At 34.0% G+C, this 230,686-nt stretch carries 202 protein-coding genes, 3 tRNA genes and 2 pseudogenes (2 of these 207 cut by a window edge); 70 read left to right on the plus strand and 137 right to left on the minus strand.

What is annotated here, in order from left to right:
* Positions 1-1,372 carry the 3' portion of a GH3 auxin-responsive promoter family protein gene (locus FT986_RS08920; protein ID WP_147864730.1) on the plus strand. It extends 149 nt beyond the left edge of the window, so 1,372 of the gene's 1,521 nt are visible here — the last part of the coding sequence; its start codon lies beyond the left edge, outside the window; its stop codon occupies positions 1,370-1,372.
* 218 nt (positions 1,373-1,590) lie between these two features.
* On the opposite strand, the gene hemL is transcribed toward FT986_RS08920, so the two are convergent.
* Genes hemL through FT986_RS08935 form a run of 3 tightly spaced genes read right to left on the minus strand, consistent with a single transcriptional unit; the run spans position 1,591 to position 4,699 of the window.
* A complete protein-coding gene (gene hemL, locus FT986_RS08925) occupies positions 1,591-2,877 on the minus strand; it encodes a glutamate-1-semialdehyde 2,1-aminomutase (RefSeq protein ID WP_147864731.1) in 1,287 nt (428 codons plus the stop codon).
* A gap of 14 nt (positions 2,878-2,891) precedes the next feature.
* Positions 2,892-3,767 (minus strand): glucosaminidase domain-containing protein, encoded by an 876-nt coding sequence (locus FT986_RS08930; RefSeq protein ID WP_147864732.1) that lies wholly within the window; start codon positions 3,765-3,767, stop codon positions 2,892-2,894.
* A 2-nt stretch (positions 3,768-3,769) separates the two neighbouring features.
* Complete coding sequence (locus FT986_RS08935) at positions 3,770-4,699, minus strand: 1-aminocyclopropane-1-carboxylate deaminase/D-cysteine desulfhydrase (RefSeq protein WP_147864733.1); 930 nt, start codon at positions 4,697-4,699, stop codon at positions 3,770-3,772.
* 205 nt (positions 4,700-4,904) lie between these two features.
* Between FT986_RS08935 and FT986_RS08940 the strand changes: the two genes are divergently transcribed.
* The 4 genes from FT986_RS08940 to FT986_RS08950 all read left to right on the plus strand — a co-directional run bounded on the left by FT986_RS08940 (position 4,905) and on the right by FT986_RS08950 (position 9,565).
* Positions 4,905-6,545: a tail fiber domain-containing protein gene (locus FT986_RS08940; RefSeq protein WP_147864734.1), complete on the plus strand. Its 1,641-nt coding sequence runs from the start codon at positions 4,905-4,907 to the stop codon at positions 6,543-6,545.
* Positions 6,546-6,638: 93 nt separating this feature from the next.
* Entirely contained in the window at positions 6,639-6,803 is a 165-nt protein-coding gene (locus FT986_RS15925; RefSeq protein ID WP_187248596.1) for a DUF5522 domain-containing protein, read from the plus strand.
* Positions 6,804-6,935: 132 nt separating this feature from the next.
* Positions 6,936-8,921 (plus strand): urocanate hydratase, encoded by a 1,986-nt coding sequence (locus tag FT986_RS08945; protein WP_147864735.1) that lies wholly within the window; start codon positions 6,936-6,938, stop codon positions 8,919-8,921.
* A 98-nt stretch (positions 8,922-9,019) separates the two neighbouring features.
* Positions 9,020-9,565 carry a DUF4136 domain-containing protein gene (locus FT986_RS08950; protein WP_147864736.1) on the plus strand — a complete coding sequence of 182 codons (546 nt, stop codon included), beginning with the start codon at positions 9,020-9,022 and terminating at the stop codon, positions 9,563-9,565.
* A gap of 30 nt (positions 9,566-9,595) precedes the next feature.
* Here FT986_RS08950 and FT986_RS08955 read toward each other — a convergent pair whose 3' ends face one another.
* Together FT986_RS08955 and FT986_RS08960 are read right to left on the minus strand one after the other, a co-directional pair.
* Positions 9,596-9,925 (minus strand): hypothetical protein, encoded by a 330-nt coding sequence (locus FT986_RS08955; protein WP_147864737.1) that lies wholly within the window; start codon positions 9,923-9,925, stop codon positions 9,596-9,598.
* A 44-nt stretch (positions 9,926-9,969) separates the two neighbouring features.
* The gene (locus FT986_RS08960) at positions 9,970-10,416 is read right to left on the minus strand and encodes a PA2169 family four-helix-bundle protein (protein WP_147864738.1); all 447 of its coding nucleotides are present in this window, start codon (positions 10,414-10,416) and stop codon (positions 9,970-9,972) included.
* Between the two features lie 120 nt (positions 10,417-10,536).
* Here FT986_RS08960 and FT986_RS08965 point away from each other — a divergent pair, with 120 nt between their 5' ends.
* The gene (locus FT986_RS08965; RefSeq protein WP_147864739.1) at positions 10,537-11,409 is read left to right on the plus strand and encodes a tetratricopeptide repeat protein; all 873 of its coding nucleotides are present in this window, start codon (positions 10,537-10,539) and stop codon (positions 11,407-11,409) included.
* Positions 11,410-11,467: 58 nt separating this feature from the next.
* Here FT986_RS08965 and FT986_RS08970 read toward each other — a convergent pair whose 3' ends face one another.
* From FT986_RS08970 to FT986_RS09005, 8 genes are all read right to left on the minus strand, one after another.
* Positions 11,468-12,859 carry an MFS transporter gene (locus tag FT986_RS08970; RefSeq protein ID WP_147864740.1) on the minus strand — a complete coding sequence of 464 codons (1,392 nt, stop codon included), beginning with the start codon at positions 12,857-12,859 and terminating at the stop codon, positions 11,468-11,470.
* A 29-nt stretch (positions 12,860-12,888) separates the two neighbouring features.
* Entirely contained in the window at positions 12,889-14,217 is a 1,329-nt protein-coding gene (locus FT986_RS08975) for a DcaP family trimeric outer membrane transporter (RefSeq protein ID WP_147864741.1), read from the minus strand.
* A 395-nt stretch (positions 14,218-14,612) separates the two neighbouring features.
* A complete protein-coding gene (locus FT986_RS08980; RefSeq protein ID WP_147864742.1) occupies positions 14,613-15,464 on the minus strand; it encodes a mechanosensitive ion channel family protein in 852 nt (283 codons plus the stop codon).
* Between the two features lie 149 nt (positions 15,465-15,613).
* Entirely contained in the window at positions 15,614-17,662 is a 2,049-nt protein-coding gene (locus FT986_RS08985; RefSeq protein WP_111540511.1) for a thiamine pyrophosphate-dependent enzyme, read from the minus strand.
* Positions 17,663-17,783: 121 nt separating this feature from the next.
* Complete coding sequence (locus tag FT986_RS08990; protein ID WP_370451159.1) at positions 17,784-18,035, minus strand: four helix bundle protein; 252 nt, start codon at positions 18,033-18,035, stop codon at positions 17,784-17,786.
* A gap of 20 nt (positions 18,036-18,055) precedes the next feature.
* Complete coding sequence (locus tag FT986_RS08995) at positions 18,056-19,366, minus strand: dihydrolipoamide acetyltransferase family protein (protein ID WP_147864743.1); 1,311 nt, start codon at positions 19,364-19,366, stop codon at positions 18,056-18,058.
* A 124-nt stretch (positions 19,367-19,490) separates the two neighbouring features.
* A complete protein-coding gene (locus FT986_RS09000) occupies positions 19,491-20,066 on the minus strand; it encodes a TetR/AcrR family transcriptional regulator (protein ID WP_147864744.1) in 576 nt (191 codons plus the stop codon).
* Between the two features lie 5 nt (positions 20,067-20,071).
* Positions 20,072-21,412 carry a phenylacetate--CoA ligase family protein gene (locus tag FT986_RS09005; RefSeq protein ID WP_147864745.1) on the minus strand — a complete coding sequence of 447 codons (1,341 nt, stop codon included), beginning with the start codon at positions 21,410-21,412 and terminating at the stop codon, positions 20,072-20,074.
* Positions 21,413-21,654: 242 nt separating this feature from the next.
* Here FT986_RS09005 and FT986_RS09010 point away from each other — a divergent pair, with 242 nt between their 5' ends.
* Positions 21,655-23,847, plus strand: coding sequence for a S46 family peptidase (locus tag FT986_RS09010; protein WP_147864746.1), 2,193 nt, complete (start codon positions 21,655-21,657; stop codon positions 23,845-23,847).
* 72 nt (positions 23,848-23,919) lie between these two features.
* Here FT986_RS09010 and FT986_RS09015 read toward each other — a convergent pair whose 3' ends face one another.
* Positions 23,920-25,089 (minus strand): dicarboxylate/amino acid:cation symporter, encoded by a 1,170-nt coding sequence (locus FT986_RS09015; RefSeq protein WP_147864747.1) that lies wholly within the window; start codon positions 25,087-25,089, stop codon positions 23,920-23,922.
* 82 nt (positions 25,090-25,171) lie between these two features.
* Here FT986_RS09015 and FT986_RS09020 point away from each other — a divergent pair, with 82 nt between their 5' ends.
* Positions 25,172-25,738, plus strand: coding sequence for an N-acetyltransferase (locus FT986_RS09020; protein WP_147864748.1), 567 nt, complete (start codon positions 25,172-25,174; stop codon positions 25,736-25,738).
* On the opposite strand, the gene FT986_RS09025 is transcribed toward FT986_RS09020, so the two are convergent.
* The 17 genes and pseudogenes from FT986_RS09025 to FT986_RS09105 all read right to left on the minus strand — a co-directional run bounded on the left by FT986_RS09025 (position 25,735) and on the right by FT986_RS09105 (position 40,393).
* Entirely contained in the window at positions 25,735-26,334 is a 600-nt protein-coding gene (locus FT986_RS09025) for a transferase hexapeptide repeat family protein (RefSeq protein ID WP_147864749.1), read from the minus strand. The genes FT986_RS09020 and FT986_RS09025 overlap by 4 nt on opposite strands.
* Positions 26,335-26,425: 91 nt before the next feature.
* Positions 26,426-27,178 carry an enoyl-CoA hydratase/isomerase family protein gene (locus FT986_RS09030; protein WP_147864750.1) on the minus strand — a complete coding sequence of 251 codons (753 nt, stop codon included), beginning with the start codon at positions 27,176-27,178 and terminating at the stop codon, positions 26,426-26,428.
* A 68-nt stretch (positions 27,179-27,246) separates the two neighbouring features.
* Positions 27,247-29,781, minus strand: a complete 2,535-nt coding sequence (paaZ, locus tag FT986_RS09035) for a phenylacetic acid degradation bifunctional protein PaaZ (protein WP_147864751.1) — start codon at positions 29,779-29,781, stop codon at positions 27,247-27,249.
* A 76-nt stretch (positions 29,782-29,857) separates the two neighbouring features.
* A complete protein-coding gene (locus FT986_RS09040; RefSeq protein ID WP_147864752.1) occupies positions 29,858-31,069 on the minus strand; it encodes a 3-oxoadipyl-CoA thiolase in 1,212 nt (403 codons plus the stop codon).
* A gap of 17 nt (positions 31,070-31,086) precedes the next feature.
* Entirely contained in the window at positions 31,087-31,947 is an 861-nt protein-coding gene (locus FT986_RS09045) for a neutral zinc metallopeptidase (RefSeq protein WP_147864753.1), read from the minus strand.
* Between the two features lie 63 nt (positions 31,948-32,010).
* Entirely contained in the window at positions 32,011-32,445 is a 435-nt protein-coding gene (locus FT986_RS09050) for a PaaI family thioesterase (protein ID WP_147864754.1), read from the minus strand.
* Positions 32,435-32,815, minus strand: a pseudogene (locus tag FT986_RS09055) (four helix bundle protein). Before FT986_RS09055 ends, FT986_RS09050 begins: the two are co-directional and overlap by 11 nt.
* 37 nt (positions 32,816-32,852) lie before the next feature.
* Positions 32,853-34,013: a 3-hydroxyacyl-CoA dehydrogenase NAD-binding domain-containing protein gene (locus FT986_RS09060; protein ID WP_147864755.1), complete on the minus strand. Its 1,161-nt coding sequence runs from the start codon at positions 34,011-34,013 to the stop codon at positions 32,853-32,855.
* 110 nt (positions 34,014-34,123) lie between these two features.
* On the minus strand, positions 34,124-34,906 hold the full coding sequence (locus tag FT986_RS09065) for an enoyl-CoA hydratase-related protein (RefSeq protein WP_147864756.1): 783 nt from the start codon (positions 34,904-34,906) through the stop codon (positions 34,124-34,126).
* Positions 34,907-34,993: 87 nt separating this feature from the next.
* Positions 34,994-35,362, minus strand: a complete 369-nt coding sequence (locus FT986_RS09070; RefSeq protein ID WP_147864757.1) for a four helix bundle protein — start codon at positions 35,360-35,362, stop codon at positions 34,994-34,996.
* 61 nt (positions 35,363-35,423) lie between these two features.
* The gene (gene paaD / locus FT986_RS09075) at positions 35,424-35,924 is read right to left on the minus strand and encodes a 1,2-phenylacetyl-CoA epoxidase subunit PaaD (protein WP_147864758.1); all 501 of its coding nucleotides are present in this window, start codon (positions 35,922-35,924) and stop codon (positions 35,424-35,426) included.
* 105 nt (positions 35,925-36,029) lie between these two features.
* Positions 36,030-36,782 carry a 1,2-phenylacetyl-CoA epoxidase subunit PaaC gene (gene paaC / locus FT986_RS09080; protein WP_147864759.1) on the minus strand — a complete coding sequence of 251 codons (753 nt, stop codon included), beginning with the start codon at positions 36,780-36,782 and terminating at the stop codon, positions 36,030-36,032.
* Between the two features lie 114 nt (positions 36,783-36,896).
* Positions 36,897-37,190 carry a 1,2-phenylacetyl-CoA epoxidase subunit PaaB gene (gene paaB, locus FT986_RS09085; protein ID WP_147864760.1) on the minus strand — a complete coding sequence of 98 codons (294 nt, stop codon included), beginning with the start codon at positions 37,188-37,190 and terminating at the stop codon, positions 36,897-36,899.
* A gap of 51 nt (positions 37,191-37,241) precedes the next feature.
* The gene (locus tag FT986_RS09090) at positions 37,242-37,607 is read right to left on the minus strand and encodes a four helix bundle protein (RefSeq protein ID WP_370451165.1); all 366 of its coding nucleotides are present in this window, start codon (positions 37,605-37,607) and stop codon (positions 37,242-37,244) included.
* Between the two features lie 28 nt (positions 37,608-37,635).
* Entirely contained in the window at positions 37,636-38,592 is a 957-nt protein-coding gene (gene paaA, locus FT986_RS09095; protein ID WP_147864762.1) for a 1,2-phenylacetyl-CoA epoxidase subunit PaaA, read from the minus strand.
* 79 nt (positions 38,593-38,671) lie between these two features.
* Positions 38,672-39,745, minus strand: coding sequence for a 2Fe-2S iron-sulfur cluster-binding protein (locus tag FT986_RS09100; RefSeq protein ID WP_147864763.1), 1,074 nt, complete (start codon positions 39,743-39,745; stop codon positions 38,672-38,674).
* A 75-nt stretch (positions 39,746-39,820) separates the two neighbouring features.
* Positions 39,821-40,393: a TetR/AcrR family transcriptional regulator gene (locus FT986_RS09105; RefSeq protein WP_147864764.1), complete on the minus strand. Its 573-nt coding sequence runs from the start codon at positions 40,391-40,393 to the stop codon at positions 39,821-39,823.
* A gap of 141 nt (positions 40,394-40,534) precedes the next feature.
* Between FT986_RS09105 and FT986_RS09110 the strand changes: the two genes are divergently transcribed.
* Positions 40,535-42,286, plus strand: coding sequence for an aromatic amino acid hydroxylase (locus tag FT986_RS09110; RefSeq protein ID WP_147864765.1), 1,752 nt, complete (start codon positions 40,535-40,537; stop codon positions 42,284-42,286).
* Here FT986_RS09110 and FT986_RS09115 read toward each other — a convergent pair.
* The 3 genes from FT986_RS09115 to alaS form a co-directional block, all read right to left on the minus strand.
* Complete coding sequence (locus tag FT986_RS09115; RefSeq protein ID WP_147864766.1) at positions 42,283-42,891, minus strand: DUF4230 domain-containing protein; 609 nt, start codon at positions 42,889-42,891, stop codon at positions 42,283-42,285. The genes FT986_RS09110 and FT986_RS09115 overlap by 4 nt on opposite strands.
* Before the next feature lie 142 nt (positions 42,892-43,033).
* Positions 43,034-43,981, minus strand: coding sequence for a GSCFA domain-containing protein (locus FT986_RS09120; protein WP_147864767.1), 948 nt, complete (start codon positions 43,979-43,981; stop codon positions 43,034-43,036).
* 71 nt (positions 43,982-44,052) lie between these two features.
* Complete coding sequence (gene alaS, locus FT986_RS09125) at positions 44,053-46,665, minus strand: alanine--tRNA ligase (RefSeq protein ID WP_147864768.1); 2,613 nt, start codon at positions 46,663-46,665, stop codon at positions 44,053-44,055.
* A 121-nt stretch (positions 46,666-46,786) separates the two neighbouring features.
* Here alaS and FT986_RS09130 point away from each other — a divergent pair, with 121 nt between their 5' ends.
* From FT986_RS09130 to FT986_RS09155, 6 genes are all read left to right on the plus strand, one after another.
* Entirely contained in the window at positions 46,787-47,761 is a 975-nt protein-coding gene (locus tag FT986_RS09130) for a M23 family metallopeptidase (RefSeq protein ID WP_111540538.1), read from the plus strand.
* Positions 47,761-48,090, plus strand: coding sequence for a MerR family transcriptional regulator (locus FT986_RS09135; protein WP_111540539.1), 330 nt, complete (start codon positions 47,761-47,763; stop codon positions 48,088-48,090). The genes FT986_RS09130 and FT986_RS09135 overlap by 1 nt, the downstream gene beginning before the upstream one ends.
* A gap of 12 nt (positions 48,091-48,102) precedes the next feature.
* Entirely contained in the window at positions 48,103-48,693 is a 591-nt protein-coding gene (locus tag FT986_RS09140) for a LemA family protein (RefSeq protein WP_147864769.1), read from the plus strand.
* A gap of 10 nt (positions 48,694-48,703) precedes the next feature.
* The gene (locus tag FT986_RS09145) at positions 48,704-49,135 is read left to right on the plus strand and encodes a TPM domain-containing protein (RefSeq protein ID WP_147864770.1); all 432 of its coding nucleotides are present in this window, start codon (positions 48,704-48,706) and stop codon (positions 49,133-49,135) included.
* Positions 49,135-49,959, plus strand: a complete 825-nt coding sequence (locus FT986_RS09150; protein WP_147864771.1) for a YgcG family protein — start codon at positions 49,135-49,137, stop codon at positions 49,957-49,959. The genes FT986_RS09145 and FT986_RS09150 overlap by 1 nt, the downstream gene beginning before the upstream one ends.
* Positions 49,960-50,083: 124 nt before the next feature.
* On the plus strand, positions 50,084-50,650 hold the full coding sequence (locus tag FT986_RS09155) for a helix-turn-helix domain-containing protein (RefSeq protein ID WP_147864772.1): 567 nt from the start codon (positions 50,084-50,086) through the stop codon (positions 50,648-50,650).
* Between the two features lie 58 nt (positions 50,651-50,708).
* Here FT986_RS09155 and FT986_RS09160 read toward each other — a convergent pair whose 3' ends face one another.
* The 9 genes from FT986_RS09160 to FT986_RS09200 all read right to left on the minus strand — a co-directional run bounded on the left by FT986_RS09160 (position 50,709) and on the right by FT986_RS09200 (position 64,054).
* Positions 50,709-53,507 (minus strand): outer membrane beta-barrel protein, encoded by a 2,799-nt coding sequence (locus tag FT986_RS09160; RefSeq protein WP_147864773.1) that lies wholly within the window; start codon positions 53,505-53,507, stop codon positions 50,709-50,711.
* Positions 53,508-53,669: 162 nt separating this feature from the next.
* The gene (gene der / locus FT986_RS09165) at positions 53,670-54,974 is read right to left on the minus strand and encodes a ribosome biogenesis GTPase Der (RefSeq protein ID WP_111540545.1); all 1,305 of its coding nucleotides are present in this window, start codon (positions 54,972-54,974) and stop codon (positions 53,670-53,672) included.
* 66 nt (positions 54,975-55,040) lie between these two features.
* The gene (locus FT986_RS09170) at positions 55,041-55,589 is read right to left on the minus strand and encodes a hypothetical protein (protein WP_187248597.1); all 549 of its coding nucleotides are present in this window, start codon (positions 55,587-55,589) and stop codon (positions 55,041-55,043) included.
* A gap of 10 nt (positions 55,590-55,599) precedes the next feature.
* Positions 55,600-56,484, minus strand: a complete 885-nt coding sequence (gene era / locus FT986_RS09175) for a GTPase Era (RefSeq protein ID WP_111540547.1) — start codon at positions 56,482-56,484, stop codon at positions 55,600-55,602.
* A gap of 108 nt (positions 56,485-56,592) precedes the next feature.
* Positions 56,593-59,595 (minus strand): T9SS type A sorting domain-containing protein, encoded by a 3,003-nt coding sequence (locus FT986_RS09180; protein WP_147864775.1) that lies wholly within the window; start codon positions 59,593-59,595, stop codon positions 56,593-56,595.
* A gap of 192 nt (positions 59,596-59,787) precedes the next feature.
* Entirely contained in the window at positions 59,788-61,722 is a 1,935-nt protein-coding gene (locus FT986_RS09185) for a M1 family metallopeptidase (protein WP_147864776.1), read from the minus strand.
* 12 nt (positions 61,723-61,734) lie between these two features.
* Complete coding sequence (locus FT986_RS09190) at positions 61,735-62,394, minus strand: HAD family phosphatase (RefSeq protein ID WP_187248598.1); 660 nt, start codon at positions 62,392-62,394, stop codon at positions 61,735-61,737.
* Positions 62,395-62,452: 58 nt separating this feature from the next.
* A complete protein-coding gene (locus FT986_RS09195; RefSeq protein WP_147864778.1) occupies positions 62,453-62,935 on the minus strand; it encodes a glutathione peroxidase in 483 nt (160 codons plus the stop codon).
* 120 nt (positions 62,936-63,055) lie between these two features.
* The gene (locus FT986_RS09200; protein WP_147864779.1) at positions 63,056-64,054 is read right to left on the minus strand and encodes an NADP-dependent oxidoreductase; all 999 of its coding nucleotides are present in this window, start codon (positions 64,052-64,054) and stop codon (positions 63,056-63,058) included.
* A gap of 160 nt (positions 64,055-64,214) precedes the next feature.
* Between FT986_RS09200 and FT986_RS09205 the strand changes: the two genes are divergently transcribed.
* A complete protein-coding gene (locus tag FT986_RS09205; protein WP_255505940.1) occupies positions 64,215-65,453 on the plus strand; it encodes a carboxypeptidase-like regulatory domain-containing protein in 1,239 nt (412 codons plus the stop codon).
* Here the strand turns inward: FT986_RS09205 and FT986_RS09210 are convergent.
* Both FT986_RS09210 and FT986_RS09215 read right to left on the minus strand, forming a co-directional pair.
* Positions 65,450-65,914, minus strand: coding sequence for an RNA methyltransferase (locus FT986_RS09210; protein ID WP_147864780.1), 465 nt, complete (start codon positions 65,912-65,914; stop codon positions 65,450-65,452). The genes FT986_RS09205 and FT986_RS09210 overlap by 4 nt on opposite strands.
* Positions 65,915-65,945: 31 nt before the next feature.
* Positions 65,946-66,443, minus strand: coding sequence for a GreA/GreB family elongation factor (locus FT986_RS09215; RefSeq protein WP_147864781.1), 498 nt, complete (start codon positions 66,441-66,443; stop codon positions 65,946-65,948).
* Positions 66,444-66,546: 103 nt separating this feature from the next.
* On the opposite strand from FT986_RS09215, the gene FT986_RS09220 reads away from it, so the two are divergent.
* Positions 66,547-67,128, plus strand: a complete 582-nt coding sequence (locus FT986_RS09220; protein ID WP_147864782.1) for a methyltransferase domain-containing protein — start codon at positions 66,547-66,549, stop codon at positions 67,126-67,128.
* On the opposite strand, the gene FT986_RS09225 is transcribed toward FT986_RS09220, so the two are convergent.
* The 3 genes from FT986_RS09225 to FT986_RS09235 all read right to left on the minus strand — a co-directional run bounded on the left by FT986_RS09225 (position 67,118) and on the right by FT986_RS09235 (position 69,382).
* Positions 67,118-67,828, minus strand: coding sequence for a pirin family protein (locus FT986_RS09225; RefSeq protein WP_147864783.1), 711 nt, complete (start codon positions 67,826-67,828; stop codon positions 67,118-67,120). The genes FT986_RS09220 and FT986_RS09225 overlap by 11 nt on opposite strands.
* A gap of 14 nt (positions 67,829-67,842) precedes the next feature.
* A complete protein-coding gene (locus FT986_RS09230; protein WP_147864784.1) occupies positions 67,843-68,721 on the minus strand; it encodes a pirin family protein in 879 nt (292 codons plus the stop codon).
* 76 nt (positions 68,722-68,797) lie between these two features.
* On the minus strand, positions 68,798-69,382 hold the full coding sequence (locus tag FT986_RS09235; RefSeq protein ID WP_147864785.1) for a Crp/Fnr family transcriptional regulator: 585 nt from the start codon (positions 69,380-69,382) through the stop codon (positions 68,798-68,800).
* 63 nt (positions 69,383-69,445) lie between these two features.
* On the opposite strand from FT986_RS09235, the gene FT986_RS09240 reads away from it, so the two are divergent.
* On the plus strand, positions 69,446-69,877 hold the full coding sequence (locus FT986_RS09240; RefSeq protein ID WP_147864786.1) for a PH domain-containing protein: 432 nt from the start codon (positions 69,446-69,448) through the stop codon (positions 69,875-69,877).
* A complete protein-coding gene (locus FT986_RS09245; RefSeq protein ID WP_147864787.1) occupies positions 69,867-70,430 on the plus strand; it encodes a pentapeptide repeat-containing protein in 564 nt (187 codons plus the stop codon). Before FT986_RS09240 ends, FT986_RS09245 begins: the two co-directional genes overlap by 11 nt.
* Before the next feature lie 12 nt (positions 70,431-70,442).
* On the opposite strand, the gene FT986_RS09250 is transcribed toward FT986_RS09245, so the two are convergent.
* Together FT986_RS09250 and FT986_RS09255 are read right to left on the minus strand one after the other, a co-directional pair.
* A complete protein-coding gene (locus FT986_RS09250) occupies positions 70,443-71,081 on the minus strand; it encodes a DUF4403 family protein (RefSeq protein ID WP_147864788.1) in 639 nt (212 codons plus the stop codon).
* Positions 71,082-71,226: 145 nt separating this feature from the next.
* Positions 71,227-71,299: transfer RNA gene (locus tag FT986_RS09255), tRNA-Met, on the minus strand.
* A gap of 107 nt (positions 71,300-71,406) precedes the next feature.
* Here FT986_RS09255 and FT986_RS09260 point away from each other — a divergent pair.
* From FT986_RS09260 to FT986_RS09270, 3 genes are all read left to right on the plus strand, one after another.
* Positions 71,407-72,432, plus strand: coding sequence for an AraC family transcriptional regulator (locus FT986_RS09260; protein ID WP_147864789.1), 1,026 nt, complete (start codon positions 71,407-71,409; stop codon positions 72,430-72,432).
* A 119-nt stretch (positions 72,433-72,551) separates the two neighbouring features.
* The gene (locus FT986_RS09265; protein WP_147864790.1) at positions 72,552-72,872 is read left to right on the plus strand and encodes a hypothetical protein; all 321 of its coding nucleotides are present in this window, start codon (positions 72,552-72,554) and stop codon (positions 72,870-72,872) included.
* A 24-nt stretch (positions 72,873-72,896) separates the two neighbouring features.
* Positions 72,897-73,058, plus strand: coding sequence for a DUF1328 domain-containing protein (locus FT986_RS09270; protein ID WP_147864791.1), 162 nt, complete (start codon positions 72,897-72,899; stop codon positions 73,056-73,058).
* A 51-nt stretch (positions 73,059-73,109) separates the two neighbouring features.
* Here the strand turns inward: FT986_RS09270 and FT986_RS09275 are convergent, their stop codons facing one another.
* From FT986_RS09275 to FT986_RS09295, 5 genes are all read right to left on the minus strand, one after another.
* Positions 73,110-73,289, minus strand: a complete 180-nt coding sequence (locus tag FT986_RS09275) for a CPXCG motif-containing cysteine-rich protein (RefSeq protein ID WP_111540644.1) — start codon at positions 73,287-73,289, stop codon at positions 73,110-73,112.
* A 13-nt stretch (positions 73,290-73,302) separates the two neighbouring features.
* Positions 73,303-74,637, minus strand: coding sequence for a TolC family protein (locus tag FT986_RS09280; RefSeq protein ID WP_147864792.1), 1,335 nt, complete (start codon positions 74,635-74,637; stop codon positions 73,303-73,305).
* On the minus strand, positions 74,630-77,824 hold the full coding sequence (locus FT986_RS09285) for an efflux RND transporter permease subunit (RefSeq protein WP_147864793.1): 3,195 nt from the start codon (positions 77,822-77,824) through the stop codon (positions 74,630-74,632). The genes FT986_RS09280 and FT986_RS09285 overlap by 8 nt, the downstream gene beginning before the upstream one ends.
* Complete coding sequence (locus FT986_RS09290) at positions 77,825-78,958, minus strand: efflux RND transporter periplasmic adaptor subunit (protein ID WP_147864794.1); 1,134 nt, start codon at positions 78,956-78,958, stop codon at positions 77,825-77,827.
* Positions 78,959-79,051: 93 nt separating this feature from the next.
* Positions 79,052-80,971: an ABC-F family ATP-binding cassette domain-containing protein gene (locus FT986_RS09295; protein WP_147864795.1), complete on the minus strand. Its 1,920-nt coding sequence runs from the start codon at positions 80,969-80,971 to the stop codon at positions 79,052-79,054.
* A gap of 67 nt (positions 80,972-81,038) precedes the next feature.
* On the opposite strand from FT986_RS09295, the gene FT986_RS09300 reads away from it, so the two are divergent.
* Positions 81,039-81,431: a DUF983 domain-containing protein gene (locus FT986_RS09300; RefSeq protein WP_187248599.1), complete on the plus strand. Its 393-nt coding sequence runs from the start codon at positions 81,039-81,041 to the stop codon at positions 81,429-81,431.
* Here FT986_RS09300 and FT986_RS09305 read toward each other — a convergent pair.
* The 7 genes from FT986_RS09305 to topA form a co-directional block, all read right to left on the minus strand.
* Positions 81,398-82,474 carry an FAD-binding oxidoreductase gene (locus FT986_RS09305; protein ID WP_147864796.1) on the minus strand — a complete coding sequence of 359 codons (1,077 nt, stop codon included), beginning with the start codon at positions 82,472-82,474 and terminating at the stop codon, positions 81,398-81,400. The two genes, FT986_RS09300 and FT986_RS09305, sit on opposite strands and share 34 nt — an antisense overlap.
* A 59-nt stretch (positions 82,475-82,533) precedes the next feature.
* On the minus strand, positions 82,534-83,487 hold the full coding sequence (gene gldN, locus FT986_RS09310; RefSeq protein WP_147864797.1) for a gliding motility protein GldN: 954 nt from the start codon (positions 83,485-83,487) through the stop codon (positions 82,534-82,536).
* Positions 83,488-83,497: 10 nt separating this feature from the next.
* Complete coding sequence (gldM, locus tag FT986_RS09315) at positions 83,498-85,057, minus strand: gliding motility protein GldM (protein ID WP_147864798.1); 1,560 nt, start codon at positions 85,055-85,057, stop codon at positions 83,498-83,500.
* Between the two features lie 31 nt (positions 85,058-85,088).
* Positions 85,089-85,727, minus strand: a complete 639-nt coding sequence (gldL, locus tag FT986_RS09320; RefSeq protein ID WP_147864799.1) for a gliding motility protein GldL — start codon at positions 85,725-85,727, stop codon at positions 85,089-85,091.
* Between the two features lie 63 nt (positions 85,728-85,790).
* On the minus strand, positions 85,791-87,191 hold the full coding sequence (gldK, locus tag FT986_RS09325; protein WP_111540654.1) for a gliding motility lipoprotein GldK: 1,401 nt from the start codon (positions 87,189-87,191) through the stop codon (positions 85,791-85,793).
* Positions 87,192-87,306: 115 nt separating this feature from the next.
* The gene (locus FT986_RS09330; protein WP_147864800.1) at positions 87,307-88,470 is read right to left on the minus strand and encodes a formimidoylglutamase; all 1,164 of its coding nucleotides are present in this window, start codon (positions 88,468-88,470) and stop codon (positions 87,307-87,309) included.
* Positions 88,471-88,472: 2 nt separating this feature from the next.
* Positions 88,473-91,001, minus strand: coding sequence for a type I DNA topoisomerase (topA, locus tag FT986_RS09335; RefSeq protein WP_147864801.1), 2,529 nt, complete (start codon positions 90,999-91,001; stop codon positions 88,473-88,475).
* Positions 91,002-91,280: 279 nt separating this feature from the next.
* On the opposite strand from topA, the gene miaB reads away from it, so the two are divergent.
* From miaB to groL, 7 genes are all read left to right on the plus strand, one after another.
* Positions 91,281-92,726, plus strand: coding sequence for a tRNA (N6-isopentenyl adenosine(37)-C2)-methylthiotransferase MiaB (miaB, locus tag FT986_RS09340; protein ID WP_147864802.1), 1,446 nt, complete (start codon positions 91,281-91,283; stop codon positions 92,724-92,726).
* 23 nt (positions 92,727-92,749) lie between these two features.
* Positions 92,750-94,006 carry a sigma-54-dependent Fis family transcriptional regulator gene (locus tag FT986_RS09345; RefSeq protein ID WP_147864803.1) on the plus strand — a complete coding sequence of 419 codons (1,257 nt, stop codon included), beginning with the start codon at positions 92,750-92,752 and terminating at the stop codon, positions 94,004-94,006.
* A 14-nt stretch (positions 94,007-94,020) separates the two neighbouring features.
* Entirely contained in the window at positions 94,021-94,527 is a 507-nt protein-coding gene (locus tag FT986_RS09350) for an LptE family protein (protein ID WP_147864804.1), read from the plus strand.
* Positions 94,528-94,534: 7 nt separating this feature from the next.
* Complete coding sequence (locus FT986_RS09355) at positions 94,535-95,341, plus strand: hypothetical protein (RefSeq protein WP_147864805.1); 807 nt, start codon at positions 94,535-94,537, stop codon at positions 95,339-95,341.
* 2 nt (positions 95,342-95,343) lie between these two features.
* Complete coding sequence (gene secG, locus FT986_RS09360; RefSeq protein ID WP_147864806.1) at positions 95,344-95,676, plus strand: preprotein translocase subunit SecG; 333 nt, start codon at positions 95,344-95,346, stop codon at positions 95,674-95,676.
* Positions 95,677-95,821: 145 nt separating this feature from the next.
* On the plus strand, positions 95,822-96,097 hold the full coding sequence (groES, locus tag FT986_RS09365) for a co-chaperone GroES (protein WP_111540662.1): 276 nt from the start codon (positions 95,822-95,824) through the stop codon (positions 96,095-96,097).
* A 62-nt stretch (positions 96,098-96,159) separates the two neighbouring features.
* On the plus strand, positions 96,160-97,797 hold the full coding sequence (gene groL / locus FT986_RS09370; protein WP_111540663.1) for a chaperonin GroEL: 1,638 nt from the start codon (positions 96,160-96,162) through the stop codon (positions 97,795-97,797).
* Between the two features lie 140 nt (positions 97,798-97,937).
* Here groL and clpX read toward each other — a convergent pair whose 3' ends face one another.
* From clpX to FT986_RS09410, 8 genes are all read right to left on the minus strand, one after another.
* A complete protein-coding gene (clpX, locus tag FT986_RS09375; RefSeq protein WP_147864807.1) occupies positions 97,938-99,170 on the minus strand; it encodes an ATP-dependent Clp protease ATP-binding subunit ClpX in 1,233 nt (410 codons plus the stop codon).
* Between the two features lie 9 nt (positions 99,171-99,179).
* Complete coding sequence (gene clpP, locus FT986_RS09380) at positions 99,180-99,866, minus strand: ATP-dependent Clp endopeptidase proteolytic subunit ClpP (RefSeq protein ID WP_147864808.1); 687 nt, start codon at positions 99,864-99,866, stop codon at positions 99,180-99,182.
* A gap of 107 nt (positions 99,867-99,973) precedes the next feature.
* On the minus strand, positions 99,974-101,296 hold the full coding sequence (gene tig, locus FT986_RS09385; protein WP_147864809.1) for a trigger factor: 1,323 nt from the start codon (positions 101,294-101,296) through the stop codon (positions 99,974-99,976).
* Between the two features lie 99 nt (positions 101,297-101,395).
* Entirely contained in the window at positions 101,396-101,731 is a 336-nt protein-coding gene (locus FT986_RS09390; RefSeq protein ID WP_111540667.1) for a phage holin family protein, read from the minus strand.
* Between the two features lie 78 nt (positions 101,732-101,809).
* Positions 101,810-103,375 (minus strand): G-D-S-L family lipolytic protein, encoded by a 1,566-nt coding sequence (locus FT986_RS09395; protein ID WP_147864810.1) that lies wholly within the window; start codon positions 103,373-103,375, stop codon positions 101,810-101,812.
* A 14-nt stretch (positions 103,376-103,389) separates the two neighbouring features.
* On the minus strand, positions 103,390-104,646 hold the full coding sequence (locus tag FT986_RS09400; RefSeq protein WP_147864811.1) for an OmpP1/FadL family transporter: 1,257 nt from the start codon (positions 104,644-104,646) through the stop codon (positions 103,390-103,392).
* A gap of 100 nt (positions 104,647-104,746) precedes the next feature.
* A complete protein-coding gene (locus FT986_RS09405) occupies positions 104,747-105,520 on the minus strand; it encodes an alpha/beta fold hydrolase (protein ID WP_147864812.1) in 774 nt (257 codons plus the stop codon).
* Positions 105,520-106,233, minus strand: a complete 714-nt coding sequence (locus FT986_RS09410) for a pyridoxine 5'-phosphate synthase (RefSeq protein WP_147864813.1) — start codon at positions 106,231-106,233, stop codon at positions 105,520-105,522. The genes FT986_RS09405 and FT986_RS09410 overlap by 1 nt, the downstream gene beginning before the upstream one ends.
* Before the next feature lie 88 nt (positions 106,234-106,321).
* Between FT986_RS09410 and FT986_RS09415 the strand changes: the two genes are divergently transcribed.
* The 8 genes from FT986_RS09415 to murI all read left to right on the plus strand — a co-directional run bounded on the left by FT986_RS09415 (position 106,322) and on the right by murI (position 114,240).
* Positions 106,322-106,981, plus strand: a complete 660-nt coding sequence (locus FT986_RS09415) for a CBS domain-containing protein (RefSeq protein ID WP_147864814.1) — start codon at positions 106,322-106,324, stop codon at positions 106,979-106,981.
* Positions 106,978-107,862 carry an NAD kinase gene (locus FT986_RS09420; RefSeq protein WP_147864815.1) on the plus strand — a complete coding sequence of 295 codons (885 nt, stop codon included), beginning with the start codon at positions 106,978-106,980 and terminating at the stop codon, positions 107,860-107,862. The genes FT986_RS09415 and FT986_RS09420 overlap by 4 nt, the downstream gene beginning before the upstream one ends.
* 103 nt (positions 107,863-107,965) lie before the next feature.
* A complete protein-coding gene (locus FT986_RS09425) occupies positions 107,966-108,658 on the plus strand; it encodes a DUF6089 family protein (RefSeq protein WP_147864816.1) in 693 nt (230 codons plus the stop codon).
* Positions 108,658-109,398 carry an isoprenyl transferase gene (locus FT986_RS09430; RefSeq protein ID WP_147864817.1) on the plus strand — a complete coding sequence of 247 codons (741 nt, stop codon included), beginning with the start codon at positions 108,658-108,660 and terminating at the stop codon, positions 109,396-109,398. Before FT986_RS09425 ends, FT986_RS09430 begins: the two co-directional genes overlap by 1 nt.
* A 7-nt stretch (positions 109,399-109,405) precedes the next feature.
* Positions 109,406-111,973: an outer membrane protein assembly factor gene (locus FT986_RS09435; protein ID WP_147864818.1), complete on the plus strand. Its 2,568-nt coding sequence runs from the start codon at positions 109,406-109,408 to the stop codon at positions 111,971-111,973.
* Positions 111,974-112,008: 35 nt separating this feature from the next.
* On the plus strand, positions 112,009-112,812 hold the full coding sequence (locus FT986_RS09440) for an OmpH family outer membrane protein (protein ID WP_147864922.1): 804 nt from the start codon (positions 112,009-112,011) through the stop codon (positions 112,810-112,812).
* 39 nt (positions 112,813-112,851) lie between these two features.
* A complete protein-coding gene (locus tag FT986_RS09445; protein ID WP_147864819.1) occupies positions 112,852-113,367 on the plus strand; it encodes an OmpH family outer membrane protein in 516 nt (171 codons plus the stop codon).
* A gap of 81 nt (positions 113,368-113,448) precedes the next feature.
* Complete coding sequence (gene murI, locus FT986_RS09450; protein WP_147864820.1) at positions 113,449-114,240, plus strand: glutamate racemase; 792 nt, start codon at positions 113,449-113,451, stop codon at positions 114,238-114,240.
* Here murI and FT986_RS09455 read toward each other — a convergent pair.
* A complete protein-coding gene (locus FT986_RS09455) occupies positions 114,237-115,256 on the minus strand; it encodes a type IX secretion system membrane protein PorP/SprF (protein ID WP_147864821.1) in 1,020 nt (339 codons plus the stop codon). The genes murI and FT986_RS09455 overlap by 4 nt on opposite strands.
* A 218-nt stretch (positions 115,257-115,474) precedes the next feature.
* On the opposite strand from FT986_RS09455, the gene FT986_RS09460 reads away from it, so the two are divergent.
* Positions 115,475-116,386: a NifU family protein gene (locus FT986_RS09460; protein ID WP_147864822.1), complete on the plus strand. Its 912-nt coding sequence runs from the start codon at positions 115,475-115,477 to the stop codon at positions 116,384-116,386.
* Between the two features lie 78 nt (positions 116,387-116,464).
* Here the strand turns inward: FT986_RS09460 and FT986_RS09465 are convergent, their stop codons facing one another.
* Positions 116,465-118,729: an inorganic phosphate transporter gene (locus tag FT986_RS09465; protein ID WP_147864823.1), complete on the minus strand. Its 2,265-nt coding sequence runs from the start codon at positions 118,727-118,729 to the stop codon at positions 116,465-116,467.
* A gap of 129 nt (positions 118,730-118,858) precedes the next feature.
* On the opposite strand from FT986_RS09465, the gene FT986_RS09470 reads away from it, so the two are divergent.
* Positions 118,859-120,880 carry a thioredoxin domain-containing protein gene (locus FT986_RS09470; RefSeq protein ID WP_147864824.1) on the plus strand — a complete coding sequence of 674 codons (2,022 nt, stop codon included), beginning with the start codon at positions 118,859-118,861 and terminating at the stop codon, positions 120,878-120,880.
* A gap of 76 nt (positions 120,881-120,956) precedes the next feature.
* The gene (locus FT986_RS09475) at positions 120,957-121,781 is read left to right on the plus strand and encodes a mechanosensitive ion channel family protein (protein ID WP_111540682.1); all 825 of its coding nucleotides are present in this window, start codon (positions 120,957-120,959) and stop codon (positions 121,779-121,781) included.
* On the opposite strand, the gene tsaB is transcribed toward FT986_RS09475, so the two are convergent.
* From tsaB to FT986_RS09640, 33 genes are all read right to left on the minus strand, one after another.
* Positions 121,778-122,461 carry a tRNA (adenosine(37)-N6)-threonylcarbamoyltransferase complex dimerization subunit type 1 TsaB gene (gene tsaB / locus FT986_RS09480; RefSeq protein WP_147864825.1) on the minus strand — a complete coding sequence of 228 codons (684 nt, stop codon included), beginning with the start codon at positions 122,459-122,461 and terminating at the stop codon, positions 121,778-121,780. The two genes, FT986_RS09475 and tsaB, sit on opposite strands and share 4 nt — an antisense overlap.
* A 1-nt stretch (position 122,462) precedes the next feature.
* Positions 122,463-123,758 carry an efflux RND transporter periplasmic adaptor subunit gene (locus FT986_RS09485; RefSeq protein WP_147864826.1) on the minus strand — a complete coding sequence of 432 codons (1,296 nt, stop codon included), beginning with the start codon at positions 123,756-123,758 and terminating at the stop codon, positions 122,463-122,465.
* A gap of 2 nt (positions 123,759-123,760) precedes the next feature.
* Positions 123,761-125,092 carry a TolC family protein gene (locus tag FT986_RS09490; protein ID WP_111540815.1) on the minus strand — a complete coding sequence of 444 codons (1,332 nt, stop codon included), beginning with the start codon at positions 125,090-125,092 and terminating at the stop codon, positions 123,761-123,763.
* A 55-nt stretch (positions 125,093-125,147) separates the two neighbouring features.
* On the minus strand, positions 125,148-126,269 hold the full coding sequence (locus FT986_RS09495) for an efflux RND transporter periplasmic adaptor subunit (RefSeq protein WP_147864827.1): 1,122 nt from the start codon (positions 126,267-126,269) through the stop codon (positions 125,148-125,150).
* 20 nt (positions 126,270-126,289) lie between these two features.
* Positions 126,290-127,555 (minus strand): ABC transporter permease, encoded by a 1,266-nt coding sequence (locus tag FT986_RS09500; RefSeq protein ID WP_111540688.1) that lies wholly within the window; start codon positions 127,553-127,555, stop codon positions 126,290-126,292.
* 1 nt (position 127,556) lies between these two features.
* Positions 127,557-128,801 carry an ABC transporter permease gene (locus FT986_RS09505; protein WP_147864828.1) on the minus strand — a complete coding sequence of 415 codons (1,245 nt, stop codon included), beginning with the start codon at positions 128,799-128,801 and terminating at the stop codon, positions 127,557-127,559.
* The gene (locus tag FT986_RS09510) at positions 128,794-129,495 is read right to left on the minus strand and encodes an ABC transporter ATP-binding protein (protein ID WP_147864829.1); all 702 of its coding nucleotides are present in this window, start codon (positions 129,493-129,495) and stop codon (positions 128,794-128,796) included. The genes FT986_RS09505 and FT986_RS09510 overlap by 8 nt, the downstream gene beginning before the upstream one ends.
* 110 nt (positions 129,496-129,605) lie before the next feature.
* Positions 129,606-129,827, minus strand: coding sequence for a hypothetical protein (locus FT986_RS09515; RefSeq protein WP_187248600.1), 222 nt, complete (start codon positions 129,825-129,827; stop codon positions 129,606-129,608).
* 11 nt (positions 129,828-129,838) lie between these two features.
* On the minus strand, positions 129,839-130,375 hold the full coding sequence (locus FT986_RS09520; protein ID WP_147864830.1) for a DUF420 domain-containing protein: 537 nt from the start codon (positions 130,373-130,375) through the stop codon (positions 129,839-129,841).
* Between the two features lie 7 nt (positions 130,376-130,382).
* On the minus strand, positions 130,383-131,003 hold the full coding sequence (locus tag FT986_RS09525) for an SCO family protein (protein ID WP_147864831.1): 621 nt from the start codon (positions 131,001-131,003) through the stop codon (positions 130,383-130,385).
* 3 nt (positions 131,004-131,006) lie between these two features.
* The gene (locus FT986_RS09530) at positions 131,007-131,645 is read right to left on the minus strand and encodes a hypothetical protein (protein ID WP_147864832.1); all 639 of its coding nucleotides are present in this window, start codon (positions 131,643-131,645) and stop codon (positions 131,007-131,009) included.
* 78 nt (positions 131,646-131,723) lie between these two features.
* Positions 131,724-132,089: a cytochrome C oxidase subunit IV family protein gene (locus FT986_RS09535; protein ID WP_147864833.1), complete on the minus strand. Its 366-nt coding sequence runs from the start codon at positions 132,087-132,089 to the stop codon at positions 131,724-131,726.
* 20 nt (positions 132,090-132,109) lie between these two features.
* The gene (locus FT986_RS09540; protein ID WP_147864834.1) at positions 132,110-133,096 is read right to left on the minus strand and encodes a cytochrome c oxidase subunit 3; all 987 of its coding nucleotides are present in this window, start codon (positions 133,094-133,096) and stop codon (positions 132,110-132,112) included.
* A gap of 45 nt (positions 133,097-133,141) precedes the next feature.
* Positions 133,142-133,723: a cytochrome c oxidase subunit 3 gene (locus tag FT986_RS09545; RefSeq protein ID WP_147864835.1), complete on the minus strand. Its 582-nt coding sequence runs from the start codon at positions 133,721-133,723 to the stop codon at positions 133,142-133,144.
* Entirely contained in the window at positions 133,714-134,616 is a 903-nt protein-coding gene (cyoE, locus tag FT986_RS09550) for a heme o synthase (RefSeq protein ID WP_147864836.1), read from the minus strand. Before cyoE ends, FT986_RS09545 begins: the two co-directional genes overlap by 10 nt.
* Before the next feature lie 85 nt (positions 134,617-134,701).
* Complete coding sequence (locus FT986_RS09555; protein WP_147864837.1) at positions 134,702-136,825, minus strand: gliding motility protein RemB; 2,124 nt, start codon at positions 136,823-136,825, stop codon at positions 134,702-134,704.
* A gap of 91 nt (positions 136,826-136,916) precedes the next feature.
* Positions 136,917-137,636 (minus strand): energy transducer TonB, encoded by a 720-nt coding sequence (locus tag FT986_RS09560; protein ID WP_147864838.1) that lies wholly within the window; start codon positions 137,634-137,636, stop codon positions 136,917-136,919.
* A gap of 123 nt (positions 137,637-137,759) precedes the next feature.
* Positions 137,760-138,479, minus strand: a complete 720-nt coding sequence (locus tag FT986_RS09565) for an energy transducer TonB (protein ID WP_111540699.1) — start codon at positions 138,477-138,479, stop codon at positions 137,760-137,762.
* A gap of 52 nt (positions 138,480-138,531) precedes the next feature.
* Complete coding sequence (locus FT986_RS09570) at positions 138,532-138,948, minus strand: VanZ family protein (RefSeq protein ID WP_111540700.1); 417 nt, start codon at positions 138,946-138,948, stop codon at positions 138,532-138,534.
* Positions 138,914-139,294 (minus strand): glycine cleavage system protein GcvH, encoded by a 381-nt coding sequence (gene gcvH / locus FT986_RS09575; protein WP_111540701.1) that lies wholly within the window; start codon positions 139,292-139,294, stop codon positions 138,914-138,916. The genes FT986_RS09570 and gcvH overlap by 35 nt, the downstream gene beginning before the upstream one ends.
* Before the next feature lie 30 nt (positions 139,295-139,324).
* The gene (gene sprA / locus FT986_RS09580) at positions 139,325-146,614 is read right to left on the minus strand and encodes a cell surface protein SprA (protein WP_147864839.1); all 7,290 of its coding nucleotides are present in this window, start codon (positions 146,612-146,614) and stop codon (positions 139,325-139,327) included.
* Between the two features lie 6 nt (positions 146,615-146,620).
* On the minus strand, positions 146,621-147,202 hold the full coding sequence (gene ruvA, locus FT986_RS09585) for a Holliday junction branch migration protein RuvA (RefSeq protein ID WP_147864840.1): 582 nt from the start codon (positions 147,200-147,202) through the stop codon (positions 146,621-146,623).
* Positions 147,203-147,286: 84 nt separating this feature from the next.
* Positions 147,287-149,590, minus strand: coding sequence for an NADP-dependent malic enzyme (locus FT986_RS09590; RefSeq protein ID WP_147864841.1), 2,304 nt, complete (start codon positions 149,588-149,590; stop codon positions 147,287-147,289).
* Positions 149,591-149,643: 53 nt separating this feature from the next.
* Complete coding sequence (queG, locus tag FT986_RS09595) at positions 149,644-150,570, minus strand: tRNA epoxyqueuosine(34) reductase QueG (protein ID WP_147864842.1); 927 nt, start codon at positions 150,568-150,570, stop codon at positions 149,644-149,646.
* Between the two features lie 54 nt (positions 150,571-150,624).
* Complete coding sequence (gene ruvB, locus FT986_RS09600; protein ID WP_147864843.1) at positions 150,625-151,647, minus strand: Holliday junction branch migration DNA helicase RuvB; 1,023 nt, start codon at positions 151,645-151,647, stop codon at positions 150,625-150,627.
* A gap of 69 nt (positions 151,648-151,716) precedes the next feature.
* On the minus strand, positions 151,717-153,552 hold the full coding sequence (locus FT986_RS09605) for a cbb3-type cytochrome c oxidase subunit I (protein ID WP_147864844.1): 1,836 nt from the start codon (positions 153,550-153,552) through the stop codon (positions 151,717-151,719).
* Positions 153,553-153,578: 26 nt separating this feature from the next.
* Positions 153,579-154,661, minus strand: coding sequence for a cytochrome c oxidase subunit II (locus FT986_RS09610; RefSeq protein ID WP_147864845.1), 1,083 nt, complete (start codon positions 154,659-154,661; stop codon positions 153,579-153,581).
* 29 nt (positions 154,662-154,690) lie between these two features.
* Positions 154,691-156,052, minus strand: coding sequence for a quinol:cytochrome C oxidoreductase (locus FT986_RS09615; RefSeq protein ID WP_147864846.1), 1,362 nt, complete (start codon positions 156,050-156,052; stop codon positions 154,691-154,693).
* A gap of 31 nt (positions 156,053-156,083) precedes the next feature.
* Positions 156,084-156,797, minus strand: a complete 714-nt coding sequence (locus FT986_RS09620; protein WP_147864847.1) for a cytochrome c — start codon at positions 156,795-156,797, stop codon at positions 156,084-156,086.
* 4 nt (positions 156,798-156,801) lie between these two features.
* Positions 156,802-157,326, minus strand: a complete 525-nt coding sequence (locus tag FT986_RS09625; protein WP_111540713.1) for a DUF3341 domain-containing protein — start codon at positions 157,324-157,326, stop codon at positions 156,802-156,804.
* Positions 157,327-157,336: 10 nt separating this feature from the next.
* Positions 157,337-158,833: an NrfD/PsrC family molybdoenzyme membrane anchor subunit gene (nrfD, locus tag FT986_RS09630; RefSeq protein WP_245924734.1), complete on the minus strand. Its 1,497-nt coding sequence runs from the start codon at positions 158,831-158,833 to the stop codon at positions 157,337-157,339.
* A 36-nt stretch (positions 158,834-158,869) separates the two neighbouring features.
* Entirely contained in the window at positions 158,870-161,950 is a 3,081-nt protein-coding gene (locus FT986_RS09635) for a TAT-variant-translocated molybdopterin oxidoreductase (RefSeq protein ID WP_147864848.1), read from the minus strand.
* Positions 161,951-161,981: 31 nt separating this feature from the next.
* Positions 161,982-163,334, minus strand: a complete 1,353-nt coding sequence (locus tag FT986_RS09640; protein WP_147864849.1) for a cytochrome c3 family protein — start codon at positions 163,332-163,334, stop codon at positions 161,982-161,984.
* A 224-nt stretch (positions 163,335-163,558) separates the two neighbouring features.
* Here FT986_RS09640 and FT986_RS09645 point away from each other — a divergent pair, with 224 nt between their 5' ends.
* The gene (locus tag FT986_RS09645; protein WP_147864850.1) at positions 163,559-163,948 is read left to right on the plus strand and encodes an SPOR domain-containing protein; all 390 of its coding nucleotides are present in this window, start codon (positions 163,559-163,561) and stop codon (positions 163,946-163,948) included.
* A 137-nt stretch (positions 163,949-164,085) separates the two neighbouring features.
* Here the strand turns inward: FT986_RS09645 and infB are convergent, their stop codons facing one another.
* From infB to rimP, 3 genes are read right to left on the minus strand one after another with little or no spacing between them, the layout of a single operon-like run.
* The gene (infB, locus tag FT986_RS09650; protein WP_147864851.1) at positions 164,086-166,815 is read right to left on the minus strand and encodes a translation initiation factor IF-2; all 2,730 of its coding nucleotides are present in this window, start codon (positions 166,813-166,815) and stop codon (positions 164,086-164,088) included.
* Between the two features lie 60 nt (positions 166,816-166,875).
* A complete protein-coding gene (gene nusA, locus FT986_RS09655; RefSeq protein WP_147864852.1) occupies positions 166,876-168,108 on the minus strand; it encodes a transcription termination factor NusA in 1,233 nt (410 codons plus the stop codon).
* A 12-nt stretch (positions 168,109-168,120) separates the two neighbouring features.
* Positions 168,121-168,582: a ribosome assembly cofactor RimP gene (gene rimP / locus FT986_RS09660; protein WP_147864853.1), complete on the minus strand. Its 462-nt coding sequence runs from the start codon at positions 168,580-168,582 to the stop codon at positions 168,121-168,123.
* A 164-nt stretch (positions 168,583-168,746) separates the two neighbouring features.
* Here rimP and FT986_RS09665 point away from each other — a divergent pair, with 164 nt between their 5' ends.
* Entirely contained in the window at positions 168,747-169,580 is an 834-nt protein-coding gene (locus FT986_RS09665; protein WP_147864854.1) for a universal stress protein, read from the plus strand.
* Here FT986_RS09665 and FT986_RS09670 read toward each other — a convergent pair.
* Positions 169,573-171,081 carry a hypothetical protein gene (locus tag FT986_RS09670; protein ID WP_147864855.1) on the minus strand — a complete coding sequence of 503 codons (1,509 nt, stop codon included), beginning with the start codon at positions 171,079-171,081 and terminating at the stop codon, positions 169,573-169,575. The two genes, FT986_RS09665 and FT986_RS09670, sit on opposite strands and share 8 nt — an antisense overlap.
* A 406-nt stretch (positions 171,082-171,487) precedes the next feature.
* Between FT986_RS09670 and FT986_RS09675 the strand changes: the two genes are divergently transcribed.
* Positions 171,488-172,105 (plus strand): metallophosphatase domain-containing protein, encoded by a 618-nt coding sequence (locus FT986_RS09675; RefSeq protein ID WP_147864856.1) that lies wholly within the window; start codon positions 171,488-171,490, stop codon positions 172,103-172,105.
* Positions 172,106-172,154: 49 nt separating this feature from the next.
* On the opposite strand, the gene FT986_RS09680 is transcribed toward FT986_RS09675, so the two are convergent.
* Positions 172,155-172,227, minus strand: a tRNA-Gln gene (locus FT986_RS09680).
* A gap of 159 nt (positions 172,228-172,386) precedes the next feature.
* Between FT986_RS09680 and FT986_RS09685 the strand changes: the two genes are divergently transcribed.
* Both FT986_RS09685 and FT986_RS09690 read left to right on the plus strand, forming a co-directional pair.
* Entirely contained in the window at positions 172,387-175,704 is a 3,318-nt protein-coding gene (locus FT986_RS09685; protein WP_147864857.1) for a DUF2723 domain-containing protein, read from the plus strand.
* A 4-nt stretch (positions 175,705-175,708) separates the two neighbouring features.
* Positions 175,709-176,335, plus strand: coding sequence for a polysaccharide deacetylase family protein (locus tag FT986_RS09690; protein ID WP_147864858.1), 627 nt, complete (start codon positions 175,709-175,711; stop codon positions 176,333-176,335).
* Here FT986_RS09690 and FT986_RS09695 read toward each other — a convergent pair.
* The 3 genes from FT986_RS09695 to FT986_RS09705 form a co-directional block, all read right to left on the minus strand.
* On the minus strand, positions 176,332-176,625 hold the full coding sequence (locus FT986_RS09695) for a co-chaperone YbbN (protein WP_147864859.1): 294 nt from the start codon (positions 176,623-176,625) through the stop codon (positions 176,332-176,334). The genes FT986_RS09690 and FT986_RS09695 overlap by 4 nt on opposite strands.
* A gap of 79 nt (positions 176,626-176,704) precedes the next feature.
* Complete coding sequence (locus tag FT986_RS09700; protein WP_147864860.1) at positions 176,705-178,180, minus strand: hypothetical protein; 1,476 nt, start codon at positions 178,178-178,180, stop codon at positions 176,705-176,707.
* 76 nt (positions 178,181-178,256) lie between these two features.
* Positions 178,257-179,477 (minus strand): metallophosphoesterase, encoded by a 1,221-nt coding sequence (locus FT986_RS09705; protein ID WP_147864861.1) that lies wholly within the window; start codon positions 179,475-179,477, stop codon positions 178,257-178,259.
* Between the two features lie 235 nt (positions 179,478-179,712).
* On the opposite strand from FT986_RS09705, the gene polA reads away from it, so the two are divergent.
* The 14 genes and pseudogenes from polA (at position 179,713) to asnS (ending at position 197,189) form a co-directional block, all read left to right on the plus strand.
* Entirely contained in the window at positions 179,713-182,559 is a 2,847-nt protein-coding gene (polA, locus tag FT986_RS09710; protein ID WP_147864862.1) for a DNA polymerase I, read from the plus strand.
* Between the two features lie 141 nt (positions 182,560-182,700).
* Positions 182,701-183,330: a hypothetical protein gene (locus FT986_RS09715; protein WP_147864863.1), complete on the plus strand. Its 630-nt coding sequence runs from the start codon at positions 182,701-182,703 to the stop codon at positions 183,328-183,330.
* Between the two features lie 197 nt (positions 183,331-183,527).
* A complete protein-coding gene (rplM, locus tag FT986_RS09720; RefSeq protein WP_111540730.1) occupies positions 183,528-183,983 on the plus strand; it encodes a 50S ribosomal protein L13 in 456 nt (151 codons plus the stop codon).
* Positions 183,984-184,370, plus strand: a complete 387-nt coding sequence (rpsI, locus tag FT986_RS09725; RefSeq protein WP_111540731.1) for a 30S ribosomal protein S9 — start codon at positions 183,984-183,986, stop codon at positions 184,368-184,370. It begins immediately after the preceding gene.
* Between the two features lie 156 nt (positions 184,371-184,526).
* Positions 184,527-185,423, plus strand: coding sequence for a 30S ribosomal protein S2 (gene rpsB / locus FT986_RS09730; protein ID WP_147864864.1), 897 nt, complete (start codon positions 184,527-184,529; stop codon positions 185,421-185,423).
* 101 nt (positions 185,424-185,524) lie between these two features.
* Entirely contained in the window at positions 185,525-186,490 is a 966-nt protein-coding gene (tsf, locus tag FT986_RS09735; RefSeq protein ID WP_147864865.1) for a translation elongation factor Ts, read from the plus strand.
* A 148-nt stretch (positions 186,491-186,638) separates the two neighbouring features.
* A complete protein-coding gene (locus FT986_RS09740; RefSeq protein ID WP_147864866.1) occupies positions 186,639-187,286 on the plus strand; it encodes a hypothetical protein in 648 nt (215 codons plus the stop codon).
* A gap of 91 nt (positions 187,287-187,377) precedes the next feature.
* Complete coding sequence (gene pyrH / locus FT986_RS09745; RefSeq protein ID WP_111540735.1) at positions 187,378-188,085, plus strand: UMP kinase; 708 nt, start codon at positions 187,378-187,380, stop codon at positions 188,083-188,085.
* A 106-nt stretch (positions 188,086-188,191) separates the two neighbouring features.
* Positions 188,192-188,746 carry a ribosome recycling factor gene (frr, locus tag FT986_RS09750; protein ID WP_111540736.1) on the plus strand — a complete coding sequence of 185 codons (555 nt, stop codon included), beginning with the start codon at positions 188,192-188,194 and terminating at the stop codon, positions 188,744-188,746.
* Between the two features lie 83 nt (positions 188,747-188,829).
* Entirely contained in the window at positions 188,830-191,268 is a 2,439-nt protein-coding gene (locus tag FT986_RS09755) for a DUF5686 family protein (protein ID WP_147864867.1), read from the plus strand.
* A gap of 61 nt (positions 191,269-191,329) precedes the next feature.
* Positions 191,330-193,732 carry an RND family transporter gene (locus FT986_RS09760; RefSeq protein WP_147864868.1) on the plus strand — a complete coding sequence of 801 codons (2,403 nt, stop codon included), beginning with the start codon at positions 191,330-191,332 and terminating at the stop codon, positions 193,730-193,732.
* 143 nt (positions 193,733-193,875) lie between these two features.
* Positions 193,876-195,375 (plus strand): fused MFS/spermidine synthase, encoded by a 1,500-nt coding sequence (locus tag FT986_RS09765; protein WP_255505943.1) that lies wholly within the window; start codon positions 193,876-193,878, stop codon positions 195,373-195,375.
* Positions 195,376-195,666, plus strand: a pseudogene (locus tag FT986_RS09770) (RND family transporter); the annotation flags it as partial. It abuts the gene before it with no gap.
* A gap of 80 nt (positions 195,667-195,746) precedes the next feature.
* Positions 195,747-197,189 carry an asparagine--tRNA ligase gene (asnS, locus tag FT986_RS09775; RefSeq protein ID WP_147864870.1) on the plus strand — a complete coding sequence of 481 codons (1,443 nt, stop codon included), beginning with the start codon at positions 195,747-195,749 and terminating at the stop codon, positions 197,187-197,189.
* Between the two features lie 214 nt (positions 197,190-197,403).
* On the opposite strand, the gene FT986_RS09780 is transcribed toward asnS, so the two are convergent.
* Positions 197,404-198,318, minus strand: coding sequence for a carboxypeptidase-like regulatory domain-containing protein (locus FT986_RS09780; protein ID WP_147864871.1), 915 nt, complete (start codon positions 198,316-198,318; stop codon positions 197,404-197,406).
* Positions 198,319-198,348: 30 nt separating this feature from the next.
* Here FT986_RS09780 and FT986_RS09785 point away from each other — a divergent pair, with 30 nt between their 5' ends.
* The 3 genes from FT986_RS09785 to FT986_RS09795 all read left to right on the plus strand — a co-directional run bounded on the left by FT986_RS09785 (position 198,349) and on the right by FT986_RS09795 (position 201,375).
* Positions 198,349-199,203 (plus strand): RluA family pseudouridine synthase, encoded by an 855-nt coding sequence (locus FT986_RS09785; RefSeq protein ID WP_147864872.1) that lies wholly within the window; start codon positions 198,349-198,351, stop codon positions 199,201-199,203.
* Positions 199,204-199,308: 105 nt separating this feature from the next.
* Positions 199,309-200,766: an RNA polymerase factor sigma-54 gene (gene rpoN, locus FT986_RS09790; protein ID WP_147864873.1), complete on the plus strand. Its 1,458-nt coding sequence runs from the start codon at positions 199,309-199,311 to the stop codon at positions 200,764-200,766.
* Between the two features lie 9 nt (positions 200,767-200,775).
* On the plus strand, positions 200,776-201,375 hold the full coding sequence (locus FT986_RS09795) for a hypothetical protein (protein ID WP_147864874.1): 600 nt from the start codon (positions 200,776-200,778) through the stop codon (positions 201,373-201,375).
* Here FT986_RS09795 and FT986_RS09800 read toward each other — a convergent pair.
* From FT986_RS09800 to FT986_RS09835, 8 genes are all read right to left on the minus strand, one after another.
* On the minus strand, positions 201,372-202,076 hold the full coding sequence (locus tag FT986_RS09800; protein WP_147864875.1) for a porin family protein: 705 nt from the start codon (positions 202,074-202,076) through the stop codon (positions 201,372-201,374). The two genes, FT986_RS09795 and FT986_RS09800, sit on opposite strands and share 4 nt — an antisense overlap.
* Before the next feature lie 88 nt (positions 202,077-202,164).
* Positions 202,165-202,647, minus strand: a complete 483-nt coding sequence (locus FT986_RS09805) for a biopolymer transporter ExbD (protein WP_111540748.1) — start codon at positions 202,645-202,647, stop codon at positions 202,165-202,167.
* Positions 202,648-202,668: 21 nt separating this feature from the next.
* Positions 202,669-203,271 carry a biopolymer transporter ExbD gene (locus tag FT986_RS09810; protein ID WP_111540749.1) on the minus strand — a complete coding sequence of 201 codons (603 nt, stop codon included), beginning with the start codon at positions 203,269-203,271 and terminating at the stop codon, positions 202,669-202,671.
* 9 nt (positions 203,272-203,280) lie between these two features.
* Positions 203,281-203,688, minus strand: coding sequence for a hypothetical protein (locus FT986_RS09815; RefSeq protein ID WP_147864876.1), 408 nt, complete (start codon positions 203,686-203,688; stop codon positions 203,281-203,283).
* 29 nt (positions 203,689-203,717) lie between these two features.
* Complete coding sequence (locus tag FT986_RS09820) at positions 203,718-204,512, minus strand: MotA/TolQ/ExbB proton channel family protein (RefSeq protein WP_147864877.1); 795 nt, start codon at positions 204,510-204,512, stop codon at positions 203,718-203,720.
* A 69-nt stretch (positions 204,513-204,581) separates the two neighbouring features.
* Positions 204,582-204,669, minus strand: a tRNA-Ser gene (locus FT986_RS09825).
* A 79-nt stretch (positions 204,670-204,748) separates the two neighbouring features.
* Positions 204,749-205,780 (minus strand): asparaginase, encoded by a 1,032-nt coding sequence (locus FT986_RS09830; protein WP_147864924.1) that lies wholly within the window; start codon positions 205,778-205,780, stop codon positions 204,749-204,751.
* Positions 205,780-206,553, minus strand: coding sequence for a TatD family hydrolase (locus FT986_RS09835; RefSeq protein WP_147864878.1), 774 nt, complete (start codon positions 206,551-206,553; stop codon positions 205,780-205,782). Before FT986_RS09835 ends, FT986_RS09830 begins: the two co-directional genes overlap by 1 nt.
* 77 nt (positions 206,554-206,630) lie before the next feature.
* Between FT986_RS09835 and FT986_RS09840 the strand changes: the two genes are divergently transcribed.
* Entirely contained in the window at positions 206,631-207,068 is a 438-nt protein-coding gene (locus FT986_RS09840; RefSeq protein ID WP_147864879.1) for a retropepsin-like aspartic protease, read from the plus strand.
* A gap of 52 nt (positions 207,069-207,120) precedes the next feature.
* Here FT986_RS09840 and FT986_RS09845 read toward each other — a convergent pair whose 3' ends face one another.
* From FT986_RS09845 to FT986_RS09860, 4 genes are all read right to left on the minus strand, one after another.
* The gene (locus FT986_RS09845) at positions 207,121-208,353 is read right to left on the minus strand and encodes a M12 family metallo-peptidase (RefSeq protein ID WP_147864880.1); all 1,233 of its coding nucleotides are present in this window, start codon (positions 208,351-208,353) and stop codon (positions 207,121-207,123) included.
* A 166-nt stretch (positions 208,354-208,519) separates the two neighbouring features.
* On the minus strand, positions 208,520-209,764 hold the full coding sequence (gene odhB, locus FT986_RS09850; protein WP_147864881.1) for a 2-oxoglutarate dehydrogenase complex dihydrolipoyllysine-residue succinyltransferase: 1,245 nt from the start codon (positions 209,762-209,764) through the stop codon (positions 208,520-208,522).
* A 36-nt stretch (positions 209,765-209,800) separates the two neighbouring features.
* Complete coding sequence (locus FT986_RS09855) at positions 209,801-212,575, minus strand: 2-oxoglutarate dehydrogenase E1 component (RefSeq protein WP_147864882.1); 2,775 nt, start codon at positions 212,573-212,575, stop codon at positions 209,801-209,803.
* A gap of 136 nt (positions 212,576-212,711) precedes the next feature.
* Entirely contained in the window at positions 212,712-213,686 is a 975-nt protein-coding gene (locus FT986_RS09860) for a polyprenyl synthetase family protein (protein WP_147864883.1), read from the minus strand.
* Between the two features lie 207 nt (positions 213,687-213,893).
* On the opposite strand from FT986_RS09860, the gene FT986_RS09865 reads away from it, so the two are divergent.
* From FT986_RS09865 to FT986_RS09890, 6 genes are all read left to right on the plus strand, one after another.
* Positions 213,894-214,505 (plus strand): TetR/AcrR family transcriptional regulator, encoded by a 612-nt coding sequence (locus FT986_RS09865; protein ID WP_147864884.1) that lies wholly within the window; start codon positions 213,894-213,896, stop codon positions 214,503-214,505.
* A complete protein-coding gene (locus FT986_RS09870; RefSeq protein ID WP_147864885.1) occupies positions 214,495-215,844 on the plus strand; it encodes a TolC family protein in 1,350 nt (449 codons plus the stop codon). Before FT986_RS09865 ends, FT986_RS09870 begins: the two co-directional genes overlap by 11 nt.
* A gap of 20 nt (positions 215,845-215,864) precedes the next feature.
* Complete coding sequence (locus FT986_RS09875) at positions 215,865-217,037, plus strand: efflux RND transporter periplasmic adaptor subunit (protein ID WP_147864886.1); 1,173 nt, start codon at positions 215,865-215,867, stop codon at positions 217,035-217,037.
* A 10-nt stretch (positions 217,038-217,047) separates the two neighbouring features.
* Complete coding sequence (locus FT986_RS09880; protein ID WP_147864887.1) at positions 217,048-220,539, plus strand: efflux RND transporter permease subunit; 3,492 nt, start codon at positions 217,048-217,050, stop codon at positions 220,537-220,539.
* 78 nt (positions 220,540-220,617) lie between these two features.
* The gene (locus FT986_RS09885; RefSeq protein ID WP_147864888.1) at positions 220,618-221,256 is read left to right on the plus strand and encodes a PTS sugar transporter subunit IIC; all 639 of its coding nucleotides are present in this window, start codon (positions 220,618-220,620) and stop codon (positions 221,254-221,256) included.
* A 4-nt stretch (positions 221,257-221,260) separates the two neighbouring features.
* Entirely contained in the window at positions 221,261-221,617 is a 357-nt protein-coding gene (locus tag FT986_RS09890) for a DUF1801 domain-containing protein (protein WP_147864889.1), read from the plus strand.
* A gap of 34 nt (positions 221,618-221,651) precedes the next feature.
* Here the strand turns inward: FT986_RS09890 and FT986_RS09895 are convergent, their stop codons facing one another.
* The 11 genes from FT986_RS09895 to FT986_RS09945 all read right to left on the minus strand — a co-directional run.
* Positions 221,652-222,590: a DUF3078 domain-containing protein gene (locus FT986_RS09895; RefSeq protein WP_147864890.1), complete on the minus strand. Its 939-nt coding sequence runs from the start codon at positions 222,588-222,590 to the stop codon at positions 221,652-221,654.
* 64 nt (positions 222,591-222,654) lie between these two features.
* Positions 222,655-223,170 carry a DUF2480 family protein gene (locus tag FT986_RS09900; protein WP_147864891.1) on the minus strand — a complete coding sequence of 172 codons (516 nt, stop codon included), beginning with the start codon at positions 223,168-223,170 and terminating at the stop codon, positions 222,655-222,657.
* Between the two features lie 75 nt (positions 223,171-223,245).
* On the minus strand, positions 223,246-225,081 hold the full coding sequence (locus tag FT986_RS09905; RefSeq protein WP_147864892.1) for an ABC transporter ATP-binding protein: 1,836 nt from the start codon (positions 225,079-225,081) through the stop codon (positions 223,246-223,248).
* Between the two features lie 16 nt (positions 225,082-225,097).
* Positions 225,098-225,424, minus strand: a complete 327-nt coding sequence (locus tag FT986_RS09910; RefSeq protein ID WP_111540766.1) for an SUF system Fe-S cluster assembly protein — start codon at positions 225,422-225,424, stop codon at positions 225,098-225,100.
* A gap of 12 nt (positions 225,425-225,436) precedes the next feature.
* Positions 225,437-225,862: a SufE family protein gene (locus FT986_RS09915; protein WP_370451163.1), complete on the minus strand. Its 426-nt coding sequence runs from the start codon at positions 225,860-225,862 to the stop codon at positions 225,437-225,439.
* Between the two features lie 4 nt (positions 225,863-225,866).
* On the minus strand, positions 225,867-226,268 hold the full coding sequence (locus FT986_RS09920) for an META domain-containing protein (protein ID WP_147864893.1): 402 nt from the start codon (positions 226,266-226,268) through the stop codon (positions 225,867-225,869).
* Positions 226,265-227,491: an aminotransferase class V-fold PLP-dependent enzyme gene (locus FT986_RS09925; RefSeq protein ID WP_147864894.1), complete on the minus strand. Its 1,227-nt coding sequence runs from the start codon at positions 227,489-227,491 to the stop codon at positions 226,265-226,267. Before FT986_RS09925 ends, FT986_RS09920 begins: the two co-directional genes overlap by 4 nt.
* A 10-nt stretch (positions 227,492-227,501) precedes the next feature.
* A complete protein-coding gene (locus FT986_RS09930; RefSeq protein WP_147864895.1) occupies positions 227,502-228,128 on the minus strand; it encodes an outer membrane beta-barrel protein in 627 nt (208 codons plus the stop codon).
* Positions 228,129-228,132: 4 nt separating this feature from the next.
* On the minus strand, positions 228,133-229,449 hold the full coding sequence (gene sufD / locus FT986_RS09935; protein ID WP_147864896.1) for a Fe-S cluster assembly protein SufD: 1,317 nt from the start codon (positions 229,447-229,449) through the stop codon (positions 228,133-228,135).
* A gap of 69 nt (positions 229,450-229,518) precedes the next feature.
* A complete protein-coding gene (gene sufC / locus FT986_RS09940; protein ID WP_147864897.1) occupies positions 229,519-230,277 on the minus strand; it encodes a Fe-S cluster assembly ATPase SufC in 759 nt (252 codons plus the stop codon).
* Between the two features lie 9 nt (positions 230,278-230,286).
* On the minus strand, positions 230,287-230,686 hold the 3' portion of the coding sequence (locus FT986_RS09945; protein WP_147864898.1) for a hypothetical protein. 17 nt of this gene lie beyond the right edge of the window; only the last 400 of its 417 coding nucleotides appear in the window; its start codon lies beyond the right edge, outside the window; its stop codon occupies positions 230,287-230,289.

A 230,686-nucleotide genomic window follows, 5' to 3' on the forward strand; every position in this document is an offset into this window, starting at 1 on the left:
AAAACACGATTTCGCTAGCATACGCAATTACACTACATTTAAGGAAAGAGTACCTGTTCAATCTTATGAAGATATAGAACCCTTAATAGAAAGAAGTCGTCGAGGTGAAAACAACATATTTTGGCCCACTCCTATAAAGTGGTTTGCAAAATCTAGCGGAACCACCAATGCTAAAAGCAAATTTATACCTGTAAGTCCAGAGTCTTTAGAAGACTGTCATTATGCTGCGAGTAAAGATTTGCTATGCCTTTATTTAAATAACAATGAGAACTCTCAACTGTTTACAGGAAAGAGTTTACGCTTAGGCGGAAGTAAAGAATTATACAGAGAAAACGGAACGGTATTCGGAGATTTATCGGCTATTCTTATTGACAATATGCCATTTTGGGCTACATACAGCTCTACGCCCAACAACGAAATATCATTGATGAGTGATTTTGAAGCCAAAATGCAAGCCGTTGTTAAAAGTACTATTCAAGAGAATGTCACCAGTTTAGCTGGAGTTCCTTCTTGGATGTTGGTGCTTCTTAACAATGTGATGCAATACACCCAAAAAGCAAGTTTACAAGAGGTGTGGCCAGATTTGGAAGTCTATTTTCATGGCGGTGTAAGTTTTGAACCTTATCAAGAACAATATCATAATTTAATTTCTAAGCCTAATTTTAAATATTACGAGACCTACAATGCATCAGAAGGTTTTTTTGCCGTACAAGATAGGAATGATAGCAAAGAGCTTTTACTCATGTTAGACTACGGTATTTTCTATGAGTTTATCCCGATGGACAGCTATGGTTCTTTAGAAGAAAAAGTAATTCCGTTAAGCGAAGTAGAAATTGGTGTTAATTACGCGATTATCATTACTACCAATGCGGGTTTATGGCGTTATAAAATAGGAGACACAGTTAGATTTACCTCTACTTACCCTTACAGAGTAAAAGTTACGGGGAGAACCAAACACCATATTAATGTTTTTGGAGAGGAACTCATTATCGAAAATGCAGAACAAGCGCTAAAAAAAGCAACTAAATTAACCGCCTGCGAAATTGTAGATTATACGGCTGGACCTATTTTTATGGAAGGCAAAAATAAAGGCGCCCACGAATGGATTATTGAGTTTAAAACTCCGCCTGAAAATCTTCACCATTTTGAACGTTGCTTAGATGAAACTTTGCAAACCCTTAATAGCGACTACGAAGCTAAAAGAAAAAATAACGTGACTCTTAATATGCTTAAAGTACATATCGCTAAAGAACAATTGTTCTATACGTGGTCTAAGCAAAACAATAAACTTGGCGGACAGCATAAAATCCCTAGGCTTTCCAATAAGAGGGATTATCTGGAGGAGTTGTTAGAGATTAATAAGCATTTATAACATTTAACTCCATTAAAATACACCCCTGCTCTACTTGAGAGTTTTTAATTAATAGATATTTCAAGTAACCACCTCAATGACGCTCCCCATACTTCAGAAGTATGATACTGAAATTTCAAAATTTACAGAGGAACATTTTCCATGAATAAAAAACCTCCTAACTATTTTAGAATAAAAATAGTTAGGAGGTTTTTAAAAGTCTTTACGGAATTATAAACCTACCACGTAGCGGTAATTTTATCTGCCGCAGCGATAGTTTTATCAAGATCTGTGTATGATAAAGCTTCAGATATAAACCAGGTTTCAAAAGCACTTGGAGCAATGTAAATACCTTCTTCTAACATTCCGTGGAAGAATTTCTTGAAGTATTCATTATTTCCTAAAGCGGCACTTTCAAAATCTACCACAGGGGTTTCTGAAAAATGAACAGAGATCATCGACCCTATTTGATTAATCGTAAATGCAACTCCGTTTTTCGTTAGTACTTTATCTAAACCTTCTTTAAGGTAAACGGTTTTCTCATCGATACTTTTAAAGATTTCAGGATTGTTGTGAAGTTCGGTAAGCATTGCCAAACCTGCTGCCATCGCTAAAGGATTTCCGCTAAGGGTTCCTGCCTGATACACCGGACCGATAGGCGCTAGATAATCCATAATTTCTTTTCGGGCGGCAAAAGCTCCTACTGGAAGTCCGCCTCCTATAACTTTACCAAATGCTACAATATCTGTATTTACATTTAGTCGCTGTTGTGCTCCTCCTTCCGCTTGACGGAAACCAGTCATTACCTCATCAAAAATAAGCAAGATCTCATGCTCATCACACAATTCACGGAGTCCTTCTAAAAAGCCTTCTTGTGGAGGAATACACCCCATATTACCAGCAACTGGCTCTAAAATGATACAAGCAATCTCGTTTTTATTGGCGGCAATTAACTCTTCTACACTCAACAAGTTATTGAATTGAGCGAGTAAAGTATCTTTTGCAGTCCCTTTAGTAACTCCAGGACTATTAGGTGTACCAAAAGTAACCGCTCCGCTCCCAGCCTGAATAAGAAAAGAATCGCTGTGACCGTGGTAGCAACCTGCGAATTTGATAATTTTATCTTTCCCCGTAAAACCTCTTGCCAATCTAACTGCACTCATACAAGCTTCTGTCCCGCTATTCACCATTCTAATTTGGTCTATATTGGGAACCATTGTAGTGGCTAGCTTGGCGATTTGAGTTTCTATTTCGGTGGGAGTTCCAAAAGAAGTACCTTTTTTAGTTTTTTCAATAATAGCATCAATTACAGGTTGGTGAGCGTGACCCAAAATCATAGGTCCCCAAGAATTGATGTAGTCTATGTATTCTCGTCCGTCTTCATCATAGATGTAAGCTCCCTTTGCTTCTTTAATAAAAATAGGATCTCCTCCTACCGCACTAAAGGCTCTTACTGGTGAATTTACTCCACCCGGAATATATTTTTTTGCTTCTTGAAAAAGTTGACTGCTTCTTTGATACAACATAAAGTGTATTTCTTTTAAAGTGTTTTTACATAAAGTTTTTGGCCTATTGATAAACCATCACTTTTTAATTTATTGATAGATTTTAATTCTTCTACAGTAAGATTATAACGTTGTGAAATGCTATATAAGGTATCTCCTTTTTTTACAGTGTAACGAATACTTGTGTAATCTACTTTGGTTTCTTTAGAAGGGTTGCCTTCTCTACTACCATTTCCTAAAACTTCGTCATCAAAACGTTGCAATTGGTATCTTTCTATAATACTAATAAGTTTTGCAGGATAACGAGGATCTGTGGCATATCCAGCCTTTTTAAGGCCATACGCCCATCCTTTATAATCATCTTTTTTAAGATTAAAAAGTGAAGAGTATCTTCTTCTATCTTTTAAAAATAAAGAGTGATCTCTAAAGCTATATTTAGGATCTTTATATTTTCTAAAACATTCTTGGTAGGTATCGTCATCATGATATACCTTCTCTCCTTCCCAACCATTACATTTTATACCGAAATGATTGTTAGACTTTAAAGTAAGTTCTCCTCTTCCTGCGCTAGACTCTAGTATTCCTTGCGCAATGGTTATACTTGCCGGAATTCCGTAAAGAGACATTTCATCTTTTGCTATTTGAGCATAATTATAAATGTAACGCTCATTATTATCTTCAAAAACGGGTACTGTGTTTTCTTTAGTTTTTTCTGAAGAATCTACTGGAGTAGTATTGGAGTTGGGAGTTACAGCTTTATCATTCTCATTGTGATTATAATTCGAATTTTCATTCGTAATGATAACTTTCTCTCTCTTATCTTTATTAGATTTAACGACATTCTTTTTACTTCCACACGAACTTACGATAAGACCCGCTGATAACAATAAAATAAGAATTTTTCCTTTCATGCTTAACTAATAATTTGTGGTAAATTTTTACGTACCAATTTTTTATTTATTCCAGAAATTCCTTGTAAACCTCCTGTATGAACCGCTAAAATACGTGTATTTTTAGAAAATTCACCTTTTTCAATCATATCCAAAATACCATACATCATTTTCCCTGTGTAAATAGGGTCTAAAAGTACATTATATTCAGACTTAAACTTATTTATAAAATCTATTAAACCCTTATCTACCTTAGCATAACCACCAAAATGATAATCTATTATAATCTCCCAGTTATTTTTTTTTACGTGACTGGCTACTTCCTCTTTTAAGAAATCCCCTTTGAGTGCAGAAAAGCCTAAGATTTTTTGATGATCAGAAGAAGAGTTAATAATTCCAGCTATGGTTCCTCCCGTTCCTACTGGGCAACAGATGACATCAAAATTTTCATCTTCTTTAGTTAAAATTTCTTCGCAACCCTTAATTGCAAAGTTGTTTGTTCCACCTTCAGGAACTAAATAGAAGTCTCCAAACTTATTTTTTAAGCGCTCAATAAATAAAGTATTTTCTTTATCTCGATAAGACTCCCTATCAATAAAATGCAGTTGCATTCCCATTGCTTTGGCATTTCTTAAAGTTTCATTTTCAGAAAGTGTTTTTTCTAAGTTCTCTCCTCCCAATTCCTCTCCTCTAATAATTCCAATAGAATTTAAATCATTTAATTTCGCTGCTGCGGAAGTAGCCAAAATATGGTTAGAAAAAGCTCCTCCAAAAGTAAGTATTGTTTTCTTGCTTTGTTCTTTTGCTTGCTGAAGGTTATATTTTAGCTTTCTAAATTTATTCCCTGACACTAAAGGATGTATTAAGTCTTCTCGTTTTAAATAGAGATCAAGACCAAATCTTTCATCTTTAAAAATGAAATCATTGTCGGAAATAAAGCTTTTTTTTATCATAAAGAAATCTTAAATATGTTTTTTCAACACCCATAAAAAATCAATTAATCTAACTAAATGATTTTTAATCTGATTTTTAAAGTTTTTTTTTCATGTCGATTTACTTAATAATATCCTCGCATTTTTAAATGACAAACCCCCTAAAAAGAAATTACGTTATGTATTTGATTAAAAAAGATACTAATGTAATTTAAGCTTCAAAATTATGAATTTTAAAATTCTACCCTTACTGTTCTTTATTTTTATTTTTAGATTAAATGCACAAGTTGGTATTAATACAACAACACCAAATGGTCAACTTGACATATTCTCTACTGAATATGGGGTTTTAATACCCAGAGTAGAACTTACGGCAATAAATATTGCAAGTCCTATATTAAATCCAGAGACTCAAAATAATTCTTTATCTAATTCAACTTTAGTATATAATATTAATACTACTAACGGAAATAATGGTGTTAGCCCAGGCTTTTATTATTGGGAAACTAACCAATGGATAAGAATTAATAGCGGAAACATTGATAACATTTATACTACCGACGGCAGTTTACCCGAAAACAGAGTAATTAGTCAAGGAGTAAACACTTTAGAGTTATCTGGTATTACAGGAAGAAACGCGTTTATATTAAGACGAACAAATAATAGCGAAACCACAGGTTTAGCATTTAGAAATAGTGGTAGTTTTTACGATGCCTCAATTTACATGGGAGACCAAGCAAGTTCTGGTCTTATTTTTGCCACAGGAGGAAATGCTAGTGATGTTAATGACGTTACAACAACTATGGTTTTAAATAACGATAACTCATTAACCTTTAGTGACTATGGCAGCACTAACCATAATGATAATAATCCTGCTAAATTACTGGGGGTAGATACAAATGGAAATGTAGTACAAAGTGATGTTAGAGAGGATTGGAGTATCACTGGTAATTCAGGCATTAATGAAAATAACAACTTTTTAGGTACTACTAACTCACGAGACTTACGTATAAGAACAAATAACACGTTACGTGCGACCTTTCAATCAAATGGTCAAGTTTCGATAAATGCTAATAACAATCCCGAATCAGATGATCTATTCTTTGTTCAAGCGAGCGGGACTTTTAGTGATGCAATTACAGGTTATACTACAAATGGTATTGGTGTACATGGCGAAGATTCTGACGATGGTATAGGCGTGCTAGGAAGAAGTGAAAATGACCGTGGGGTTCTCGCTGAACATACAGGCACTGGACAAGGATATGGTATTTGGGCTCAGAGCAATGGAACAACAGGCAGAGCTATATTTGGAATAAATTATGCTACAACTGGCTTAAATTATGGCGTAAGATCATTTACAAGTTCTTGGCAAGGAGTCGGGGTCTTCGGTACCAGAAACAATAATGGGGGTGCCGATAGTGGATTCGGGGGCTTATTTCAAAACGGATTAGGTTATACTGGCCAACTGCAAAACGTTTCTGATAAAAAATTAAAAAAGGATATTTCTAAAATAACTTCTGCATTGACCAAGATTAAAAGTTTAAACCCAGTTCAATATAATTTTAAAATAGAAGAGTATAAAGGATTAGGCTTAAATGAAGATTTAGAATACGGCTTTTTAGCCCAAGAACTACAGGAAGTTTTGCCTAACTTGGTAAACGAAAAAGTTGTTCCTTACTTAACCGACACAAATTTTGAAGAAGGAAAAGATCCTGAAGAGAAGAAATTAAATTTGTTAATGGTCAATTATATTCAGATCATCCCAATTCTTACCAAGGCGATGCAAGAACAACAAGAGACCATCGAAAGCCAAGAAGAAAGAATTGCTAAACTAGAACAGCAAGTACAGCAACTCTTAAATAAGTAAAAGTTTTCAATTAATTACATCAAACCTTCCCTCTTTAGGAAGGTTTTTTTATTTCCATATTTCCAAAATTTATTGCTTATTTTTGGGAACTATATGAGTAAAAGAATACCCCTAGAAGAAGGAGATTACTATCTAACTCCAGAAGGATATAAATGTTTTACCGAGCAGTACCATTTAAAACGTGGTTATTGTTGTAAAAGTGGTTGCAGACATTGTCCTTACGGTTATGATAAAAAAACAGATAGTTTTAAAAACTAGCGAATGAAACATTTAGTACTACAATTTAAAATTGCTATTTCTACCCGTCGACATCGTGTTGACATTCGTTATCCTTAGTGAATTAATTTTCACCGAAAATTAATCATTCAACTCATCAAATCGAAAATCAAGATGTTAGATTTTAAACAAACTATATTACAAGGTATTCCTAACGAATTACCGCAAAAAAAAGAATACGATACCTCAATTAATCACGCTCCAAAGCGCAAAGACATACTTTCGGCTGAAGAAAAAAAATTAGCTCTCCAAAACGCATTACGCTATTTTGAGCCTCAACATCACGACACTTTACTCCCAGAGTTTAAAGAAGAACTTAATACTTACGGAAGAATTTATATGTATCGCTTTCTCCCAGATTATAAAATATATGCTCGTCCTATTGAAGAGTATCCTGGAAAGAGTGAACAAGCCAAAGCGATCATGCTTATGATTCAAAATAATTTGGATCACGCTGTGGCTCAACACCCTCATGAATTGATCACCTATGGAGGAAACGGAGCTGTTTTTCAAAACTGGGCACAATACACATTAGTGATGAAGTATTTAGCTGAAATGACCGATGAACAAACTTTAGTAGTTTATAGCGGTCATCCTATGGGTTTATTTCCTTCTCACAAAGATGCTCCAAGAGTTGTAGTTACGAATGGCATGATGATTCCTAACTATTCTCAGCCTGATGATTGGGAGAAATTCAACGCTTTAGGTGTGACTCAATATGGTCAAATGACTGCAGGAAGTTATATGTATATCGGTCCGCAAGGAATTGTTCACGGCACTACTATCACTGTCCTTAACGGATTTAGAAAAATAAAAAAGGAACCTAAAGGCGGACTTTTTGTTACCTCAGGTCTTGGTGGGATGAGTGGAGCTCAACCTAAAGCAGGAGATATTGCTGGTTGTGTTACGGTCTGCGCCGAAATTAATCCTAAAGCTACCCAAACTCGTCATTCACAAGGTTGGGTAAAAGAGGTTATTAGCGATTTAGATCAACTTGCTCAGCGTGTTAGAGAAGCTAAAAAAAATAAAGAAACTGTTTCTATAGGCTACGATGGAAATATCGTAGAAGTATGGGAAAAATTTGATGAAGAAAATATTCATATCGACTTAGGAAGTGACCAAACTTCTTTACACAACCCTTGGGCTGGTGGTTACTATCCCGTTGGTTTGACTTATGAAGAGTCTAATGAATTGATGGCTAACCAACCTGAAAAATTTAAGGCTGCAGTTCAAAAAAGTTTGATACGTCAAGTAGAAGCTATAAATAAACATACCGCTAAAGGCACCTACTTTTTTGATTATGGGAATGCTTTTTTGTTAGAATCTTCTAGAGCTGGAGCCGATATTTTTGCAGAAAATCGTAAAGATTTTAAATACCCAAGTTATGTACAAGACATTATGGGACCTATGTGTTTCGATTATGGTTTTGGTCCGTTTAGATGGGTTTGCGCTTCAGGAAAAGCCGAAGATTTAGCAAAAACCGATAAAATTGCTACTCAGGTTTTAGAAGAGTTAAAACAAAAAGCTCCAAAAGAAATTCAGCAGCAGATGCAGGATAATATCACCTGGATAAAAGGCGCTCAAGAAAATAAGCTCGTGGTAGGTTCTCAAGCTCGTATTCTTTACGCTGATGCGGAAGGAAGAATGAAAATAGCTGAAGCTTTTAATAATGCTATTGATAAGGGAGAAATAGGCTACGTAGTATTAGGCCGAGATCATCACGATGTTTCGGGAACAGATTCCCCTTACCGTGAAACCTCTAATATTTATGATGGAAGTCAGTTTACAGCAGATATGGCGATACAAAATGTAATAGGTGATAGCTTTAGAGGCGCTACTTGGGTAAGTATACACAATGGTGGTGGCGTTGGCTGGGGCGAAGTGATGAATGGTGGTTTTGGTATGGTACTTGATGGTAGTAGAGAAGCCGATAGACGTTTAAAATCTATGCTTTTTTGGGACGTTAATAATGGTATTTCTAGGCGTTCTTGGGCTCGTAACGACGAAGCCATTTTTGCTATTAAAAGAGCTATGGAAATTGAACCTAATTTAAAAGTTACTTTACCTCATAAAGTAGATTCGGCATTATTAGATGATTAATTTGCGTTAGGGATTGAGCGGTTTGTTGAAGCTCTTTTGGTTTTTCACCAAAAAGCGACTAGCGAAAGCCCGCCCGAACGCCCTAAAAACAAATGATTATGAAAAGATCTCAACTTTTAATTCCCATTTTAGCTTCAATAATGTTGCTTGTGACCTCATGCAGCAGTGTAAAAGTAGCTACAGATTATGATGATGCCCTAGATTTTAATCAATATCAATCTTTTGCTTTTTACAAACCAGGAATTGATAAAGCAGAAATATCTGATCTTGATAAAAAAAGAATTTTAAGAGCTATTGAAACTGAATTGACCAAACAAGGTTTTGCTAAGTCTAGCAATCCTGATATGTTGATTAGCATTTTCACTAAAACCAATACGAATGTTGATATTTACCGAAACAATTTTGGTTACGGTTACGGTTGGGGATGGACACCGTATTACTGGAGAGGAGCAGGAAGAGAAACGGTGAGCACCTCTACAGAAGGGACTTTGTATATAGATTTAATCGATGCCCAAAAGAAAGAGTTGGTTTGGCAAGGCATGGGAACTGGCGTTTTATCGCAAGACCGAGAGGCTAAAATTGAACGAATTAATGAGATTGTCATGAAAATCATGGAGAAATATCCTCCAAATAAAACTAAGTAATTAAAAAACCGACTTTCGAGTCGGTTTTTTTTATAGGTATTTGGTAAATGCCCAAAGCTTTCTTTGGTTACTTAAATAGTTTAAGTTTTTCTCATTTTGATAAGCTTCACGCTCAAAAGAAATATTTAAATAGGCTTCTCTCCTGTTTCTATAATGCAAAAGTTTTATAAGATATTCTAAACCGTACCACAGCAAAAACGGCAATAGTAAAAGTTCTTTTTGTTGTTGTAAATGTATGCGTTCGTGATTGACAAACACTTTATCTTGACGAAGTGAATCTCTCTTTATAAATATAAAAGGAAACAGTGCTAAACCTCTAAATCCTTTTGCTAGAATATATTTTCCTGAAATAAAAAGCATAAAAAAACCCGCATTAAAGCGGGTTTAAAGATAATCATTTTAGCTTAAGAAACAATTTCCCAGTTCTTTGCACTTTGTTGTGCTTGCTGAATTTTATCTCTTTGCTGAGTCAAAACATCTTTAGTCGTTGCAGGTAGATTTGACTTATTAATTACTTCATTGTATTCTTCGATAGCGCTTTGCTCCCCTCGCTGAACTTCTTCCATTACATTTTCCTCTTTGTCGCTAGAAACAGCAGATTTAAGATCCATCCAAGCTCTGTGCATACTACCTTTTACACTTCCTCCTTTGTCTACTTCTCCGTCAAAAGCTTTAATTTCAGATTTAATCTGGTGTCCAAAATCATAACGCAATTGAGCTTGTTCTTCTAAAAACTGCTTCATACGTGTATTTTGCACCTTGTCTGCAGCATCTTTATATCCTTTTTCTGCGTCGTAATTCTTTTCTAATAATTGATTAAGATTATTAGCTATTTCTTTTTTAAATTCCATAGTTATAAGTTTTTAGGTTAATTTTTATCTAATTTACTATTTGTAAAGCATCCTTAAATGACAATTAACACTGCATTATCATCAACTTAACGTAGATTAACTTTTTTAATATCTAATTATATGTTTTTTAAGAAACTAAATATCAGTAATTTGAAAGAACGGTTTAGAATATTTCTATTCATTATCATTTGTCCTAGCCTTATCCTAATAAGCCTATTCTCATGTGATACAAAACCGGCTTCTGCTCAAACTTCCGATAAGGAAAATCAAGAAAAAATTATTGACGAGTATTTAAATAATTGCGCTAAAAATTACAGCTATAGCTTTGAGATGAATAAATGGCAAGAATGCTTAGATAAAGGGCTAGAGAAAGACTCGACCATAGCTTATCTATGGCAACAAAAAGCCATGCCTTTATTTAAAGCTCGTAAATATGAAGCGGGTATGGTTTTTCTTGATAAGGCTGTAAAATATGATGAAAAAAAATGGCTCGCTTATCGCGGATTTATAAAATGTATTTTCGCAAAAACCTATAAAAGTGCTATAGCAGATTTTGAAAAAATTAAATCAATAGAAGGGAATTCTTTTGTAATGGATCATACCTACAACTTTCACATCGCGCTTTCTTACTTGCAATTAAATGAATTTGAAAAAGCTGAAAAAATCTTCACTAAAGACATAGAAGAACAAGTATCACAATGGGGCGAAGATGGCTATCACCATCTTGACTTGTTTTATTATGGAATCTCTTTGTATGAACAACAAAAATGGGAGAAAGCGATAACACAGTTTAATAAGTCTTTAGAAAAATACCCTAAGTTTACTGAACCTATGATTTATAAAGCTTTTGCTATGTCTCATATAGATAAGTATTCTCAAGAAGAAATTAAATCTCTTGTTATAGAGGCCAAAGAAAACAAGAATTTAGGAAATACAATAAACGAAGACAACGCTGTTTATGAAATGTATCCTTATCAAATTAGGGTGCATTAATTCAATAAAAAAGCACCTTCATTAGAAGGTGCTTTTTGACTTAAAGGGGGCAAATTCGTTAATCGTCGCTTATAGAATCATCAGTAAGATCGCGTTGATAAGTTTCCGGAACAAAGAAAGCATTTACTATTATAGCAATAACTACAATTGCCAAGGGATAAATTAATCCTATATAAGGCGCCATGACTGCACTTACGATAAATGAAGTTTTAATAAGTTCGGTTACAAAAGTAGTAGCTCCACCTACCAAGCCGTTACCCATATTTTGGGCAAATCCCATACTGGTATAACGAATATTGGTAGGGAATAACTCTAACATAAACGCTCCTAAAGGTCCGTAAGTTGCAGCTCCTGCTACCGATAGTAAAAAACTAATTCCCATTAATTGAAGGGTTGCACTGGCGTTAATTTCATGAATTTCAGTAAGACCATCAGGGTTTCCTATTTCCATAAATAAATAGAAGGCCGTAGGTATAAGGATTAAACTAGCGATTAATCCTCCTAGAAGCACTTTTTTCCTTCCTATTTTATCACTTAAATGTCCAAAATATTGGTAGAAATAAGCACTACAAAACGTAACGACTGTAGTAATTAATAAAACGGTGGTTTCTGGCAATAAAACTGCTCGTTGTAAAAAGAAAAGTGTTACAAATAAACTGGTTTGCATCACGGTACTTTGTGCTGCATTACCTCCAAAAATAGCTTTGAATATTAATGCAATGTTTCCTTTAGCTTTAAAAGCATCTTTTACTGGAGATTTACTTGTTTTTCCTTGTTTTTTTAACTCTTCAAAAACTGGACTTTCATGTAACTTCTTTCTTGCAAAATAACTTAAGACTACTAAAACAGAACTTAATAAAAATGGAATACGCCATCCGTAACTAATAAAGTCTTCAGCACTCATAGAGCTTTGCACTAAATACACTACTAACAAACAAATTAATAAACCTAAAGGCACAGTTGCTTGGATAAATCCTGTATAAAATCCTCTTCTATTTTTAGGTGCGTGTTCTGCCACATAGATAACCGCACCTGCATATTCTCCACTAATAGCAAGACCTTGTAAAAGTCTAAATACTAATAATAAAATTGGTGCTGCCCAACCAATGCTAGCAAAAGAGGGAATACAACCTATTAAAAAAGTAGAAGCTCCCATAATAATTAAGGAAAGTAAAAAAGAGTATTTTCTACCAATTCTATCTCCTATACTTCCAAATATTAACGATCCTATAGGTCTGATCATAAAAGAAGAAGCAACAACAGCTAAGGTTTCTAGAAAATGAGAACCATCGGCTGCAAAAAAGTTAACTGATAATGTACTTGCCATAATAATGGCTAAAAACATATCATACCATTCGATTAAAGTTCCCGCAGAAGAAGCAATAATAACGGTTAAAATATCATTTTTTTCTTCCTTTACGGAAGGAGTAATTTCATTCGTTGTTGTCATAGTTTAATAAGTTTAGTAGTTGATAAGGGTTAAAATGTAAAGAATGTGGCTAAATGAAAACGATTATTATTAACGGTAACTTCATTCCCGCTACCAGTTCCATCGATTTGAGCATCTCCCCACTCAGCAGCGGTATGCTCTATTTCGAATCTAAATTTTATAGATTTATTAAGTTTAAAGTCTATTCTAGGAACTACACGGTAAAGTTGGTTAATAGACCTTCCTCCTTCTGAAGCTGAAACCGCTCCCCACGCAGAGGTAACCCCATAAGTTGTAGCTACTGCTCCTTCTACAGGATCACTTACACCGTTGTTATTTACAAGTCCTGCATACAATCCTAAAGCAATTTTTTTATTTGTTAACTGCTGAAAATCTACCCAAGCGCTTTGGGTATTCATAGGTTTAAATACATCTACTTGGTCTGGTCTACTATAACCCACGTAACCCCCTAACATTACTAATGAAGATGCATTTTGCGCAAAAGTGTATGCGGCACTAACTTTTAAAGGTTTGGTTGTTAAGGCTGCATAAGCCATCGTAGTAAAACTTTCTACTCTTTCATTAGATTTCTGAATAGCTTCTCCCGAACTTAATTGAGGTTTTAAATTTTCATATTGTTGAGCTATTCCTGCTACAAATTTTTCAGATTTATACTGTAACTGAAGATGTAATGAAGGCATCCCACTATTTCTATAAGCCGTATTATCTGGAGTGAAATCTCGTTGTGATATGGCTGCAGCCATCACTTTAAATTTAGAATTTAATTGTTGAGTCAATCTAATTTGCGGATTTCTATTGAGTGCGAATATGGGAGATCCAGTACTATAATTTACCACATTAGGTAAACATTCTAATACTACCATAGGATGCCAATATTGACCTAAACCCAATTGAGTAGTTTCCCAGTCTAGCATAATATAAGCATGACGAAGCCTAAACTGATTAATGCCTCCTTCACTAGAGCCAAAAAACTCTCCCTCTAAAATTCCAGAGGTCTTTGCGTTCAGCACGTCTGGACCTTTTAATTTAATACCAGCTCTAGAAAGAACAGACAACATATGAAATTGTGAGGCATCGTTAATATCTTCTCCATTGATGTCTAATTGTTCATCTCTAGGATATAGAGGTACTAGGTTTTCTCCTGCTCCAATAACTTGACGTGTATCATAAAAAGCATCATGTCTTATAAAACCATAAAAATCAATATCGATTTTATCATCATCTACTAAGGGTTGATTGACTGGTTTAGCAATAGTGTCTTCTTTCTTTTCTAGATTAGATTTGGTCTGAGCTACACCCATTGAAAAGACAAAAAAGGTTACACCAAATACATAGGGTTTTAGGTTAATAAACTTCATAAAGTAATTAATTAGGTTAAAAAACTACTAACAAACGTTCGTTAGATTAACAAATGTAATATTTTAAACGAATTATTTTGTTAAAATGATTGTTTTTTAAAGAATTAATTAAATTAAAATCAGTTTAACCCACTTTAAGATGAGGATTTGATGTTTATGATATGCTCTAAAAATCACTCCAGAAGTGTCATTTCTAGAAGATTAAAGAAGATTTGAGCCAAAAAAACCTTTATAATAAAGGTTAATGTTGGATATACTAAAGTGATGAGACGTGAATTTTAAAAACTCTCTTTGGATAAACAAGAAAAGTTAGTCAACTTAAGATTGCGAATTAATTACAATGGTTAACCACTTTAACTCTGGACTTGAAGGAAATTAATAAATTAAAAAAGTCACTAATCATCTATTTTTGATAAAGAGTTTTTAGTTACTCCCTCTTGATAAATAGCACGTTTAGGAATTGGAATTTCTATCCCTTCTGCATCTAAGGCTTTTTTAACGGCTTCTAATTGTTCCCAGAAAGCAGGCCAATAATCAATAGATTCTACCCAACAGCGAACCACTACTTTCAAGTCGTAATCTCCTATTTCATCGAGCCAGACATCTGGCGCAGGAGATTCTATTACTTTGGGATGTTTTTTTAGTGTAGATATAATGATTTCTCTTATTGAGTCTATATTCACTTCATAAGAAAATTTAAGTTTTAAATCTATTCTTCGGTATTTTTCCATCGTGCGGTTATCTACATCACTGTTGGATAAATTCCCGTTAGGCATGGTAATAATTCTACCGTCAAAAGTTTTAATTCTTGTGTACAAGATATCTATCTTTTGAACAAAACCTAAATTAGCATTAGCATAAATTAAATCTCCAACTTTAAAAGGCTTAAAAACTAAAATAAGTACTCCACCTGCAAAATTAGACAAGCTACCTTGTAAGGCTAAACCAATAGCAATTCCCGCTGCTCCAAAAATAGCTAAGAAAGAAGCTGTCTCGATCCCTAAAATAGAACCAAGAATAAAGAACAAAAATCCATACAGAAGAAATACAGATAAACTTTCTACAAAACTTCGTAAAGAGAGTTCTGTATGGGATTTTTCTAAAATCCGTTTTAATACACGCATGAGTATTTTTATAGCAAATACACCTAGTACTAATATTATTATAGCAAATAGGGCTTTAGGACCAATGGCTATGAAATAGTCTATACACTTTTCTTGAAGTTCATACCAAAATTCTTTATTCATTTTAGTCTAATTTTTTTTAAGAAAAATGCTTTTGCGTGAGGGATTGAAGCGGCATCCTTTTTTGCGTTTTTACAGTACAAAATGAACGCGAAAAAGATATAGTGTAAAGCCCGACCCCGCTTTTTTTTTTGCGGGGTCACGCCCATAATTTAATAATTTAGCAATTCTTCTATTTTATTTTTTACTTTCTCTGTTGAAGGAATCATCGTTTGTTCTAATGTAGAATTAAGTGGAATCGCCGGCATATTTTCTGAACCTATAGTCATAACAGGAGCATCTAAATACTTAAAGCATTCTTCTTGAATTTTACCCGATAATGCTCTTGCAAATGTATTGTTTGAAGGTTCTTCGGTAACGACTAAGCATTTTCCGTTTTTCTTTACGGATTTCATAATCGTTTCTTCATCTAGAGGAGCGAGCGTTCTTAAATCTACAATCTCTATTTTATCTTGCATTCCTAATTCTGCAGAAGCATTCATAGCCCAATGCACTCCCATTCCATAGGTAATGATAGAAATCGTTTCTTCTTCTTCTTGTTTCCAAATTTCTTGTAAGACCCAAGCTTTCCCAAATGGCAATACATAATCTTCACTAGGCTCTACAGAGGTGGCTCCTTTTGTTCCAGGAACTTTACTCCAGTACAATCCTTTATGTTCAAAAATCACTACTGGATTAGGATCATAATATGCTGCTTTCATCAAACCTTTTAAGTCGGCTCCGTTACTTGGATATGCTATTTTAAGTCCGCGAATATTAGTAATGACACTTTCTACGGATGAAGAATGGTAAGGACCACCACTACCATACGCTCCAATTGGCACACGTAATACCATAGAAACCGGCCATTTACCATTAGATAAATAACAGCTTCTACTTACTTCTGTAAATAATTGATTGAGTCCTGGCCAGATATAATCGGCAAACTGAACTTCTACAATAGGTTTTAATCCTACGGCAGACATTCCCACAGTTGAACCTACAATAAATGCTTCTTGTATTGGGGTATTGAAAACGCGGTTATCACCGAATTTTTGTGCTAAGGTTGCTGCTTCTCTAAATACACCACCCAATCTTCCTCCTACATCTTGACCATAAAGCAAGCAATCTTTATGCTTCTTCATTAACTCTTCAATAGCAAAAAGTGCGCAATCTACCATGACTACTTTCTCTGCTCCTTCTGGAGAACGAGTTCCTTGTTCTTCGGTAATGGTAGTCGGGGCGAAATCGTGCGTAAATAAATCTTCTGGTTGAGGATCTTCTGCTTGTAAAGCCTCTTGGTAATCTTCTTTTACTTTTACTCGCGCTAATGCTTCAATTGCTTCTAATTCATCTTCCGTAAAGCCATTTTTTGCTAAATGATTTTTCATTTTAGGAAATGGATCTCTACTTCTTGCTTCCTCTAAATCGTCTCTGTAAAACTCCATCCTAACTCCAGAGGTATGGTGATTTAACAAAGGAACTTTTGCATGAATCAACATAGGGCGACGTTCTTTACGAATCGTATCAATGCAGTTTTGAACGGTGTTATAACTCTCGTCAAAGTCGGTTCCATCAATAGAAATCGCTTCTAATCCGTTAAACCCTCTTGCGTATTCTGCAGCATTTTGAGCTCTGGTTTCTGCTTCATTTGCCGAAATATCCCATCCGTTATCTTGTACTACATAAAGAATTGGTAAGCTTTTTAAAACTGCCATTTGAAAAGCTTCTGCAATTTCTCCTTCGGTTACACAAGCATCTCCTAAAGAACAAACCACCACAGGTTTATCTTCCCCAACAGGTAATCCTTCGGTTTCTTTATACCACATTCCCATTGCGGTCCCCGTTGCCGGAATGGCTTGCATTCCTGTTGCAGAACTTTGATGCGGAATTTTTGGTTTGTCTTCATCGTTTAAGCTAGGGTGAGAATAATAGGTTCTACCTCCCGAAAACGGATCGTCTTTTTTTGCTAACAATTGAAGCATTAGATCTTTAGGTTCCATCCCTATAGACAACAAAATAGAGTCATCTCTATAATAAGGAAATACATAATCGCAAGGCTTTAACTGCATCCCAACTGCAATTTGTATAATTTCGTGCCCTCTAGAAGTAGCGTGCACATATTTTGAAACTACTTTAAAATTTTCTTCATACAATTCGGTCATCGACTTCGCTGTACAAAGGTTTTTAAATGCTTTTTTATATAATTCTTTGCTTATCATTACAATTTTGAATTTTTAATTAGACTTTGTATTAATTGTTTTTACAATTGCCGTTAGCAGCCTAATCAACTCATTACAATCGTTTATATAACTTGACAAATCTATGTCTAAGTTCACTAATTCACTCTTTTTTTAATAATTGAAGCCAATAGATTGTTTCTCTAGCTTCCTTACTTGAAATTGTGAGTTTATGTACAAAATCTGCTCGGCTTACACCCGCTTCAGATTCAGCAACATTAGCTCCTATACTTGTCCCACTTCTGAGAATCTGTTTAGAAATAACATACTCTTTTTCTGACTGAAGAATTTTATACAATTCAATAATCTTTAATGCAAAATCGAAACTCTTATTCTTGACGATATTTTCTTTCATTAAAAATTAAAAATTCAACATTAATAATTAGGGCGATCAAAATCTTCAAAATAATCGGCTACGCGGCGTAAAAAGCTTCCGCCAAGAAAACCGTCTACTACCCGATGATCAAAAGAAAGCGATAAATACATCATACTTCTAATTTCAATTTTATCACCGTCTTCATATTCCATTACTTCGGCTCTTTTCTTGATGATTCCCGTAGCTAAAATGGCAACTTCTGGCTGGTTGATAATAGGTGTCCCCATTAAACTCCCAAAAGTCCCCACGTTAGAAATGGTAAACGTACTACCACTGGTTTCATCGTGCTTTAGCTTGTTATTTCTAGCCTTATCTGCAAGGTCATTTACGTTGGCTGCAATTTCTTGAAGTGATTTTTTATCTGCATTATTTACAACAGGAACAATCAAATTTCCACTTGGTAATGCGGTGGCCATCCCTATATTAATGTCTTCTTTTGCAATGATATTTTTTCCATCTACGGAAACATTTATCATTGGGAAATCTTTTACTGCTTTCGCTACTGCCTCTACAAAAAGCGGAGTAAAAGTTAAGCGTTCTCCATATTTCTCCTGAAAAGCTTTTTTATTGGCATTTCTCCAATTCACCATTTCGGTTAAATCGGCTTCTACATAAGCGGTAACGTGTGGTGAGGTATGTTTAGAATATACCATATGATCTGCAATCATTTGGCGCATTCTATCCATCTCTACGATTTTCCCTTTTCCTTTATCTAGCTTTAAATCTGGTACTTGAAAGCCTGTTTGTTCTGGCACAGGCTGTGCGAATTGGGCGGGACGACCTTCTTCTATATATTTGAAAACATCACTCTTTTTTAATCGACCCTCATGTCCTGTTGCAGGAATACGAGCTAATTCTTCAAAACTGATGTGGTAATCTTTTGCAATTTGCTGAATAAGCGGAGAAAAATAAGTATTCTGATTCTCATTAAGCGTATAGCTTTTGTTGGAAGAAGAAGAGATTTTTTGCTTTTTCAGTACTGATTTTGCAGGATTAATATTCGCTTTTTTAGGGCTTTGCTTTTCTTCTTTCTTGTCGGAAGAAGAAGTGGTTGCTACAGATTGATCACTAGAAGCTTCAATAATAGCAAGCACTTGACCTACCTTCACCACCTCATCTGGATGTACTAATATTTCTTTAATAATTCCGTTTACGGGAGCAGGAACTTCTGAATCTACTTTATCTGTGGCTACTTCTAAAACCGTTTCATCTTGTTGGACTTGATCTCCTTCTGAAACTGACCAATTAATAATAGTTGCTTCAGAAATACTTTCACCCATTTTGGGTAATACGAGTTCTATATTTGGCATAAAATATTCTTATGAACAATGATTATTGCTAACTTCACAAAAATAACATTTTATGCCTATTTTTTATAGAAATTACAAAGTAATAACTAAATAGTTTCTCTTATTTTAACAGTTAAGTCTGTACTTATTTCTCTATTCCTGAAAAAATAAATTGAAGCATTTCACTTTCAAATTGTGAGAGATCTATTTTTGATACATTATCATACAGATCTTGATTGTAAATCCATCTGAGAGAAGACAAAATATTATTCAGCATTATCTCTGTATTGGCGTTTCTAACCACATCTAATTCTTTAGCTTCTACTATCAAATCTCTAAAGGTATCTTGATAATATTTTCTGATTTCTAAAAACTCAGATTTAGAAGGTTCTTCCAAATGCTTCCAATCCTGAAGAATTAAATAGGTAGTATCTTGATTATTTACAGAGACGTTTATATGCATTTTTATAGCCTCTTTCAATCTTTCTTCTTTGCGGAATTTAGAGCTCGCTATATTTTTAATTCCTGCATCAAACTTGTAAGCAATAGAGAGTAAAAGGTCTTGTAAAATATCTTGTTTAGATTTGATATGATTGTAAAGACTCGCAGCTTCAATACCGTTTCTTACAGCTATATCTTTCATAGAAGTTGCGCTATATCCTTTTTCTACAAAAAGTTTTGCTGCTTCTTCCAAGACCAATTCTCTTTTGCTTTTTTTCATAAATTTTATGTGTTTCTTAAATCTATAATCCTTTGCATTTTACCGCCTTCACTTTTAGGTATTTTCCCGTAAGGCTTCAAGCTAAGTTTCATGCTTAAACCTACGGAATCTTTTATGTTTTTTTGAAGCTTTTTGGTTAAAAATGTTAATTTTTCATGAGAAAATGATTCATTGAGCTCATAATCACTTGGTAATCTGCACTCTTTTTGAAAAGCTTCAGAAGTTTCTACACGAACTTCCACACAATCCATTAAACCTTCTTTAGTGACCACAAGTTGATAATTAGGAGCTAACTCTTCATAATCTTTAAAAACATCTTCCACTTGAGTGTGAAATAAATTTACCCCTCTTATAATAAGCATATCATCTGCTCTACCTTTAATCTGTCCCATTTTAATATGGGTTCTGGATTTACTTTCTTTATAAGAAAGGCTGCAAATATCATTTGTCCAATATCGTAAAAACGGCATAGCTTCTTTTGTGAGCGTTGTAAATACCAATACTCCTTCCTCGCCGTATGGTAAAGGTTCGCCTGTATGTTTGTCTACAATTTCTGGGTAAAAATGATCTTCCCAAATATAACTTCCTGTCCCTTGCTCATCATATGCTTCTTGAGAAACACCTGGTCCCATCACTTCACTTAAACCATATATATTGGTAGCTTTAACTCCCAATGAGTTTTCTATATCTTGACGAATACTATCGGTCCAAGGCTCTGCTCCTAATACGGCACATTTTAAGTTAATATCTTCTTTTGTCATACCGCGTTTCTCCAATTCGTAAGCGATGGTTTGAGCGTAAGAAGGAGTACAACATATAACCTCTGACTGAAAATCTTTTAATAGATTAATCTGGCGATCTGTCATTCCTCCCGAAACAGGAATTACTCCCATTCCTAATTTTTCAGCACCATAATGTAATCCTATACCTCCTGTGAATAAACCATAACCATAACTGTTATGCATTTTCATTCCGGGTTGAGCTCCTGCAGCCGCTAAAGATCTAGCCACTACTTCCGAAAAGATATCTAAATCATTTTTAGTGTAAGCCACTACGGTAGGTTTTCCTGTGGTTCCACTAGAGCAGTGAATTCGAGCTAAATCTTTTTCTGGCAAGGTTAAAAAGCCAAAAGGATATTGATCTCTCAAATCGGTTTTCTTCGTAAAAGGTAGTTTATGAATATCATTTATAGACTGAATATCTTTTGGGGATACGCCATGTTTATCTAAACTGTTCTTATAAAAAGGAACTTTCTCATATACTTTGTTTACTAAATTCACTAAACGCTCACTTTGTAGCTTTCTTAGTTCTTTTATAGGTAAGGTTTCTATCGTTGGGTTATACATAATTACTTATTTTAAAAATACAAACTAACATTCGTTAGTAAAATTACATAATAAAATCAAATCTGCAAGATTTAACCACTTTATTTGTCGTTAAAACAACATAACAGCTATTAAAACTACAATTTAACAATAAACATAAACAATTTTAGAGAAATTGAAATAGCTGTTAAGGTGAAAGAATAAATCAGAAATAGAGATAAAAAGTAGTATTTTGCAAGCTGTTTCAATTAAATATAATACGTATGAAAATTATTAGAATTTTACTCTTTTTATTTGCCCTACCCATGTTTTCTCAACAAGGAGGAATGTGGATTCCTTCTCTATTAGAAGGCATGAACGAAGGCGAAATGCAAACCTTAGGCATGCAAATGACTGCCGAAGACATTTATAGTGTTAACCAAAGTAGTTTAAAAGATGCCGTACCGCATTTTAATGGAGGCTGTACTTCTGAAGTAATATCACCAAAAGGTTTATTACTCACTAATCACCACTGTGGTTACGGTCAAATTCAATCACATTCTTCTGTAGAAAATGATTATTTAGCTGATGGATTTTGGGCCAAAAACCTATCTGATGAATTAGCGAATCCTGGAATGACAGTGACCTTTATAGTAGAAATTAAAGATGTGACCACTCAGATTTTAAAAAATACCGAAAACGCTTCTTCAGAAGAAGAAAAGCAACAAATTATTGCACAAAATAAGCAAAGCGTTATCGCTTCTTCACCTAAAGAAGAATGGCAAACGAATCGCATAAGCACATTTTATGACGGTAATCAATTTATGCTTTTTAAAGTAGAGACTTTTAAAGACATTCGTTTAGTTGGTGCTCCTCCTTCATCTATTGGTAAGTTTGGATCTGATACCGATAACTGGATGTGGCCAAGACATACAGGAGATTTTTCTTTATTCAGAATTTATGCCGATAAAAATAATCGTCCAGCTGAATACAGCGAAAACAACGTTCCTTATACACCAAAACACTACTTACCAGTAAGTTTAGATGGTGTTGCCGAAGATGATTTCACCTTAGTTTTTGGTTTCCCTGGAACAACCGATGAGTATTTACCAGCCGTAGCTGTAGAGCAATTGGTAGAAACTATCAACCCAGCAAGAATAGGCCTTCGCGAAGTAGCCTTAAAAGAGCAAGATGCCTTTATGCGTAAAGACCAGCAAATCAAGATACAGTATGCATCTAAATATGCACGTATTGCCAATTATTACAAAAAATGGATTGGAGAAAGCCAAGGTTTAAAAAAGACTGATGCTGTTGGAATTAAAAGAAATCAAGAAAAGCAATTTACGCAACGTGTTAAAGCGAAAGGTTTAGAAAAAGAATACGGTTCCCTTTTAACAGATTTTGATAATGCTTACGCGGAATTTGAAGATTACAACCTTGCATATAATTTATTTTCAGAAGCTTTTATTCGTAACGTTGAATTATTAAAAAACGGATTTCAACTATACCAACTAGAACAAGTATTAGAGGCTAGAGGTGAACAATCGTTTAATGACCGTAAAGCAAATATATTAGAAGATTTTAAAGCTTCTTATAAAGATTACAGCGCACAGGTAGATGAAAAAGTATTTGAGAAAGTAATCGAATTCTATGCTCAAAACACACCAAAAGAATTTTTATCTCAAGAATTTATTAAAAAGGATAAGTCTCAACTCACTAAAGAAATTTATAATAATTCTGCCTTAACAACCTACAGCAAACTAGAAGAACTTTTAGAAGGTTCTAGTGAAGAAGTAGTAGAAAAATTAAATAAGGATGAAGGGTATCAATTGGTAAAAGAACTATCAAAAGAATTTTTTGAGAATGTATTGCCTAACTATCGTAGCAAAAAAATAGAAATTGATGCGCTGCAAAAGACATATATGAAAGCTTTATTAGAGCTCAGCCCTAAAGAAGCAAGACTTTTCCCTAATGCCAACGGAACGTTACGAGTTACTTACGGACAAGTAAAAGGATACAGTCCTAAAGATGCTGTAAAGTATAAGCCTGTTAGTTATCTAGAAGGAGTAAGAGAAAAGTACGTACCAGGAGATTATGAGTTTGATGTACCTCAAAAACTTCTAGATCTAATCGATAATAAAGACTATGGTCAATATGCAGAAAATGGTAAAATGCCTGTGAATTTTATAGGAACTAATCATACCACCGGAGGAAATTCTGGAAGTCCTGTTATCGATGCACAAGGAAACCTTATAGGTCTTAATTTTGACCGTGTTTGGGAAGGGACAATGAGTGATATTTATTACGACCCAAGTATTTCTAGAAACATTATGGTTGATGCGCGTTACATTTTATTTATCATAGATAAGTATGCTGGTGCAACTCATTTAATAGATGAAATGAAATTGGTTCATCCTAAACAAAAAAATAATTCCGATAAGAAAAAAAGAAAAAGAAAGTCTAAGAAACGAAAGTAAACAAGACTATTTCTAAACAAAAAGACCGATGCTTCTATAGCATCGGTCTTTTTTATACCAAGAGTCTCAAAATTACAATTCTCTTTTTTCGGCAATTTTATCTACAATAATAGCTATAGCACCATCTCCAGTAATATTAGCTGCTGTCCCAAAACTGTCCATGGCAATATAAAGCGCTATCATTAGAGCTTGCGCTTCAGCATCAAAGCCAAGCATAGATTGAAGAATTCCTATAGCCGCCATAATTGCGCCCCCAGGAACACCAGGAGCCGCCACCATCGCGATTCCTAACATCATCACAAAACCAGCAAACATTCCAAAATTAAAATCTAATCCTTGCATTAACATTAAGGCTACCGCACAAGCTACGATCTTCATCGTACTTCCTGCCAAATGTATAGTAGCTCCCAACGGAATAACAAAATTAGCCACCTTAGGTGAAACTCCATTTAACTCTACCTGTTTTAATGTAACCGGAATAGTAGCCGCAGAGGACTGTGTTCCCAAGGCAGTAAAATAAGCAGGAATCATATTAAGTAAAGCCTTTATCGGATTTTTCTTTGCTATCGCTCCAGCAATCAAATACTGAATAAGTATCAACAAAATATGCATAATAAATATCACTCCTATAATCTTTACAAAAACACCCAATACAGAAGCCACCTGTCCTTTAAAGGCTATCGCAGAAAAGATGCTTAATATGTAAATTGGCAACAATGGGATAATTACTTTTTCTATTAACATCATAATAATCTTTTGAAAATCAAAAGTCACTTTCTTTAAGGTACTTTCTCCCAAAGGAGCCAAACCTAAGCCTACAAGAAACGCCAAAACTAAAGCAGACATTACATCTAAAATTGGAGGTATATTAATTGAAAAATACGGAGATAACTCACGAGCTGCATTTTCTACACTTGCTACAGATTGCGGATCTATAAAAGAAGGAAAAATCCCCGAGGCAATAAAATAGGTAGAAAAACCAGAAAATAAAGTAGATGCATACGCAATGACAGCGGTAATAATCAATAATTTTTTAGCTCCTTTCCCTAAATCGCCAATTGCCGGCATAATTAATCCGAGGATAATTAGTGGAATTGCAAAGCCTAAAAACTCACTAAAAAAATGATTAAAAGTATTAAAAACTCGGTTTACAGATTCGGGCAAATACAGGCCAAAAACTATTCCAAGAATAATAGCTATAAATACTTTAAACAGTAGATTATTGATAATCTTTTTAAACATAATATGCAGTTAAAATTAATAAGAAAGCTCAACAAAGATATTACCTTAGCTACTTCTATACCTGTTAAAACCGCACTATTTTATGTCTTTAGAAATTATACCTGCTCAAAAAAAACATGCTTCAGCTTCTGCGGAATTAATTTTAGATGCTATGGAAGAATTAATATATTTCTATTTGGGTGAAGAAAATAAACCAGAAGCCCTCCGTTTTTTAACTGATCAATTTTTATTAGAGGACAGCCTGTATAGTTATAAGCATACTCAAATACCTATTTTAAGAGGAAAAATTGTTGGTGTTCTTATTGCTTACGACTCCAGTAAACATCAAAGACTTCAGCAAATACTGAAAAATTACCTTGAAGAAAACTATAATTTTAAAGATGATTTAACTCCAGAAACGGAAGCTGGAGAGTTCTATGTAGATACCATAAGTATAAACCCTTCTTTTCGTGGACAAAAAATTGGGAGCGAATTGCTTAAACATGCTGAAAAATTAGCATTAAAGCAAAAACACTCCCAAATAGGTTTGTTGGTAGACTTAGAGAATCCAAATGCTAAACGCTTGTATGAACGTATAGGTTATCAAGTAGTTAAACCTATAAGCTTAGGTAAACACGCTTACGAACATTTACAAAAACAGCTATATTAATGATCTTTCTTCATCTCTTGTAAAGTCTTATAAAAATCTTCTTGTACAGGTCTGTTTTTAGGAATTTCCCTTAGAGGCTCTACTTCTTTCAAGCTTTCGTGACAATCGGTTGGGAGTTGTTGATAAAGTTTAGTGCCAGCAGTTTTCCATGCAATCATATCATCAGAAACTTGTTTGATCACCTTTGCAGGATTTCCTACAACTAAACTCCTTGACGGAATTTTAGTTTCGGCTTTCACAAAAGCCATAGCACCAACGATAGATTCATCGCCAATTTCGGCATCATCCATAATCACAGTATTCATTCCGATAAGGCAATTTTCACCTAAATTAGCACCGTGAATTATGGCTCCGTGTCCTACGTGAGCACCTTTTTTTAATACGATGCTCTTCCCTGGAAACATATGTACCGTGCAATTCTCTTGTACATTTACCCCGTCTTCTAATATAATTTCGCCCCAATCGCCTCGAATTGCAGCACCCGGACCAATATAGCAGTCTTTTCCAATTATTACATTGCCTGTAACGGCCGCTAACGGATGTACAAAACTGCTTTCGTGTACTACAGGAATATGCCCTTTAAAAGAATAAATCATAAGTATAAATAATAAATTTTAAATGTAGAATGATAAAGTTTAAACCGTTTTGAATTTTAAATTTTTCGGTTTTACAGTTTATCATTTTATTTTATTTAAACTTCTTAAGTTTCTCTTTAGTGAAAGAAGACAATACTAGACGACCACTAATTTTTGCGCGTTCGTTTAAAAGTTCATCCCAATCTTCAGTGCCTCTCCAAAACATTTGCTTCATTTCTTTTACCGCCTCTGGATTGTAGCCACATAAATTCTGAGCAAATTCAGCTATAGCTTCATCTAATTCTTCGGTAGAATCGTACACTTTCGTAAATAATCCTTTTTGCATGGCCCATTCTGGAGAGTAAAATGAATTGGCATCAATTGCAATTTGTGACATTCCGCTTACACCTAATTTACGCTGAACCGCAGGACCCACCACAAACGGACCTATACCAATATTTAACTCACTTAATTTAATGGCAGCAAATTTAGTCGCCATACAATAATCCATCGCACTCGCTAAACCAACTCCGCCCCCTACAGTTTTTCCTTGTACGCGACCAATGATAAATTTAGGGCACTTACGCATCGCATTGATCACATTAGCAAATCCCATAAAGAATTTTTCGCCTTCTACTTCGTCTTTTATATTGATGAGCTCTTTAAAGCTTGCTCCTGCACAAAAAGTACGTTCTCCACCAGATTTTAAAATAATGACTAATACCTCATCATTTTTTCCTGTTTCAGTAATCGTATCGGCTAATTTAGCTAAGATATCACCTGGCAAACTGTTATGTGCTGGATGAAAAAACTCTATGGTAGCTACTTGATCTTGTATACTTTGTTTTACATAGGGTTGTGTCATAATCGTAATATTTTATAGGAAAGCTGAAAAGAGATAATCTCTTTTCAGCTTTATTGATTTTTTATTAATTAAAGTAATTCAAACTGAGAAAAATGATGATTAAGGTGCTTACGCTCTAGTAATCCCCACTCATATTTGGTTAATTCTCCAAAAACAGCATTTTTTAAAGTCGCATTAGGATTTCTTTTAAAGAACTCTATATATTCTTTACGTGACTCCTTCAATTTTTCTTTGGCCTCATTCAAACTTGAATGTTTCAATTCAAAAAGTTCCCCTTCTTTGTATAACGGAAAATTATAATTTTTTGGCATTTTTTTGTAGTTCCATAACGTAGCACGAGTATCGTCTAAGTACTTTTCTGGAGTAGCGATTTCGAAATCTTGAATTTCTCCAGAGGCAATACGGTAACTGGTTTCTAAATGCTCTACCATGTGTTGCGGACTCATTTCTCCCCAAGCCGGCTTTTGATTTTCCTCTAACTTTGCAATTGAGTTTTCAAAAACCTCATCGGTGATTTCCGTAAAGGTAGTTTGCTTCTTTTGCACCATGGTTAAAATAGTAGCGATACAAACTAAGGCTTCTTTTTCTTCGGCTTCCGTTTCTGGAATTTTCCCATCGGTTACATTGGTATCAAAAACCTCTACAAACCATTTTACAATTCCGCTAGGTAATTCTTGTCCTTTTTGCTCTCTGTCTACTTTTTCTTTACACGTTAATCTCACATGAATAGTATCATTGTGATAAAGCGGACGTAAGAATCTTATTTCTTCTAAACCATAATTTGCCGCTACTGGACCTTTGTTAGGATACACAAATAATCCCGCTGCTGCGGAAATAATAAAATATCCGTGTGCTGTTCTCTGCTCAAAAATACTTCCGTCAAGAGACGTAATATCGGTATGAGCGTAGAAATGATCCCAAGTAAGGTTTCCAAAATTTACGATATCGGTATCAGTGATGGTTCTATTGTGTGTTTTAAGTGACATTCCTGGCTGAATATCTTCCCAATGGTATGCAAACGGATGCTTCTCTGCTTCTTTATAATCTGCATTGGGTTGATAAATCCCCGTGATTTCCGTTAATGTAGTCGGTGAACCTTGAATGGCACAACGCTGTAAATAATGTTTAATACCACGCATACCGCCCATTTCTTCTCCGCCACCAGCACGACCTGGACCACCGTGAATTAAGTTAGGTAATGGTGAACCGTGACCTGTACTTTGCTTCGCACTTTCTCTATTCAGCACTAAGATTCTCCCGTGATGCGTAGCTGCATTTACCGTATATTCTTTAGCAATTTTATCATCGTTTGTGGTGATAGAACTTACTAACGATCCTTTCCCCATTCTAGATAATTCAATCGCATCTTCTAGATTTTTATAAGGCATCAATGTGCTTACAGGTCCGAATGCTTCGGTAACGTGAGCTGTTTCGTTTGCTAACGGATCGTTTTCACGTAATAAAATAGGCTTCATAAATGCTCCTTTTTCAAAATCGGCACCTACTGCTTTTCCTGTTTCGAAATCTCCATAAACGATATCGGCAGATTTTGCTATTTCATTTACACTATTTTTAACAGCTTCTAATTGTTTTCTATCAATTAAAGTTCCCATTCTTACCTCTTTTAAACGAGGATCTCCGTAGGTCACTTTATCTAAGGCTTTTCCTAATGAAATTTGAACGTCTTCTATTAAATTTTCTGGAACAATGATTCGACGAATAGCGGTACATTTTTGTCCACATTTAGTGGTCATTTCATTACGTACTTCTTTGATAAATAAATCAAATTCTGGAGTACCTGGTGTTGCATCTTCTCCTAAAATAGAAGCATTTAATGAATCTGCTTCCATCGTAAATGGTACAGATTCTTCAATTAACCTAGGATGTGTTTTTAGTTTTCTCCCCGTTGCAGCTGAACCTGTAAAAGTTACTACATCTTGAGATTCTACCGTATCTAAAATATCTCTTTTCGTTCCACTAATTAATTGTAAAGCACCTTCAGGTAAGATTCCTGAATCGATAATTACTTTTACCACTGCTTCAGTTAAATAAGCACTTTGCGGAGCTGGTAGTACAACGGCTGGCATACCCGCCATCCAATTCACCGCACATTTTTCTAACATTCCCCAAACCGGGAAATTAAACGCATTAATATGTACTGCTACTCCTTGTCTTGGCACCATAATATGATGCGCCATAAATCTTCCTCCACGAGATAAATCTATAGGATCTCCTTCTACGTGATAAGGCTGATTAGGAAATAATTTACGTAAAGACGCATTAGAAAACAAGTTTCCAAAACCACCTTCAATATCTACCCAACTATCTATTTTGGTAGCTCCAGTTTTAAAGCTTACATCATAAAAAGAACGTTTGTGTTTTTGAAGGTGAAAGGCTAATTTTTTAAGCATTAAACCACGTTCTTGAAACGTCATTTTTCTTAATGCTCCCCCTTTTGACCTTCCGTATTGTAAAACTTCTGGAACATCTATTCCTTCGGTAGTGACATTCGTAAAATGCTCTCCAGTGACTGAATCTAAAATAGGAGTTCCTTCTCCTTTTCCATCAATCCAGCTTCCTTGTATATAGTGTTGTGTTTTCATATTTATTTTATTTTGCTGTCAACCGCTCGACTCCGTTTGAGGTGACATTCAGCATCATATTAAATTTTTAGATTTCCTACTTGGTAGAAACATTTTCAATTACAGCAGCATAACCTTGACCTACACCTACACACATCGTTACCAATGCATATTTTTTCCCAGTCATTTTTAATTCTAAAGCTGCAGAATAAGCTAATCTTGCTCCTGTAACTCCAAGCGGGTGACCAATAGCTATAGCACCCCCGTTAGGATTTAATCTAGGATCATTATCTTTTAAACCCCAAGCTCTGACACAAGCTAAAGCCTGAGCTGCAAAAGCTTCATTTAATTCGATCACATCCATATCCTCCATGGTTAATCCAGCTTTTTCTAAAGCTTTATTAGAAGCTTCAACGGGACCAATTCCCATAATTCTAGGCTCTACACCTACTACTGCCGAACTTAAAATTTTCGCCATTGGTGTTAAACCATATTCTTTCACAGCTTTTTCTGAAGCAATAATAGTGGCAGCTGCTCCGTCATTTAATCCTGAAGAATTTCCTGCAGTTACGCTTCCATCTTTACGGAAAGCAGGACGAAGTTTTCCTAAAATTTCTTTAGTAGTCGTTGGTTTTACAAACTCATCTTTACTAAACTGAATAGGATCTTTTTTTCTTTGCGGAATTTCTACCGTAACGATTTCTTTAGCTAAACGTCCATTTTCTTGGGCTTTAGTAGCTTTCATTTGGCTCCAATAAGCAAAAACATCTTGATCTTCTCTCGATATATTATATTTATCTACTAAGTTCTCTGCAGTCATTCCCATCCCATCGGTACCATACATGTCGTGCATTTTTGGATTTACAAAACGCCAACCAAAACTGGTATCATACATTTTAGCATCATTCCCATAAGCACTAGAAGGTTTTGCAATAGCGTACGGGCCGCGTGTCATATGTTCTACTCCACCGCTAATAAACACATCTCCGTCTCCTGCTTTTATCGCACGATTAGCATGAATAATAGCCGAAAGACCACTACTACATAATCTATTCACAGTTTCTCCCGGAACACTATGTGGCAAGCCTGCCAAAAGCGAACACATGCGGGCAACATTACGATTGTCTTCTCCTGCTTGATTGGCACAACCTAGAATAACATCCGCGTAAGCGTCTTGAGGAATATTCGGGTTTCTTTTAACGATTTCTTTAATCACTAAAGCTCCTAAATCGTCTGCTCTTACTGGAGAGAGCGTTCCTTTATAATTTGCTATTGGTGTTCTTACACCATCAATAATATATGCATTCATAAATAATCTATTTTTAATTAACGGAGTAAAGCTGAAAACGTATCATGTTGTTTTAATTCTCCCGACTGGTAACCTTTTAAAAACCAATCGATGCGTTGCTGAGAAGTGCCGTGCGTAAAAGAATCGGGATTTACGTGCCCTTGCATTCTTTTTTGAATCGCATCGTCTCCTACAGCATTTGCTGCACTTAACGCTTCTTCTATATCTCCTTGTTCTAAATATTCTTGGTTATAATGAGCCCATAAACCTGCATAAAAATCTGCTTGTAGCTCTAAAGCTACAGAAAGTTTATTGGCTTCGGTTTGATTCATTCCTTTTTGCGCCTGTCTTACTTTTGGGGAAGTTCCTAGTAGAGTTTGAACGTGGTGTCCTACTTCGTGAGCGGTTACGTAAGCCATAGCAAAATCTCCTTTTTTAGCTCCAAAACGTGTATAAAGTTCATTGAAAAAGGCCAAATCCATATACACATTTTTATCTGCAGGACAATAAAATGGTCCCGTTGCCGATGTTGCGCTTCCACAAGCAGTTTGTACCGCCTCTGTAAATAATATCATTTCTGGCTCTTCGTAATCTCCCAAGTTATTTTCAATAAAAACTTGATTCCATACATCTTCTGTATCCGCTAAAACGGTTGCCATAAAATCTCCTAATTCTTTTTCTTTTGCCGTAAGTTCTCTTTCTCTAACTTGTTCAGTTTGCTGACCTTTATTAAATTCATTAAGTATAGGCGCTACAGCTTGACCTGTTTCCCCTCCAAAAATTTGTAAGAGAATAACTATAATACCAATTACTCCACCGCCAGCGACTAGTTTCCCTTTAGAGCTCATCCCACGTCGATCGTCTAAATTGTCACTTTTTCTTCTTCCTTTCCATTTCATAGCAATTGGATTTAGTCAAGTAAATCTAAAATTGTTAATATTAATTTTTAAGTAATTATAAAATTATTCCCATTCAGCGCTGGTTCTATATACTACACCTTTAAAAAGAGCTACTAAATCATCTTGTTTTTTGACTTCTACATTATAAAAACCAAGTTTATTTTTTAGGCTTTTCACTTCAGATTCTGCCGTAATGATGTCTCCTGCTTCCAAAGCTTCGATATGATTGATACTACATTCTATAGAAACTGCTTTTCTTCCGTGAGTGTTCGAGGCAAATCCAAATGCTGTGTCTGCTAAAGAGAATGTAATTCCGCCGTGAGCTTTTTTCATACTATTCAGCATATCTTCTCTTATTGTCATCTGCACTTTGCAATAACCTTCTTTTACTTCTACAATCTCGATCCCTAACCATTGGCTAAAAGCATCGAGCTCAAGCATTTTTTTTGGAATATCTACTGAGTTCAAAAGTTTTTGAGTTTCTGAGTTATCTTTCATTTATTCTCTTTTTAAGATAATTTTTATAAGAAGTAATCATCTTAGATATTTCTGTAACTTTCTGTCTATTTTCTTCGTTTTCTACTTCAGAAATATAGTTTCTTCTTACCGCTTTCGTAGTACATACGATAAATTCGTGAGCACTATCCCAAGCCATTTGTAAATATCAATTAAAATTAGGATGAGTACTTGATGACCCTTCCGCGATATTTAAAGCTATTGAGTCTGCTGCACGAATAAACTGTGAAGCTAATCGATAAGTTTCTTCTTTAGGAAATTTATTGATTTGAGTATAAACAATATCACCAAAATCTAATGCCTTTTGATACATTGACAATTCTTCGAATTTGAAATGATATTTACTATTCATTGTGTTTAATTTATTCTGAATCTCAAAAACTCAATAACTAAGAAACTTGAAAAGTTTCACTTTCTTTGTTCATTTTTCTTAATAACGGACTACAACGGTAACGATCTTCATGGTACTCATTGTAGAGCGTATCTAATTTTTCAACACACCAATTAATCCCTTTTTCATTTGCCCAAGCTAAAAGTCCTTTAGGATAATTTACTCCTTTAGTCATAGCTAAATCAATATCTTTTGCAGTCGCTATGTTTAAGAAAAGTGCATCTGCCGCTTCATTAATTAGCATTACTAATACTCGGTCTAAAATTTGCTTTCCTAAATCTTCATCTTTAGTTGGAGCTGTTTTCTTAGCGTTCTCTCCATAATCGTAAAACCCTTTTCCTGTCTTTCTCCCAAGATATCCAGCTTCTGCTAATCGTTTTTGTGTAAAAGATGGCTTATAACGAGGATCATAATAAAATTCTTTAAAAACCGTTTCGGTAACCGTATAATTTACATCGTGACCTATAAAATCCATCAATTGAAATGGTCCCATTTTAAATCCGCCAAATTCTCTTAGAGCCCAATCTATCGTAGCAAAGTCTGCTTTACCTTCTTCATAAATTCTTAGAGCTTCTCCGTAAAACGGACGAGCAACGCGATTTACAATAAAACCAGGGGTATCTTTAGCAAGAACGCCCACCTTTTTCCAGTCAGCTATAATTTGAACTACCTTATCTTTAACTTCTTCTGAAGTTTGAATAGCCGGAATAATCTCTACCAAAGGCATCAATGGTGCTGGATTGAAAAAATGAACACCTATTACACGCTCAGGTTTTTCTAACGAAGCTGCGATTGACGCGATAGAAAGTGAAGATGTATTAGAAGCGATGATGGCCTCTTGCGACTGGTAACTTTCTAATTCTTGAAACACTTTACGTTTAATTTCAAGATTCTCAACAATCGCTTCTATAGTTAAATCAGCATCAGCTAAATCTTTTAAAGAATTCACATAGTTAATATTCGCTTGAATTCTATTTTTTTCGGTTTCATCAATTCTTTCTTTCTCGATTAACCTATTTAAAACTTTATCTAATTGAGCTTTACTTTTATCTAGGGCTTCTTGTTTGGTATCGTACACACTTACGGTACAACCTGCAGTTGCTGCAACTTGAGCAATTCCGCTTCCCATAGTTCCGCAACCAATAATTCCGATATTCATAAATTATAAATTTGTTTTCTGTCAAACTAAATACAGTCAGTATCTCATTGTTTTATTGTTCTTAAATAAGAACCTTAAACTAGTTTAGGCTGACAAGCATTTTCTTTATTTTACTTCCCTTTAAACTCTGGTTTTCTTTTTTCTACGAAAGCCGTGACTCCTTCTTTATAATCTTCTGTAGAAGCTGCTTCGATTTGAAATTTACTTTCTAAAGACAACTGTTCATCTAGATTATTATTCATGGACTGATTAAAGGCTTCTTTAATTAAACCTAAAGCTTTAGTAGGCATGTTGGCTAACTTTAAAGCTAATTTCTCGCTTTCTTCCGTAAAGGTTTCTACTGAAAAATACTTGTAAATCATTCCTAGCCTTTCTGCCTCTTGTGCTTCAATTTTATCTCCTAACATCGCTAAAGCGGAAGCTTTTTGAAAACCTATTAATCTTGGCAAAAAGAAAGTTCCAGCACTATCTGGTATTAATCCTATTTTACTAAAGGCTTGAATAAAGGCTGCATTTTCTGAAGCTACCACAACATCACAAGCTAAAGCAATATTAGCTCCTGCTCCAGCTGCTACACCATTTACCGCAGCAACGATAGGTTTTGGAGTTTCACGAATTAACTGTATCACTGGATTGTAATGTTCTTCTAAAATGGCTTTAAAACCCGGATTTAATTCGGGGTCTGTCACCTCTTTTAAATCTTGCCCTGCACAAAATGCTTTTCCGTTTCCTGTAAGTAATATGGCTCTTACCTCATCGTTGGTAGCTACATCTTTTAAAACATCTTGCAAAGCCAAAGCCATCTCACGGTTAAAGCTATTAAATACTTCTGGTCTATTTAAGGTGATATATGCCACCTTATTTTTTATTTCAAAACTTATTGTGTTGCTCATAAAAATTATAAATTATAAACGCTAAATATAAAAGACTGAAACTCTCTCATTGAATTATTTCCTTTTTAAATTTTCCGTTATTTTATTTTAGATTTCTTTATTTTTTGAAGTTTGTATACTAGTAGTAAAAATCGCTACAAGCTCCTTTATTTCCTTAATTATAAATTCAAATTTTTGATGATCTTTAATTAAATCAGCCTCATTTAAAATTTCTAAATTTACTTGTGTTTCTCTTAACTCTTTTAAAGAAAGTTTCATTTTATGAATAAAATCTTTTCTTGATTCTGCACTTTGAGCTTCACCATAATTTAGCGCTGCAGAAGAAGCCGACCTAATTAATTGTTTGGTTAAATGCTCTGCTGCGTAATTTTTATGAAGCGCCTGAACACTTTTTATTATTTCAGCAGAAAAAATAACTAAACGTTTTTGTAAATCGTATTTATATTTCTTCTCCATAACAATCAATTGATAATCAACTTAAATTTTTACATTTTAAATTTTGCTGTTTTTCGGTTTTTTAAATCAAACATTTAAAATAATCGAAAGGCTCTTCGCAGTTATCACATTTAAAAAGTGCTTTACAAGCCGTTGATCCAAACTGACTTACCAAGTGGGTATTCGTAGATTTACATTGCGGGCATTTGACAATTTTTTCTTCTCCTAACAAAGCTTTCTTATCTGCCGATTCTTCTAATGGAGCTGCGATTCCATAATCTTCCAAAGCTTTTCTACCACGCTCAGTGATCCAATTTGTACTCCAAGCTGGTGCCAATATTAAATCTACTTTCGCCTCATAGCCTTCTTTCGCTAAAGCGGAAACAATATCGTCGCCAATTACATCCATCGCTGGACAACCGCTATAGGTGGGAGTAATTTTAATAGTTGCTTTATTGCCTTCTAAAATTGCTTCTCTAACCACCCCTAGATCTAAAATAGAAAGCACAGGAATTTCTGGATCGGGTACTTCTCTAAGTATCGGTTCCAAAACTTCGTTAATATGTACTTTCTCTTCTGTCATTGCTAAAATTATGAATATTAAATGTAAAAGAATAAAGTAAAAAGTCTTCTCTCGATTGAGTATAGACTTTTACATTTTAAATTTTTTGGTTTTTAATTTTACTTTCTACCATTTCATCCCTGGGTAGGTGCGTTGCATGTATTGCATATCGTTAAGTAAGAACCCCATATGTTCTGAATGGATTCCTTCTTTACCTCCTTTTTGGAAATATTTTAATTCAGGCACTTCCAGAGTAGCAGTTTCTAAAATTTCGTTCACATTTTTGTAATACACTTCTTTAAGCATTTTTACATCTACGGCAATCCCCTCTTTAATCATTGCTTCATCTGCTTCTGTAGTATGAAAAAGCTCATCTGTAAAACGCCATAGATCATTCACTACTTTTTGAATTCGCTGTTTACTTTCTTCGGTTCCATCGCCTAAACGTTTAATCCAGTCTGAAGAAAAACGTTTGTGATAGCTCACCTCTTTAATGCTTTTTTTCGCAATCGCCACTAAGGTTTCATCTTTAGATTTTTGCATTTCTGTCATTAACAACATATGAAAATGATCAAACAAAAATTGTCTAGCTATGGTATATGCAAAATCAGTATTAGGTTGTTCTACCAACAAAACATTTAAGTATTCTCTTTCTGTACGTAAAAATGCCAAATCATCTTCGGTAATATCACCTTCAGAAAGTTGAGCAGCATATTGAAAATAACTACGTACTTGACCAAATAAATCTAAAGAAATATTAGTCAAAGCGATGTCTACCTCCAAACTAGGCGCATGTCCTGTTAGCTCTCCTAATCGCTGACCTAAAATCAAAGAGTTATCTGCTATTCCGTAAAGGTATTTTATGAAATTATTATTCATTTTATTAATTTTCAAACAGAAAAATTTAAAATGTAAAACGCTAAAGTTCAAAATCTTAATAGCGAAAACACTTCTAAATTTTACATTTATTATTTTTCATTTCAAATTTGTGACTTACATATGTTTTACCTCATCTGGTAAATCGTAAAATGTAGGATGTCTATATACTTTGTCTTGTGCTGGTTCAAACAACTCCCCGTTGTGATCTGGATTAGAAGCAGTGATATTACTAGATTCCACTACCCAAATACTTACCCCCTCACTTCGTCTGGTGTAAACATCTCTTGCATTTTCTAAAGCCATTTCTGCATCGGTCGCATGAAGACTTCCAAAATGACGGTGTTCTAATCCGTTTTTACTTCTTACAAAAATCTCCCACAAAGGCCATTCTTTTTTATTTTCTTCCATATCTATTATATCTTAATCTTAAGTATTTAGTAATTAGAATTGAGTAGTGAGTTATTTATTTAGTAATTTTATTAACGCGTAATTCATCTTTTGAACTTCTATAATCTCTTTAAGAATATATTCAACATCTTCCTTTGGAACGAGTTTAAGTTTATAAGATAAAATTAGTTGAGTAAAAAGCTCATAAGCTGAACCATTTGCAATACTTAGAAAATTTTTAAATTCACCATTTGTATTTCTTCCAGCCCCTTCAGCAATGTTTGATGGAACTGAAACTGCACATCTTCTAATTTGACTTGTTAAGCCATACCTTTCTTCTCTAGGAAAGTTTGCTGAAAGACGATATACTTTTTCAGTAATTTCCATCGCCTTATTCCAAACTTTTAAATCTTTTAAAACGTACAGCCTAGCGCTAATTACTAAATACTCTTTACTTAATTCTTAATTATCCTGCTTGTTTTACTTTTCTTTCTAATTGTTTTTCCGCGTAAGCTAAAGCTGCATCACGCACCCATTCTCCATTTTCCCACGCATTTACTCGTGTTTGCAAACGCTCTTTATTACAAGGCCCGTGACCTTTTACTACTTGCCAAAATTCATCCCAGTTGATTTCACCAAAATCATAATGACCTGTTTCTTCATTCCATTTTAAATCTTCATCTGGAACGGTGATTCCTAAGATATCTGCCTGCGGAACGGTTTGATCAATAAATTGCTGACGTAATTCATCATTAGTTTTACGTTTCAACTTCCACTTCATAGATTGCTCTGTGTGTGTAGAAGCATCATCTGTAGGCCCCAACATCATTAATGAAGGCCACCACCAACGGTTAAGTGCATCTTGAGCCATTTGTTTTTGCTCTTCAGTTCCATTACAAAGCGTTAGCATAATTTCGTAACCTTGACGCTGATGGAAACTTTCTTCCTTACAAACTCTCACCATAGCACGTGCATACGGCCCAAAAGAGGTACTACAAAGCGGTACTTGATTGATAATTGCTGCTCCATCTACCAACCATCCAATAGCTCCAATATCTGCCCACGTAATGGTAGGATAATTGAAAATACTAGAATATTTAGCTTTTCCAGAGTGTAGTTGTTCATACAACTCATCTCTAGAAATCCCTAAAGTTTCTGTAGCGCTATATAAATATAAACCGTGTCCAGCTTCATCTTGCACTTTTGCCAATAAAGCAACTTTTCTTCTTAAAGATGGTGCGCGAGATATCCAGTTTCCCTCAGGAAGCATACCCACAATTTCAGAATGTGCGTGCTGCGACATTTGGCGAATATGGGTTTTCCTGTATTTCTCTGGCATCCAATCTTTAGGCTCTATCTTTTCATCTCGAGCAATTTTTGCTTCGAAAATTTCTTCTAAATTTTTTACTTCTTTCTCACTCATAATTCATTTCTTTTTTTGTTGAAAGCTTAAAGCTGAAATGATTCTCTATCACTTTCAACTTGAAACTCATAAACAGATTCTAAACGTCAAAATCTACTTTTACTTTATCTGATGTTGGAACTGCCTGACAGCTCAATACTAAGTTTTGTTGTACTTCTTTTTCTTCTAAAGCGTAATTCACTTTCATTTCTACATCCCCTTCTAACACCTCACATTTACAGGTACTGCAAACACCTCCCTTACAAGCGAAAGGCAAATCTGCTCCAGCTCCTAAAGCGGCATCTAAAATATTATCATATTCTTTAGTCATCGTAAACTGAAACTCTTTCCCCCCATCTACAATAGTCACCTCCGTTCCTTCTACATTTTGCTTAGAAAGCCTTTCTGCTCTTTGGATGTCTTCTTCAGATAATCCTGTTACAAACAATTCAAAATGAACCATTTCTTTAGGTAGACCAGCTTTAATTAAATAATCCCCTACGTAGTTGACCATTTTTTCTGGTCCGCATAAAAACACTTCACTTGTATCTGGAACGTCAATAAAAGTTTGCGTGAGCACATCCATCTTTTCATCATCAAACCTACCGTTGAAAAGCTCTATATCTCTTCTTTCTTTTGTTAGGAAATAATAAATCTCCAACCTCCCAAAATACTTATTACGAAGTTGTTCCAACTCCTCTTTAAAGATAATAGATTTTGCAGTTTTGTTTACATAAAACAACTTACAAGTAGATTTAGGCTCGGCAGCTAAATGTGACTTAACCATAGAAAGAACGGGGGTTATCCCGCTTCCTGCCGCAAAAAACAAATAGTTTTTAGCCAACTCTGGATTTACTTTCACACCAAATTTTCCGCTTGGCGCCATTACTTCCAGCATATCTCCCGCTTTTAAAGTATGGTTTACATAGCTAGAGAAAATACCTTCAGGTATTTCTTTTACTGCTACTTTCCATTCTTCATCGTAAGGACTAGAACACAAAGAATAAGATCTTCTTACATCTTCTCCATTTATTTCTTTTCTCAAAGTTAAATGCTGCCCTTGACTGAATTTAAATTCTTCTCTTAAATCTTGAGGTACATTAAAAGTAATAACAGTACAATCGTGTGTTTCTTTATGTAAATCCTGAACTGTTAATTGATGAAATTTTGCCATTATATAAATTAGTTACCTAACAAAACTAACACTTGTTAGTTTAAATTGCAAATCAAAGTTGTTAAAGTTTGATTCTTAGCTCTTAACAATTCCGTAAAGCAGAGTTTTGGGCAGATCTTGCTGTAAAGTAGCCACTTGAATGCTTGTTTTTTTAGCATACCAAATATGTAAAGTCCGTAGAGTTGTTAATACAGAGAAAACCACGATTTCCAAATCGATATCTTTTAACTCCCCTTCATCTTTACCTTGCTGAAGTATTTGCCTAAACTTACTTTCATATTCATTTCGCAAATTTAAATAACGCTGTTTGTATTCATCTTCTAAATGAATCCAATCATTATTCATACACGCTAAATGGTGTGTATATTTTAAGGTAATTTCAATGTGGTTTTGAATAATAGCCTCTAGCTTTTTTATACTACTTAATTTATCTAAATAAATGGTATTGATGTGCTGTGTAAACTCCTCAGCAACTTTAAGAATTATCAATCCTAAGATCTCTTGCTTAGAAGAAATATGGTTGTACAAACTTGCTGCTTTTATTCCCATTTCTGCAGCTAAATCTCTCATAGAAATAGCATTATAGCCTCTTTCTTTAAAAAGACGGGATGCAGTAATGATTATTTCCTGTTTTCTGGTTAGACTCATAGCCAAGCAATATACTAATTATCTTTAACAGCTTTTTCTTCCATTTAAAAATTTAAAGCTTAAAAAACTCACAAATCCTTTACCTCATTCATATTTTAAAGAAAGGAATTACTAATTTGGTCGGTTTTAAGTATTTAATTCATGGAAACTAATCACATACAAGAAAACGAGCTTATAAGTAAGCTCCCTCCGCATTTAAAACAATTCATAAAGCCACAAAATTATGAGCATTACACCCCTATCAATCAAGCGGTGTGGCGATATGTTATGCGTAAAAATGTAGATTATCTTAGTAAAGTTGCTCATGAATCTTATTTAGAAGGATTAGAAAAAACAGGGATTTCTATAGATGAAATTCCTAGTATGTACGGGATGAACCGTATTTTAAAGGAAATTGGCTGGGCAGCGGTTGCCGTAGACGGATTTATTCCGCCTAATGCTTTTATGGAGTTTCAAGCGTACAAAGTATTGGTTATTGCTTCAGAAATTCGCCAATTAGAAAATATAGAATATACTCCCGCACCAGATATTATTCACGAAGGTGCAGGACATGCCCCCATTATTGCAAGTCCCGATTATGCAGAATACTTAAGACGTTTTGGCGCTATTGGTAGTAAAGCTATTGCCTCGGCTCACGATATGGACCTTTACCATGCCGTAAGAGATCTTTCCATTATAAAAGAGGCTGATCACGCTTCCGCGGAAGCGATACAAGAAGCAGAGCAACGAGTAGACACTTTACAATACAAAAAAGTTGAACCTTCTGAAATTGCTTTAATTAGAAATTTACACTGGTGGACCGTAGAATATGGTTTGGTAGGCAGTTTAGAAAATCCCAAAATTTATGGCGCTGGCTTGCTAAGTTCTATTGGTGAAAGCAAAAGTTGCTTATTGCCAGAGGTGAAGAAAATACCTTATTCTATAGATGCTGCAACGCAAGATTTTGACATTACAAAACCTCAACCTCAACTTTTTGTAACGCCAGATTTTGCTTACTTAGCAGAAGTTTTAGAAGAATTTGCCGATAAAATGGCTGTGAGAAAAGGTGGTTATAAAGGCTTACAAAAATTGATTGATTCTAATTCTTTAGGAACTATTGAATTAAGTACTGGGATTCAAATTTCTGGAAATTTCACCAAAATGATCACCAATGAAGATCATGAAGTGGTTTACTTTGAAACCAAAGGAGAAACAGCACTTGCCAACAAAGATAAAGAACTCATTGGCCACGGTATACAAACCCATGCTAACGGATTTAGATCTCCAATAGGAAAATTAAAAGGTATTAATCTCGCTATTGAAAACATGGGGCCGCGAGATTTAAAGGCTTATAATTTTTATGATAACAAGCGAATTGAATTTACTTTTGACAGCGGAATTGTAGTAGAAGGTTTAAACGTTACCGGAATTAGAAACCTAAGAGGAGAATTAATTTTAATTCAGTTTACAGACTGTACCGTAACTTATAAAAATGAAGTTTTATTTTCTCCTGAAGAAGGTGATTTTTATATGGCTGTAGGTTCGCAAATTACTTCTGCTTTTGCTGGAGCTGCAGACCCTTATTCTTTTGAAGCTTTAATTCATGAATTGTCTACATCTTTAGATAAGAAAGAAAAAAGCGACAAAGAAATTAAACTAGAACAACTTTACCAACAGGTTAGAACTTTAAGACAGAACACTATAGATAAAGGGGTTTTAGAAGAAGTTTTTATTCAGCTTAAAGCTGAACACCAACAAGATTGGCTATTGTCTTTAGAATTGTATGAGCTTGCAAAACAAAATAAAATGGAAAGTTTTACTAGCGAAATACGTCAACATTTAGAAAAACTTAAAATTTCACGTCCTAAAATTGCACATTTAATTGAAGACGGTTTAGAATTGATACATTCTTAAAGTAAAATCTCTAATTCTTTTTCAGATTGAATAGGTTGTTTGTGGTATTCTAAAGTCCACCCCAAACTATTGGTTAAAATAAAAAGTTTTTGAAGCTCTGAAACAAGTCGGTTTTCTGCATTTTGCATAACAACCGACTTTTCTATTTTCTCTTTTATTTGCTTTGTCACTCTTTTTTTAATCACATTATAATCATCGGCTTTAAATTGATTAAGGTAATCTTGTGTAACATCGTAAAAATCGAATTCAGGGTAAATATTTAATTCGGGTTTAGGTATTTTTGTGATACGAAGAATTTTATCTTCTGTTAGCACTTCATATTGCATTTGCGCCAAATCATAAGCAACAGTAGCTTTGGTGTTTACTGCTAAAATAGCTTTCTTTTTGGCTGTAATTCCTAAAAAAACATTTTCTGTATTCTTGTAAGTGAAAATTTGAGCGTAAGAACTTTCTGTGACTACTAATTTACTCACGTTTTTCACTTCTTTTTCTATAAGGGCCGAAGTTTGTGCTAGCTCAGTTTTATTGTCTTTTTTATCTACAAAATATTGATAACCAAAAAACACAATAATCGTTACCACTACTCCTAAAACAAATTTTTTCATAGACTAATTTTTCTCTAAAATACGTTATTTTGCGTTAGGGATAGCAGCGGTTACCCTGCAGCATTTTGAAAAAATGTGAAGCGTAATAGCGCATAGCCCGACCCGAGTGTGCGAGGGAAACGTCCCACAAAACTCCATTATTTTAAAAATTTATAAAAGGGAATTTTTCAATTAGTGCCTTCTTACTTACTTCTAATTTGTTTAAAAATTTTTGATGTGCTTCACTTTCTTTATTAAAGGCTTTATGCAACATTCCTTTTTGAATTTTATCGATCTCTTGCATCGTTTGCTGTGTTGATTGAGTCAAGCGGGTTTCTACAAAACGCTGCCAAATATAATCGATAGCTAAATCGCTAGGATGCAACATATCTTGCGCGTAAAAACGATAATCTCGCAACTCATCCATCATAATTTCATAAGAAGGAAAATAAGCCGTTTTCTTTACGGAAGCAATACTTTGATGCACCGCTGTAATTAAAGCCGATTTACTTTGCTGATTTTCTACAAAACCATCTTTAATATGACGCACAGGAGAAACTGTAAAAATAAATGCTGCGGAAGGATTTACTTGCTGAATAAGCTCAACGGTGCGCTGAATGCTTTCTTGAAGTTTTTCAGCTAAAATTAGTTTTTTATCAAATTCTCGTTGCGGAATTTTGTGGCAATTGGCAACAAATTTTTGAGTGTTTTTTAATTGATAAACCCAAGCCGTCCCGTATGTTATTATTATATGAGAAGCTTCTTTTAGCTTTTTATACGTTTGCTGAAGCGCTTTATTAAGTGTTTGCAGAAGTTGAACTTTATCTGGAGAACTCAACCGAGAGTGAGCATCAAAACAATGCCATTGTTCGTTATGAAATACTAAATCTTTTTCGGTATAAACAAATTGATTAACCGCCTTATTCACTAAATTCTCAATCGCAAAAGGATGAAAAAGAATTCCAAACGGATTTTGAAGTTGTCTAAATTTAAAATAAGTAAACTTCTCGCCTATATTTTCTGAAAAACAAGATCCTAGTAACACCAGTTTAGAGGTGTAATCTATTTTAGGTTCTTGCGCCTTTATAGGTATTTTGGTTTGAAACTGCATAAAAAAATGATAAATGTAAAAGTAACAAATTAGACTTTTACATTTATCATTCTATAAAGATCATTTTATTTTTAAGCAATGTAGTTTTTAGCTTCGGTTAAAGCCATTTTAATTCCCTCAGGGTTTTTACCGCCTGCAGTAGCAAAAAACGCTTGACCACCACCTCCACCTTGGATGTGTTTTCCTAATTCGCGGACCATTTGGCCTGCGTTTAACCCTTTTTCTTCGGCTAAATTTTTATCGATATAAATAGAAAGAAGAGCTTTTCCGTTTTGTTGAGATCCTAAAACCATAAATAGATTTTCTACTTCACCACCTAACTGAAAAGATAGATCTTTCATAGCTCCTGCGTCTAAATCTACTTCTTTTGCTAAAAACTGCACTCCATTTACTTCTGTTAAAGCAGCTTTTAAATCTCCCTTTACATTCCCTGCCTTTTCTTTCTTTAATTGCTCTATTTCCTTTTTAAGCTGCGTGTTTTCTTCTTGTAAATCACTTACTATTTTTAAAGGATTTTTAGTGTTTTTCACTAAACTCTTTAGCTCGTTAAAGCTTTCACTTTGCTGGGTTAAAAAGTCTTTTGCAGCATCACCAGTTATCGCTTCTATACGTCTTACTCCAGAAGCAACGGCTCCTTCAGATAAAATTTTAAAATGCCAAATATCTGTGGTATTGGGTACGTGAGTTCCTCCACAAAGCTCCATAGATTCACCAAAACGAATAGTTCTTACTGCATCTCCATATTTTTCTCCAAACAATGCAATTGCTCCTTGTTCAATCGCTTGATCGTAAGCTATATTACGTTGTTCTTGTAAAGGCAATTGCTCCCGAATACGAGCATTTACAAAATCTTCTACTTCTTTTAATTCTTCCGTAGAAACTTTACTGAAATGTGAAAAATCGAAACGTAAATATCCACTATGAACCATAGAGCCTTTTTGTTCTACGTGTGTTCCTAAGATATTTCTCAATGCTTGGTGCATTAAATGCGTCGCAGAATGGTTGGCTGCAGATCGTTTACGTTGTTTTTCATCTACAACCGCTCTAAATTTACCCGTTAAATCTACAGGTAAAGTTTTCGTAATATGAATGATAAGGTTGTTTTCTTTTTTAGTATCAATAACATAAGTAACATTTCCGTTAGCAGCTTCTAAATATCCCTTATCACCTACTTGCCCACCTCCTTCTGGATAAAAAGGTGTTAGATTAAAAACCAATTGATATAATTCTCCTTCTTTTTTACTTTCTACTTTTCTATACTTTGCAATTTTAACATTGGCTTCTAAATGATCGTATCCAATAAATTCTTCTTCCTCATCTTCAAATAAAATTTGCCAATCGTCTGCTTTCATTTGTGCAGCCGAACGAGAACGCTCTTTTTGTTTTTGTAATTCTGCTTCGAAGGTTGCTTGATCTAAGCTTAAACCTTTTTCCTCTAAAATCAATGCAGTCAAATCTATAGGAAATCCATAGGTATCATAAAGTTCAAACGCTTTTTTACCCGATACTTCTTCTCCTTTAGTGCTTTCTATAATGCTATCTAATAAAATTAACCCCTGATCTAAAGTTCTTAAAAAAGAATTCTCTTCTTCCTTAATCACATTTTCGCACAAGTTCTTTTGCTTTTTAAGTTCTGGGAAAGCTTCTCCCATTTGCTTACTTAAAGTCGCGACTAATTTGTAAATAAAAGGTTCTTTGGTGTTTAAAAACGTAAATCCGTAACGAATAGCGCGACGTAAAATACGTCTAATCACATATCCCGCTCCATTATTACTTGGCAATTGTCCATCGGCTATAGCAAAAGAGACCGCTCGTACGTGGTCGGCAATTACACGAATCGCAATATCTATTTCTTCAGACTTACCATAGGTAGAATTGGTGATGGCTTGTATTTCTCTAATAAGAGGTGTAAAAACATCGGTATCATAATTAGACTGAGTTCCTTGCATCACCATACATAAACGCTCAAAGCCCATCCCTGTATCAATATGCTTATTAGGAAGTTCTACTAATTTCCCTGTAGCCATTCTATTAAACTGAATAAAAACTAAGTTCCAAATTTCAACCACTAAAGGATGATCTTGATTAACTAAATCTTTACCTGGTATTTTAGCTTTTTCTTCTTCAGAACGAATATCGATGTGAATTTCAGAAGCTGGTCCGCAAGGTCCCTGGTCTCCCATCTCCCAAAAATTATCTTTTTTGTTTCCTAACAAAATGCGTTCTTCTGGCACAATAGCTTTCCACAGATCAAAAGCCTCTTGATCTAAGCCTAATCCATCTTCTTGATCACCTTCAAAAACGGTCACATATAAGTTTTCTGAAGTAATATTAAACTCTTTGGTTAATAACTCCCAAGCCCACTCTATAGCTTCTTTTTTAAAGTAATCACCAAAGCTCCAGTTTCCTAACATCTCAAACATGGTATGATGATAGGTATCTTTACCTACTTCTTCCAAATCATTATGTTTACCGCTAACACGCAAGCACTTTTGAGTATCTGTAGCTCTTGTACTTTTTGGAGTGGCATTGCCTAAAAAATATTCCTTAAATTGATTCATCCCTGCATTGGTAAACATAAGCGTAGGGTCATCTTTAATGACCATAGGTGCAGAAGGAACTATTTCATGTTTTTTAGATTCAAAAAAAGCTAAAAATTTAGAACGGATTTCTTGTGATTTCATATACTTACCTTAATGGGATAAACGTTATAATTATGTTACTAGTGAAACAATTTCTATCTTTGTTCGTCTTTCTAAGCATAACACTTAGTTACAAGTCGCAAAAATAGTATAATTTAGAAGAATGTCGAAGGTTAAATATTATTACGATAGCGAAACGCTTTCTTATCAAAAAATAGAAAGGAAAAAAGGACGCCGATTAGGCTTTATAGCCCTTGCTATTGCAGGAACTTTCCTTGCTGGGTTTTTATTATTATTGGTATATATTAACTTACCACAAATTGAAACCCCCAAGGAAAAAGCAATGAAAAGGGAGCTCAACCATATGGAGCTTCAATACCAAGTGCTCAACAAGAAAATGGCTCAGGCTCAAAAAGTACTCTCTGAAGTAGAAAATAGAGATAACAATATTTATCGTGTTTACTTTGAAGCCAATCCTATTCCCGAAGAACAACGTAAAGCCGGATTTGGAGGTATTAATCGCTATAAGAATTTAGAAGGTTACGATAATTCGGATTTGATTATCGAGACCAACAAAAAGATGGATATCCTACAAAAGCAAATCGTAGTACAATCAAAATCGCTAGATGAAATTGCTCTTTTAGCAGAAAAGAAAGAAAAACTTTTAACCGCTATACCCGCAATTCAACCAGTAAAAAATGAAAATTTAACCCGAATGGCATCTGGTTACGGAATGCGTATGCACCCTATTCTAAAATATAGAAAAATGCATAATGGGATGGATTTTACAGCAAAAACAGGAACAGAGGTTTATGCAACGGGAGACGCTGTAGTAAAAAAAGCTTCTAGATCTACCGGTTTTGGTAATCTTATTGTTTTAGATCATGGTTTTGGTTATGAAACCTATTACGCTCACTTGAGCAAGTTTGATGTCCGTAAAGGTCAAAAAATTAAAAGAGGAGAAGTAATTGGAGAAGTAGGTAGTACAGGACTTTCAACAGCGCCTCACTTACATTATGAAGTACATAAAAATGGCAGAGTTATTAATCCTATTAATTTTTATCATGGTGATTTAACTGCCGAAGAATATGACATTATGCTCAACCAGTCCAATCTAGAAAATCAATCATTAGATTAATGAAAGCCAACTTACCAGACAAACTATATTACGGCATTGGCGAAGTGGCTAGAGCATTTAATGTAAACACCTCACTTATTAGATTTTGGGAAAAGGAATTTGATGTCATTCAACCTAAAAAAAATGCAAAAGGAAATAGAAAATTTACTCCGCAAGACATCAAAAATTTAGAGTTTATTTATCACTTAGTAAAAGAAAGAGGTTTTACTTTAGAAGGTGCAAAAACGCACTTAAAAGAAGAAGGTAAAAAGACCCTTCATAACTACGATATTATTCGTAAATTAGAATCTATTAAATTAGAATTAACCAAAATAAAAAATCACATTTAACACACCTTACTTATGAAAAAGTGGCTTATTCCATTAATTATTATCGTTGTTCTTGGCTTCATTGCATTTAGCTTTTTTGGCGGAGTTAACAACACTGCTGTGGAACATGAAGAGAATGCAAAAACTGCATGGGCAAATGTAGAAAGCGCCTATCAACGTAGAAATGACCTTATTGGCAACCTGGTAAATACGGTTAAAGGAGCAGCAGATTTTGAAAGAGAAACTTTAACAGCTGTTATAGAAGCTCGTTCTAAAGCTACCTCGGTAAACGTAGATGCTAACAACTTATCTCCAGAAGCTATTAATAAATTTCAAAACGCTCAAGGCGGATTAACATCTGCGCTTTCTCGTTTATTAGTGAGTGTAGAACGTTACCCAGAGTTGAAAGCCAATCAAAACTTTTTGAATCTACAATCTCAATTAGAAGGCACAGAAAATCGCATCAATGTAGAAAGAAACCGTTATAACGAAGCGGTGAAAGAATACAATACGTACATTAGAAAATTCCCTAATAATATGGTGGTTGGGATGTTTGGATTTGAAAAAATGTCTCCTTTCTCTGCCGATGCTGGAGCTGAAAAAGCATATAAAGTAGAATTTTAAATTAAGACCTATGTCAATTAACCTCATTACTTCAGAAGATGAAAAAGAAATCGTTTCGGCCATACAAGAAGCCGAAAAAAACACCTCTGGAGAGATAAGGGTGCATATAGAAAAAGAATGTAAAGAAGACGTTTTTAGCCGAGCTAAAAACGTCTTTGAATTTTTAAAAATGCACGAAACCGAACTTAAAAATGGAGTACTTTTTTACGTCTCTACCCAAGATCATCATTTTTACATTCTTGGCGATAAAGGAATCAATGATGTCGTAGAAAAAGATTTTTGGGAAAGCACCAAAGAAATCGTGATTTCAAATTTTAAAAATGGGAATTACAAAGAAGGTTTGGTTGAAGGTATTTTAAAAGCAGGAGAACAACTAAAGAAGTTTTTCCCTTATCAAAAAGATGACATCAACGAATTGTCTGACGAAATTTCACGTGGTTAATGATACAGCTTAAAAAACAATCCTCTCTACTTTACCTTACACTTCTTTATATAGGTTTTTTTCTTAGTTATGCTTCCGCGGAAGCGCAATTAAATATTCCTAAAAAACCAAAAGAACAAACCAGTGTTTATGATGCTGCCAATGTACTTAATGAAAGTCAAGAAAGCAGATTAGAACAAAAATTAATCCGCTACGCCGATACTACTTCTACACAAATTGTTATCGCAACGATTAAAAGCCTTAACGGAGAATATATTGGCACCTATGCAGCGGAATGGGCTCACGCTTGGGGTATAGGACAAAGCGATAAAGACAATGGCTTATTAATACTACTTTCTGAAGGAGACCGAAAAATTTGGATGACCACCGGCTACGGACTAGAACAGTATTTAACCGATTTTAGAAGTAAAGAAATCATAGATCAAATTATTACCCCAGAGTTTAAACGAGGTGATTACTATTCTGGTTTAGATAAAGGCACAACAGCGGTATTTCAAGTCCTTAACGGTACTTTTAAAGGAGCTCCCAAACGTAAATCCTCTACTGGAGGAAAATCATTTCCGTTTTTCTTTATAGCTTTTATAGTTTTTGTCATCATCATTTCATTTATAAAAAATAAAAGAGGTGGCGGTAAAAATGGCGGAAAACGTAGCGGTGCAGATACTCTTTTAGACGTACTTATTTTAAGTAGTCTAGGTCGTGGCTTTGGAGGCGGCTCATCTGGAGGAGGCTTTGGAAGCGGTGGCGGTTTTGGAGGAGGCGGCTTTGGAGGTGGCTTCGGCGGCGGCGGTTTTGGAGGCGGTGGTGCTGGTGGTAGCTGGTAAAACTTTAATACATAGTTTATGACAAACTATGGACATATAAATGTCGTTAAAAAGTCGATTCTTGTCGTTATCTTTTTCGAGTCTAATGTTTATTTTTATAACAGATTTAAATTAGATATGCATCATGAATTCACTCGCAACAAAACTTAAAGAAGCTCGAAAAAGTAAGGGGTTAACCCAAGAAGAACTCGCAGAACAATCTCAAGTTAACCTAAGAACTATTCAAAGAATTGAAAATAGTGAAAGTGAACCAAGAGGAAAAACCCTCAACTTAATTTGTAATACCCTACAAATAGATTTAGAACAGTTACTTTCTGTAGAAAATTCAGAAAAAAAGAAAAACATAGGTCCTAAAATCGCACAAGGATTTTTCTTACTAGCATTAAACTTTATCCTAATCGGTATTATTGGTTATTTAACTTTTGACTCAAATGCTAATACAAATAGTCTTTTCGGAGGGGTTTTAATTAGTTTTCTTTTACCTCTTTTTATCGTTCTTTATACAAGAGAAATGGGTGCTGTAGAAAGATTATTAAAATTTGGTTTAGGATATGTAAGTTATTTTCTATTAGTATTAACTAGCCACGGCTTCTCAACTGGATTTAAAACAGGGCTATTTCCTTGTTTATTATTGAGTTTAACCCTATTATATTTTGGCTCAGTTTTGATACGTAGAAAAGTAATCGCTTAAACATAAAAATCCCCAATTATAAAATATAATTGGGGATTTTTATGTTGATCAATATCGGTTAACGTCTTCTACCTCTTCTTTTATTTGGGTCTTTACCTCCAAACTTACTAAGTTTATAAGTAAAGCTAAACATCACATATTGCTCTAATACCAATTGTTGTGTATCCTGTACAAAGTCATCTCCTGTAGTTCTACTGGTAGAAATATTTTGATCTAAGACATCAAATACCTTTACTTTAAAAATCCCATCATCTCCCATAATTTTATATCCTAAGCTCATATTCCATAACACAAAATCATTTTTAAAACCTGGTGCTATATTTCCTAAATGCTGATAAGATATATCGTTTCCAAAAACAAAGTTTTTAGGCCAGTAAGAAGTAAGCTCTAATCCCACATTATGGTTTACATAATTTTGGTCTCTCGTATTATTTAAACTGTATTTAGCATTTATAAAACTAATATCATAAGAAGGCTCGATGGTTAAAATATCTACTATATCATATTGTACTCCTAAATTAGGACTCACACTGTAACGATTAGAATCGAATTTAACTCCGTTAGAAAAACCTAAATCTTTGCTCATATTACCATAAATTCCTGCATCAATTTTAATCGTGTTCTTACTTTCTAAGGTTATGGTTTTATCTAAGCTTGCTCCTGCAAATAAACTATAAGCACCATCTACATTTGTATATGAAGTTGTTCTGACCAAATCTTGGTTGGTCGTGGTGATAGAGACTACTTGATCATTCGTTAGATCTCCTCCCAAATATGCATAAAACCCAGAGCGAGATTTAAAGTCATAGTTATTAAAATTCATATAAATATTGTGTTGTAAAGAAGGATCTAAATTAGGATTACCCGTAACAATATTTAATGGATTTGTAGTATTCGTTACAGGCTGCAATTGAGTAATAGAAGGTACGTTTCTTGAGTTTCGATAATTAAAATAAATCGATTTAGTTTTGTTTAATTTATATCTAAAATATGCTCTCGAATAAAAATTATTGTACGTATTATCAAAAGAAGTTTCAGTAAATAAATCTTCATTTTTTAATCTTACATTTTCCAAACCTCCCGATATACTTGCTCTTAATTTATCATCTCTATAGACTAAACCAATATTAGGTCTATGGTTAAATGTTTCTGAATTAAAATCATTACTTAACGTATCTACGAGCACATCATATTCTCCCGTAAGGTCATTTTTCTCATAAATTAAACGCTCGCTTTCATCATTAGATTTGGTATAACTATAAGAAACATCTAAGGATAATTTTTCACTTAACGGAAGTCTTGTGTTTGCGCTTATACTATATTCATCCTTTCTAGTATTTTGATTGATGAATTGATCCTGAATATCAGTATCGGTTAAATTACCAGCATCATCATAAATCTCTCTTGATGAGAAATAAACATTCTCTTCCTCTGATTTATTATTAGTATTATCAAAACCAAGACTTACAAAACCGCCTTTAGTTCCAAACTTTCGAGAAACATTTAAATTGTTAGAGAAGTTAGTACTCAACAGCTCGGTATATTGTTCGGTTTCTGCGGTGTTAATAGGAGTTCCATCCTCCTCAAAAGAGCTGGTATTAGAATTACTTTTTACAAAACCGTCATTTACCGTGATATTGGGACGAAAAGAAATCCGCGTAAGCGTATCGGGCTCAAATTCGAATCCAAAACGAGCTCTGTGGTTGTCATTTTTCCTGTCGGAAGAAGAAGTAGAATTATTAAAATAAGTTCTATCTGGAAGAATGTTTTCTCTTTCAACCTCTGTTCTAGTTTTGGTATCACCACGGTTAAAAAAGTAATTAGCAGAAAGCTCTGTCTCATCACTCCATTCGTTCACAAAACTCACTCCGCCATTGTCCGATTTGGTGATTCCTCCTCCTCCAGAACCAAAGCTATTACCGTTAATGCTAAAGTTACCGTTACTATTTCTCGTAATAGCATACGCATTTCTTCCCATAGCATCAAAGACCTCATCGAACGTAAAACCCGAAGAGTTGATATTGTTAGAACTTGCTAATACACTTACTCTTAAATCGTCTTTAAAATAATTGCCAATTCCGCTAAGTTCATAACGTTCATCAGTTCCACCACCAGCTGTAAGACGAGCAAAATAACCTTTGTTTTTATCTTCATCTATGGTAATATTAATCGTTTTATTTTCTGAATCTCCCTCTTTTCCAGTAAATTCTTCTGATTTAGTTTTAGTATCTACCACCTGAATTTTGTTGATAATTTCTTTAGGTAAATTCTTGGTAGCAATTTTAGGATCATCACCAAAAAACTCTTTTCCGTTTACTAAAATTCTAGATACTGGTTTACCGTTAACGGTAATCGCACCATCTTTATCTACCGCCACACCAGGTAATTTCTTAAGTACTTCTTCTAAGTTAGCATCTGCTTTGGTTTTAAAAGAAGCTGCATTAAATTCTAAGGTATCGGTTTTTATAGAAACTGGAGCTTTTGTTCCTTGCACGACCACTTCACCTAATGTATTGTCGGCCAATTGTAAGGTAATGGTTCCTGTATTTATGGTTCTATTTTGTGAAAGTTGATAGCGTTTTTTATAGGTCTGAAATCCTGTAAAAGATATAAAAAGGTTCACTTCATCTACATCTGTTGAGCCTTCAACTATAAAATTTCCATCAACATCAGAAATGGTGTAGTCTACCAAAGAGCTATCTTTTACTGCTTCTACATAAATAGTAGCCGACTCTAACGCGACGTTTTCACTATCAATAATTTTTCCTTGAATCTTGTAATCTTGCGCTTCCGCGGAAGCGAAAATGAATAAAAAACCCAGCAAGAAAAACTGAGCGAGAACATTTTTAAATAGCATAGATTGATTTTTAACCGTTAGTCTTCTTGTAATAGACTTAAAAAAAACTTAAAAGTTTGATTGGCTAGTTGAATTTTTCTTAAAAATTAATTTTTACTATAATAAAAAAGGAGATAAGTAGTGTTACTTATCTCCTTTGTATAAATTTAATTAAATATATTCTTACTTCTTTCTCATATAAACAGAAATAGGAACCCCATTAAAGTCAAATTTTTCTCTTAATTTATTTTCTAAAAATCGCTTATAAGGATCTCTAACGTATTGAGGTAAATTACAGAAAAATGCAAATTGAGGTTGCGGTGTTGGCAACTGAGTAATGAATTTAATCTTTACATATTTACCTTTATAAGCTGGCGGCGGATAATTTTCTATTAACGGCAGTAAAGTATCATTAAGCACGCTAGTCTTGATTTTCTTACTTCTATTCTTGTACACCTCAACGGCTGTTTCTATCGCTTTAAAAATACGTTGTTTGTTAAGTACAGAGATGAAAACAATAGGCACATCTGTAAAAGGTTCTATTTCTCTTCTAATTTTAGCTTCAAACTCTTTCATGGTATTGGTTTCTTTTTCTAACAAATCCCATTTATTCACTAAAATCACAACTCCTTTTCGGTTACGTTGCGCTAACCAAAAAATGTTTTGTACCTGTCCGTCAAAACCACGTGTAGCATCTACGACAAGCAAACAAACATCGGCATGTTCTATTGCTCGAACGCTTCGCATTACCGAGTAAAACTCAATATCTTCTTTTACTTTAGTTTTTCGACGAATTCCTGCAGTATCTACCAAGTTAAACTCAAACCCGAATCGGTTATATTTGGTATCTATTGAGTCTCTAGTCGTTCCTGCAATATCGGTAACGATGTAACGTTCTTCCCCGATTAATGCATTGATAAAAGAAGATTTCCCTGCGTTTGGTCTACCTACAACGGCAAATCTTGGTAATTCATCTTCTTCTACTTCTTCTTTTTCTGGTAAAGCTTCAACTACGGCATCTAATAAATCTCCCGTACCGCTACCATTTATTCCAGCAATGGTATAATACTCTCCCAAACCAAGAGAATAAAACTCCATAGCTTGCTCTGTACGTGCACCATTATCTACCTTATTTACTGCTAAAAATACAGGCTTTTTTACTTTTCTCAATAGTTGAGCAACGTCTTCATCCATAGGACTAATTCCGCTTTCTACATCAACCATAAAAATAATAACATCGGCTTCATCTATAGCCAACACTACTTGTTTATCTATTTCTGCTTCAAATGCATCATCACTACCAATAGCATAACCCCCAGTATCAATTACTGAAAACTCTCTACCATTCCAGTCAGATTTCCCATAATGACGGTCTCTAGTTACACCACTTACAGCATCAACTATAGCTTCTCTTCTTTGAATTAATCTATTAAAAAAAGTAGATTTTCCTACATTTGGTCTTCCTACAATGGCTACTATATTTCCCATAATCTTTCTTTTAGGCTGCAAAAGTACATGTTAAATCCTATAAAGTATACCTTTGACTTTTAATTATTAACGCGAAGTGTTTTTAAGTTCTGCAGAGAGAACATCTTTTGTGATTTTAACGAGTTTAAATCTTAGGTAATATAATTTAGACATCTTCGATTCTTTTATATCTTCTTGAGAATTATCTAAAGTTAAATTTTCTAATTCTTCTCTCGTAATTTCACTGTTTTGATTACTCAAAACTTTTTTAAATTCTAATAAAGGCTCTTGAAGTTGAACTAATTCAGCTTTCATTTCTTCTTGAGATTGAAGAACGCTAATGGTTTCTAACGACTTTTCAACCTGCGTGTTTATATTTTTAAATGCTGAAAATAACTGATTAGCTTTTTTTACTACAGAGTCATTTTGAGTTTTTTCGATTTCTTGTTGTAATGAATCTACCAATACTATTTCTCTATTAGCACTTTCATTAAATTTTCTACTCATATCTACAAATGCGTGTTCTACTTGATGATCTACATAAGTAGGGTCCAAGATTTGTTTTGATTTATTTTCTTCTTCTTTACAAGAATATATACCAACAACTAAGCAGAAAAGAAATAAAACTCGACACATATTGAAAAACTTATTTGTTATTGTATCCAAAACGTTTTAATTGTTTTTGGTCGCTTCTCCAGTTTTTATTCACTTTCACATATAATTCTACATGAACTTGTTTCCCGAAAAACTTCTCTAAATCTTTTCTAGCCTCTACCCCTACTCTTTTAAGCGCGCTTCCTTTATGACCAATAATAATTCCTTTTTGAGTTTCTCGCTCTACCATGATCACACTTCGCATGCGAATGATATTTTCTTCTTCAAAAAACTCTTCAGTATCGATCTCTACGCTATACGGAATCTCTTTTTTATAATGTAATAAAATTTTCTCTCTGATAATTTCATTAACAAAAAATCGCTCTGGCTTATCTGTTAAAGCTTCTTTATCATAGAATGGAGGAGAATCTGGAAGTAGTTCTAAAATACGATTAAAAACTTCTGGTACCCCAAAATTTTCTAAAGCTGAAATAGCAAATATCTCTGCATTGGGAACTCGAGCTTTCCATAAGTCTACTTGTTCTTCTACGAGTTGTTGATTTCCTTTATCTACTTTATTCAGCAATAATAAAACTGGTATTTTAGCTGAAGTAATTTTTTCAAAAAAAGATTCATCTTTTAAATCTTTCTCACCTAATTCTACTAAATAGATAAGTACATCGGCATCCTCAAAAGCAGATTTAACAAAATCCATCATCGAAGCCTGAAGCTCATATGCCGGTTTGATAATTCCTGGAGTATCACTTAAAACCACTTGAAAATCTTCTCCATTAACAATCCCCAAAATACGGTGTCTTGTCGTTTGAGCTTTACTCGTTATAATAGATAAGCGCTCTCCTACAAACGCATTCATTAGGGTAGATTTCCCTACGTTAGGGTTTCCTACAATATTTACAAAGCCTGCCTTGTGTGCCATAATTTTTATTTGAATTGCAAAGGTAAGTTAATTTAGGAGATCCCAATTTTAAACATAAAAAAAGACCGCTAAAAAAGCGGTCTTTTTAAATGATAAACTAATCCCTAATTATCTTATTACCAATTTATGTGTCTTAGACTGGCTTGAAGTTGATACTTTTAAAAGATATACTCCAGAAGACATTGCCGATAAATCTAATTGACTTGCTCCTGCTGTAATTGTATCTTGATATACTAATCTTCCTGAAATATTATATACGTTTACCTGAATATCATTTGTGATACTTGGATCTATTTCGATGTTTACATTTCCTTGAGATGGGTTTGGGTAAATAGAACTAATATCTATTTGTCTTGTTTCATCTACAGTTAAAACCCCTCCAAATTCAAACGCTCCAATGTCTCTTGTTCCATCAATAACATAGTTACGTTGATCGTTAAACATATCTGCTGAATCACCTGCATCAACTGCTGGACTTCCACTCATTAATGCAATAGTCATGGTTTCACCACCATTATCTTGTAGCGTAGATAACATTGAAGAAACATCTATTAAATCATTAGCTTGGTCTACAAATATAGATTCATCATCATTACCTATTAGGTTATAATCTTGAGATGTAAACGTACCTGTAACATCATTACCCATTGCTGAAGTATTATCTGAAACAATTGTATTTTTTATCTCTACTGCTGTCAATGCAGAAATACCTCCACCATTGTTGGTTGCTGTATTAAACGCTATCGTAGAAGCATTAATTGACATCACATCATTGTTTGAAATTCCACCCCCATCTGTACTTGCAGAGTTAAAGGCAAATGTACTTGTCATAATATTTGCAGTTCCCATATCATTAGATAATCCTCCTCCAACACCGTTGGTAGCTGAATTATTAGAAATTGTTGAAGTTTCGATATTCGTTATACCTCCGTTGTTGTAGATTCCTCCACCGTCACCATCAGACAAGTTATCATCTATAGTTGTTCTAGAAATATTCATAGTTGCCCCTATTTGATTCCAAAGACCACCACCTTCATTTGCAGCAGAATTACCTGAAACTAAAGACATATCTATACTAAATTGAGTAACCGCTGAAATATGTACTGCTCCTCCATTTCCTGGATTTGCTGTTCCTGCTAAACCATTTACATCGTTATTCGTTAATTCTGAATCTAAAATCATCACTGTTCCATCAATAACTTCTATAGCTCCACCTGCTCTGTTTGCAGAATTACTATCTAAAATAGACTCATCTATAGTGATGGTCCCAGCAAGAGATAAAACACCTCCTCCAGAACCAGAAGTTCCTGTAGCCGAGTTATTAGTAATTTCTGAATCATCCATAATATTTACAATTCCTCCTTGATTGTAGACTCCACCACCACCAGTTGTAGCAGCATCTCCTTCAGCCGTATTGGTATCAACAATTACTCCGTCAAGATTCATTGTTCCTGTACCATTCCATAATCCACCACCTTGAAAAGCAGCCATATTATTAGTTATTGTACCTCCATCGATATTTACATCTCCAGCGCCTGAAACATGTATTGCTCCACCGCTCCCTGGATTCTCAACAGCACCTGGAGCAACTCCAGCGTTGTTTCCATCTAAAGTAACGTTCGTTAATGAAACTCCTACACCTGTACCAGAATTATCTTCGATTCCGCCTCCTGCTCTGTTAGCTACGTTATCTGAAATTTCTGAACTCGTAATATTTACCATCGCTCCAGCATCATTTAAAATTCCTCCACCAGAACCAGATGTCCCATCTGCTACATTATTAGTAATCATAGTATTGTTAGTAATGGTAAGGGTTCCGCTAAGGTTATAGACTCCTCCACCTCCATGGTCTGAATCATTTCCACTTGCAGTATTGCCATCGATAGTTACTCCGTCAACACTCATCATTCCTGATCCGTTCCAAAGTCCTCCACCTTCACTAGCTGCCATGTTGTTGTTTACTGTTCCACCAACAATGTCAATACTTCCTGATCCGCTTACGTGTAAACCACCACCATTTCCTGGTGCTGCTGTTGCATCTAGACCAACTCCTGCATTGTTTCCGTTAAGGGTAACATTATCGAGCTCAATCAAACCACTACCAGAGTTATCTTCTATTCCTCCTCCTGCTCTATTGGCTATATTATCTGAAATTTCTGAATTTAAAATAGAAATATTTCCTCCATTACCATTATCATCATTATCATTTAAAATTCCTCCACCAGAACCAGATGTCCCATCGGCTATATTGTTAGAAATTACAGTATTATTTAAAATGGTAAGGGTTCCGCTAAGGTTATAAATACCTCCTCCACCATGGTCAGAGTTATTACCGCTAGCAGTATTTCCATCAATCGTTACTCCGTCAATTGTCATTGTCCCGCTTCCGTTCCAAAGACCACCACCTTCTCTTGCAGCTATGTTGTTATTTACAGAACCATCGGTAATATTTACATCACCTGCGCCTGTAACGTGTAAAGCTCCCCCATTTCCTGGAGCAGCAGTTGCACTTGGGGCAACACCAGCATTGTTACCATTAAACGTAACATTGGTAAGCGTTAGATTTAATCCTGCACCAGAATTATCTTCAATCGCTCCTCCTGCTCTATTCGCTATATTATCTGTAAAATCTGAATCATTTACAGTTAATGTTGCTCCTGCATCTAGAAAAATAGCTCCTCCAGAACCTGAAGTGCCATTAGCTTGATTATCTGTAAAGTTACAATCATCTAATGTTAATGTGGTTGTAGCTCCTGAAACATAGATTGCTCCCCCGTCGACTTCTTCTCCATTAACAAAATCTATATTGTTAATATCTACCGTGCCCGCAGTAACATTAAAAATTCTGCCCATATTATCGGCGTCAATTTCAACGTTGACTAGAGTACCCCCGTCAATAGTTAAGGTTTTATCGATAGTTATTTCACTGTCTAGGTCAATTGTTCCTACTGAAAGGCCAAAGGTGATCACATCACCTGGCTGAGCATCTATAATTTCTTGACGTAAACTACCAGCTCCACTATCGTTACCGTTAGATACTTGTGCCAAAACTTCTTGGTTTGAAAACATAGCTGTTATCGCAATAAAAGCTAATAATGTAATTTTTTTCATAGTTAATTTTATTTGGTTAAACTTGCTGGTATATACGTTCTGAAAAACTCAAAGGTTTTTCAAAATCAGTGATTTAACTCTTAATTAACTTTTCGAAAGAGAATGATTGTTTTTTCTTAAAATATTAACACCTTATACAAAAAATGCCCAAATTTTCATTTGGGCATTTCATTCTTTATTTATCTATTGATCTTATTCTTTAGACCACATATCATTTTGTCCGTTAACATCAGCCAGCTTTTTTTCTGGATCAAATTCTACAGATTTAATTTCTTTAGTGGTTTCTATAAAATGTTCCCAAGTGTCTCCACGCTGCCATATTTCCACCGGAAGGTTTATTTTTTCTGAAGATCCATCATTCATTTTCACCAGTAATGTTACTGGCACAGGAATTTCTTCTACTTTTTCTATTTTAATGAGGTAACCTTTCTCATTTTTCTCTACTCCATTTACGGCAATATCAATATTCTCTGTTCCGTAAAACCATCCTTTCCAAAACCAAGAAAGATTTTCTCCTGTGGCATTTTCCATATGATTGAAGAAATCTGAAGGTTGTGGATGCTTAAATGCCCAAGTTTTAATGTATGATTTAAAAGCATAATCAAAACGTTCTGGTCCTATAATATATTCACGCAACATCAACAAACCTGCAGCTGGCTTATAGTATGCCGTGTAACCTAAGTTTCTTAAATTAGTTACATCTGGATAATTATCTATTCCTTCTCTATTTTCGCTAGTTAAATAACTTTTTAGCATTCTAACATTTCCTAAAGAAGCAGGATACTCTCCATTATTAAATGCCAAGGTACTGTAATGATTAATAAATGTATTAAAACCTTCATCCATCCAAGCATATCTTCTTTCATTACTTCCTACGATCATTGGAAACCAGTTATGACCAAATTCGTGATCTGTTACTCCCCAAAGAGAAGCTCCTTTGCTCTTCCAGCTACAAAAGTTTAAGCCAGGATATTCCATTCCTCCAATATCGGCAGCTACATTTACAGCACTAGTATAAGGATATTCAAAATAATTTTTAGAGTAAAACTCTACAGATTCTTTAGAATACTCGGTAGATCTAGACCAAGCTTCTTCGCCATCACTTTCTTTAGGATAGGCAGATTGAGCCAATCCTGTTTTTCCTTCCGATAAGTTTATTTTTGCGGCATCCCAAATAAATGCTGGAGAAGAGGCAAAAGCAACATCTCTTGTATTTTCCATTTTAAAGTGCCAAGTCAACATTCCGTTATTCTTAACGTTAGAAGACCTCTCACCTACTTCATTAGGTTTTACAATATAAACGGTTTCATTACTTTCTTTAGCTTTTTCCCATCTTTCTAATTGTTTTTTAGTTAAAACATCTTTTGGGTTTTGAAGCTCACCAGAACCTACAACGGTATGATTATACGGTGCGGTAACTTTATAATCGTAATTTCCGTAATCTACGTAAAACTCCCCTGCTCCCAAATACGGTTCGGTATTCCAACCTACTACATCATCAAAAACAGCTACTTTAGGGAACCATTGTGCCAAAGCGTAAATAGTACCTTGTTCTACATCTAGTCTTCCCATACGATCCATTCCTTCTACAGGAATTTTATAAGAGAAATTCATTTTCACAGTTGCTTTCCCTCCGTTAGCTTTAATAGGCTTATCAAAGAAAACTTGCATTCTAGTATCGTTAATAAGGTATTTGTTAGAAGTTTGTCCAGCCGATTTTGCAGAAAAATTTGAAACTGTATAACCTCCTTCTACATCTCCATTGTATCGATTTCCTCTCATAGGTGTTGTTAAAGTACCTCTTGAAGAATCTGTAAATCTATTTTGTTCTAAGTAAAGCCACATAAAGTCTAAAGTCTCTGGACTGTTATTGGTGTACTCTATCTCAATATTTCCGGTAATTTTATGGGTTTTGTCATCTAGGGTTACTTCTATTTGATAGTCGGCACTATTTTGCCAATACTCTGCTCCCGGTTTACCCGAAGCCGTTCTAAAAGCAGAACCTTGACGGTACATTAACTCATCAAAATTTTGTTGATTGTTTTCTTTTGCTTCTGGCACTTGCGCCCAAGTCATAAAAGAACACAATACAGTTACAATGAAAAAATAGGATTTTAAGTTTCTCATACTTCTATTAGGTTAGTTAAAATATTGATTAATTTGAGGGTAATTTATTTCCGTAAAGTGGGTAATAATTTTATCTGCTTGAGAATAGTCTTGATTTTTTGAATGCGGACTTTTAAATGCTACACAAAAAATGTTAGCTGCTTTTGCTGCTTTTATGCCACTTGTAGAATCCTCTATCACCATGCAATTCTCTACCGGAAAACCTGAAGATTGAGCAGCTTTTTGGAAAATCTCTGGATGAGGTTTGGAAGCTTTTAAATCGGCTCCGCTAAGTTTATCAACAAAATATTGATTTAATTCAAAACGATCAAATACGCTATTAATAGTTCCCATAGAAGCAGAAGACGCCAATACAAGTGTAAGTCCGGCTTCATAGTAATTTTCAATAAGCGCCCTTACCCCATGAATTAAATCTAGATCTGGATCTGATTTGAAGAGTTCTTTAAAAATAGATCTTTTTTTATCTACTAATTCTTGTGGATCAATAGGTAATTTAAAATACTCACACAACTGTCTACAAACATTAATGGTAGATTGTCCAGTAAAGGTTTGGTAATGTTTTTCTGAAACATCTATTTGATAATGTTCAAACATTCCAAAATAGGCTTTATGATGAAGCGGTTCTGTATCTACAATTACCCCGTCCATATCAAATAACACAGCTTTTAGCACGATAAATCAATTTTACGCCGAATATACGAGCAATGTGTTACTTTAAAAAATAAAACTTCTACATATTAAGGAGCTTTTGGATGTCATTTTCTATGCTTTGAGGCTTGGTAGTTGGAGCGTATCTTTTATAAGGATTACCCTTAGCGTCTATTAAGAATTTAGTGAAATTCCATTTAATTTTACTTCCTAAAAAACCTCCTAGGTTGTTTTTAAGGTATTTAAAAATAGGATGAGTATTTTTTCCATTTACATCTATTTTTTCCGTTAACGGAAAAGTAACTCCGAAGTTAATTTCACAAGCCGATTGCATATCATTATTATTCACTGGTTCTTGACCCATAAATTGATTACAAGGAAAACCGATAATTACCAATCCGCTGTCTTTATATTTTTGATGAAGATCTTCTAAGTCTTTAAATTGAGATGCCAAACCGCATTCTGTAGCCGTATTTACAATTAAAACCACTTTATTTTTAAAAGATTTAAAATCGATGGTTTTACCGTTTGAACTTTTTATTTGATGGGAATAGAACTTATTCATTTGTTTTTATTACAAAACTCTTTATTTATTTACTACCAAGCTGTGTAACAAATGTTAAAATAAAAAGTCTGTCTTTTAGAGTAAAAAGACAGACTTTAAAGTTTATTTAAACTGGAAGACTTAGCTAGTTTTCACTACCATTTTACCTTTATTTTTTCCATCAAAAAGATCTATGAATGCTTGCGGAGTATTCTCAAACCCCTCTACTATAGTTTCTTCAAACTTTAATTTATCTTCCTGAAGCCAAGTAGCCAATTGCTTAATACCATCTTGAAATTGGTCTTGATAATTTCTAACAATAAAACCTTGCATCTTAGCGCTGTTCTTTACCAAAATTGGCTCTACTCTTGGTCCTGTTGGCATTTCAGTTTCATTATAAAGAGAAATTGCACCACAATTTATTATACGAGCAAAGTGATTGATATTAGCCAAAACACCATCTGAAACTTCACCTCCTACATTATCAAAATATACATCGACTCCATTTGGCGCTGCCTCTTTAATTGCTTTAGCCATATCTTGAGTAGTTTTATAATTTACTGCCTCATCATAGCCAAACTTATCTTTGAGCATTTGCACTTTTTCATCGCTACCTGCTATTCCTATAGTTTTTAAGCCTTTTATTTTTGCGATTTGACCAACTACACTTCCTACTGCTCCAGCGGCTCCACTTACAACTATAGTTTCTCCTTCCTTCGGCTCTCCAATATCGGTTAGGCCAAAATAAGCGGTCAATCCTGTCATTCCCAAAATACCTAAATAAGCAGATAATGGCGCTTGATTAGCGTCTACTTTTCTTAAGTTTTCTCCATTAGAAGTCTGAATCTTTTTCCAAGGTAAATTACCCATTAAAAAATCTCCCTCGTTAAATGAGTCATTTTTAGATTGAGTTACTTTTACAACAAGCGCAGAACTCATTGGTTCTTCTAGCTTAAAAGGTTCGATGTAAGATTTTTGATCTTTCATTCTTCCTCTTAAATATGGGTCTACAGATATATACTGAGTTTCTAATAAGATTTCCCCATCATTAAGTTGTGGCTCATCAATTTCACGAATCTCAAAATCTGATGTTGATGGCTTACCGTCTGGTCTTTTCTTTAATAAAATTTCCTTATTCATGTTTTTATTTCAAATTTAAAACGTTTGAAAGCTATACTGTGTTAAGTTAATTCTAAACTTAAATTTAAAATGTTAATGATTGCTTACTAAAAGTTTAACTTTTTTAAGATATTAATTTTCAGTATCTTGTATACCTCTCACCCCCTTAAAAATCACTATTATGAAAACAAAAACTTATACTTTTATTTTAGTCATCTTTATCTTCATTTTAAGCATGACTGTTTCTGCTCAAGAAGATTTTAAATCGTATCGAGGTTTTGTCATCAATGAGCTTACTGAAGAACCCATTACTTCTGCTAAAGTTGAAGTAGAAAACCACGACTTCTCTACGGTAACAAATAACGAGGGAGAATTTACGCTTAAAATTCCGCGAAAGCTTATCAATGCAGTTATTACTATTTCATATTTAGGTTATGAAAATAAATCGCTTCACTTAAGAAATTTTAATGAAGAAAGAACTCGCATAGAACTTTTAGAATCTTCTGAGAAACTTAGTGAAGTTAATCTTTATCAAATTAAAGATGCACTTTCGTTAGTTAAAAATTGCTTTTCAAAACGAGGTGAAAACTATATGGACAACTCTATGGTAATGACTGGTTTTTACAGAGAAACTATTCAAAGAGGGAGAAGAAATGTGTCTTTATCTGAAGCTGTAGTTAAAATTCATAAAGAGCCTTACACTTCTAATAAAAGAGATCGAATTTCAATTTTTAAAGCTCGAAAAAACACCGATTATTCAAGATTAGATACGCTTACATTAAAATTGAGAGGTGGTCCCTATAGTTCTTTGTATTTAGATGTAATGGAGTATCCCGAATTTCTATTTGAAGATGAACAACTTTTTAATTATTCTTTTTCATTAGATGAACCCACAAGCATTAATAATCGTTATGTTCATCAAATAAATTTTGAAGAAAATGAAAAAAATAATTCTTGGTACAGTGGTACATTATATATTGATGCTGCCACCTCAACATTATTGAAAGCTAATTACAAATTAAATATTGAAAACCGAAAACTTGCTGCAAAAATGTTTGTGCATAGAAAGCCTGGAAGCGTAAAAGTTTATCCCGAACAAATTGAATACAAAGTAGATTATTTCGAAAAAAACGGGAAATGGTATTACGGTCACAGCAGTGCTATGTTAGAGTTTGTAGTAAATTGGAAAAAGAAATTATTCAATTCTAGGTTCACCTTAAACAATGAAATGATAGTTACCAATAGAGAAGAAACAGCCAAAAGCAATTTAAAAAAATCTAATTATATAAAACCATCTATTGTAATGGCCGATGACGTTTCTGGTTTTAGGGATAGTAATTTTTGGGGATCTAGCAATATTATTGAACCTGAAAAATCTATTCAAAATGCTATTGAGAAGATAAAGGAAAAATTAGATTAATAGACTACAGTGCCTTTTGTATTTCTATCATACATAACTATGCTGCCAGCTACTGAAACATTTAAGCTCAATGCAGAAGAAAATTTGATGAGTTTGTGAGATTTTTCAATGGCTTGATTGGATAAACCATGGTCTTCTGCCCCCAATAAATAAACACCTCTTCGGGGGTGTTTAAATGTTTCTAATGGTTCTGCATCTTCAGTTAATTCCACACCAATTAATAAAGCGCTTTTAGGAAGATGCGCATAAAAATCATCAAAAGTATCGTAATGAAAATAAGGCATAGCTCCTACAGCTTTATGGGTATCACAGGCCTGTTTTGAATATCTATTACCAATAGTAAAAATAAAGCTTGCTCCTAGATTTTGTGCAGAACGCCATAAAACCCCTAAGTTTTCTGGTGTTTTTCCATTTTGTATTCCTATCGCGAAAAAGCCTTGTTCTAAATTATCAACTACCATTAAAAAAAATTTATACAAATATGCATGAAGATTATGAATAATTAATATCTAAAACCTGAATCGTTTTAGTTTCTGAACCTAATTGAAAGGTAATTTCATCTCCTTGCTTTGCTCCCATTAAAGCTTTGGCTATAGGTGCTGTAAAACTTATTTTCTTTTCTTTTACGTTCGCCTCATCAACGCCTACAATTTGAAAACTCTGTAACTTACCGTTTAATTGAAATTCTACATTACTACCAAACCTTACCTCGTCTTGAGGCTGATTGGATAAATTAATAACTCTAGCAGAATTTATTCTCTCGTTTAGCAAAGCTAGTTTCCCATCAATTACTGCTTGTTCTCTTCGTTTTGCTTGGTCATCTTTAAGATCGATAGCGGCTCTTTTTTGTTCTAATTCGCTCTTTTCTTCTAATAATTTTTCTTTACCATATTGAGTTACGTAATTTGTTACACCCAATGGTAGCGCTGCTCTTGGCGGAATTAAAGGTGCCTCCTCTTGATCTTCTTCTCTTACAAACCCTCTACTCATAGATATTTTTAAAGAAAATTAACTATTTTGCTACAAAGTCTATCTTAAGATCTTGTTATAATCTTAGACAGATTACTATCTTATCTAACCATATATACAAACCATGAGCAACTATTGGGAAAACCGTTACCAAAACCAACAAACGGGTTGGGATATAGGAGAAATATCGAGTCCGCTTAAAGCATACATTGATCAATTAGAAGATAAATCTATTAAAATTTTAATTCCTGGTGCAGGTAATGCTTACGAAGCAGAGTACCTTTTTCTTAACGGATTTAAAAACGTATTTGTAGCAGATATTGCAGCAACTCCTTTACAGAATATTAAAAAGAGGCTTCCTAGTTTTCCTGAAAAGCAACTATTACATATTGATTTTTTTGAGCTCGAAATGCAATTTGATCTTATCTTAGAGCAAACCTTTTTTTGTGCATTACCCAAATCTTTCCGTAAAGCTTACGCTGAAAAAATGCAAAAACTACTTAAAAAAGAGGGCAAGCTTGTAGGATTACTTTTCGATGATGAACTTCCCAACGGAAATCCGCCTTATGGAGGAAGTAAAAAAGAATACCTTACTTATTTTGAACCTTTATTTGATATCCATACATTTAAAACAGCTTATAATTCAATTCCGCAAAGGCAAGATCGAGAATTATTTATGATTTTGCAGCCTAAAATTAAGTCATAGGAATTTCCATAAGAAGAACTTTTGTATGAGCTTCGGCTTTTACTTCGATACTATCCGTTTCCCAGATTCCTAGGGCATCTCTACGCCTTAAATCTTCAGTTTCTACTTTTAAATTTCCTTCTAAAACAAAAATGTACACCCCATTCTTAGCGTCTTTTAAATCGTAAGTTAAAGAAGTGGGCTGTGTAAAATCTCCCATAGAAAAATAGGCCTGTTGATGTATCCAAACACCTTGATCTTCTTTATGCGGAGATAATATTTGATACCATTCATTTTCTTTTTTTAAATCTAAAGTAGAGATTTGATCATACCTCGGCTCTACATTCTCTTGATTGGGTATAACCCAAATTTGCAAGAATTTTACCGCCTGATCTTTATTTTTATTGTATTCGCTATGCATTACGCCAGTGCCAGCACTCATTACTTGTATATCACCTTCTTTAATCACCGTAGTATTCCCCATACTATCTTGATGTTCTAAATCTCCCGAAAGTGGAATAGAAATAATCTCCATATTTTTATGCGGATGTTTACCAAAACCTTTTCCGCCGCTTACCTCATCGTCATTTAATACGCGTAGCATTCCAAAATTCATACGGTCTTGGTTAAAATAATTAGCAAAACTAAAACTATGGTGACTTTTTAGCCAACCGTGATTAGCTTCTCCTCTGGTATCTGCGGTATGTTTTATCGTTTTCATCTTATCTTATTTCATTATTCATTTAGGGTTCCAAATTTCCCATCGCTAAACTCTTGAATGGCTTGTGTAATTTCTTGAGAAGTATTCATCACAAACGGACCTTGTGCTACGATAGGTTCATTTATTGGTTCTCCGCTTAATATTAATACAACAGCTTCACCTATGGCGGTTATAACAAAATCTTCTCCGCTGTTTTCAAAAAGCACGAAATGATCTGTAGCTACTTCTTCATGGTTAACTTTTACGTTTCCTTCTATCACCAACAATGCAGTATTGTAATTAGCGGGAAAGGAAAATTCCGCGGAAGCGTTAACATTTAATTTTGCGTTCATAAGGTGAAGAGGCGTAAAAGTACTAGCGGCTCCTGGAGTGTCTTTATATTTTCCTGCAATTACCTCTATCTCTCCTGCATTATCTTTTAGCAGATGTTTGGATAAATCTTTTCTTGCAAAACCTTGGTATTTTGGGGAAGATTTTTTGTCTTTTGCAGGCAAATTAACCCACAACTGTACCATTTGAAAGTCACCTCCTTGCTTAGTAAATTCTTCTTCGTGATATTCTTTATGTAATATTCCTGAGGCTGCCGTCATCCATTGCACACCACCTTCTTGTATAACGCCTCCACCACCGCTGCTATCGTGGTGCGCAATTTTACCATGGTAGGCAATGGTCACAGTTTCAAAACCTTTATGAGGATGTACACCTACTCCGCGTGGAGATTCACTTGGCGGAAAATAAAATTTAGAATTATAGTCCATGAGTATAAACGGATTCATTCGCTGCATGTCTAACCGATAAGCACTAGGAATAAAATTATGAACTCTAAATCCGTTTCCTACAAAATGTGGTGGCCTTGGCGGCACTATAATTTCGATATTTTTTTGATTTTTCATAATTAATATTTTTTAATCTTATCAAAATTATGTGAATTATAAGAAGTTTTCATTGATCTATGGTAAGAAGCGTTTTTTAGTTTTTACTCATTTTTTTTCTTACCCTACTTAAACTCTCTGGGGTTATTCCTAAATATGAAGCAATCATCCATTGAGGGACTCTTTGCATTACTTCTGGATACAATTTTAAAAAATTTAGATACCTCTCTTCTGCATTTTCCCCTAACAATGAGTGTAGTCGTTGGTGTAAATGCCGAATATGATTTTGGAGTAGAAGTTCGTTATTAGTTGCGAATTTCACATTTACTTCCGCTAAGGTTTTTAAAAAACGTTCATCTAACATAACCACTGTAGTATCTTTTACCGCGTCTATGTAAAAGCTAGAAGGTTCTCCAAAAAAGACACTACTTCTATCGCTTACCATCCAATTTTCGGGAGCAAACTGTAAGATGTGTTCTTTTCCGTTAACGGAAATAGAATAAAAACGTAACAATCCTTTTTCTACAAAAAATGAATGCTGACAAATACTGCCTGCTGTGAGTAGAAACTCCCCTTTTTGAAATCTTTGATATTTTACTAAAGCTTGTAATTTTTGCCAATGTTCTTCTTGCAATTCAAACTGTTGAAAAAGGTAATTTTTAAAATTTGACTCTTTTATCATAAATGGAAAGATAGAAAGAATAAATTTGTGTTTATTTTCTAAGTTTAAGATTTAGATAAAAATATGAAGTTTAAGAGCAGAAAAGATATATCGTTTAAGCTATTTACAATTATTAGCATTTCGGCATTGATAGCTTTGGAAACTTATACCTTTTTAACTGATAAATATTCTTTTGGAATAACAGACATTGTAATTCTATTGATTATTCCCATATTATTATGGATTTATTTTGGAACCTATTACAAACTTACTGCTTCAAATTTGGAGTATACAAGTGGGCCTATGAAAGGATCTATCCCAGTTACAAAGATTAAGGAGATTATGGTAGGAAAAACTATGTGGTCTGGTTTAAAACCTGCAACAGCTAAAAAAGGTTTAATTATAAAGTATGATATTTATAATGAAATCTATATAACACCAAAAGCCAAAGATTCTTTTATAAAGCGAATTTTAGAAATTAATCCCGATATTAAAATTACACCTTATGACTTTTGAAGATAAAATCTTTACAGATGTAAATTTCAATCGACAATCCCTTAATATTGGAGATTATGAATATTGCACTTTTAAAAATTGTGATTTTTCTAATGTAAAATTATCGGGTTTTAACTTTTTAGAGTGTGAGTTTGTCAATTGCAATTTGAGTTCTGCTAACCTACAAAAAGTCTCTTTTCATAATATTGCTTTTATCGAATGTAAAATGCTGGGGCTTCGTTTTGAAAGCTGTGAAACTTTTGGGTTTTCTGTAAGGTTTAAGGAATGTAATTTAAGTCATTGCTCTTTTTATGCTGTGAAGCTTAAAAAAACTGTTTTTGAGGCTTGCGTATTAGAAAGTGTAGATTTTACTGAGAGTAACTTAGAACAAGCTTCTTTTAAGAGTAGTGATTTGAAAGAAAGCATATTCTTTCGATCTAATCTAGAAAAAACAGATTTTAAAACCGCTAAGAATTACAGTTTTGATCCTGAAAAAAATCAATTAAAAGGTGCTCTTTTTTCTACCCCAGAAGTTTTATCTCTCCTAGATAAATATAAAATTAAGATTGATTAAAAGTATTTAAGATTATAGAGCGTCTATTTCTAGTTGAGATATTTCAGCAGCTAAAACTCCTTCTAGTTTTAAGATCGCTACAAGATAATTTTCTTTAAAATATAAATTAAGAACTCTAAGTTGATCAACTTTCCCAAACAATAGAACCCCAGATTTTACTTCAACAATATTTTTTAGTTTTTCATTTATTTTTAGGAGGAGCTCATCAATTTTTGGAAGAAATAGAATTTTGGACTTTCCAAGAATTTTTTTTCTAAAAATAGAATTCAGCATAACATTTAAAAGCTGGTTGGTAAACCAAGTTTTATGTTCTCCTTCTGCTTTATAGTCGCTCACCACCAATTCTTGTTCGTGAGCATTGTAATTTAGCTTTAGCTGAAAATTGAATTTCACTTTTTTATTACTGAATAAAAGCGTTTTCATTAAAATTTCTTGCTGAATATTTAAATCATAGCCATCTGTACCCGGACTTAAAAAAACGGAAAGAATTTCTCCTATTTGTTTAGCGTCATCATCTTCTTCTTTTTGAATTTTGTAGCCCACCATTTTTTGCTGAAAAACCTTCTCTATAGCTTCCAATTCAATCTTTACAGGCATTTGAATATAAATTCCCTCATCCCGATAATTTTCTTTTTCTGTATATGAATTCATAAGAATGCTTCTTTAACCTTAAAGTAGAGAAAAAGCAGAAAGTTTAATCAAAAAGAATACTAATTGATTCTTAAAAAATGGAAAGAATACGATAAAACGGTATAAAACAAAAAAACCTTTGCGTTTGCAAAGGTTTTAATTCTAGTAGCGGGAACTGGACTCGAACCAGTGACCTTCGGGTTATGAGCCCGACGAGCTACCTACTGCTCTATCCCGCGATTTGTGATGCAAATATATAACGTTTTATTCATTCTGCAAAACTAGAAACGATAAATATTAATAATTTTATTATTTTTGTCTCTAACGTAATCAGTCACTGCTTTCTATGAAAAAAATAAATGTTCAATCTCTTCCGATAAAGGAGGTTTTAAAAGATTTAGCTGAACAATTAGATACCAAAATTGAAGCTAAATGCCACGAACATATCTTAAATATCCCAAAAATTCACGGTGAAGGTTACATAAGAGGTATGAATTTTAAAAGTGGGATTGGTGTAATTGAATATTGTTGTCAGTTTAAAAAAGACACTCAGATTCATTTTTCCCTATCAGAAGTGCACCCTCTTAAGTTTTTAATTTGCGGAGAGGGATTTATTAATCATCAATTAGAAACTTCTCAGGAGAAAACACAGATTCTGAAATTCCAAAACGTAATTGTTAGTAGTAACGAAACTCACGGACATGTTTTGGAATTCAAAAAGAATGAAAACGTACATTTAAATAGCATTGAAGTTAATCGAGACGTTTTTTTTAAAAAATATGCTTGTGAAGTCGAATCTTGGGAACATCCATTAAAGGAGATCTTTAATGATATTGATGCGAATAAAGTTTTCTTTTATCATGGTAACTACAGTGTTTCTATAGCAAATACCATTCAAGAAATGAATATGGAAAGTAATTCTAATTTTATGAGAGAACTAAAATTAGAATCTTATGCCTTGCAATTGTTAATTCAACAAGCTGAACAACTAGAGGACGACCTAAAAGCAGATAATGATAAAACTGTTTTAAGAAAACAAGAGATTGAAAATATATCTAATCTCATATCGAAGATCGAACAAGAAATTCACTTTCCGCATACCGTAAAAAGTCTTTCTCAACACGTGGGCTTAAATGAAAACAAATTACAAAACGGCTTTAAACATTTATACAATGAAACGGTAAATAACTACATTCAAAAACTTAGAATGCAAAAAGCTGTAGAGTTAATTTTAAACACCGATTTAAGCATGCAAGAGATCACTGAAAAAATAGGACTCTCTAATGCTAGCTACTTTTCAAAGGTCTTTAAAAAAGAATATTACATCACCCCTAACGATTTTAGAAAAGCTAACCTTAAACACAAAGAATAGATTATCAGTTTATTAACTATTCCTTAAGAAGTCATTTGTTTTTTTGTTAAACTCCACATAAATATCTTCAGAGATGCTTTCACTTAGAGAATTCTATTTTAAATTTAAAACAAAAACAAGTGAAAGCAAGAGAATTCTACTATCGAAACAAGTCAAATTTAAATGAAATTATTACTGCTCCTAAAAAGAAAGTAGCGCATTCATTTTATTGTTATTTATTAAAGAAGCACTACAAAGCCACTTTAGTAAATATAGATTACACTAAAAAAATTGCGTATTTACATTATGATTACGACAATAAAAATGTAATAGATAGTAGGCTATTTTCTGCAAATACTCGTGTAGTAGAAATTCATTTTAATTCTATTGGAGATTTAATGATCACTTGTTTAAAAAATAATTCTAATAGAAAAGCTATTTACCAACAAGTAAAAATTTAAATACTAACCTAAAAACCAAACATTATGATACGCTGGATTGTTATTTTTTTAATTATCGCATTAGTTGCTGCAATATTTGGATTCGGAGGAATTGCTGATGGCGCTACAGATATTGCACAAATAATCTTTTATATCTTTATTGTCTTACTAGTACTTTCCTTACTTTCAAGACTTTTTAGAAGATAATTGATATTATATAAAGTATAAAAGCTGCAAATTCAAAATTTGCAGCTTTTTTTATTGTCCTAATATTTCAGTTCTAAACTCTATCAGGTTTTTCGCTTCAAACTTTACCGTAATTTCTATGGGATTGCAGCAAACTTCGCAATCTTCTATATAAGTTTGACTCACTGAAGAATCTAACAACATAGAAATTTCTTCCCAGCAATGTGGACATTGAAAATAATGCTCTATCATTAATAAAGTAATTTTAAAATTGAACGTTTAGCAGTTGACCTGACAATTGTAAGACCTGCAGTTCTGCTAATTTTGCATCATATTTAGCCAAATTCTTACTCGTCTTCGCATTGATTAAATTAATTTGCGCTTGACGGAATTCAATAGAGGTGATCTGCCCTATTTTAAATCGCTCCTCAGAACGTTCAAAATTTGCTTCACTTGTCACTACATTTTGCTCTTGTAACTCATAAATATAGAGCCTGTTTTGATAATTATCTAGTGCATTTTTTAGATCACGATCAACTTCATTCTCTATTTGTTTCTTTTGAATTTGCTGATTTTCATACAGAATCTTAGCATTTCTCACACGTACAGAAGTAGATCCTCCATCAAAAATATCCCAAGAAAGACTAACTCTAGCAGAGAGCCCAGATGTAGTTTGCAAAGAACCTGGAAAAAACGGACTGTCGGCACTTCTATTACGGTTCCAACCATAAGAACCTGTTAAGCCTACGCTAGGTAAATATCCAGATTTATTTACTTTAATATCGTACTCACTAATCACTAAATTCTTTTCTATTTGCAATAGAGAAACATTATTTATTTTGGCTTCTTTTACATAATTTTCAATTTTCAATTGTGGCGTAAACCCTACTATAGTATCTACTTCAAAATTAACTGAAGGCTTTTTCCCAATAATATAACTTAAATCTCTTTTAGTGTTTCTTAATTGTTGGCGTGTACCAATGAGATTAATACTATCGTTAGTAACATCTACCTTAGCATTTAAAACTTCAAGTTTGTTGCTTTGTCCATACTCAAATAGATATTCAGCGCGGGTAACTCGCTCTTTAGAGATCGCTAAAGTCTGTTCTAATACTTCTACATTTTCAGATAGACGAGCAATCTCAAAGTACACAGAGAAAAGCTCTAACAAGGTATTTTCAATTGTTTCTCTAGCCTCTAGTTCCGATAAGTTATATTCTTCTTTTAATTGACGGTAATTATACAGTCTACCTAATCCATCAAATATGGTATAATTCAAATCGAGAGAACCTCCATAACTCGTATTTTCTAGATCATTTTGATCTCGAGGCTCTTCTCCATCAATTTCCGTTAAACGGTCATCTAAACTATAGTCTGCAAAAGCACTACCTACTAAAGTTGGCAAATAACCCGAATTTAAAATCCCTGCGTTGTTTTCGGCAATTTCAACATTATTATCGGCAATTTTAATTCCGTAATTTTTTTCTAAAGTTTGCTTTATCGCTTCTTTTTTAGACAAAAAAGGTGTTTCTTCCTGCGCAACTAATGTAAAATTGAACAAACAAGATATCGATATAAGCAATAGTTTAACTCTACTCATCTTCTTTTATTTTTTGTTCTTTAATCGCTCGCTCCACTTCCTCTTTAGAAACCTCTTTTCCTGTTTTTAACCATTTAATTTTTGTCTTTAATTCGTTGGTTGCCGATAGCAATAAGGGTAAAAATAATAGAGTTAAAAAAGTCGCAATCCCAATACCATAGGCGATAGAAATTGCCATAGGTTTTAAAAATTGTGCCTGTCTACTTTTTTCTAACAATAATGGCGCTAAACCAGCAATGGTTGTAACTGATGTTAAAAATATGGCCCTAAACCTAGCTCTTCCTGCTTCATACAAAGCTTCGTCAAACTTCATCCCTTCTTTTAAAAATGAATTAAATTTACCAATAAGTACCAAGCCATCATTAACCATAATTCCGATTAAAGCAATAATTCCTAATGCCGACAATACGTTTATAGGAAAACCGTGGAATAAATGACCCCAGCCTATTGCAATAACACTTAACGGAATCATAAGCATTAATAATAAAGGCTGACTGTAACTTCTAAAGGTAAAAGCGATAGTCGCGTATATCAAGAATAAAATGACCGGGAAAATTTTGTTGGCAGAATCTGTTAATTTGCCAGCTTCTCTGTTTTGACCTTCATAAGACGCCTTTACCGTTGGATATTTAGAAGTGATCTCTGGCATAACATTATTTTGAATATCTAACAAAATATCGGTAGAACTTCCGTTAGGATCTTCCATATCTGCATTTACTTGAATCTCACGAACCCCATCTAAATGCCTAATCGATTCGTCTCCTCTTGCAATTTCATAATTGGCAATCTCTTGAAAAGGTACTCGATCTCCTGCAGGAGTTACAATTCGCATTTCATCTAAATCACTTAAAGAGTTTCTGTTTTCTAAACCGTAGCGAACCCATACTCTTATTTCATCCTGTCCGCGTTGAAAACGTTGTGCCTGTGCTCCAAAGAAACCACCTCGTATTTGACGCATTACCGAGTTGAGTGTTAATCCTAAAGCATAAGCATTGTCCTTTAAAGTAACATTTAATTCTTTTGCTCCTTCAGGATCGGTATCGGTAATATCTTTAAGCAGAGAATTGTTCTCTAGAACTTCTCGCAATTCTTCGGTGGCGGCTTTCAGTTCTTCTGTATTATTTCCTAATAAAGATACAGAAATAGGACTTCCGCCAAAATTTCCACCAGAACCAAACGTTAACTGCTCTACTCCATACACCTCACCCACTTCATCTCGAATGGCATTGGTAATTTCCGGGGAACCGAAATCACGTTCCTCTCCGGGTAGTAAATTAACTCTCAAAGAGGCTTTGTTATTTCCTGGTCCTACACGTTTTATAATATTTTCAACTACGGGTTTATTTCCTGTTTGGTTTTGAGTAAATTCTTTATTCACACGCCACGCGGCATCTTCTACCATAGAAATTACAGAATCGGTTATTTTGGGATTTGTCCCTTCGGCCATTAATAAATTAATACTCACCGTATCACTGGCAATACTAGGAAACAAGGTTATTTTAATAATCCCTCCTCCTATTGCACCAATCGTAATTACAAAAGCTGCGATAACTATTGCAAATGAAATGAAGCGTTGACGTAGCACAAATCTTAATGCAGGACTGTAAATACGGTCTCTACAATAGCGCATAAATTGATCTCCTTTTTTATTGTACCAGCGCAGTTTATAAAAGAATTTATCAATTCCCTTTTTATTTTTTTGTTCTTCTTCGGTTTCCCGGACTAACGCTTTGGAGTGACCAATGTGTGCAGGTAAAATAATAAGAGCTTCGACTAATGAAACAATCAAGGTTAAAATAACAACGGTAGAAACTTCTGAAAAGAACTCTCCTATTCTACTGTCTAAAAACTGAAACGTAGCAAAAGCCAAAACTGTAGTGATAATCGCCGAAACAATTGGAGGAATAACTTCCATTGTTCCATCAATCGCTGCTTTTACAGGACTTTTACCCATTTCGTAATGCTGGTAGATATTCTCTGATATTACAATACCGTCATCTACTAAAATCCCGATCACGATTATCATCCCAAAAAGAGATAATACATTGATAGTAACTCCAAAAGAACCTGCAAAAATAAACATACCTAAAAAGGCTACAGGAAGACCAAAGGCTACCCAAAATGCCAATCTTGTATTTAAGAAAAACGAAAGAAAAAGAAGAACCAATAGGATTCCCATAATTCCGTTTTCTAAAAGTAATTGCGTACGTTGATTTAGTCGTATGGATGAATCTTGTGTGATATCTAATTGAACCACATCGTGACTTTGATTGTACTCTTCTACATAGGCATTAATTTGTTCTGCAGTAGAAAGTAAATCTTCATTATTGGTATTACTAATATTTACATTGACAGCAATATTACCGCTAAAATAAGATGCATTAGGCGTTTCTGAAAATTGATCTCGTACTGTAGCCACATCTTCCAATTGAACTAACGTCCCGTTATTATTGGCTCGCACCACGATATTGTTGAGCTCATCAGCATAATAAGAACGATTGCTTGCGCGAATTAGAAAATCTTCTGCACTGGTCTTAATATCACCTCCCGAGGTTAAAATATTGGTTTCTGCAACCGCATTGGCAACTTCTTGAAAAGTTAAATTGTAGGCTAGTAAATCATTTTCTCTAACGGCAATTTGAATTTCTTCTTCTGGAAACCCATAAATTTCAATTTGAGAAATACCATCCATTCTGCGAATATCATTTTCTATAGATCGCCCAATTTGCTTTAAAGTTGCTAAGGGAATATCTTTCCCATTAATGGCAAAAGAAATGGTTTCTCTTATATTTTCTTCTTTTGCGATAATAAGAGGCTCCATATCGGCAGGAAAGGTGGGAACACGATCTACCGCATTTTTTACCTCTGTTACCATAATATCGATATCCTCGTCTTTATCGATTTCTACGGTAATACTACCTCCGCCTTGTCTAGAGGTCGAAGTTACACGATCAATGCCCGCTAAACCTTTTAAGTTATCCTCAATTTTTAAAACAATTCCTTCTTCAATTTCCTTTGGAGTTGCTCCAGGGTAATTTAAATCGATATTAATGATTTGTGATTCGACTAAAGGAAAAAATGAAGATTTCATTCGGCTTAAACCGATGATACCAAAAGCTATAAATGCAATAATTACAACATTTACGGCAACCTCATAGCGAATAAAATAACTAATGACTTTTCGCATCTAGTTCTGGCTTTTAGCTGATTCTTTTTCCTGAAATATTTTAACTGGCATACCGGCGTATGCTCCAGAAACAGGCTTATTGATCATTTTTATTCCATCATCTAATCCCTTTACGACCGCTTTCTCTTCAGAAGTATAAACAGGTTCTATTTTTACTAGATCGAGGATGCTATCTCTCACAATGTACAATTGGTTTTGATTGACCAGTAATTTTCTATCTACAGAGATGGCATTTTCTATTTTTTTAGCTTCAAGTTGAGCTTCTAAATACATTCCCTCTTTTAAAGAATCTCCTTCTACCTGAATATATACTCTTATAGATTGAGTAGCTTGATCTATATTTGCGTTAATACGAGAAACTTTACCTGTATAAGTTTCGCTACCTTCTAAATCTTGTAAAATTACTTTTTCTCCTTTTTGAAGTAAATCGCTATACTCTTTTGAAATAGAAACTTCTAACTCATATACAGAAGGATCTATAAACTCTCCTAACTTTTGACCTTGTCTTACCAAAGCACCTTTAGTCACCAAAGCTTCGGTTAAAATACCGTCAAATGGCGCTATAATAGAGTATTTCACTAGACGTTCTTCTAAATTTTTTACATTATAATAAGTGGAAAGAATTCCTCTTCCTGTAATAAAATAACGCTCTTTATTATTTGAAATCTCTGGAAGCTTAGGGGTAGTTTTATCTAGATTATAGTTATTTAAATAATTTTCCCATTTTGAAAAAGCATCTGGATAGTCTAGACGTAAATCGGGCATAATAGCCGCAATTTGATTGTACAATTCACTTTTAGCAGATTGTACCGAAGCAAAGTATTCTTGAGAGTTTAGTTTTAATAAAACCTGACCTCTAGAGTAATTTTCTCCTGGTCTAAAATCTTTAGCACTATATTGAAAAACACCTTGTACTTCAGAGAATAACTCTATACGGTTTTTAGCTATTAAAGTCCCGTTTGCCGGAAGTTCTATAGGAACGGTTGAATTTTTTACCGTATCTACAAATACGGTTTTCACTACTTTCTTAACTGGAGCTTTTTCTTTTTTATTACTATCTATGAGGTAGTAAGCTAATGCCCCTGCCCCAATTAGAATAAGCAAACCTAGTATAGCACTAACCAACTTCCTCATTAAAACTTATTTATTAAATTTATATTTTAATCTCATAAAATGAGACTATTAACACTGCAAAGTCAATAAAGGTAAAGTTTGGTAATTTTAAACTTAACTGAATTGATCTAAACGTTCTTGAACCTCTTCCCACTCTTTCATAAGTGAAGTAAGTTCTTTCTTTTTATCTTCGTATTGAGTAAAAAAACTAGAGTCGGCTGCAGTTTTCTCATAATTTGCAGCTAGCTCAGCATCATCTTCTTTTATCGTTTTTTCTAACTTCCCGATTTTTGCCTCAATATTGCTCAATTTATTTTGAAGCGATTTTAGCTTCTTTTGATCTTTATAAGACTGCTTTGAAGACTTTTGGTTTAATGGCTCTTCAGCTTTTTTTACTTCAGTACGCTTTTCTACCTCTCTTAAACTTTCTACATTTCTCTCAGCCAAATAATCATCTATATCACCTAAATACTCTTTTATTTGATGATTTTTAAATTCATATACATTGTTGGTAAGTCCCTGTAAGAAATCTCTGTCGTGAGAAACTAAAATTAAAGTTCCTTCAAACTTCCGTAAAGCTTCTTTAAGTACATTTTTAGATTGAATATCTAAGTGGTTGGTAGGTTCATCCATCACCAAGACATTAAACGGCTGCAACAACATTTTTGCTAAAGCCAAGCGGTTTCTCTCTCCTCCAGATAGAACCTTTACATATTTCTCTACTTCATCTCCCCTAAATAGAAAAGCCCCTAGAATGTCTCTTACTTTACTTCTATTGGTTTCATTAGCTTCATCGATCATGGTATCAAGTACGGTTTTATTTCCGTCAAGGTATTCTGCTTGATTTTGAGCGAAGTATGCAATCTTCACATTATGACCTAACTTTAAACCACCTTCATATTCTATTTCACCAACTATAATTTTTGCGAGCGTAGATTTACCTTGTCCGTTTTGCCCTACAAAAGCTGTTTTAGTGTTTCTTTCTATGAGCAAATCTATATTTTGCAACACGCTCTTGTCGCCGTAGTTTTTAGAGATCTTATCAGCTTCAACCACAACTTTTCCAGGAGTTACAGAAACTGGAAAATTTAGCGTCATAACGCTGTTATCATCCTCATCAACCTCTACGCGATCTATCTTATCTAATTTTTTAATTAAAGATTGAGCCATCGATGCTTTTGAAGCTTTTGCTCTAAATTTTTCAATAAGCTTCTCTGTATTCTCTATTTCTTTTTGCTGATTTTTTTGAGTAGCTAATTGTTGTTCTCTGCGTTCTTTCCTCAATACCAAATATTTAGTATAAGGTTTATTATAATCATAAATACTTCCTAAAGAAATTTCAATAGTTCTATTGGTAACATTATCTAAGAACATTTTATCGTGAGAAACTATAACCACACAACCAGAGTAGCCTTTTAAGAAATCTTCTAACCATATAATACTTTCTATATCTAAGTGGTTAGTTGGCTCATCTAAAAGTAGAATATCATTATTTTGAAGCAAGAGTTTTGCTAACTCTATACGCATTCGCCATCCTCCCGAAAAAGTATCAGTTTGTTTATTGAAATCTTCTCTTTTAAAACCTAATCCTTGTAAAATTCTTTCGGTATCTCCTTGATAGTTATAACCTCCCAAAATTTCATATTGATGCTGAACATCATTCACATCAATCATAAGTTGATGATAAGCTTCACTCTCGTAATCGGTTCTTTCCGCTAAAGCGTGATTAATTTTATCGAGCTGAACTTCTAAAGTTTTAATTTCTTTAAATGCTTGGTAAGCTTCTTCAAGCACCGTTTTACCTTCTTCAAAATCTATATCTTGACGCAAAAAGCCAATTTTAATATCTTTCTCGTAAGCGATTTGTCCAGTATCTGGTTCAAAATCTCTAGCCAATACTTTTAGTAAAGTAGATTTACCCGCTCCGTTTTTTCCTACTAGTCCCACGCGGTCTCCAGCACCTAAACGAAAGGTAATTTCTTGAAAAAGGTATTCTCCTTGAAAGGAAATAGATAAATTATGAATGTTTAGCATTTATGTAACTTAAGTGACGTTATTATCCTGCAAATATCCTTATTTTTGTAACGTAATACCAACGCTTATGGAATTATTTAAAGGAACTAGAATTTACAGTATTCTTACTGGTTATTGTCCTGTTTGCCACGAAGAAAGTATGTATAAAGAAAGTAACCCGTATAAGTTAGGGTCTATTTTTAAAATGCAAGAGCGTTGCTCTCATTGCCAAACAAAATATAAAATTGAACCGTCATTTTTTTATGGAGCAATGTATGTAAGTTATGCAGTTGGAGTGGCATTTTCTACTGCTGTTTTTATTATTGCGCACTATTTTCTTGGCGCTGGTTTATTGGTATCATTTTTTGCCATTATAGGAGCTTTGATTATTTTAATGCCTATAATTACCCGACTTTCTAGAAACATATGGATCAACTTCTTTTTTAGCTATAAAAAAGGAGCTTCATCAAAATCTTTATAAAATCGTGAAATATTTATTTCTTTAGGGATTTCCTTACCGGAATAAATAGCCTCTACTAGTTGCTTAGAAACTGTTGGAGCGAATAATATACCTCTACTCCCAAAACCATTAGAAATGTAAACATTGGCGTATTTAGGATGTGGACCAATGATAGGTTTTCTATCTGTTACCGTAGGTCTAATCCCTGCTTCTTGATCTATTACCTCAAAATCGCAATTAATCATTTGTCTAACCTTTTCAATAAGTTGATTTTTTGCTGAATTTGTAGGATCAACACCTTCAAAATCTCGGCTATAAGTTGCTCCTACTTTATAGGTATCATTTCCCTTCGGAATCATAAAAAAGCTTCCTTTTACAATATCATCTAACTTTAATTTTGAAGCTTTTATAGTAATGTATTCTCCTTTATTACCTTGTATAGGTAAGAAGTTAAAATAAGGATTTTGATTCACGTAAGCTCCCTCGCAGAAGATAATATTATCGGCTGAATAATTTTTATACCTCACACCCTCACTTCCAATATTTAAATCAGTAAAAACAAAGTCTTCTTCTAAGAAACTATCCATTTTAATTAGATAATCCTTATAGGAATTTAATAAGTTACCAACATACAGTAATCCAGTATGCTTAGTAGATCCTATTTTATGAGGAACATTTAATGAGATGTTTTTATTTACCATTAAATTTTCCATAAGAAAATTATCTAAAATTGGTTTTCCTAAAGCTGAAAACCAATCGTTTTGCTCTTTTATGGAATTAAAAATTTTTAAAATTGGCTTTTCAATGTAAAAGTTGTCCTGAAATTGCTGTTGGAACCCTTTATAAAAAGGTACGGCATTTTTATAAAGCTCTTCTGAATTCCAAGCCAGATTAAATTTTTTCAGAACCACTGGATTGCAAATTCCACCAGCTACTTGGGAAGCAATAGGAAATTGACCAGAAATCACCAAAACCTTTTTATTTTGCTCCTCTAATCTTTTTGTAACAGCTAAACCCGAAAGTCCAAAACCTACAACAATAACATCAAAATGATTTTTATCCATATATCTTGTAATAAAAAAAAGCACCCAAAAGGGTGCTTTCTAATTTTGTATGAAAAATATTAATAATTCCACATATCAGACTCAAAGTTTCTGATAACATCTTTAATTCTGTTAGATTCTAATAATTGCATTAAAGAATTTTCAACCATATATTGGTCAATTTCTCTATCTCCATATACGTTATCTTCTTTATAAATCATAGCATCAAATCTTCTAGAATTTAATAAGTGATCAAAAGTGATAGGTTGTGAAGTATTTTTTGCATTAAAAACTTTTGCTTTATGTAAAGCAGGTCTCAACTCTGGATAAAATACCCAAAATAACTCAACCGGTTCAGATAAAGCCTGACGTTGTTCATCAGTCATTTGAGTTCCACTAAGTGAAGCAACTTGTAGTTCCGCTTTAAGCGATGCAGATAAGGCCATAGGAGCAATTCCTATAAGTCTATATCTTAATTCACCTTGTCTCTTATCAAAATACCAATATCCTTTAATACGGTATCCTTTAACATCTTCAGGCTTAAGCTCAGATTCTACAATCTCTCCCATCCCTAATTGTAAAGAGTCTTCGTGCACCCCTTCATTGATTCTTTGCTGACCAATATCAGTAATTCTCTTCATTTTAAAGTTATCTTGTATTTCTACAGTGGTTAACTTATTCATAAAGTAAGAATCTCTATATATGTTAACACTATCCTTTTCTATAGCATCTTTGATCACATTAAATAAAGGTCTTCTTGTTGGTGTTTCCCTTAACGGAAATAACAAAGGAAAATTTATTCTTTGATTCAAGTCAATATACTCCCAAGTCGTTTTTGACCAAAGTATATCTCTATCATCAATGTACCCATATTCTAGAGGTTCATCATTATCACTTTTAATTTGAGCTTTAGTTTTTACACCTATACTATCAACAGTCTTGGCATTTAAAAGATTTGATTGAGCATTTACACTTACGCCTATAAAGCACAAGCTAAAAAACACCACCAAAGAATAAATTTTTCTATTTTTCATAAATTATATTTTAATCTGTAAGTTCAATAAAGACTGGTGAAATATTAGGAAGCGTGTAAGAAGAATTTCCTACAATCTTAGCTTTAATATTAAACAAAGTCACTACTGCACCTCTTGGCGCACCATTTAATGCCGCTTTTGCAGCACCATTTAATTTATTTCCAGTCACTGTAACTGGAGGTTTACCTTGTACTTGGAATTGGAAACTAACTACGTTAAGATTTAAATCAAAAACGAAATCTGGTAATTTAGCACTTACTTGAGCAACAGAAGCCGTGTTTCTTGGCATTCTAATAGCTCCACCTGAAGCATCTCTACCTGCAACATTACCAATAGGTCTTGGAATTTCCTTAATACGGAAAACCTTACTATCACTAACAGATGTACCATCAGGTAATTTACCAGATACATTAATTTTTACTTCTTTAGCTTTAATACTAGTTACATCCATTACATACTTAGAGTTTCCTCCTGCACTAGATAAACCAGGACCGTTTGCACTCACTGAAGGTACTCCAGGGATAGAAATAGTCATTGGGTTTTTAACTCCACGGTAAACCACATTCATCTTATCGGCAGATATTACAGCTGAATTTGGCTTAGGAATTACTGCATAAGAACTTGTGAATGGTAAATCAACGATAGAATCTCCTTCCTTAAATTGAAGTAAACCTTTAATCTCTTGTTGACCAACATTACCTGCTGCAAAATCAAGATTTACAGTTCCTGTACCAGGATTCTCCATTTCATTATCATTAATAATAACCTTATCAAAACTTAAAGAGTTATCAAAACGACCTAAAACTACTTTACCTTTAAAATTTTCACCACTAAAAAATGCAGTTTTTTCTGGGATAACAATAGCTTCATAGTTACTCATAGAAAGGCTAGATGCTTGTTGTCCTTGTAACATAGCTGATAATACTTGGCTTTCGGTAGTTTTAACGTCTGCCTGTATTTTAGTCATTTTTGTTAATGATGCTACTAATGGAAAACCTTCATAGTGATAGCTTAACCAATCCTTCTTTACGTTTTCTCCATCAACAACTTTATTGTCTTCATCTCCAGTAGAGAATTTACTCATAACATCTTTTTTGATGTCAGCATATCCATCTCCTAAAGTCGAAACAACTGTAGTTTTATAAGAATTCATTTTAGAGATAAACTCCTCACCTTTTGGCTGTAACTTTCCACCTTTATAAAATACTTCATTAAAGTAGTCTGCTTTATCCATAGCCTCGTAATCCTTAGGATCATCAAGTTTTTTCGTTGCTCCAGCTTTTAATTCTGCTAAAAAATTATATAGATCACTTGAAGCGGCACTAATAGTAGCTGCCTTTTCTTGTAATGGCTTATATTGCTTTGGTTGTTCTGCAGCTTTCTCTGCTAAACCAGCATTAAACGCGTTATTACGCACTGTAGCTGCTTCGTTAGCTTCTGTAAAGCTTTCATTCATTGATCCAAATGCAGAAAGTACTTCTTTAGACATATTTAGTGCCATCATCGCGATGAATACTAAATACATTAAGTTAATCATCTTCTGCCTTGGGGTTTGTTTTCCTCCTGCCATATCTTAATTTATTTATATGATTAATTATGGATTAGGCTCCTGGACGCATTGCAGTTAACATACCTCCATAAACTCCATTTAATGAAGATAAGTTAGATGTTAAGCTTTCCATTTCTGTTCTTAATTTAACAGCGTTATCAGCTACAGCTTGGTTTACTTCTGCTTGTTTTGAAGCTGATTCTACTTGAACTTTGTATAAGTTATTTAAAGATTCCATTTGAGCCGCAGCTAAAGTCATCTCTTCACTATATTTCTTTTGAGATGCCATAGAGTCTACTGTTGGACCCATATTTTTTGCTGCACCTTCAAAGTTTTTAATGCTCTCTCCTAAACTGCTCATTAAAGCTCCATCAATTTTAGCTTCTTTAAGCATTGAGTCTAATTTTTTAGAAAGTGAATCTTCTACTTCTTTCACATCGTTCTTCTTTGCTACTCTTGAAGTTGAACCTCCAGCTAATTCAGGGTATACTAAAGACCAATCTAAATCATCATCTACTGGTTCAAATGCAGAAATGGTAAATACTAATGCTTCTGTAACAAGACCTGCGATAAGCATCGGGTTCGCATAAGGCCAGTGCATAATTTTAAATAATGCTCCTATAATTACTACTGCTGCACCTAGACCGTACACCATGTTCATAATTTTTGCTCCTTTTTTTGACTTTGCCATAATTTAAGTTTTAGTTGTTTAAGTTAAGTTTAATAGTTAAAATATTTAATTTGAGATTAAATTTTATTGTGGGGGTTGGTTTAAATCTAAATCATTTGAAGAATAATCTTGTACCGTTCTGAATCCGATATAACTTCTAGAAGAATCAGCATACTCATAATCACGAGAGCTTACTTGTAAGAAATACGCTACATCTTTCCAAGATCCACCACGAACTACTTTACGTTCATTTTCTGGATCATTAACATTTGGATTCATTGAAGAATAATACTCATAAGATGCTGCATCATAAGATGAATTCACCCATTCTGCAACGTTACCAGACATATTATATAAGTTATAATCATTCGGCTCATAAGACTCTGCCTCAACAGTATATAAAGCTTGATCTGCTGCGTAATCACCTCTTAAAGGTTTAAAGTTTGCTAAGAAACACCCTCTATCATTTTTAGAATAAGGACCTCCCCAAGGATAAGTAGCTGATTCTAAACCACCTCTTGCAGCGTACTCCCATTCTGCTTCAGATGGTAATCTATATTGTCTAACTCTCTGCTGACCTTTTTCTACCTTATACCCATTGTGAAGTAACGTTCTCCAATCACAAAATGCCTTAGCTTGCTCCCAAGAAACTCCAACTACAGGATAATCTTCGTATGCTGCGTGCCAAAAGTAATCGTTATGCATTGGCTCATTATAAGAATAATTAAAATCTTTTACCCATACCGTTGTATCTGGATAAACTTCTACTTCCTCACTTTTAATAAATTTGGATCGATCTCCATTTGATCTTGCAGCACCTTCAATATCCATATACTTATAGCTGTATTTGAACTGAGTAACATCCATAAGACGCTGACCGTTATATGACTGCTCCATAGGAAGATACATTTCATCCATCACATAAACGTAAGATTCATCCGGATACTCTTCTGTCTTCCAAAGTAAATCAACTTCCCAGTTTAAACGCTGGTTATTAGGATCGTAATGCTTTGAATACTGCTGATAAGGAGTTTCATTACTTGCAGCTCCATTAGCTCCACCCCCATTATTATTATTGTTAGCTGAACCTTTAAAGGCATAATCTTGAATAGAAGCACCATTGTTACCTCCACCACCTTGAGCTCCACTTCCACCACCAGCTATTTCAGCCTCTTCAGCTAAACGCTGTCTGATTACAGAGTCACGAGTCCAAACTACAAATTGCCTATACTCTGCATTTGTAATTTCGGTTTCGTCCATATAAAAAGAACGAACGGTTACGGTTTTTGTAGGTGCATTATTTAACCCAGCTATATCGTCATCAGATTTACCCATGATAAACGACCCACCAGGAACGGTAGTCATACCGTAAGGCTTCTCCGAATGCCACTTTTTACCTTTAACACCGACTAACTGACCCTGGGTACCTCCTCCACAACTTGCTAAAAAAGATACAAGGGCAACAATTGAAAAAACTTTCTTCATAACTATATTAGGTTAAGATGATCTAAATTTAAGGGCGTAAACCTATCTAATAATTTCCAAAAAAACAATTTTTTATTTAAAAAATTGTTAAATTTCAGTATAAATTACTAATACTTTACAACTCATTTTTCCTTCTCGCTTTCCACCAGCGTTCAGGAATGGTTTGATTACAAGCTTCCTCGTAATCTTGATATGTACAAGGCAATAACGTATGTTTCTCTAATTTATTGTTAAAACTTGTAGAATATGGGATTTCAATCCACCATCTTCCAGAAAGATTACTCTTATAGAAAACTAAAATATCGTCTTGAACGGGCACTTGGTATTTTATGAAATTATTTTTGGCTGCTAAATTATTTTCGTTTTTCCTATAAATAACTCCCTCGATAAAATACCATAAAATTTGGGACACCAACATAGTACTATTTTTTGATTTCTCCAAATAATCTAAGTGATACAAGCCAAAACTACTTAACTCATCACTTATTCCAGCGTACCTTGCAAGAGCACATATTTCCCTACCATTAAAACCATTAGGAGGTAAGTTTCTATTTCCCAACACAGCGCCTTCAACACATGAAATATCTATTGTAGCCATATTAGCATTGCGAAAAACAGGTTCTACAATAGAGATGTTGTTAGCCACCTCACCTAAACGATAAGCATCAAAATATAATTTTTCAAGTAAACCTATTTCTTCTTGAGAATTAAAATAAGTTTGATACCCTAGATTAGAATAATTAAACAGGTTGTAAGGTTCATTTACTACCATTTTCCCTACATAAGAAGCAGAAGTAATCGGTGCATCTGTATTCCCCAAATCAAATTTAGCATCAACATTTACATAATTGACCATAGAGCCATAATCGTCATACGCTCTATATTGGGCATAGGCTAGATCTTGACTTCCGCCAAGTATAACGGGAATTATATTACGTTTTAACAACTCAAAAGTTACAGATTTTACAGCGAAATAGGTATCGTCTACGCTATCACCTGCAATAATATCTCCAAGATCAGCTATATTTATATCCCAATTTCCTGAATGAAGCTGGTAAAATTCTTTACGTATGGCTGTGAAATCAAAATATTCCTTGTCAGCTTTAGAGTCTCGTCTATTTTCAACAACTCCGAATATAGCTACCTTTACTTGCTCTAAATTTGGGAAATCTTCGCCCTTTACATAAGTACTAATTTGATTCCCCAATAGGGATGGAGATTTTTCTAAAGATTCTAAAAACTCTTCAAAATCTATCGGTTTAAAAAAATCAATATTCATATTTATTTTTTAGCTTTTTTTGTGGTCGTTTTTTTGGCAGCTGTTTTTTTCTTTGCAGGTGCTTTCTTTTTTGTTGCTTTCTTCTTAGGTGCTTTTTTTTCAATCATCGCTTTTACCTCAGCTAAGGTTAAAGCTTCTGCATCTGTAGTTTTTGGCAACTCTATTTTAGTTTTACCTTTTATCACTTTAAAACGACCCCAACGCGCTTTCTCCACACGAATTCCTTCTTCTTCCCAATTATGTATTACTTTTTCTCGCTCCTTGCGCTTTTTATCCTCTATAAGCTCTACAATATCATCTTCTGATAGATTATCAAAATCGTATTTTTTATTAACGTTGATAAATATGCTATTCCATTTTAAGTAAGGCCCAAAACGACCTACACCTTTTTGTACTCCCATTCCCTCATACTCATAAATAGGTGCGTCTGCTTTTTCCTTAGCTTTTATCAACTCCATTGCTCTATCAAAAGTAACATCTAACGGATCTTCTCCTTTATCTAAAGAAACGTATTTCTTACCGTATTTAACGTAAGGTCCAAAACGACCATTATTCACCTCAACAGCTTCCCCTTCATATTCCCCTATTTCTTTTGGAAGTTTAAATAAGTCCATTGCTTGTTCATAGGTAATATTTGAAAGCGTTTGATCTGGCCCTAAACTCGCAAAGAGAGGTTTTTCTTCATCTTCTACACTTCCTATTTGAACCATAGGCCCAAACTTTCCTAAACGTGCACTTACTGGTTTTCCAGATTTAGGATCTTTCCCTAAAACACGTTCTCCAACTTCCCTTTCTGCATTTTCGGCAACATCTTTTACGGTAGGATGAAACTCGTCATAAAACTCATTCATCATCTCCGTCCATTTTTCGTTTCCTTCGGCAATATCATCAAAATCCTGCTCTACTTTTGCTGTAAAGTTGTAATCTAAGATATTGCTAAAATGCTGCACCAAGAAATCATTAACCACCATTCCTACATCGGTTGGGATTAATTTTCCTTTATCACTCCCTACCATTTCCGATAAGGTTTTTTCTACAATTTTATCTGCTTTAAGCTTAAATTTTACATATTCTCGCTCTTTTCCATCAATAGAACCCTTTTCAATGTACTTTCTATTCTGAATAGTAGAAATGGTTGGCGCATAAGTAGAAGGTCTTCCTATTCCTAATTCTTCTAATTTCTTTACTAAAGAGGCTTCGGTATAACGAGATGGAGGTCTTGTAAATCGTTCTGTAGCTGTAATATACTCACTATTTAATGTGTCGTCATTTTTCATTGCTGGCAACAAACCTGCCTGCTCTTCCTCTTCGTCATCTTTTCCTTCTAAGTATACTTTTAAGAATCCATCAAACTTTAGCATTTCACCATTTGCTGTGAACTGCTTTTCGTGAGTATCAGCTTCTATTTTTACATTGGTTCTTTCTAACTGCGCATCACTCATTTGTGAAGCAATAGCTCTTTTCCAGATCAATTCGTATAAACGTTGCTGATCTCTTTCTGCGGGAACGCTATGGTTATCAAAATGCGTAGGTCGAATCGCTTCGTGTGCTTCTTGAGCGCCTTTAGATTTCCCCTTGTAGTTTCTAGCGTTTAAATATTTTTCTCCGTAAGCGGAATTAATCTCGTGTGCGGCGCCTTTTTTTGCTTCATCAGAAAGGTTGACACTATCGGTTCTCATATAAGTAATATGACCCGCTTCATATAAACGTTGCGCCATATTCATCGTTTTACTTACCGAAAAATATAATTTTCGTGCAGCTTCTTGCTGAAGCGTTGATGTGGTAAATGGCGGCGCCGGACTTTTCTTTGCTGGCTTTTTAGTAAGATCTGCTACCTTAAAATTGGCTCCTATATTTTCCTTTAAAAAGGCTTCCGCTTTAGCTTTACTAGAAAAGTTTTTTGGGATTTTTGCTTTAAAACTTTTTCCATCTGAAGTTGAAAACTCTGCATCTATTCTAAACGAAGCTTCGGTTTTAAAATCAAGTACTTCTCTTTCTCGCTCTACAATTAATCGTACAGAAACAGATTGCACTCGCCCTGCAGAAAGACCACCTTTTACTTTTCTCCACAACACAGGAGAAAGCTCATACCCCACCAAACGATCTAATACACGTCTGGCTTGTTGAGCATTCACCAAATTGTAATCTATTTCTCGAGGATTATCGATAGCTTTTAAAATAGCGTTTTTAGTGATCTCATGAAAAACGATACGCCTAGTCTTCTCTTTAGCGAGTTTTAACTCTTCTGCTAAGTGCCAAGCAATTGCTTCTCCTTCTCGGTCTTCATCACTTGCTAACCAAACCATTTCTGAACTGTCTGCTAATTTTTTTAATTTTCTAACGACGTCCTTTTTATCTTTACTAACTACATATTTAGGCTTAAAATCTTTTTCTACATCTACCCCTAGTTCTTTGGTAGGAAGATCTGCAATATGCCCAAAACTAGACTCTACTTTATAATCTTTACCTAAAAACTTTTCAATGGTTTTCGCCTTTGCAGGGGACTCCACAATCACTAAATTCTTCGCCATAATAGTTATTTTTCGAAATGCAAAAGTATATGAATTTTTTAAAATGAAGCTTTTAAGTGTAAAAATGATGTTTGAAAACGTATTGTTTTACAATTCATTTAGCAAAAATAAAGTCTTTATATGAACTCATTCTCAGTTAAATTTTCAAATAAGAAAAACCTTTTTACCAGTATTCGTGTACTAAAACCGTTGCTTCATTCAAAATTCAAGGCTGTCAGTTTGTCAGAATTTTGTTTTAACTGTATCTTTGCTTTCTCAATTTTAGGATTACAATAGATTATGGAGAAGGTTATTGAAGAAAGTAAACAAGGGAACTCCCTTGTATTAGAAGGAAAAGCGACCAATACTAAAAAATTATTTATAGAAAGTTATGGTTGCCAAATGAACTTTAGCGATAGCGAAGTAGTGGCTTCTATTCTTACACAAGAAGGTTTTAACACTACCCAAAAATTAGAAGAAGCAGATTTGGTTTTGGTCAACACTTGTTCTATTAGAGATAAGGCCGAACAAACCGTAAGAAAACGTTTAGAAAAATACAATGCCGTAAAAAAAATCAACCCGAAAATGAAAGTTGGTGTATTGGGTTGTATGGCAGAACGCTTAAAGGAAAAGTTTTTAGACGAAGAAAAAATTGTAGATCTCGTTGTAGGTCCCGATGCTTATAAAGATCTCCCTAACTTAATTCAAGAAGTGGAAGAAGGTAGAAATGCCGTAAATGTTATTTTATCTAAAGAAGAAACTTACGGAGATATTTCTCCTGTTAGACTTCAATCTAATGGCGTTTCGGCGTATGTTTCAATTACACGTGGTTGTGATAATATGTGTACTTTTTGTGTAGTTCCTTTTACACGCGGTAGAGAACGTAGTAGAGATCCGCAAAGTATATTAGAGGAGGTACAAGACTTAGCCAATAAAGGATATAAAGAAATTACTTTATTAGGACAAAATGTAGATAGTTACCTATGGTATGGAGGTGGTTTGAAGAAAGATTTTGAAAAAGCTACCGAAATGCAAAAAGCAACTTCGGTTAACTTTTGCAATTTGTTAGAAATGGTAGCCAAAGCACATCCTAAAATGCGAATTCGTTTTTCTACTTCTAATCCGCAAGACATGACAGTAGAAGTTATTGAAACGATGGCCAAGCATGACAATATTTGCAAATCGATTCATTTACCTGTTCAAAGCGGAAGCAATCGTATTTTAAAGAAAATGAACCGCTTACATACGAGAGAAGAATATTTTGAATTGATAGATAATATTGAGCGAATTCTTCCTGAGTGTTCTATCTCTCAAGATATGATTGCTGGTTTCCCAACCGAAACTGAAGAAGATCATCAAGACACGCTTTCCTTAATGCGAAAAGTAAAATATGCATTCGGATTTATGTATGCTTATTCTGAAAGACCAGGAACCATGGCTGGAAGAAAATTAGAAGATGATGTTCCTAAAGAAACTAAACAGCGGAGACTTGCCGAAATAATTGCTTTACAAAGAGAACATGCAGCTTATAGAACACAATCGCATTTAGGCAAAGTAGAGGAAATCCTTATTGAAAAAGAATCGAAGAAGTCTAATTTACACTGGAGTGGAAGAAATACGCAAAACACCACGGTAGTTTTTCCTAAAGAAAATTATAAAGTTGGTGATTTTGTAATGGTACACATAGATGATTGTACTAGCGCAACTTTAATAGGAACTCCCGTAGGATATTCAGATAACAATTAAATTCCGCTTGACGGAAAACAAATATGGAATCAGTACAAGCAACAAAACAACGATTTGGAATTATAGGAAACGATGCCGCTCTTAATCGCTCGGTAGAAAAAGCCATACAAGTGGCTCCTACCGACATATCGGTATTGGTAACTGGAGAAAGTGGTGTAGGTAAAGAAAGTATTCCTAAGATTATTCATTCTTTATCACATAGAAAACACGGCAAGTATATTGCTGTAAACTGCGGAGCTATTCCTGAAGGAACCATAGATAGTGAACTTTTTGGACATGAAAAAGGTGCTTTTACCGGAGCTACACAAACTCGAAGCGGTTATTTTGAAGTTGCCGATGGCGGAACCATTTTTTTAGATGAAGTAGGAGAATTACCTCTTACCACTCAAGTTCGCTTATTAAGAGTATTAGAAAATGGCGAGTTTATAAAAGTCGGTTCTTCTAAAGTGCAAAAAACCAACGTAAGAATTGTGGCTGCCACAAACGTAGAAATGTTTGAAGCTATAAAAAAGGAGAAGTTTAGAGAAGATTTATACTACCGTTTAAGTACCGTAGAAATTAACCTTCCCCCATTGCGCGAGCGTAAAGATGATATTCATTTATTGTTTAGAAAATTCGCTTCAGATTTTGCATTGAAATATAAAATGCCAGCGATTAAATTAGACGATGCTGCTACGCAAATGCTGCTTAAATATCGTTGGGCGGGTAATATTAGACAATTAAGAAACGTTGCAGAACAAATATCGGTTTTAGAACAAAAGCGAGAAATTACTTCAGAAACCTTGCACGGATATTTACCTAACCAAGGCTCTAATCTTCCTGCAGTCATTAACGAAAAGAAAAAGGAAAGTGATTTTAGCAATGAACGCGAAATTCTCTACAAAGTTCTTTTTGATATGAAGAGTGACCTTAACGACTTAAAAAAACTGACGCTAGAATTAATGCGTAACGGTAATAATGACGAGGTTAAGAATGACAATGAAAGTCTGATTCAAAAAATATATGGCGATTCTGAAGAGCAAGAACAATATGAAGAAGAGCTAGAAGAACAAATGGAAGTACTTCAAATTCCAGAGAAAAACAATGCTTCTCTACAGCAAGATAAATACGCTTTCGCGGAAGAAATTGAAGAAGAAGAAACACTTTCTTTACAAGATAAAGAATTAGAACTCATCAAGAAGTCGCTAGAACGCCATAGCGGAAAACGAAAAGCTGCAGCCGATGAGTTAGGAATAAGTGAACGCACCCTATATAGAAAGATAAAACAATACGACTTATAGAATCTCCTTTTACTATGATAAAAAATTTAAAAATTAGTTTTTTAGCCAGTATAGCTTTACTTCTTTCTAGCTGCGGTATTTACTCTCTCTCTGGAGCCGATATTGGAGATGCAGAAACCTTCCAAGTCAATTTTTTTCAAAACAACGCCAGTTTAATTGAGCCGGGGATTGATAGAATTTTCACCAATCAATTGCAAGATTTTATTAACGGGCAAACCAGTTTAAATTTAACCAATGAAGGAGGAGATCTAATTTACGAAGGGGAAATTACGCAATACTATATTGCGCCTATGACCTCTACTAGTCAAAATACAGCAGCTCAAAACCGATTAACCATAGCGGTAAATGTTAGATTTTTCAATAACAAACAACCTGAAAAGGATTTTGAACGAAGTTTTTCTTTCTATTATGACTATCCTGCAGATGAGCAATTAGTCGGCTCTACCTTAGATACCGCATTAGAAGAAATTTACTTAAGAATTAACCAAGATATTTTTAATGCTTCTTTAACCGATTGGTAATTTATTTATGACAAAAGAAGAGTACATCTCGCACTTAGAAAACAATCCGTCGTTGCCAGAAAGCAGTTTGAGGGATTATCAACTTTTGTTGGAACAATTTCCTTATTTTCAATCTGCCAGAGCCATTCAACTAAAAGCTTTAAAACAGCATCACAGCTTTAATTATAACCTTGAACTAAAAAAGACTGCAGCTTACACCACTAACCGGGAAGTTTTATTTGATTACGTTATTTCTGAAAGTTTTAATCAACAAGAGGTTTCAGAAAAAATAAAATATAGAACTCATCTAGAGAATGAGAAAGATGAAAATTTAGAAATGAACTTAACGGAAGCCAATCAGGTATTAGATCCGTATTTATTTCAAGAAGTTTCTTCTAAAGAGGAAGAAATTGAACAGGAAAAGGTAGAAGAAGATGCTTTAGAACAAGGTAAACCTTTAGAATTCACCTCTAGAGAAAAGCATTCTTTTACTGAATGGCTCCAACTTACCTCTTCGAAACCTATTAAGCCAATTGACAAAAAAGAGGATATTTCCCAGAGATCTAACGATAATTTTAAGTTAATTGATGAATTTATTGAGAAAAAACCTAAAATTATTCCTTCAAAAGAACATCAAGCTAAACCGATTAAAATTAGTTCAGAGCCTACCAATACAAGCTTAATGACTGAAACTTTGGCTAGAGTTTACTTAGAACAGAAAAATTATTCTAAAGCAATTCAAGCATTTAAAATATTAATTTTGAAAAATCCCGAAAAAAGTGGTTTATTTGCAGACCAAATTCGAGCGATCGAAAAATTACAAGAAAACAAATAACAATGAATACATTTACAATATTTTTAGTCTTAATCGTTATCGTAGCATTTTTGCTTGTAGTCGTTATCATGGTGCAAAATCCTAAAGGAGGAGGGTTATCTTCATCTTTTGGAGGAGGAGGTACCCAAGTAGGAGGTGCTCAAAACACCACCAACTTTTTAGATAAAAGTACCTGGACTCTAGCTACAGTACTGTTAGTGCTAATATTATTATCTAATTTAGCAATAATGGATGGTAATGGAGTTGCAGAATCTAGAATTATGGGTGACGACACTCAAACTACTGTTCCTGCAGAAACTCCAGCTTCTAACGACGAAGGAGGGATTAGAGAATAAAACTTATTACCTTATATAAAAATGCCATCTGTCTTGTGACAAGATGGCATTTTTTTTTGCCCTTGACAGATGAAAATCACTTGGCATAATTTTCGTCTGTTATGTTTCAACTATGAAAATAATTTTTAACTAAAATATTAAAACAATGGGATTAAAATTTAAACCTCTAGCTGATAGAGTTGTCGTAGAGCCTGCTGCTGCAGAAACTAAAACGGCATCTGGTCTTTATATTCCAGATTCTGCCAAAGAAAAACCACAACAAGGTAAAGTCGTAGCTGTTGGTAAAGGTACCAAAGATCATGATATGACAGTAAAAACAGGAGATGCTGTTCTTTACGGAAAGTTTTCTGGTACAGAGCTTAAGTTAGATGGGAAAGATTATTTAATTATGAGAGAAGATGAAATCTTAGGAATTCTATAATTCTCATCTCTAAAATTTAATTCTAATTATTCGAAACATACGTTTCAACAAAAAAAATAAAAATGGCAAAAGATATAAAATTTGATATTGAAGCACGCGACGGGATTAAGCGCGGAGTAGATGCTTTAGCAAACGCAGTAAAAGTAACTTTAGGACCAAAAGGTCGTAATGTAATTATTAGCAAATCATTTGGAGCACCAGTAGTTACCAAAGATGGAGTTTCTGTAGCAAAAGAAATTGAGCTAGAAGATCCTTTAGAAAATATGGGAGCTCAAATGGTAAAAGAAGTAGCTTCAAAAACCAACGATTTAGCAGGAGATGGTACTACTACCGCTACTGTATTAGCACAAGCTATCGTAAAAGAAGGTCTTAAGAATGTAGCAGCAGGAGCTAACCCAATGGATCTAAAAAGAGGGATAGACAAAGCTGTTGAAGCTATTACTAAGGACTTAGCAAAGCAAACTAAAGAAGTAGGAAGCTCTTCAGATCAAATTAAGCAAGTAGCTTCAATTTCTGCTAACAATGACGAGTTAATTGGTGAGTTGATCGCTGAGGCTTTTGCTAAAGTTGGAAAAGAAGGAGTGATTACTGTAGAAGAAGCAAAAGGTACTGAAACTTATGTAGATGTTGTAGAGGGAATGCAGTTTGACAGAGGATACCTTTCTCCATATTTCGTTACTAATAGCGAAAAAATGACTACAGATTTAGAGAATCCTTACATCTTGATTTTTGATAAGAAAATCTCTACGATGAAAGATTTAATGCCAATTTTAGAGCCCGTAGCACAAAGTGGTAAGCCTTTATTAATTATTGCTGAAGATGTTGACGGAGAAGCTTTAGCTACTTTGGTAGTGAATAAATTAAGAGGTTCTTTAAAAATTGCTGCTGTAAAAGCACCAGGATTTGGAGATCGTAGAAAGGCAATGTTAGAAGATATTGCTATCATTACTGGTGGCACAGTAATCTCTGAAGAAAGAGGTTTCACTTTAGAAAATGCAACTCTAGAACAACTTGGAACTGCAGAAAAAGTAAGTATCGACAAAGACAATACAACTATCGTAAATGGATCTGGTGATAATGATACTATCAAGAATCGTGTGAACCAAATTAAAGCACAGATAGAAAGTACTACTTCAGATTATGACAAGGAAAAACTTCAAGAACGATTAGCTAAACTTGCTGGTGGTGTTGCTGTACTATATGTAGGTGCTGCTTCAGAAGTTGAAATGAAAGAGAAGAAAGACCGTGTTGATGATGCTTTGCACGCAACGAGAGCTGCTGTAGAAGAAGGTATAGTTGCTGGTGGAGGTGTTGCTTTAGTTAGAGCTAAAGCTGTACTAGATAAGCTAAAAGCTGATAATACTGATGAAGGTACGGGAATTCAAATTGTAGCTCGCGCTATCGAATCTCCATTAAGAACTATTGTTGAAAATGCTGGTGGAGAAGGTTCTGTAGTGATCAATAAAGTTTTAGAAGGTAAGAAAGACTTTGGTTACGATGCTAAAACTGAAACTTATGTAGATATGTTGAAAGCAGGAATTATAGATCCTAAAAAAGTAACACGTGTAGCTTTAGAAAATGCAGCTTCTGTAAGCGGTATGATCTTAACTACAGAGTGTGCATTAATTGATATTCCTGAAGAAGGAGCTGGTGGTGGTATGCCACAAGGAATGGGTGGCGGTATGCCAGGAATGATGTAATCATTTTCATTCAACAACCTATACAAAGAAACCCACTTCAATGAAGTGGGTTTCTTTTTTATGATTATTTAGCTTACGCTGAATTAAATAAAAAAAGGCTACCCTTCGAGGTAGCCTTTATAACTTTAAAGAAAGTTCTGCTAAGAAACTGCCTTTAACTTTTTAATCGTGCTTTTGTCTAACGCTTTTTCCGCGTAAGCTTTAGTCACTTTTAATTCTTTCTCTTTACCTTCTGGCATTTCGAACATAGCATCGGTTAAGATAGCTTCGCATAAAGAACGTAATCCTCTAGCTCCCAACTTATACTCAATAGCTTTTGTAACGATATAATCTAACGCACCATCGGTAACACTAAACTCTATATCGTCCATCTCAAACAACTTTGTATATTGTTTAATCAAAGAATTCTTAGGTTCAGTTAAAATAGCCCTAAGCGTTTCTTCATCAAGCGGATTCATATAGGTTAAAACAGGAAGTCGCCCAATAATTTCAGGAATCAATCCGAAGTCTTTTAAATCTTTTGGAATAATATATTTAAGGATATTATCCTGTTCAATAGTATCTTCAGATTTAGAAGCACTATACCCTACGGCTTGTAAATTAAGTCGTTTAGTAATATTTTTTTCAATTCCGTCAAAAGCCCCTCCAGCAATAAATAAGATATTCTCTGTATTTACTTCAATAAATTTTTGATCAGGATGCTTTCTTCCTCCTTTAGGCGGCACATTTACTGTTGTACCTTCTAAAAGTTTTAGTAAAGCTTGCTGAACTCCTTCCCCACTCACATCTCTAGTAATAGAAGGGTTATCGCTCTTTCGTGCAATCTTATCTATCTCATCAATAAAAACAATACCTTGCTGAGCTTTTTCCAGGTTATAATCTGCAGCTTGCAATAATCTTGTTAAAATACTTTCTACATCTTCTCCTACATAACCTGCTTCTGTTAAAACCGTAGCATCAACAATTGCTAAAGGCACATTAAGCATTTTTGCAATGGTTTTTGCCATTAAGGTTTTACCAGTACCTGTTTGCCCCACCATAATGATGTTACTCTTCTGGATCTCGATATCATCATCACTTTTAGGTTGTAGTAAACGCTTGTAGTGATTGTAAACCGCTACAGAAAGTACTTTCTTGGTATACTCCTGCCCAATGACATAATCATCTACAAAACTTTTAATGGATTTTGGTTTGCGTAATTTAAACTCCGTAGAAAGTTCTAGTGCTCCTTCTTGTTTCGATTCTTCCACCACGATGCCGTGAGCTTGCTCAATACAGCGATCACATATATGTGCATCCAAGCCTGCAATTAACAAACTGGTATCTGGTTTCTTTCTTCCGCAAAACGAACATTCTAATTCTTCTTTCGCCATATCTATCCTTTATGCTTTGATTTCTCCTCTTGTTAAAATTTCATCAATCATACCGTATTCTTTAGCTTTATCTGCTTTCATCCAGTAGTCACGGTCACTGTCTTCGTGCACTTTATCATAATCTTGCCCACTGTGCTTAGCTATAATATTGTATAACTCTTGCTTTAAGGTAAGAATTTCTCTTGCGGTAATTTCAATATCACTTGCTTGACCTTGAACACCTCCTAATGGCTGGTGAATCATAACTCTAGAATGTGGTAATCCGCTACGTTTTCCTGCAGCTCCGGCGCATAATAATACTGCTCCCATTGATGCCGCCATACCTGTACAAATAGTTGCTATATCTGGCTTTATAAACTGCATCGTATCATAAATTCCTAATCCTGCATATACACTTCCTCCTGGAGAGTTAATGTAGATTTGAATATCTTTATTAGCATCTGTACTCTCTAAAAAAAGCATTTGAGCCTGTACAATATTTGCTATTTGATCGTTAATCCCTGTTCCTAAAAAGATAATTCTATCCATCATCAATCTAGAAAAGACATCCATAGCTACCGCATTCATTTGTCTTTCTTCAATAATATTAGGTGTCATCCCAGTAGGTGTCATACTACTTACTATTTTGGAATAATAGTTTGGATTAATCCCTTGATCTTTGGTCGCAAATTTTTCAAATTCTTTTCCGAAATCCATATTTTTTTTTGTTTGTGGCTTTAAAAAGCCCTGTGTTTATTGACTAAAAAAGGCGTTATCCCATATTGGTTTAACGCCTTAAATATAAGTATTAATTCTATAAAAGACTACCTGTAAACTTCCTTAACAAAATTTTCGTAAGTCATCTCCTTTTTATCCAAGTTGATGTTTTCTTTGTAGAATTCTAATAACTTTTGGTTCATCACTTGCTCAGATAATTTCTTTACCTCATCTTGGTTAGAAAGTACTCTTGCAGTAATATCATCTAAATCTTTTTCTGAAGGATCCATCTGACCGAATTGCGCCATTTGCATTTTAATACGGTCTCTAGTAATCTCTTTAATTTCATCAAATTGAACTTGAAGATCGTTATCTTGAACTAATTTCCCTTCAATTAACTGAAAACGTAAACCTTTTTCACTTTTTTCGTACTCTTCTTTAGCTTCTTCTGCTGTAAGTTGCTTTTCCCCACTTACTTGAATCCATTTTTGTAAGAATTCCGCCGGAAGGCTAAAGTTTGTATTTTCAATTAAACGCTCTGTTACATCGTTTAACAACTGCTGATCGCTTTGTTGTTTAAACTGATTTTCTGCGTCTTCTTTTATTTTTTCTTTAAGTTCAGTTACCGTTTTCACGTTCCCTTCACCAAAAAGCTTATCAAATAATTCTTGATCCAATTCTGCAAGCTCTTGTTGATTAACTTCTGTAATTTCAAAAGTAACCTCCACATCTAAATCGTGTGCTTTATCGTGTTCTACCTTTAAGAATTCGATAAGATCGTGATCATCTTCAAAAAGACTTTTTGTTTTTAAACTGATTGTGTCACCTACTTTCGATCCCACAAATTTATTTAAATTTCTTTTACCTTTTAGCTTTTCTAATGGAAGAGTGGTCGTATTTTCAATTCCCTCTTCTTCATTTTTAAAAGTACCAGCAACAACATCTCCTTCTTCAACTTCTTCTTTAGAAACTAATTTCCCGTACTGCTTTTGGATGGTTTTGATTTGATTATCAATCATCTCCTCATCTGCAACAATTTGGTATTGTGTGATAGCCTCTTTAGTTTTTAAGTCTACATCAAATTTTGGAGAAAGACCTAATTCAAACTCAAAAGAATAATCATCTTGTTGCCAATCGAAGCTTTCTTGCTCTTTTGGTAATGGATTTCCAAGGATCTCTAATTTCTCTTCAGTAATGTAGTTATTAAGAGATTCCTGTAAAATTTTGTTTACCTCATCAACTAATACAGCTTGACCGTATTGTTTTTTCACCATTCCCATAGGTACATGACCTTTTCTAAAACCAGGAATGTTAGCCGTCTTACGGTAATCTTTTAAAATCTTCTCTACTTTTGGGTTGTAATCATCTTTTTTGATATCAACCTTTATTACAGCATTTAGCTCGTCTATATTCTCTCTTGTAATTTCCATGCTTAAAACTTCTAAATTTTGGAGTGCAAAATTACAATTTATTTACCTGCCAACCAAGTTTTTAATTAACTTGATGACGTGATTTTTATTTTACGGAAGCTAATCGGTTATCGAATCAAGAATAGATTGTAAGATTGAAAGACAAACACTAAAAATAAGCGCCCACCAAAATCCGTCTACCTCAAAACCACCAATTAAACCATCTGCTACCAATATGATAAAAGCATTGATAACCAGTAGAAATAAACCTAATGTAACAATCGTAACAGGAAGTGTTAATAACACTAAAATAGGCCTAACGATTAAATTAAGTAAGCCTAAAATAACCGCTACGATAATAGCCGTAACATAACTAGAAGTGGTGACTCCTGGTAAAATTTCAGCCAAAATAACTACTAATATAGCTGTAACAAGAATTTTAAGAATGAGTTTCATATATCTATCTAAGTTTATTCTAAAAATAAGAAAGGCATTCTAGATATAGAATGCCTTTTTAAAAAAATTAACTTTCAACTAGTCTCCTAAAGAAGGATCACCGCTATAATCTCCAATGTTTACACTTGGTATAGTAGCATTGTAAGTTGTATTAATAGATTTTATAATTTCATTAGCTATAAAAGCATACCCTCTAGGGGTTAAGTGAATTCCATCTAAAGAAAAAGCTCCTCCAGTAGCAAATTCTCCCGTTATAGAACCACCATCAAAAGAAATACCAGAAGTAGCCACTCTTTCCAATATCGCATTAGCGTCTACAAAAGCTAAACCTTTATCTGCAGCGATAGATTCTATAATTTGATTAAACGCCGCTGTCGCAGTCGCCACCTCTTCTTGTTCTGATGGAATTAACACAAATTGATCTTGCATAGGATAAGTTACTCCGTTTACTGCTAACTGACCAGCAATTTCTTGTGGCACACCTACACCAACTAATTCTGCCAAACGATCCTCATTTAAAGTACCAATTACAGAAGAACTTGGCAATACTAACAAATCATTTTCATTTGCTTGTCTTGCTTGTCCATATTGCGCTCCATAAATAGCTGCTGTTTGTGGGTCTAAACCACCTGCAACAAGTACTTGAGTCAATTGAGCAGAAATATTTGCCAAAGATTCATCTTGAACAACAATACCACTTGCCCCCGTAGTAGAAAACTGAATTGATCTTTCAGGCACACCTAAGAATGCGAAAGCTTGATTTAACTGAGCGTATGTAGCATTTAAAGTTGGAATTTGATCACCTAAAGTAGCAGGCGATAAAGGATTAAATGGCACCGTATTAAAGTAAGGAGTTGAAGTTACATTTGGAATATTCAAAACGACCCCAGCACTTGCTGATCCTAAAAGCGCATCCACTTCTTGACTGTATACAGATGCAAAAACATTAGTATCTGTAATATCATTGCTTCCATACGTAGCAGGATCTAAATTTCCTTGCTGACTAACTCCTGCCCCACCAGCGGAAGCATAACCTAACACATCGTTATTTCCTATCCATAAACTAAAGAACGTTGGGTTTTGCGCCACGGCGTCCCCCAATACTGTTGCCTCTGCAGAAGAACGAAAACGTACGAAATAAGGATTTGATTGACCTGTAGACACACCTGCTACATTTCCATAACCTGGAGCCATTAGGTGATAACTTTTCGCCCCAGGAACTCCCATATTATTAAAAGATCCCGTAAGTGTATTTGAAATTTCTGTAGTTGGAGTTCCCGAAATTGGTGTTGGTGCTGGCGCACCATTTACAACAGATAACGTCAAACGGTTATTTGCTATTTGATCACCTTGAAGTAAAAGTCCGCCAAGGTTATCATTCATTAAAGGCTGAGTAAAATCTCCTCCACCTACACGCTCAAACTGTTGTGCTAAAATATTAGGATAAGAATTTTTTTGCCCACTAACATACAACGCATTATCTGCATAACCTGCTGTTAAAGAATTTCCTACCGCAACATAATTGCTAAAATCTGCACTTCCTTGGTCATATACCTTATCATCTTCAACAGATTCATCAAACTCTGGTTCACAAGCCACCAATCCTAAAGCTAGAACTGCAGCATATTTTATATAATTTCTCATTGTTATCATTTCTATTATAAATTAAATGTTACACCCAAACCTGCTAAAAAAGCGTTACTCTTATAGGTTCCTTCAAATGGTACACTTTGCCCATTTTCTGTATAAAAATCATAAGAGGCATCAATTTCATTAAATCTTAGGTAAGTTACAGAGGCATCTAAAGCAAATCTCTTACTTAATTGGTAAGAAAAACCACCGGTAAATCCGTGGGAATCATTTCTTGGTGTTTCTGGAGCAAAATAACCTGATTGTACTGGAGACTCATCTAAGTAATATCCTGCTCTTAAGGTTAATTGATCTAGAGCTTCATACTGTAAACCAAATCTATAAGTAGAAGCATTTTTGTAGTTTCTAGGGTTAGAAGAATCTGGAACACCTTCTGGTTCAAAATCAATCAACAAATCATTATAAACACTCCAATAAGCTCTGTTATAATCAAATGCGAACAACCACTTATCTAGGAAGCTGTAAGATAAACCTACAGTCATTTCGGCAGGCATTGGTAAAGAAGCATCAAAATTCACCGTTCCATTTTGTACTGGTGACAATGGAGAGTTAGGCACATTAGAGAAAGTAGCGTCACCGTTTTCTGCTTCTAAGATAACTTCAGAACGGTAATTAAATCCTATTCTAAAATTTTCTGTTGGAGTAAACATCCAAGAAGCAGACCAGCCCCAATTGGTAACGTTAGAAGCATCAATTTCTACATTAGATCGATCTCCTTGTTCATCTGTAAGAGTTCTATTCACGTTTCTATTAAAGTTTACACCTCCTGTTACATAAATTGGACCACCACCAATACTAAAATATTCAGATAATCTTAATGAAACTAACGGCTGAATATAAATAGCCTGTAAATCAATATTATTAACTAAATGTGATCCCGCCCAATCTGTTGGATATTCTACTGTACTTCCATAAGGAGAATAAGCACTTAACCCTACTGAGAGAAAATCGGTTACTTTATATGAAGCGTAAAAATAAAAGGGTGTCCCTATTGGGTTATCTGTTTCTGCAAACTGGCCAGATTCTACATTTTGCCATTTTACATTAGACATAACACCTGTTACACCAGCTGATATATTTAATTTGTTTTCTAAATAAACTAATCCTGCGGGGTTAAAGAAAGCCAATTCTGCACTGTTAACGACTGCCACTCCCGTGTGCCCCATTGCCAAAGCTCTTTGACCCTGAGCGCTCACTCGATAACCACCTGCATACGTAACACTCGCAGCAAGCAAAAATGCTGCAAAAAATAGTAGTTTTTTCATAATCATAGAAGATATATTAAGTTATTTCATTATTTCAAATTTAGCATAAAATAGAATATAGGCAAGCATTTTTGAGAAATATTATGCAGGCATAGTAAATTTATGAGAATTTATCAATAAAAGCCATAATTATTTGAAAAAAATCATCTGACTTTTCTGCGTGAACCCAATGCCCCGCATCTTTAATTGTTACTAAGTTACTTTTAGGAAAGTGAGATTTTATTAACTCTCTGTCGTCTTTACGGATGTAATTAGAGTTCCCCCCACTTACAAATAAAGTATCCTTTTCAAATGTATCGTTCTCCTCTAAAGCTTTTCCTACACTCTCCACTTTTTCTTTTAAGATGTCTAGATTCATTCTTAAAGCCAACTTCCCTTTCTCCTTCCAGTACAGGTTTTTTAAAAGAAATTGTCTTACTCCCCATTCTGAAATATACTCTTCTAATTTTTCATCGGCTAAGCCTCTAGAGTCTAACTCTGCATTTTGTAGCATAGTTAAGCCTTCTAAAATGGTTTGGTGATGAGGCTCATAATATTTTGGAGCGATATCTACTACGATTAGGTTGTCTATTAAATTTGGATATTTCGTCGCCACCTTCATCGCAGTTTTCCCTCCCATAGAATGACCTAGCAAAATAATATTTTTTAGATTTTTTTCTTCACAATATTCCTTAATGTCCTCTGCCATTAGTTCATAACTAAACTCATCTGTATGCGGACTACGACCGTGATTTCTTTGATCAACCAAATGAACTTGAAACCCCTTTTCTGAGAATTCTTTTCCTAAAGTTTTCCAGTTATCACCCATTCCTAAAAAACCGTGCAGAATGACAAATGGCTTCCCTTCTCCTATTACTTTTGAATATAATTTCATTACTGAAGTAGTTTTAGGTATTTATGAATAACTGTTTCTAAACCTTCATAAAGCGACTCTGCAATTAACGCATGACCTATAGAAACTTCCAATAAACCAGGAATATTTTTTTTAAAAAACTCAATGTTCTGCAATGATAAATCATGACCTGCATTTATCCCTAAACCTAAATCATTGGCAATTTCCGCGCAAGCGATATAAGGTTTAATAGCATCATGATTTCCTTTTTCATATTCGCTAGCAAAATCTTCTGTGTATAACTCTATTCTATCTGCTCCCGTATGTATTGCATTTTTAATCATTTCGGGATTAGGGTCTACAAAAATAGATGTACGAATACCTTTACTCTTAAACTCAGAAATTACTTCGGTTAAAAACTCCTTATTTTTAACTGTATCCCAACCTGCATTAGAAGTAATAGCATCTACCGCATCTGGAACCAAGGTAACTTGCGTGGGTTGATTTTGGATAACTAGATCTATAAATTTTGTAACAGGATTACCTTCTATATTAAATTCTGTCTTTACCACAGGCTGCAAATCCCTTACATCTTGGTAAGTTATATGTCGCTCATCTGGTCTTGGATGCACTGTTATTCCCTGTGCTCCAAATTCTTCAATATCCTTTGCAGCTTTTACTACATTGGGGATATTACCACCACGTGCATTTCTTAAGGTGGCTATTTTATTGATATTAACACTTAATTTTGTCATAGGTTTGTCTTTAGCTTTACAAAAATACAAAGTTGCCATTCTTTCATGTGGTATAATTTAATTAATTTGCAGTTAAAACGCACAGAGTATGCTATTGTCTAATTACATTATTAAGGATATTGAAATCCAATCTGTAAATCAGCCTATAAAGAATTTGAAAAAGCTTTTTAACGAACTTACCTATACACATATTCCAGTCGAAAAGGATGGAGTTTTTATAGGTTCTATTAGCGAAAATGATTTAAGATGCTTTGATAATGAAAAAACTTTAGAGGATTATCAATATGCTCTGGAGCGATTTTTTGTTCGTGACACCGAAAATTGGCTAGAAGTTTTAAAAAACTTTAGCGTTAACAATGCCAACCTTATGCCGGTATTAGAAGATAAATCTAATAAATACCTTGGTTACCTTGAATTAGGAGATATTATGTCTTTCTTTAATGAAACTCCATTTTTAAATGAAAGCGGTGCCATTTTAGTGGTTGAAAAAAACTTTACGGAATATTCTTTTAGTGAAATTAGTCAGATTATAGAATCATCAAACAATAAATTATTAGGTGCTTTTGTAAGTAAAATTGAAAATGATGTAGCAGAAATCACTATAAAAACCAATATTTCTGGAGTTAATGATGTAATCCAAACCTTAAGACGATACGGCTACAATATTCTAAGCTCACACGAAGAAGACACTTACACCAAAAACTTACAAGAAAGATCTGACTACCTAGATAAATACCTGAATATATGAAAGTAGCAATTTACGGACAGTTTTATCATAAAAACTCCGGTCAGTATATTCAAGAGCTTTTAGACGCCCTAGAATTACAAGATATACAAGTAGAGATTGAAGCTAATTTTCTTAAAATTATTAATGAAAATAGTAGCATAGAGAAGCAATACACCAATTTTTCTACCTTTACAAAACTTGATAGTTCCTATCAATTATTTTTTAGTATTGGTGGAGACGGTACGATTTTAAAAAGCATCAATTTTGTAAGAGACTTAGACATTCCTATCGTTGGTATTAACACAGGAAGATTAGGTTTTTTAGCAACTATACAAAAAGAGAACATCAAAAAAATGATGTTAGCTATAAAGGAAAAAAAATACTCTATATCAAAAAGAGAATTAATCACCATTGCAACATCTCCACAAAACGATAGTCTTTCTAATATGAACTTTGCTTTAAATGAGATCGCAATTAGTAGAAAGAACACCACTTCGATGATCACCATCGAGACTTGGCTAGACGGCAAATACCTAAATGCGTATTGGGCAGACGGTTTAATTATTGCTACGCCAACTGGTTCAACAGGTTACTCTTTAAGTTGCGGAGGTCCAATTATAGACCCTAAAACTAAAGCGTTAGCTATAACACCTATTGCTCCTCACAACTTAAACGCAAGACCTTTAATGATTCCAGATAACACAGAGCTAACACTTAAAGTTTCCGGAAGAGAAAATGAGTTTTTAGTTTCGTTAGATTCACGATTAACCAGTCTTCATAACGATACCACCATCACCATTAAAAAAGCACCTTTCACTATAGGTTTAGTTCTATTAAATGAAGATAGTTTCATCAAAACTCTAAGACAAAAGTTACTTTGGGGAGAAGATAAAAGAAACTAAAACAATAAAAACGAGTATAATTTGTTAATCATAGAAGTACAAAAACCATATAAATTAAGTTAGAGAAAACTTAATTCATATATTTGCAAACTTTTGAAAATCTATGAGGTATTTAATTGCTGTGATAACCATACTTATGTGTGTGAAAGATATACGTTCTCAAACCTATGAAATTGGCCCCTATATAGGAGGTGCTAATTATATTGGTGACGTAGGATCTACTAGCTATATAGCTCCAAAAAGCTTACTAGCTGGAGGTATTTTTAAATGGAATAGAAGTAAAAGACACTCTTTTAGATTTTCTATTCTTCACACTTCTTTAGAGGCAGATGATAAAAATTCTGATGAAAACAGGAGACAAGAAAGAGGGTATTCATTTAAAAATGAAATTACCGAGGCTTCTTTAGGCATTGAATACACGTTCTGGGAGTGGAATCTTCACAACCTTAAGCCTCAACTCACACCCTATTTATATACAGGTTTAACAGGAGTTTTTACTGACAATCAATATGTAGACAGGACCAATCGTATTGTTCCTGGTGATAATAAAATTACGGCAGCCATCCCTATGGTTATAGGAGTAAAAGGCACTTTAAACACCAATTGGGTTTTAGGAATTGAAGCCGGTGCTCGTTACACCTTTACCGATAACCTTGACGGAAGTAATCCTGAAGAGTTTGACGGTGGTGAAGTTTACCCTTCTTTTGGTAATCCCAACACAAATGATTGGTATATGTTTGTAGGAGTCACCTTAACTTATACCTTTGGCCGAAAACCTTGTTATTGCGCTTTTTAATGAATTTGAAAGAAAAAATAAATAAACAAAAGCTTCCACAACACATCGCCATAATTATGGACGGTAACGGTAGGTGGGCAAAAAAACAAGGCTTTTTAAGAGCTGTAGGTCACGAAAAAGGAACAGTTGCGGTTAGAGAAACCGTTGAAATTTGTGCCGAAACAGGTGTAAAAAACTTAACTCTTTTCGCTTTTTCTACAGAAAACTGGAACCGACCAAAATTAGAAGTTAAAACCCTTATGAAGTTATTGGTTTCTTCTCTTAAGAAAGAAATTAAAACTTTAATGGACAACAACATACAGCTTAAAGCTATTGGTTGTTTAGATAATTTACCCTCCAAGGCTAAAAAAGAATTAGAAGAAGTAATTGAAAAAACTTCTAACAATAATTTAATGACCCTAACATTAGCACTTAGCTACGGTTCTAGAGAAGAACTTTTAAGTGTCATAAAAAGAATAAGCGAAAAGGTTTCAGCGCAAGAAATTGAAACCAGTGAAATTAATGAAGATTTCGTACAGCAGCATTTGTACACTCACGATCTACCCGATGTAGATTTATTGATTAGAACAAGTGGAGAACGTCGTATTAGTAATTTCCTGTTGTGGCAAATCGCTTACGCGGAATTATATTTTACAGATATTTTGTGGCCAGATTTCCGCAAAGAAGACTTATTAGAAGCAATACTAAATTATCAAAACAGAGAACGAAGATTTGGAAAAACCAGTGAACAAATCAATTAATATATTGATGTTAAAGAAACTATTACTTTTAATAATTTGTGTACTCGCATTTAACCACACTCAGGCACAAGATATAGCTATTGCCAACGGTAAAAAATATACCGTAGGTGAAATTAGTGTTGTGGGAAGCCAAAATTACAACGAGCAAACTGTGATTGCTTTTACGGGACTTAAAACCGGAGAAGAGATCTTTATTCCAGGAGACAGAATTAGCAGTATTATCAAAAAGCTTTGGGATCTTGGGCTATTTAGTGACATTAACCTCTACGTTACCAATGTTAACGGAAATGTAGCCGATTTAGAATTAGAAATTCAAGAGGTACCAGAGTTAAAAGAAGTTGAAATCGTAGGTCTTAAAAAGAAAAAGAAACGAAAAGATATAATTAAGGATAATGACCTTAAAGCAGGTTCTAAAGTTACCGAGAACTTAATTACAAAAACAAGAAATAATATTAAGAATTCTTATGCTCAAGACGGTTATCTTAATGCAAAAGTAGATATAAGAACAAATACTGTAAAAGATACCGCAGAAGTTTCTGAAGCCGAACAAGTAGATATGATCTTAAGAATAGATCGAGGTGAAAAAGTGAAAGTTGCAGATATCCACATTAACGGGAATGAAATTTTTAGCGATGGTAAAGTACGTCGTCAATTAAAAACGAAGCAAAAAAGCTTCTTTAGATTTTGGAAGAGATCTAAGTATATTGAAGATGAATACGAGCTTGGTAAAGAAAAAATTATAGACAAATACAAATCTAAAGGCTATCGTGATGCCAGGATTGTATCAGACACGCTTGTTAAACTAAACGAAAAAGATGTTGAGCTTACCATTAATTTAGAAGAAGGCAATAAGTACTACTTTGGAGATATTAGTTTTTTAGGAAACAGTATTTATTCAGATAGAGAATTAAAAAATATCTTAGGAATTTCTAAAGGAGATGTATATAATGGAACCTTATTAGAAAAGAAAATTAGTGATCCAACTCAGCCAGATGCAGATGATTTAACTAACTTATATCAAAATAACGGGTATTTATTTGCTCAAATTAATCCGGTTGAAACAAGAATATATAACGATACGATAGACTTTGAAATACGTGTAAGAGAAGGTAAAATTGCTTATTTTGATAGAATTACCGTTACCGGAAATGACAAAACGAACGATCACGTAATATACCGAAACATAAGAACAAGACCTGGTCAAAAATACAGTAAGCAAGATGTGGTAAGAACGGTTAGAGAGTTAGGAGCTACAGGCTTCTTTGATGCTGAGCAACTTTCTCCAGATTTTAAAGTAAACCCAGCTGATGCTACTGTAGATTTAGATTACAAAGTAGTTGAAAGTGGAGCTAGCCAAGTAGAACTTCAAGGAGGTTATGGCGGCGGAGGTTTTGTAGGAACTTTAGGCTTATCTTTTAACAACTTCTCTTTAAAGGGAATTTTAGACAAAGATGCTTATAAACCTTTACCTATGGGTGACGGGCAAACCTTATCATTAAGAGCACAAGCAGCGAGTTTTTATCAAACTTACAGTTTATCATTCTCAGAGCCTTGGTTAGGAGGAAAAAAACCAATTCGTTTAACCACCTCTTTTTCTCATACTGTTCAATATTTCTATGATGCTTTTGAAAGAGAAGCAGATAGAGACAGAAGGTTTTTAATTACTGGTGGTTCTATAGGCTTAGCAAAGAGACTTACTATTCCTGATGATTTCTTTACAGCATCTGTAGCTCTAAGTTATCAACATTATAATTTAAAAAACTATAATATAGGTTTATTTACATTCCCTGATGGATACGCTAACAATATCGCCATTACATTTGGATTAAGCAGAGATAATACATACACCAATCCTGTTTTTCCAATGGGTGGATCTAAATTTAATATTTCAGCAAAAGTTACCCCTCCCTACTCAGCTTGGAATGGTGTAGATTATGCTAATTTAGGTGACGATCCAGAGTTTCAAACCAATGGAGAGGCCGATGTAGCTAAGATTGACCAAGAAAGATTTAAGCTGTTAGAATACTACAAAATTAAATTTAAAGGAGAATGGTATAATAAGATTGCAGGAAAATTAGTACTTAAAGCCGCCACAGAATATGGTTTCTTAGGCGCTTATGATAACGATAGAGGTATTCCTCCCTTTGAAAGATTTTATTTAGGAGGAGATGGTTTAGGAGGATACAGCCTTGACGGAAGGGAAAACATTGCGCTTAGAGGATATCCAAATCAATCATTAATACCAAAAGATCGAGGTCTTGGTTCTAATTTAAGTAGAAATGACGGAGCTACAATTTACAATAAATATTCGTTAGAATTAAGATACCCTATTACACTTAAACCAACTGCTTCTATATATACCTTAGCATTTGTTGAAGGTGGAGCTAGTTACGATGGCTTCAAAGACTTTAATCCTTTTCAACTAAGTAGATCTGCTGGTTTAGGTTTACGTATTTTTATGCCTGCATTTGGTCTTTTAGGTATTGATTTCGGTTATGGATTTGACCCTATCCCTGGAACAAATAACGGTGCTAATGGATGGGAAACTCATTTTATTATCGGACAGCAATTTTAAATTGGCACGATATTTTCTAATATGAACAAGAGATGATGAAAAAAAACATTTTACTTCTTATTACAGCAATAGCCTTTAGCCTTAACTTAAGTGCTCAAAGAGGAATTAAAATTGCTTACATTGATATGGATTATATTTTAAAAAATATTCCAGAATATCAACAGGCTAGTCAGCAATTAGAAAGCAAGGTTCAGAAATGGAAATCTGAAATTGAACTGATGATGAAAAATGTTGATGATATGAAGCAAAACTTAGAAAATGAAAGAGCTCTTTTAACTAAAGAACTTATAGAAGAAAGAGAAGAAGAGATTGCTTTTGAAGAGAAGAAAGTTTTAGATTATCAAAATGATAGATTTGGTGCTCAAGGAGATTTAATGATTCAAAAAAGACAATTGGTTCAGCCAGTTCAAGATCAAGTTTTTAATGCTGTACAAGAAATCGGTCTTAAAAGAGAATATGATTTTATCTTTGAAAATTCCGCGGAAGCGTTAATGTTATTTTCTGCAAATCGACATGATATTAGCGATCAGGTTTTAACGATGATCGAAAGAACGTCTAGAAAAACTCAAAATGAAAATAGAGCTAATGAAGTAGCCGTTGATCCTAACGAACCATATAAGTCTGTTGAGGGAGCAAAAAATGAAGCTGCAGAAGAAGCGAAAAGAGAAAGAGAAAGACAAGCTCAAGTTGATGAAAGAGAAAATATGCTAGACGAACGCCAAAGGAAAAGAGATTCTGCAAGAGCAGCGAGACAAGCAGAATATGAAGAGAGAAGACGAAAGTTATTAGAAGATAGAGAAAGAAGAAGAGACAGCTTAGAACAAGCTAGAAATAAATAAAAGAAACAATTAAATAACAACAATTAATTTTTTAGAAAGATGAAACAATTTAAGACCGTTTTAATAGCCGTATCATTTATGTTAGGTGCAGTTGCATTTACTAATGCACAAACCTCTAAAGTGGCTCACGTAGGGACACAAGAACTTATTGAGTCTATGCCTACATATCAATCTGCTATGTCTCAATTAGAAAAATTAGAAAAGACTTATAGAGCAGACATTGACGATTTATTGAAAGAAGCTCAAAACAAAAATCAACGTTACCAAGCAGAAGCTACTACCAAGACTGAAGAAGAAAATGCTTCTAGAGCAAGAGAGTTACAAGCTACTCAAGAAAAAATTGTTCAGTTTCAGCAAAACGCTCAAAAAGAGTTACAAAAGAAAGAAACTGAATTATTAAAGCCTGTTTATGAAAAAGCAAGAACTGCTATTCAAAAGGTAGCTAGAGCTAAAGGTTTTGATTACGTTTTAGATTCTACTACAGGTGCTGGAGGTGTTTTATTAGCCGATGGTTATGACTTATTAAACGATGTAAAGAAGGAGTTAGGAATCTAATTCTATAAAATTTATACAAATTGTAAAAAAGCGTTTCCATTAATGGAAACGCTTTTTTATTTTTACTATTAAAATTTAACTATGATAAAATCTGCTCCTATTGGAATGTTTGACTCTGGCGTTGGCGGAACCTCTATTTTTAAAGCCGTACAGCAGCTTTTGCCTGAGGAGCAGATCATTTATTTAGCAGATAGCCGTAACGCTCCGTATGGAGCTAAAAGCAAGGCAGAGATCATAGATTTATCCTATAAGAACACAAAACTACTTTTAGATCACGGCGCAAAAATTATTGTTGTTGCTTGTAACACCGCTACCACTAATGCAATTAAAGAATTAAGAGCTAATTTTGATGTACCATTTATTGGAATAGAGCCTGCTATTAAGCCTGCAGCACTTCAAAGTAAATCTAAAGTTATTGGAATATTAGCCACCAAAGGAACCTTATCCAGCGAATTGTTTACTAAAACATCTGAACTGTTTGCAAAAAATACAGAAATAATAGAAGTAATAGGAGAAGGATTAGTCCCTCTTGTAGAGAAAGGTTTATTAAACTCTGAACAAACAAGAAGTTTACTTATAAGACTTCTTCAACCTATGATAGCAAAGGGCATAGACTATCTTGTGCTAGGTTGCAGTCATTATCCTTATTTAATTCCATTAATTAAAGAGATACTTCCTGAAGTTGTACAAATTATAGATTCTGGAGAGGCGGTAGCTAAACAAACAAAAGCAGTTTTACAAAATGTAAAACTGCTTAGCAATAAGTTAGAAAAAGACTCTATATTTTTTTCAAATAAAAATCCTAAAGTCTTAGACGACTTGGTAAATTATAACCGTATAGAAAAATTTAAGGTCTCCTATTTAGATTTTTAGTAATTAATAGCAGGACAATTACAATGGTAAGGTTCTTTGTTCTTCCCAAAGGTATATCCTAAAGTTATTTGGTGAAAACCAGAATTACTTAATACTACAGAGTTTGCCTGATACGTGTAAGTATAAGCAAACATAAAATCTCCATAATTAATTCCTAAGAAAGGAGATACATATTGTAATTTTTGATTTTCCACACTAGCCAATCCATCAGTACTGTATTCTGCACCATCAAAACTTCTTCTATAAGAAAGTCCTCCCCAAAGTTGACCAAAATCAAAATTTCTATAAACTTTAAAGTTACCATCGATAGATGCCTCTGAAGTTTCTTCTTTCATTTGAAAAAGAACTGAAGGCTCATAAGACCACTCCGATCCATAAGGCGCTATTACATAACCTAACGACAGTAAATATTGTCTTTGATTATCGGTCTCAAAGTTATCTGAAAAAATATCACGCTTTTGGGGAATTAAATTCTTTACGGTAAAATGAGAATAGAACTCTAAGAAATAATAAGACATTCCAAAATCAACATTAAAATAAGAATCTTGTTGTTCTGTTCCTGAAATAATAGGATCATTAGGATTAGTTCCCCCAATTAAATCACTTTCATCTAATTTCTCTTGTAAAACACCCACATTTAAACCAAAAGATAATTGATTTAAATCTACTCTATCTCTAGATAACAATATGTGGTATGCAAAGGTGGCGTAAACTCCTTGTTGAGAAAATCGACCATTACTATCGTTGTACAAAATCCCGCCAATTCCAACATTCTCTCCAACTCTCCCATTTAAACTTAAAGTTTCTAAAGATGGAGCATCATCTACATCAAACCATTGTCTTCTCCCTGTAAGACGAATTTTATTTCTAATACCAGCACCAGCCATTGAAGGGTGTACTAAATATAGGTTGTCAGTTAAGTAATCGGTATAAACTGGAATTCCACGTTCTTGAGCTTGAGACAAAAATGGTAATGTAATAATTGCCAAAAACAAGTAGGTTTTTATAGACTTCATATTTTTTTAGGGTATTATCTCGTCAAATTAAAGCAAATTGAGAAAAAGTAAAAAATTTATAACCACATTATTTATGGTTTTTCTAACAAAAATCACAAAATTAACATAAAATATGAATCCTTTGAGGAATTTCTATTAAACTTTATTTCTCTATATAAGCCGTAAATATATTCATTTCATTGTATTTCTTTTAGTATTTTTGCGTAAAATTTGCGTTTATGAAAAATTACCATATAGAAGTTAAGTCTACCACCAATAAATCTATTGTTAAATTTGAAGCTGATCAATTTTTAGTCAATCATGAAAGCTATGAATTTAAAAATATTGATGAGGCGTCAAAATCGCCCTTAGCACAAAAATTATTTCATCTTCCATTTGTTAAAACGGTTTATTTAGCACAAAATTTTGTTGCTATAGAAAAATATGACATTGTTGCTTGGGAAGATGTGCAAGAAGAATTAAAAAATCAGCTAGAAGACCTTTTAAATAATGGTACTGTTATCATTACAGAAGATTCTCAACAAACTAAAAAAATTCCGGTAACGGTATATGCAGAAAGCACTCCTAACCCTAAAGTAATGAAGTTTGTAGCTAATAAAAAATTAGTTTTACAATCTATAGAGTTTAAAAATATTGACGATGCATCACATTCTCCTTTAGCTAAAGCTTTATTTCATTTTCCTTTTGTGAAGGAGGTTTTTTTAGATGAAAATTATGTTTCGGTTTCTAAATATGATGTAGCAGACTGGAATGATATTACTTTAGAATTGAGAGAATTTATTAGAAGTTACATTGAAGATGGTAAACAGATTCTTGAAGAAGGAGCTACACAAAAATCTTCTGGAGAAGATATAGTAAATAGCTCGTCACCATCTATCGAAAATTTAGATGACACTTCTAAAGAAATCGTTGCGATCTTAGATGAGTATATAAAACCTGCCGTAGCAAGTGATGGAGGAAATATCATGTTCGATTCTTATGATGAAGAAACTAAAACGGTAAAAGTGATTTTACAAGGTGCTTGTAGCGGATGTCCTTCTTCTACTTATACACTTAAGAATGGAATTGAAAATATGTTGAAAGAAATGCTTCACAATAAAGTAAACACAGTAGAAGCTATTAACGGATAATTTTTTACGGTTAATCATACATAAAAAAAGCTCCCAATTTGGGAGCTTTTTTATTGATATATGTTGCGGTTCTATTTACTAGAATTCTCGTTTAGCATCATCATAATAGCTTTCAAAAAGCTGTAATAAACTAATCGTTGATGTGATCATATCTTTAGTTTCTAATAACAAACCAAAGTATAATTTTGTATTCTTAGGACTAGTTTCTGAAGTTCTAATACGTGTAATCTGTTTTTGAATTAGCTCTGAAACTTTTTCGATGAGAGCTTGTTTCTGAACGATAATCTGATTTATATTCTCAAAAGAATGCGTATCAAAAGTTTCAATTATTTCTTGAAAAACTACCTGTAACTCTCTGTCAATACTTTTTAAATCTCGAATTTGATTAAACTTCAAATTCTTATGGTTATTGTTAACGTGCTTATAACTCGATCTAGTTATTTGAGCAATCGACTGCACAATATCTTGCATATGATCTAAGAAGAGAATATAGAATCTACTCGCCTCTACAGAATTTTCCTCCAAAGATTTAATAAAGTAGAACACATTATCTTTTAGTTCTTCCACCTCATCTTCAAGCACATTAAGTTTTTTAGTATCCTTTTTAAGCTTCCCAAGATCATGGTAACCTAAATGATCGATTACTTTCCCATAACGCTTATTTATACCCTGAATAACGTTAGAAATATTCTGTGACGTTTCCATCGTAATTTCGTTAATAGTAATGATATCATTTCTATTAAAACGTTTTTTATTTTTTTCAGCTTTTACTTTTCTAGTATGTAAAATTGCACTCCTCGTAATAAGAAAAACAGCCAACAAAACTAAAACTGCAATAGCAATCATTCCTCCATACCAAATAATTGCAGCAAATATAGCTGCAGCAATAAAGGCAACAATTGCGGTTACAAACCACCCTCCTACGACATTGATAACACCTGCTACTCTATAAACAGCACTTTCTCTGTCCCAAGCTCTATCGGCTAAAGAAGTACCCATAGCCACCATAAAGGTTACATAAGTCGTAGATAATGGTAATTTTAAATTGGTTCCTATAGAGATAAGAATACTCGCTACTACCATATTTACCGATGCTCTTACGGTATCAAATGCTGGAGCATCAATTCTTCTATCATTAATTAACTCCTTTGGTTTTTGAAATTTCTCTTCTATTTTATTCTTTACGGAATTTGGTAGAACACTAGAAATACCACTTGTTAGGTACACAGAATAACGGACGATTACTCGCGATAAGGTATTAGGCTCAAATCGCTCTACTCCATCTCCTTGTCTTGCCAAGTTAATTCCTGTATCTACAACCGATCTAGCTTTACTTGAAAACCATAATGTAACTACCATTATTCCCCCCGCTAAAATCAATAAAAGCTCTGGAGTTTGTACTGCACCAGAAAGTCCTTCCATATTAAACTCAGAAGGTAGAACTCCTGTAGCAAGATATGCTTGTTGCCACAACTCAAAAGATTGCCAAGCTGCAATAGGAACACCTATAAAGTTCACTAAGTCATTTCCTGCGAAAGCTAAAGCCAAAGCAAAGGTTCCTATCACAATAATCGCCTTTAGAATGTTTATTTTTAAAATACTCATAAGTAGCTGAGAAAGCAATGTCCACAATAAAAAGCTAACTAAAATAATAATTAGAGTATTATCATTTACATACTCTTTTGCTTCCGAAGAAATAAAAGAAATACTCTTCATTCCTTTAATAAAAATAAAGTAGGTGATTGCTGTAATTGAAAGTCCTCCAAAAATGGCACCTACATATTTAATCTTTTTCTCATATTGAAAAGAAAATACTAACCTAGATAAATATTGAACCAAAGCACCAATTGTAAAAGCTATGACGACCGAGAGCAGTATTCCTACAATTATTTCTAATGCTTTAGAAGTATTAATATATTGCGCCAACATTTCATAACCTTCACCTTGGTTATATAGTTTAATACAGGCTACACTTACTGCAGCTCCTAATAATTCAAAAACAATAGAAACCGTGGTGGAAGTTGGTAAGCCTAGGGAGTTGAAAAAATCTAACAATAAAACATCGGTTATCATGACGGCTAAAAAGATAATCATGATTTCATCAAAATAAAATTGACTCGGAACAAAAATCCCTTTACGAGCCACTTCCATTAAACCACTAGAAAAAATGGCCCCAACCGCTACACCAATACTGGCAACAATCATAATGGTACGTAAAGAAATGGCTTTAGAACCAATTGCAGAGTTTAAAAAATTCACTGCATCATTACTTACTCCTACAACCAAATCGGTAATTGCAAGTGCAAATAAAATCGTAAGCATTACGATATAAATATTTTCCATAAAAACTTCTTATTTCTGAATTTGCAAAAATGTATATTTCATAATTCTTTTCACTGCTTTAATTGTTACCAAAACATTAATTTTAAACATTCTGTTTTGAATTACAAAAAACTAAAATAAGACAACTAAATGAATTTCTCTCAAAATAATCTTAAGAACCAATCTAGTCCCTATTTATTACAACACGCCAATAACCCTATACATTGGCAAACTTGGAACGAAAATTCTTTACGAGAAGCTCAACAACAAAATAAATTATTAGTAATAAGTATTGGTTACACCGCCTGCCATTGGTGTCATGTGATGGAAAAAGAAGTGTTCGAAAAACAAGAGGTTGCCCATCTTATGAATGAGCATTTTATTTCTATAAAAGTTGATCGAGAAGAACATCCCGATGTAGATCAAATCTATATGCTAGCATTGCAAATTATGACCCGACAAGGAGGCTGGCCGCTTAATATCGTCGCACTACCTAACGGAAAACCTATTTGGGGAGCTACCTATTTACCCGAAAAACAATGGTTAGGCTCTTTGCATCAACTTAAAGATCTACATCAAAAAGACCCCAACCAAATGGAAGAATACGCTCTTCAGCTAGAGAAAGGCATTCTTTCTACACAACTCATAGATGAACCAATAGACACAGAATTTAAAAGAAATCATTTGCAAAATGCGTTGAAAAAATGGCAACAAATTTTTGATTATAAGTATGGGGGAGATAAAAGTGCTCCAAAATTTATGATGCCTAATCAATTACAGTTTTTACTACGTTATGGATTTCAGGAAAACAACAAAGAAGTTTTAAATTACGTAAAACTTACACTATATAAAATCGCTCAAGGCGGAATTCACGATGTGGTAGGGGGAGGTTTTTCTAGATACAGTGTAGATGAAAAATGGCATATCCCACATTTCGAAAAAATGCTATACGACAATGCTCAACTAACATCTCTATACGCCCAAGCTTATCAAGTTTTTAAAGATGAATACTTTAAAGAAATCGCCACAAAAACCATTGCTTTTATAGAAAGTGATTTAAAAAGTAATGATGATTTGTATTTCGCTTCTTATGATGCCGACAGTCTAAATGATAAAGGAGAACAAGAAGAAGGTGCTTTTTACACTTGGACAAAAAAAGAATTACAAAACATCCTAAAAGAAGATTTCCTTCTTTTTTCTGATATTTTTAATATCAATGATACAGGATATTGGGAAAACGGGAAATATGTATTCATTCAAACTCAAAACCTACAAAAGGTTGCACAAAACTATCATCTAGAAGAGTTTCATTTAAAAGAAAAAATAGATAGTTGTCTTCTTACTTTAAAAGAAGAAAGAAATAATAGACCTCAACCTCTACTCGATCACAAATGCCTTACTAGTTGGAATGCTTTAACGATATCCTCTTTTATAGATACTTATAAAATTACTGCAAACGAAAAACACTTAACTTTTGCTGTGAAAACTGCAAGAGCGCTGTGGGACAATTTGTTTGACGAGAAATTATACAAGAGTTACGTTGAAGGAAATAAGCAAATTCTAGGAACATTAGAAGACTATGCGTTAGTGATAAAAGCTTACTTACAAATCTATCAAATAACTTCTGAAAATTCTTGGCTAGAAAAATCTCAAAAACTTATTGATATCGCTTTCGCTGAATTTTACGATGAAGAAGAAAATTTATTCTACTTAGCTTCTAAATCAAATAAACAACTATTTGCTCATCTTTTTGAAGTACACGACAATGTAATTCCAAGTTCTAATGCAATCATGTGTCATAACTTATTTATGATTGGAAAAATTACAAATCAGGACAAATACATTGAGATCGCGATGAATATGCTACACAAATACAAAAATTCTTTTCAAGAAACCCCATCGAATTATAGCGAATGGATGAACACCTATTTAAATATATCTCATCCATTTTATCATTTAAGTTTCGGTAAAGAGTGTATAGAAAATAAAGAGGTTTTTTTAGAAGAATATCTTCCTAATGTAATTTTAACTCTACATACTCCAGTTAATCTTAAACAATATGATTTCCGCGAAAGCGATATCTCAAATCAAATGCTTTTATGTCAAGAAAATTCTTGTAAGAGACCTTCTAAAAAGCGTATAGAAATATTAAAACAAATTGATTTCAATTAATTTTAACAAAACTTAAACAGCTAAAAGTTTCGGACAACAAAAAAACTAATTATTATCCTGCTTAAAAATATATTACATGGAAAAATTAGACAACATTGAGTATTACGCCAAAGAATACGGCCAAAAATTAATTGACTTTCTACCTAATTTAGTTGCTGCAATAGCAATTCTAGTAATTGGGTGGTGGATTGCAAAAATCATTGTACGCTACGTAAAAAAATTCTTTCAAAAGAAGAGTTACGATCCTGCTTTAGAGAATTTTATTGTTAACATTCTAGGATGGGCTCTAAAAATACTAGTTTTTATTACCGCTATTACCCAATTAGGAATTGAAACCACAAGTTTAGTTGCTATTATTGGTGCTGCAGGTTTAGCTATAGGTTTAGCTCTTCAAGGTTCTCTGGCAAATTTTGCTGGTGGAGTTTTAATCATCATTTTAAAACCTTTTAAAATTGGAGATTGGATTGAAGCTCAAGGAGTTTCTGGTAGTGTAAAAGAAATATCTATTTTTTACACACATATCAACACCTTCGGGAATCAATTAGCAGTAATTCCTAATGGTCAATTGTCTAATGATAATATTATTAATTATACCGTAGAAGGGAAAAGAAAAGATGCCATCACTATTGGGATTTCTTACGATGCTAATATCAAGGAAGCAAAAGATATTCTGTTAAATTTAATGAAAGAGCAAGAAGGCATTCATAAAGACCCAGAGCCACAAGTAGTCGTAACCGAACTTGCAGACAATTCAGTTAACCTATCACTTAGGTTTTGGGCTTCTAACGATGAATTTTGGGGATGCCACTGGTATACTATAGAAGAAGCTAAAAGAAGATTAGATGCTGCAGGTATTGGAATCCCTTACCCACAGAGAGACGTTCATATTATTAAAGATTAATTCTTATTCTTTTTGATTACAAAATCTTTTAAATAAAAAGGTTCAAAATAAGCGACATCTTCAATGTCGCTTATTTTGTATTTATTAAATGCTATTGAAGCCATTTCTTTGGTAGATGGCAAGCATTGTAAGAATGAAGTATTCTTTTTATTAGATAAAACTTCTTCGATTTTCCCGACTCCATCACCAACAAAAAGCTTATTTCCTTTCAACTCTTCAAAAGAGTTTTCATCTATTATTTTTGCTTCCACAGGAGAGATTAAAATTAACTCTCCATTTTCTAGTTTAAACACAGAAGTATAAACCTCCATACGACGAGCATCTAAAATAGGAATAACATACCCATCAGCAAAGTCTAAAGATTTATATTGATGTGCTATTGAAGTTAATGTATCAACCGACAGTAAAGGTAAATTTAAAGCATAACATAGTCCTTTTGCTGCTGAAACTCCAATTCTCAATCCTGTGTATGAGCCAGGTCCTTTACTAACTGCTACTGCATCTAAATTTAATAGTGTCTTATTAGATTCAGTTAAGACTGCTTCAATAAATAAATGGAGTTTCTCTGCATGAGAATACCCAGGAGTTTTATCTTCCTTAATTGCTATAATCTTGTCATCTTCTGCTAAAGCAACAGAGCAATTGACAGTCGTTGTTTCTAATAATAATATTAAAGCCAAATTATTTATCTTCTAATGAGCCTTTCACCTCTATTTTATCACCAGCCTTTAAACTCTTGGTAACCGTGTTATACGGACCTGTAATTACTTCGTCCCCTACCTTTAAGCCTTTAGATATTTCTATATTTGTATCGTCTTGTATTCCTGTTTTCACAACTTGTAACCTAACTTCATCTCCATTTTTCACAAATACACATTCAAAAGTTTCATCTGTAATTGTTTTTTTTGCAGATGGAGTTTGTTCTTTATCGTTTCCGTTTATATTCTTCTTTACGGAAGTAGTATCATTTTTGATCACAATAGCACTAATAGGAACTCCAATAATATTTTTCTTTCTACTTGTGATGATATCAACGGTAGCAGTCATTCCTGGTCTAAACGGAGAGAAATCTTCTGGTTTTCCTTCAGTTAACTCTGCATAAGATTGTTTTAGTATCTTTACTTTAACACCAAAATTAGTTACTTGATCTGCCGTTAAATCATCTGCAGCCGAATTAGAAATTTCAGTAACAATTCCTTTAAATTCCTTACCTAAATAGGCATCAACTTCTACAATTGCCGAATCACCAACTGCAATTTTAACAATATCATTTTCATTTACTTCTACTTCAACTTCCATCTCTGCAAGATTCGCTACACGTAAAATTTCGGTTCCTGCCATTTGCTGTGTACCAACTACTCGCTCTCCTAACTCGGCGTCTAACTTTGAAATTGTCCCAGACATAGGTGCATAAATCGTAGTTCTGCCTAAATTATCTTTAGCTTCGTTTACCGTTGCAGCAGCACTTTGCACATTATAATAAGCAGATTCTCTAGAGGCTTGAGCCATTTCATATTCAGATACAATCGCATCCCATTCAGATTTTGAGATAACTCCCTTATCAAAAAGAGTTTTATTACGATCGTAATTTGCTTTTGCTTGCTTTAAACTCGCTTTACTTTGAGCTAAAGAAGCTTGAATATTTTGATAACTTGCTTGTGATCGCTGTAAGCTAGATTGATACAAATCTGGATTAATCTTTACCAATAAGTCTCCTTTTTCTACGGCTTGACCTTCTTGGATTGGTAACTCAATAATTTCTCCCGAAACTTCTGAAGATAACTTTACCTCAACTTCAGGTTGTATTTTTCCTGTAGCCGAAACCGTTTCGGTTATATCTATTTCATTAATGGCAGTTATTTCAACTTGTTTAAAGTTTCCTGTTTTTCCAAACCATCCGCTTTTTTTACCAACTACCAATAACAAAATAACCGCTACTACTAAGGCAACAATTATAACAAGTGTCTTTTTTTTCATAATTACAACTTAATATCTTTTGCGTCTACACCAAAAAATAATTCTAAAACTTTTAATTTAAATATATAATCGTACTTAGTTCTGTTCACTTCTATTTTAGCATTGTCAAATCTCAATTTTGACTGACTAAAATCAAAGGCATTTGTTAAACCTACATCATAACGCTCTTTAGCATAATCATAAGCTAACTCTTGAGATTCTAAAGCTGTTTGTGAAGCTTCATAAGCCTTAAGCGCTCCTTTTACATCTACATAAGCCTGATACACATTTGATTCTAAATCTAATTTTGCTTGCTCTAATTGAAACTCAGTTCTTTCTAAATTTACTTTATTTCTCTTCACATTAGTTCTTGCCGATAGTCCATTAAAAATAGGAACGTTTAATTGAAGCCCATAACCTATACCATCATTCTGCCATAATTGATCTGTAAAATTTCTATCTAAAAAATCGTTATCTGAATATCTAGTGTTATATCCAAAAAAAGCTGAAAGTGTCGGGTAATAATTACCTCTTGCTATTTGAACATCTTTTTCAGCTAAAAGAACATTTTGTTCAGCTATTTTAACTTCCGATCTAGTTTCTTCAGCTGAGTTGATAATCTCTTGTACAGGAATATCTGTAACCTCGGTTGAGATGATCTCATAACCTTCATCAACTATTTGAAAACTTTCGTAATCTTTTATAAGCAAAAGTTGAGCTAAACTAATTAAAGAAATCTCTACATCGTTTTCCGCTACAGCGATACGTTGTTTCTCACTCGCATCTGTAGCCTTTATCTCTAGCATATCTCCTTGTGGCAAAACCCCTGCATCAACTAAATCTTGGGTTCTTTCTAATTGTTCTAAAGTGACAATATTCTGAGATTTGATTACTTCTAAGTTAGCTTTATTAAGTAATACTTGTAAATAAGAATTAGCTACAGCTAAAGCAATATCATCTTTCATTTTATCTAAACGATATTGACTTGCCAATTTTGCCAATTTAGATCTTTGAAGCTGACGAATATTTTTTAAACCATCAAACAATGTTAAGTTAGAACTTATTCCCCCAGTCATAGATGAAAATGTTTCATTTTCAAATTGGTTAGTTACTGGGTTAATATTGGCACCTGTATTGGTTGAATAAGAAGCTGAACCGTTTACCGTAGGAATTAAGTTACCAATGGCATCCATTTTGTCTAGCTCTGCAGCATCTACATCTAGTTGAGACTGACGGATAGAAATATTATTTTCTAGAGCGTGCTCAACACACTCTTTTAACGTCCATTTTTTTTCTTGCGCTTGAAAAGTAAATGTCAAGAAAAAAAGAATAATAAAGCTAGATATTGATTTCATAAAAAGGTTTCTATGTATATATGTAGATTTCATTATAGTTTTGTTACAATTAAACTTAGTCTTTTTGACCAAAGTTCTCTGCAGGTTTTACCTGATTCCAAACTTTAATCTCATCATTTTCATTTATACCCTCTAAAACTTGAATGTAAATTCCGTCACTCAAGCCAAGCTTCACCTCTTGTCTTTTAAATTCCTGCTCTCCTGTTTTTACCTCTACAAATGGCTCTTTACTATCAGAATCAAACTGAACCAAAGACTCTTTTATCGCTAAAACATTTTCAACTTTATCTAAAATAATAGAAGCATTCGCACTTAACCCTGAACGAATAAAAGTACTATCTTGATTTTTTAAAGTTCCTTCAATTTCAAATTGTATAGCTCCGTTTTCGTCTAATCCTTTTGGAGCGATGTAATCTAAAATGGCATCAAATTTTTTATTTTCAATAGCACCAATCGTTATTTCTAACGGAAGATTTTCTTTAATTTTTCCTACTTCAGATTCATCTACTTTTCCCTCAAAAATCATTTTATCTACATTAGCTAACGTAGCAATGGTAGTTCCTTCATTAAAGTTATTGGCTTCAATTACTTGATTTCCTTCTTTTACTGGAACTTCTAAGACCATACCTGAAATGGTAGAACGAATTTGAGTATTCGCTGCATTTCCTACTCCGCTAGTGGTTCCTGTTTGAATAATTTCATAGGTTTGTTGAGCTGCTCTATAGGTTTGTTGAGATTGACGGTAAGTAACTTCTATTTGATCAAAATCGTTAGCCGAAATCACTCCTTTATCGAACAATCCTTTTTGGCGATCATAATTACGCTTTTGGTTATCCATTTCTATTTTTGCTGAAGTAATTTGGTTTTTAGCACTAGCCAAATTAGAGACATTAGGAACTACTTTTAAAGAAGCAATTAAATCTCCAACTTTAATATTTTCTCCCGCTTCGATATAAATTTTATCAATAATTCCAGATATGTTAGGCTTGATTAAAATCTCTTCTTTAGGAACAATACTTCCAGTTGCAACTGTTTCTTTAACGATAGTTTGCTTAGAAGGTTTCTCAGTCTCATAAACAACGGGACTTTCTTGATTCTTTTGGTATAAGTAGTACAAAGAACCAAAAAACAAGATTCCTATGACAACTAAAACAATGATGGTTAGTATTCTTTTCATTTTATAGATTGATTTTATTTTTATTCTGTTCTTAAAGCGTCTACAGGTTTTATTCTAATCGCGTTTTGTGCAGGTATTAATCCTGCTAATAAACCTGAAATCACCAATATAAGTAAGGCTATAATTACTGTGACTAAATCTACACTCGGGTTGATAAACATCATTTCTGAACTATCTTGTGCAGCCAAAGCATAATTTACCAACCACAGAACTAAGGTGGCTAAAATAATACCGGCCATCCCTGAGATAATTGTCAAGAAAATAGACTCTAATAGAATTTGACCTCGAATTGACCACGGTGTCGCACCCAAAGCTCTTCTCACACCTATCTCATTAGTTCGCTCTTTAACTACAATTAGCATAATGTTACAGATCCCTATTACTCCCGAGAGTAAGACGAGAATTCCCACAAAATAAGCAACGAAATTTAGAGCTGTAAACAAGCCACTAATTTTCGTATACTCTTCAAATAGATCAAAATTTCCTATCGCACGATCATCTTCTGGATGTATGGTATGATTTTCTTTAATCACATCAAAAATAGAACTTTTCAATGCTGTGATAGAATTATTATCATTTGCTGTAATAGCCATCCAACCTACAATATCTCCCATATTAAAAGCTTGAGAGAAAGAGGTAAACGGCACATAAATTTCTTTTTGATCTTCTTCTGAATTTCCTCCTCCTGTACTTTTCTTCTTATAGGTACCTATAACTTGAAAATTAACGCCATTCACTTTTATATAACTACCTAAAACTTCTTCATCATTCTCATACATGGTAGTTTTAACACCTTCTCCAATAACCGCTACTTTACGTCTTTCATTAAGATCATTATAATTAAGAAACCTCCCAGAAGTAATATCCATAGGTTGTTGGTTTATAATTTCTGGATAATCCCCGTATACATTAAAAGCTCCAGACTTTAAGCCTCTAACCACATTATTAGTGCCTCCAAAACCTCCTAATTGATTACGTGGAGAAACATATTGAAGTCCCGGCACGTTATCTTTTATAGCCTGAACGTCTTTAGTTTTAAAATTATATCTTCTCCCCTTAGGTAATCCTTTATAGGGTTTGGCAACCGTTTGTGTCCACATAAACATGCTGTTAGTCGCCATTCCTCCAAAGCCTTGTTTTACTCCGTTTTCTAAACCTTTCCCAGCGGCTAAGAGAATAACAAGTATAAATATTCCCCACAACACGCCAAAAGCAGTAAGTATCGTTCTAAACCAATTTGAGCTTAGTGATTCTATAATTTCGTTCCATTTATCTCTGCTAAACATACTATTCGTCTCTTAAGGCTATAATGGGTTTAATTCTAGCCGCTCTCCAGGCTGGGAAAAATCCGGCGAAAGCTCCTGCAACTATTAATATAATTACTGTGGTTATGGCAATTTGAAAATTAACTGAAGGATTAGCTATAAATTCAGTTTCTACCATAGGACCTACAAATTCTAAAAGCACTAAACCTAAGAACAAGCCTAAGAAGCCTGCTATTGCCGTGACAAAAATGGACTCATGTAAAATCATCGTCACAATAGATAAAGGTTGCGCTCCTAATGCTTTTCTAATTCCTATTTCTTTAGTACGTTCCTTTACGATAATAAGCATAATATTACTTACCCCTATAACTCCTGCTAATATGGTAGCAATACCTACAAACCAAAAGAACATTTTAATCATTCCCATAAGGTCATAAAATCGTTTCGCATTTTCTAAAGAGTTATTAACTGAAATAGCACTTTCATCTTGTGGTGCTACATCATGAGTTTCTTTAAGTTGTTTTTCAATTTTATCTGAAAAATCTACGGAAGCAGCAGTTGCCTTTTCAAAATTATCTTCCATAGGTAAACTAAAAGATAAGAAGTTAACTCGATTTGCTCCACTGAAAACTTTTTGTGCTGTTGATATAGGTACAAAAACTCTCGATTCTTCTCTTTCCCCTCCCGGATCTGAGTAAACACCTATCACCTTAAAATTTACTCCAGAAACTTTAACGTACTTGCCAATAGCATCTTGATCTTTGAATAGATCATCATTCACTTTTTTACCAATTACAACACTTTTAGTACTGTTATCAATATCTAAAGTATTAATGTGCCTTCCTTTGATGAGTGTTTGATTTTCTAGAAATTGATAATCTGGATAAATTCCTTCTACTCGATAACTACCAGATTCTTTTTTATAAGTCACCATCCCACCCCAAATTCGGTAAACCGATGACTTATATTCAAGTTCATCTTTATGCAGTTTGGTTATATGGTCGTAATCTTTATTGCGAAGCTGAATGACCCTTCCAGGATTCATACCTTTATATTCTACAGAGGTAACTCCCGTCCACACAAAAATGACATTGGCAGCATCATCTTGAAATTGAGACGAAATTCCATTTTGCATTCCCTGGCTTACTCCAAGTAAAATTACTAGTATAAATATTCCAGAAAGCACCGATAATCCCGTAAGAAAAGTTCTTAGCTTGTTTTTGCTAATGGTTTCAAATATTTCTTCCCAACGCTCTAAATTAAACATGGTCTTTGGCTCTTACTTGTTCTACATAAGAGTCATCTATAATTACACCATCTTTTAGGTTTACAATACGCTTGGTCATGTGCGCAATATCATCTTCGTGGGTAACGACCAAAATGGTTTTTCCTTCATCGTTAATACCTTGAATTAAATCCATCACCTCATAAGAGGTTTTTGTATCTAGAGCCCCTGTAGGTTCATCGGCTAACAAAACTTTAGGATCACTAGCTAAAGCTCTTGCAATAGCCACCCTTTGTTTTTGACCCCCAGAAAGCTCATTAGGTAAATGCTTTGCCCAAGGTGCCAAACCTACTTTTTCTAAATAGGCCATAGATCTATCTAAACGCTCTCCCCTACTTACTCCTTGATAATATAACGGCATAGCTACATTATCTAAAGCTGTTTTATAGTTTATAAGGTTAAAAGATTGAAAGATGAAACCTAGAAATTTGTTTCTATACTTGGCTGCAATTTTTTCATTGAGGTTCTTAATAGGCACATTATCTAACATATATGAACCGGTATCTGCTTCATCTAACATACCCAAGATATTAAGTAAGGTAGACTTTCCAGATCCTGAAGAACCCATAATAGAAACTAGTTCGCCTTCTTTAACATTAAAGTTGATTCCTTTTAAAACGTGCAGTGAAGTTGCTCCTGTTTTATATGATTTATGAAGATCTTTAATTTCTATCATTTGGCTAATTTTTCTTCTTTGGAAAGAAGTAGTTACCCATATGACTTGCAAAAAGGGAAATAGTTACAATTAAAGTGTTACAGAAATGTTAAAATTAACATTTATTTATGTTACTTGCTAGTTCTCATTAATCTGTAAATTGCAAACCCAACACCTGCAACAAGAATATACGGAAAGACCATGAGGTACATTATACCGTCGTTAATAGCTTCCGCAGCACCTCTATCTGCCTCACTTTCTAATACAGCTCTACACATGGAACATTGTGCATAAACCGCATTAATAGCTACAGACGTACAAACAATAAATAAAAAGGAAATTATTTTTTTCATTTTATCTTGTTTTAATAATAAGGTAACATAAATAAATAAACCAATACACCCGTTACAGATACATATAGCCAAATTGGATATGTCCAACGTGCAATTTTTCTGTGTTTTGCATACTCTTTTGTTAAACCTCTATACATTGTAAACAATACTAACGGTACAATAATAGCAGACAGCATTATATGTGTAATTAAGACGAAAAAATAAATAGGCCTTAGAAAACCTTCACCGGCATAGGGAGTTGGATCGTTACTTATTTTTGAGATCACGTAGCTTACTAAAAAAATTGAAGACAAGAAAAATGCTGTAATCATAACGTTACGATGTAATTTTCTTTCTCCTCTTCTAATAAAAATATAGCCTGCAATTAATAATACAGAAGTGGCTCCGTTAAGAATAGCATGAAAGAAAGGATAAGTCCCCATATCTAAACCAAAAATATCATAGCGTGCAGGTAAATTCATTAATACCAAAACTGCTAAAGGAATAACTATAGATAGTATAATAATAACAGGGACAGCTACTCTATCTGATTTCTTCAATGTACTCATATTTCAACTATAATAAGTTCTTAATGTCTTCCTTTAACTTCTCCAGATCTTTTTTATCTAAACCATTGTAGAAAGCTATAGGGTTTCCATAATCGTCATATCTAGACCGTATTACGCCTTCCTGATCTACGAGAGCAAAATAACCCGAATGCTCAAAATTTCCTTCTATTTCTTTATTCTCTGCAGCGTATAGATTAAATCCCTTATTAGCTAATTCATAAATAGCCTCTCTATCCCCTGTAAGCATATGCCAATTAGGAATTGCTACACCATATTTTTCGGCGTAAGCTTTAAGAACTTCTGGAGTATCATATTCTGGATTAATACTAAAAGAAGCAATACCAAAATTTGGATTACCATAAAACTCATCTTGAATCTTAATCATATTTTCATTCATCTTAGGACAAATGGTTGGGCAGGTAGTAAAAAAGAATTCAGCTACGTATACTTTCCCTTCGTAATCTTGATTGGTGATTATCTTACCGTCTTGGTTTGTAAATGAAAAAGAAGGTACTGTACCAATTTCGGCCATGTCTGGAGCACTAACCTTATCTATAATTTTAGGTACTGCCCAAATTCCAAAAACAAGGACTACCAAAGAAATACCTATGTATGAATAGTTTTTCATCACTTACTTATTATACTTTTTCAAAGCTAATCTATATTCAGCTAAAATTACCTTTACATCATCATCCATCACGTTATTCAATTCAGCTACCGAACTCGTATTGTAACCATAATTTTCGATTTTAGTTGCATCGTCTTCATCGGTTCTTCCTCTTAAGTTCCTTTCTTTATCAATGATAAATGCATGCGGATTTGATAAGTCGGAATCTAATTTTAAGGTTGTATTCAAACTAGAAAATAGAGCATCAATTTTTTCCGCGGAAGCGAAAGCAAAATTCCACTTTTTAGTATCGATAGTTGTAGCTAAATCTTTTTCTAAGTTTAGTGCGGCTTGCTCTTGACCCTTTTTTGCAATAACTACAAACTGAAAGTCTTTAAAGTTATAATTTTTATCGTAGATCTTTTCATTTAGATTAAAGGCATTACCCTCCATCTTGCTGATATTATCACCAAAAAATATAAGAATCGTAATTTTATCTTTAAATTGAAGTGACTTTTGATTTACGGAAGAGAAACCAGTTAGCTCATTCACATTTGGAGTGATTACCGGAAGTTTAGCAAAATTATTAACCCCAGAGGAGAAAAAAAGATAGGCCAAAATTGGAAGTGCAAAGAGCACAAAAAGAACTGTATATTTTTTCATTTTTGCTATGATACTTAAGGGTATGCAAAAATAAAAAAGGCGGTTTTAATAAACCGCCTTTTTTTGTGTTTTAACTTTTTAGAAGTTCCAAGAAATATAACCTCCTTTGTAAACTTCGTAAATATAATCTCCTTCAGTAAGAAGGATAAAGACTAAATATGCTACTAAGAATACTCCAGTCCAAACTACAGATCTTCTCAAACCTTTAGTTTCATGCTCCATATGCATAAAGGACCAAGTAATTAAATATGCTTTATATATTGTTAAGACAATAAATATCCAGTTTAATAAAGACATATAAATAAAACTTGTCTTTATTAGAAATTCTGGTTTTATAATTCCTAAAATAACTTCTACTATAGTTACTACCGATAGGATTGCAAAAACTGACCAAATTTTCTTTGTTGCCGAACCTTCGTGCTGATGAGTTGCGTCGTGTGCCATTTCTTTAATTCTTTTTTATATTAAACTAAGTAGAAGAATGTAAATACAAATACCCAAACTAAATCTACAAAGTGCCAATATAGACCTACTTTTTCTACCATTTCGTAGCTATTTCTTCTCTCATAAGTTCCTAAGATCACGTTGAAGAATATAATGATATTAATCAATACTCCTGTAAAAACGTGAAAACCGTGAAAACCTGTAATAAAGAAAAAGAAATCTGCGAACAATGGCGGACCATATTCATTGTGTGTTAAGTTAGCTCCTTCTACCACTCCAACTGCATGCTTATCCAGCATCGCAAGTGACTTTTCTCTAGTTAAAATGGTTTTTGCTCCATTTTCATCTAGCATTTGAGTTCTAACAAGTAAATTCTCTTTAGTTTTAAAACCTTCTTTTATTTCAGCTATAGAGTAGGTTGTAAGTTCTGCATCATCTCCTACAAACCAAAGCCCATTTTTTCTTTCGTGAGCTACTCTATCTTCTTTTAAGGTTGTTGCAATATCGTGCAAAGCTACTCGCTCTCCATTTGAGTCAACAAATTGAAGAATTTGACCTCCTCTAGTTTCTACAGCACCGTACTCACCTTTTATAAAGTTTTTCCACTCCCAAGCTTGAGAACCTAAGAATATTACCCCTCCAATAATGGTTAAAAACATGTAAAGAGTCACCTTTGCTTTTTTCATATGGTGACCAGCATCTACTGCCAATACCATCGTTACAGAAGAAAAGATTAAGATAAAGGTCATCAATGCCACGTAATACATTGGAGCATCTACCCCATGCATAAATGGAAAGTGATTAAATACTTCGTCGGCGATTGGCCAAGAATCTAGAAACTTAAATCTAGAGAACCCATAAGACGCCAAAAATGCAGAAAATGTTAAAGCATCTGAAGTGATAAAAAACCACATCATCATTTTTCCGTAGCTTGCTTTTAAAGGAGATTTTGAGCCTCCTCCCCAAGTTTTGCCTTCGGTTCCTGTTCTAACAACAGTAGCTTCCATAAAAAGAAATTAATGTTAAATATTACGCAAAAATAGTTATTTTTCTTATCTAAAGAAATATAAAAACAAAAACAGGTACAGCCACAAGGCATCAATAAAATGCCAAAAGGTCGCACCCAGTTCTATACCAAGCATTTGACCGACTTTATAACGCTGTTTAGAATTGTTATAAATTACAACAAACAATACAATAATCCCAGCAAAGATATGAGCTAAGTGAGCCATTACCACCAAATATATAAATGATGTAGTGATCGTACTTGCACTCCCTGTAAAATAATATCCGTTTTCTAAGATTTGACTAAAGCCTTCAAATTGTAAATAAACAAAAGCTAACCCTAAGGCCAGTGTAACTCCTAATAAACTTGTACCTCTCTTATAAGATCCAGCCTTAATTGCCTTTTTAGCAAAATGAAATGTAAAGCTACTTACCAAAACAATTATCGTACTATAAATAAAAGCATTAGGTAATTGAAAATCTTTTAACCAATCTGGTCTATTCTTACTTACTACATAAGCACTCGTTAGACCAGCAAACATCATCCCCATGCTAATGATCCCAAACCAAAGCATCATTTTCTTTGATCTTTCAATCTTTTCTTTTTCTGTTCCTTGAGTTAAATCCATATTCTTATATATTTATCTAATACATAAATTATTTGTAACAAAGTAATATATGAAACGCTAGCAAACATTAATTTTTTTGCTGAAATTTCATCTCGATTTTCATATAGCTTATAGGCGTAATAAAGCATACCTAAACCTAAAATAAGTATTAATATTCCTGATACAGGTGTTAAGTATAATCTGCCTGTAACCCCAAAGACAGGTATCAAAGAGACCGCTATAGTCCAAATGGTATATAAGATAATTTGAATTGCAGTACCTCTATCTCTTTTCCCTGTAGGAAGCATAAAAAAACCTCCCCTTTTATAGTCATTATACAACCACCAACCCAAAGCCCAAAAGTGAGGAAACTGCCAAAAAAATTGAATCATAAACAAGGTCCCCGATTCTATACTAAAATCATTAGTTGCAGCAACCCAACCTAACATAAAAGGAATTGCCCCAGGAAAAGCTCCTACAAAAACTGATAGTGGTGTTTTGGTTTTTAACGGAGTGTAAACACTCACATATAAAAAGATAGAAATAGCACCAAACATTGCAGTCACCGGATTGATGATATACAGCACCACTAAACCAAGTATGGTAAACGTAAAAGCTATAAATAACGCTTTTTTAACCGACATTCTTCCTGATGGAATAGGTCTATTTTTAGTTCTATCCATCAACACATCTAAATCTTTTTCAATAACTTGATTAAATGCATTAGAAGCGCCCACCATCATATATCCTCCTACTGCAAGAAGCAACAACTCAACAAAGTCTATAACTTCTGCTCCCAAAAAATACCCCGCAACCGAAGAAAAAACCACACTTACAGCCAAACGCATTTTGGTGATTTCCTTGAAGTCTGAAATAAGATCTACAGACTGATTATTTGTGATGGCTTTACTCAAAAAATAAAATATTTTGGAGTGCAAAGATACTGTTTAAAACCCTTTTAACAAGCGTCTTTTATTGTTAAATATTTTTGAGAAGAGATTAAAAATCATAATACCAATTAAACAAATCTGTTCTAAACCCAAAATTAACCCAAGTGGTATTTTCTACAAGGTTAAGTTCTGTATTACTAATGGTAGGTGATAGATTCCGCTGTATTAAACTGGTATAAATTTTCAAGTTTGTAGCAGGATTTACCAAATAACCTAATTCTAATTCCGCGTAAGTAAAATTAGCTTTATTCCCTTGGTATAGCTCATTTCCTTTATCTGCAATTCTATCATCTTCAGTACCGTAAATATCTCCACCATAGAAAGGATCCTTATCTAATGTGATTTCATAGCCTTTTGCTCCAAACATAAATTTAGCTTGCCCGTACCATCTATTTAACCGATACCTAGCAATAGCTATAGTTTCGCTAAAATTTGAACCTCTAATATGGGCCATAGGCTGATTATTGTGTCCATAATTTAAGGTCACCGTATTATGCGAATAAGTATAAGGGCGTACACGATTATACTCTAATTGCAAATAGAGATTATCAATTTTAAATGCATTAAAATATTTTAACCCTAATTGATAGCCTAACTTATTTTTATAACTATTCTCTCCTCCTATAACATCCTTAGAAGAAAACTCATCTATCATTAATTGCCCATATGCGTTTAATTGATTGGATATTTTGTATTTATATGCTAGACCTATTAAGGCATTTCCTCCTCTAGAACCCGTTGAAAACTCAATAGCTCGATAAAATATAATCGGATTTAAGTAATTTAAATCAAAACCACGGTCGTTATCATTTTCCCATAAAACAGATTCAAATAAACCAATGTTTAGACGTTTAGTGATATTATAACTTAAATAATGCGTTGCCATATATTTAGTTCTAAAAGAACCGCTATCGGTTACTTCTGGACGAATGTCTCGCAAAGACATCCACGTATTGGTATATTTAAATTTCCAGAAGGTAGTATTAATTTTGAAATATGGGTACGGACTTGCCACATCACTCATTAATAACGAACGATAACCATCACCAATAAAATTTTTCCCGTGACCAAATTGAAGGTTAAATGTTTCATTAGGAGAGTAAGAAATATAACCTTCTGCAATAGGATAATCATAGGAATCTTCTTTGAAACTTTTTGCTATTCCCCTTGACGGAATTACAGCAGGATTCCCTCCATCTGGACGAATAGATTCTGCATAATTATTAAAGTAACGAGCAAACCTTCCTTGACTTTCATATACTGCTGCGTAAAAATTTATGGTTTTACCAATTCCTCCTTGTACTACCGCAGCACGAGTGTTATTATAGGTACTTCCAAAATCAGCACCAAAATCTTTACCTACTTGCAAATCTGCTGCTACATCTGCAGTAAACCAATAATTTTCTCCTTGAAGTCTTACTAGATGTTCGTTAAAAAATTTGCGATGTAACCAAGAATCCCCTTCTAATTCTAGCTTTTTATTTTCCTCTTTAAAATCATAATACTTGTTTACTGTTTGGTAAAGAAATGGTTTCGTCGCAGTATGCGAGTTAGTACCAACTCGATTCAGTTCAGCATCAAACCGACTATACCCTTCGTGAGAAAACGGTATATTTATTTTACTCTCAAACTCACGATATTCATACTTTTTATATGCTTTTTCCACATCGGCATACTCTGTAGATTCTCTATCATCTATTTTCTTCGCGTTTTTATTTCCGCCTTGAGCGAAACTATCATCTTTCTGTAAATTAATATCGTTTTCACCTGAAAAAGGAACATAAATAGGATACCTAAACTGAATATATGCGGGTTTACCATTATAAGTCGCAGGTTTGATTACAGGAAGTTCTAAGAATACTCTAGTCACTTCTTGCTTTAAATCTCCATTTATAGCATCTACGTACAAAACTTTAAATTCCCCCTCTTTAGTAACCTCAAATAATACAGTCACATTTCCCGAATAATCATCTTTAGCTAGATTTTCTGGTAACTGAAGATTCTCTTTTACAAATAGATTAAGAGTTTGTCTAAAACAGTTTTCTTGCTGCTCTAAGCTCACATTTTCACATGCTTCGAATAAAGGATATTGTTCTACATCAGAAATTAATATTTGCGCTTTCGCGGAAATCACTATAGATAATGTAAAGAAAAGAACAAAAAAATTACGCATAGTTTCGGTCATAAATTCGGCCGAAATATACGTAAAACTATTTTTAAAACGGTAAAACCATAAGCTTTACCGTTACACTCTTTTCATAAGCTTACCGAATATGAAATATAATGGGAAGACTATATTTTACCGATACCTTCTTATCTTGTTGCTGACCGGGTTGCATTTTTGGCAACAATTTTACCACTCTTTGAGCTTCATTTGCAAGCTCTTCATGAATCGATCTTGTTTTTATATTTTCAACCCAACCCTTATCATTTACCGTAAAAGTTACATAAATTCTTTGTTCTCCTTGTAAATTAAGCTCGGCCGCTAGGTCTCCGTCAAATTTCTTTTTAATTACTTTAGCGATTTGTGATGAAAAACAGGATTTAATTTCTTCTTGAGTCTCATAAATCTCACACCCAGGAAAAACTGGAGCCATTTCTACTTTTCTAAAATCTATATTTTCAATAGGTTTATCGATAGGTTGTTCAAAATCAATTTTTCTAGGATCATAATCAACAGGATCATTGGGCTCAGAAGGCTCTATAACAGTAGGCTTTACCAAAGGCTTTTCAGTTGGTTGCGTAGGTAGTTTTTTAGAAGTCTTATTTTCTTTTATAGGCTGCTTAACTTCTGGCTTCTCTTTAGGCATATGAAATACAAACGGCGTTTCTGAATCCAATTCTCTTGCGTGAGCTGTTTCAGGCTTTAAAATTTTTACTTCCGTTTTATTTTCAATTACAAAAATAGTCAGCAACAAAGCTGCAATTAAGCCTATTTGAAAATACACGACGTTACTTTTACGGGTAGGTTTGTTTTCTCTCATGACATCTTGATTTTATGTTATGAAACTATAAAATCAATAATATTGCCAAAAAATATATTTGAACAGAAAAAGCCTTTAATTTCTCAATTAAAGGCTTTAATATATAATAAGTTAAGCTTTTACTTAATCCTGTACTTGGAATATAATTGGTAAAGAATAAAGTACACCTACTGGTTTTCCTCTTTGTTTACCTGGAGTCATATTTGGCAGCATATTCACTACACGCTCAGCTTCCTTTTGAAGTCTTGGGTGAGGTGCTCTAGCTTGAACTCCTGTGATTTTTCCCTTATTATCAATTTTAAAACGTACGTAAACTCTATTTACTCCTGTAAGACCTAATTCTGATCCTAAGTCCGTATTAAATTTACTGTTAACAAAATCTTTAATCTTGTCACTCATACATTTCTTACGCTCATTATTGGTTTTGAATTTTTCACAACCAGGAAATAACGGAACATCTTCAATTGCTGTAAATGGAACATCTTCAATTACCTCTTCAGGAGCTTCTTCTACTTCAGCAACCTCAATAATAGGCTCATTAGTTACCTCTGTAGATTCAATTATTTCTTCCTCAATTTCCACATCATCCTCAACTACCTCAATAACTTCTGGTGCTGGTGGCGGCGGTGGCGGTGGTGGCGGTGGAGTTTTAATTTGCGTAATTGGCACATCTTCCTCATCTAGTTGATCAAACTGAACAACTCCTTGATCGATTGCCTCTTTATCGTAGGTTTTCCACTCGATGGCACGCCAAGTAATAAAAAGCATTAAAATAAGACCTAGCTGAAAAAAAAGAACACTTCTTTTCCCTAAATCTTTTTTTGGATTTTTCTTTGGTTCCATAATATAATTTTATCGAATTGCTAATGTAATTATTTTTTACAAAAAATATAAACTATTCATTAGATTTAAAGTTTTGAACCCTCAATCTTAACATTAATGCCAAAATATAAGCTGTAAAAACTCCCAAGGTGTTAGCCAATACATCTAGACTATCTATCGTTCTATAACTTGTCATCACATCTTGAAATATCTCAATAAGGATGCCAAAAGCAATTGCTAACAGCCCAATTATTAAAAAAGATTTTTTTTTGAGACCATTCTTCAAATTGCAACTAATATAATACAAGTACCATAATTTAGTTAATCCTAAATAAGCTACAAAATGAAAAACTTTATCTATTTGATTAAAGTTGACTTTAGGCAATCCATCTGTACGCATTAAGGAAACATAAAGAATCCCCAAAGAGTAAAGAATGGCTAAAGATAACGTTAATCTAGGCGCCAATAAGTTCTTTATAAGCTTCTGCATCTAGCAAATCCTTTATCTGGTCTGGTTCCGTCATTCTAATTTTTACCATCCACCCATCTCCATAAGGATCTGTATTTACTTTTTCTGGCTCATCTTCTAAAGATTCATTAAACTCAATGATCTCTCCCGAAACTGGTAAGAAAAGGTCTGATACTGTTTTAACTGCTTCTACTGTCCCAAAAACTTCTTCTCTTTCTAAAGTTTCATCTACAGTTTCTACTTCTACGTATACAATATCTCCTAACTCTCCTTGTGCAAACTCTGTAATCCCTACGGTTACAATATCGCCCTCAATCTTAATCCACTCGTGATCTTTAGTATACTTTAATTCGCTAGGTGTACTCATTTTGTTGTTATTTAGTATGGTTGATATTTTTTAATTTCCAAAATTATACCTTAAGGTAAATCCAGATCTAATGGTGGTTTGAGGAAATGCTGTTGATACTGCGTATTCAGAAAAACTATGATCGTAATAAAATATTGCGGTTAAGTTTTTTGAAAGCGAGTACTCTACATTGAAATTGAATCCCCAAATATCTTGACCTGAAGTTGTTTGACTATTATCAAATTCTAAATACCTTATAATAGTTTCATTTCTTCGGTAAGATAAATCTGCCTTAAAGATTAAATCACTCCTTATAATTCTTTGCTCTCCTGCGATTCTAGTTGCGAGTCTAAGATCTCTTAAACGGTAACCTAATCCTAAAATATATTCATTTCCTTGAATCTCGGTCAGCAAATTATTGTCAAAACTAAGGGATAGTTGTCTATCTTTTTTAATTTCTGCTAAAATTTTTACAGAGTTTTTCAATTCCATATCCACTTTCACTAATGGCGAAAATTGTTCTACAAGGTTAATGTTAGAAATTAAGAATGGATTTTTATAGTTTCCAGATTGATCTACATTGTTTTCCCCGTACGGATTTGCTCTATCGAAATCTAAGTTACTTTGGAATTGATTTACATTATAAATAGATGTATATCCGTGCTGAACGCTAAATCGCTTAAATTTATCTTTAAACCATCCTAAACGCATTAAGCCCGTATATTTTAAATTCCAGTTAGGTAATGGAGTGTCTCTAAAAACTCCTAAACTCACATCTTCTGCATTACTTGTAGTATAAGCCGATAGGAATGCAGGCAATAATACTGCTTGGCTGTTTCTACCAAAACCTTTAGGGTAACCCGTCTCTTGATTGATATTATTAGGATCAGTTAAATCTATTCCTGCAGATGTAGCTAACCTATTTGCTATTTCTAATCTATTCTCTCTAAACTTTTCAAATGCTACCGATTGCTGATTATCACTTTTGCTAAAGGCAGAATTAATCATTATCGTAGAAATATTAAAGTTACCAAAGGTATTAGGCGTTAAAGATCTATACTGAAGATCTTGCTGATTTACTCGGTAATTTTCTGTGTAAGTTTCAGAATACAATCTATTAGCATTTAGATCTAATGTCAAATCGGGTATTAAATCTATATTAGCTTGTATACTTAAATTCTTACTTTCATTTTCAGTATACTGCTCATTAAACTCTTGGTAAGAGGTAAGCCATCCGCTAGCAGCCGCTTTCTCTCTAATATCTGCTTGGCTACCAAAAGTAAATCCTGCTGTAGGTTTTAATGTTCCTGCAAAACCTACATCGTTAGTATATCCTGGAAGATAAATACCATTCGTCTCTTGATAGTTTAATGTTAACCTTTTTAAAGAAGTTATGATTCCAATACCTGTATTTAAAGCTTTATCACCTGCCGAAAGCGATGTATCCTCGCTAGCATTTGAAGCATCATCGGCAGTTTGATTTCTTGAAAATCCTAATTTATTTGCAGAACTACTTCTTTTCTCTTGAGCTCCAAACTGCGGACCTCTACTACTCGCTCTAGCTGGTCTCTTTTTAACCAATCCTAAATACTTATAAAGAGTATTCATCTCAAACGTTCCGTTGATTTGGTGTGTATTTGAGTTTTGAATGGTATGTCCAATATTTGGAATTCCTGGAAGATCGTTTAATATTTCAGAACCTTTTTGCCATTGGAAATTTCCTGTATAAGAATATTGAGCTCTTATAAATTTTAGAAATGGAATTTTATCTAGCGGCAAATCATAATTTAACTGAAAGCTTTGATAATGTTGATTTGGATTTCCTATTTCAAAAAAACCATCCCAAACTCCAATAGAATTATCTTGAACATTATCTTGATTAATGTAATTTCTTACAATACGATTATTAGAACTATTAAAGTTAAAACGAAGCGATTCTGTTAAGTTATGATTCACTGTATATTGCCAATCGAATGTATAATTTCTTTGATACAGAGTAGGTAATCCTATAGATCCTGGAGGCAAATTAATCTCTCTGTACTGCTGCTCATTATACTGTCTAATGATATTAGAACTCGCTGAAATATTAGACGGTAGAGGATTAATATTAAAATCTTTAATAGGTCTATAATATTCACTACTATCTAAAAACTTAATGTTTTTAAATGGTTCTAATTTTAAAGGTGCAAAAGCATAATCGTACGTAGCCCCAACATTTACATTTTGATCTAATGCATCTTTTATCTCAAAATCTCTATGATCTTCTTGATTATACGTTCCTGAAAAAGAAAAGTTCTCTACATCGTATGGCATAGGTTTACGATCTTGATTGGTTCGATCTTTCCTTAGACCAATTACACTTACACTTTGTCTTTTTGTATAATCTTCTGCTCTTTCTTGCAACTCATCTTTTCTATCCTCATCTGCGGTATTGTCTAATAAAGTTTCAAGCTCTAAATCTAAATATTCAGGGTCATATTGTGGGGTTATAAGCTCTTCTCCTCTACTGTAACTAAAAGGGATGTTAATCCCCCAATCTTTAGGAAGCAGCTGACCTACATTAATAGTACTTACAACATCATACTGTTTTACATCTTCTCTACTTCTTTGGTTTGGCCCTTGTTCTATAGTACCAAAACCAACTGTACTTCTTCTCCCCGTTGCCGAAACTGTAGCAAAATCAGCAAAATTGGTATCCATATTTAATACTGCAGCCCAACCTCCTTCATTCTTTAAATCAGATAAACGAAGTTCGTTAAACCAAACTTGCCCAGAGGCGTCTGTAGCTCCCGTATTTTTTAAACCCAACATAAGAACCCGAATGTTTCCAAAACTTGGATTCCCTTTGATTCCCACTCTTAACTCTCCTGCATTACTGGAGTTTGACGGCGCTAAATCTGGAGTGAAAAAATTGAGATCTATGGAGTTATACGCGCTATTCCCTATTACCAACGATTTTATTTGCTGAAGTAATTCCATAGGCAAATTCAAATCATTTTCTACGGGCCAAACAGCTCTAGGTTGTGTAGAGTTTTCATCACTTACCGTTAACGGAATTTCAATTTGATAAAAGTTATCAGAAAAATCGGTTCCCATTCTAATAAATGCAGTCAATTCACCATCCATTAAAGTGGGTGACGGAAAGGGTAAACTCTCGGCGTGTAAAAACATTTCTAAGTTTTTATACTGTCGCATATCTACCTGAAAGTTTTTATAAACTCCTCTAGAATCTTGTGGCGCTAAATTCTTAACCGTTAAAGACAGAGATTGCTCATCTTCTCTAATGGTTTGATTGTTATTTACTAATTCTTCTCGAACAACACCTGGAGGAGTAACATAATCTGATGTTTGCTCTTCACTTACGGCAGCAACTTCTAAAGTAGTACTTGGTGTATTTTCAGGATCTGTTCCGTTAGGAATCAAAGCTTGATTGTATCTTCTATAATCTCCTCTAACCAAGTCTAAAGTACCAAAACGCAATACCACATCATCACTAAAACCAGATAAAAACATACGCATAAACCTCACAGATCGTAAATCGGCTATACCATTTACAGAGTATTCACTTTCTGTCCTTAACGGAATTTTAAACTGCACCCAACGAACATCCATCTCACTTCCATTTTGAAGGGTTGTTCTAAGTGTTTTTACATCAGTAATATAATCGTTATCAATACCTGCTACAGAACTTGTATTATTATTGACTCCCATATCTCTAAAAACAGGAACTTCATACTCAAAGTAGCTGTCAATAGTATTCATGGTATTATCTCTATTTACATCTTCTACCGAAGGTATTGTAGTGTTTCCTCTATTATTTTGACCTACTTCTGTCGGTGAATTTCCTTGTGTACCATTATAGTTTTTATACCTACTAAGAATATCGCCATCTGCACTTAAATAATATTCGTAATTATCGTTTGCAGGATCTTCTAAACCTCCAAAACCGGAAAACTTTTGAGCTTCCGCTAAATCATCTAAACCATCTAAACCTAAATCTTGATTAGTCCTTTGTTGTCCCTCGGTATCAAAAGCATATACTAAGGACTGACTAGAAGGCACTCTACCAAAAGAAGTTTCTAGGGTATTTCCTACATTTCCATCATCTGGCAAACCATTTTCATATTGTTTTCTTCCGTCTTTAAGTACATCTTCAGAAATACTACCTAAGTTAAAAGTAATTTTACCTTCATTTATGGTATTATTTTCCTCGTAGATAAAGGGATCCATTACCCAAAATTCAATAAACTCTACGTTAGATTGCTCAAAATTGGTAGTGGTAATTTCTCGCATGATACCCCCAAAATTATCTGTTGGGTTAGGCAGTTGATTGCTTCCTGCTGCCGCTGGATTAAAGTTATATTGACCACGAGAATCTGGATCAAAATTTAGATCTAAAGTGTAAATTGCTTGCGCCTGACCTTGTATAATATCTGTATTAGGAAAAATTTCATCTATAAAAACTCTTCTTGTAGCATAGGTTGAAAGATCTTCATCACTAATTCCGCTTGGACGTTGATTAGTATAAAATATAGGATCTATAGAGTACCAATTAAGTTTAGCCCTTTTATAAGCCGAAGCCAAATCATTATTTGCTCTTTCTCCTCCAAAACCAATTGGTGCACTAGAGAGTGACCAAGAGAGCGGTGTCATTATAGAAATAGAAGTTTGTGATGCTTCAAAATCATCTACATAAGAAGTTGCTACACCATTAAAATCATTTCCTTTAGGGGCACCTGGTTTTAAATAGGCAAACTCACCTCTTACAGAAAAATTCGACTCCACGTCGGTATCTATATTCGGAAGTTTATTAACAAGCCTTGTGAAGAAAGGAACCTCTGTAGAATAATTAATGTTAAAACCATACATAGAATTATTAATAGGCTCGTAGCTATAGTTAGCTTTTTGAGTTAATGGTCTTTCGTTAAGATTAAGATAAGTACCACCTATTAAAAAGTTTTCATTAAACTGATGCTGAATATCAATTCCCGTAAATCGTTTGGTTTGTTGACCGAATAAAGCATTATTTTCTGTAGAAACTTGAATAGGAGTATCTGAAGCCAATAAAGCTTCATCTAAAATCTTAACTCTACCCAATTGATAATCTACCGTATAATCTACACCTTCTTGTAGTACCCTACCTCCAGCAGTTACCGTTACAGATCCTTGAGGAACATTAAAAGCTCCAATAGGAATCCCATCTTGACCGCTTGATTTATAACTTCCTTTTAACTGAAATTTATTTTTGTCTGCTTGCTCTTGTTCTGCCTGTGTTTTTGTCGTGTTATAAAGTGATCCAAACACATATTTGGTTTGATTTCCATTATAAGTACTTGGATTATCATAATCCTCTGGCCCACCATTTGGAGTGGTATCTAATTTATCAAATAAATATTCCCCAAAAGGCTCAACCGATGTAAATATAATCCTACCATTTTGAGGATCTATGGTTAAACCTGGCACATAATCAAAGAAACCATCTCCATCGACTACAGGATCATTATTTAAATTTAAATTATCTAAATTAAAAACCTGTAATAAGTTTTTATCTTCTACATCTTGAGGTAATGGGGTCGATGAGTTAGGCGCTTGACTTATGTAATTAAGTGGTTGCGGATCTGTATATAAAATATTAAATCGAAAATCTTCCTTTTCTAATTGAAAAGCATCCAAACTATAGATGTTTTTCATCATTAAGTCCCAAATAGGTTCATTAACATTCGTAATTGGGCTCTTTAAAAGCTTTACTACTAAGTTTTGATTAATCGCTATTGAATTTTGATTATTGGGATCATTTGGATCACTTGGGTTGGCATTAGGATTGGTTCCAGATTGGGTAGCTTGTACTCCATCATTTGCAAATTCTCCAACCTGATACACTTGACCGTTAACTGTATATTGAAAGGCAACTGCTAAAATTTCATCATTGTTGATTCTTTGATTTAAAGAAACATAACCTAGTTGCGTATTTAACGTATATTCATTAGGATCTAATTGTCTTGCATTTTCTAATTTGGCATAATCTACACCTTCGTCTACACTCGTAGAATTAGAACCAAAACCTTGATCTACCGTTGATATATCTCTAATAGCTGGTGTTAAAACAGATTGTTGCGGTCCAGTAATTCCTAACGGGTTAAAATCATTGTTAGAGTTACTAGGATAAGCACCTGGAGTCGAATTTAAAAAACTGGCAAATCCAGGAGGTGTCACAGGATTTCCGTTTTGATCGAGCAAAACCCCTACATTATCTGGATTAGATTCCCCTAAATCTTGAATCGCTACAATATTTCTAGCATTGGTTAATGCTTGTGTAGAGTTAGTCCTATTGGTTACCCAGATTTGTAGTCTAGTTACCTGAATATTACTATTTATAAAAGGGTAGTTTTGAAGCGACTGGTTATATTGATCTCTAAAGTAATGCGCTAAAAAGAAGTGCCTATTCTCATCATAATCTAAAATAAACTTCTCAAATTCTTGAACCGCGCCCCCTCCTTGAATATTAGTGGTTTGTCTTTCTGAGTTTTGCTCAGAGAAAACACCTGTAACGGTAGTTTTACCAAACTGCAGTTGCGTTTTAACACCAAATAAACTTTGTGCCCCCTGCATCAAAGAACTATTAAGAGGCATACTTACATTACCTACTTCTATTTTTCTTACAATATCATCCTCATCTGGCGTATAATCTAACTTAATTTGATTTTGAAAATCAAACGTAGACTCTGTATCGTAGTTAAAGCTTACATCTAAACGTTTTCCTACTTTACCTAATAAACTTAAGCTGATACGCTGATTAAAATCGAATGTAAAATTACTTCGGTTACGAGGCGAAAGTGCAGGATTATCTTGCTTAGTATACAAAACTCCCAAATCTACTTCTACAGAACCTTGAGGAATCACTTCTATTTCACTACCTCCAAATATTGTTTCAAAGAAACTATTGTTAACATAAAATATAGGTAATAGATTTCTTTGCTCTTCTTCCGCATTTTCACTTCTTCCCGCAACCGCATCAGATTTTTGTTTGAAATAATCCTTCATTTGTTCCTGAAGAATCAAATCCCTATACTCTTCTGGTGTTAAAACCATTGGATATTCAACATTTACACGCCCTATTTTTTCGGTATAAATATATCTATCTAAAATAGGGTCATATGTATATTTTTGTTCTATACTACTAGGATTTGCTAATTGAATATTCCCTGTAGAATAACCCGTTTTTGTAGAGTCTTGTGAAGTTTCATTTTCTTCTTGGCTATACAAAAAAGTACAGCTTAACAAGAAAAAAATAAGTATATAATTACTTTTATATCCTTTAGTAAAGTAGTAAATGTTTTTCAATTTATATTAAAGGTTTTTTAAAGCAAGCTTAATTATCGTTTCTACAGAAGCACTTTCATTATTTCTAATGATTCTTGAGACTACTTTTTCAGATTGTTTTCTCGTGTAACCAAGTGTTTCTAATGCTGATAACGCTTCATCTTTATGGCTATTGCGTTGAAGAGTAGAAATTTGTCCTGATGAATCAATTTCTCCCAACTTATCTTTTAAATCTATAATTACTCTTTGAGCTGTTTTTGCTCCAATTCCTTTAACGCTTTGAATCTCTGGTACGTTCTCTGTAGTGATGGCTTCAATAATTTGCCCTGGACTTAATGAAGAAAGCATCGTCCTTGCGATACTTGCCCCAATCCCTGAAACAGAAATAAGTTTTTTAAAAATTTCTCTTTCAGATTTCTCCATAAAACCAAATAACGTATGCGCATCTTCTCTTACTTGTAAAAAAGTATAGATGAGTATATTTTCGTTTTCTGGCAACAGGGAATATGTATGCAATGATATATTTAAAAAATACCCAATTCCTCCACATTCTACAGTGACATCTGTAGGATTCTTTTGTGTCATTTTCCCTTTAAGGTATTCTATCATAAGTTAAGCAAACGTTAAAGCTTCAAATGTAGGAAATTTATTAAGATAGCAAAACCCTAATTTCTTAGTTTAACAGTCAAAATATTAAATACTTAATGCTGCTTGTCTTTTTTTCTCTTTTTCTTGTGCATCTACTACAGCAACAGCTGTCATATTTACCATTTCTTCTACACTAGCTCCCAATTGTAAAACATGTGCTGGCTTATTTAGTCCCATCATAATTGGTCCGATAGAATCAGTTTTATTAAGCTCTTTAATTAATTTGTAATTTGAATTGGCAGAATCTAAATTTGGGAATATTAATGAATTTACTTTTCTTCCTGCTAATTTTGAAAAAGGGAATTTGCTTTGCAGCATTTCTTTATTGAGTGCAAAATCTACTTGCAACTCTCCGTCTACCAATAAATCTGGACTTTTCTCATGAAGTATTTGAACAGCATCTTTTACTTTTCTAGCCTCTGGATGTTTAGATGAACCATAATTTGCATATGAAATCATTGCCATAACAGGCTCCATCCCAAACATTTTTACAATATAGCTTGTCATTTTTGCAATGCGCGCTAAATCTTCTGCATTAGGATTTATATTTATAGAGGTATCACTAATAAAAATTGGTCCCCTAGAGGTATTCATAAGGTTGGTCGCCGCAATTCTAGAGACTCCTTTTGCCATACCAATTAAGTCTAAAATTGGTTTTACTACGGTAGGATAAGATCTAGAATACCCCGATAATAAGGCATCGGCATCACCTTCATTCACCATCATCGCTGCAAAATAGTTGCGCTCTCTTAATAGTTTTTGCGCTTCATAAAGGGTGATTCCTTGACGCTGAGCCCTTTTCCAATATATTTCCGCGTAAGCGTTAACTTGCTCCTTTTGCTCGTCAGATTTTGGATCGATAATTATCACGTCATCAGTATTCTCGAACTCAATTTCTTGCATGAGTTCTAAGATAACCTCTCTTCTTCCTAAAAGAATAGGCTGACATACTCTTTCATCTCTACTAATTTGAGCTGCTTTAAGCACATCTAAATGATCTGCTTCAGCATAAACGACCCTTTTCGGATTCATTTTTGCTCTATTTAATAGTAAACGAGTGATTTTATTATCTCCTCCTAAACGTTCATACAATTCATCTTCATACCGTTGCCAGTCATAAATTGGTTCTTTTGCTACACCACTCTCCATAGCTGCTCGTGCAACTGCTGGAGGCACTTGGGTTAACAGTCTAGGATCAAAAGGTTTAGGTATGATATAATCTTTTCCAAAATTAAGCTTCGTTTCTCCGTAGGCAATATTCACTTGTTCAGGAACCGGCTCTTTCGCCAAATTAGCTAGAGCTTTTACGGCTGCCATCTTCATTTCTTCATTAATCTTGCTCGCTCTAACATCTAAAGCTCCTCTAAAAATGAATGGAAAACCAAGTACATTATTTACCTGATTAGGATTATCACTTCTTCCTGTCGCCATGATAATATCCTTTCTTGTTTTTACTGCAAGATCGTAATCAATTTCAGGAACAGGATTGGCCATTGCAAAAACGATAGGGTTACTATTCATTTGCAATAACATTTTTGGAGTGATGATATTTCCTACAGAAAGTCCCAAGAAAACATCGGCACCAACTAGAGCTTCTTCAAGAGTGAGATTTTCTTTTGCATTAGAAAATTCCATTTGCATGCTCGATAAGTCTGTTCTATTTTTATGCAGAACTCCATCTACATCAAACATCGTAATATTCTCTTTTTTAACTCCTAATAAAGAATATAATTTTATACACGCCATTGCTGCAGAACCTGCACCAGAAACAACTATTTTTATTTCTGAAATCTCTTTCTCTGCTATTTCTAAGGCGTTTAACAAAGCCGCAGAAGAAATAATTGCCGTACCGTGCTGATCATCGTGCATCACGGGAATATCTAACTCTTCTACGAGCCTTCTTTCAATCTCAAAAGCTTCTGGAGCTTTGATATCTTCTAAATTTATTCCTCCAAAGGTAGGAGCTATATTCTTGACGGTTTCAATAAATGACTCCACATCTTTAGTATCTACCTCAATATCAAAAACATCTATATCTGCAAAAATTTTAAATAATAAACCTTTCCCTTCCATTACAGGTTTTGAAGCTAATGGTCCTATATCACCCAAGCCTAAAACCGCTGTACCGTTAGAAATTACAGCTACAAGATTTCCCTTTGCTGTATATTTATACGCGTTATCTATATCTTTTGCAATCTCCAAACAAGGTTCTGCAACTCCTGGAGAATAGGCTAAAGATAGATCTCTTTGGGTAGAATATTTCTTGGTGGGTACCACCTCTATTTTACCCGGTTTAGGTTTTGCGTGATAAACTAAAGCTTCTCTTCTTTTGCGTTCGTTGCTGCTCATCTTGTTATATTTTGAGGATTAACAAAGGTAAACATCCATTTAGAATAGAGAAATTAAGTTTCTAAAAAATTAATATTGCGCTTAAGACCTTCGTATTTAGTTCTTTTTACGGCAGACTTTTTAAAGATCTCCTGAAAGGTTTCTTTAGTAATTTCCTCCCAGTCATGTTTTGTCATTTGCAATAAATCTGGATGCGGATTGAAGAGCGGCTCATTATGAGGTTTTGAAAATCGATTCCAAGGACAAACATCTTGGCAAATATCACAACCAAACATCCAATCTTCAAATTTCCCTTTTTCAGACTCTGGTATGCTTTCTTTTAGCTCGATGGTATAATATGAAATGCACTTGCTCCCATCCACTTTATAAGGTTCATAAATGGCATCTGTAGGGCAAGCGTCTATACAAGCTGTACAGCTTCCGCAGTGATCTGTCACAGGAGTATCATATTCTAACTCTAGATCGATAATCAATTCAGCAATAAAAAAGAAAGATCCTGTTTTTTTAGAAAGTAAATTTGAATTTTTACCAATCCATCCCAAACCGCTTTTCGCTGCCCAGGCTTTATCTAAAACAGGTGCAGAATCTACAAAAGCCCTTCCACCTACTTCGCCTATTTCATCTTTTATAAAATTGAGTAAATGCTTCAGCTTATCCTTAATTACAAAATGATAATCTTGTCCATAGGCATATTTACTAAGCTTGTAGGTATTTTCTGTTTGGAAATCTTGCGGATAATAATTCAGCAATAAAGAAACCACACTTTTAGAATCGTTGACTAATAAGGTAGGATCTAATCTTTTATCAAAATAGTTTTCCATATAACCCATCTTACCATTTCTATTTTCATGGAGCCAATTTTCTAATCTTGGCGCTTCTTCCTCTAGAAATTCGGCTTTACTAATGCCACAAGACATAAAGCCAATTCTTTTAGCTTCATCTTTTATGAGTTTTGTGTACCTAGAAGTATTATTCAACATTTTTATTTACTGAATTTTACGAAAGCTATATGAATTACTGAAAATGTTATGCCTTTAGAACAACCCGCCTTGTGTATCGTGCCTGGTTTTTCCTAGATGTTTATAAGCCGCAGGAGTTACCTCTCTTCCTCTTGGCGTACGTACAATGAAACCTTGTTGAATTAAAAAAGGTTCGTACACCTCTTCGATAGTTTCAGAGCTTTCACTAACTGCTGTTGAAAGGGTCGTAATTCCTACTGGGCCGCCTTTAAATTTATCTATAATCGTAGATAGAATCTTGTTATCCATATCATCTAAACCATGGGCGTCTACGTTAAGCGCATTCAATCCATATTTAGATATTTCGATATCTATTTTTCCATTTCCTTTTATCTGAGCAAAATCTCTAATCCTTCTTAAGAGAGCATTGGCAATTCTTGGAGTTCCTCTACTTCTACCCGCGATTTCTATTGCAGCATCTATACTTATAGGCACATTCAAAATTTCGGCGCTTCTTTGTACAATATTAGAAAGTAGCTCTGTTGAATAGTATTCTAATCTACTAGATATTCCGAATCTGGCACGCATAGGCGCTGTTAAAAGACCCGATCTGGTTGTAGCTCCAACTAAGGTAAACGGATTTAAATTAATTTGTACTGAACGCGCATTTGGTCCAGACTCAATCATAATATCAATTCTAAAATCCTCCATAGCAGAATAGAGATATTCTTCTACAATAGGACTTAATCTATGTATCTCGTCTATAAACAAGACGTCTCTTTCTTCTAGATTAGTTAATAGACCAGCAAGATCACCAGGCTTATCTAAAACGGGCCCAGATGTAATTTTGATACCTACGTTAAGTTCATTCGCTAATATGTGTGCTAAAGTAGTTTTCCCTAAGCCCGGAGGACCGTGAAATAAGGTATGATCTAATGCTTCTCCCCTTAAATTAGCCGCCTGCACAAAGATTTGAAGGTTCTCAAGCACCTTTTGCTGACCTGCAAAATCATCAAAAGAAAGAGGTCTTAAAGCTCTTTCTATATCAAACTCTTCTGGAGTAAAATTTTCTCCGCTAGCATCTAGATTTTCATTCATAAAACAAATATAAATAAAAAGCCTTTTCTAAAGATAGAAAAGGCTTTGTATAGTTTGCTGAGGAACTAATTAGTGATTTAGCTCTTCTTCATTTTTTTGTAAAGGTACGTTTTGAGGAACAAAATCTTGTCCTGGGATAACGTAATCTGTTTCATCTATATTCATTTTACTGTAATCATAAGACCAACGGTATACTGAAGGAATTTCTCCTGGCCAGTTTCCGTGAACGTGTTCTACTGGAGTAGTCCACTCTAAAGTATTAGATCTCCACGGGTTTTGTGTTGCTCTCTTACCGTAAAAGATAGAAGAAATAAAGTTATAAATAAATACTAACTGTACTACTGCTGTAATAATTGCAAATACAGTAATTAGAACATTCGTATCAGCTAAATCATCAAAATATGGGAAAGCAGTATTTGTATAATAACGTCTTGGTAACCCTGCCATTCCGATAAAGTGCATTGGGAAGAATACTCCATAAGCACCTATTGCTGTTACCCAGAAGTGAACATAACCTAAGTTTTTATTCATCATTCTTCCAAACATTTTAGGGAACCAGTGGTAAACCCCTGCAAATAATCCGTAAAGCGCAGATATACCCATTACTAAGTGGAAGTGAGCAATTACAAAGTACGTATCGTGAACGTTAATATCTAAAGTACTATCACCTAAGATAATTCCCGTTAAACCTCCAGTAATAAATGTAGAAACAAAACCAATAGAAAACAGCATTCCTGTATTCATTTGTAAGTTTCCTTTCCATAAGGTAGTAATCCAGTTAAAGGCTTTTACTGCCGATGGAATTGCAATTAATAAGGTTGTAAAGGTAAATACCGATCCTAAGAATGGATTCATCCCAGATACGAACATATGGTGACCCCATACAATAGTAGATAAAAACGCAATTGCTAATATAGAAGCAACCATCGCTCTATAACCAAAAATAGGTTTTCTAGAGTTACTTGCCATAATTTCTGATACCAGACCCATTGCCGGAAGAATTACAATGTAAACTTCTGGGTGACCTAAGAACCAAAATAAGTGTTCAAATAATACTGGTGAACCACCTTGATGTGCTAAAACTTCTCCTTTAATATATATATCACTTAAGAAAAATGAAGTTCCAAAGCTTCTATCCATAATCAACATTAATGCTGCAGACAATAATACTGGAAAAGAAACAACCCCAATAATAGCAGTTACAAATAATGCCCATATAGTTAATGGAAGTCTTGTCATAGACATTCCCTTAGTTCTTAAATTGATTACCGTTACAATATAGTTTAGAGAACCTAAAAGAGACTGTGCGATAAAAAATGCCATAGATACTAACCAAAGTGTCATTCCCATTCCTGATCCAGGAATAGCTTCTGGTAATGCACTTAATGGAGGATAGATCGTCCACCCTGCTGAAGCAGGACCAGACTCAACAAATAATGAGGAAATCATGATTACACTAGAAATGAAAAATATCCAGTAAGAAACCATATTTAAAAATCCAGATGCCATATCTCTAGCACCAATTTGCAATGGAATTAAGAAGTTACTAAACGTACCACTTAAACCGGCAGTTAACACAAAAAATACCATAATAGTACCGTGAATGGTAACCAAAGCCAAGTATGCATCTGCATTCATCACTCCATCTGGAGCATATTTTTCACCTAAAAGTAATTCAAATATTGCGAAAGACTGTTCTGGCCATGCAATTTGTATTCTAAATAACACAGACATAAGAATCCCTAGCGCACCCATGATTAAACCAGTAATCAGGTACTGCTTGGCGATCATTTTATGATCTTGACTAAATATATATTTAGTAATAAAGGTTTCTTTATGATGATGTCCATGATCATCGTGTCCGTGATGATCTTGAGCTACTGTTGCGTTTGCTAATGCTGACATATCTATAATATATTACTTTTAAATAATTATTGTTTGTTATTTTCTTCTTGCTTCGCCATAGTTTCTCCAAAACTCTCTTGACCAGCTAACCACTCCTTGTAATCTTCTTCGCTTTCTACTACTATTTTCATTTGCATATTGTAGTGAGAAATACCACAAATCTTGTTACATAATAAATAGTACTCGAACTCATAAGGATCTAAAGCCATCTCCCCATTAGCGACCAATTCTTTACTGTTCTCTTTACGGATTTGATTGATTTCGGTCATCTTTTCTACCATATACTCTGAATTTCTCATTTCTTCAGAAGTAATTGTAGGAGTAAAACCAAATTGAGTAATCATCCCAGGAACAACATTCATTTGCGCTCTAAAGAAAGGAAAGTAAGCAGAGTGTAAAACATCCTGAGATCTTAACTTAAATAGTACTTTCTTATCTACAGGAAGGTGAAGTTCGCTTGTTATTTTATCGTCCATTGCGTAACTATCGCTTTCATCAATACCAACTGTATTAATACCTTCAATAAACCTAACATTGGCTTTACCCAAGGTGTTATCTTCTCCTGCGTATCTAGCTTTCCATCCAAACTGATAAGCATATAATTCAATAACAACAGTATCTTCATCCTCTTCCACATTCATAATTTCAGACCAAGTAAATAATCCGTAGATAATTAAACCTGCTAAAACAATTACAGGAATAATAGTCCATATAAACTCTAACTTATCATTATCTGCATAGAAGTATGCTTTTTTACCTTTTTCCCCTTTATACTTAAATGAGAAATAGTGTAGCAAAAATTGAGTTAAAACTTGTACTACCATAATAAGTCCGATAGAGATGAACATTAAACGGTCATACTCCTCTCCATGTGCCGAAGCAGCTTCAGGTAAATAGAATTTAGAATAGCTCCAAAAATTGTAAAACATAAAAATGTTAAATACAATTAAAAAAGCCAACATCAAGTAACCCTGAATTTTGTTATCCTTATCGGATGCAATAGTTGGATCTTCTGAACTCTGAGACTTAGATAGTTTTAGGATTTTTGACATTTGCCAAAACGTAATTCCTAAAAGCGCTATAACTATGATGATTAAAAATACAGTCATTTTATAATATCTTCTTTAAACTAATTATCTTAATAATGAAAATGTTGACTCTCCTTAATAAAAGGGTTGCGTTTTGCTAGTAATGGTGCTTTTGTTAAAGCATTAAATACGATAAACATAAATAATCCTCCAAAGAAAAGTATAGCACTTATTTCTGGCACACCGATAAACCAAGATTTACCAACTGTGGCAGGCATAACCATATTGTAAATATCTAAGTAGTGACCAAAAAGAATAACAATACCAGTCATTACTACAAACCAGTTAATTCTTTTGTAATCGCTATTCATTAACATCAATACAGGGAAAATAAAGTTTAAGGCCACCATACCAAAGAAAGGCAAGTTGTAGTCTTCTATTCGTGTAATGAAATAAGTTACCTCTTCTGGGATGTTTGAATACCATATTAACATAAACTGTGAAAACCATAAGTAAGTCCAGAAAATACTAATACCAAACATAAATTTAGCAAGATCATGAATATGACTATCGTTTACATATTCTAAATACCCTTTAGATTTTAAGTACATAGTCACTAAAGCTATCACGGTAATGGCAGATACGAACATACTTGCAAATACATACCATCCGAATAAAGTACTAAACCAGTGCGGATCTAAACTCATAATCCAATCCCAAGACATCATTGATTCTGTCACGATAAAGAATACTAAAAATCCTGCAGATAATTTAAAACTTTTCTTATAGAAACGATTGTGATCTACTTCATCGTGTTTTAATGAATTTTTTCTAAGGAAATATCTAAAAATATTCCACCCTGCAATATAAATAGCAGCTCTAATTAAAAAGAAAGGAACATTTAAGTAAGATGATTTACCTTGAATAAGTTCATCATTTGCTACTACTTCTGGATCCATCCAAATAAATAAATGGTTGATATGAAAACCTGAAAGAGCTAATAAGATAAACATAATGATACTACCAGGCAATAAATAAGCGGTAACTGCTTCCATTACTCTAAATAGAACAGGTGACCATCCTGCTTGAGCTGCGTGCTGAATTGCATAAAATGCTAAAGCACCTAAAGCTATCATAAAGAAAAAGAAAGCCGCTACATAAGTTGCAGCCCAAGGTTTATTTTGTAATTGATGTAACAAGTGTTCTGCGTGTGCATCTTCATCGCCGTGTGCAGCTTCAACGTGAGCTTCTTCTACAGGTGCATGAGATTCGTCTGCGTGAGTTTCTTCTACGTGATGTGTAGCTTGTTCTGCTTCAGCGTGTCCTTCGCCATGAGCTTCGTGGGATGCAATAATTTCTTTCACATCTTCTATTGTAGATGGTGCAGATAAGAAGCCATAGATAAGTCCTATTGCTCCAACAATCATTAAGATTATTGCTGTTATTTTTAATTTACCAGATAGCGTGTACATATTAAAATATATAATGCGGTTGATTCTTAATTTATTCTTCGTTTAAGCTACTGCTCTCTTCTCTATTAGCATTCTCATGACTAGAAGCTGCATCATTTGTCATTTCTTCATCTGCATTTACCATTTGATTTTCTGAACTACTATCAAATTGCTTTGCTTCATCTTCAGTTAAAGGCTCTCTTTTTGGTTTTCCTTCCAATTGAGCTTTCAAATCCATTACATAATGATCTATTTGCCAACGTTCTTTTTCATTGGTTTGAGCTGCATAAGATCCCATAGTGTTTATCCCATAATACATTACATGATAAACAGAACCTTCAGTAATTGCTCTTCCAGCATCATCATAAGCCGGAATACCAAGTATTTTTTCTCTTTGTGCTAAAGTTCCTTTTCCATCACCTTTATCACCGTGGCAAATTGCACAGTAGATTGTATAAAGTGCTTTTCCTTCATTTACATTATCTTCTGTATAAGGAAGTGGATTTTTTAATTCCGCTTTAGCTAAATCATAACCCTCTGTAGTGTTGTCATATTCGTATGGCATCCATCCCCTAGGAATAGTTCCCTCTACAGGTAATTTTGCTTCTTGGCTTCCTTCAAAAACTTCATACTCTCCATAGGTTTCATATCCTACAGATTTATACATGTTAGGAAAGTATTGATAGTTTCTATCTTTTTCATTAAAACAGGATACTGCCAATAAAGACATTAAAGTAACCCCAGCTATTTTAAATAAACTTTTCATAGGTTTATTTGTTTATTAAGTTCACTTCTAAAGCTCCGGTATCGCTTAGAAATTTAGACATATCTTTTACATTATGTTTCCCTACACTAACTTCCATTAAGAAGTGGTCATCTGTAGTTCTGACATCTGGATTTTCAGCTTGTTTAAAAGGCCATAGCTTACTTCTCATATAAAAAGTAATAACCATAAGGTGAGCAGCAAAAAATACGGTAAGTTCAAACATAATTGGTACGAATGCCGGTAAGTTCTCCAGAAAGCTAAAACTTGGCTTTCCTCCAATATCTTGCGGCCAATCTTGTATCATAATAAAATTCATCATAGAAATAGCTACCGATAAACCAACTAATCCATACAAAAATGAGGTAATTGCTAATCGAGTTGGAGCTAATCCCATTGCCTTATCAAGACCGTGTACAGGAAAAGGTGTATAAACCTCTTCAATGTGGTAGTTGGCCTCTCTTGTTTGCTTTACGGCTTGCATAAGCAAGTCATCGTCCGTATAAATAGCGTGTATAACTTTTGAAGACATTCTTTACTTATTATGAGTTTATATTATTATCTGAGTCTGAATTAGCATCATCTGCTGCGTCTTTTTCATTATCGATATTTGACGCTGGCTTTCTTACAGGCTCATCATATAGTTTTACATGATCTCCATGTTCTGCTCTTAACTGCTTATATTTTGCTCCTGAAGATTTCAGGATTGTTTTTACTTCTGCCTGTGCAATTACAGGGAACGTTCTAGCGTATAATAAGAATAGTACAAAGAAAAACCCAATTGTTCCTATAAAAATACCAATATCTACAAAGGTTGGAGAGAACATTGTCCAAGATGATGGTAAATAATCTCTATGTAAAGAAGTTACGATAATTACAAAACGCTCAAACCACATTCCTATGTTTACTACGATAGAGATAAAGAAAGAGAACATTATACTTCTTCTTAATTTAGGGAACCACATGAACTGAGGAGAAAATACGTTACACGTCATCATACACCAGTATGCCCAAGCATAAGGTCCTGTTGCCCTATTTAAGAATGCGTACTGCTCAAATTCAACTCCAGAGTACCATGCAATTACCAACTCGGTAATATACGCTACCCCAACAATAGAACCTGTAAGCATAATTACAATGTTCATTAATTCTATATGCTGAACAGTAATGTAGTTTTCTAAATTAGAAACCTTACGCATGATAATCAATAAGGTATTTACCATAGCAAAACCAGAGAAAATCGCTCCCGCCACAAAGTAAGGAGGGAAAATCGTAGTATGCCAACCTGGTATAACCGATGTAGCAAAGTCAAAAGATACAATAGTGTGTACAGACAGTACTAATGGAGTAGCTAAACCTGCCAATACCAATGACACTTCTTCAAAACGTTGCCAATCTTTAGCTCTTCCAGACCATCCAAATGAAAGAATAGAATAAATTCTCTTTTGAAAAGGCTTTACCGCTCTATCCCTAATCATTGCAAAATCTGGCAATAAACCTGTCCACCAGAATACTAATGAAACAGATAAGTAAGTTGAAATTGCAAACACATCCCAAAGTAGTGGAGAGTTAAAGTTTACCCACAATGATCCAAATTGATTAGGAATTGGTAATACCCAATATGCTAACCAAGGACGACCCATGTGAATAATCGGAAATAAACCTGCTTGAACTACAGAGAAGATTGTCATCGCTTCCGCGGAACGGTTAATTGCCATTCTCCATTTTTGACGGAATAACAATAATACGGCAGAAATAAGTGTACCAGCGTGACCAATACCTACCCACCAAACAAAATTGGTAATATCCCAAGCCCAACCTACGGTCTTGTTTAATCCCCAAGTACCAATACCTGTAGATACAGTGTAAGTGATACATCCTAATCCCCAAATAAAAGCTACTAAGGCAATAGAAAATACAATCCACCAAGACTTATTTGCTTTACCTTCAACAGGTGCTGCAACATCTATAGTAACATCATGATAGGATTTATCTCCGGTAACTAAAGGCTTTCTAATAGGTGCTTCGTAATGAGACATAATGCTTTATAATTGATTCTTTTATTAACTCTATTATTATACTTCAGAAGTGTTTCTAACTTTTGTATGATAGAATACATTAGGTTTCGTACCTACATATTCCAACAAGTGATACATTCTATCATCTTGTTTTTTATCATTTACAACACTTTCTTTATCGTTGATATCTCCAAATTTCATCGCACCAGAACTACATGCATTAGAACAAGCGGTTTGGAATTCTCCATCTTTAATTTCTCTTCCGTCACGTTTAGCATCAAGAATTGTTTTTTGTGTCATTTGAATACACATAGAACATTTTTCCATCACCCCACGAGATCTTACCGTAACATCTGGGTTTAATACCATTCTACCCAAATCATTATTCATATGGTAATCAAACTCGTCATTCTTATTGTACAAGAACCAGTTAAAACGACGTACTTTATAAGGACAGTTGTTAGCACAATATCTTGTACCTACACAACGGTTGTAAGCCATATGGTTTTGACCTTGACGACCGTGAGAAGTTGCCGCTACCGGACAAACAGTTTCACAAGGTGCGTGATTACAGTGCTGACACATTACTGGCTGGAAAACAACCTGAGGATTATCGGAAGCATCTTCTAGCTCACCGAATCCAGACAATGAATCACCTAAACCGTCAAAATCATCTTTCTTTTGATTATCTCCTGCGAAAGTCTCTTCAGATGAGTAGTAACGATCAATACGCAACCAGTGCATATCCCTACTACGTCTTACTTCAGATTTTCCTACAACAGGAACATTATTTTCACTATGACAAGCAATAACACAAGCTCCACAACCTGTACAAGCATTTAAATCTATAGAAAGATTAAAATGGTGACCAATTGTTCTGTCAAATTCATCCCAAAGATCTACCTCTGGAGAAGTCACAGGAACAGGCTCGTGATTTAAAGATACGTGCGGAGTTGAATTCCACTCGTGCTTATCCTTAGTATTGAAAATTTCTAACGTTGTTTCTTTTACAACATCTCCTCTACCCATTAAAGTGTTATGCAACTGCACACAAGCAAACTCATGCTCACCAGATGCTTTTTCAATGGTAATATTTTGAACGTTATTAAAATCTTTATATAACGGGTAAGCATTAACACCTACCTGCATTTCTTCTTGAATTGCTTCTTTTCTTCCGTATCCTAAAGCTAAACCAACAGAACCTTTAGCTTGTCCTGGCTGAATGATCACAGGAACATTCTTAAGCTCAGTTTTACCTAATTTAACAGTAACATAGCTACCATTTAAACCACCATTAGCAACGTGTTTATTTTCTAAATCCATTGCTTCAGCATCAGCCTTAGAAACCGTTAAGTAATTATCCCAAGAAGCTCGAGTAATAGGATCTGGTAATTCTTGTAACCAAGGGTTATTAGCCTGTTCCCCATCTCCAAGAGCAGTTTTAGTATAGAGCGTCAACTCTAAACCTTTTCCTTTTTCAGACTGAGATAATTTTCTCGCTGAAGCGGAAGCAGATACACCTGCACCCAAAAATTCAGCATCAGATTCTTCAGAAAGCGTTGAATTCGACTCAAAAACTCCATCATGCAATGCAGTTGACCAAGAAGAAGAACCTAACTTTCCTTTCCAAGTCTCTTTAATATACTCATAGTAAGACTTTTCACTACCCGTCCATTTCAATAAACAATCTTGAAATTGACGTGTATCAAATAATGGCTTAATCGTAGGCTGCATTAAACTAAAGTAATTTTTAGTTAACTGCACATCACCCCAACTTTCTAAGTAATGAGGCGTAGCAGCAACAAAATTACATAATTTAGCAGTCTCATCCATTTTAGAAGAGAAAGCTACTTTTACATCTACGTTTTTAAGCGCTTTCACAAACACATCTGCGTTTGGTAAGCTATAAGCAGGGTTTACTCCTGCAGTCATAATAGCACCTACAGCACCATTATTCATTTTATTTACTAAATCAAGAACCTCCTTAGCATTACCTTGACGAATCATTCTAGGATTAGCAATATCCATTACCGCGCTACCTAACTGTTCGTTTATTGCCATTACTAAATTTTGAGCATCCTCATCTTCGATTCCAGAAACCACTACCGCTCCAGACCCAGCTCTTCTTAATTGTTCTTTAGCTTTTACAACAGCATCATCTAGTTTAGCAGCTAAATTACTTGAAGGATTTCCCGAAACATATCCGTAAAGCGCAGCTAAAATCATCTTTTGCTCAGAAGGAGTTACAGGAACACGCTTATCTGCATTTGCACCTGTCATAGACATATTAGATTCAAACTGAATATGACGTGACATTTTTCCATTCTTTGGAATTCTTCCCTGCGCATATCCAGAATCATATCCTCCACCTTGCCAATCTCCTAAGAAATCTGCTCCAATAGAAACGATTGTTTCTGCTTTAGAAAAATCATAATTAGGAAGCGCTCTGTAACCATACTTTGCCTCAAACGCATTTAACGCAGCGTTTTCAGATACGGTATCATATACTACGTGACGAACATTCGAAAATTTCGCCTTAAACTCTTTAATCAATTCAGTAGTAGAAGGACTAGCAAAAGTTTGTGTCATTAACACAATTTCTTTTCCTCCTACACCATTTAATTTTTCACTTAACTCCTTATCAAACCTTTCCCAAGAAACATCTTCCCCTTTAATAGAAGGCCTTTTAACTCTTTTATTATCATACAATGACAATACAGAAGCATGAACTCTAGCATTTGCACCAGAATTAACCTTACCAAGAGTATTATTTTCTATTTTAATAGGTCTTCCTTCACGAGTTTTAACCAGTACGCTAGAAAAATCAAACCCATCTGCAATAGTTGTAGCATAATAATTAGCTACACCAGGAACGATACGCTCTGGTTGAACCACGTAAGGTATTGATTTAGTCACAGGACCTTCACAAGCTGCAAGAGACGCAGCCGCCGTACTAAACCCAACAAATTTAAGGAAATCCCTTCTGGAAGTTTTAGAACTTTCTAATGTTTCTTTGTCTCCCAAAAACTCATCTGTAGGAATTTCTTCCACAAATTCATTCTGTTGAAGCGTCTCAACAATAGAACTATCCTCCTTTAGCTCTTCAACACTTTTCCAGTATTTCTTGTTTGATGACATATGATAATATAGATATTAACTTCTTAAAAAATTAGTAGTGACATTTACCGCATTCCAACGCACCCATTTGAGCCGCTGTTAATGTTTCAACACCATATTTCTTAGACAATTCCTCATGAATTTTCTCATAATACTTATTGCCTTCTACTTTTACGTTTGTTTCTCTGTGACAATTAATACACCAACCCATTGTTAATGGTGAATGTTGACGCATAATTTCCATCTCCTCTACAGGACCGTGACACTCTTGACAAGTAATTCCAGCTACAGAAACGTGCTGCGAGTGATTAAAATAAGCAAAGTCCGGCAGGTTATGAATTCTCACCCACTTTACAGGTTTTTGCTCTCCGCTATACGACTGAGTCGCAGGATCCCATCCTGTCGCCTCGTAAAGCTTAGCGATCTCACCATCATAAAACTCTTTAGAATAATCTTCAGTAGCAGTTTCTGGCGCTACTTCAGAAATAGATTTATGACAGTTCATACACACATTTAGCGATGGTATCCCAGATGTTTTACTTACTCGAGCAGAAGAGTGACAATATTTACACTCGATCTGATTATCTCCTGCATGAATTTTATGCGAATAATGTATTGGCTGAACCGGCTGATAACCCTGATCAACACCTACCTGCATCAAATATCCATAAACAAAATACCCACCAGCAAGCAACAAGAATACTGAGGTAACCAAAACTAAAAATTGATTCTCAACAAAAGCTTTCCAGATTGGCTTTCTTTTCTCAGAAACTACCACAGGAACACCATTTGCTTCCGCAAATCGATTTAACGTTTTATTCACCAACACCAACACCGCTACCAATAACAGTAACACAAATGCAAGCACTCCTAAAACAATATTAGTTGACACCCCGCTTCCAGACCCACCTGAAGCTTGACCCTCACCTGTAGCTGCCACTTTAGGTTCTGGTTTTGGCTGCTCCACATACGCAAGTATGTTATCGATATCAGAATTTGATAACTGAGGGAAAGCATTCATTGGAGTCTCATTGTACTCCTCATAAATTGCTACCGCTTCAGGATCTCCTGCATCGATCATTGCAGCACTATTTTTTATCCATCTATAAAGCCAATCGATTTCATGTCTTTCTGTCACTCCATGCAAAGCAGGACCTGTCGCTCGTTTATACGGCTTATGACAAGCAGCACATAAGGAGTTAAACAAATCTTTACCCGCAGCAGGATCTCCACCTTGTGAACTCGAAGGTATCGCTTCTGCCGAAGCAGACTCTTCTACACTAGGAGCATCCGCAGCAGCTCCAGAGTCTTCTTGCGAAAACGAAGTTTGAGAGAATGAAAATAAAACTACTAACGAGAGTAGTAGTGTTCTAGAAATTGAATGGCGTATATTCACCTTTTTCATATTACAGCTGAATTAACATCTTAATTTGGTATGATTTTTACAGTGAAGTAGTTAGCTATATTAACATATCTTAACACTCCTAAATCCAAGCACAAAAGTAATACTTATAGATGATTTAAGGAATGTTACAGAACTGTTAATGCTTAATTTATATTACTTCTAAATAATAATTCAAGCCCAACTATAGTTATTTAATCATACTTTTGTAAAAATTAATTTGCGTTATGAACAAACACACCTCAGTAATTTATTTATTTTTAAGCATTTGCACTTTCAGCTTAACAAACTTAAATGCTCAAGAGAGTAAATCTAAAATAAATACAGACCCATTAGTTCAAGAACTCTTAGTATTAAAATCAAAAATGACAGAGAGTAATGAACTTAATGAGCGTTACAAAATTCAGCTCTTCTCTGGGTCAACATTAGAAGCGGCCAACAAGATTAGACAGAAATTTAAAATAAAGCATCCAGATGAACCTGCTAGTATAGAATACCAAACTCCTAATTACAAAGTTTGGGTAGGTGACTTTAGAGATAGACTTGAGGCAGAAAGGTTATTTATCGCCATTAAAGAGGATTTTAAAAGTTCTTTTGTATTTAAACCCAGACAGTAAAATTAACAATACAGAACTAATATATATGGCCCAGCAAGCGTTTTACTGTAATATTAAATGAAGAGCTTAGAGCTCTTAATTATAAATAAAAAAAGCTACTCTTATTGAGCAGCTTTTTTTATTTATAATCTTTAAATTTATTTAAGTTTCTTTTTAACTGCAACCTCTTGGAATGCTTCAACAACATCTCCTTCTTTAATATCATTGTAGTTCTTAATTTGAAGACCACAATCGTAGCCTTTAGAAACTTCTTTCACATCATCCTTAAATCGTTTTAATGAAGATAAGAATCCAGTATAAACTACCACTCCATCACGAATTAATCGAATGTTACTATTTCTATAAATCTTACCATCAGTTACCATACAACCAGCGATGGTTCCGATTTTAGATATCTTAAATGTTTCTCTAATCTCTGCGTTACCCGTAATCTCTTCTTTCATCTCTGGAGATAACATACCTTCCATAGCATCCTTAAGATCATTGATAGCATCGTAAATAATAGAATAAGTTCTGATGTCTATTTCTTCCTTATCAGCAACTTGACGAGCATTCCCAGCAGGTCTAACATTAAATCCGATAATAATCGCATCAGAAGCCGAAGCAAGCAATACATCACTTTCTGTAATAGCACCTACTCCTTTATGGATAATATTTACTTGAATCTCTTCTGTAGATAATTTTTGGAAACTATCCGTTAAGGCTTCTACCGAACCATCAACATCACCTTTTAAGATAATATTTAATTCTTTAAAGTCTCCTAAAGCAATTCTTCGTCCAATTTCATCTAAAGTAATATGACGTTGAGTTCTTACACTCTGCTCACGTTGTAGCTGAGTACGCTTAGATGCAATATCTTTAGCTTCACGCTCATCTTCCATTACAGAGAATTTATCTCCAGCTTGCGGAGCACCGTCTAATCCTAATATTGAAACTGGCGTTGAAGGCCCTGCTTCTTTTATTTTATTGCCACGCTCATCGTGCATAGCTTTAATCTTACCACTTGTAGTTCCTGCAAGAACATAATCTCCTATCTTCAAAGTACCACTTTGCACTAAAATAGTTGAGATATACCCTCTACCTTTATCTAAATAAGCTTCCACAACAGTACCTGAAGCGTTTCTATCTGGATTTGCTTTAAGCTCTAAGATTTCAGCTTCAAGTAAAACTTTTTCTAATAATTCTTTTACTCCAGCTCCTGTCTTCGCAGAAATATCTTGAGATTGTACTTTACCACCCCAATCTTCTACTAACAAATTCATAGAAGCTAACTTCTCTTTAATTTTCTCTACATTAGCTGTAGGTAAATCTGTTTTGTTAATCGCAAATATAATTGGCACTCCCGCTGCTTGAGCGTGAGAAATAGCTTCTTTTGTTTGTGGCATCACATCATCATCTGCTGCAATTACTACAATAGCAATATCTGTAACCTGAGCTCCACGAGCACGCATCGCCGTAAAGGCTTCGTGTCCTGGTGTATCTAAAAATGCAATTTTATTACCATTTTCTAATTCAACTCCGTAAGCTCCAATGTGCTGTGTAATTCCTCCACTTTCACCTGCGATTACATTTTCTTTACGAACATAATCCAACAATGAAGTTTTACCGTGATCTACGTGCCCCATTACAGTTACAATAGGCGCTCTTTCAACAAGATCTTCTGGATTATCTACAACCTCTTCAATTGACTCTTCTAAGTCGGCAGTCACAAAATCAACTTCATATCCAAACTCATCAGCAACAATAGAAAGCGTCTCAGCATCTAGACGCTGATTCATCGTTACCATCATTCCTAATGACATACAAGCAGAAATTACTTTCGTTACTGGCACATCCATCATCGTCGCAACTTCACTTACCGTTACAAACTCAGTAACTTTAAGTGTTTTGTTCTCCTGTTCTTGCTGCGCTTGCTCGTCTTCAGTTTTTTGACGGTGTTGATCTCTTTTATCTCTTCTATATTTCGCTCCTTTACCTTTAGAAGATTTACCTTGAAGTTTCTCTAAAGTTTCACGAATTTGTTTTTGTACTTCCTCTTCTGTAGGTTCCTCTTTAGTAACCTGAGGTCTACGAGCTTTGTTGTTTCCACCTTTTTTGAAGGCTCCACCACCAGTTCTCCTGTTACCTCCAGGAGCATTACCACCAGAATCTTTACTAATTCTTCTACGCTTCTTTTTCTTAGCAGCAGCAGCGGCACTAGCTTTAGGATCTTCTTTCTTTTTAGCAGGTTTCTTTTTAAATTGACTTAAATCAATTTTTTCTCCTGTAAAATTAGGTCCGTTAAGTTTCTTATACTGAGTCTCCAAACGTTCTTCTGGAGCTTTCACCTCTTCTTCTTTTTTAGAAGGAGATTCTTTCTTCAACCCAGATTTTGAAGTTGAAACAGGCTCTTCCTTCTTCTTTTCTTCTTTTTTAGGTTCTTGAGGCTTTTGAGGTGTTTCTTCCTTTTTAGGTTTTGGTTTATTTTTAGATTTATCTTTATCTAAATCTATTTTCCCAACCTGCTTAGGACCACTTAAACTTGCCTTAGCTTTAACTATTCGAGCTTCCTCCTCTTCTCTCTCCTTCTCTTTCAGTCTTCTCTCTTCTAGTTTACGCAATTTTTCCTCTTGCTCTTTTTCTCTTGTCAGTCGAAGCTCCTCCTTTTCTTTCTTTCTCTCTTCACTTACTTCTTTTGAAGCTACTTTTTTACTTTTATCAGTTTGGAACTTCTCAAAAAGCACTTGGTAAACTTCTTCGGAAATTTTTGTAGTAGGACGCGCTTCAATATCATAACCTTTAGAATCTAAAAATTCTACAGCACGGTCTAGTGATATATTGAATTCACGTAGTACTTTGTTTAATCGCATTGTTCTTGCTTCAGCCATAAATTGCCTCTAAATTAACCTCTTTATTCTTATTATATGATTAAAATTTTTAAAAAAAAATTAATCTTCAAATTCTTCTTTTAAGACCCTAATTACATTTTGAATGGTTTCTTCTTCAAGGTCTGTTATTTTGACTAAATCTACTACATCTTTCTCCAAGACGCTTTTAGCCGTATCTAATCCTATTCTAGATAATTCTGCAATTACCCAATCTTCAATTTCGTCTGTAAATTCAGATAACTCAACATCTTCTTCTCCTCCTTCTCTATAAACATCAATCTCATAACCTGTTAACTGGCCAGCCAAACGAATGTTATGACCACCTCTACCAATAGCCTTAGAAACTTCTTCAGGTTTTAACATTACCTGAGCGGTTTTCTTTTCTTCATCTATTTTAATAGAAGTAACTCTTGCAGGACTTAACGCTCTAGTAATCAACAATTGATTATTAGTCGTAAAATTAATTACATCTATATTTTCATTTCCTAGTTCACGAACAATACCGTGAATACGAGAACCTTTCATTCCCACACAAGCTCCAACAGGGTCAATTCTATCATCATAAGAATCTACTGCCACTTTAGCTTTTTCTCCAGGAACCCTAACCACTTTCTTTACGGTAATCAATCCGTCGAAAACTTCTGGGATTTCTTGCTCAAATAATTTCTCTAAGAAAACAGGAGCCGTTCTTGATAAAATAATAATTGGCTTATTCCCTTTTAATTCTACACTTTCAATCACTCCTCTTACATTCTCACCTTTACGGAAAAAATCTGAAGGAATCTGTCTATCTTTAGGCATTACCAGTTCGTTACCCTCATCATCTAACAAAATTACGGTTCTATGACGAATATGATGAACTTCTGCCGTATAAATCTCACCTTCTAAGTCCTTAAACTGCTTATAGATATTCGTATTATCGTGCTCATGTATTTTAGAAATTAGATTTTGCCTTAAAGCTAAAATAGCTCTACGACCTAAATCTATCAATTTCACTTCTTCAGAAACATCTTCATCTACTTCAAAATCTGGCTCAATTTTTCTAGCAGCTGTAAGTGAGATTTCTTTGTTGTCATCTTCAACCTCTCCATCTGCTACCACAACTCTATTTCTCCATATCTCTAAATCTCCTTTATCAGGATTGATAATAATATCAAAATTATCGTCTTCCCCAAATCTTTTCTTTAGAGCATTTCTAAATACATCCTCTAAAATCGCCATTAAAGTTACACGATCTATTAATTTATCATCCTTAAACTCCGAAAAAGAGTTAATCAAATCGATATTCTCCATATCTAATTTCTGTTAAAACGTTATCATCACTTTTGCTTCTACAATATCGGAATAAGGTATTACAGCTTCTTTTTTCACTGTTACTTTTCCTTTTCCCACAGGCTTAGGTTCTCTAGCCTTCCAACGGAGTGTAATTTCTTCTTCGTTAGCATCTTCTAAATTGGCTTCTATAGCCTCCTCCTTTAATTTCACCGCTAACTTTCTTCCAATATTTTTCTTAAACTGCCTCGGAATTAACAAAGGCGCAGCTACTCCGGCAGAGGTCACTTCTAAAGAAAAATCTTCTTCTTCTCGGTCTAAATTATGCTCAATAGCACGACTAACATCAATACAATCATTCACAGAGACACCTTTATCCCCATCTATAACCACAAAAATCTGGTTATCACTCTTAATTTCAAAGTCTATCAAAAACAAGCTTTCATTCTCATCTAAAGCTTTGTCTAGCAATCCTTTAACTAACTCTTTCTGCATTAAAATATTTATAAAAAGAGGGGACTGTATGTCCCCTCTATCAATTATTTTTTCTTTCCACTGCAAATATAGTAATATTTTCTAACATAATAAATTAGATGTCCAATGAAATTATTTGTAACTTTATTATATAAGATTAATTAACAAAATTAAACCACCTTAAAATGAAAAAAATTCTTGTCCCTACAGATTTTTCTGAACAAGCAGAAAGTGCTTTAAAAGTTGCCGCACAATTTGCTAAAAAATATAACAGCGAAATCTACCTTCTACATATGCTCGAGCTTCCCACACAACTTATTGATCCCGCAACTTCTGGAAGCGGAAATCAAATTCCCGAGTCTATATACTTTATGAAACTTGCCCATAAACGTTTTGAAGAGGTTTTGTCTAAAGATTATCTTAACGGAATTAAAGTTTACGAAGCGGTACAATTTCAAGAAGCTTTTGATGGAATTATGGAATTTACCAAAGATAACAATGTAGACATGGTAGTCATGGGTTCTCATGGCGCCACCGGAATGAAAGAAGTTTTTATTGGCTCTAATACAGAAAAAGTGGTTAGAAATTCAGATATACCTGTTCTCGTAATTAAGGACGACATTATGGTTTCTGACGTGAAAAATATGGTGTACGCCACCGATTTAATGGAAAAAAATAAAGATTCATTTATAGAGGCTGTTCAATTTTGCAATATGCTAAATGCAAAAATGCACGTGGTATACATCAACACCTCTAATAAATTTAAAACCGACGATTACTTAGAAGAAAAATCTACAGCTCTTCTTAGCGGTGTAAACACAAGCAACGTAAGTTTTGAAGTTTATGGAGCCGAATCTGTTGAAAAAGGAATTTTAAAATACGCCTCTAAAAAGAATGCAGATTTAATTGGTGTTAGCACCCACGGAAGAAAAGGCCTTGCTCATTTCCTTAACGGAAGCATAAGCGAAGACTTAGTAAATCACGCAAAAAGACCCGTGGTTACTTTTAGAATTAAATAAATACTTTCTTCAAACCAGCTTCGAGACAAGACCAAAAATAATTCCAAAAAGATTTGGTCTTGTCTCTTTTAACTTCACCTACATTTTTAGAAATACCTCCGTTCTTAGAAGAGTTCTTCACCACTATATTTGCCAAAAAACTAAGCACCTTATTTTTTCTTTCGCGATCTTTCTTTAAAACGTGCAATTTAAATTTCTCATAATCTAATTTAATATCTCCCGAAGCTTGATTACGATCACCGCTAAAATTATAATACACCTCATCAACACCTCCTTCTGCTTCCATATTAAACGCAGGTCTAAAAAAAGAATTAATAGATGTATCAGGAATTTGGTAACCAGAACCTTGAATCGTAAAACGATCTAACGTATCGTTCACCTTAAAACTCCAGTTAAAATCTAGTTTAGAATTCCCCATAAATTGAGTACTAATGTTGACTTTAGTTACAGGAAAATCTTCTCGGCTTAAATCCAGATTAGTAATGTTTGATATCCCAGAATTGAAATCTTCAAAAAATATTCTTGCCGCTGGTCCAGGTTTATGCAATTGTTCCTCATAAGATACATAACTAGAAGTAACACTCAATGAATCTATCTTAACACCAAAATCTAAATCTCTTAACATTTTACTGTACAAGTCCTTCTCTCTCACATCATCCTTAACCGTCTTATCTCTGTAAATATCAAAATTTAATTTATTGATTTCTACCAGTGGAGCCGAAAAGCTCTTTTTGTCTTTTAAATTCAACGTATAGTCAAGAATCGATAACTCGTCAATCTTTAAATCCATCCAATCTTTTTCATAAGGAATATGCTCAATATACTTTTCTTTACTATGTTTAGGAGCCATATGTAAATTCCGTAAAGAAATATTTTTTTCTGAAACAGACACTTTCTCAACATTTAATTCTTGCAAATCATTCATATCAAAGAAAAAACCACCTCCACTCATTTCATATTTTCTATAATCAAAAGGCACATTATTATTTCTTGATTTTTTATTAGAAAAAATATCTAGCATCTTAAAGTTTAACTCAGCCACTCGCATTTTTTCAATACTGTCTTTTTTCAAGATAAAATTTCCATTATCTAACTCAAATTTCTCTACAAGAATTTCTTTTTCGAATTTTTTACCATCATTTTCAGAATCGGATTTTACAGAATCTGTTTGTTGGTGAAGGAAAATTTTCGGTTCTTTTAAAAATACCCTTTTCACCTTTATCTGATCATCAAACAATAATGCATAATAAGAGAAACTAGTAACTTTTAAACGAGGAACACTAAGATGAGATTCATTCTTGTCACTTTTCCATTTAATATTTGCCAAGTCTACGCTTCCGCGGAAAAGATTAAGTCCTAAATCTTCGTATTTAACTACACCCTCTGCGATTGGCTTATCTAGAGCGGTTTCTATTTTATTTTTTACAAAAAAGTGCGTGGCGATATAACCGACAATTAGCAAAACTCCTACTGCAGATATAATCTTTAAAAATGTTTTCAAATTAATTTTGTTTTGAAAATGAAAGTAAGTTTTAATATTTACCTATCTAACTTATTGTAAAAGATTTAACGAAAATATTCTAAATATTAGCCAATCGTTAAATTTAAATTAATTGTATTTTTTTAGAAAAATCAATGAAGCTCTCGCTTTATATTTGCAACATAATCTTATGTAAAAATGATACTTAAACTTATTTTCTTAGCCTTTTTTCTTATTGCAGAAATTGCATTGGGTATCTATAGTTTTTTACATACAGACAGTCTTTTAGTTAAATTTCTTTTTTTTCTTCTAACCACTCTTATTGTTTGCATACTTATTATGCAAGCCACAAAAATCGCACTTCCGCTAGATGAGGAACAAACTGAAAAAATTCTTGATTAGAATTTAATTTGTTTATCATTACGGCATGAAATTAATTTGCATTGCTGACACCCATACCAGAGAAAACCTACTAAATATCCCCGATGGAGATATTCTTATACACGCAGGGGACTTTTCTGAAGTCGGAACTTTTCACGAAACTAAGGCCTTTTTATCATGGTTCTCTAATCAAAATCATGCTTATAAAATCTTAGTTCCCGGCAATCATGATTTTTACCTTGAGAAAGAACGCTACGAAAAATTAAAGCCCTACTTACAAGGCGTACATATTTTAATCAATGAATCTCTAATTATAAATAATCTTCATTTCTGGGGTTCACCAAACACATCATTAGGAGAAAGATGGGCATTTGGACTAAAAGTAGATCAGATTGAAAATCATTGGGAAAAAATTCCGCGCAAAGCGAATATAGTAATTACCCACAATCCACCTTACGACATTTTAGATCATACAAAAAACAAACATGTAGGATGCCCCTATTTAAGAAGGCAAATAAAATGCTTACAACCCGACTACCATATTTTTGGACATGCACATGATAACTACGGGAAAATTAAATTAGGAAAGACTACTTACATTAACGCTACGTCTTTTGATGATAAGTACATTACACCAAACAAACCAATAATTATAAACTTGTAAGGTTTATAAATGAAAAAACCCAATCTCTATAAGAAATTGGGTTTTTTTGTTGGCCCACTAGGGCTCGAACCTAGACTCTTCTGTACCAAAAACAGACGTGTTGCCAGTTACACCATGGGCCATCATCGTAATGCGAGTGCAAATTTAAAAGAAACTTTCGTTATACCAAATAAAAATAAAAATTTTTTTAAAAAAAATATTTTTATCCTTTATACGTTCTCTTCTCATTCGGCATTTATTCTTAAATTCGCCAAATTGCTAGACATTATTATTCATTAAGTATGAGAGACTTTAACTTTAGTAAGTGGAACAAAATAATGGGATGGTTAGTTTTTGCCATTGCCTTAATCACTTATATGCTAACTGTAGAACCTACTGCCAGTTTTTGGGATGCAGGGGAATATATTGCTACATCGGCAAAATTACAAGTAGGACATCCACCAGGAGCGCCTTTATTTCAGATGACAGGAGCTTTCTTTTCTACTTTTGCATCAGATGCAGATCAAGTCGCACTTATGGTGAATATGGTATCGGTTTTTTCTAGCGCCTTTACTATATTATTTATGTTTTGGTCTATTAGCTTATTGGTAAGAAAAATTGCAGGTCACGAAGAAACCCTATCTGCTTCTAAAAAAGTAGCTGTTTTAGGAAGTGCTTTAGTCGGTTCATTAGCATTTACATTTACAGACAGTTTTTGGTTTAGCGCTGTAGAGGCCGAAGTTTATGCCATGGCAAGTTTCTTAATGGCCATTTTATTTTATGTAGGATTACTTTGGGACAGAGATATGTTTAAACCTCGCGGTAATCGTTGGCTTATTCTAATTGCTTTTATTATTGGTTTATCATTTGGAGTTCACTTTATGGCTCTTCTTACCATCCCAGCAATTGGTTTCTTGTACTATTTTAAAAACGTAGAAAAAGTAACTGTAAAGAATTTCATCATAGCAAATGTAGTCGTTGTGGCTATTTTAATGTTTATTTTCAAACTTTTACTTCCTTATTCACTAACCTTTTTCGCTGAAGCGGAAGTATTTTTTGTCAATACTTTTGGTTTACCTTTTAATTCGGGGACGATTATTGCTGCTTTAGTATTAATAGCGCTTTTTTACTTTGGATTAACGTTTACACGGAAAAAAGATTACATCCATGCCAATACTTTAATCCTTTGTACCTTATTTATTTTTATAGGCTTTTCTTCTTGGGTAATGCTTCCTATACGTGCCAATGCAGGAACTGTTATTAATGAAAACAGTCCGGATAACGCTAGAGAACTCTTGGCATATTATAACCGAGAGCAATATCCTGAAACAAAATTATTTTACGGTCCTCAATTTACCGATCTCTTTGGAGGTTTAGATGAAGATCAACCGTACATAGATGATAAACCTAAATATGAAGAAGATGAAGCTGCTGGAAAATACATCATTGTCAATGATTGGAAAAATTCTAAACAAAACTCTAGTGATGAGCATAAAACGTTCTTACCTAGAATGTGGAGTACAGAGCATATGGCTAACTATATGCAGTTTACAGGTCCCATAGAGTTTTCAATCTTACCAGAATATCAACAAGAAGACCAGTTGGTTTCTACGGTTAATCAATTTAAAAAAGAATATGCTTTAGGAAAGCTTACCAATGAAGATTACATTAGTTTCTTAGAGCAATTCGGAGCTTATCTTAAAGTAGAAAAACCTTCTACAGCTTCTAACTTTCAGTATTTATTTCAATTCCAAATGGGGTATATGTATTGGAGGTATTTTATGTGGAATTTTACAGGAAGACAAGACGATATTCAAGGAAAGTATGATGATCTTCACGGAAATTGGCTTAGCGGAATAGATTTTATAGACGAGATTAGACTCGGCTCTCAAGATAATCTACCTAGTGACGTTAAAAATAACAAAGGGAGAAATACCTATTTCTTCCTGCCTCTAATTTTAGGCTTAATCGGATTATTATTTCAGTCAAAAAGAGATGTAAAAACCTTCTGGGTTCTATTAGTTTTCTTTCTTTTTACAGGAATAGCCCTCAAAATATACCTCAACGAAAGACCTTTTGAACCTCGTGAAAGGGATTACGCCCTCGTAGGATCATTTTACGTTTTCGCCATTTGGATTGGTTTTGGTGTGTATGCACTTATTGATAAATTAAAACAATACGCCTCTCCAAAAATCATAGCTCCAGTAGTTAGTGTGATTTGTTTAATCGCCGTTCCCGGAATTTTACTTTCACAAAACTACGACGATCACGACCGCTCTGGAAAATACACGGCTAGATCTATGGCAAAAATGTATCTCGATTCGGTAGATGAAAACGGGATTTTATTTACCATTGGGGATAACGACACATTTGCACTTTGGTATGCTCAAGAAATAGAAGGCTACCGAACCGATGTTCGTGTGATCAATACCAGCCTTTTTGCAACCGATTGGTATATTGATCAAATGAAAAGAGCTGCTTATGAAAGTAAAGCCGTAAAAACCATTTTTGAACACGAAGATTATCTTTACGGAAAAAACGATTACCTAAGGTATATGGAAGATCCTCGTGTAGGTGATACTTTATTAATCACCGATTGGTTAAAATACATAAAGAGCGACCACCCAAGTACACAGGCAGAATTACAAAATGGACAAACCATTAGTGTATTTCCTACTAAAACCATAAGAGTTCCTGTAAATGCAACAAATGCTATTGAAAGCGGAATTGTAAAACCAGAAGAAAAAGATAAAATCGTTCCTTATATCGACATTCAACTCGAAGGAAATGCCATATACAAGAACCGTTTATTAATGTTAGATGTCTTAGCAAATGTAGACTGGAAACGACCTATTTATTTCACTGGAGGAAGCTTTGGTAACGATGATTATCTATGGATGAAGGATTACTTACAGTTAGACGGTGTTTGCTATAAGTTGGTTCCTATTCAAACTCCTATAAATCCTAGAGACCCATATACAATGGGTAGAATTGACACCGATAAAATGTACTCTATCGTTAAAGATTGGGAATGGGGTAACAGCGGAAGCGATGATATTTATTATGATCCTGAAACTCGCAAAAACTCGATTACCTATAGAAGCAACTTAGCACGCTTGGTAGAAAATCTTTTAAAAGAGAAAGACTCGGTTAGAGCTAAAGAAATTCTAGATTTAGGAATGGAAAAAATGCCTTTAGAAAAATATGGGTATTATCCGCTTATAGAACCTTTTATTGATGGTTACTATCAAATTGGTGAAAAAGAAAAAGCGAGAGATATATGGAATAAGATTGCTGAAAAATATCAGGAAAACATCAATTATTACAGTCAGTTATCATTAGAAAGACAATACAACATTGGCGATGAAATTATCACAGATATTGAACGGTACAGAAGCTTAATTGATCTTCTAGTTCTTAATCAAGATGAAGAATTGGTAAAAGAGAAAGCTGATGAGTTTAATAGTTATCTTAAGAAGTTTAAACATTTTTATAGGGATGATGAGAATTATGATGTTGAGGAAGATTTACCTTTACAAAACACTCCTAACCTAGAAAATGAACTTAAACAAGATCAAACTTTACTACAAGACACTTTAATAAACACTCCGTCATTATAAATCCATGGCGGAGTTAATTTCCATTATCGGAAAAAAGCTTTACCCACAAAGAGTTTGGCATCGCTCTAGAGAGGAGAAAGTCATTTACCTCACATTTGACGACGGTCCAATCCCTGAAGTTACTCCTTGGGTATTAGGTCTTCTCCAACAGTTTAAAGCGAAAGCTACGTTTTTTTGTATCGGAGAAAATATTGAAAAACATCCAGAGGTATTTGAGTCGGTCATTAAAAACAAACACCGAATAGGAAACCACACCCTTCAACATGTAAACGGCTGGAAAACCCGTAAATCGAATTACCTACAACAAATTCTTAGCACACAAAAAATCATAGATAGTTACGTCTCAAATTCCGCGAAAGCATTATTTAGACCTCCTTACGGAAAGGCAACCTCATCACAAGCTCAAGAGATTTTAAAAGACTATGAGATCGTTATGTGGGATGTTTTAAGCAAAGACTATAATCAAGATCTAAGCAAAGAAAACTGCTGGAAAAGGGTTCTTAAAAACACCAAGAATGGAAGTATTTTAGTTTTTCACGATAGCTTAAAAGCAGAAAAAAACCTTAGGCATGTTTTACCTAAGGTTCTAATGTATTATAGTAAGTTAGGATATAAATTTGATACCCTTTAAATATTTTTTTCTACTATTGAAATTAAAGAATCTGCATTTTGCTCACCGCTATGTCGCCACAGCATTTCTCCGTTTTTATACAGTATATAAGTGGGCAACTCTGAAATTCTTAAAGCCTCCACTAAAGATTTATTTTTTTCTACCTCTATTTTAATCACTTTTACTTTTTCACCCAAAGTGGCAACTACATCTTTTAAAATAAGATGAGAAGCTTCCTCTCCACTTTTTACCGAATGAAAATTTAATAAAACTGGCTTTTCTGAATCTATTAATTCTCCAAATTTTGACATAGGGTCATTTTTTAAAAAATAAAAATAGAGAAGCAGTCATTAATCACCAAATAATTAGGAGTTTGTTAAGAGATTAGAATTAATCCAAAGATAAACTTAGCGAGTAAGCCCTAATAGAATCCCTATTACCTGAAATTAACTGTCCAAATACTCTAATGTAATCCCCAGGGTTTAATACAATAGTACCTGCGATAGGGATAGCACGAACATTTGTATTATTAACTTCTTCATAAACTTCTGTACCTAAAGGAATACTAATTGAAACACCATTACTATCATATCTTCTTAGATAAAAGGCATGTATAGTACTAATAAGCCCACCACCTGTATTTGTAGTTTGATAAGATAAGCTACCACGCACACTAAAAGTCCTAGTACTATTGCCTTTATACTGCAGGATATTATCACTTTCTCCATTTACATTATCTGACATTCTAAATAAATTACTTGAATCTGTAATACCATCTATAGCGACAGCGCTGCTTATATCAAAAATAGGGTTATTGCTTGTAGAGTTTCTTTGTATATAAATTGTTCCAGTCGCAAGATCGTCATCTTCTTTTTTTATTCCTGGCGAATTAATAGTCCAATTATCATTAAAATTATAACCAGTGTAAATTCCACCGCCAGAATTATAAGGATTAACATATGTACCAGCTCCAGAAAAAACAGTTCCTAGTAGAGTTCCTGAACCCACCGTAGGATTAGAACTAACATCTAAACCAGTTGCACCTGAACCTACCGTTGTGAAACCACTTACTTTTTGAATAAACCCAAAAGTTCCTGTAAAAGTTTCATAAGAGTCCCCATTACTTGGCTGCCACCCCATATTATTTAAAAGTAAATTACCAATATCTGTATATGTGATTCCATCACTATTATTTAAATACTGCATCACATTAAAGAAAACTAATCCATAGCCTTCAACTGTACCTACAGAACTAAAACCATTAACTACTACACTTTGGGCAATTAGGCTATTTGTAGAAGAAGCTGTAAGATTAAATAAGCTACCACTGTTTGAATTATTAAATGTTATGTTCCTAAAACTTGCATTGGCAGAACCCGTAAATAATGCACTAGAACCTGTATAATTTAAAACATCCTCATTAGTGTCTTTCCCTATTAAATAGGCCCCATTTACATCTATAGATTCACTAAGGGTAATAGTACCATTTACTTCATAAAGAGTATTTTCATCTAAAGTAATCGTCCCCCCTGAAGCAGCTGGGAAATCACTTAGGGTTTTAACGATAACATAATTGTCTCTCTTTTCTTTGTCAGAAAGCAATGGTATCCAATTGGGGTTTTGATCGTCTCCATCGTTATAATAATAGGCATTTTCATCGGTATCAAAAACAAGTAAAGAATTTGCTGGCTCTAAAATATCAATTCGTTGTTGAGAATTCATTCTAGGAATTAAAACTCCACGTTCGTCATTCACAATATCTAATGCTGCACTGGCATCAGGATCTGTAGTGTTGATTCCTACTTGAGAGAACCCCAAAGAGTAAGAAACAACTATTAATAAAATGGATAGTAAAATTTTCATCATATAAATTATAGAGGGTTACACGTGTAAATGTATATAATTTATAGATTAAAAGCAATTTTTAACGCCTAAGTGTATATTAAGCTTTTCTCTTGCTTAATTTTATCACGGTAACCTCTGGCCATATTCCTACTCTACCTGGGTACCCTAAAAAACCAAAGCCCCTATTAACGTTTATATACCGACCCAACTCTTCATAAATTCCTGCCCAATTTTCGTAACGATATTTTATAGGACTCCACTTTATCCAACCAGGAATTTCTATTCCAAACTGCATTCCGTGGGTATGTCCGCTAAGGGTAAGTTGATAATGCTTAGGATCAGATTTAATTTTTTCTTGCCAATAAGAAGGATCGTGACTCAGTAATATTTTAAAATCTTCTTTAGTTAAATCTGCTGCAGCTTTATCTAGATCTCCGTGTTTTACAAAACCACCTTTCCCCCAATTCTCTACGCCAACTAAATTAATTTTTTGCTCTCCCCTATTTATAGATACGTTCTCGTTTAAAAGCAACCTCCAACCCATACTTTTTTGGACCTCTTTTAAACGATTTAAATTGTTTTCTTTTTCTAAAGTATTAGCCCAATCTACATAATCTCCATAATCATGATTTCCTAAAACCGAAAACACACCATCTTTAGCCTTTAAAGTGGAGAACAAATCACTCCATTCATCCATTTCACTAGCTAGATTATTCACCAGATCCCCTGTAAAGAATATAGCATCACTTTGTTGCTCATTAATTAAATCTACAGCGTAAGATATTTTATTATGGTTATCAAAACTACCGCTATGCACATCACTAATTTGAGTGATTTGATAACCGTCAAATGCTTCAGGTAAATCATCAAACTCTAAGTCATAGCTCAATACTCTAAAGTTATATTTTCCTTTAAACATTCCGTAAAGTAAAGAGGCAAATGGAATGGCTGCAATACCCAATGCTAATGTTCCTACAAATTTTCGCCGAGAAGGTAAATGAAAAGATTCTTTAGCTGTAAAAAACTTACTATACGTTGCCGATAATAACCGAGCAATATCTTCCCCAAACATAAAAACCACTAAAATTAACTCTGCAGAGAGCATCGCTAATAAAAATCCGAAGGCATAACTTTTAGATTGAGTTAAAACTCTCCCTTCTCCTGGCTGCAACCATTGGTAAATAAAATTCCCTAATATTAGAACCACCAACCCAATAAATAAATATTGTACCCAATTGGTTTTAAAGACGGTTTTTACCGCTTGAAAACTATAAAAACTTAATACAATATATATGACCACAAAAATAACCCAACGCATATTTCTAAATTTAGCGCTGCAAAACTACACAAACCAAGCTCCTTAAGATGTTATTTTTGTATTATTTAACTCAAATTACAGTAATTATATAGTACGCTTTCGCGGAATAAAATACACAATCATCCACATTTATTTAAGTCTGATAAATAGAAAGCCTAAAAGATTTAAGCGTTCAATGAATGATAAAAACTTGTAGATTTGATAACTTTACACTTCCATTTTCAATATCAATTTCATGGCCAATCAAAAAAGACTTTTTTTACTAGACGCATATGCTTTAATCTTTCGCGGATATTACGCATTGATCAAGAATCCTAGAATTAACTCCAAAGGGCAAGACACCTCTGCCATAATGGGGTTTACCAATTCACTTTTTGATGTCATTAAAAGAGAAAATCCAGACCATTTAGCCGTTTGTTTTGATAAAGGCGGAAGCGTTGCAAGAACCGAAATGTTTGAAGAATACAAAGCTAATAGAGATGAAACGCCACAAGCCATAAGAGATGCCATTCCGTTTATTAAAAAAATTCTTACTGGAATGCATATTCCTTGTATCGAATTGGAAGGATTAGAAGCCGATGACATTATAGGAACTCTTGCTAAACAAGCCGAAAAAGAGAATTACCAAGTATTTATGGTAACGCCCGATAAAGATTTTGGGCAATTGGTTTCTGAAAACATTTTTATGTACCGCCCCGCAAGAATGGGAAATGCCATTGAGATTTGGGGGATCCCAGAAATTCAAAAGAGGTTTGGAGTTGAACGCCCAGAGCAAGTAATCGATTATTTGGGAATGATGGGAGATGCTTCAGATAACATCCCCGGTTTACCTGGAGTGGGTGATAAAACTGCTAAAAAATTTATCGCCCAGTTTGATAGTATGGAAGGCTTACTTTCTAACACCGATCAGTTAAAAGGGAAGATGAAAGAAAAGGTGATAGAAAATGCTGAGTTAGGCCGACTTTCCCGTAAGCTTGCTACTATTTTTACTGACTGTGATGTAAAATTTAACGAAGAAGAATACGAGCTTTCTAAACCCAATGTAGAAGAAGTTGTTGAAATTTTTAAAGAATTAGAATTTAGAAGACTTACCGAGCAATTTATAAAAATGTTCAATGAAGGCGGAGAATCTGGAGGAGGATTAACGACCCCCACAGCCGTCGCCGAAAAGAAAAAAGCATCTGCTCCCACTGCTGGCGCAGGACAGTTCTCTTTGTTTGGCAACGACACTTCTCAAGAAGACGTTTCCGCAAAGAGCTTTAGCGGTTACCAGAACTTAGAAAACACGCCACATATATATCAATTGGTAGAACCAGGAATGGCCACCCAATTATTTATTAAAAAACTTTTACAACAAACCTCGGTTTGTTTTGATACCGAAACGACTTCGCTTAACACCTTCGAAGCCGAATTGGTTGGAATTGCATTTAGCTGGGAAAAAGGAAAAGGATATTATGTATCGATTCCAGAAGATCAAGAAGAAGCAAAGACCATTTTAGAACCTCTAAAAGAATTTTTTAGTAATCCTAATATTCAAAAAATAGGTCAGAATTTAAAATACGACATCAAAGTATTGGCTAATTACGAGCTTGAAGTGGCCGAACCTCTTTTTGACACTATGTTAGCGCACTATGTCATCAATCCAGATATGCGTCACAATATGGATGTATTGGCAGAAACCTACCTTAATTATTCGCCAAAACCTATTGTAGACCTTATCGGAAAAAAAGGGAAGAATCAAAAAAGTATGCGCAGTGTCGCTATAGAAGATCAAAAAGAATACGCTGTAGAAGACGCCGATATTACCTATCAATTAAAAGAGTTTTTTGATAAGGAGTTAAAAGACACCAACACCCAAAAACTTTATAATGAAATTGAATTGCCTTTACTTAAAGTTTTAGCAGAAATGGAATTAGAAGGCGTTCATGTTAACCGAGATTTTCTTAAGAACCTGTCCGATGCTTTAGAGAAAGATATCTTAAGCCTAGAAAAAACAATTTATGAGGAGGCCGGAGAAGAGTTTAATATTGGTTCTCCAAAACAGTTAGGAGATATCCTTTTCGGAAAATTAGAATTGGTAGAGAAACCTAAGAAAACTAAAACCGGACAGTATTCTACCGCAGAAGATGTGCTTTCTTACTTAGCCGATGAACACCAAATTATTAAAGATGTGCTCGCTTGGCGCGGATTGGTAAAATTAAAGAACACTTATGTAGATGCTTTACCACATCAAATAGAAGAAAAAACAGGAAGAATTCATACCGATTATATGCAAACTGTTGCTGCAACCGGAAGACTGAGTTCTAACAACCCTAACCTTCAAAATATTCCTATTAGAACAGAACGCGGACGTGAAGTAAGAAAAGCTTTTATTCCTCGTGATGAAAATCACATTTTATTAGCTGCCGATTATTCGCAGATAGAATTAAGGATTATTGCTGCATTAAGCGAAGAAGAAACGATGATCAATGCTTTTCAAAATGGAGAAGATATTCACGCTTCAACAGCGGCAAAAGTATTTAATGTTCCTATTGAAGAAGTTACTAGAGAACAAAGAAGCAATGCGAAGACAGTCAACTTTGGGATTATTTATGGAGTTTCTGCTTTCGGATTAAGCAATCAAACCGATTTAACTCGAAGTGAATCTAAAGAACTCATTGAAACCTATTATAAAACTTACCCTAAACTTAGAGACTATATAGACGATCAAGTGCATTTTGCTCGAGAAAATGGTTATGTAGAAACGGTTTTAGGAAGAAGGCGTTATTTAAAAGACATTAACGCGAAAAATAATGTGGTAAGAAGTGCTGCCGAAAGAAATGCCGTAAACGCTCCCATACAAGGAAGTGCTGCCGACATTATAAAAGTGGCAATGATTAATATTCAGCGAAAGCTAAAAGAAAAGCAATTCAAATCTAAAATGTTACTTCAGGTTCATGATGAATTGATTTTTGATGTATTAAAAGAAGAATTAGAAGATTTAAAAACACTTATTAAACATGAAATGGAAAATGCTTTTAAACTAGAAGTTCCTTTAGATGTTGAAATTGGTGTGGGTGAGAATTGGTTAGAAGCTCATTAGATTTAGCATCTAAGCATCAACATTGTTGTCATACTAAAATTGGTTCAGAATCTCATCTTTTTAGCTCTATCTATAACATAGAGTCAAATTCTATGTCAAGCACGGAATGACAAGAATTAACATCGGAAAAATAAAAAAATCATGAAATTCAGTCCAGAGTTTAAAGAAGCGGTGCTCCATTTATCTGAAAAAGAAAAAGATAAACTATTGATTCGTTTACTCAAGAAAGATCAAAACTTGGTCAACCGTCTATACTTTGAATTGATTGATGATAAAAATGCAGACGATCACCGAGCGATTCTAGAACAAAGAGTCGAAAAGAGAGCTAAAAAGGTTACGAATGAAGCCAAATCGCTCAATCATTTAAAAATGCTTATTCGCTATGTAAGTGGAGAAATCTCTGAACACGTACGTGTGACTAAAGACAAATTTGGAGAGGTCTCACTTAATTTACTCATGCTAAACACTGTATTGAAAAACACCCCGAGACTTTTTAGAAAATCAAACGAATTTCAAGCTAGAAAGTTTTGTATCTATGTGGTAGTAAGGACCTTTAGAACTTTGGTACTCATTCAAAAAATGCACGAAGATCTATTATTAGAGTTTGAAGAACCCTTGACGGAATTAGGCGATTTAATAGCAAAGGAACCCCTACTTATGACAACGGCAATACGTCACGGTTTAGATATCAATTGGCTCACAGAAAATGAAATACCTGAAGATATTGCCGAAATACAAAAGCAAATTAAAGCACAAGGATTATTAAAATAAAGACGAAAATTGACTCTATTATTACCTCAAAATCTTAATTTTCCTTTAACTTTGAACTTCAAATAGTTGGCAACGAGAACACTTCAGTAAAAAATTAACTCTTCCCCCTTGCCCAATAAATTAAATATTGTATTTTTGCAGCCCGTTTCCCGTTTTAGGAAAGGGAAAGGAATGTTTAATTATTAAATACAATTAGTGTGGACACATTAAGTTACAAAACAGTTTCTGCCAACAAAAACACCGTGAATAAGGAGTGGGTTGTGCTAGACGCTGAAGGACAATCACTGGGTCGCCTTTCATCTATCGCTGCAAAGTTTATTAGAGGAAAGTACAAGACCGATTTCACCCCACACGTTGATTGCGGAGATAATGTAGTTATTATCAATGCAGAGAAGATCAACTTAACGGGTAAGAAATGGGATGCGAAAGAATATATTCGTCATACAGGTTACCCGGGTGGACAAAGAAGCTTAACTGCTTCAGAATTATTTGGTAAGGATCCAATAAGACTTATCGAAAAATCTGTAAAAGGGATGTTACCTAAGAACAAATTAGGTTCTGCTCTTTTCAAAAATTTAAAGGTATATGTAGGTTCTGAGCACGATCATGAAGCGCAAAAGCCTAAAACTATTAACCTAAACGAATTAGTGTAAATGGAGACAATTCACAAAATTGGTCGTAGAAAGACTGCTGTTGCACGTGTTTACCTTTCTGAAGGAACAGGAAACATTACCGTTAACAAAAAAGACCTTAACGATTACTTTACTACAGGAACACTTCAGTATAAAGTAAATCAGCCTTTAATGTTAACTGGTAACGAAGGTAACTTCGACTTGAAAGTTAGCGTATTAGGAGGAGGAATTACTGGACAAGCAGAAGCTGTTCGTCTTGCCATCTCTAGAGCAATGTGCGAACTAGATGCAGAGAACAGATTAACGCTTAAGCCAGAAGGTTTATTAACGAGAGATCCTAGAATGGTTGAACGTAAGAAATTCGGTCAGAAGAAAGCTCGTAAGAAATTCCAATTCTCGAAACGTTAATCAATTATTTTGTTGCAGGATACTCCTTCAACACATTAAAAAAGTATTGTTGTTATTCGTTTTTAAAAACGAAGTTAGTTTAGCATCTAAATGAATAAGGTCGTAAAAACGCCACTTATTTATTGCTATCTCAACAGAACGTAAACTATTACAAAAATGGCAAATAAAGTAGAAGTAAAAGAATTACTTGATGCAGGTGTACATTTTGGTCACTTGACAAGAAGATGGAATCCAAATATGGCTCCTTACATTTATATGGAGCGTAATGGTATTCACATCATCAACTTATATAAAACTGCTGCAAAAATGCAGGAAACTGCAGAAGCGCTTAGCAAAATCGCTGCAAGCGGTAGAAAAATTTTATTCGTTGCTACCAAGAAACAAGCAAAAGAAATTGTAGCTGAAGAAGCTGCAAAAGCAAACATGCCTTATATTACTGAGCGTTGGCCTGGTGGTATGTTAACCAATTTCGTTACTATCCGTAAGGCAGTAAAGAAAATGGCAATGGTTGACCGTATGAAAAAAGACGGAACTTTCAACTCACTTTCTAAGAAAGAGCGTTTACAAGTAGATCGTATGAGAGCTAAGTTAGAGAAAAACTTAGGTTCTATTTCAGATATGACTCGTTTACCAGGAGCATTATTTGTTGTAGATATTACTCGTGAGCACATCGCAATTAAAGAAGCACAAAAATTAAACATTCCAATCTTCGCAATGGTAGATACGAATTCTGACCCAAGAGAGGTAGATTACGTAATTCCAGCAAACGATGATGCTTCAAAATCTGTAAAGAAAGTGATTTCTTATGTTTCTGATTCTATTATAGCAGGATTAAGCGAAAGAAAAGCAGATAAGGACGCCAAAAAAGAATCTAAAGTTTCTAAAGAGGATGCTCCAAAAAAAGAAGCTAAAGCAGAGCCTAAGAAAGATGTAGAAGTTCCTTCTAAAGATGCAGAAGATAAAGAGGCTATGAAAGAAGCTAAAAAAGAGGTAAAGTTAGAATCTAAGCAAGAGACTTTAGAGAAAGCTACCTCTAACAAAGAGGAAAAATAAAATAACAATTTTATAAAACTCAAAAGTAAGTCGTTTAGTGATTTTATTGTAAAATAGAGTTTTCTAAACGACTTATCTTTTTTAAATTAAAACCTAAGAACATGGCAAAAATAAGTGCTGCTGAAGTAAATAAATTAAGAAAGGCTACTGGAGCCGGAATGATGGATTGCAAAAAAGCCTTAGTAGAGGCTGAAGGTGATTTTGATGCTGCAATTGAAGTATTGCGTAAAAAAGGACAAAAAGTAGCTGCTAAGAGAGCTGACAGAGAATCTTCTGAAGGTGCTGCTGTAGCAAAAGTAAATGCAGACCAAACTAAAGGTGTAGCTATCGTATTAGGTTGCGAAACTGATTTTGTTGGTAAAAACGAAAACTTTTTACAATTAGCTAGCGACTTAGGTGATTTAGCTTTAAACTACAACAACAAAGAAGAGTTTTTAGCTGCTGACTTTGGAGGAATGAGCGTTGCAGATAAATTAGTTGAACAAACAGGAGTTATTGGTGAGAAATTAGACATCAATGCTTTCGAAACTGTTAATGCTGCTTACGTTGGAGAATACGTACACATTAACAAAATTGCTGCAATCGTAGGTTTTTCTGCTAAAGTAGACAACGCTGAAACTTTAGGTAAAGACGTTGCTATGCAAATTGCTTCTATGGGAGCAAGCTCTTTATCTTACAAAGATTTAGATCCAGCTTTCGTTGCATCTGAAACTGAAGCTAGAATCGCTGAAATTGAAAAAGAAAATATTGAATTAGGACGTTTAGGTAAAACTAAAAAGAATGTACCTCAATACATTTCTATGTCTCAAATTACACCAGAGGTTAAAGCTAAAGCTGAAGAGGACGCTAAAGCAGAATTACAAGCTGAAGGAAAACCAGAAAAAATTTGGGATAAAATCTTACCAGGAAAAATGGATCGTTTCTTATCTGACAACACAACTTTAGATAAAGAAATGTGTTTATTAGACCAAACTTTCATTAAAGATGAAAAGAAAAACGTGGCAGATTACGTATCTTCTTACGGAGACGTAACTATCACAGAATTTAAAAGAGTTGCTTTAGGTTAAGCCATTCTCTTTTATTTAAATTATTACCCGCTTACATTCATTTGTTAGCGGGTTTTTTGTTTCTTACCTTTAAGTAATGAAAAAACTTATCTGTTTAATTATTATCATTTCTTTTTTTGCTAGTTGCACAACATTGCTATTAAAAACAATGACAAGTAAATCCGTAAAGACGGAAGTCTTTTATAACAAAAAGGAAAATAAAAAACTTGTTACCTTTCCCATGGTTCACCTGAACCACCAAGAATTTTATGACGATGTAAAATACAAATTAGACTCTTTACGGAAGCAAAATTATACGATTTTCTACGAGTCAGTTAAGCTAGATACCACCTTATATTCTAAGAAAGAAATTGACACTTTTAAAATGAAAGCTAGAAAACTTATGGGCTTTCATCTTACAGCGTATAACGATAAAGAAAATAAATCTCTCCCAAAAGCGCTAAGAAATAGCAAATATGCAAACCAAACACACAAAAATATAGGATTAACAAAAACAGATATAAAAATAGATCTTCCTTTAGATACTTTATTGCAGGTTTTTGAGCTTAAATATAATAAAATTAAACTCGGGCCCTGTGATTACTTAACCGGGCTTAAACAAGAATACAATTGCCAACAGGTCTCTAGTTTTAAAAGAGATGACGTTATTATGAGTATTAGAAATCAATATATAGAGTATAAAGTACTCAACTCTCCCTATAACAAAATTGCATTGGTTTATGGCAAGAATCACTTTAAAGAACTAAATGAAAGTTTTAAAAAGAAAGGATATAAGCATTTAAAAGAATATAAATAATTGCTCAAATATTATTAAAGGATTTTTAAAAGCAATTCTTTTACAAAATACATTTATCGCTATATTTGCACAACTTTATCATATACAATCCATGCAATACAAAAGAATACTTTTAAAACTCTCTGGAGAAGCATTAATGGGATCTCGTCAATATGGGATAGATCCAGATCGTTTAGCAGAATATGCTAAAGAAATTAAATCGGTTACCGATAAGGGGATCGAAGTAGCTATCGTTATTGGAGGAGGAAACATCTTTAGAGGTGTTGCTGGAGCTAGCAAAGGAATGGATCGTGTTCAAGGAGATCATATGGGAATGTTAGCAACTGTAATTAACGGTTTAGCACTACAAAGCGCTTGTGAAGATGCAGGTATACAAACTCGTTTACAATCTGCCGTAAAGATCAATGAAGTAGCCGAACCATTTATCCGCCGTAAGGCAATGCGCCATTTAGACAAAGGGAGAGTGGTTATTTTTGGAGGAGGAACAGGAAACCCATATTTTACGACTGATTCTGCCGCAGTTTTAAGAGCCATTGAAATTGAAGCTGATGTGATTTTAAAAGGAACTAGAGTTGATGGGATTTACACTTCAGATCCAGAAAAAGATCAAAAAGCAACTAAATTTGATTTTATTACTTTTGATGATGTATTAAGAAAAGGATTAAAAGTAATGGATACTACAGCTTTTACCCTTAGTCAAGAAAATGAATTGCCTATAATTGTTTTTGATATGAACAAACCAGGAAACTTATTGAGAGTAGTCTCTGGAGAAAATATAGGTACCAAAGTAAATTTATAATTTCATTCTTTTTACGTATAATTGAAAAAGAATCAAAGTCTCGCAATAAGCAAATAATTTTTTTAGATAATCGAGATCAATCTCAAAGAGATAAAAAATAAAAAAGATGAACGAAGAAGTTAATTTTATTATAGATGGCGCTGAAGAAGCTATGCAAAACGCTATTCTTCACTTAGAAAAGCAACTATTAAAAATTCGTGCTGGGAAGGCATCTCCTTCTATGGTAAGTTCGGTTTTAGTGGACTATTATGGTTCTAAAACTCCGCTAAATCAAGTGGGAAATATCAATACTCCAGATGCTAGGACCATATCTATTCAGCCTTTTGAAAAATCTTTAATACAAGAAATTGAAAAAGGTATTATGAATGCCAACCTTGGTTTCAATCCTATGAACAATGGGGAAAGCGTTATCATAAGTGTACCACCTTTAACCGAAGAAAGAAGACGAGAGTTAGCTAAACAAGCTAAAGCGGAAGCAGAAGACTCTAAAGTTGGTGTACGTAATGATCGCAAGAATGCTAATAACGATATTAAAAAGTTAGATATCTCTGAAGATTTACAAAAAGGAGCTGAAGAAGATATTCAAAATTTAACCGATAAGTTTATCAAAAAAATAGATGATATCTACACGCATAAAGAGAAAGAAATTATGACGGTTTAATAATTTCAAAAACTTAAAATTTACCTAAGAGCGGCAGTCATGTCGCTTTTTTTGATTTTATTGCAATGTTAAATCCCTTATAAATGGCAAAATTTTCTTGGTGTATTTTAATTTTCCTCTGTATTCCCAATTTCCTATTAGGACAAAGGATAATTACTGGGAAAGCGGTAGATAAAAATACCCAAAATCCCATTCCATATGCCAATATTTCTATTGTAAATTCAGATAAAGCCATACTTAGCGACATAGATGGCTCATTTGAAATAGAAGTAGAAGAACAAGATACTTATTTAAAAGTTTCCTATATAGGCTACATAGGCAAAAAAGTAAAAATCAACACCAATGATTTTTACCTTATTCAATTAGATAGAGACATTGAAAAATTAGACCAAGTTTACTTAAAATCTACCGGACTTTTGGCCAATAGGATTATTAAAAAAGCGATAGCACAAAAAAAATATAATGATCCCGATTTAAAATTTAACTCCTATTCGTTTAGAACTTACAACAAACTCATTATCGACGATCAAAAAAACTCTTTAAACATAGAGTTAGACACTACAAATAGAGAAATAAAAACAATCATAGAAGATGGTAGAGCCTATTTAAGTGAACAAATAAGCGATTTTAAGTTCCTCAAAGAAGAAGGTGTAAAACAAGAGATTGTCGCTACAAGAACAGCTGGGTTTAAAGAACCCGTTTATGAATTACTTTCCTTAAAAGTTCAATCTAATACATGGTATAAAGAAAAATATACCGTATTTGGTAATGATTACGCAGGACCGTTATCTAAAAACCCCTTTAATAACTACACCTATAAAGTTTTAGATACTACTGCAAACGACAGACCTGCATTCGTAATTTATTTTCAGCCAAAGAGAGAGAAAAAAGTCGCAGGATTAGAAGGTGTACTTTATATAGACACCTTAAATTATGGCTTACAAAAAGCCGTAGGACAACTAAAAGGTGAAGTAGAAATTAGCGCCGAACAAGATTTTGTTTACTATCCGCAAGAGGATATCTGGTTTCCTAAAAAGCAAAATGTAACAATCCTCCCTGGTAGCGGCGGGAAAAAGGTTTCAATTTTTGGAGGTAATATCTCATTGGGAAGTTTGCCCGAAGAACAAGATGTGAGCAGTAAGCTCTTTTTAAACTCTACATCTATTAATGAAAAAATTGTATTTGAAAATGTAGATAAAGACCTAAAAAAGGTAAGTTCTATTATTTTAACTCCAAATGCAACCTCACAACCTATTTCATTTTGGGAAGAAAATAGAAGTATTCCCTTTACGGAAAGGGACGAAAACACTTTTCAAAAGGTAGATAGCATTGTTAAAAACCAAAATATTAACCGAAAAATTAATGTTCTTCAAAATTTTAATATCGGTTACTACCCCATTGGTTTCTTCAATTTAGATTTGAGAACAATTTTAAAATATAACGATTTTGAAGGATTAAGACTAGGTGGTGGTGGAGTTACCAATGATAAACTCTCGAAAGTTTTTAGACTCCAAGGTTACACGGTATACGGTTTCAAGGACCGGGAATTTAAATATAATTTTGGAGCAGGCGTTTCATTAAATAAAAAAACAAACACTTGGCTAAACGCCAGTTACACCAAGGATATTCAAGAAGTTGGTAGTTTCTTATATTTATCTGACGCTCGTGTATATTCCCTATTCGAACCTAGATTAGTAAATATCAATTTTTATTATGAATACCGAGCTTTTGAATCTAGCGTACAACATAATTTTTTCCCTGAATTATTAAGCGAATTTCAAATAGCTAAAACTAAAATTGAACAAACTGGCGGTTACCGTTATTTAAACGATGGTAAACTTTATTCATCTTACGATTTGACCGAATTAACAGCTAGTTTTCGCTGGAGTCCTTTTAGTGATTATTTAGAAGCGCCAGAAAAATCTATTGAGGTAAATGTAGGTTACCCTAAATTTTCTCTTCAAGTTGTACAAGCCATAAATGGAATGCTAGATGGTGATTTTAGGTATACTAAAATTGGTGCTAAAATGAATTATACCATCAACAGGATTACTCAAAATAATACTGAAATCATCTTAGAAGGAGATTATGCTATTGGCGACTTACCATTAACACATACTTTTCACGCTTATCCTAATAACCCCAATAAAGACGAGGTTTTACAACGCTTTTCTGTAGCCGGTAGAAGAACCTTTGAAACCATGTATTTTAGCGAATTTTTTAGTGATCGTTTAGCAACACTTCAAATTAAGCATCGTCTTCGTCCGCTTGAAATTTCTAAAAAAATAAAACCCGAATTCGTATTTGTAACTCGACATGCAATTGGAGATATTTCTAACCAAGCACAGCATCAAAATATTACCTTCAATACTTTAGAATATGGCTATAACGAAGCTGCTTTAGAGATTAATAAAATCTTATTCGGTTTTGGATTAAATTTTGCCTACCGTTATGGAGCGTATCATTTACCACAAATTGAAGACAATATTGGTTTTAAGTTTACATTTTATTTTCAGCTTTAAATAGAAAATTCAACTGTTTATTTTGTAGCATTTTATACCTTTGCAAGCCTAATTTTGAGTCATGTCAAAGATCTTTAGTTTTGGTTTCTGGAATACTATCGCAAGAATAATTCTAAGAAACAGAGTTATTATTTTAGGGTTAATCATAGCCTTCACTGTTTTTTTAGGTTTTCAATGGAAAAACATGCGTTTTTCTTATACCGAAGCCAATCTACTTCCAGATGATCACGAGGTAAATCAAGAGTATAAAAAATTTTTAGATAAATTTGGTGAGGAAGGTAATCTCCTCGTTATTGCCAGTAACGATAAAGACTTATTTACACCAAAAAAAATTAATGCTTGGAATAACCTCACCAAGCAATTAGATTCTTTTTCACAAGTAGAATATTCCATTGGAATACATAATCTCAAGAAACTTCAAAAGTTTACCAATCCCAACCGATTCGAGTTAGTTCCCTTAATAAAAGAAGAGCAAATTAATGAACTTCAGGCGAAAGCCTATAAAGAAGAAATCTTTGAAAAGCTCCCTTTTTATGAAGGCTTGGTTTATAGCAAAAAAACCAACACCATTCAAACCGCAGTATATTTAAATAAAGATATTGTCAATTCCAAAGAGAGAAAAGTCTTTGTGATGGAACAATTACAGCCCTTACTAGACGAGTTTGAAGAGGTAAATGATATAGATTTACATGTCTCTGGAATGCCTTACATTAGAACGCTAAACTCTCAAAATATTGTAGATGAAATACAGTGGTTTTTGGGTGGAGCATTACTAGTGACTTCTCTTATTTTCTTTTTCTTTTTTAGATCGGTTAGAGCAACACTCATCTCGATGTTCACGGTAATCATTGGTGTGATGTGGGCATTTGGGATATTAGGTTTATTTCACTATGAAATTACTGTACTTACAGCCATAATACCTCCACTAATTATTGTGATTGGTATTCCTAACTGTATTTTCTTGATAAATAAATATCAGCAAGAAATAAAAAAACACGGAAATCAAGCAAAGTCTTTACAGAGGGTAATTACCAAAGTAGGTAATGCTACATTAATGACAAATATCACTACAGCCTCTGGGTTCGCTACTTTTATTATTACTGAAAGTAAGCTGCTTAAAGAGTTTGGTGTGGTGGCTTCGATTAACATTTTAGCAATTTTCATTTTAAGTTTACTCATCATACCCATTATATACAGCTATTTAGCACCACCAAAAGAAAGACACTTAAAACATTTGGGGAAAACTTGGCTAGAAGGTTTTGTAAGTTGGATTGAACGAACCGTTAAACACCGTAGAATAACGATTTATATTACCTCAATAATAGTTTTAGTTATTAGTATTCTAGGTATTTACACGATAAAAGTATCAGGGAGTTTGCTAGAAGATATGCCAAAACAGGCTGAATTTTTTAAGGATATAGAGTTTTTTGAGGAAGAATTTAATGGTATTATGCCATTAGAGATTTTAATCGATACCAAAAGAAAAGAAGGGGTTCTTAAACTTTCAACGCTAAAGCGGATGAGAGATCTTGAAAATTTATTGGCAGATGTCCCAGAACTTTCTAAACCTTTATCGGTGGTAGATCTAGTAAAATATAGTAAACAAGCTTACTATAACGGAAATCCTAAATACTACCAACTTCCTACCTCTCAAGAAAAAAACTTTATTTTCCCTTATTTAAAAGGAATGTCAGACGGTAATAATAACCAACTGAATGCGTATGTAGATTCTACAGGGCAATATGCACGTATGACAGTGTTTATGAAGGATATTGGCACCGAAGAGATGGAACGTATAGAAGACAACTTATGGCCACAAATCAATAAGTTATTTCCGCAGGAGCGTTACGACGTTACCATGACAGGAAAAGCATTAGTATTTCAAAAGGGAACTACCTATTTAGTACAAAACCTAGTGCTTTCTTTGTCGTTAGCTATTTTGCTCATCGCTATTTTTATGGCTTGGATGTTTAGATCATTTAAAATGATTTTAATCTCTTTAATTCCCAATTTGCTACCCTTATTAATTACAGCAGGAATGATGGGCTTTTTAGGAATTCCTATAAAACCTTCTACCATTTTAGTATTTAGTATTGCTTTTGGAATTTCGGTAGATGACACCATTCACTTCTTAGCAAAATACAGGCAAGAGTTAAAATATCATAATTGGAAAATCAAGAAGTCAGTGTATCCCGCTTTACGAGAAACCACTGTAAGTATGTTTTACACTTCGATTGTTTTGTTCTTTGGATTCTCGGTATTTATGATCAGTAGTTTTGGAGGTACAGTTGCCCTTGGCGGACTTGTATCAGCAACTTTACTTTTTGCCATGCTTTCTAACCTGTTGCTGTTGCCATCGCTATTGCTTTCATTAGAAAAAAGCGTTTCCAACAAAGAAACCTTTAAAGAACCTCATTTAGATATTATTGCGGAAGAGGAGGAAGAGGAGGAAAAGAGAAGTTAATTTTTTGTATTTTAGAACCTGAAATTATAAAAAAAAATAACTTCAGATTACTTATGCAAAAAACTACTCAACCATCAAGTTTTTTAAAAAAAATAAGTTTTAATCTTCTTTATTTAGTTTCTTTTATAGAAGGAGGTGTTGTAATGGTAACTGAATTGGCAGGAGCAAGAATTTTAGCTCCTTACTTTGGGTCTTCCTTATACAGTTGGGCGTCAACGCTCTCAATAACACTATTGGCTTTAATGACGGGATATTATTTTGGAGGCTATGCCACAACCAAGAAAAAACTGTCTTCTCAAAAAGCAATTTTTATAGTATTTTTATTAAGTGGGATTTTAGTTTTAATATTACCATCATTAGGTAGAGCCGTTATGAGTGAAACTATTAACCTCTCCTTTTTTACAGGAATAATAATTTCTCAACTTGTTTTTTTGTTTCCTCCTATTTTCCTTATGGGTATGATGAGCCCTATGATTATATATCAAATTAATCAATCTACAAAACAAGCTGGAAGATCTGCGGGTAACATTTATGCAATATCTACTTTTGGGGGTATACTTTTTACATTAGTATTTGGTTTTACTATTATACCTAACTACGGTATTACATTACCGGTAATTATTTTAGGAGTATCAGTAACTTTGTTATCAGTATTACTTTTATTAAAACATAGAGTTTCCATTCCTATAACTATTCTTTTAGCTGTTATTATTCTATCCCAATTTAGGCAGGCTTACGTAAGCTATACTGAGTTTTCTCCAGCATTGCATCAAACCGAAAGACTTGTTGAATATTCTGAAGGCCTTCTGGGTGAAATAGCTATAACAAATCAAAAGATGAAAAGCCCCGATGGAAAGCCTTTTTATGGAAGAATTCTTAAAGTAAATAATGTTATGCAAAATCAAGCAGTTTCAGACTATCCTAAAGCCAGTTTAATTTATTATGTTAACTTTATTAGAAACCTTGTCGGACAATTGCCAAAAAAGAAAACCGCATTAATTATTGGTTTGGGTGCAGGCAATATTTATTCAGATATGCAGCTGTATAATATTGATGTTGAAACGGTAGAAATAGATAAAAGAATATATGATTATGGAGTAAAATATTTTGAGATGGAAGCACATCCTGAGAAAAGCCACATAACAGATGGGAGATATTTCGTTAATACATCTAACAAAAAATACGACATCATAGTTTTAGATGTAATTGTAGGAGAAAATGTGGCTAAACAATTAGTTACTCTAGAAAGTTTTAAAAAAATTTATAACATGCTTCCAGAAAACGGAAGTTTAATTATTGAACACGGTGGAATACAAGATTTTTCTAAAAACCAATTTGTTCCTTCACTACATAAAACTTTGAAAGAAGTAGGCTTTAATATATCTATGTTTAACCCAATTCAAGCTAACAATAATAAATATGGAGATGTTTTGTTTGTTGCTACAAAAGGTAAACTTGATAAAAATAATATTTTTATTGCTAAAGATATACTACTTAGCGAAGGCCCAATAACCGACTACGAGGTTTCTCTTACCGATTTCAAAAAAATAAAAGAAACCCCTATACTTACTGACAATAAAAACAAAACAGACCTACTCTTAAAAGAACACTATCTTAATATTCGAGAAAATCAGAATAGGTAAATTAAAAAGTTTTTTTATTCAGCTTTACAAGAAACAACCGTGATTATGTTCTATACATCTATTGTTTTGTTCTTTGGATTCTCGGTATTTATGATCAGTAGTGTTGGAGGAACGGTTGCCCTTGGCGGACTTGTATCTACAACTTTGCTTTTCGCGATATTATCTAACTTATTGCTGTTGCCTTAACTATTGCTTTCTTTAGAAAAAAGTGTTTCCAACAAAGAAACCTTTAAAGAACCTCATTTAGATATTATTGCTGAAGAAGAAGAGGAGGAGAAAAATCTAAATTAATATCAAAGAATTCATTTTATCCCTAACTTCTTGCTAAGCTTAGGGCTAAAAATTATATTTGTCGCTCAAATTAAATGAAGATGAAACATACCAAAGTTGTAGATGTAATTAAAACCGATCCGGTTTTACAAGAAATTTATGTAAAAGGCTGGGTACGCGCTTTTAGAAGTAACCGCTTTATCGCCCTAAATGATGGTTCTACGATTAATAATTTACAATGTGTTGTAGATTTTGAAAATACTCCCGAAGAAACCTTAAAACAAATTAATGTTGGAGCTGCCGTTGCTATAAAAGGTACACTTAAAGAAAGTGAAGGGCAAGGACAAAAAGTAGAAATCGAAGTACAAGACATAGAAATCTTAGGAAAAGCAGATCCAGAAGAGGTTAAGAAAACAATTCTTTCTCCTAAACGTCATTCTTTAGAAAAATTAAGAGAACAAGCACATTTACGCGTGCGCACCAACACCTTTAGTGCTATTATGCGAGTGCGTTCTAAGCTATCTTTTGCTGTTCATCAATACTTTCAGCAAAATGGCTTCAATTATGTAAATACCCCTATCATTACAGGTAGTGATGCCGAAGGCGCCGGAGAAATGTTTAAGGTAACTAATATGAGCCTTACGAATCCTGCTAAAAATGAAGATGGAAGCATTAATTTTAAAGAAGACTTTTTCGGAAAAGAAACCAATCTTACCGTAAGCGGACAGTTAGAAGCTGAAACTTACGCCCTTGGTTTAGGACAAGTGTATACATTCGGACCTACCTTTAGAGCCGAAAACTCAAACACCTCTCGTCACTTAGCAGAGTTTTGGATGATAGAACCAGAGGTTGCATTTTGCGACCTTGACGGAAATATGGATTTGGCTGAAGACTTTATTAAGTACGTTCTAAACTACATTTTAGAAAACTGTGATGATGACTTGGCTTTCTTAGAAAACAGACTTATACAAGAGGATAAAAGTAAGCCTGAAGCAGACCGCGCACCTATGGCCTTGCGTGATAAGTTGAAGTTTATCACAGAAAACAACTTTAAGCGTGTTAGCTATACCGAAGCTATAGATATTCTAAGAAATTCTAAACCCAACAAGAAGAAAAAATTCAATTACGTAATTGAAGAATGGGGAGCAGATTTACAAAGTGAACACGAACGTTTCTTAGTAGAGAAACATTTTAAATGTCCGGTAATCTTATTTGATTATCCCGCCAATATCAAAGCATTTTATATGCGTCTTAACGAAGATGGTAAAACCGTAAGAGCGATGGACGTACTTTTCCCTGGGATTGGAGAAATGGTAGGAGGTTCTCAACGTGAAGAACGTTTGGACGTACTACAAGCCAAAATGAAAGAACTAGACATCGATGAAGAAGAATTATGGTGGTACTTAGACACCCGTAAATTCGGAACTTGTGTACATAGTGGTTTCGGTTTAGGTTTTGAGCGCTTAGTTTTATTCGCTACAGGAATGGGTAATATTAGAGACGTTATTCCTTACCCTAGAAGTCCGCAAAACGCAGATTTTTAATTAAATACAACATATTAAAAAGCCAAATTGAAATTCAATTTGGCTTTTTTTATTTTAAGTACTCCTCAAATCTTACTAATAATAGTTAAAGCGTCATTCTGAATTCATTTCAGAATCTCATCATACTTATTCTTATATGAATATGAGAACCTGAATCTAGTTCAGATTGACAAAAATTTAATTTTTAGACAACCATTTGCTATTTTCTTATCTTCTACTTCTCATACCGTACTTTAATTTTTAGCGCTGGCGCTATATAATACTTCTTTTCAAACCCCATAATAGCACTAGTTGATCTATGTTCTTCAGACTGTTGAAACCAATTATTACCTCTGTACCTTTTCCAAGATCTATTGATTGTTTCTCTGGAATATATTAATTGAGGATAAGTTATGTATTGGCTGTCACTTTCTTTACTCGGCTTAGGGTTAACCGTTTCTATCACCACACAAACACCGTCTTTAGGAAAGGGAATATGATATTTGCTCACATCTACTTTCAACTCCTGTTTTTCATTTTCTTTAGGTTGAAGAATTATGTCTTCATAAGAGAGCAACTCCTTAGGCTCATTTTTTTCTTCATCATAACTATAAAACTTTATTCTAAACCAAGTTAATCTACTGTTGTAAAATAACTGCTCTTCCTTTCCTACCCAAAAACTTACTTCTTCTATTTTACCAACTTTACTCTTATCATTAGGAATTAAAATAGCTTGTTCCATCCCAAATTGAACACCTATCCGACTGTAAAACCATTTTTTTCTTAAACCTAAGCTATGCTTGCTTCCGTATTTCTTTTTCTTGATCTGTATGATAACGTCATCTAAAGAAGAAAGTTCGTCTTCCAAATAGATCACTTTATAAGCTGCCGGATTTTTTAAAACAGAGGATATGGCAATTTTTTTAGTCTTAAAACCTAGGTAACTAATCAATAAAGTATCACTTTTAAACTTTTCTAACTGCATAGAAAATTTACCTTCTAAATTTGTGCTTGTACCCACTCTTTTATTTAAAATACTTACATTCACATAAGCTAAAGTGTTGAAGGTTTTTTTAGATTTAATAGTAGAATCGAAGCTTTGGGCTAGCCCTACAAACGACAGTAAACACAGTAAAAAAGTTAATCGCATCCTTTATATTTTTTATAAAGATATTTAATTATGTCGCATCCCAAAATCATAGAAAAACATATTGTTCCTAGCGTAAAAGAAAAAATGAGATTGCAAGAATATGCTTCTCATGCTTTCTCTTTTCTTATATCTAGAAGTGCGGTTAAAAAAGCAATTAAAAAAAAGCGTATTCTCCTTAACGGAAAAATTGCCACCACAGCAGATTGGATTGAAGAAGGACAAGTTCTAGAATTATTAGAAGAAGTTATCCTCACAAAGAAAATCTTTCAATTGAACTTAAACGTAATTTTTGAAGATGAATTTTTAGCAGTTATAGAAAAACCTGCCGGATACCCTACCAACGGAAATTATTTTAAAACCATAGAAAATGCTCTTCCGCATAACCTTATCGCTTCCGCGGAAAAAGATGCACTTACTTACCCACTTCCGGTACACCGATTAGACAATCCTACTAGCGGACTTTTACTCATTTCCAAAACTAAATCCGTGCAAACGCAATTGTCATTAGCTTTTGAACATAAAGAAATTTACAAAACTTATTTAGCTATCGTAGAAGGGAAATTTTCTAAAGAAGAACAGTTATTTAACGATCCTCTTGAAGGAAAAGAAGCTGAAACCTTAGCAAAAGTCGTAGAATATTATCAAAAAGATGGAAATGATTTTAGCTTGGTAGAATTAAATCCGTTAACGGGAAGAACACATCAGCTACGAAAACATTTATCTATGCACGGTTTTCCTATTGTGGGAGATAAAACCTATGGCTCTCTTTATTTCTTGAAAAAAGCTATTTATCTAACTGCATTTCAACTCCGCTTTACCCATCCTATTACTCTAGAAAAGTTAGAATTTGAAGCTGCACTTTCTAAACGATTTAAAAAATTCTAAAGAAATTTCTTATGCCAAAATTGAAAATTACTTGAAGCTTAACAAAATTTTGGTATAAAAAACCATAACTTTTTAGTTATTTTTGTAGGTATAATCCTTTATTTTATGCTTAAGCAGCAATTAAACTTTAAACTTTCACAAAAATTATCTCCGCAACAAATTCAGTTAATGAAACTGATACAACTTCCTACGCAAGCTTTTGAGCAACGCGTAAAGCAGGAGTTAGAAGACAATCCTGCCTTAGATAGCGGAAAAGAATCTAGTGATGAGTATGAAGATGAGTTTAAGAATGAGGAGATGGAAAGTGATTCTGAAATTATTGAAACAGAATCTGAGATCAATGTAGACGAGTATTTGAGTGATGACGAGATTCCTAGTTATAGAACTCAGGCAAATAATTACAGTAAAGATGATGACGATAAAACGATTCCTTATGCATCAGGAATTTCATTTTCTCAGCATTTAAAAACACAATTGCAGACGTTTAGACTCGATGAAGAGGAAAAAAATATAGCAGAATTTCTAGTAGGAAGCGTAGATGAAAGTGGGTACATACGTCGTGAAACTAGTGATATTGTTGATGATCTTGCTTTTACTCAAAATATATACACTAGCGAAGAAACGGTTGAAAAAGTTTTCAAACTGGTTCATGAGTTAGATCCTGCTGGTGTGGGAGCGCGTTCTTTACAAGAATGTTTATTAATTCAGTTAAAGAAAAGAGAAGCCGATCCTATAGTAGAACTATCAATTGACATTCTTGAAAATGCTTTTGATGCATTTAGTAAGCGACATTACCAAAAACTAATTTCAAAATTTAATATTACCGAGGATCAATTAAGAGAGGTGATTGATGAGGTTTCTCACCTTAATCCAAAACCAGGCGGTTCTTATTCTAGCAATACTAGAATTGTTGAGCATGTAGTGCCAGATTTTACGATAAAAATTAAAGACGGAGAGTTAGATTTAAGCCTTAACGGAAGAAATGCTCCTAGCATGCACGTGTCTAGAGAGTACAATAATATGCTGAAAGGCTACAAGGAATCTAAAGAAAAGACCAAAAAGCAAAAGGATGCCGTAATGTTCATCAAGCAAAAATTAGATTCTGCTAAGTGGTTCATTGAAGCTATTCGTCAACGTCAGGAAACCTTATTTGTGACGATGAATGCTATTATGCACCATCAATATGAATATTTTATGACGGGTGATGAACGCGACTTAAATCCTATGATTTTAAAAGATATTGCTGAAAAAATTGATATGGATGTTTCAACTGTGAGTCGAGTAGCCAACAGTAAATATGTAGATACTCCATACGGCACAAAATTGATTAAAGAATTCTTTTCTGAATCAATGACTAATGATCAAGGGGAAGAAGTTTCTACTTTAGAAATAAAGAAGATTTTAGAAATGACCGTTGAAGATGAAGATAAAAAGAAACCTTTAACCGATGATAAACTTGCTAAGGTTTTAAAAGATAAGGGATATCCTATCGCAAGAAGAACGGTTGCCAAGTACAGGGAGCAATTAGACATTCCTGTAGCAAGGCTTAGAAAGGAAATTTAAATACTTTTTATGCGTTTATTCATTAAATTGGCATCTTATCTCCTCCACCCCATTTTAATGCCTTTAATAGGTACGATTCTTTATTTTTTAATTACTCCTAGATTTTCTCCAGACTCTATAGCGAAAGCCAAAATCATGGCTATTTCTATACTAACTATTTTTATTCCTATTGTTTTTTTCTTTTTACTGAAAAACTTGAAAGTGATAGATAGTATCCATTTAAAAAAAATACAAGAAAGGAAGATTCCATTGCTGTTCTTTTGCATTATTTTATTGACAGTAAATAACTTTATACTTCAAAGTTACAATCAAACAGAATTGTATTTTTTCTTTACTTGCATTCTCTATTCAAATATCCTGGCATTACTGCTTGCTTATTTTAAAATTAAAGCAAGTTTGCATCTAATTGGAATTTCGGGAGTGGTTGGTTTTATACTTTTACTTAGTTTTATTTACCAAACCAATCTTCTTTATTTAATTGCAATAAGTATTTTCTCTATGGGTTGGATTGCTGCTTCTAGGTTAGAAGCAAAAGCGCACAATACAAAAGAAATAGCTTGGGGATTATTTATCGGTCTAATTCCTTATATCGGCATATTTTGGTTTTAAAGTATGTAAAACATAATCCCAACCTTTAAAGGATTTAAACCCACCTCTTCCATAGAATTTTCTAAAGCACCATCAAAAAATGAGTTTAAACTATAATAGACGTGGAAGTTAAATGTGTTGTATCCAAAAGTAAAGGTTAATCCATATCTTATTTTATCTAAGGCATCTAAGTTTTTTTCTCTAATAGTAATATCGTCTGCAATATAATTGGACCTTGACCAAAATACGTAGCCTAGCCTTACACCTGTATAGATTCTCCAAAATTTGTAATTTGAGGCTGTAGATGTTCTCCAACGATATTCTAGAGGAGCTTCGATTAAATAACTCGTTAAACGATTGGTATCATAACTATCTTCAATTTCTGTAAAGGTAGTTTGACCGTCTTTTTCATCGATTAACATATTAAATCCATATGAATTAATAGACATTCCTAAACCTAAACCAATAGCTTTATTACGTCTCTTATTAATCGGCATATCTCGAGTGAAGCCAAAATGTAAACCTCCAGAAAACCCAGATTGCGTAACACCCTTTGGTCGGTTTAAGAGTAAATTAAAACCAAAGCCCACATAAAATTGATCTTCTCTATAAAGACTATCAACTTCAGTCGAAAGTGTATCTACACTTATATTTTTAACTTCTTGAGCTAAAATAATAAAAGGTAGGAAGAGAAGAGGCAAGAATAAAAAAACGTTTTTCATACGAGAAAGGTAATTAAAAGGAAGGTATAAAAACAAAAAAACACCCAATTGAAATTGGATGTTTTTTCTATTACAAGTAAAAAACTTATTATTGCATATTTTGAGTAGCTGATCCTTTCTTCGTAGTGTAATTTACTCTGTAAGCTTCAGCTTTTCTCAATTCATATTTAATATCGGCTACAATTCCCATATTAGTTTCGGTATCAATTTTAAGAGAAGTTGTCAATAAATTCTGTAACTCTTCTCTTTTTGATTCTCTTTCAGAGATGATAAATTCTTTGATTTCTGAAACATCTGCAAACTTATCATTTAACTGAACACGGGCTTCTTTACCAAATTGCCTTTGATAACGCTCACTAGGCTTTCCTGCATAGATATACATAACCAAATCTTTCTTTTCAAGTTTTTCAACCTGATCTGCAAAAGGTAATTCATTTTTAACCATTAAAGTGGTATCTCTCATCGTGGTTGCAACCATGAAGAAGAATAGCAACATAAATACAATATCTGGCAATGAAGCCGTTGATATTGCAGGTAAATCTCCACTTTTTTTCTTTTTAAATTTAGACATAATGAATCTTTATTTGTCTTTTTATTCTCTCTCCTTAGGTTCAGCTTCCGATAGATTTAAAGGAAACATATCTCTAATGGTTTTTATATCTTCTTCAAGCTTATCTTTACTTCCTCTATACTCAGAGTCGTTAAAGTTTTTCTCCATTTGAACAAAAGATGTACCGAATAAACGATTGGCCTCTCTATTTCTTAAAAAGTTAAAGGCTGCAACCAATTCATTTTGTACAGCGATATATGCGCCATACTCCGTTTCTCTATCGTTTTGTAAAGAAATTACTGCTTTTAATGGATTATCTGAAGAAGCAGGATCTCTACGACCTTGACAATAATTACAATCTCCTCCTCCGTTATCTAAGAAGTCTATTGCGGCTTGTCTTAAGTTACCAAGTTCCATTCTTTCTTCCTCAACCAATAATTCCTCATTTTGGTTTACCAACACTATAAAGATATTCTTTTCCTTACGTGGTGGTGGATCTTCTGGTATGTCTTCAATTGGTGGCAATTTACTATTGATACCTGCATCGGTTTCTATAGTAGTTGTCACCAAGAAGAAGATAAGCAGTAAGAAAGCAATATCTGCCATCGAACCTGCATTCACTTCTGGTGCATTTCTCTTTGCCATACTTAAATCTTACTTAATTAATTTTTTAATTCCTGAAAAAATCATTGCTCCTACCGCAATTGCAGCTAGAATATAGAATGTTCTTAATCCTGCTCCAATCCATTGAGATTCGTTAGCAGTAAGCATTTCTCCATTCTTCATCTCTGTAGCAGTACCATCAGAAATAAAATATGCGATTGCTACGATTAATACAAAAGCTCCAACAGAAATTAGGGTGTTCTTTACGTTACCCGAGAATAGATCTTTCACTACGAAAGCAGCAACTAGTACTAAAACAATTGCAACAACAACATAAGCCAACATCATTAAAGGCTGTACTAAAGATTGATTGTCTGAAGCAAATAACCATATTCCCATAACCAATGCAACCACACCAATTATTAGAGTTAGTATTTTTAAAATTTTATGTAATACCATTATAGTTGTATTATAGGTTAATTACTCAATTACTTTCTTCTCTTGTAATCTACTAAGATATCTATTAAAGTAATAGATGCATCTTCCATATCGTTAACGATACTATCGATTTTTGCGATAATGTAGTTATAAAAAATCTGAAGAATAATTGCTACAATAAGACCAAATACAGTTGTTAAAAGTGCTACTTTAATACCACCTGCAACTAATGAAGGCTGCATATCTCCTGCCGCTTCAATCTTATCAAATGCTTGAATCATCCCAATTACTGTACCCATGAAACCAAGCATTGGTGCCAAAGCAATAAATAAAGAAACCCAAGAAACATTCTTTTCTAATTGCCCCATTTGAACTCCACCGTAAGCAACAACTGCTTTTTCAGCCGCATCTACACTTTCGTCTGCTCTATCTAAACCTTGGTAGTAAATAGATGCAACAGGTCCTTTTGTATTTCTACAAACCTCTTTTGCAGCTTCTACACCACCACTATTTAAAGCATCTTCTACATCTTGTGCTAATTTCTTAGAATTAGTTGTAGAAAGGTTTAAGTAAATAATTCTTTCAATTGCAATCGCTAAACCAAGAATCAAACATAAAAGAACGATCCCCATAAAACCGGCACCACCTTCTATAAAACGCTTTTTAAGCTCTTGATGAAAACCTAAGCTTTCTTCTTCTTGAACTGCGGTTCCTGCTTCATCTTCGTCTTGAATAATATTCGAAGTTACTGATGGCAATGCATTTACACTATTAGTCGCGTTGACAGTAAGGCCACCAAAGACCATAATTGTTGCGATTACCAGAATAGAAAATAATCTTTTCATTACTTGTTGTCTTAATTAATTATTAGTTAAAGGTTTAAATATATAAAAATTATCGTTCATTTTAAACAGCAGAGAGGAAGGGATTCGAACCCTCGATACGCTTTTGACGTATACACACTTTCCAGGCGTGCGCCTTCGACCGCTCGGCCACCTCTCTATTATATCCGTTACGATTGCCGAAACGAAGTGCCAAATAACAAAAAAAAAATAAGTCACAAAAATATGTGGCGTTAATTTTATGCCATTTCTCCTCTTAGCGATGTTTCAAATATAGTCTTAAAGACTTTTGGAGACAAATCTTTTGGCACTAAATACATTAATTTTGCCACAGCAGCCTCTGTAGTAATATCTTTACCCGAAATTACTCCGATTTTTTTTAGCTGTGTACTCGTTTCATAATGCCCCATAATTACACTACCTCCAGCACATTGCGTTACATTCACAATCTTAATATCGTTTTTTATCGCTTTTTTTAATAGGTCTAAAAACCAATCTTCTGTACAAGCATTTCCACTCCCGTAGGTTTCTAAAACTATGGCTTTTAATTTTTTTGCAGACAATAAATGAGACACCATATGCTCATTAATTCCAGGAAATAGCTTCAAAATTATAACATTATCATCTAATTCTTTATGAACAATAAGGTCCTTTCTACGGTTAGGTTTTTTAAGAATTGTTTTATTTACCAACAGGTTGACACCCGATTCTGCTAGAGCAGGATAATTTAAAGAAGCAAAAGCATGAAAATTTTCTGAATTGATTTTTGTCGTCCTATTAGCTCTATACAACTTATACTCAAAGTACAAACCTACTTCTGTAATTACATTTTTCCCGTGCTCTTTTAGACCTGCTAATTGAATTGAAGTAATTAAATTCTCTTTAGCATCGGTTCTTAAATCTCCAATAGGAAGTTGGGAACCGGTAAAAATAATAGGTTTATTGAGATTCTCTAACATAAAACTTATCGCTGAAGCGGAATAAGACATCGTATCACTTCCATGTAAAACAACAAAACCATCATAATCGTCGTAGTTCTTTTCGATCACCTCAACAATTCTCCCGTAATACATCGGATTCATATTTGAAGAATCTATAGGCTCTCCAAAATCTGTTGTTTCTATAGTGTGCTCTAGTAACTTTAACTCAGGAATATTTTGCAGTAATTCGTCAAAATTGAAGGCTACCAAAGCCCCGGTTTCAAAATCTTTTATCATACCAATGGTTCCCCCGGTATAAATCAATAAAATCTTAGAATTATTTTCTTGCATCATTTATAGATTTTGAATGTTTCTAAAGCATTTTTTGTAGTGATTTCTGCAATTTTTTCAACTGGCAAGTTATAAATTTCCGATAGTTTCTCGGCCACATAAACCACATAACTACTTTCATTTCGCTTACCGCGGAAAGGTTTGGGTGATAAATAAGGAGCATCAGTCTCTAAAACGATGTGTTCTAAAGGAATATTTTCTAAAAACTGATCTATCTTTCCATTTTTAAAGGTCACTACTCCACCTATTCCTAACTTCATATTATAAGACAAAGCCTGGTTTGCTTGTTCCTCATTTCCTGTATAACAGTGAAAAATTCCGTAAAGCTTTTCATCATTTTCTTCTTCCAGCACTTCAAAAATCTCATCGAAAGCATCACGACAATGAATTACGATAGGCAAATCTTTACTTTTCGCTAATTTTATTTGTTCTTTAAAAGCATCTTGTTGAATTTCTAAGGTAGATTTATCCCAATACAAATCGATACCAATTTCTCCAACGGCACAAAAATCTCTTTGTGCAAATTGATCTTTTACATGCTGCAATTCTTCTTTATAATTTTCCTTAACGGAAGTAGGATGAAGCCCCATCATTAAATGCATTTCTTTAGGAAACTGCTTTTCTAAATCGTACATCGCCTGGGTAGTTTCACTATCAATGGCGGGCAAAAAGAATTGCTGCACTCCTTTTTCTAAAGCTCTTTGCACCATTTCTTGTCTATCTTCTGCAAAAGCGTCGCTATATAAATGAGTATGGGTATCTATCAACTTCATAAAACAAAATTTAAAACCTGAATTTGTTTTGCAAAACTAATTGATTTTGTTCGGCTATCTTTGCTAAAAAAAGAAGAATGTCTACGCTAAGAAAATTAATGAAGGAAAAAGGCTACACCCGCATTAAATTAAAAACTACTGCCACCAGCCATTTAGAGTTAAAAGCCAAAATCAACAAAGTTGAAGGTAATTTTATTTTAGATACAGGCGCTTCTAGTTCTTGCGTGGGACTTGACACTGCCGAATATTTCAAACTTTTCGCAGAAGAAAGTGATGTAAAGGCCGCTGGAGCAGGAGCTACAGATATGCTTACCCAAGTATCCTTAAAAAACGAATTAAAGATTAAAGATTGGAAAAAGAAAAAAGTGAGTTTGGTTTTGTTTGATCTAAGCCATGTGAACCAAGCCTTAGAAAACCATAACGCTGACCAAGTACACGGCATCATTGGTGCAGATATGTTAGAGAAAGGAAAGGCAGTGATTGATTATAAAAGCAATTGCTTGTATTTGAAATAAAAAAACGTCCAGTTTTATAACTAGACGGTTTTTTCTTGAATATTAAATTATCTTATCGCCAACCCGCACAAGTTTTTAAAGGCATACAACCATTGTTGTTAGATATATAATTATCAAACTCACTTACCGTAGTACTAGACATAGTACTGTTAGAATGATCTCCTTGTTTCATAAATCCCGTTGTAGTATGGCTACCATTCAAATTATGACCTACCTCATGTGCTACTACTTTATTCCATACACTAGAAGTCGAAGCCGATGACGAATTGGTTACTATTGCGTATGCCGTTCTTTTTCCAGTCCAAAAAGTGGTTTTACATGTGGTACCAGTATAAGCTCTACCAAATGAACTTCCAAAATCCCTTCCTGCAAACAAAATTTGAGCATCACCAACAGAAATATTTCCATCTTGACCATAGGATCTCCACTGAGACAACGCATCACTTGTATTAGTAGCCGTGCTTGGCTGGTTTGTCAGATTTGTTTTGACAGCACTGCTAAATAACCAAAAATATAATGGATAATCGTTATAAGACCAGTATCTATAACTGGCAAATTTTATTCTATCATTAATAAAATTTCTAGTCGCGGTTGTACTAGAACCTCCTCTGTTCACATAATAATGGTAATCTGCTACATAAGAAATACTCAATTCTCTACAGTTAGCCATTTGTCTATTAGAGGTTTCTCCTAAATTGGCTTTATCAGAAATTATATCAGGATTATCACAGAACAAGCTTTTCTCAACTAAATCGTCTTTTGGCTTATAAATGATGTACAAATTTGGTGAAGCGTTTTCTACATACAAATTTACAGGATCTAAAACATATTCTTCAGTACCCGTGAAAATCAATCCTGAAAGATAATTATCGTTAACTGAAAAAATGGCATTAGATTTCATGTCTTTGCTATTACCATGGTAAGTATCTGATCTTCCTGGAGAAACTTCTATCCAGTTTCCACTTTCATCAGACTCATAAGCTTTGTAGTTTTCATCATATACCTCTATATAACCTACATCAAACACCCAATTAGGAAAAGATTCAATTTTTAGATCTAAGGTAAAAGAATTAGCTTTTCCTTGGTTAAGAGTATATTCTAATAAATCTTGATTATTAAGCTCTATAATTTCATAATTTCCTATAAAAGTATCTAACTTACTTAAATCTACTTCTGTTGTAGCATCTACATTATTTGAGTTTTCTTCGTCCAAATAATCAGAAGAACAGGAATGAAGAAATAACAGTAAAAAACAACTTGATAATAAAAATGTAATTTTTCTCATAATAACTGGCTTTTATTTAAAATTAGTTAACAATATATTAAAAAAATTACAGCTTAAACGTTAAATTACAATAAATAAGGTTAAACGACATTTATGAAATTGAGGCTACAAAAAAACCACTTTCAAATCATTGAAAGCGGTTTTTACAAATTTATGTTTTATCGTTTTAAAGCTCTAAAGCTTTCTTAACATTGTTATCCATTAACAATTCTTCTGGGCTTTCTAAAGCTTCCTTAATTGCCACTAAGAAACCAACAGATTCTTTTCCATCGATAATTCTATGGTCATAAGAAAGTGCTAAATACATCATTGGTCGTATTTCTACTTTTCCATCAATTGCTACAGGACGCTCAATAATATTGTGCATTCCTAAGATTCCACTTTGTGGTGGATTGATGATTGGCGTTGAAAGCATTGATCCGAATACTCCTCCGTTAGAAATAGTAAACGTACCACCAGTCATTTCATCTACCGTGATCTTACCATCTCTAGCTTTAAGCGCTAAACGCTTTACTTCATTTTCTACTCCTCTAAACGTAAGGTTCTCTACGTTTCTCATTACAGGAACCATTAATCCTTTTGGTCCAGAAACTGCAATACTAATGTCTTTATAATCGTAAGTAATCATTTCTTTACCATCGATCATACTATTTACAGCAGGATAGATATCTAATGCTCTTACTACCGCTAAAGTAAAGAAAGACATAAATCCTAGTCCTACCCCGTGTTTAGCTTTGAAGTCTTCTTTGTATTCTTTTCTTAGATTGAAAATAGCCGACATATCTGCCTCGTTAAAGGTAGTAAGCATAGCCGTTTCATTCTTAGCACTTACTAAACGCTCTGCTACTTTACGACGTAGCATAGACATTTTAGATCTAGACTCACTTCTAGTTCCATTACCTGGAGTTCCCATAGAAGGTTTAGCATTAACCGCATCTTCTTTAGTTACTCTCCCGTTTTTACCAGATCCTTGAACATCTTTAGCGTCCATATCTTTTTCTGATAAAATCTTTTTGGCTGCAGGCGAAGGTGTTCCGCTAGCGTAATTTTTATCGTCTTGTTTTTGATCTGGCGTAGAAGGCTTAGAAGGGGTTTCTGTTTTTGCTTCAGCTTTATCCTTATCTTCTTTTGAATCTTCTTCTTTTTTATCTGAAGAATCACCTCCTGGCTTTTCTGCATCTGTATCAATTAAGCAAACTACTTCCCCCACTTGAACGGCATCTCCTTCTTCCGCTTTAAGCGTAATAATACCACTTGCTTCTGCAGGTAATTCTAAAGTAGCTTTATCGCTATCTACTTCGGCTATTGCTTGGTCTTTTTCTACATAATCTCCATCTTCTACCAACCATTGTGCTATTTCAACTTCTGTAATCGACTCTCCCGGTGAAGGGACTTTCATTTCTAAAGCCATAATTTCTATTTATTTCGGAATCGTATTTTTTAACTATTAATCATTTATTGTTTTATCAAAAACACTTTCGATTACTCTTTCGTGCCTTCTCTTGAATCTTACTGAACTACCCGCTGCAGGTGAGCCGTAAAACTTTCTACTACAAACTCTAAATTTACGAGCATCATCTAAGTGAAGCAGTAAATGGCTCCAAGCTCCCATATTTCTTGGTTCTTCTTGTGCCCAAACGATATCGTCTGCATTTTCATATTTATTGATAACTTCGTGAATTCTAGAAGTTGGTAATGGGAATAACTGCTCTAATCTCACTAAAGCGATATCATTTCTTTCTAATTCTTCACGCTTAGCTAATAAGTCGTAATAGAATTTCCCCATACAGAAAACTAGTGTTTTTACATTTTCTGGCTTTACTTCCTTATCATCTATCAAAGTTTGAAAAGAACCAGTTGCTAGCTCTTCTTTAGTAGAAGTTACTTTTGCATGTCGCAATAAGCTTTTAGGAGTAAAAACAATTAATGGTTTTCTAAAAGCTGTCTTTATTTGCCTTCTTAATAAGTGGTAGAAATTGGCAGGCGTAGTACAATTTGCAATATACATATTGTCCTTTGCACAAAGCTGTAAATATCTCTCCATTCTTGCCGAAGAGTGTTCTGCTCCCTGTCCTTCATAACCGTGCGGAAGCAACATCACCAATCCGTTTTGTAATTTCCACTTATCTTCAGCAGCAGAAATATATTGGTCAATTACAATCTGCGCTCCATTACTAAAGTCTCCAAATTGAGCTTCCCAAATTGTCAATACATTGGGATCTGCCATCGCATAACCATAGTCAAACCCAACAACTCCATACTCTGAGAGTAAAGAATTATAAATATAGAAATGACCTTGATCTTTTGATATTTGATTATGTAAGTTAACCTCTTCTTCGCTTTCTTCTACTTTTAACACTGCGTGTCTATGTGAAAAAGTACCTCTTTCAACATCTTGCCCCGTCATTCTTACATCGTGTCCTTCTTCTAATAGGGTAGCATAGGCAAGAAGTTCTCCCATACCCCAGTCTAAACTATTCTTCTCAAAGTACATGTCATTTCTAGCTTTGATAAGCTTAGTTACTTTACGTAAGAATTTTTTATCCTCTGGTAAAGAAGTAATGGTTTGAGCTAATTGATCTAGTTTTTCTAAATCATAAGAAGTATCAACAGCTTCCATCATATCAGATTCTGTTCCGTAGGTATAACCTTCCCATTCCTCTTGCATTATTGGAGTGATAATGGTAGTTTCTTCTTTTCTAGATTTCTCTAAATCTTGCTCTAACTCGTCTTTATATTTTTTCTCAATCTCATCTACATAACTTTTTTCAATGATACCTTGCTCCACAAGTTCTTTTGCATAGATATCTCTGGTGTTGTTATGTTTAGAAATCGCTTTGTATAATTTTGGCTGCGTAAATCTTGGTTCATCTCCTTCATTATGACCATATTTTCTATATCCTAAAAGATCTATAAATACGTCTCTACCAAATTTCATTCTAAAATCTAGAGCAAAAGACATCGCATGAACTACAGCTTCAGCATCATCTGCATTTACGTGCAATACTGGAGATAATGTTACTTTAGCAACATCTGTACAATATGTAGACGATCTTGCATCTAAGTAATTAGTGGTAAAACCAATTTGATTATTAACCACAATATGAATACTTCCCTCTGTCTTATAACCATCTAATTGTGCCATTTGTACGGTTTCATAAACCACACCCTGACCTGCAATAGCAGCATCCCCATGAACTATAATGGGAAGTACACTTTTTGGATTATCCAAATAATGCCTATCTTGTTTTGATCTAGCAATACCTTGAACCACGGGACCAACCGTCTCTAAGTGAGATGGGTTTGGAGCAATATTCAATAATATTCCTTTTCCGCTATCTGTGCGACGACAAGAAGTCCAACCTAAATGGTATTTTACATCTCCATCAAATACTTCTTGCTCGTAATCTTTACCGTCAAATTCACTAAATATATCTTTAGGACTTTTACCGAAAATATTTGCCAAAGTACTTAAACGTCCTCTATGGGCCATTCCCATGACAAATTCTTTAACTCCTTTTTCTGCAGCCTCCTCGATTAAAGCATCTAATCCCGGAATTAAGCTCTCTCCCCCTTCTAATGAAAATCTTTTTTGACCTACATATTTAGTATGTAAAAATGATTCAAAAGAAACAGCTTCATTTAATTTCTTAAGGATTTGCTTTTTCTTTTCTGCTGAAAATTCAGGATGATTTTCATTTATATTAAGTCTTTTCTGAATCCATTCTATTTCTTCTGGACTCTTAATATACATGTACTCAATCCCTATAGAGCTACAATAAATCTTCTCTAAGTGACCTATGATTTCTTTTAAACTAGCTTTCCCTAAGTCTAATATTTCTCCTGCAGAAAACTTAGTGTCTAAGTCTGCATTAGACAAACCAAAATTCTCAATGGCTAAGGTTGGCTCATATTTCCTTCTTTCTCGTACAGGGTTTGTTTTCGTAAACAAGTGACCTCTGGTTCTATAACCATCGATTAATTGCACTACTCTAAACTCCTTAAATACGCTTTCAGGAATATCAACTCCTTGACTAGAGGAAGTCGCATTTTGCTGTGAAGGTGAGTCTACATCTTGGTCGTCAAACGTTTTACCGAAATCAAATCCTTGAAAAAAGGCTCTCCAACTAGGTTCTACACTATCGGGAAATTGCAGATATTGATCATATAATTCTGCAAAATATGCGGTGTGTGCCGCATTTAGAAATGAAAATTGATCCATAAGAGGAATATACTGTTGTGTTTTAAAAACACTTCAAAAATACAATTTTTACTAAATATAGCCCTCCTCAAACTATAAAATTCTCTTATAGGCCATAAGTTTTACTGTTAAAATACGTTAAAGCGTATTTTACACCTTAAACTGATCTTGTCATCAGTAATTCTCCAAACTCCTTAAACGGTTTTTTCTTAGCTTCAGAAATGTTCATATTCTCTAAAACATCAAATGCTTTTTGCGTGTATTTTTCTATTTCCGCTTTAGCTAAACTAGCCGCTCCACTATCTATAAATAACTGCTTTACAGTTTCGATTTTTTGCTCTGGATTTTCTGGAGCAATAGTATATAAATGCTGCAACTGCCTAGCTTCTACAGAAGAGCTTTCCTCTAGCGCTTTTAAGTAAAGAAAGGTTTTTTTATTCTCAATAATATCTCCTCCTATTTGTTTTCCAAAAGTTTCAGCATCGCCAAAAGCATCTAAATAATCATCTTGTAATTGAAACGCTACTCCTAGCAAGCAACCGTACTCATTAATTTGTTGAGTGCACACCTCATTTGCATTTGCTACAATAGCACCCATTTCTAAAGCCGCACCTACTAAAACTGCTGTTTTGTATTTTATCATATGTAAATACTCTGATAAAGTTACATCATCTCTTGTTTCAAAATCGATATCATACTGTTGTCCTTCACAAACTTCGATAGCAGTTTTAGTAAACAACTTTGCTAATTTTCTAAATTGATCACCTTCGTAACTTTCAAAAAGTTGATAAGCATTAATTAACATGGCATCTCCAGATAGAATTCCTGTATTGATGTCCCATTTCTCGTGTACTGTCTTTTTTCCTCTTCTTAACGGAGCATCATCCATGATGTCATCGTGAACTAAAGAAAAGTTATGAAAAATTTCTACGGCTAGAGCAGCATCTAGAGCTTTTTGAGTGTCTGTTCCAAAGGCATCTGCAGACATCATCACTAATATAGGACGCAATCTTTTACCTCCTAATTTTAGAATATAACGCATTGGATCGTATAAATTTGCAGGCTCCTTACGAGTTAACATGCTCTCTAAATACGTTAAAAATTCTTCTCTATAAATGCTAATTTCTTTCATGCCTATCCTAAAATTTTGGCTAAAATACCATAATTGGAATAATTTCAACAAAGCAACACCTTACTTTTTATTCTTATAGTTATTCGCCTATCTAACCAGTAAGACTCTAGCTAAAATTACCACTCAGAAAAATTGTAGAAATATTAACTAAAAAACTATGGAAACTTTTTCAGTATTAAAAGTTTCTGTTATACTTTTGCGGCGATTATGAGAGAACAAATTTTAAATAAAGCAACTGAAATGTTTTTAGAACTTGGTTTTAAAAGCGTTACTATGGATGATATTGCTGAGAACCTAGGAATATCAAAAAAAACGATCTACGCACATTTTAAAACCAAATCGAAATTGGTCGAAGTGTGTTCGATGGAACTTTTTAATTGTATTACTGAAGGGATTGATGAAATCATTGCTGAAGATCATAACCCCATTCAAGAGATCTTATATATACACAAATATATATTGAGTCGATTGCGAGAGGAAAAATCTTCTCCCCAATATCAGTTAAAAAAATACTATCCAAATATTGAAGCAAATATGCGCAATTGTAAAATGGATAGAATGAAAGAAACTATTGTCAACAACCTCAATAGAGGAATTGAAGAAGGACTTTACAGAGAAGACCTGATAGTAGATATAGTTTATCGCTTTTATTTTATGATGTTGGAAGGGATTAAAAACAGTGAATACTTCCCCGAAGAAAGCTATCCTATTTCAGTTTTAATCAAACACTTTTTAGAATATCACATGCGCGGAATCGTTTCTGCAAAAGGACAAATCATTTTAGAAAAACTAGCAAAAAAACAAATTCATGAAAATTAAACTCACCTGTTTATTATTTTTCGTATCCTTTACATTCTTCGCGCAAGAAGAACAAAAGGAATACAGCTTTAGCTTAGAGGAAGCTATAGAATATGCTATAGACAGCAGTTACAATGCAATAAATGCAAGAAGAGATATTGAAGCTGCCATAAAAAGAAAGTGGGAAACTACAGCAGATGGATTACCGCAAATTGATGCTAATATAGATTATCAAAACAACCTAAAGCGACCTGTACAACTTCTACCAGCCGAAATTACAGGAGGTCCTCCAGGAACATTTATTCCTGTACAGTTTGGAACCAAACAAAATCTAAGTGCAACTGCCACAGCTACACAACTATTATTTGATGGTTCTTATTTAGTGGCCTTGAGAGCTTCTAAAACTTTTCTAGATTATACCAATACCACCACACAAAAAACCCTTTTAGAGGTTAGAAAAAGTGTTATTGACGCTTATGGGAATGTACTTTTAGCTCAAGAATTAGTGACTATTCTAGAAAGTAACCAAACCACGTTACAAAAGAACTATGATGAAACTAAGGAAATATTTGAAAATGGTTTACAAGAAGAAGAAGCTGTTGAGCAACTGCAAATTACCTTGTTACAAATCACCAATCAATTAAATAATGCCAAGCGATTAGTAGGAATTACACAAGAAATGCTTAACCTAACTTTAGGAATTCCTTTAGTTCACGAAATTACCTTAACGGAAGATTTAGATAATCTAGCTGAAGAGAACATTAGTCTTACCCTAATGAACACTGAAGGTTCAATTGAGGAAAACCTCGATTATAAATTAGCTCAAAATTTAATTGAACAAAGAGAACACGAATATAACTTAGAACGCACAAAAGCCTTACCAAGACTTACTACTTTTCTCAATTATGGGACAACAGCAAATAGCGAAAAGTTTACTTTTTTAAACGATAACCAACAATGGTTTCAATCTTCTATTTGGGGAGTAAGCCTTAACATTCCAATATTTAGTTCATTAAAACGAAGCGCAAAAACAGCCCAAGCTAGAATTGCTCTAGACCAAGCCGAAACTCAATTTGATCAAGCTAAAGAACAAATACGTTTACAAATAGATAGAGCTAAAAATGATTATCAATTTGCTATTGAAAATTATCAAACTGCAAAACAAAACCTAAAATTAGCTGAGCGTATTGAAAACAAAAACCAGATTAAATTTACTGAAGGTTTAGCAACGAGTTTCGAACTTCGTCAAGCTCAAACACAATTATACCAAACACAACAAGAATTTCTAGAGTCTATGCTCGAAGTAATAAACAAGAAAGCAGCTTTAGAAACTATTTTAAATACCGTACCATTAAACTAATCAATCTAAAAAATCATACAATGAAACATATATATTCCCTATTAATCGTCACTCTTTTATTGGTTTCCTGCGGTGGAGAGAATAAAAGAAATTCTGTAGAACGTGTTCTAGAAAGTAACAACCTAGAAACTATTCGCCAAAAACGCTCAGAATTAGTAGATGAACAACAAGCTGTTCAAGAAAAAATAAAAAGGTTAGATCAAGCGATATCAAAAATAGATACCATAAAACACGTTCCTTTAATTACTACCCTAACAGCAAAAGAAGAAGTTTTTAATCACGTATTAGAAATTCAAGGAAACGTTACTACCAAAAACTTATTAGTTATTACGCCAGAATATAATGGTATTCTTACGAATGTGTATGTGAAAGAAGGGCAAAAAGTAGCAAAAGGACAAACCCTTGCAAAAATAGATGATGGTGGTTTAAGCCAACAATTAGCTCAGTTACAAATTGAAGCCGATTTAGCTAAAACCACTTACGAACGTCAAAAACGTTTATGGGATCAAAACATTGGTAGTGAAATTAAATACCTACAAGCAAAATCTACTTATGAAGCACAGAGTGAAGCTGTTAATCAATTAAAACAACAAATAGCAAAAACTACGGTAAAGGCTCCTTTTACAGGAACTATTGATGATGTAATTACAGAACAAGGAAGTGTAGTTGCTGCTGGACAAACACAGTTAATGCGAATTGTAAGCTTAAAAGATATGTACATTGAAACAGATATTCCAGAGCGTTACATTACCGATGTCACAAGAGGTAAACAAGTAAAAGTTGAGTTTCCTGTTTTAGGAAAAAGTATCGATACAGAAATTAGACAAGCAGGAGATTTTATTAATCCAGCAAATAGAACCTTTAAAGTTGAAGTGGCTATTCCTAATAATGAAAAGAACATCAAGCCTAACTTAACAGCAAAACTAAAAATTAATGATTACACGAATGAGAATGCTATTTTAATTCCGCAAAGTATTATTTCTGAAAATGCTGAAGGTGAACAGTATGTTTATGTTGTTAATGAAAAAAATGCGAATGATGAAGGCGTTGCAGAAAGAGTGATCATTAAGACAGGAAAAACACAGGGAGATGTTATTGAAGTACTTGAAGGTATAGATAACGATGTAGAGATCGTTCAAGAAGGAGCGCGTAGTGTTAAAGATGGCCAAACAGTAAAAGTGATCAACTACTAAACCAAAGAAAATGACAAAAAAGAAAAAACAAGTCGATAAAGAATTTGGTTTATCATCTTGGGCAATAGAAAATAAAACTACGATGTATGTTTTAATCGCAGTGATTTTCTATTTGGGGGTTTCTGCTTTTTTTAGCATGCCAAGAGAAAACTTCCCCGAGGTTAATGAAACTAAAATTTATGTGAGCTCTGTATTTCCAGGTAACACTGCAGAAGATATAGAGAAACTTATTACAGATCCGTTAGAAGATAAACTAAAAACGGTAAGTAATGTTGTTGAAATCACCTCAACTTCTCAAGAAGATTATGGGATGATTATCGTGGAGTTTGATGAAAACATAAGTGTTGAGCAAGCTAAACAAAAAGTAAAAGATGAAATAGACACCGAAACTGCTGGTGAAGATTGGCCGACCTTTAACGGAGCTAAGGTAGAACCTGATGTATTTGAATTGAGTTTATCTGAAGAGATGCCCATACTTAACATTAATATTTCTGGAGATTACACCATTGAAAAATTAAAAGAATATGCCGAGCATCTTCAAGATGAGATTGAAGATATTCAAGAAATTAAACAAGCAGACATTCGTGGGGCGCAAGAAAAAGAGGTAGAAGTAGCAGTTGACATCTATAAAATGATGGCTGCCGATGTTACCTTTAATGACATTATTGGAGCCATTAATAATGGAAATGTTACGATGTCTGCTGGAAATTTAAAAGCCAGCGGTCAACGTCGCACCATTCGTATTTTAGGTGAAATTGATGATCCTAGTGAATTAGAAAATTTTGTTGTAAAAGCTGAAAACGGAAACGCCATTTATCTTAAAGATGTGGCTACGGTTTCATTTCACGAGGAAGACAAAACCACTTATGCGCGTGAGTTTGGACATCCCGTAGTAATGCTAGATGTAAAAAAGCGTGCAGGTAAAAACATGGTTGCAGCAGCAGAGCAGGTGCAAGTTATTGTTCAAGATGCTATTGAAAATACATTCCCACAAGATTTAACGGTGACTATTGCCAACGATCAATCTTCGGTTACCATAGGACAGGTGGATGATTTGGTCAACAATATCATTTTTGGAGTCATTTTAGTAGTGACCGTTTTAATGTTCTTTTTAGGGTTTAAAAACGCGATTTTCGTTGGATTTGCAATACCAATGTCCATGTTTATGTCTCTTATGATATTAGAGTTACTGGGACAAAGTTTAAACACCATGGTTCTTTTCGGATTAATTATGGGACTTGGGATGCTAGTTGATAACGGAATTGTGGTGGTAGAAAATGTTTATCGTCTTATGGAAGAAGAGGGGATGAGTAGATTTCAAGCTGCAAAAAAAGGTATTGGAGAAATTGCTTTTCCTATTATCATATCTACCGCAACTACTGTAGCAGCCTTTATACCATTAGGTCTATGGCCAGGGATTATGGGTGAGTTTATGATGATTTTACCTATTACACTTTCGGTAGTTTTAGGCTCTTCCTTATTTGTAGCTATTTTCTTCAATTCTGTTTTGGTATCTCAATTTATGAGTATTGAAGATAAAGATATGCCTCTTCATAAAATTGTAAGAACAACCATCATTATGGCAGTCATTGGTATTCTCATCCTAATTTTTGGTGGCGATTATAGCGGCTTAGGATCTCTAATGGTCTTCACAGCCATCATGTTATGGGTTTATCGCTTAATCCTGAGAAAATGGGCAAATACTTTTCAAAATAGAACATTGGTGAAATTAGAGAATTGGTACGAACGCCAATTGAGAAGAGCTCTTTCTGGCAAAAAACCTTATATTTTAAGTATAGGAACCTTCATCACGTTGATTCTTGCTTTTGTAACCTTTGGCGCGTCATTAGCTACTCAAAGAACAAAAGTTGAATTTTTTCCAGATAACAAACCTAATCAGATTATTGTTTATATAGAATATCCCCAAGGAACTGCTATTGAGAAAACCAATGCCATTACTAAAGAGATAGAAAAAAGGGTTTATGACGTATTAGATGATGATCAATATAAAGACGGTAATTATAATTTCTTAGTTGAAAGTGCCGTATCTCAGGTAGGTGAAGGAGCTGGTAACCCGCAAACAGACGGTGGTTCTTCTGCCGAAATGCCTCATAAAGCAAAAATTACAGCCTCTATGCGTGAGTATAAGTATCGCCGAGGTGAGGACAGTGAACTTTTACGTCAAAAAGTTCAGAAAGCATTAGTAGGCATTTATCCTGGGGTTTTAATTTCTGTTGAAAAAGATGCTAATGGACCACCGGCGGGTTCTCCTATTAATATCGAAATTGAAGGTAGTGACTACAACGAATTAATCGCTACTGCGGAAAAAATGCGTGAATTTATCAATACCAAAAATATTGCAGGTATTGATGAATTAAAAATAGACGTTAACAAAGACAAACCAAGCATGCAAGTGGTTGTTGACAGAGAAAAAGCGGGGGAATTAGGTATTAGCGCTTCTCAAGTAGGACAACAACTTAGAAATTCTATATTTGGAGCTAAAGCGGGGATTTATAAGGAAGATGGAGATGATTACGATATTTATGTTCGTTTTAATGAAGAGAATAGATATAACACAAGCGCCTTATTCAATCAGAATATAACCTTTAGAGATAATACTGGGCAATTAAAGAGTATTCCTGTATCTGCGGTTGCAAGACACGAGAATAACTCTGGGTTTAGCGCTATTAAGCATAAAGATACCAAACGTGTAGTAACCGTTTACTCTGCTTTATCACCAGGTTATACAGATGCAGGAGCCATCGTAACACAAATTCAAAATGAAATGAAAAGTTATGAAGGTCTACCACAAGATATCAAGATTGATTATACCGGACAAATTGAAGAGCAAAATAAGCAGATGACCTTTTTAATGGGTGCATTTTTCACAGGATTAGGACTTATTTTCTTCATTTTAATATTTCAGTTTAACTCAATTTCAAAACCAGCGATTATTATGTTGGCTATCTTCTTGAGTTTTATTGGTGTATTTGGTGGTATTGTAATTACGGGAAGTGCCTTTGTGATTATGATGACTATGGTAGGTATTATTTCACTTGCCGGAATTGTAGTGAACAACGGGGTAGTTTTACTCGATTATGCACAACTGTTAATAGACAGAAGGAAAAATGATTTAGATCTAGATAACGATGACTTTTTAGAAAATAAAGATCTTTATGAAAGCATTGTTAAAGCAGGTAAAGCTCGTTTACGCCCTGTATTGTTAACGGCCATTACGACCATATTAGGATTAATACCCTTAGCCATAGGATTAAACATCAACTTCTTTACCTTATTTGCAGATTTTGATGCTAATATCTATATGGGAGGTGACAATGTTGTATTCTGGGGACCTTTAGCTTGGACAGTTATCTACGGACTTTTAATTGCAACCTTCTTAACCCTAATTGTAGTTCCTATTTTGTTTTTCTTATCTATGAAATTGAAAATGTGGTTGAGACAAAAAAGAGGAAAAAAGTTACAAGGTTCTTCAAATTCATAATTTAAATTGTAATAATTCAGTAAAGGGAAAATAAATATTTGTTTTCCCTTTTTTTTTACTTTTGAGAAAATTGCTTTTATGAATTTTGATAAAAACAAGTACAAAGTCTACACGTGGAAGAACTGGATGATGCTTCACTACATCATTAATCCAGGCTTAGCTATAAATGAAATCTTGTTAGGAATGAAAGTTCCTAAAATTAGTCTAGTAGATAAAACTTCAGAAAAATCTTTGGCAGAAAGAAGCTTTATTCCATGTCCACATTGCAATACTTTTCACGACCATAGAACTTGGTCTACACAAAACAAAACTGCTTTTAAAAATTGGTTTGGTTTATTTTGTCCTACCTGCGAGAATATAATTCCGTGCTTAACGAATGCTACAAGTTTTATATTTTTAGCAATTACATTTCCGTTATGGGGATGGTTTAAAATTTCCTTAAAAAAGAAATGGTTAGAAAAGCAACCTCATCGGTTTAAAAATTTAGATTTAGAAAGCATCCCCAATCCTTATGAAAATGGTGGCTGGATTAAAATTGGCTTAATGTGGGGTCTGTGTATGTTTGTTATTATGAATTTTATCTTTCCGCTAATGTCTGGAGAAGATACCCCAACCAAATCGATACTTACCGCTATTCCTATTTGGATAATAGCTGGATTCGGGTTTGGATATACCATGAAGATGGTTATGAATAAAAAAGGGAAGAAAATTGCTTAGATAAATGAACAATCTAGATAATTTTTATTTAAACAAAGAAGAACCCAATAGGAGTTGCTTATTGGCTTTACGGAAAATTATCTTGGATTTAAACTGCGATATAACGGAAACTAAAAAATATGGAATGCCGTGTTTTTGCTATAAAAATAAAATGTTCTGTTATTTATGGACAGATAAACATACAGAAGAACCCTATATTTTATTTGTAGATGGAAATCTTTTAGATTACCCACAATTAGAAAAAGGCACCCGCTCTCGAATGAAAATATTGAGAATAGACTCCAATCAAGACCTTCCTTTAAAAACCATTCATACGCTACTCGACGCTGCTATAAATCTGCATAAAAAAAGCCTCCGTTAATCGGAAGCTTTTTTATATATGATATCTTCAAAAATTAGTTAGCTGCGTTAAGCTTATAAGTTAGACCAACACCCAAAACTTCTCTAATTTGAAACCCTTTAACAGCATTATCATCATAAATAGCTTGAAAAATAAAGCTCGCTGAAAGGTAATCGTTTACTTTCATATTGATATTCCCTGTATAATCTAAATCTACATTCTGTGGATCTTCTAAATAATTAGCATATAGATTTAAAATATTTTCAAAAGTAACATTTTCTGCGACAGTAAATTTAGCATACACATTCACAGAAGCACCAAATTCAAATCTTGTAGACTTACCTTGATCTACACCAAAGTAATCACCATCTGTATAACCTGGAGTAGTAGTAAATGCATCATCAACAAAAATAAGTCTTCCTGTTGCAGGAGCAATGTTTACACTTAAATTATCATCTTTTTTCCATAGCATGCCAGGACCTGCTTGTAAATAACCTGGAGATAAGAAATGAGTTGTTTCAGTTCTTATTTCTTCTTCACCAATTACATTACCTGTAATAGGATCTAAAACATCTACAGTACTATATTCGTAACCTTTTGCAAATTGAGTTTTAAAATTCATAAAGAATGAATAATACCAATTGCTTTCTTTTACTTGTTTTCCAGCAATAGAATTTATCTCTAAACGGTCATTTGTTTTACGAGTAAACTCTTGATCTTTTACTTTCGTTAAACCGTAATCTGCGATTAATCGGTTATCCCAAGTAAAATCTCCCTTTTTATAGTTTAAATCATAGCTCAAGTTAAGGTTTCCTGCATAGTTAGAAGTCCCTCCTCCTTGCCACTCTGCATTAAAAGCTGCTTGATTAAACAATAGAGAAACAGCTCCAGAACCTTTCCAACCATCAGGTCTTTCTTCTGCTTGTTCTTCTTGTGAATACGTAATTTGATTAGCTGTTAGTAATACTAAGAAAGTAAATAGTAATTTTTTCATGTCGCAATAAATATTTTTATTTTTTTGCAAATTTAAGTCTTTTAAGCCTTTAGAGAAAATAAACCTAAGACATCTTTGGCTTTTTATAAAGAGGAACAGAAGAACAGGCTTCTCCAAACATAAGACTTTTCACCTCTGGCTGAAGGTACTGAGCCAATAATAAATAGGCATTCTCTGGGACCGGAAGATTACTACATCCTTTTATAATTACCATTTGATCTTTAAAAGCTGACCAATTTTCTAGCTGAAGTTTTTCTGCATAAAGAATAGATTCTAGTTCTCGTAAATCTCCTACAACTACTTTTTTTGCATAAGGCTGAAGGTAAGTAGTTATCAACAAATAAGCCCATGAAGGAATAATTGCATCTGTACTACAATAAAGAGCCACAAAAGAATCTTTATAGCTCGACCAATCTTGATCTTTTAAGGTAGCCCTAAAATCTTTTTCACGAAGCACAAAACCTTCATAAAGCCAAGCACTAATATCTATTTGTTGGCGTTGTCCTGATAAATAATAGTCTTCTAAATTAACGGTGACTAGTTTACTATTTGCTACTCTATTTATAATTTCTTCTTCCATACTGCAAAAATACCAAATATAAATTTACTCCTAAGTGAAATTTAAAATCTTGTCCCTAATCAAAGATTAAGAAGTTTACTTATAACCTTCAGCTTGTAATGTAAACAGTTCTGAATACAACAATTTATTTTGCATTAATTCTATATGCGTACCCACTTCTAATATTTTACCTTCTTTTAGTACTACAATCTTATCTGCTTGACGAACGGTGCTAAAACGGTGAGAAATAATTATGCTTGTTTTTGATTTGGTAAGACCAATAAAACGAGTAAAGACTTCACTTTCTGCTTTTGCGTCGAGCGCGGAAGTGGGTTCATCTAAAATCATCACTTTCGCACTTTTCATATAAGCTCGTGCTAAAGCAACTTTTTGCCATTGCCCACCAGAAAGTTCAACTCCGTTAGAAAAACGTCTACCTAATTGTTGTTCATAACCAAACTCTAAATCTCCTACTACTTCATTAGCTAAACTTAATTGAGCAGCAGTTTTGATTTTTTCTAAATTTTCTACTTCATCAATATGACCAATAGCTATATTTTCTCTTAACGTAAACTCATACCTAAAGAAATCTTGAAAAATAACACCAAAATATTCTTGATATTCAGCTTTATTAAATTGATTGATATTAATTCCGTCAAGGAGAATTTCTCCGCTAGTAGGTTCATAAAAACGCAACATGAGTTTAATAAGAGTGGTTTTACCTGCGCCATTTTGACCTACGAAGGCCATTTTTTCACCCGCTTTTAGAGTAAAATTAACTCCTTTTAATACTTCTGAATTACTCTCGGGATATGCGAATCTAACATTTCTAAATTCAAAACCTATTTCAATAGACTTAGGAAGCGGCATCGTTTCTTGACTCTGGTCTTCTACTTCCATATCTATAAAGTCGAAGTAATCTTTTAGATATAATGCGCTTTCAGATATCCGCGTAAAGCGAGCAAAAAAGTCTTGTAAGCTTTTCATTAAACGATTAAAAGAACCTGAAAGAAAAGTAAGTTCTCCCAATGTAATAACTCCTGTTAATACTCTAAAAATGATAAAAACATATGCACCATAATAAGCAACCGTTCCTAAAACGTTGAATAAAAAGCCTAAGGAGGCTCTTCTTATAGAGAGTTTTCTGTTAAGTAAATAGTACGAATTGGAGAGATTTTTGAATCTATTGACCACAAAATCTGTTAGTCCAAAGAGTTTAATTTCTTTAGCTGTTTTATTATTGGCACCAATAAACCTTAGGTAATCTAATTCTCGTCTTTCTGAGGTCCAGCTTCTGGCTAGAGAGTATTGCTGCTGACTAAATTTAATCTCGTTGATAAATGCCGGAATAATACTAAGCACTAACAGAATAATTAGTAACGGCTCAAAGTAAATGAGTCCTACAATTAGTGAGGTAATAGTAATGATGCTTTGTGCCTGGGCTAGAACATTAGATAATAACCCTACTCTGCCCGTAGTTTGTGTTCTTGCTCGTTCTAATTTATCGTAATAATCGGGATCTTCGAGCTGGCTTATATTGATTTGGTTGGTTTTCTTTATAATTTTTACCGAGGTGGCAATATTATATTCATCACCTAAAAGACCATCTGTAAGTGAAATTGCTCTACCAAATAACTCTGATAGTAAAATCAAGCCAAACTCTACCGCAACATAAGTCCATAATTGAGTATAATCGGGATTGCTAAGCTCTATTTGAAGTAATATCTCATCTACAATTTCTTTTCCTATCCATAAAATAACGACAGGTAATAAAGCAGCTATAAGCCTGCAAATTGCTGAAATAATAAAAAGCCCTTTGTTAATATTCCAGATTTCTTTGAAAAATCTTGGAATAAAACTAAGGGCATTAAATGATGATTTAAAATTGGTTTTGTTTTTTTCTTTTAAAGAATTTAATTTTCTTCTTGGCATTTACATGTTTTGATTCTTAAAGCATTCCTAATTCTAGTTTTGCTTCTTCGCTCATTAAATCTTGTGTCCAAGGAGGATCGAAAGTGATCTCTACTTCTGCATCATTCACTTTATCTATAGATTTAATTTTTTCTTCTACTTCCTGCGGAAGTGATTCTGCCACTGGACAATTAGGCGTAGTTAAAGTCATTAAAACTTTTACATCATAGTTTTCATTTACAAAAACATCATAAATTAACCCTAATTCATAAATATCTACAGGGATCTCTGGGTCATAAATAGTTTTTATAACCTTCACCACTTTTTCTCCTAACTCGTTGGTATCTATTGTATCTACTGACATAATTCTTTACTTTTAATTGAGCTTTGCTTGATAAGCTAAAGCATACATTTTTATTTGTTTTACCATACTCACTAAACCATTAGCTCTAGTGGGTGATAAATGTTCTTTCAATCCAATCTCATCTATAAAATTGGTATCGGCATCTAAAATAGCTTGTGGCTCTTGATGAGAAAAAGAACGAATAAGAATAGCTACAATTCCTTTGGTGATAATTGCATCACTATCTGCAGTGAAAATAACTTTATCCCCATCTAACTTAGAATGCAACCAAACTTTACTCTGGCAACCTTTAATAAGGTTTTCATCTACTCTATACTGTTCTTCAATTAGAGGAAGGGATTTCCCTAGCTCTATCATATACTCATATCGCTGCATCCAATCTTCGAACATGGAAAACTCATCTACTATCTCTTCTTGTATATTTTTTATACTCTCCAATCGCTTATTTTTTTCCTTTTAAAATTACGTTTTTATTTTCATCCAATAGTAAAATCATATCTTCTTTATATTTATATGATTTTACTTGTGACATTGCTTTTAAAAACTGAGTTTCAATAGACATAAACATACAGGACATTTTAGTAACAGCAGCTTGTTTTACCTCCAGCATTCCGTTTTCTACAGTGTAGGAAGCGGTATATTTATTACAACCTGCACTACCAGTTACCCGGCTTGCTTCTGTATTAAAATTAATATCTACCTGAGCTTTATCATCAATTTCTTCACCATTAATACTTACAATATCATACTTTCCTGATTGCAATTCTGCTACAGCTTCTTTGGGAGATTTACATCCAAACACACTAAAAACCATTACAATTAAAACTAATCCTATATTTTTCATGATAACATCATTTTTGCTTTTTTAACGCTTTCAACTAACACATCAACCTCTTCTTTTGTATTGTAAAAAGAAAATGAAGCTCTTACCGTTCCCGGAATTTTAAAATAATCCATAATGGGTTGAGCACAATGATGGCCAGTTCTTACCGCTACTCCTAATTTATCAACAATAGTACCAATATCATAAGGATGAATTCCTTCTATGTTAAAAGAAATAACAGCTGTTTTATCGGCCGAAGTTCCATAGATTTTTAGACCCTCAATTTCCAACAATTGCTGAGTTGCATACTTTAAAAGCTCATATTCATATTCTGCAATTGCTTCAAACCCTATAGAATTCATATAATCTAATGCAGCTCCAAAAGCTATCCCTCCACAAATATTAGGAGTTCCTGCTTCAAATTTATGAGGTAAACCTGCGTAAGTCGTTTTTTCAAAACTCACTTGGTCTATCATCTCTCCACCGCCTTGGTAAGGAGGGAGTTTCTCTAACCATTCTTTTTTTCCGTAAAGAACCCCAACGCCCGTAGGTCCACATATTTTATGAGCAGAAACTACATAAAAATCTACATCTAGTGCTTGTACATCGGCTTTAATATGAGGAGCTGCTTGAGCACCATCTATTAAAACTGCAGCCCCAACTTCCCTAGCTTTTGCTATAACTTCTTGTATGGGATTCACCGTTCCTAATGCGTTAGAAACGTGATTAACGAAAACCAACTTGGTGTTTTCTGAAAATAATTCCGCGAAAGCGAGCTTATCTAACTCTCCTTGTGGAGTCATTGGAATCACCTTTAATTTAGCTCCGCTTTTTTCACACAACATCTGCCACGGGACAATATTAGAATGGTGTTCTAATGCCGAAACCAATACCTCATCTCCCTCTTTTAGAAGGTTGGAAAATCCATTTGCGACCAAGTTAATGCCGTGCGTGGTTCCTGAAGTAAAAATGATTTCTTCTTTATGTTTGGCATTAAAATGAGTTCGTATTTTCTCTCTTGCTTCTTCGTAAGCATCGGTTGCTTCTTGAGAAAGGCTATGTACTCCTCGGTGAATGTTGGCATTGTAGTTTTGATAATAATCTACAATAACATCGATCACCTGCTGCGGAGTTTGAGAAGTTGCAGCGTTATCTAAATACACTAAAGGTTTCCCATTTACTTTACGAGAAAGTATGGGGAAATCTTTACGGATTTTCTTAATATCTATATTTGAGTGACTCATAAAATGAGTTTTATTTATTGATAAGTGGAGTTAGATTGAAATATAAATTCACATAAGCTCCTGCTGTAGATGTTTCGTATCCGCTTAGGGCAATTGAATTTGAAAGGCCATAATTACCGATAAATTCCATTCCTATAGATTTAGAAAAAGTAAAACCGAAACCAAATAAAGCATCTAGAGATGTTGTTTTATAGACATCTTCATCGAAAGCAAAATCTGTAGTGATTGTTTTTTCCTTCAGTTTAAAATCAACTCCTAAACCACCAACTAGATAAAAGCCCTTATTATACTCTTTATTTATATCAAAAACCAATAAAGGTTGAAATTGAATACTTGAAACATATTGACCGTAATCGTTGTCTACATTATCAAATCTTATACTCTTATAATTTCCTTTATAAAATAAGTTTGCTTTTACTCCGATCGATTGGTTAAGTTGATAATTACCAAACACACCAATATTTAATGGAAAGCCATCTTTACCAAAAGCAGAATATCCATCTCCTCCAGAAATTGCTTCTCCAGAAATATCACCATCATACGCATTGGCACCTACTAAAAAACCATAGGTAAAATCTTGAGCACTTACAGCTAATGTTGAGAATGCAAAGATTATAATAACTAAAAACTGTTTCATAAGTTTATAGATCAAAACCTAAACTCACATTCAATTTATTTGCGATAAGCTTGTTGATACGTTTTTTTAGCTCAGGTATTTTCACACTTTCTAAAACATTATTAGCAAAGGCATACATTAATAATGCACGCGCTTCTTTAGCAGGAATTCCACGAGACTTTAAATAGAACATAGCATCTTCGTCTAACTGACCAATAGTACAACCGTGACTACATTTTACATCATCTGCAAAAATCTCTAATTGCGGCTTAGCGTTAATCGTAGCTTTATCACTTACCAAAATGTTATTATTACTTTGGAAAGCATTTGTCTTTTGCGCTTCCTTTTCAACTACCACTTTACCATTAAAAACTCCAACGGCTTTATCGTCAAAAATTCCTTTATAATCCTGATGACTTTCACAATTAGGCACCGCATGGTGAACTAATGTATTGTGGTCTACGTGTTGTTTACCTTCAATAATCGTAATACCCTTCATCGTAGAATCAATTCTTTCTCCACGTTGAAAGAATTGTAGATTATTACGTACTAATTTTCCTCCAAATGAAAACGTGTGAATAGAGCAGAAACTTTCTTGCTTTTGTTCCACGTAAGTGTTATCGATTAAAGAGGCAGATGTTTTATCATTCTGAATTTTATAATAATCTACTTGCGCTCTTTTTTCAGCATAAATTTCGGTAACCGAATTGGTTAACACAGGGTTTTCGGTTAAACTCTGGTGACGTTCTATAATTTGAACTTGTGAGTTCTCCTCTACCACAATTAAATTTCTTGGCTGAAGCATTAAAGCCGATTCATTTCCTGTAGAAAAATTAAGAATTTGAATAGGACGATCTGCTAAGGTATTCTTTGGGATATAGATAAATGCTCCTTCTCTAGAAAATGCTGTATTTAAAGCGTTTAATCCTGAGTCTTGAGGAGTTATTTTATTAAAATAATTATCTATTACTGCTTTGTACTTTTCGTGATGTAATGCAGATGACATTAAACAAGCATCTATCTTATCGTGTGTCGTATTAGACAGGTGAGAAGAATATATTCCATCTATAAATACGATAGAATAAGTATCTATATCATGAATAAAGTACTTTTTAACGTCTTTATAATCTATAGTATTCTCCTCTTTTGGGAATATGCTATAGTCTTCTTTTAATACTGAATTTAAAGAAGTGTATTTCCAATCTTCTTCTTTCTTATTTGGAAAACCAATTGTTTCAAAATCTTTAATGGCTTTGGTTCGCAATTGATGAATTTGATTATTGACATCTATTTGATCTTCAAAAGCAAAAAAAGAAGAGATTAATTTATCTTTTAATTCCATGGGTAATCTTGACTTTGCCCCTAATGGGGAATTGATATTGTTACTTTTTACATTAACTAGAAGTATTTTCTAGCTTTCTACTTTCACTTCTTCTTTAATCCAATCGTAACCGTGTTCTTCTAGCTTGTGAGCTAATTCTTTTCCTCCAGATTTCACAATCTTTCCGTTAAGAAGAACGTGTACGTAATCTGGTATTATATAATCCAATAAACGTTGATAATGTGTAATTACGATCACCGCATTGTCTTTAGTTTTTAATTTGTTCACTCCGTTAGAAACAATACGAAGTGCATCGATATCTAAACCAGAATCTGTTTCATCAAGAATAGATAGTTTCGGCTCTAACATTGCCATTTGAAAAATCTCATTACGTTTTTTCTCTCCTCCAGAAAACCCTTCATTAAGTGATCTAGATAAAAACTTACGGTCAATTTCTAACAACTCAGATTTCTCACGGATTTTCTTTAACATGTCTTTCGCTGGCATATCTTCTAAACCTTGAGCTTTTCTGGTCTCATTGATAGCCGTCTTCATAAAGTTAGTTACCGAAACTCCAGGGATTTCTACTGGATATTGAAACGAAAGAAATAAACCTTTATGTGCTCTTTCATCTGCTTCCATTTCAGAGATTTCTTCATTTTCTAGAATAATTTCTCCTTCTGTTTGCTCGTATTCCTCTTTTCCAGCTATTACAGAAGCCAATGTACTTTTACCAGACCCGTTAGGTCCCATAATCGCGTGTACTTCTCCTGCATTAATTTCTAGGTTAATCCCTTTAAGTATCTCTTTTCCTTCAACACTTGCGTGTAAATTCTTTATCTTTAGCATCTCTTTGTTTTATTTTCCTTTAACTTTAATTGCTTCTTCTCCTTTTGGTGCTGAAACTTTTAAAATCTCTTTAATTTCTATAATCTCGTCCCAACCTTCTTTAGCAGGGTTAGGTTTTACTTTTGCTTTTACAATCACAGGAACCATATCAAAATCTTCTCTTTTAAGAGGCTTAACCTGTTCTGATAATTTCATCGTCATAGAGTCTAATTGCACTCCATAAATAAAATTATTTCCTGTTAATACAGCTGCATCTGCCACATAAATAAACTCACCACTTAAGGTTACAATCCCATTTTTATTTTGAGAATCTTCCACTTGAGTAGTTTCAGCTTCTGCTTCCTTTACTTCTTCTTTTTTAGCATCTTGCTTACAACTTGTAAAGAAGACCGCTAATAAACTGGTGATA

Origin of the sequence: Mesonia sp. K4-1 (assembly GCF_008017825.1) — a bacterium.
Lineage (GTDB): Bacteria > Bacteroidota > Bacteroidia > Flavobacteriales > Flavobacteriaceae > Mesonia.

Bases quoted from the DNA above. Each gene is read 5' to 3' on its own strand.
- FT986_RS09640 (WP_147864849.1), bottom strand. From the start codon at position 163,334: ATGAAAAAGGTGAATATACGCCATTCAATTTCTAGAACACTACTACTC.
- FT986_RS09815 (WP_147864876.1), bottom strand. From the start codon at position 203,688: ATGGTATTACATAAAATTTTAAAAATACTAACTCTAATAATTGGTGTG.
- FT986_RS09425 (WP_147864816.1), top strand. From the start codon at position 107,966: ATGAGGTATTTAATTGCTGTGATAACCATACTTATGTGTGTGAAAGAT.
- FT986_RS09675 (WP_147864856.1), top strand. From the start codon at position 171,488: ATGAAATTAATTTGCATTGCTGACACCCATACCAGAGAAAACCTACTA.
- FT986_RS15925 (WP_187248596.1), top strand. From the start codon at position 6,639: ATGAGTAAAAGAATACCCCTAGAAGAAGGAGATTACTATCTAACTCCA.
- FT986_RS09540 (WP_147864834.1), bottom strand. From the start codon at position 133,096: ATGGAAGCTACTGTTGTTAGAACAGGAACCGAAGGCAAAACTTGGGGA.
- FT986_RS08975 (WP_147864741.1), bottom strand. From the start codon at position 14,217: ATGAAGTTTATTAACCTAAAACCCTATGTATTTGGTGTAACCTTTTTT.
- FT986_RS09330 (WP_147864800.1), bottom strand. From the start codon at position 88,470: ATGAATATTGATTTTTTTAAACCGATAGATTTTGAAGAGTTTTTAGAA.
- FT986_RS09755 (WP_147864867.1), top strand. From the start codon at position 188,830: ATGGCAAAATTTTCTTGGTGTATTTTAATTTTCCTCTGTATTCCCAAT.
- rimP (WP_147864853.1), bottom strand. From the start codon at position 168,582: ATGCAGAAAGAGTTAGTTAAAGGATTGCTAGACAAAGCTTTAGATGAG.
- FT986_RS09015 (WP_147864747.1), bottom strand. From the start codon at position 25,089: ATGTTTAAAAAGATTATCAATAATCTACTGTTTAAAGTATTTATAGCT.
- nrfD (WP_245924734.1), bottom strand. From the start codon at position 158,833: ATGTCTCATTACGAAGCACCTATTAGAAAGCCTTTAGTTACCGGAGAT.
- FT986_RS09545 (WP_147864835.1), bottom strand. From the start codon at position 133,723: ATGGATTTAACTCAAGGAACAGAAAAAGAAAAGATTGAAAGATCAAAG.
- FT986_RS09690 (WP_147864858.1), top strand. From the start codon at position 175,709: ATGGCGGAGTTAATTTCCATTATCGGAAAAAAGCTTTACCCACAAAGA.
- sufD (WP_147864896.1), bottom strand. From the start codon at position 229,449: ATGGAATTAAAAGATAAATTAATCTCTTCTTTTTTTGCTTTTGAAGAT.
- paaZ (WP_147864751.1), bottom strand. From the start codon at position 29,781: ATGAAAACACAACACTATATACAAGGAAGCTGGATTGATGGAAAAGGA.
- FT986_RS09270 (WP_147864791.1), top strand. From the start codon at position 72,897: ATGATACGCTGGATTGTTATTTTTTTAATTATCGCATTAGTTGCTGCA.
- FT986_RS09430 (WP_147864817.1), top strand. From the start codon at position 108,658: ATGAATTTGAAAGAAAAAATAAATAAACAAAAGCTTCCACAACACATC.
- groES (WP_111540662.1), top strand. From the start codon at position 95,822: ATGGGATTAAAATTTAAACCTCTAGCTGATAGAGTTGTCGTAGAGCCT.
- FT986_RS09060 (WP_147864755.1), bottom strand. From the start codon at position 34,013: ATGAATATCGGAATTATTGGTTGCGGAACTATGGGAAGCGGAATTGCT.
- FT986_RS09705 (WP_147864861.1), bottom strand. From the start codon at position 179,477: ATGCGTTGGGTTATTTTTGTGGTCATATATATTGTATTAAGTTTTTAT.
- frr (WP_111540736.1), top strand. From the start codon at position 188,192: ATGAACGAAGAAGTTAATTTTATTATAGATGGCGCTGAAGAAGCTATG.
- FT986_RS09230 (WP_147864784.1), bottom strand. From the start codon at position 68,721: ATGAAAAATCAAAAAAATATCGAAATTATAGTGCCGCCAAGGCCACCA.
- FT986_RS09150 (WP_147864771.1), top strand. From the start codon at position 49,135: ATGATACAGCTTAAAAAACAATCCTCTCTACTTTACCTTACACTTCTT.
- paaD (WP_147864758.1), bottom strand. From the start codon at position 35,924: ATGACAGAAGAGAAAGTACATATTAACGAAGTTTTGGAACCGATACTT.
- FT986_RS09185 (WP_147864776.1), bottom strand. From the start codon at position 61,722: ATGAGAAACTTAAAATCCTATTTTTTCATTGTAACTGTATTGTGTTCT.
- FT986_RS09465 (WP_147864823.1), bottom strand. From the start codon at position 118,729: ATGGAAAATATTTATATCGTAATGCTTACGATTTTATTTGCACTTGCA.
- FT986_RS08980 (WP_147864742.1), bottom strand. From the start codon at position 15,464: ATGAATAAAGAATTTTGGTATGAACTTCAAGAAAAGTGTATAGACTAT.
- pyrH (WP_111540735.1), top strand. From the start codon at position 187,378: ATGCAATACAAAAGAATACTTTTAAAACTCTCTGGAGAAGCATTAATG.
- FT986_RS09355 (WP_147864805.1), top strand. From the start codon at position 94,535: ATGACAAAAGAAGAGTACATCTCGCACTTAGAAAACAATCCGTCGTTG.
- FT986_RS09515 (WP_187248600.1), bottom strand. From the start codon at position 129,827: ATGAAAAAAATAATTTCCTTTTTATTTATTGTTTGTACGTCTGTAGCT.
- FT986_RS09305 (WP_147864796.1), bottom strand. From the start codon at position 82,474: ATGGATAAAAATCATTTTGATGTTATTGTTGTAGGTTTTGGACTTTCG.
- FT986_RS09065 (WP_147864756.1), bottom strand. From the start codon at position 34,906: ATGAGCAACACAATAAGTTTTGAAATAAAAAATAAGGTGGCATATATC.
- sufC (WP_147864897.1), bottom strand. From the start codon at position 230,277: ATGCTAAAGATAAAGAATTTACACGCAAGTGTTGAAGGAAAAGAGATA.
- FT986_RS09245 (WP_147864787.1), top strand. From the start codon at position 69,867: ATGACTTTTGAAGATAAAATCTTTACAGATGTAAATTTCAATCGACAA.
- rpsI (WP_111540731.1), top strand. From the start codon at position 183,984: ATGGAGACAATTCACAAAATTGGTCGTAGAAAGACTGCTGTTGCACGT.
- FT986_RS09805 (WP_111540748.1), bottom strand. From the start codon at position 202,647: ATGTCTAAATTTAAAAAGAAAAAAAGTGGAGATTTACCTGCAATATCA.
- FT986_RS09610 (WP_147864845.1), bottom strand. From the start codon at position 154,661: ATGACTGTATTTTTAATCATCATAGTTATAGCGCTTTTAGGAATTACG.
- FT986_RS09100 (WP_147864763.1), bottom strand. From the start codon at position 39,745: ATGGCAAAATTTCATCAATTAACAGTTCAGGATTTACATAAAGAAACA.
- FT986_RS09145 (WP_147864770.1), top strand. From the start codon at position 48,704: ATGTCAATTAACCTCATTACTTCAGAAGATGAAAAAGAAATCGTTTCG.
- FT986_RS09240 (WP_147864786.1), top strand. From the start codon at position 69,446: ATGAAGTTTAAGAGCAGAAAAGATATATCGTTTAAGCTATTTACAATT.
- gldL (WP_147864799.1), bottom strand. From the start codon at position 85,727: ATGGCAAAGTCAAAAAAAGGAGCAAAAATTATGAACATGGTGTACGGT.
- FT986_RS09440 (WP_147864922.1), top strand. From the start codon at position 112,009: ATGAAAAAAAACATTTTACTTCTTATTACAGCAATAGCCTTTAGCCTT.
- rpsB (WP_147864864.1), top strand. From the start codon at position 184,527: ATGGCAAATAAAGTAGAAGTAAAAGAATTACTTGATGCAGGTGTACAT.
- FT986_RS09390 (WP_111540667.1), bottom strand. From the start codon at position 101,731: ATGAAACTCATTCTTAAAATTCTTGTTACAGCTATATTAGTAGTTATT.
- FT986_RS09050 (WP_147864754.1), bottom strand. From the start codon at position 32,445: ATGAAAGATAACTCAGAAACTCAAAAACTTTTGAACTCAGTAGATATT.
- FT986_RS09135 (WP_111540539.1), top strand. From the start codon at position 47,761: ATGAAAGCCAACTTACCAGACAAACTATATTACGGCATTGGCGAAGTG.
- FT986_RS09620 (WP_147864847.1), bottom strand. From the start codon at position 156,797: ATGAAAAGTTTATTTAAAATAGCTGGGGTTACTTTAATGTCTTTATTG.
- FT986_RS09400 (WP_147864811.1), bottom strand. From the start codon at position 104,646: ATGAAAAAACTACTATTTTTTGCAGCATTTTTGCTTGCTGCGAGTGTT.
- FT986_RS09260 (WP_147864789.1), top strand. From the start codon at position 71,407: ATGAAAAAAATAAATGTTCAATCTCTTCCGATAAAGGAGGTTTTAAAA.
- FT986_RS09010 (WP_147864746.1), top strand. From the start codon at position 21,655: ATGAAAATTATTAGAATTTTACTCTTTTTATTTGCCCTACCCATGTTT.
- FT986_RS09930 (WP_147864895.1), bottom strand. From the start codon at position 228,128: ATGAAACAGTTTTTAGTTATTATAATCTTTGCATTCTCAACATTAGCT.
- ruvB (WP_147864843.1), bottom strand. From the start codon at position 151,647: ATGAATGAAAATCTAGATGCTAGCGGAGAAAATTTTACTCCAGAAGAG.
- der (WP_111540545.1), bottom strand. From the start codon at position 54,974: ATGGGAAATATAGTAGCCATTGTAGGAAGACCAAATGTAGGAAAATCT.
- FT986_RS09565 (WP_111540699.1), bottom strand. From the start codon at position 138,479: ATGGAACCAAAGAAAAATCCAAAAAAAGATTTAGGGAAAAGAAGTGTT.
- FT986_RS09140 (WP_147864769.1), top strand. From the start codon at position 48,103: ATGAAAAAGTGGCTTATTCCATTAATTATTATCGTTGTTCTTGGCTTC.
- FT986_RS09810 (WP_111540749.1), bottom strand. From the start codon at position 203,271: ATGGCAAAGAGAAATGCACCAGAAGTGAATGCAGGTTCGATGGCAGAT.
- clpX (WP_147864807.1), bottom strand. From the start codon at position 99,170: ATGGCGAAAGAAGAATTAGAATGTTCGTTTTGCGGAAGAAAGAAACCA.
- era (WP_111540547.1), bottom strand. From the start codon at position 56,484: ATGGCACACAAGGCAGGCTTTGTAAATATTGTAGGAAACCCTAACGTA.
- FT986_RS09695 (WP_147864859.1), bottom strand. From the start codon at position 176,625: ATGTCAAAATTTGGAGAATTAATAGATTCAGAAAAGCCAGTTTTATTA.
- topA (WP_147864801.1), bottom strand. From the start codon at position 91,001: ATGGCGAAGAATTTAGTGATTGTGGAGTCCCCTGCAAAGGCGAAAACC.
- FT986_RS09800 (WP_147864875.1), bottom strand. From the start codon at position 202,076: ATGAAAAACGTTTTTTTATTCTTGCCTCTTCTCTTCCTACCTTTTATT.
- FT986_RS08935 (WP_147864733.1), bottom strand. From the start codon at position 4,699: ATGATAAAAAAAAGCTTTATTTCCGACAATGATTTCATTTTTAAAGAT.
- FT986_RS09160 (WP_147864773.1), bottom strand. From the start codon at position 53,507: ATGCTATTTAAAAATGTTCTCGCTCAGTTTTTCTTGCTGGGTTTTTTA.
- FT986_RS09415 (WP_147864814.1), top strand. From the start codon at position 106,322: ATGCTATTGTCTAATTACATTATTAAGGATATTGAAATCCAATCTGTA.
- FT986_RS09115 (WP_147864766.1), bottom strand. From the start codon at position 42,891: ATGAAAAAATTTGTTTTAGGAGTAGTGGTAACGATTATTGTGTTTTTT.
- FT986_RS09875 (WP_147864886.1), top strand. From the start codon at position 215,865: ATGAAACATATATATTCCCTATTAATCGTCACTCTTTTATTGGTTTCC.
- FT986_RS08930 (WP_147864732.1), bottom strand. From the start codon at position 3,767: ATGAAAGGAAAAATTCTTATTTTATTGTTATCAGCGGGTCTTATCGTA.
- FT986_RS09020 (WP_147864748.1), top strand. From the start codon at position 25,172: ATGTCTTTAGAAATTATACCTGCTCAAAAAAAACATGCTTCAGCTTCT.
- FT986_RS09900 (WP_147864891.1), bottom strand. From the start codon at position 223,170: ATGGAAGAAGAAATTATAAATAGAGTAGCAAATAGTAAACTAGTCACC.
- FT986_RS09155 (WP_147864772.1), top strand. From the start codon at position 50,084: ATGAATTCACTCGCAACAAAACTTAAAGAAGCTCGAAAAAGTAAGGGG.
- asnS (WP_147864870.1), top strand. From the start codon at position 195,747: ATGAAACATACCAAAGTTGTAGATGTAATTAAAACCGATCCGGTTTTA.
- FT986_RS09530 (WP_147864832.1), bottom strand. From the start codon at position 131,645: ATGAAAAAATATACAGTTCTTTTTGTGCTCTTTGCACTTCCAATTTTG.
- FT986_RS08955 (WP_147864737.1), bottom strand. From the start codon at position 9,925: ATGCTTTTTATTTCAGGAAAATATATTCTAGCAAAAGGATTTAGAGGT.
- FT986_RS09455 (WP_147864821.1), bottom strand. From the start codon at position 115,256: ATGAAGTCTATAAAAACCTACTTGTTTTTGGCAATTATTACATTACCA.
- FT986_RS09025 (WP_147864749.1), bottom strand. From the start codon at position 26,334: ATGATTTATTCTTTTAAAGGGCATATTCCTGTAGTACACGAAAGCAGT.
- murI (WP_147864820.1), top strand. From the start codon at position 113,449: ATGATAAAATCTGCTCCTATTGGAATGTTTGACTCTGGCGTTGGCGGA.
- FT986_RS09495 (WP_147864827.1), bottom strand. From the start codon at position 126,269: ATGAAAAGAATACTAACCATCATTGTTTTAGTTGTCATAGGAATCTTG.
- FT986_RS09865 (WP_147864884.1), top strand. From the start codon at position 213,894: ATGAGAGAACAAATTTTAAATAAAGCAACTGAAATGTTTTTAGAACTT.
- FT986_RS09485 (WP_147864826.1), bottom strand. From the start codon at position 123,758: ATGAAAAAAAAGACACTTGTTATAATTGTTGCCTTAGTAGTAGCGGTT.
- FT986_RS09235 (WP_147864785.1), bottom strand. From the start codon at position 69,382: ATGATAAAAGAGTCAAATTTTAAAAATTACCTTTTTCAACAGTTTGAA.
- FT986_RS09845 (WP_147864880.1), bottom strand. From the start codon at position 208,353: ATGAGAAAAATTACATTTTTATTATCAAGTTGTTTTTTACTGTTATTT.
- FT986_RS08970 (WP_147864740.1), bottom strand. From the start codon at position 12,859: ATGACAACAACGAATGAAATTACTCCTTCCGTAAAGGAAGAAAAAAAT.
- FT986_RS08965 (WP_147864739.1), top strand. From the start codon at position 10,537: ATGTTTTTTAAGAAACTAAATATCAGTAATTTGAAAGAACGGTTTAGA.
- FT986_RS09535 (WP_147864833.1), bottom strand. From the start codon at position 132,089: ATGGCACACGACGCAACTCATCAGCACGAAGGTTCGGCAACAAAGAAA.
- FT986_RS09715 (WP_147864863.1), top strand. From the start codon at position 182,701: ATGAAATTCAGTCCAGAGTTTAAAGAAGCGGTGCTCCATTTATCTGAA.
- FT986_RS09395 (WP_147864810.1), bottom strand. From the start codon at position 103,375: ATGAGAAATTATATAAAATATGCTGCAGTTCTAGCTTTAGGATTGGTG.
- FT986_RS09840 (WP_147864879.1), top strand. From the start codon at position 206,631: ATGTCTACGCTAAGAAAATTAATGAAGGAAAAAGGCTACACCCGCATT.
- queG (WP_147864842.1), bottom strand. From the start codon at position 150,570: ATGTTGAATAATACTTCTAGGTACACAAAACTCATAAAAGATGAAGCT.
- FT986_RS09605 (WP_147864844.1), bottom strand. From the start codon at position 153,552: ATGTCAGCATTAGCAAACGCAACAGTAGCTCAAGATCATCACGGACAC.
- FT986_RS09490 (WP_111540815.1), bottom strand. From the start codon at position 125,092: ATGAAATCAATATCTAGCTTTATTATTCTTTTTTTCTTGACATTTACT.
- FT986_RS09285 (WP_147864793.1), bottom strand. From the start codon at position 77,824: ATGCGAAAAGTCATTAGTTATTTTATTCGCTATGAGGTTGCCGTAAAT.
- gldK (WP_111540654.1), bottom strand. From the start codon at position 87,191: ATGAAGAAAGTTTTTTCAATTGTTGCCCTTGTATCTTTTTTAGCAAGT.
- hemL (WP_147864731.1), bottom strand. From the start codon at position 2,877: ATGTTGTATCAAAGAAGCAGTCAACTTTTTCAAGAAGCAAAAAAATAT.
- FT986_RS09645 (WP_147864850.1), top strand. From the start codon at position 163,559: ATGAACAAACACACCTCAGTAATTTATTTATTTTTAAGCATTTGCACT.
- FT986_RS09420 (WP_147864815.1), top strand. From the start codon at position 106,978: ATGAAAGTAGCAATTTACGGACAGTTTTATCATAAAAACTCCGGTCAG.
- FT986_RS08950 (WP_147864736.1), top strand. From the start codon at position 9,020: ATGAAAAGATCTCAACTTTTAATTCCCATTTTAGCTTCAATAATGTTG.
- FT986_RS09130 (WP_111540538.1), top strand. From the start codon at position 46,787: ATGTCGAAGGTTAAATATTATTACGATAGCGAAACGCTTTCTTATCAA.
- paaC (WP_147864759.1), bottom strand. From the start codon at position 36,782: ATGAATAATAATTTCATAAAATACCTTTACGGAATAGCAGATAACTCT.
- FT986_RS09275 (WP_111540644.1), bottom strand. From the start codon at position 73,289: ATGATAGAGCATTATTTTCAATGTCCACATTGCTGGGAAGAAATTTCT.
- FT986_RS09195 (WP_147864778.1), bottom strand. From the start codon at position 62,935: ATGAATAAGTTCTATTCCCATCAAATAAAAAGTTCAAACGGTAAAACC.
- FT986_RS09590 (WP_147864841.1), bottom strand. From the start codon at position 149,590: ATGAGCAGCAACGAACGCAAAAGAAGAGAAGCTTTAGTTTATCACGCA.
- FT986_RS09405 (WP_147864812.1), bottom strand. From the start codon at position 105,520: ATGAAATTATATTCAAAAGTAATAGGAGAAGGGAAGCCATTTGTCATT.
- FT986_RS09410 (WP_147864813.1), bottom strand. From the start codon at position 106,233: ATGACAAAATTAAGTGTTAATATCAATAAAATAGCCACCTTAAGAAAT.
- FT986_RS09685 (WP_147864857.1), top strand. From the start codon at position 172,387: ATGAGAGACTTTAACTTTAGTAAGTGGAACAAAATAATGGGATGGTTA.
- rpoN (WP_147864873.1), top strand. From the start codon at position 199,309: ATGCTTAAGCAGCAATTAAACTTTAAACTTTCACAAAAATTATCTCCG.
- FT986_RS09000 (WP_147864744.1), bottom strand. From the start codon at position 20,066: ATGAAAAAAAGCAAAAGAGAATTGGTCTTGGAAGAAGCAGCAAAACTT.
- FT986_RS09105 (WP_147864764.1), bottom strand. From the start codon at position 40,393: ATGAGTCTAACCAGAAAACAGGAAATAATCATTACTGCATCCCGTCTT.
- gldM (WP_147864798.1), bottom strand. From the start codon at position 85,057: ATGGCAGGAGGAAAACAAACCCCAAGGCAGAAGATGATTAACTTAATG.
- FT986_RS09470 (WP_147864824.1), top strand. From the start codon at position 118,859: ATGAATTTCTCTCAAAATAATCTTAAGAACCAATCTAGTCCCTATTTA.
- FT986_RS08940 (WP_147864734.1), top strand. From the start codon at position 4,905: ATGAATTTTAAAATTCTACCCTTACTGTTCTTTATTTTTATTTTTAGA.
- FT986_RS09520 (WP_147864830.1), bottom strand. From the start codon at position 130,375: ATGAGTACATTGAAGAAATCAGATAGAGTAGCTGTCCCTGTTATTATT.
- FT986_RS09220 (WP_147864782.1), top strand. From the start codon at position 66,547: ATGAGCAACTATTGGGAAAACCGTTACCAAAACCAACAAACGGGTTGG.
- FT986_RS09295 (WP_147864795.1), bottom strand. From the start codon at position 80,971: ATGCTAAACATTCATAATTTATCTATTTCCTTTCAAGGAGAATACCTT.
- FT986_RS08995 (WP_147864743.1), bottom strand. From the start codon at position 19,366: ATGCCAAATATAGAACTCGTATTACCCAAAATGGGTGAAAGTATTTCT.
- FT986_RS09345 (WP_147864803.1), top strand. From the start codon at position 92,750: ATGGAATCAGTACAAGCAACAAAACAACGATTTGGAATTATAGGAAAC.
- FT986_RS09045 (WP_147864753.1), bottom strand. From the start codon at position 31,947: ATGAAATGGAAAGGAAGAAGAAAAAGTGACAATTTAGACGATCGACGT.
- polA (WP_147864862.1), top strand. From the start codon at position 179,713: ATGGCCAATCAAAAAAGACTTTTTTTACTAGACGCATATGCTTTAATC.
- FT986_RS09920 (WP_147864893.1), bottom strand. From the start codon at position 226,268: ATGAAAAATATAGGATTAGTTTTAATTGTAATGGTTTTTAGTGTGTTT.
- FT986_RS09785 (WP_147864872.1), top strand. From the start codon at position 198,349: ATGTCGCATCCCAAAATCATAGAAAAACATATTGTTCCTAGCGTAAAA.
- FT986_RS09215 (WP_147864781.1), bottom strand. From the start codon at position 66,443: ATGAGTAGAGGGTTTGTAAGAGAAGAAGATCAAGAGGAGGCACCTTTA.
- FT986_RS09740 (WP_147864866.1), top strand. From the start codon at position 186,639: ATGACAAGTAAATCCGTAAAGACGGAAGTCTTTTATAACAAAAAGGAA.
- FT986_RS09665 (WP_147864854.1), top strand. From the start codon at position 168,747: ATGAAAAAAATTCTTGTCCCTACAGATTTTTCTGAACAAGCAGAAAGT.
- tig (WP_147864809.1), bottom strand. From the start codon at position 101,296: ATGGAAATTACAAGAGAGAATATAGACGAGCTAAATGCTGTAATAAAG.
- FT986_RS09885 (WP_147864888.1), top strand. From the start codon at position 220,618: ATGAATTTTGATAAAAACAAGTACAAAGTCTACACGTGGAAGAACTGG.
- FT986_RS09435 (WP_147864818.1), top strand. From the start codon at position 109,406: ATGTTAAAGAAACTATTACTTTTAATAATTTGTGTACTCGCATTTAAC.
- FT986_RS09445 (WP_147864819.1), top strand. From the start codon at position 112,852: ATGAAACAATTTAAGACCGTTTTAATAGCCGTATCATTTATGTTAGGT.
- FT986_RS09180 (WP_147864775.1), bottom strand. From the start codon at position 59,595: ATGAAAAAAATTACATTATTAGCTTTTATTGCGATAACAGCTATGTTT.
- FT986_RS09225 (WP_147864783.1), bottom strand. From the start codon at position 67,828: ATGAAAACGATAAAACATACCGCAGATACCAGAGGAGAAGCTAATCAC.
- FT986_RS09555 (WP_147864837.1), bottom strand. From the start codon at position 136,825: ATGCGTAATTTTTTTGTTCTTTTCTTTACATTATCTATAGTGATTTCC.
- ruvA (WP_147864840.1), bottom strand. From the start codon at position 147,202: ATGATAGAATACCTTAAAGGGAAAATGACACAAAAGAATCCTACAGAT.
- FT986_RS09765 (WP_255505943.1), top strand. From the start codon at position 193,876: ATGGTAACTGAATTGGCAGGAGCAAGAATTTTAGCTCCTTACTTTGGG.
- FT986_RS09205 (WP_255505940.1), top strand. From the start codon at position 64,215: ATGAAAACAAAAACTTATACTTTTATTTTAGTCATCTTTATCTTCATT.
- FT986_RS08990 (WP_370451159.1), bottom strand. From the start codon at position 18,035: ATGAAAGAAAATATCGTCAAGAATAAGAGTTTCGATTTTGCATTAAAG.
- miaB (WP_147864802.1), top strand. From the start codon at position 91,281: ATGGAGAAGGTTATTGAAGAAAGTAAACAAGGGAACTCCCTTGTATTA.
- FT986_RS09615 (WP_147864846.1), bottom strand. From the start codon at position 156,052: ATGTACACGCTATCTGGTAAATTAAAAATAACAGCAATAATCTTAATG.
- FT986_RS09760 (WP_147864868.1), top strand. From the start codon at position 191,330: ATGTCAAAGATCTTTAGTTTTGGTTTCTGGAATACTATCGCAAGAATA.
- secG (WP_147864806.1), top strand. From the start codon at position 95,344: ATGAATACATTTACAATATTTTTAGTCTTAATCGTTATCGTAGCATTT.
- FT986_RS09860 (WP_147864883.1), bottom strand. From the start codon at position 213,686: ATGAAAGAAATTAGCATTTATAGAGAAGAATTTTTAACGTATTTAGAG.
- FT986_RS09835 (WP_147864878.1), bottom strand. From the start codon at position 206,553: ATGAAGTTGATAGATACCCATACTCATTTATATAGCGACGCTTTTGCA.
- FT986_RS09350 (WP_147864804.1), top strand. From the start codon at position 94,021: ATGATAAAAAATTTAAAAATTAGTTTTTTAGCCAGTATAGCTTTACTT.
- FT986_RS09110 (WP_147864765.1), top strand. From the start codon at position 40,535: ATGGAAACTAATCACATACAAGAAAACGAGCTTATAAGTAAGCTCCCT.
- FT986_RS09200 (WP_147864779.1), bottom strand. From the start codon at position 64,054: ATGAATAAGGAAATTTTATTAAAGAAAAGACCAGACGGTAAGCCATCA.
- gcvH (WP_111540701.1), bottom strand. From the start codon at position 139,294: ATGAGTACACCTAGCGAATTAAAGTATACTAAAGATCACGAGTGGATT.
- groL (WP_111540663.1), top strand. From the start codon at position 96,160: ATGGCAAAAGATATAAAATTTGATATTGAAGCACGCGACGGGATTAAG.
- FT986_RS09855 (WP_147864882.1), bottom strand. From the start codon at position 212,575: ATGGATCAATTTTCATTTCTAAATGCGGCACACACCGCATATTTTGCA.
- FT986_RS09170 (WP_187248597.1), bottom strand. From the start codon at position 55,589: ATGTGTCGAGTTTTATTTCTTTTCTGCTTAGTTGTTGGTATATATTCT.
- FT986_RS09505 (WP_147864828.1), bottom strand. From the start codon at position 128,801: ATGTTTAATTTAGAGCGTTGGGAAGAAATATTTGAAACCATTAGCAAA.
- FT986_RS09510 (WP_147864829.1), bottom strand. From the start codon at position 129,495: ATGATAGAAATTAAAGATCTTCATAAATCATATAAAACAGGAGCAACT.
- FT986_RS09700 (WP_147864860.1), bottom strand. From the start codon at position 178,180: ATGATGAAAATTTTACTATCCATTTTATTAATAGTTGTTTCTTACTCT.
- FT986_RS09880 (WP_147864887.1), top strand. From the start codon at position 217,048: ATGACAAAAAAGAAAAAACAAGTCGATAAAGAATTTGGTTTATCATCT.
- paaA (WP_147864762.1), bottom strand. From the start codon at position 38,592: ATGAGTGAGAAAGAAGTAAAAAATTTAGAAGAAATTTTCGAAGCAAAA.
- FT986_RS09525 (WP_147864831.1), bottom strand. From the start codon at position 131,003: ATGAAAAACTATTCATACATAGGTATTTCTTTGGTAGTCCTTGTTTTT.
- FT986_RS09500 (WP_111540688.1), bottom strand. From the start codon at position 127,555: ATGTTTAGCAGAGATAAATGGAACGAAATTATAGAATCACTAAGCTCA.
- FT986_RS09830 (WP_147864924.1), bottom strand. From the start codon at position 205,780: ATGCAAGAAAATAATTCTAAGATTTTATTGATTTATACCGGGGGAACC.
- FT986_RS09070 (WP_147864757.1), bottom strand. From the start codon at position 35,362: ATGGAGAAGAAATATAAATACGATTTACAAAAACGTTTAGTTATTTTT.
- gldN (WP_147864797.1), bottom strand. From the start codon at position 83,487: ATGAAAAATAGAAAAATTTATTCTTTGGTGGTGTTTTTTAGCTTGTGC.
- FT986_RS09820 (WP_147864877.1), bottom strand. From the start codon at position 204,512: ATGAAAAGATTATTTTCTATTCTGGTAATCGCAACAATTATGGTCTTT.
- FT986_RS09040 (WP_147864752.1), bottom strand. From the start codon at position 31,069: ATGAATGCATATATTATTGATGGTGTAAGAACACCAATAGCAAATTAT.
- FT986_RS09280 (WP_147864792.1), bottom strand. From the start codon at position 74,637: ATGAGTAGAGTTAAACTATTGCTTATATCGATATCTTGTTTGTTCAAT.
- FT986_RS09905 (WP_147864892.1), bottom strand. From the start codon at position 225,081: ATGCCAAGAAGAAAATTAAATTCTTTAAAAGAAAAAAACAAAACCAAT.
- FT986_RS09560 (WP_147864838.1), bottom strand. From the start codon at position 137,636: ATGAGAGAAAACAAACCTACCCGTAAAAGTAACGTCGTGTATTTTCAA.
- FT986_RS09910 (WP_111540766.1), bottom strand. From the start codon at position 225,424: ATGTCAGTAGATACAATAGATACCAACGAGTTAGGAGAAAAAGTGGTG.
- nusA (WP_147864852.1), bottom strand. From the start codon at position 168,108: ATGGAGAATATCGATTTGATTAACTCTTTTTCGGAGTTTAAGGATGAT.
- FT986_RS09005 (WP_147864745.1), bottom strand. From the start codon at position 21,412: ATGTATAACCCAACGATAGAAACCTTACCTATAAAAGAACTAAGAAAG.
- odhB (WP_147864881.1), bottom strand. From the start codon at position 209,764: ATGGCTTTAGAAATGAAAGTCCCTTCACCGGGAGAGTCGATTACAGAA.
- FT986_RS09890 (WP_147864889.1), top strand. From the start codon at position 221,261: ATGAACAATCTAGATAATTTTTATTTAAACAAAGAAGAACCCAATAGG.
- FT986_RS09870 (WP_147864885.1), top strand. From the start codon at position 214,495: ATGAAAATTAAACTCACCTGTTTATTATTTTTCGTATCCTTTACATTC.
- FT986_RS09780 (WP_147864871.1), bottom strand. From the start codon at position 198,318: ATGCGATTAACTTTTTTACTGTGTTTACTGTCGTTTGTAGGGCTAGCC.
- FT986_RS09925 (WP_147864894.1), bottom strand. From the start codon at position 227,491: ATGAGTCACTCAAATATAGATATTAAGAAAATCCGTAAAGATTTCCCC.
- alaS (WP_147864768.1), bottom strand. From the start codon at position 46,665: ATGAAATCACAAGAAATCCGTTCTAAATTTTTAGCTTTTTTTGAATCT.
- FT986_RS09210 (WP_147864780.1), bottom strand. From the start codon at position 65,914: ATGGTAGTTGATAATTTAGAACAAGGCTTTTTCGCGATAGGAATACAA.
- FT986_RS09570 (WP_111540700.1), bottom strand. From the start codon at position 138,948: ATGCAGAAGCTTATAAAGAACTTATTGGCGCCTAGATTAACGTTATCT.
- FT986_RS09460 (WP_147864822.1), top strand. From the start codon at position 115,475: ATGAAAAATTACCATATAGAAGTTAAGTCTACCACCAATAAATCTATT.
- FT986_RS08960 (WP_147864738.1), bottom strand. From the start codon at position 10,416: ATGGAATTTAAAAAAGAAATAGCTAATAATCTTAATCAATTATTAGAA.
- FT986_RS09895 (WP_147864890.1), bottom strand. From the start codon at position 222,590: ATGAAAAAATTACTATTTACTTTCTTAGTATTACTAACAGCTAATCAA.
- FT986_RS09030 (WP_147864750.1), bottom strand. From the start codon at position 27,178: ATGACACAACCCTATGTAAAACAAAGTATACAAGATCAAGTAGCTACC.
- FT986_RS09475 (WP_111540682.1), top strand. From the start codon at position 120,957: ATGGAAAAATTAGACAACATTGAGTATTACGCCAAAGAATACGGCCAA.
- FT986_RS09290 (WP_147864794.1), bottom strand. From the start codon at position 78,958: ATGAGGAAGTTGGTTAGTGCTATACTAGGTTTGCTTATTCTAATTGGG.
- tsf (WP_147864865.1), top strand. From the start codon at position 185,525: ATGGCAAAAATAAGTGCTGCTGAAGTAAATAAATTAAGAAAGGCTACT.
- paaB (WP_147864760.1), bottom strand. From the start codon at position 37,190: ATGGAAGAAAATAAAAAAGAATGGCCTTTGTGGGAGATTTTTGTAAGA.
- FT986_RS09635 (WP_147864848.1), bottom strand. From the start codon at position 161,950: ATGTCATCAAACAAGAAATACTGGAAAAGTGTTGAAGAGCTAAAGGAG.
- infB (WP_147864851.1), bottom strand. From the start codon at position 166,815: ATGGCTGAAGCAAGAACAATGCGATTAAACAAAGTACTACGTGAATTC.
- FT986_RS09300 (WP_187248599.1), top strand. From the start codon at position 81,039: ATGGAATTATTTAAAGGAACTAGAATTTACAGTATTCTTACTGGTTAT.
- FT986_RS09250 (WP_147864788.1), bottom strand. From the start codon at position 71,081: ATGAATTCATATACAGAAAAAGAAAATTATCGGGATGAGGGAATTTAT.
- FT986_RS08945 (WP_147864735.1), top strand. From the start codon at position 6,936: ATGTTAGATTTTAAACAAACTATATTACAAGGTATTCCTAACGAATTA.
- FT986_RS09120 (WP_147864767.1), bottom strand. From the start codon at position 43,981: ATGCAGTTTCAAACCAAAATACCTATAAAGGCGCAAGAACCTAAAATA.
- FT986_RS09795 (WP_147864874.1), top strand. From the start codon at position 200,776: ATGCGTTTATTCATTAAATTGGCATCTTATCTCCTCCACCCCATTTTA.
- FT986_RS09625 (WP_111540713.1), bottom strand. From the start codon at position 157,326: ATGTCTTCAAAAGTTATACACGCTATTTATACGGACGATGACTTGCTT.
- clpP (WP_147864808.1), bottom strand. From the start codon at position 99,866: ATGGATTTCGGAAAAGAATTTGAAAAATTTGCGACCAAAGATCAAGGG.
- FT986_RS08985 (WP_111540511.1), bottom strand. From the start codon at position 17,662: ATGATAAGCAAAGAATTATATAAAAAAGCATTTAAAAACCTTTGTACA.